Below are 222788 nucleotides of genomic sequence, written 5' to 3' on the forward strand. Positions count from 1 at the left end.
CCGACACCGCCACCGCGCTGCCGCTGCTGGACCCGCACGGGGTGTGGCTGAGCCGGTAAGGGTTGCGCGTCTGTCCGCCGCGCGCGCTCCAACCGGACACCGACTGGCTGGAACGGAAGTTGGCCCATTCGCTGAGGTTGGTCTTGCCCAGGATCACCGCACCGGCGGCACGCAGGCGGGTGACCAGGAACGCATCGTCGGGACGGAACTTGGCCAGCGCCAGCGAGCCGGCGCTGTTGCTCATCGGGCGCGCGCCGATGTTGTCCTTGAGCAGCACCGGCACGCCATGCAGGGGGCCGCGCAGTTGCCCGTGCTGGCGTTCGGCGTCCAGCGCCGCGGCGTCCTTGAGCGCATCGGGATTGAGTTCGATCACCGCGTTCAGGCGTGGCCCGGTGCGGTCCACGCGCGCGATCCGGTCCAGGTAGGCGCGGGTCAGGGTGACGCTGTCCAGCGCACCAGCAGCCATCTGCGCCTGCAGATCGGCGATGTCGGTCTCGGCGTAGGCGAACGGGGTATCCAGCGGGATCACTGCCGGCGCCGCACGTGCCTGGCTGGCATGCGCGGGGGCGGGGGCGGGCGCACAGCCGGACAGTCCGACCAGCACCAGCATCGATGTCAGCGGCAGACGCATCAGGGTGTCCCGGAAACCGGCGCTCAGGCTAACCAGCCGGAGCCACGCTTGGCAACTCAGGGCGCAGCGGCAGGGTGGGGATGGCGCTTGCGGATATCGCGGGCGAGCACGCCGACCACGACCAGGTTGATCACCAGCACCGACCACGAGGCCCAGCCAGGGTGGCGGATGATGGCGTAGATATCGAACGGCAGGTAGATGCCGGCAGTGACGCAGCCCAGCCAGGAAGCCCAGGCCTTGGCGCGCCAGAGGCCCCAGGCCTCGAAAAGGTGCAGTACCCCGTAGGCGACCATGGCCACAGCGGCCAGGTGCACGGCATCGGGACTGATCATGTTGAGCAGCGAGGGCAGGGTGCCGTGATCCGGGTCCAGGCTGAAACGCCGGATCAGGGCATTGACCCAATCGCGTAGCGGCTGCGGACCGAGTATTTCCAGTCCGGTCGCCGCCAACAGCGCCAGTGCCGCCTTGCTGGCTTCCAGCAAGGCGATCACATGGAGACCCGGATGCCTGTGCGGATCCGGGTTGTAGGGCTTGTCGGTCACGACAACGATCCGATCAGCCGCCGCGCGAAGACTTCTTGCGGTCGCTTTCGGTCAGGCCCTTCTTGCGCAGACGGATTTCCTTCGGGGTGATTTCCACCAGCTCGTCGTCTTCGATGAAGTCCAGGGCCTGCTCCAGCGAGTACTTGATCGCCGGGGTCAGCTGGATCGCATCGTCCTTGCCCGAAGCGCGCATGTTGGTCAGCGGCTTGGTCTTGATCGCGTTGACGGTCAGGTCGTTGTCCTTGGAGTGGATACCGATCAGCTGGCCTTCGTACACGTTGTCGCCTTCAGCGGCGAACAGCTTGCCGCGTTCCTGCAGCGGCCCCAGGGAGTACGCCGGGGTGGCACCCGGGGCATTGGCGATCATCACGCCGTTCTGGCGCTTGGCGATGGAGCCCTGTTCCTTCGGACCGTAATGGTCGAACACGTGGAACAGCAGGCCCGAACCCTGGGTCAGGGTCTTGAACTCGTTCTGGAAACCGATCAGGCCACGGGCCGGGATCTGGTATTCCAGGCGCACGCGGCCCTTGCCGTCCGGCTCCATGTTGGTCAGCTGGCCCTTGCGGGTTCCCAGCTTCTCCATCACGCCGCCCTGGTGGATCTCTTCCACATCGACCACCAGCTGTTCGATCGGCTCCATGGCCTGGCCGTCGATCTGCTTGATGATGACTTCCGGGCGCGACACGGCCAGCTCGTAGCCTTCACGACGCATGTTTTCGATCAGCACCGACAGATGCAGTTCGCCACGGCCGGAGACCAGGAACTTGTCGGCGTCTTCCAGCTGCTCGACCTTCAGGGCCACGTTGTGCACCTGCTCGCGGTCCAGTCGGTCCTTGATCTGGCGGCTGGTCAGGAACTTGCCGCCGGACATGTCCTTGTTGCCGGCGAAGGGCGAGTTGTTGACCTGGAAGGTCATCGAGATCATCGGTTCATCGACCGTCAGCGGCTCCAGCGCTTCCGGCGTATCCGGGTGGCACAGGGTGTCGGAGATGGTCAGCTCGGAAATACCGGAGATGGCGACGATGTCACCGGCCTCGGCGGTATCCTGCTCGATCCGCTCCAGGCCCAGGAAACCCAGCACCTGCGCGACCTTGCCGTTGCGCTTCTTGCCTTCACGATTGATCACCGCGACCTGCATGCCCTTCTTCAGGGTGCCACGCTGGATGCGACCGATGCCGATCACGCCGACGAAATTGTTGAAATCCAGCTGGCTGATGCGCATCTGGAACGGGCCTTCCGGATCCACTTCCGGCTTCGGCGCGTGCTGCATGATCGCTTCGTACAGCGGGGTCATGTCGCCGTCGCGCACGCTGTCTTCCAGGCCGGCATAGCCGTTCAGGGCCGAGGCGTAGACGATCGGGAAGTCGAGCTGCTCATTGGTGGCGCCGAGCTTGTCGAACAGGTCGAAGACCTGGTCGATCACCCACTCCGGACGCGAGCCCGGGCGGTCGACCTTGTTGACCACCACGATCGGCTTGAAGCCCATCGCGAAAGCCTTCTGGGTGACGAAGCGGGTCTGCGGCATCGGGCCGTCCATCGCATCGACGAGGATCAGCACGGTGTCCACCATCGACAGCACGCGCTCCACTTCGCCGCCGAAGTCGGCGTGTCCGGGGGTGTCGACGATGTTGATCCGGTTCTTGATACCGGTCTTCTTGTCTTCCCAGGTGATGGCCGTGTTCTTGGCCAGGATGGTGATGCCGCGTTCCTTTTCCTGGTCATTGCTGTCCATCACGCGCTCGGCGAGCACGGTGCGCTCGGAGAGGGTGCCGGACTGCTTGAGCAGCTGGTCGACGAGGGTGGTCTTACCGTGGTCGACGTGGGCGACGATGGCGATGTTGCGAAGATTTTCGATAGACATGCGAAAGGGGGCCAGTCGGCGCCGGATTTGGAAAAAGAAGTCCAACATTATACGGCCTGGATGACCAAACGCGAAAACCGCGCTTCAGACCGCGCCGGGCACCCATTCAGGTAGTGCCGGCCAGCGGCCGGCATTACCGGGTGTCCTCGGGATATTCAGGAAAGCGTTTCCGTGCCGGTGCGGAGGTGCCCGGCGCGTGGCGACGCGTTTTTCCAACGGGCGCCCGATGGTCAAGGGGCGCGGTGTATCCTATGGGGCTAACGACAAACCCCCGTACCCCAAGGATTTGCATGTCCCTCATCGCCACTTTCGACACCACCCAGGGCCCGATCAAGGTCGAGCTGTTCGCCGACAAGGCCCCGCTGACGGTCGCCAGCTTCGTCAACCTGGTCAAGCATGGCTTCTATGACGGCCTGGTCTTCCACCGCGTGATCCCCGATTTCATGATCCAGGGCGGCTGCCCCAAGGGCCAGGGCACCGGCGGCCCGGGCTACAAGTTCGAAGATGAAAAGAACGGTGTGAAGCACCAGATCGGTTCGTTGTCGATGGCCAATGCCGGTCCGGCCACCAACGGCAGCCAGTTCTTCATCACCCACATCAAGACCGACTGGCTGGATGGCAAGCACACCGTGTTTGGTCAGGTGCTGGATGGCCAGGCCATCGTCGACTCGGTCAAGCAGGGCGACGTGATCCACTCGATCACCCTGGAAGGCGACACCGACGCCGTGCTGGCCGCCCAGGCCGACCGCGTCGCGGAGTGGAACAAGATCCTCGCCGCCTGATCCAAGCCGACGGTCCCCTGAAAAGGGGGCCGTTTCCATGTTGTGGCCGCCCCGCCAGGCCTGTCCCCGCCCGCGCGGCCTTTCCCCCACACCGCTATTTAGCTTCTTAGCAGAGGAAATCCCCATGAAAGCACCTGTTCGTGTTGCCGTGACCGGCGCCGCCGGCCAGATCGGCTACGCCCTGCTGTTCCGCATCGCCTCCGGCGAAATGCTGGGCAAGGACCAGCCGGTCATCCTGCAGCTGCTCGAGCTGCCGGTCGACAAGGCCCAGGCCGCCCTGCGCGGCGTGATGATGGAACTGGAAGACTGCGCGTTCCCGCTGCTGGCCGGCATGGTCGGCACCGATGACGCCGAAGTGGCCTTCAAGGATGCCGACGTCGCCCTGCTGGTCGGCGCGCGTCCGCGCGGCCCGGGCATGGAGCGCAAGGACCTGCTGCTGGAAAACGCCAAGATCTTCACCGCACAGGGTGCGGCGCTGAACAAGGTGGCCAGCCGCAACGTGAAGGTGCTGGTGGTCGGCAACCCGGCCAACACCAATGCCTACATCGCCATGAAGTCGGCGCCTGACCTGAACCCGCGCAACTTCACCGCCATGCTGCGCCTGGACCACAACCGCGCGCTGAGCCAGCTGTCCTCCAAGCTGGGCAAGCCGGTCGGCGCCCTGGAGAAGCTGGTGGTGTGGGGCAACCACAGCCCGACCATGTACCCGGATTACCGTTTCGCTACTGTCGATGGCGCGTCGGTGGGCGAGGCGATCAACGACCAGGAATGGAACGCCACCACCTTCATCCCGACCGTGGGCAAGCGCGGCGCGGCGATCATCGAAGCCCGTGGTTCGTCCTCGGCGGCTTCGGCGGCCAACGCCGCCATCGACCACGTACGCGACTGGCTGCTGGGCAGCAACGGCAAGTGGGTCACCATGGGCGTGCCGTCCGACGGTTCCTATGGCATTCCGGAAGGGGTGATCTTCGGCTTCGCGGTGACCACCGAAAACGGTGAGTACACCCTGGTCAAGGACCTGCCGGTGGACGACTTCAGCCAGAAGTACATCGACAAGACCCTGGCCGAGCTGGAAGAAGAGCGCGCTGGCGTGGCCCACCTGCTGGGTTGATCCCACGCGGGTGTGGTAGCGAAAACGCCGGGCATTGCCCGGCGTTTTTTGTTGCATTTGACGTTCCGAAGCGTCGACCGTTGGTCGGCTGGCCGCGCAGCGCGCGGCAATGATCGGCGCAGAGCAGCCGACCCACGGTCGGCTCTACGACCAAGGTCGGACGGCCCGGCCGCCGGCATCGGACTATGCTCGATCCCATGAGTCTGTCTGGGAGGGCTGTCATGGGTTACGAAGCAATGTACCGTCGTTCGGTCGATGAGCCCGAGGCATTCTGGGGCGAAGAAGCCCGACGGATCTACTGGCACAAGCCACCGCAACAGGTGCTCGATTACAGCAATCCGCCATTCCGGCGCTGGTATGTCGGCGGTGAAACCAACCTCTGCTACAACGCCGTGGACCGCCATCTGGCCGAGCGTCCAGACCAGCTTGCGTTGGTGGCGATCTCCACCGAAACCGGCCTCACCCGCGAAGTCACCTACCGTCAGCTGTACCGCGAAGTGAATGCGTTTGCCGCGGTCCTGCAGCGGCTGGACGTGCAGCGCGGTGACCGCGTGGTGATCTACATGCCGAACATGGCCGAAGCGGTGTTCGCGATGCTGGCCTGTGCGCGCATCGGTGCGATCCACTCGGTGGTGTTCGGCGGTTTTGCCGCACACAACCTGGCACTGCGCATCGACGATGCCGAACCCAAGCTGCTGATTGCCGCCGACGCCGGCAAGCGCGGCGGCAAGGTCATTCCGTACAAGGCGATGGTCGATGCGGCCTGCGCCGAAGCCACCTCGCCACCGCCGCATGTATTGATCGTCTCGCGCGGACTGGATCCGGCTGAACCCAGGGTGCCCGGCCGTGATGTCGACTACGCCACCCTGCGCGCTGAAGTGGGCGACCAGGACGTGCCGGTGGTGTGGCTGGAATCCAGTGAGCCCAGCTACCTGCTGTACACCTCCGGCACCACCGGCAAGCCCAAGGGCGTGCAGCGCGATGTGGGCGGGTACGCGGTGGCGATGGCGCAGTCGATGGAGACCGTGTTCGACTGCAAGCCCGGCCAGGTGATGTTTTCCACCTCGGACGTGGGCTGGGCGGTTGGCCATTCCTACAACGTGTACGGACCGCTGATCGGCGGCTGTACCTCGCTGCTCTACGAAGGCCTGCCGACCAATCCCGACCCGGGCATCTGGTGGGCGCTGTGCGAGCAGTACGGCGTGCGCACGCTGTTCTCTTCGCCCACCGCGATCCGCGTGCTGAAAAAGCACGATGCCGACTTCATCCGTCGCCACGATCTGGCGGCATTGAAGTACGTGTTCCTTGCCGGCGAGCCGCTCGACGAGCCTACCGCGCACTGGATCCACGATGCGCTCGGCAAGCCGATCATCGACAACTACTGGCAGACCGAAACCGGCTGGCCGGCGTTGACCCTGCTGCCGGGCGTGGACATGAAACCGGTGCGCTTCGGTTCGCCCGGCTTTCCCAATCTTGGTTACAGGATGAAGGTGATCGACGAGAACACCGGCGATGAGGTCGCGCCGGGGCAGAAGGGCGTACTGGTGATGGTCCCGCCGTTGCCGCCGGGCTGCATGAGCACGGTGTGGAAGGATGACGACCGCTTCATCCAGAGCTACTTCAGCCACTTCAAGGAGCTGCTGTACAGCTCCCTGGACTGGGCGATCCGCGATGAAGACGGCTACACCTTCATCCTCGGCCGCACCGACGATGTGATCAACGTCGCCGGGCATCGCCTGGGCACGCGCGAAATCGAAGAGTGCATCTCCGGCCACCCGCTGGTGGCCGAAGCGGCGGTGATCGGGGTCAAGGACGAGCTCAAGGGCCAGGTGCCGCTGGTGTTCGTCACCTTGCGCCAGGCGGTGGAGGGCGATGGCAGTGAGGTGATCGTCGAGATGATGCAGCGGGTGACGCAATCGCTGGGCGCGTTGGCCCGACCGGCGCACATCCACATCGTCAACGCATTGCCCAAGACGCGCTCGGGCAAGCTGCTGCGGCGCTCGCTGCAGGCGCTGGCCGAGGATCGCGATCCGGGCGATCTTTCGACCCTGGACGATCCGGCCGCCCTGGACGAGATCCGGCGCGCGCTGGGAACCTAAGCGGGCCAGGCCTGCGCGGTGTGCTGCACTGCACCGCTGCAGGCCGCGCCGGTGCGCTAAGCTCCGGCTGTCATCGGCCTGCAATAGGGCCTGCGCGCACAGGGGATGGTGTGCCGGGGCTGCACCGATGACCCGAGGGGTGCGCCCGCAGGGGCGTGCACGCAACCGCATCCAGCCAAGGGGGAAGCTGATGGCATTGCTGCATGCAAAGACGGCCGCTGGCCGTCAGGAAATGGAAGACCGCGCGCGACGGCTGCCGCCGGCGCTGCGCTCGATCCTGTTGATGGTCGATGGACAACGCGATGACGATGCGCTGACGGCATTGATTCCGGGCCTGCGTGCGCCGGACGATGCGGTGCAACAGCTCGCGCAGATGGGCCTGATCGAGGTCATCGGCGGGGTGGTCACGCCGCCTGCGGCCCGCGCGTTCACTGCCGGGCGCGAGCAGGATCCAGAGCTGTACAAGCGCCTGTACGACTGGATGAGTGAATCGGTGCGCAGGCACCTGGGGCTCAAGGGCTATTTCATGCAGCTCAAGATCGAACGCTGCGCCGATGCGGCGGCATTGGAAAAGCTGTGGCCGGACATGGCCATCGCGGTGGGCAAGGCAAAAAGCCCGGCGCTGGCGAGTCGATGGCTGAAGGACACCCACGATCTGCTGCAGTCCGAGCCTGCGTTCGAGTGAGCCCCGGCGCGCGCTGACGACCGCGGCGCTGGCCGATCAAAAGGCAGGGCGGTAACGTGTGCTGCTTTGATGCAGGAGCCGCGCCATGGGCCAAGGCCACCACGATGATTCCAGCACGCCCGGCTGGGACGCGCTCAATGCTGCCCTGGCGGCGCTGTATCCGGGCCAGGAGCCCCGACACTTCGGCACCGCGATGCCGTACACGCTGGGCGGGCAGGATCCGCTGGATGGCATCAGCGTGTACTGGAGCGATACGCCGCAGCCGCACTGGCACTACGTCACCTACGGCTTCTCGGAGTTGTATGCCAAGGAGAGCGAGGATGCGAAGGAAAGCGGGTACGGCTTCGAGCTGACCTTCCGCCTCGCCGCCGCGCCGGGAACGGGGCCGGAGGATGCCCCGCCAACCTGGCCGATGAGCCTGCTGCAGAACCTGGCCCGCTATGTGTTCAAGAGCGGCAACGGCTTCGAGCAGGGCCATCATCTGGATGCCAATGGCCCGATTGCCCTGGACACCGACACTGCGCTGCGCCACCTGGCCTTCGTGGACGACCCGCAGCTGCCCGCGCTGGACACCGCCAATGGCCGGGTGCGGATGCTGCAGGCGGTTGGCTTGACCGACGATGAGATGGCTGCGGTGAAGCGCTGGTCCACCGGCGAGGTGCTGGACGTGCTGGCCCCGGCGATGCCGCTGTGGATCACCGACCTGGCGCGCGGCTCGCTGCTGGCCGACCCGGCACGGGCGGCACAGGTGGAGGCCGGCAGCGTCCGGGACGGCTCCACGACCGGCATGCTGTTCGTGGAAACCCTGCGCTGGGAACCGCACGGGGAGGCGATCGAACTGGTGTTGGGGGCCGGCCAGGTGGACAGCATCGCTGCGTTGCTGCCGCTGCGCCTGGGCCATGGGCGCGCGCTGACCCTGATGGACCGCGAACGCGCGTGGCGTTTCGAGCCGGGCCAGGCCGACCGGATCGAGGTCGAGCCGGCGGCGGTGCGCTGCATTCTGGCGCCGGCCAGCCTGCGCGCGTTGATGGCGGTGTTGCGGCCCGAGCGTGGCCTGCACGCATTGCCGGGGGGCCGATTGCAGGTACGGATCGAGCCGACCCGGCTGCGCGATGCGCAGGGCGCGGTGGTACGCACCATCGGCTGAGGCCGCTGGCAAAAGAAAACGCCCGGCAGTGCCGGGCGCGTTCCTTATATATGCAGCCGTGCGGCGATCAGTGCAGGCCTTCGGCCTTCAGCGTCGCCTGCACGCCGGCATCGGCTTCCATGCGGGCCTTGTAGGCGGCCAGGTTGTCCAGGCCGCCCAGGTCGACCTTGGCGCCGGCCGCCCAGCGCAGGGTGATGTAGAAGTACGGGTCGGCGAAGCTGCGGAAGCCGGCCAGCCAGGAGCGACCGGCCAGCTGCTGGTCGGCGCGCTCGAACAGGCCGCGCAGGCGTGTGCGTGCGGCCGCGCGGACGGCGTCGTACTGGCTTTCATCGCCGATGAACTTGCCCGGCCCGAACAGCGGCGAAAACGCCGGGTGCAGGTCCGAGTTGACGAAGGACAGCCAGCGGGTCGCCTCGGCGCGCTGCTGGGCGCTGCCGTCGCCGGCCAGGCCTGCCTGCGGGTAGGTGTCGGCGATGTAGCCCATGATGGCCGCGTTCTGGGTCAGGATGAAATCGCCGTCGACCACCGCCGGCACCGAGCCGGCCGGGTTGATCGCCAGGTAGGCCGGCGCCTTCAGGGTGTCCTTGTCGAGCAGTTCCACGTCGAACGGCTGGCCGGTCCACTGCAGGGCGATGTGGTCGGCGGTGGAGCAGGCACCGGGCTTGCTGTACAGCTTCATGGGAACTCCGTTGGCGATCGATGGAAGGTGAGCCGCCCACTATCCCAGAGCGGGCCCCGCATCCTCAACGGTATTGCCGTAACAGATCGTTACGATGCGCGCGGCTTGAGTTTCTGCACGCGATAGAACGTGTGGTCGCCGATCGTGGCCACCTGGTAGGCGTTGCGCCAGCTCGGGTTGGCGATGGCCAGCGCAGCGAAGTGGCTGGCCCCGGGCACGATTTCCTTGCGCTCACCGGCCGGCAGGGCCCAGTTGCGCTCGGCGTCGAAGGCCACGGTCATCGCTTCCTGCCAGGCATCGGCGTTGCCCAGCTGGGTACCGGGGGCGACGATGGTCGGGGCGAACTGCTTGCGCGCGGTCACCACCTTGCACATCGAATCGCCCCACAGCCCACTGTCCAGGCGGCGCAGGGCCACCTCGGCGACGGCTTGTTGGCCGCGCAGGGTCTGGTCACGCGCTTCGAGGTAGACGGTCGTGCTCAGGCACAACGAATCGGCGGCCGGCTGCGGCAACAACTGCGACAGCCAGAGAATCCAGGCCAGTTTCATGAAACTCCTTGCTCCGTGTGGGCCGCACCTGGCGGTCCTTCCGATCATTCGGAGGGGGCGAGGGGTCGACTTGGCGTCATGGGGAGGCGGCCATCGGGGCCGCCCGTTGTCGGCCCCAAACAAGACGTGGGGGCCGCGCGCTCACTCGAACTGGGTGGTGAGCGGGAAAGTTGGCGCACGATAGGGGGCCATTTCCCAATGCATCCTGAACCTGAAAGCTTGACATTCAGGTTCAGGGCAGGCGGCGGAACCGGATTCCGCTCCCCTGTTCAGCGTTGAATCGGCCTCGATCAGAGACCGGCGGCGAGCTTGCTGCCCTGGCCGATCGCGCGCTTGGCATCCAGTTCGGCGGCCACGTCCGCGCCGCCGATCAGGTGTGCGGTGACCCCGGCTGCCAGCAGCGCGGCATACAGGTCGCGGCGCGGTTCCTGGCCGGCGCAGACCACCACGTGGTCGACCGGCAGGGTCTGTTCCTGGCCGTCGATGCCGATGCGCAGGCCGCTGTCATCCAGGCCCAGGTACGCCACGCCGCCGAGCATCTTCACGCCCTTGGCCTTGAGCGTGGCGCGGTGGATCCAGCCGGTGGTCTTGCCCAGTCGCGCGCCGGGTTTGCCGGGGCTGCGCTGCAACAGCCAGACTTGGCGCGCGGGCGCTTCCGGCACTGCCCTGGCCAGCGCACCGCGTGCTTCAAAGCTCGGGTCCACGCCCCATTCGGCCATCCATCGCGCCGGGTCCAGCGCCGAGGAGGGACCGCCGGCATGGACCAGGAACTCTCCCACGTCGAAACCGATGCCGCCGGCACCGATGATCGCTACCTGCGCACCGACCTGGACGCGGCCCTGCAGCACATCCAGGTAGGAGACCACCTTGGGATGATCGGCACCGGGGAACTCGACCCGGCGCGGGGTGATGCCGGTGGCGACCACCACCTCGTCGAAACCGGCCAGCGCGGCCACGTCGGCAACGGTGTCCAGCTTCACCTCGACGCCGGTTTCCTGCAGTTTGTGGCGGAAGTAGCGCAGGGTTTCGTGGAATTCCTCCTTGCCCGGGATGCGCTTGGCCACGTTGAACTGGCCACCGATCTCGCTGCCGGCGTCGAACAGGGTGACCCGGTGGCCCCGCTCGGCCGCGACCGTGGCACAGGCCAGTCCGGCCGGACCGGCACCCACCACCGCCACGCGTTTGGCGGTGCTCACCGGGCGGTAGACCAGTTCGGTTTCGTGCACCGCGCGCGGGTTGACCAGGCAGCTGGCGGTCTTGTTCTCGAACACATGGTCCAGGCAGGCCTGGTTGCAGGCGATGCAGGTGTTGATCGCTTCGGCGCGGCCGGCGCGGGCCTTGTTGGCCCATTCGGGATCTGCCAGCAAGGGCCGCGCCAGCGACACCATGTCCGCGCCGCCATCGGCCAGGATGCGCTCGGCGACGTTGGGCATGTTGATGCGGTTGGTGGCGATCACCGGCACCTGCACATGCGGCTTGAGCTTGGCGGTGACCCCGGCGAAGGCCGCGCGCGGCACCGAGGTGGCGATGGTCGGGATGCGTGCCTCGTGCCAGCCGATGCCGGTGTTGATCAGCGTCGCGCCCGCCGCTTCGATCGCCTTGGCCTGGGCCACGATCTCCTCCCAGTTGCTGCCGTCTTCGACCAGGTCCACCAGCGACAGCCGGTAGATGATGATGAAGTCCGGCCCGCAGGCTTCGCGGATGCGGCGCACGATTTCCACCGCAAAGCGCATGCGCTGGTTGGCGTCACCGCCCCAGCGGTCGGTGCGCTTGTTGCTGCGCGGGGCGATGAACTCGTTGATCAGATAGCCTTCCGAGCCCATCACCTCGACACCGTCGTAGCCGGCCTCGCGGGCCAGCCGCGCGCTGCGTGCGTAGTCGGCGATGTGGCGTTCCACGCCGCGTGTGGACAGCGCGCGCGGGGTGAACGGATTGATCGGTGCCTTCAGTTTCGACGGTGCCACCGACAAGGGGTGGTAGGCGTAGCGCCCGGCGTGCAGCAGCTGCAGGCAGATCTTGCCGCCGTTGTCGTGTACGGCCGCGGTGAGCAGCCGGTGCGGGCGGACTTCCCACGGCCAGGACAGCTTGCCGCCAAACGGCTTGAGCCAGCCAACCACATTCGGCGCGAAGCCGCCGGTGACGATCAACCCGACCCCGCCGGCGGCGCGCTCGGCGAAATAGGCGGCCAGCCGCGGGAAGTCGCGCGCGCGGTCCTCCAGGCCGGTGTGCATGGAGCCCATCAGGATGCGGTTGCGCAGCTGGGTGAAGCCCAGGTCCAGCGGAGCGAACAGATGGGGGTAGGCGATGGATTCGGCGGCTGGCGACATGTCGATACGCTTGCGTACGGAAGCGCGCAGGGTGCCGCGAATAGCCCTTGCGCGCAAGGGCCTTTCACGGCACGCCTGCACGCTTCGCTCCAAGGTTCGCTGCGCGAACCTTGGACCCTGGGGCATGCTTCCTCTACCCCCGCCTGTCGGCGCGCCCCTTCAACAGAAGGGGCTTTCCACCAGACCGATTGTGGGGCAGCCGGGTAGGTGTCGACCGTTGGTCGGCACGGCTGGCGGCGCGGCGCGTGATCGCCCGGGGCTACGGCGTGGCGGCGGCGGGGGCTGCCTTTCTGATCCCGAACAGCGGCAGCGTGTACCCGCACAGCGGCCCGATCAGCAGGGCGAAGGCCAGGGTACCCACGCCGACGTTGCCGCCCAGCTGCCAACCGATCACCAGCACGGTGCCTTCGATCAGGCTGCGCACGATCCAGATCGGCCAGCCGGTGCGGGCGTGCAGGCCGGTCATCAGGCCGTCGCGGGGGCCCGGACCAAAGCGCGCGCCGATGTACAGGCCGGTGGCCAGCGCCACCAGCAGCAGCCCGCACAGGAACATCGGCACCTGCAGGGCGAGGCCGTGAACTTCCGGCAGCACCCACAGCCCGAACTGCGCGCTCGGGCCGATCAGCAGCACGTTGAGCACGGTGCCCAGCCCGGGTTTCTGCCGGATCGGCCACCACAGCAACAGCACCAGCGCACCGATCACGTTGGTGGCCAGCCCGAACGACAACGGCGTCTGCAGTGCGATGCCTTGAGACAGCACATCCCATGGCGCCACGCCGATCGCGGCACGGATCATCACCGCCGCACCGAAGCCGTACAGAAACAGGCCAAGCAACAGTTGAATCAGACGCAGGGGCAGGGACGTGGGCATGCTGGCATCACCGGGAGGGGCCTTGAATGTAGGCCGCGCGCGATCGCGCCGACAGATACAGATGGAGGCCAATGCGCGCCGACACGGTGTCCGGCCCGCCGGGCGGCAGCGGCCTGCGCCGGCCGCCGCCCGGGGCGCAGCACCGCTGCAGCGCTGATCAGCGTGCCGCGTCCGCCTCGTCCCACCCTGACAGCACCAGTTTGCCGATCACCCCACCGCCTTCCACCTGGCGATGCGCCTGGCGCAGGTTGGCTGCGTTGATCGTGCCCAGGTGGGTGTGCGCGGTGCTGCGCAGCTCGCCGGCATCGACCAGGCTGGCGGCCCGGCTGAGGATGCGGTGCTGCTCGATCATGTCCGCGGTGCGGAACTTCGCCCGCGCGAACATGAATTCCCAGTGGATGCCGATGCACTTGGCTTTGTAGGGATCGCCCAGGCGCAGCGCCGCGCGCGGTTCCACGATCAGCCCGACATGTCCCTGCGGTGCGAGCAGGTCGCCCAGCACCTCCCAGTACTGGTCGGTATCGGCCAGGTTCACGGCGGCGTGCACCTGCGCGATGCCCAGCGCCTGCAGCTGCGCCGGCAACGGCTGGCGATGGTCGATGACGTGGTCGGCGCCCAGCTGCCGGCACCACTGCGCCGACGATTCCCGCGAGGCGGTGGCCACGACGGTGAAGCCGGCGTGCCGGGCCAACTGGATCGCCATCGAGCCGACGCCACCGGCGCCACCGATGACCAACAGCACCTGGCCGGCATGGCGGCGGCCATCAAAGTGCAGGGGCATGCGCTGGAACAGCAGTTCCCACGCCGTCAGCGTGGTCAGCGGCAACGCCGCCGCCTCGGCAAACTCCAGCGTGGCCGGCTTGCGCCCGACCAGGCGCTCATCCACCCACTGCCATTGCGCGTTGCAGCCCGAACGAGTGACGTCCCCGGCGTAGTACACCTCGTCGCCGGGCACGAACGCGGTGACCTCCGGCCCGACCGCGTCGACGGTGCCGGCGGCGTCATAACCCAGGATGCGCGGCGCGTCTTCGTGCTGGGCCCGGGGCGCGCGCAGTTTGGTATCCACCGGGTTGACGGAAACAGCCTGTATCCGCACCAGCAGGTCAGACCCCTGCGGCGGGCCAGGCGGCGGCAGGGTCAGGTCGAGCAGCGAAGCCTCGTCGTCGATCGGCAGGTAATGATGCAATCCCACGGCTTTCATGACGTCTCCAGTTCAGGATTCGCCTTCATCATACGACTGTCGACAAACCTGTTTATGCGCTGAATCAATGCACGCCAGGTTGCCGGGCTGGAATGACGCAATTCACCGCAAAATAGGCGGGAAAAGCGCGAGAAGCCTTGCCATTGCTCGGCCTTGCGGAATTTCATCAACCTGTATAGGGTGCCACCAGCTGGACCGGGTAGAGGTCTGGCAGTCGTCTTCACATGTTACGGGACTGTTAACATCACCTTCACTCGCCTGAGCATAATGTTCGCGGCGGTGGCGTGCTGAATCGGCAGTCGGAAAAACGACGCAGGTGCTGGCCCATGCCTCTACCGGTTTCATACCCCCGAAATAGGAGCTGTACTCAATGAACAAGAAGATCCTTACTGCCGCGCTGCTGGGCGGCCTGGCTTTCGCCCAGGCTGCATCGGCGCAGGATTTCGACGACCGCTGGTACCTGACCGGTTCGGCCGGCTTCAACTTCCAGGATAGCGACCGTCTGACCAACGACGCTCCGTTCGTTACCCTGGGCCTCGGTAAGTTCATCAGCCCCAACTGGTCGCTGGACGGTGAACTGAACTATCAGAACCCGAACTTCGACGCGAACCAGGACCTGAACTGGAGCCAGTACGGCGTGTCTGTCGACATGCGTCGCCATTTCATCTCCGAAGGCCGTGGCTGGAACCCGTACCTGCTGATGGGTCTGGGCTACCAGAAGTCGGAAGAAGAGTACGCAGCGAACAACCTGAATGGTCCGCGTGAGCGCAAGGACGGCAACTTTGCCGCCAAGCTCGGCGTCGGCCTGCAGACCACCTTCGAAAAGCGCGTTGCTGTCCGCGCCGAAGTGGCCTACCGCGCTGACTTCGATGACCAGAGCATCTCGGCTCCGGACGAAAGCTGGTTCGGCGACGTGCTGGCTTCGGTCGGCGTCGTGATCCCGCTGGGCCCGGCCCCGACCGCTGCTGTGGTTGCCCCGGCTCCGGTGGCTCCGAGCTGCGCAGACCTGGATGACGACGGTGACGGCGTCAACAACTGCGACGACAAGTGCCCGGATTCGCAGCCGGGTCAGACCATCGGTCCGGACGGTTGCCCGGTTCCGGTCTCCATCGATCTGAAGGGCGTCAACTTCGACTTCGACAAGTCGACCCTGCGTCCGGACGCCGTGGCGATCCTGAGCGAAGCCACCGAGATCCTGAAGCGTTACCCGGATCTGCGTGTTGAAGTTGCCGGTCACACCGACTCGAAGGGTACCGACGCTTACAACCAGAAGCTGTCGGAGCGTCGCGCTACCGCTGTGTATGACTACATGACCAAGAACGGCGTGTCCGCTTCGCGTCTGGTGGGTCCGATCGGCTACGGCGAGAGCCGTCCGATTGCGCCGAACACCAACTCGGATGGCTCGGACAACCCGGAAGGCCGTGCGAAGAACCGTCGTACCGAGCTGAACGTCCAGAACTAATCCTTCTGGTAGTACAGCCTCAGAAGAGGGCCCGGCATTGCCGGGCCCTTTTTTTGCTTCTTCACCCGAGGTAGGTCACCACCGTTGGTGGTGACGCCCGTTGGCGGTGACGCTGATCGCGGCATCGTGCGGCATCGTGCGGCATCGTTCGGCATCGTTCGGCATGGTGCGCGCGTCCGGGGCCCCTTGGCGGCCGGCAGGCCCTTGTGCAAATGTCCCCCGGCCGATGCCTGCGGCGACGGCCTCCTCCTTTATTTTGCCAAGGACCTGCCGGCCGCCAACGGGCTCGGCTTGCGGTGGGCGAAGAGCGGCATCCACGCATGGTGGGGGGCACAGGCAGCCGTTGATCCGCGCCTTACGCGCTTGATCGCCCAGAAAATCAACAATAAATCCAACAAGTTGCCGTATTCATTGAATGTGGGATCTTGAAAGCCGTTGTGGCGCTGTTAAACTCGGCGCGTCGCCCCTTTTCCCTGGATGCATTCCATGCTGCGTATCGCACTGGCCGCCGCGCTTGGCCTGGCCCTGGTTCACACCGCTCACGCAGCCGTGGATTGCTCGGCCAACGCCACCAGCGCGTCGCCGCTGGCGCTGCCGGCAACGGCGATCGCTCCGGTGGCCGAAGAGCTGTACATCCGCAACGTCCAGCTGGGCATGCCGGCCGGCGTGCTGACCTCCAATTACGACCAGCGCCAGTCGCTGGACAGCGTGCTGCAGCGCCTGCGCATCGACGGGTGCCAGAACATCGCCAAGGCAATGCCCGGCGCGCCGGCGATCAAGCCCAATGATCCGGCCGCGTACAAGCCGCAGACCGAGTTTGACAACACGCCGTGGCGCTTTGACATGAGCCAGAACGGCAAGCGCATGACCGCCGAGGAATTCGACGCCTGGATGAAGGCGCGCGGCGTGCGCGTGGTCAAGGCGCGCCCCGTACCCGCTGCGGCCGTCCCTGCCGCTGAAGCACCGGCAGATACCAAGCCGGGCGAGAAGAAGTAAGCCGCCCCGCGCGGAGCACGATGAGCACACGCCGGCCCCCTGCCGCGCCTGCCTCACGACCACGCCGCCCCGAGCGGCGTGCGTCACCGGCAACCCTGCCGTACAGCGACGGCGCAGCGCGCCATGGGTTGGCACGGGTGCTGTCCAAGGCCGGGCTGTGCTCGCGTACCGAAGCGGCGCGCTGGATTGCCGCCGGACGGGTCACGGTCGATGGCCGGGTCATCAACAACCCTGAATTCCCGATCGTCGATGGGCGCCACCACGTACGCGTCGACGGCCAGCCGCTGGGCGCGCCACGGCGCATCCACCTGATGCTCAACAAACCGCGCGGGCTGGTCACCACCGCGCAGGATGAGCAAGGGCGCGACACCGTCTACCGCTGCCTGGATGGCAGTGGCCTGCCGTGGCTCGCACCGGTTGGACGGCTCGACAAGGCCAGCGAAGGCCTGTTGTTGTTCAGCAACGATCCGCAGTGGGCGGCGCGGCTGACCGACCCCACCAGCGGCCCGGACAAGACCTACCACGTACAGATCGACGTCATCCCCGATGCCGCGCAGCTGCAGGCGTTGTGCATCGGCGTGGACAATGACGGCGAGCACCTGCGTGCGCGCCGCGCCACGTTGCTGCGCAGCGGTGACAAGACCGCCTGGCTGGAAGTGGTGCTGGAAGAAGGGCGCAACCGCCACATCCGGCGCCTGCTGGCCGCCTTGGACATCAACGTGCTGCGGCTGGTGCGCGTGGCCATCGGGCAGTTGCCGATGGGCACGCTGGGCAAGGGAGCCTGGCGTGAACTGGGCCCGCACGACCTGGAACTGCTGTACGCCGCGGCCGATGGCGCCGTGGCATCGCCGTGAATCCAAGGCCTGCCCGCGTGCGGCAGGCATACCGAACCAGGCAATGGATGGCCTCTCACCCGACGATCCATTCACTACCGGGAGATTCCCCCATGCACACCATCGCTCGCTATCGCCCGCTGTTCCGCAGCGCCTGCCTGCTGTTGCCGGTCGCGTTGCTGACGGCCTGTGGCGGCCACAAGCAGTCCGCCAAGGACACCGCACTGGTGACCGACAAAATCGTGGAGATAAAGACGCCCGAACTGGACGGACGCGGCAGCTATCGCTTCATGATGAGCGAGGGCGACAAGAAGATGTCCGCCGATGAGTTCGATGCCTGGATGAAGGCCAACGGCATCCGCGTGGCCAAGGGCAATGGCCAGGACCGGCCGGCCGCACCGGTGGTGGTGGCCAGCAAGGACGCGGCCAAGGACAAGAAGAAAAAGAAAAAATAACGCCGGGCATTGCCCGGCGTTCGAACGGGACGGCGCAGCGCGCCGTCACCGGGTCACCCCTTGATCACACCCAGCTCAACGCCGATACGAATGAATGCATCGATCGCACGGTCCAGATGCGCGCGGGTATGCGCGGCGCTGATCTGGGTGCGGATGCGGGCCTGGCCCTTGGGCACCACCGGGAAGAAGAAGCCGATCGCGTAGATGCCCTCTTCCAACAGGCGCTCGGCGAACTTCTGCGCCAGCGGCGCGTCGTACAACATCACCGGGCTGATCGGGTGCACGCCCGGCTTCACGTCGAAACCGGCGGCGGTCATCTTTTCGCGGAAGTAGGCGGTGTTGTCGGCCAGGGTGGTGCGCAGGTCGCCGGCAGCGGCCAACATCTCAAATGCCTTGATGCCGGCGGCGACCACGTGCGGCGGCAGCGAGTTGGAGAACAGGTACGGGCGCGAACGCTGGCGCAGCAGTTCGACCACCTCGGCGCTGGCGCAGGTGAAGCCACCCAGCGCGCCGCCCATGGCCTTGCCCAGCGTGCCGGTGATGATGTCGATCTTCTCCAGCACGCCCTTGACCTCGGCCGAGCCGCGGCCGGTGCTGCCGAGGAAGCCGGTGGCATGGCACTCGTCGATGTGCACCAGCGCGTTGTACTTTTTGGCCAGCGCGGTGATTTCATCCAGCGGGGCGATGAAGCCGTCCATCGAGAACACGCCGTCGGTGGTGATCAGCTTGGTCTTGCAGCCAGCGGCATCGGCGGCCTGCAGCTGGGTTTCCAGGTCGGCCATGTCGCAGTTGGCGTAGCGGAAACGCTTGGCCTTGCACAGGCGGACGCCATCGATGATCGAGGCGTGGTTGAGCGCATCGGAGATGATCGCGTCGTTCTCGCCCAGCAGCGGCTCGAACAGGCCACCGTTGGCGTCGAAGCAGGCCGCGTACAGGATCGTGTCCTGCTTGCCGAAGAACGCGGCGATCTGCTTTTCCAGCTGTTTGTGCAGGTCCTGGGTGCCGCAGATGAAGCGCACCGAGGCCATGCCGAAGCCGTGGCTGTCCAGCGCGTCCTTGGCTGCCTGGATCAGGTCGGGGTGGTCGGCCAGGCCCAGGTAGTTGTTGGCACAGAAGTTGATCACCGTGCGGCCATCGTCCAGGGTGATCTCGGCCGACTGCGGGCTGGTGATGATGCGCTCGGACTTGAACAGGCCCTGGGCGCGGATCGCCTCCAGTTCCTCAACGTAATGCTGGGTCAGCGGGGCGGTCTTGGCAGCGGTCATGGCAGGCGATCATCAGCACGGGAAGCCGGTGATTTTACCTGCCGGGGGCGACGAGGGGGCCGTTGTCGGCGGGCAGGGCCGGGGCCGGGGGACAAATCGGTTGCAGACGTGATTGTTGCATCGCAATATCAATCAGGTTAAAAAACTGTAAACCGCCGCGTTCCGCCCACCCCCACCGCCCCGGAGAGACCCCGCATGAACCACGCCACGCGCTGTACCGCCGCCGTTGTGCTCTGCGCCGCCTTGCTTGCCCCGTTCGCCGCCAGTGCCCAGGAGGAGGCCGAGTCTCCATTCAGCTGGAACGTTACCGGCGTGTCCGATTACGTGTTCCGCGGGATTTCCCAGACCGATGAGGATCCGACCCTGCAGGCTGGCTTCACCTATACCTCGCCGGTGGGCCTGTACGCCGGGGTGTGGGGTTCGGGCGTGGACTTCGGGCCGGGCGACCCGAGCGTGGAGCTTGACTACCTGATCGGCTACGGCGTGGACGTGAGCGACAGCGTCAATTTCGACGTGCTGCTCAACCGTTACACCTATCCCGGTGCCAGCGAGCTGAACTACAACGAGCTGATCACCACCACCACGTTTGCCAAGCAGTACAAGCTGACCGTGGCCTACACCAACGATATTTCCGGTTCCGATACCAAGAGCTGGTACTACGCCGTGGGCGGTGAGTGGGGCCTGCCGAACGATTTCACGCTCAATGCTGGCGTGGGTCGCACCACCCTGGAGACGGCAACCGGCAAGGATTACACCGATTTCAGCGTGGGCGTCAGCCGCCAGTTCGGCCTGTTCAACCTGGGCCTGGGCTACCACGGCACCGATGGCGCCGGCCGCGACAACAACGGCAAGCTGGCCGACAACCGCGTGGTGTTCACCGTGGCGATCGGCAACTGACGCCCGCTCCGGTCGTCCCCAGCACGGGGAAGTCACCACCGTCGGTCGTGGCAGGCACGAGAAAAAGGCGCCCATCGGGCGCCTTTTTCGTACCGACCAACGGTCGGCACCTACCAATGCCATGACGTCGCAACGATCCCGGTAGGCCGCGACCGTTGGCCATGACGGCGCAACGATCCCGGTAGGCCGCGACCGTTGGCCATGACGGCGCAACGATCCCGGTAGGCCGCGACCGTTGGCCATGACGGCGCAACGATCCCGGTAGGTCACGACCGTTGGTCGTGACGGCGCGGTGGTTCAATTCCAGCTCAACACCACCTTGCCGGCCTTGCCCTGTTCCATCAGGTCGAAGCCCTTCTGGAAATCGTCGATCGGCAACTGGTGAGTCATCACCTTGCCAAGCGGGAAACCGGACAGCACCAGCTGGGTCATCTTGTACCAGGTCTCATACATCTTGCGGCCGTAGATGCCCTGCACGGTCAGGCCCTTGAAGATGATCTTGTCCCAGTCGCAGCCGGCACCCTTGGGCATGATCCCGAGCATGGCGATCTTGCCGCCGTGGTACATGCAGTCGAGCATGTCGTTGAACGCGCGCGGGTTGCCGCTCATTTCCAGGCCCACGTCGAAGCCCTCCATGTGCAGTTCCTTCATCACGTCCTTGAGCGAGGTGTTGGACACGTTGACCACGCGGGTGGCGCCCATGTCGGCGGCCAGCTTCAGGCGGAAGTCGTTGACGTCGGTGACCACCACGTTGCGCGCACCGATGTGCTTGCAGATGCCCGCGGCGATGATCCCGATCGGGCCGGCACCGGTGATCAGCACGTCTTCACCGATCACGTTGAACTCCAGCGCGCAGTGCGCGGCGTTGCCGTAGGGATCGAAGAAGGCGGCCAGTTCGGACGGGATCTGGTCGGGGATCGGCCACAGGTTGCTGGCCGGCATCACCATGTACTCGGCGAAGGCGCCGTTGACGTTGACGCCGATGCCCACGGTGTTCGGGCACAGGTGCTGGCGACCGCCACGGCAGTTGCGGCAGTGGCCGCAGACGATGTGGCCTTCGGCCGAGACGCGCTGGCCGATCTCGTAGCCGGTCACGCCCGGGCCGATTTCGGCGATGCGGCCGACGAACTCGTGGCCGATGGTCAGGCCCGGCTTGATCGTGCGCTGGCTCCATTCGTCCCACAGGTAGATATGCAGGTCGGTACCGCAGATGGCGGTCTTTTCCAGCTTGATCAGGACCTGGTTCGGGCCGGGGGTCGGGACCGGCACTTCTTCCAGCCAGATACCCTTGCCGGCTTCACGCTTGACCAGGGCCTTCATTGTTTGCTGCGCCATCGGGGTGGAACTCGTCTGGGGGAAAACGCGGATTATAGAGCCGTACGCGGTTTTCCCATGTTGCAGCGCGGGTGGTTTGGGGCGGTGGCCCCGCCCCCTCCGGACAGAGTGTCGCAAGCGCGGGGCGTAGAGCCGGGCTCTGCCCGGCTGGCACCGTCCATGACTTCCGGGCATCGGGCCAGGGCAGGGGGCTGGGCTACACTCGGCGGTTCTCTAAACAGGGGCTGCTCAATGCGCTCGAACCTGCTCGCTTTCTCCGTCGTCGCCAGCCTTGGGCTGGTCCAGGTCGCCCAGGCCGCTGAAGGCATGTGGGTGCCGCAGCAGCTGCCGGAGATCGCCGGCCCGCTCAAGCAGGCCGGGCTGAAGCTGTCCGCCGAGCAGATCTCCAACCTGACCGGCGACCCGATGGGCGCGGTGGTGGCACTCGGCGGCTGCACGGCCAGCTTCGTCTCCCCGCAGGGCCTGGTGGTCACCAACCACCATTGCGCCTACGGCGCGATCCAGCTGAACTCCACCGCCGAAAAGAACCTGATCAAGGACGGCTTCAATGCGCCGACCCTGAAGGATGAGCTGAGCGCCGGCCCGAACGCCCGCGTGTTCGTGCTCGACCAGATCACCGACGTGACCGCCCAGGCCAAGGCCGCGATCGCCGCCGCCGGCAAGGACCCGCTGGCGCGGACCCGCGCGCTGGATGCCTTCGACAAGGCGCAGACCGCGGCCTGCGAAGCCGACGCCGGCTTCCGCTGCCGGCTGTTCAGCTTCTCCGGCGGCAACACCTACCGCCTGTTCCGCAACATGGAAATCAAGGACGTGCGCCTGGTCTATGCGCCCCCGGGCAGCGTGGGCAAGTTCGGCGGCGACGTCGACAACTGGATGTGGCCGCGCCACACCGGCGACTTCTCCTTCTACCGCGCCTACGTGGGCAAGGATGGCAAGCCGGCTGCGTTCGCCGCCGACAACGTGCCTTACCAGCCCAAGCACTTCCTGACCTTCGCCGACCAGCCGCTGGGTGCCGACGACTTCGTGATGGTGGCCGGCTACCCGGGCCGCACCAACCGCTATGCCCTGGCCGGTGAGTTCAACGAAACCGCCACCTTCACCTATCCGACCATCGCCCGCCACTACAACGCGGTGTTGAAGATGATCGACGACGCCGGCAAGGCCGACGCCGACGTCAAGGTGAAGTACGCCGCCACCGCGGCCAGCATGAACAACGTGGCCAAGAACTACGCCGGCCAGCTGGAAGGCTTCAAGCGCATCGACGCGGCCGGCCAGAAGCAGGCCGAAGAAGCGGCCGTGCTGGCCTGGCTGAAGCAGCAGGGTACCGCCGGCAAGCCGGCGCTGGCCGCGCACGCGCAGCTGCTCAAGCACCTCGATACCAGCAAGGCGACGCGTGAGCGCGACCTGTTCGTGAGCCAGTTCAACGCCACCTCGGCGGTGAGTGCGGCGCTGTCGCTGTATCGTCTTTCGATCGAGCGTGCCAAGCCGGACGCCGAGCGTGAAGCCGGCTACCAGGACCGCGACCTGACCACCATCGAGGGCAGCCTGAAGCAGATGGATCGCCGCTACGTGGCGAAGATGGACCAGCAACTGCAGACCTATTGGCTGGACCAGTACATCGCCCTGCCGGCCGCGCAGCGCGACAACGCCTTGCTGAACCAGTGGCTGGCGGGCAGCGATGCCAACGCGGTCAAGGCGCTGGTGGCCAAGCTGGGTGGCACCCAGCTGGGTAGCCTGGACAAGCGCCTGGAGTGGTTCAAGGCCGACCGTGCCGCGTTTGAAGCCAGCACCGATCCGGCCATCCAGTACGCGGTGGCGGCGATGCCGGCACTGCTGAAGCAGGAAGAGCAGAAGAAGATCCGCGAAGGCGAATCGCTGACTGCCCGTCCGCTGTACCTGCAGGCCGTGGCCGATTACAAGAAGAGCAAGGGCGGGTTTGTTTATCCCGATGCCAACCTGTCGTTGCGCATCACCTTCGGCAACGTGATGGGTTACGGCAAGGACGGGGTGAACTACACCCCGTTCACCACCCTGGAAGGCGTGGCCGCCAAGGAAACCGGCGAAGACCCGTTCGATTCGCCCAAGGCGCTGCTGGAGGCGGTCAAGGCCAAGCGTTACGGCGGCCTGGAAGACAAGCGCATCGGCTCGGTGCCGGTCAACTTCCTCTCCAACCTGGATATCACCGGCGGCAATTCCGGCTCGCCGGTGCTCGATGCCCACGGCAAGCTGGTCGGCCTGGCCTTTGATGGCAACTGGGAGTCGGTGAGTTCCAACTGGGTATTCGACCCGGTGATGACCCGCATGATCGCGGTGGACAGCCGCTACATGCAGTGGATCATGCAGGAAGTGGCGCCCGCGCCGCAGCTGCTGAAAGAGTTGAACCTGGCCCGGTAGAGCCGACCGTTGGTCGGCTGCCTTCGCGACGTACCGACCAACGGTCGGTACCTACCTGTTCTGGCGTACCGACCCACGGTCGGTACCTGCCGGTGCCGGTAGAACCGCCGACGCGGCCAGAGCCGGGCGGGGTATCATGCGTGTCCCCCTCGATCATTCACGCCATGTGAACGATTGCGACAGCACTCCTCCCCCCAAGGACCCCCGTTCGCATGCGCATCCTGCTTGCCCGTCACGGTGAAACCCCGTGGAATGCCGAAGGCCGTTACCAGGGCCAGATCGATATCCCGTTGTCGCCCATTGGCGAGGCCCAGGCCCAGGCACTGGGTGAACGACTGAAGTCGGTCGACATCACCCGCGCCGTGGCCTCGCCGCTGTCGCGTGCGCAGCGCACCGCGCAGCTGGCGCTCGGCGCCGACCGTGCGGCGATGCTGCTGACCGAGCCGGAGCTGCAGGAAATCGCCCACGGTGAGTGGGAAGGGCTGCTGGCCAGTGAAATCAATGACAAGGATCCTTCGCGTCTGCAGGCCTGGCGCGACGAACCCGATACCGTGCTGATGCCCGGCGGCGAATCGCTGCGCCTGGTGCTGGAACGCAGCTGGCGCGGCCTGGCCCGCGCCGCCGAAGGCCTCGGCGAGCACGACACCCTGTTGGTGGTCGCGCATGACGCGGTCAACCGCGTGATCCTGTGCCGCATCCTGGGCCTGCCGCTGTCGCGCCTGTGGACCTTCCGCCAGGCCCCGACCACGCTCAACCTGCTTGAAGGCGCCGAGCTGGACCAGCTTGAACTGGTGCGCCTCAACGACTGCGCCCACCACACTCCGTTCTTCGGCGAGGCCAAGCACCGCGCGCTGTAAGCGGCGCGCCGTGCCTGCCTGCCGCCCCGGTACCCTGTTGCTGCCGTCCGCCCCATCGATCCAACGCCCATGACCACCGCCCGCCCACAGACCCTCACCGACTGGCTCAGCTACATCGAGCTGCAGCACCCGGCCACAATCGACATGGGCCTGGACCGCGTGCGCCGTGTTGCCCAGGCGATGGCACTGGGCGCGCCCGGCGCGCGCACCATCGTGGTGGGTGGTACCAACGGCAAGGGCTCCACGGTGGCCTTCATCGAGTCGATCGCGCGCGCCACCGGCGCCAGGGTCGGCGCGTATACCTCGCCACACCTGCTGCGCTACAACGAGCGGGTGCGCATCGACGGCGCGGAGGTGTCCGATGACGCGCTGGTCGCCGCCTTCACTGCCATCGAAGACGCGCGCGGCGACACCACGCTGACCTATTTCGAGTACGGCACGCTGGCGGCACTGATGCTGTTCGCGCAGGCCGGGCTGGACCTGGCGGTGCTGGAAGTAGGGCTGGGTGGGCGCCTGGACGCGGTCAACATCGTCGATGCCGACGTGGCGGTGATCACCACCGTGGACATCGACCACAGCGACTGGCTGGGCGAGGACCGCGAAGCCATCGGCGTGGAGAAGGCCGGCATCATCCGCGCCTGGAAGCCGGTCATCCTGGGGGAAACCGATCCGCCGTCGAGCGTGCTGGCCCGGGCCTACCTGCTGGGTGCCAATGCGATCCGCGGCGGCAGCGATTTCTTCGCCGACGTCATCGACGCCGGGCACTGGCGCTGGCGCGATGTCGGCGTCCAGTTCGAGCTGCCGACGCCGGCGTTGCGTGGCCCGATCCAGCTGCGCAACGCGGCCTCGGCGATCGCCGCGCTACGCGCGCTGGACATGCCGCTGCCGGCCGAAGCCATCGTTGAAGGCGTGGCCACCGCGCGCATCCGCGGACGCCTGCAGGCGTTCGCGCGCGATGGCGTGGAGGTGTTGGTCGATGTCGGCCACAACCCGCAGGCCGCACGCGAACTGGCCGGCGCGCTCAAGGCGATGCCGGTGGCCGGCCGCACGCTGGCCGTGTTTGCCGCGCTGCAGGACAAGGATGCTCCCGGTGTGGTCGATGCCCTGGCCGATGCGGTCGATGGCTGGTACCTGGCTGGCCTGGAGGGCGCCCGCGCGCAGACCGCCGAGGCATTGCAGGCGCGGCTGCAGGGCAGCGCCGCCGCCAACGGTACGCGCCATGCCAGCGTCGCCGCAGCGCTGCAGCAGGCCCTGCGCGATGCCGCCGCGGGCGACCGGGTGCTGGTGTTCGGCTCGTTCCACACCGCCGCGCAGGGCCTGCAATGGCTGGACCCCTCCGCATAACGCGCGCGCTGAATGGCGTGCGTCGATTCGTGCGCCTTGTTCAGCCGCACCCCCTGACGCTCACGCGTACACCCGTATAATCGCCGTGGCATTCCGCCGCGCCGCCCTGCCTGCCTTCCGTGGATACTCCTCTGAAACAGCGACTGATTGGTGCCATCGTTCTGGTGGCTTTGGCTGTGATCTTCCTGCCCATGCTGGTGAAGGGCCCTGCGCCCGACAGCGGTGTGGCCAACGTGCCGATCAGCGCGCCTGCCGCGCCATCCGACGGCCAGTTCCAGACCCGTGAGCTGCCGCTGGTGGCACCGACCGGCGGGGCCACCGGCCTGCAGCCCGGCGCCTCCAGCACCCAGCCACTGGCCGATAACGGTGCTGCCGATCCGGCCCCGGCGGACAGTTCGCCGGCCGTTGCCGCCGGCAACTACGCGGTCAGTTTCGGCGCCTATGGCAGCCAGGCCGACGCCGATGCGGTGATCGCCCACCTGAAAAAATCGCAGCTGCCCGGTTTCAGCGAACCGGCCACCATCGGTGGACGCCAGGCGTGGCGGGTGCGCGTCGGCCCGTATGCCGACCGTGCCCAGGCCGAAGCGGCCCGCCTGCAGGCGGTGAAGGTGCGCAACGACGTCAAGGCCGAAGTGGTGACCCTCGACGCCCGCGCCGACACTGCCGTTGCTGCCGCCCCGACGCCGACGCCGGCCGCGCCGAGCGCTTCCCGTGCCGCAGCCGCACCGTCCACCCAGGCCGTGCAGACCGAATCGCTGCCGCCCGAGCCGGTTGCCGCGGCCAAGCCGGCGGCCCCCAAACCCGAGCCGAAGCCGACGCCGGCCAAGCCTGAGCCCGCCAGGCCCGACCCGGCCGCGACCGCCGCCAAGCCGGTCGACGCACCGGCCGCACCAGCGGCCAGCGGCGTGGGCTTTGCCGTGCAGCTGGGCGCGTTCGGCCAGGCGGCCGAGGCCAATGCGCTGCGCGACAAGGTGCGCGCGGCTGGTTTCAGCGCGTTCGTCGAGCAGGTCCGCACCGAAAAGGGGACGCTGAACCGTGTCCGCGTGGGCCCGGTCGCCAATCGCGCCGAGGCGGAAAACCTCAAGGCCCAGGTGGCCTCCAAGGTGGGCGTGGCAGGCATGGTCCGGCCGCACCCCTGATGGCGCGTGCGCGCCCGTGCCCTGAGGCCGGATCGTCCCAGCAGGGACGGCGCGCATGATCGATATCGTCCTGCTGGCGGTCATCGCCTTGTCCGCGCTGCTCGGCGTGTTGCGTGGCTTCGTCGCCATTGTCGTCAGCCTGCTGGGCTGGCTGCTCGGCGGCTGGGCGGCGATGGTGTTCGGGCACTCCGCGGCCGCCTGGTGGTCCGCCCCGGAAGCGGCGGGGACCGGGCACATGGTGGCCGGCTATCTGAGCGTGTTCCTGCTGGTGATGGTGGCGATCTGGGGCATCGGGCTGGTGATCCGGCAGGTGGTGCGTTCGACCAGCCTCAACGGTGCCGACCGGGTCATGGGCGGGGCATTGGGCGTGGCCCGTGGCGGCCTGATCGCCTGCGTGCTGCTGCTGGCGGCCTCCTACACCCCGCTGACCCGCGAACCGGGCTGGCACGCGTCCACCCTGCGCGCCGCACTCGACCCCGGCGTGGGCTGGATGCAGGCGCAGATGCCCGGCATGCCCGCGTTGCCAGCGCTGCCCGACCTGGACAATCTGCCCGGCCTGCAGGCCCTGCAGGGGCTCCCTGCGGCGCTGCCCGAGGTGAATGCCGCGCAACTTCCCACCGCGGAGTTGGGCAAGCCGGGGCGGACAGGCGATAATGGGGTGCTTGGTGAACTGCTGGCAGTGCGCGGATGGCCGCGACCGCTGGATGAATCCCCGCCGCAGGCGGTGGCCCCCGCTGACGTGCGGGTACGCAGCACCCGGGCAGCAGCCCCTGAAAATACCGATCCGGCGCACCTGCGCGCGGACCCGTCCGCTCCGGTAAGGAGCGGGTCCTCCGGCCAGGTACGGCCACCTTCACTGTAGATGGGCATCGCCCAGCGGAGATTCGCACCATGTGTGGCATCGTCGGAATCGTCGGCAACCAGAACGTCGCCGGGCAGTTGTATGACGGCCTGACCGTCCTCCAGCATCGTGGCCAGGACGCGGCGGGCATCGCCACCGTCGACGGCACCCGCCTGCGCGTGCAGAAGGCCAACGGCCTGGTCCGCGACGTGTTCGACGCCAAGACCATGTCCACCCTGGAAGGCCGCGTCGGTATCGCCCATGTGCGCTACCCGACCGCAGGCTCCGAAGGCATGGACGAGGCGCAGCCGTTCTACGTCAATTCCCCCTACGGCATCGCGCTGGCCCACAACGGCAACCTGATCAACACCGAAAGCCTGCGCCAGCAGGTATTCGAACAGGATCGCCGCAACGTCAACACCGATTCGGACAGCGAAGTGCTGTTGAACGTGTTTGCCTTTGAACTGGACGCGCAGCGCCAGTTGACCCCGGAAGCGGCGATCCGCGCCGTGGCCGGCGTGCACCGCCGCTGCAAAGGGGCCTATGCGGTGATCAGCGTGGTGCTGGGCCTGGGCCTGGTCGCCTTCCGTGATCCGCATGGCATCCGCCCACTGGTCCTGGGCAAGCGCGCCCACGCCGAAGGCGATGAATACATCGTGGCCTCCGAATCGGCGGCGCTGGATGTCCTTGGCTTCACCCGCGTGCGCGATGTGCGCCCGGGCGAGGCGCTGGTGATCACCGCGCGCGGCGAGCTGTTCTCCGAGGTCTGCGCCGAGTTGCCCGAGCACAGCCCGTGCATCTTCGAGTACGTGTACTTCGCCCGTCCCGATTCGATGATCGACAACGTCTCGGTGCACAAGGCGCGCATGCGCATGGGCATCAAGCTCGGCGAGAAGATCCTGCGGCTGCGCCCGGACCACGACATCGACACCATCATCCCGATCCCCGATACCTCGCGCGATGCCGCGTTGGAGATCTCCAACACGCTCGGCGTGAAGTACCGCGAAGGCTTCATCAAGAACCGCTACATCGGCCGCACCTTCATCATGCCGGGGCAGGGCGAGCGGGTGAAGTCGGTGCGCCGCAAGCTCAACCCGATCCACCTGGAGTTCCGCAACCGCGTGGTGCTGCTGGTGGACGACTCGATCGTGCGCGGTACCACCAGCCAGCAGATCGTGCAGATGGCGCGCGACGCCGGCGCGCGCAAGGTGTACCTGGCCAGTGCGGCACCGCCGGTGCGCTACCCCAACATCTACGGCATCGACATGCCGGCGGCCGAAGAACTGGTCGCGCACAACCGCAGCGTGGAAGAAATCGAAGCCCACCTGGGCTGCGACTGGTTGATCTACCAGGACATCGAGGACATGGAAGCGGCGGTGCGTGAAGGCAACCCGGAGTTGAAGGCGTTCGATTCGTCGTGCTTCAACGGCGTTTACCCGACCGGTATCGAGCCGGGGTACTTCGAGCGCATCCAGCAGCTGCGTTCGGACGATGCCAAGCACAAGCGCCGCGCCTGAGGTGATGGCCGAGCCGTTGCCGCAGGATGCGGCCGGTGACCTGCTGCGCGCCGCGCAGCAGTGCCTGGCCGCCACCGATCCACTGCACAAGGTCGCGCTGACCCAGCGTTACGCCGCGCAGTTCCGTGCGGGCCAACTCAAGGCGCGCGCCGATGCGCCGCCGCCCGAACCGATCCGCATGCCGGGCCGCCCGGCCAAGCCCACCCTGGTGCATCCGCGCGACCTGCCGCGGCGTGGCCTGGGCAGCGTGGAGGGCCGCGCCGCCTTCATCCATGCCATCGCCCACATCGAGCTCAACGCCATCGACCTGGCCTGGGATGCGGTGTACCGCTTCCGTGGCCTGCCCGGCTCGTTCCATGCCGACTGGGTCGGCGTGGCCGATGACGAATCGCGTCATTTCATGTTGTTGCACGGGCGGCTGCAGGCCACCGGCCATGCCTATGGCGACTTCGATGCGCACAACGGCCTGTGGGAAATGTGCGAGAAGACCGCGCACGATGGCCTGTCGCGGATGGCGCTGGTGCCGCGCGTGCTGGAAGCCCGCGGCCTGGATGTCACCCCCGGCATGATCACCAAGCTGCGGTCGGCCAACGACCCGGCCACTGCCGATGTGCTGGAGATCATCCTGCGCGAAGAGGTGGCGCACGTCGCTGCCGGGTCGCGCTGGTATCACTGGTATTGCCAGCGTGCCGGGGTGGAACCGCGTGCGCGCTTCATCGCGCTGTTGAACCAGTACGCCGGTGGATTCCTGTATGGCCCCTTCAACCTGGAAGCGCGCTTGCTGGCCGGGTTCGACGCGGAAGAAATCGCCACCCTGATCGAGCAGGCCGGTCGCACCAGTGGCCCCGCCGGCACGCACCGGCCGGCACCGACCGGGAACACCCCGGCGTAACGCCACGGCCGAACCTGCTGCATCCACGCAGGGTGCAGGCCTATGCGTTGGGCAGCACCACGCGCCGGCCATCCTCGGTGGGCCGGTTGATGTAGAACAAGCCGGGGCCGGGCCGATACGGCAGCTCGCGGGTGGCTTCATCGGCGGCATACAGCAGCGCGGTATCGCCCAGCGCATCGAAATTCCAATGGGCCGACTGCATCAGGTAGTGCTGTCGCAACAGCCGCTCCTGCGCGTCGTCCAATGCCTCGCCGGCCAGCAGCCGTGCGGCGATCGGCTGCAATGCGACGGGCAGGGCAAGCGCGGCGACAGCATCGGGTGCGGCACGCCAGTGGACACCGGCCATCGCCGCGCGCTGGTGCATCAGCCGCAGTGCCAGCAACTGATAGCGCCAATCGATCTCCCGTCGCAGCACCACCGCGGCATGGGCATGCAGCACCCATTTGGGTAGCACGCTGGCGCTGCCGGCCACGCGCTGCGACTGCCAGCGGTGCCACACATCCACCCATACCGCCTCGTCGCCCAGGCCAAGTTCAGCCTGCCAACGCCGGCATGCGGCCTGCGCGCGGGCATACACCTGGGTGCCCTGCAGCAAGGCCAGCGAGGGTATCTCTGCGTCGGCCAGCCCCGGGTTGCGCAGCCGTTGCCCGAGCGGGCGGGTCAGCAGCTTGGGGCCTTCAATGCGCTGGTCATAGCCGCCTCCGATGTTGGCATGGGCGCCGGGCAGGGCGATTTCCTCGTGTTGCGGGGCCACCGTGGTCAGCGCGAAATGGACGCGATGCTCGTCACGCGCAACCAGTTGCAGCACCTTGTCGGCACAGCCGGCGGGCAGGCCGACGTCGGGCAGCTCATCGCGCCGCTGTGGGTTGATCGCCACCACCGTATCGAACAGGCCGACAAAACGAACCGGCCGGGCCGGTATCGCCGCGTCGCTGGCCAGGGTCCATCCGGTGCGGTGCAGCTGCTCGCGCAGCCAGCTGCGTCCCTCGGCGCGGGTGAGCCGGTTGAGCGCATCACGCGCCGAGGCCGCGCCCCGCGAGAAGCCGAACAGGTCGATACGCACACTGTCCAGGGGCAGGGGGCGCTGCTGGCGTGCCAGCGTGCGCAACGCGTCGGGCAGGAGCTGGTCCAGCGCCCGGCGCACCTTGGCGCGCACGCCGGTGCGGCCGATGCCGAATGCAAGCCCCATCAGGTCGTCGTCTTCGCCGGTGCGGGTGCCGGCGCCTTCGATATACAGCGCCAGCGACAGTGCGCCGGGCTGTGTGGGCTGCTGGCGGCTATCGGGGTATAGCGCATGCAGCCGGGCGATGTTGGTCAAGCCGTTGCTGTAGCTGCTGGTCAGCCGGCTCTGGTAAGGCGAGGCGTCATCGGCCAGCAGCGAGGCGGGCGGCCGCGCGGTTGGCGTGGTGCTGCCGGGCGGGCGCGAGGCGTGCAGCAGGTTGTCGGCATTGTTGCGGGTGCCGTCGAAGAACAGGCCGATCTGCAGCGACGCCGTCGCCGTGGGGGTCGGAGTGGACTGTCCTGCCATGGTGCGTGATCCCTTGGATACAAGCGCAAAGTAGCGCGAAAACGACATCACCGCGACGTCGCTGAACCAGCCTGTCGCCGGTCACAGTTCGGAATATTGATCGGCCAAGTCTATTGAATTCACGCGATCAGTTGGCGCCATATGGCCGAGCCCGCTGGCTGGGCCGCACTGAAACGACGACTACCCCCGACTTATCCCCTCAAAGAGAGACGACATGATGTCCAGTTCGATGAGCAAGGCCGCAGGTGTGATCACGTTGTGCCTGGCAGCGGCAGGGGCGGCCACCGCCGCGCCGTTGTTCGAGCCGGTGACGGTGCTCAGCCGCGCCGGCAGCAGCAACCAGCCCGCCGCGCAGGCGGTGTTGTCGGCCGCCTCCAGCGCTGCGGTGCAGGAGGTCGCGGTGGATGCCGCCGCGGTGAATCCGCGCCAGCGTCAGCTGGAATTTGAACTGCTGGGAACCGCCGTGCAGGCCGTGCAGCAGCGGGTGGAAGCGCTGCCCGACGGTGGCAGCATCTGGTACGGCCAACTGCACGCGCGCGCCGGCAAGCTGAGCGCGAACGCGACGGTAAACGACCCGGCCAACACGGTGATCCTGGTGCGTTCGGGTGACACGGTGACCGGCTCGATCCGCAAGGATGGCCAGCTGTACCGCCTGCGCCCGCTGAGCGACGGCCGCCACGTGCTGGTCGAGGTGGATGAAAGCCGCATGCCGGCCGACCATCCCGCCGACTACAACAGCCTGCCGCAGGTGAGCATGCCGATCAACGACCGCGCCGGCATCGCCGCGGCCTCCTCCGGCACCCCGGCCACGATCCGCGTACTGGTGGTGGCCACCAACGGCGCGGTCGTTGCCTACGGCGGCAACATGCAGTCGCTGGTGCAACTGGCCGTGGCCGAATCCAACCAGGGCTACATCAACAGCAACGTCGGCATTACCCTGGAGCTGGCCGGCTACGAGACCACCAGCTATGCCGAGTCGAGCAGTTTCTCCACGGACCTGTCGCGCTTCCGCAGTACCAGTGACGGGGTGATGGACAGCATCCACACCAGTCGCAACACCACCCGCGCCGATGTCGCCGTGCTGGTGATCAACAACGCCAGCTCCTGCGGCCTGGCGTCCAGCATCGGCTCGACCGCGGCCACCGCGTTTGCCGCGGTGCATTGGGACTGCGCGACCGGTTACTACTCCTTCGCCCATGAGATCGGCCACCTGCAGAGCGCGCGGCATGACATCGCCACCGATCCGAGCACCTCGCCGTACGCCTATGGGCATGGCTACCGGTATGAGCCGGCCAGTGGCTCGCGCTGGCGCACGATCATGTCCTACGCCTGCTCGGCAGGCTGCCCGCGGCTGAACTTCTGGTCCAACCCGAACATCAACTACAACGGCGTGCCGATGGGCATTGCCGCCAGCGCGGACAACCAGCGCGTGCTGGTCAACACCAAGGCCACGGTGGCCGCGTTCCGTTGATCCCCTGCGCCCGCGGCCGTCGTTGACGGCCGCGGGTCTGCAGCGCTCAGCGCCGCAGCGAATCCAGCGACCAGCCCTGCGCGGTCACCCGCAGCACCGAGCCCTGTTCGTACCAGTCGCCCAGCACGATGCGGGTGCACGGGCGGCCCTGCACCTGCAATGCATGGATGGCCGGGCGGTGGGTGTGGCCGTGGATCATGGTCGCCACGCCGTGCCGGACGAAGGTGGCGTCCACCTCGGCCGGGGCCACGTCGGTGACCGTCTCGAAGGTCGACCGGTCGTCCTGCTTCATTTCCGACTGGCGGGCCTGGCTGGCCTCACGCGCCTTCTGCGCGAAGGCGATGCGTGCCGGCAGCGGCTGCGACAGGAACTGCGCCTGGAACACCGGGTCGCGGGTCTGCGCGCGGAACTGCTGGTAGGCCACGTCGTCGGTGCAGAGCAGGTCGCCGTGCTGCAGCAGCACCGGGTGACCGTACAGGTCGATCACGCTGGGGTCGGGCAGGATGCGGAAGCCCGCGCGCTGCGCGTAGTGGTTGCCGACCAGGAAATCGCGGTTGCCGCGGATGAAGTACACCGGCACTCCGGCATCGGCCACGGCATGCAGGGCGTCGGCCACGGCGTCGGCGGCCGCCGAGGGGGTGTCGTCGCCGATCCAGGCTTCAAACAGGTCGCCGAGGATGTACAGCGCGTCGGCCTGCATCGCTTCATCGCGCAGGAACGCCAGGAACAGGTCGGTGATGGCTGGACGGCTCGGGTCCAGATGCAGATCGGAAATGAACAGCGTGGTCATGGGCGCATTGTAAGACGTGGGGGCGGGCTTGCGCTGGCCCGCGTTTGCGCAACAACACGGGAGCAGAGGCGCGAATGCGCTACACCGGCAGCCAGCGCAGGCTGGCACCGGCCAGGGCGGTGGCGATCGCCGTGGCTGCCAGCACGTCGCTGGGGTAATGCAGCCCCAGTACCACTCGCGACAGCCCCACCGCTGCCGTAAATGGCACCAGCAGCGGCGCCAGCCACGGGTAGTAGGCCAGCGCCACGATGGTGAACGACACCGCGTGCAGGGTGTGCCCGGAGGGGAAGCTGAACTCGTCCAGCGGTGCCACCCAGGCGCGGATGCGCAGGTCGGCCGCGTACGGACGCGGGCGCCGGGTCCAGCGTTTGAGGCCCTTGTACAGCAGCAGCGCCATCAGCCCGGTGGCGGCCATGTGCAGCGATGCGCGCAGGCCTTCAACGCCATCCAGCAGGACCAGCGCGGCCATCAGCGCGTACCAGAACAGGCCGTCGCCGAGCCGGCTGACCGCGGCAAACAGCCGGCGCACGCGACGCCGCCGGCAATAGTGGTTTGCCCGGCGGCACCAGCGGGTTTCGCGTCCGCGCAGGGCTTCAAGCGGCGTGGTCGGCATGTGCCCTCCGCGCATGGGCCAGTTCGGCCAGCAGTGCGTCGAATTCGGCGACCACCTGCTGCGGACGCAGGCGCTTCATCGCCGTGGCCGCGTTGTGCCCGAGGCGGGCGCGCAGCGCGTCGTCGCTGGCCAGTTGCAGGGCGGCGGCAATGAAGGCGTTGTCATCGTTCACTGCAAGGCCATCCTCCCCGCTGCGCAGGTATTCGCGGGCGGCACCGTAGTCGAAGGCGACCGTGGCCACGCCACTGGCCATCGCCTCCAGGGTGACATTGCCGAACGTTTCGCTGCGGCTGGGAAACAGGAACAGGTCGCCGCTGGCGAAGTGGCGGGCGAGCGCATCGCCGCGCTGCACCCCGCAGAAGATGAAATCCGGATTTTCGTGCGCCAGCTTCTCGCGCGAAGGTCCGTCGCCGACCCAGACGAAACGTGCCTTGGGGCGTATCTGCTGCAGGCGACGGAACGCCTTCACCGCCAGCGCGAGGTTCTTTTCCGGGGCGATGCGGCCGACATAGATCGCGGCGAAGCCGTTGCCGTCGATGCCCCATTCCTCGCGCAGCGCAGGGTCGCGGCGCTGCGGTTCGAACTGGCTGCTGTCCACGGCGCGGGCCAGCAGGCGCACCCGCTCGAAGCCCTGTTCGCCGAGGAACTGCTGCAGTTCCTGGGTGGGTACGAGGGTGGCATCGGCCTGGTTGTGGAAGCGCCGCATCCAGCGCAGTGCGGCGGCCTGCAGCCAGGCCACGCCGTAGTCGGGCAGGTATTCGTCAAAGCGGGTGTGGAAGCCGCTGGCTACCGGAATGCCGAGTCGGCGTGCGGTGCGCAGCGCCGACCAGCCCAGTGGGCCCTCGGTGGCGATGTAGATGGCATCGGGGCGCTGCTGCTGCCACTGCCGTGCCAGCCGCTTGGGCGCCGGCAGGCCGAAGCGCAGGCCGGGGTAGCGCGGCAGTCCCGCGCCCTGGACCAGCACTGTGCCGTCGACATCGACACCGTCGGTTGCCTGGCGCGGACGGACCAGGTCGACCTGGTGGCCGGCGGCGCGCAGTCCCTGTTCCAGTCCCTGCACGGTCAGGGCAACGCCGTTGACTTCAGGGGGATACGTTTCAGTGACGATGGCATAGCGCATGGCGGGCCTCCGGTATGGGCGCATGCTGGGGCCGGGTGATGTTGTCTCCATGACGCTTGCATGACCGCCCGATGACGGCGTTGGCCTAGGGGGGTTCTTCTCCGATGTGAGGGGAGGGGTTCACCCAAAGGGCGAAGCAGCTTGCGGGGGTTTCTTCGCTTGGCTGTTGCGCGAGCGTCCAGGGCCCCTTGGTGGCCGGCAGGCCCTTGTGCAAATGTCCCCCGCCCGACGCCTGCGGCGACGGCCTCCTCCTTTATTTTGCCAAGGACCTGCCGGCCGCCAAGGGGCTCGGCTTGCGGGAGGAACAACAAAAAACCACGGCCCCGAAGGGCCGTGGTTGGGTGGTGCATTGCTGCGTTGTTACCGCGCAGCGATCAGAACTGCTGCTTGTACTGCATGTACACGAAGCGGCCGATGTCGTAGCCGCCGGAGTAGGAGTACACCGAGTTCGGCTTGGTGTACATCACCGGGCCCAGGCGGTTGAACACGTTGTTGGCACCGACCGAGACGGTGGCGTTCCACGGCAGCTTGTAACGCGCCTGCACGTCGTGGAAGGTGACCGAACCACGCTCGTTGTAGTTGCGCGCGCCCTTGTACCACGGTGCGTACACGCCCGGATCGGAGCACTCGTCCGGATGGTTCGGCAGGCTCAGGCACTGCTCCTTCACGCCGGAGTAGTAACGCGCGCTCCAGCTGACGCCGAAGTTCTCCAGGTCCCAGCCCACGGTCGCATTGGAGCGCACGCGGAAGCCGATGCCGGTGTTGGTGCCGATGCCGTTGGTGGTGGTCGGAACGATCGTAGCGTCGTTGGACGAACGGTTGATGTTCGAGCTGACGTAGGTGGTCGACCAGTTGGTGCTCAGCTTGCCGTAAGCGGTATCCAGACGGTAGGTCAGGTCCATGTCGTAGCCTTCGGTCTCGGCGAAACCGGCATTGCGGTTGCCGAAGCGCAGGCCGGTGACGATGCCGGTGACCGGATCACGCGTGAAGCGTGCGCAACGCGATTCGATGTTCTGCTCGTAGCAGTCGATCAGAATCTGGTTCGGGCTGTCGGACACGATCGTGTTGTCGATGCGGATCTTCCACCAGTCCAGCGACACATTGAAGTTGCTGATGAAGGTGGGGCTCCAGACCACGCCCAGCGTCTTGCTGGTCGAGGTTTCCGGCAACAGGTTCGGGTTCGAGCCGGAGCTGAACGCAACCGGGGTGGCCGCGCTCGAGCCGGTGGTCGGCTGACGGGTCGAATCCAGCTGGCGGAACGTAGCAACGTTGGCGATGTCCTGCGCGCAACGTGCACGCACGCTGCTGCTGGTCTTGGCCGAGCCGTACACGCTGTCGCACGGATCGCTGAAGGTTGCGAAGGTTTCCGAACCGCCACCGTACAGGTCGTTGATGGTCGGGGCACGGAAGCCTTCGGCCCAGGTACCACGCACCAGCAGCTGGTCGAGCGGCTTCCACTTGAAGCCGAACTTGCTGTTGAGGGTGTCGCCGAAGGTGTTGTAGTCCGAGTAACGGGTCGCGGCGCTGAAGCTCAGCTCCTTGGCACCGGGCAGGTCGGCCAGCACCGGCACGTTCAACTCCAGGTAGGCTTCCTTGACCTTGTACGAACCACCGGTCGGGCCGGCGGCCAGGTTGGTGGTCGCGCCGGTCTGGGCCAGTGCGTCGGGAACGAACTTGCCGTTCTCTTCACGGTTTTCCAGACCGAAGGCGAAGCCCACGTCACCGGCCGGCAGGGTGAAGGCGCTGCCGCTCAGGTTGGCGAACCAGTTCTTGGTCGAGGTCTGGCCGGTGGCGTTCTCTTCCGGGAACAGCCAATCCTGCAGTGCCTGGTTGCCGTCCAGCCCGTACGGGTTCTGCACGCCGTACGGCACCAGCGGGTTCCACACCATGCAGTTGGCCTTCGGTGCCGCCGCGCTGCCGCACTCGACCTTGCCGGTCGCGTTGTTCAGGTACGACGGACCGACCGCATCGATGACGCGCTGCTTGTGCAGGTTGCCGGTGGTGTGCTGGGTCAGCTCGTTCTTGCTGTACTGGTAGCCCACTTCCCAATCGAAGTAGCGCTCGCCCAGGTCGAACGAACCTTCAAACGCCGCCACCGCGCGGTAGGTCTTCAGCTCGCTGGTGCTTTCGCGCGGGAGTTCCCAGGTACGACGGTTCCAGGCAATCGACGTCGGCGTGGCGTAACCGTTCTTGTTGCCGAACGGGTTGAAGTAGCTGTCGATGGACATGTTGCCATCGGCAGCGAGCTTGCCCAGCGTGCTGGAGGACAGCGGGTAGCCGGCGGTGACGCGGGTCGACTCGCGCTTGTTGTAACCGAGCTCGGTCTTGAAGCGGACGTTGTCGGTGATGTTGGCCTGGCCGGAGAAGAACACCGAGTCACGCTTGATCGGGTAGCTCAGGTGCATCTGATCATTGGTGTTGCTGGTGTCGCCGGTGAACGCGGCCGGGTTGGTCAGGTGATAGTTGGCCGGGTTGGTCGGATCGGTGCCACGGTTGAGCGAGTAGTCGCAACCGGCGGTCCTGGTGCAGCCCGGGCCGCCCCTCAGGCCGGTGAACTGGCCCCACTGGCTGGTGGTGGTCCAACCTTCCGTCGCATGCCGGTCGGTATTGCTGTACTGGCTGAAGCCGCGGTCACGCGCCCACACGGCCTTTTCTTCGGAGTGCTCAGCGGCAAGGGTGGCCGAGAAGCGGTCGTTGGACCAGCCGGCAACCACGTCGAAGCGGTCACGTGCGCCGTCGCCTTCGCTGTACTGCCCGTGGTAGACGTTGGCGGTGACGCCGGTGACGTTGCTACGGGTGATGATGTTGACCACGCCGGCCATGGCGTCGGAGCCATAGATGGCCGAGGCGCCGTCCTTCAGGATTTCGACGCGCTCGATCGCCGACACCGGCAGTACCGACAGGTCCTGGTAGCCGGAGGTGCTGATGCCCAGGCGCTTGCCGTTGATCAGCACCAGCGTGCGCTGGGTGCCCAGGCCACGCATGTCGACATAGGTGCCACCGGCGTTTTCACCGGCGGTCAGCACGTTGGCGCGGCTGATCGTCGGGCTGCCCATCGCGGTGACGTTCTGCAGGATGTCCGATACCGAACTGAAGCCCTGGCGTTCGATGTCCATGCGGGTCAGCGCCAGCACGGGCTGCGCGGTCTCAACGTCAACCTGGCGGATGCGCGAACCGGTGATCTCGATGCGGTCAAGATTGGTAGCGGCCGGCGCGTCCTGTGCCATCGCCGGGGCGGCCATCAGGCCTGCGGTGCCGGCGACCAGGGCGTAGCGGATTGCCTGCCCCAGTACGTTGGTGCGTGAATTCATAAGGCTCTCTCTCTCGGTTGGAACTGAATCAAAAGGAGTTGGCGGGCCCAAGTTCCCGCCTTCCCAAAATCCGACCCAAATTGGGCCGGTTCCCCGATCATAGTCTCGGACGTTAAGTGTTTGTAAAGCTCCATCAACAAATTCATCACGTCGATCTAACTATCGAGACGAAATGTGAGGAAAAGCAATGCGTTGCGAGAAAGGGTCAAACGTCGTTGCGTATCGGTTTGTATCAAGACGTAACAATTTGCTGCGTTGCCGCATGGTTTTCGCGCGGGCGTCCGCGTTGCTCGTGACCGCGCACACAAAAAAACACGGCCCCTTGGCAGGGGCCGTGTTCGGGCGGGCGGGCCGCGCGGTGGGACTGAACGGGCGAGCGTCAGGCCACGAACGGCCGGAACTGCACGCCGAGCCCGGCCATGCCGTCGGTCTCGCCGATGAGGTCGGCCCGCAGCAGCGGCCGGGCGTCGATGTAGGCCTGGGGCAGGATCAGTGCCAGGCGGGCGTCATCGGCGGTCAACTCCAGCGCCGGCATGGGCGTGTCTTCATGCGCGCGGTTGAGCAGGACCGCCAACCGCAGCAAGGCGGTCATGCGCCGCGCAGGTTGCAGCAAACGCTCGGGCAGCGCCTCGAAGGCGGACTTGGACACATTGCGGCGATGGCTGCGCACCAGCGCGGCCAGCAGTTGCTGCTCCTGTCGCGAGAAGCCGGCAATGTCCGAGTTCTCCAGCACATAGCTGCCATGCACGTGGTAGCCGCTGTGGGCGATCATCAGGCCCAGCTCGTGCAGGCGTGCGGCCCAGCCGAGCATGCGGGCATCGTCGGGATCCAGCCCCCAGCTGTCCTCGACCTGTCCGAGCAGGTACATCGCGGTGCGTTCGACCCGCTCGGCCTGCACGATGTCGATGCCGTAACGCAGGGTCAGTGCGGCCACCGACTCATCGCGCAGGTCGTTCTCGCCGGCACGGCCGAGGATGTCGTACAGGATGCCCTCACGCATCGCCGCCTTGCTGACCAGCAGCTTCTGCAGGCCCAACGCCTGGAACGCCGCTTCCAGCACCAAGATGCCACCGGCGATGATCGGCCGACGGTCCGGGGACAGGCCGGGCAGGTTGATGTCTTCGATGCGCTTGGCCTTGAGCAGCTCGTCGCGCAGCTGCGGCAGCGCCTCGGCGGTGATCGCCCCCTTGCTCAGCTTCATGGTGGCGCAGATTTCGCTGATCGCCTTGTGCGTGCCCGACGAGCCAAGCGCTTCGTGCCAGCCCAGTGCCCGGTACTTGGTCGCGAACTGCTGGAACTCCGCGCCGATTTCGGTCAGCGCGTCCTTCCAGCGCTTGCGGCTGAGCTTGCCGCCTGGGAAGAAGCGCCGGGTGCTGGCGATGCAGCCGGCCTGCAGGCTTTCGCGTTCCAGCGTCTGCATGCCCTGGCCGATGATGAACTCCGTGGAGCCCCCGCCGATGTCGATCACCAGCCGACGCTGGTCCGGTTTGGGCGGTTGCGCATGGGCCACGCCGAGATAGATCAGGCGCGCCTCTTCGCGCCCGCTGACCACTTCGATGGCATGCCCGAGCGCGGTTTCTGCCGGCATCAGGAACGCCTGTGGGGAGCGCAGCTGGCGCACCGTATTGGTGGCCAGGGCCCGTACCCGCACCGATGGAATTGCCTGGATGCGTTGGCCGAACCGGGCCAGGCATTCCAGCGCGCGCTGGCGTGCCTCGGCCGACAGGCCGCCCTTGCCATCCAGCCCATCGGCCATGCGCACGGTCTCGCGCAGGCGGTCGACCACCCGCAGCTGCCCGAGCGTGTAACGCGCGATGACCATGTGGAAACTGTTGGATCCCAGGTCGATGGCGGCGAGCAGGTCGCCATCCTGCAATGCGGGCGGAGTCGTGATGGTATGCGGCATGGGCGAATGTTAGCCGAAGGGCGGGGCGCGGCGTCACCGCACGGTCTTCACATGTAGGGACTGCGACCATCGGTCACCGGTAGGTGCCCACCGTTGGTGGGCACGGCACCTGGCCGGCACGGCAGGCGGCGCGGGTCATCGGGCACGTACCCACCAACGGTGGGTACCTACAGGCCCTGCAGCAACGCCATCTGCGCCGCATGCGGCGGTTCGTCATGGCCGGGGCTGCACTTCACGTAGCCGCCGTCGGCCTGCAGCTGCCACGCGTTGAGGTTGTCGTCCAGGTAGTTCTGCAGCACATCGCGGTAGACCTTGCGCGCCAGCTCCGGGTCCAGGATCGGGAAGCAGGTCTCGACCCGGCGCAGCAGGTTTCGCTCCAGCCAGTCGGCGCTGGCGCAGAACAGTTCAGCGGCGCCATCGTTGCCGAACCAGTACACCCGGCTGTGCTCAAGGAAACGCCCGACGATCGAGCGCACCCGGATGTTGTCCGACACCCCCGGTACCCCAGGGCGCAGCGTGCACGCGCCGCGCACGAGCAGGTCGATCTGCACCCCCGCCTGCGAGGCGGCATACAGCGCGCGGATCATCTGCGGCTCGTTGAGGGCGTTCATCTTGGCGATGATGCGGCCCGGACGGCCGCTGGCGGCCAGGCGGGTTTCGCGCTCGATCCGCTGCAGCAGCCCCGGGTGCAGGGTGAAGGGCGATTGCAGCAGGCGTTTGAGCTTGGTCCGCGGCGCCAGCCCGGACAGCTGCTGGAACAGCAGGTGCACATCGTTGCCGATGTCCGCATCGGCGGTGATCAGGCTGATGTCGGTGTACGCGCGCGCCGTGCCGCTGTGGTAGTTGCCGGTGCCCAGGTGTACATAACGGCGCAGCTTGCGGCCTTCGCGGCGCACGATCAGCAGCATCTTTGCGTGGGTCTTGTAGCCCACCACCCCGTACACCACCTGCACGCCGGCTTCCTGCAGGCGGTCGGCCAGGCCCAGGTTGGCCTCTTCATCGAAGCGCGCGCGCAGCTCCACCACCACGGTGACGTCCTTGCCGTTGCGTGCGGCCTGGATCAATGCATCGACAATCTGCGAATCCTTGCCGGTGCGGTACAGCGTCTGCTTGATCGCCAAGGCATTGGGGTCCACGGCGGCCTGCTTGATCAGGTCCAGCACCGGGGTGAACGCATCGAAGGGATGGTGCAGCAGCACATCCTTGCGCGCGACCACCTCGAAGATGCCGTCGCCGTCGCGCAGCACGCGCGGATTGAGCGTGGGGTACTTCAGTTCCGGGCGGGCCAGCAGGTCGTACAGCTGGATCACGCGGTTGAGGTTGACCGGGCCGTCGATGCGGTACACCGCGTTCTCGGTCAGGCCGAAATTCTGCAGCAGGGTACGCACGATGTCGCGCGGGCAATCCTGCGCGATCTCCAGCCGCACCGCCGGCCGGTAGCCGCGGTCGACCAGCTCGTCGCGCAGCGCCAGCGCCAGGTTTTCCACTTCCTCTTCGTCCACCACCAGTTCGGAATTGCGGGTGACCCGGAACTGGTAGGCGCCCTGGACTTCCATGCCCGGGAACAGTTCATCGACGAAGGTCGACAGCACCGAGGACAGGAACACGTAGGTCTGCGGCCCGCCGAGCTTCTCCGGCAGCTGGATGATGCGCGGCAGCGAGCGCGGTGCGCGCACGATGGCCAGGTGGCCGGCGCGGCCGAACGCATCGGTCCCCTTGAGCACCACCACGATGTTCAGCGATTTGTTGAGGATTTTCGGGAACGGGTGCGACGGGTCCAGGCCCAGCGGCGACAGCACCGGCATGATCTCGTTGCGGAAGTACGCGCGCAGCCAGCGCTTCTGGCGGTGGTTCCAGGAGTGCCGTCCGAGCACATCGATGCCGGCCTCGTGCAGCGCCGGGCGCAGGGTTTCGTTCCAGCACCGGTATTGCTGGTCGACCAGCTGCGCGGCGCGGTCATGGATCGCATTGAGGATCGCCTGCGGGGTCATGCCATCCGGTGCCGGCGGCAGGCCGAACTCCTGTGCATGCCGGACCGCGGCGGCGCGGATCTCGAAGAACTCGTCCAGGTTGGTGCACGAGATGCACATGAAGCGCAGCCGTTCCAGCAGCGGCACCTGGGTGTCCATGGCCTGGGCCAGCACGCGGAAGTTGAAGTCCAGCTGCGACAGTTCGCGGTTGATGTACAGCGCCGGGTCGCGCAGCGGATCGTTGTCCACAGGCACGGCGATGGGGACGAGAGTGCTCATGCGGAAAAGTCTTCGGAAGAGGGAAGGGAGGCAACCTCGGCGCGGGCGCGCACGTGGTCGGCATCGAAGTGGCACGAAAACACGCTGCCCTTGCCGACCTCGCTCTGGATCTCCAGGCGCGCGTGGTGCAGGCCAAGGATGTGTTTGACGATCGACAGGCCCAGGCCGGTGCCGCCGCTTTCACGCGAACGGCTGCTGGAGACCCGGTAGAAGCGTTCGGTCAGGCGCGGCAGGTGCGCAGCGGGGATGCCATAGCCGGTGTCGCGCACGCTGAGCACCACCCCCTGTCCTTCGCGCGCCAGTTCCACTTCGACGCGGCCGCCGGCCGGGGTGTAGCGCACCGCATTGGTGACCAGGTTGGAGAACGCGCTGTGCAGTTCCTTGTTGGAGCCCTGCAGATCGACCCCGGCACTGTCGATCACGTTGATCTGGTGGCGGCCCTGGCTGTGCGCTTCGGCCTCGCGGCGCAACGTGGCCAGCATCGGCGCCATCGCCACGGCTTCTTCTTCGGTGTGTTCCTGCGACTCCAGCCGCGACAGGGTCAACAGGTCTTCGACCAGCTGGGCCATGCGCTGGGACTGCTTGCGCATTTCTTCCAGCATCGGGCCGGTACCGGGGAAGTCCTCCGGTTCCATCATGTCCAGATAACCGTGCACCACCGTCAGCGGCGTGCGCAGTTCGTGCGAGACGTTGGCCACGAAATCACGGCGCACCTGTTCCAGCCGCAACAGCTTGCTGACGTCGCGCGCGATCAACAGCCAGTAGTCGGGCGAGTAGGGAATCAGGCGCAGGTTGAGCCGGATCGCCGGATCGACCGGCGAGGGCACATCCAGGATCGGTTCGGCATTTCGGCCACCGGCCAGCCAGTGGGCCAGCGGCATCGGCTGCAGGCGTTCCACCAGCGCCTCGCCGAGATCGCCGGGATGGTGCAGGCCGAGCAATGACGTGGCCGCTTCGTTGAACCACTGCACGCGCTGGCTGTTGCGGTCCACCACTACTACCGCGTCGGGCAGGGCGGCGGCGGCGGCCCGGTAGCTGCGCAGCATGTCCAGCAGGCGCCGCTTGCGCGTGCGCATTTCCAGCTGGTTGCGATACAGCAGGCGGTCCAGTTCGTTCCAGACGCCGTTGCCGCCGCCCATGTCCCAGCGATGCCGTGCGGTCAGCCGGCGCAGCACCCGGCGCAACCGCCAGTAGTGCCAGGCCAGCGCGCCGATCGAGGCCAGCGCGACGCACATCCACACATGGCCGGTGAGCAGCCCCAGCACGCCGGCGGCGAGCAGCAGAACGGCGAGGGTGGCCAGTGTCTTCAACCAGGCAGAGCGGATGTGGCGCGGCATTGCGGTCTCGCGGAAAGTTCGGTCCCCGGCGTGATCCGGGGTAGAGCGGGGTGCTGCCCCGCTGCGCGTTCTGTAGGTAGAGCGGGGCTCTGCCCCGCTACCGGACCATAACAGGAGTCGTAGTGATCAGGTCGAAGTGGAGAAGCGGTAGCCGGCACCGCGCACGGTCTGCACCATGTTCTCCGCCGCGAACGGTTCCAGCGTCTTGCGCAGCCGGCGGATGTGCACGTCGATGGTGCGCTCCTCCACGTACACGCTGCCGCCCCACACATGGTCCAGCAGCTGGGCGCGGCTATAGACGCGTTCGGGATGGGTCATGAAGAAGTGCAGCAGTCGGTATTCGGTCGGGCCGATCGGCACCGGCTGGTCACCGGCGAACACGCGGTGCGCCGCGCCGTCGATACGGATCGTCCCCACCGCGACACTGCCATCTTCATCGTCGTCGCGGGCGCGGCGCATCACCGCACGGATGCGCGCCAGCAACTCGCGCGCCGAGAACGGCTTGACCACATAGTCGTCGACGCCCGCTTCCAGCCCACCGACGCGGTCGTTTTCTTCGCCGCGCGCGGTCAGCATGATGATCGGCACCTCGCGGGTGAGGGCGTCCTTGCGCCAGCGCCGGGCCAGGTCCAGGCCGCTGGTGCCAGGGAGCATCCAGTCGAGCAGGATCAGGTCCGGGACGCGGTCGGCGATGGCCGTCTGCGCTTCGCGGGCGTCACCGGCGTGGATCGGGTCGTAATCGCCCTTGCGCAGGGCAAAAGCGACCATTTCACGGATTGCGGGTTCGTCATCGACGATCAGGATGCGTTTCTGCACGTGGCACCGTATTGCTTATCAGACCGGGATTGAACCCAGTAGACTACGGTTTCATGACATGTTTGTGACGACCCGGCCTGGATTGGCCTGCATTGCCATCCGGCGGTCATCTGCGCCCCCCCGTGCCCGGCACGCTCAGCGGCGCTCCAGCTCGGGGTCGTGGATGCCTTGGCGGCGCATTTCCAGCACGGTCGGGGTGATGCTTTCGATGCGCGCATCTACCCGCGCACGGCCGACATAGTCCAGCGCCGGCTGCTTCTTCAGCGCCTGCAGCTGCATCAGCGCCTGCTCCGGGCGACCATTCAGGAATGCCGCCTCGGCATACGCCTCGCTGGCCCGGACGGTATCGCCGGCCAGTTCGCTGGCGCGGGCGTAACGCAGCTGGAAAACCGGGTCATTGCCGCTTTGCGACAGCAGCGGGCGCAGCATCGCCTGGGCGCGCTGGCCGGCATCGCGCCCGCCCTGTTCGTTGAGGATCTCCGCGTAGGTCAGTGCCACCGGGCGGCTGCCCGGATGTTGGCGCAACAGGGCCTCGAAACGGGCGCTGGCCTGCGCTGGTTGGCCCGAGCGCGATTCGGCCTGGCCCAGGGCCACGGCCACCCACAGGTTGTCGGGGTGGTCGCGCAGCAGTTCGCCGAGGTCGCGGCGGGCGTCGGCGGCGCCACTGTTGCGCAGCCGGGCCAGCGCCAGGCCGTAGCGCTGCGACGGGGTGAGCCCGTTCTTCTGCGCGCGCTGCAGGTTCTCGTACTCGCGTACTACCTCGCCGGGGGTGTCGGCACTGAGCACACGCAGGCGCTCGCGGGCCCAGTCGAACTGACCGCTGGCGCCGCGGCTGAGGCTGCTCACCGAAATCTGCATCGACGCCGGCAGCAGCGGATTGCTGCGCTTGATGATCGGTTCGGACAGGCTTGGGTCCGAAGGGTTCACCCGTTCCTGGCGGATGCCTCCGGGTACGGCGGTGGTCAGCAGCACCGTGTCCTTCTTCATCTGCTCGGCGCGGGCCTTGGCCTCGCTGATGCGGGTGGTGTTGACCGGGTGGGTCTGCAGGAAATCGGGCGCCGAATAGCCGCCGGCATTGCCGCGCATCGACGCGGCCATGCGCTCGAAGAACCCGGCCATCGCATCCACGTCGTAGCCGCTGCGGGCAAGGGTACGGATACCCAGGCGATCAGCCTCGGATTCGTTGCTGCGGGTGTAGTTGATCTGGCGCTGCTGCATCAGGCCCATGCCCGAGGTGATCGCGGCCATGGTGGCATCGCCGGAGGAGTTGCCGCCGGCCTGCTGCGCGGCAACGACCGCGGCCAGCATGCCCAGCAGGATCGGGATCTGGTCGCGCTGCGCACGCTCCACCCCACGCAGCACGTGCTGCTGGGTGACGTGGGCGATTTCGTGCGACAGCACCGCGGCCACTTCGTCCTCGCGCTCGGCGGTCAACACCAGCCCGGCATTGACCCCGATATAGCCGCCCAGGGTCGCAAAGGCGTTGATCTGCCGGTCCTTGAGCATGAAGAACGTATACGACTGCCGCGGCGTGGCGCTGTTGGAGCCCAGGCGGGTGCCCATGCCCTGCAGCCACTCGTCCACCAGCGGGTCATCCAGCAGGTAGCCGTAGTTGCGCAGTTCGCGCAGCATCATGCCGCCATATTCAGCCTGCCGGGCCGGGGTCAGCAGTTCCCCGGCGGAGGAGCCGATGTCCGGCAGCTTGGCGTCCTGGGCCGAGGCCAGCGGCACGGCCAGGGCGAGGGTCAGCGCAGTAGAGAGCAGCAGAGGGCGCAAACAGGGCTCCTGGAGGTACGGCAGGGCGGACGGGGGGTCAGCGTGACAGGCCAAGGGCAACTCTGCGGTTAATCCACAGTGTTGCGGTGATGACGTGGAAAATCCAGCGGCCAGCTACCATATACAGACACTCGTTTGTCCGTGGAGTTTCCCGTGAGCCAAGACGTCGTTTCCCACCCGGCCGGTGGCCCTGCCATCACCCTCTATTCGACCGCCGTCTGCCCGTACTGCGTGGCCGCCAAGAACTTCCTCAAGAGCAAGGGCCGCGACTGGACCGAGGTGCGCATCGACCTGGACCCGGTCGAGCGCGAAAAGATGATGGCCAAGACCCGCCGCACCAGCGTGCCGCAGATTTTCGTCGGCGAAGTCCATGTCGGCGGCTATGACGACATGATGGCGCTGCACCGCGCCGGCAAGCTGGAGCCCCTGCTGGCCGGCGAGGGCCAGCCATGAGTGCTGCCGACGACGGCAGCAAGGACCGCATTGCCGAATTCACCGAGTTCCGCCAGCGCATGAACCAGCGCATCCTCGGCGAGCCCAACCAGGTGGTGCGGCGCTTCTTCGCGCTCGACACCCAGACCTACCAGGCCGGCGCGCTGGATGTGAAGACCAAGGAACTGCTGGGCCTGGTCGCTTCGATGGTGCTGCGCTGCGATGACTGCATCAGCTACCACGTGGCCCAGTGCAAGGACGCCGGGGTGACCCGTGAAGAGTTCTTCGAGACCTTCTCGGTCGGCCTGGTGGTTGGCGGCTCGATCGTGATCCCGCACCTGCGCCGTGCGGTGGATTTCCTGGACCAGCTGGAAGGCGGCGTGGCCGCCCCGGCCGTTCACGAGCATTAGTCCCAACGTTCATGGTCGCGTGCCCGCCGACCAACGGTCGGCGGCTACCGGTGCTTCACCATCCGGTAGGTATCGACCGTTGGTCGATACGCTCGCGCATCGCCATTCATGTTCCCGCCGCGCCCTCCACCCTGCTGGGGGCGAGCCCCTTCTGTTGCAGGGGCGCGCCGAAGGCGCGCCTGGGACTAATGGGTAACTTGGGGTCCTTCGGCCGGGTAAGGCATAATTGCGAGTGAAACTTCCCTTGCGCCCGTGCTCCGCGACCCTGACGGACGGCGCTCCCCCTCGGTTCGGAATACACATCAATGACGCAGAAAATCACGGTCATCCGCGGTGACGGCATCGGCCCGGAGATCATGGACGCTACCCTGTTCGTGCTCGGCAAGCTGGACACCGGCTTTGAATACGAAGACGCCGACGCCGGCCTGGTCGCACTGGAAAAGCATGGCGACCTGATGCCGGCCTCCACGCTGGAGTCCATCGCGCGCAACAAGATCGCGCTGAAGAGCCCGCTGACCACCCCGGTCGGTGGTGGCTTCACCTCGATCAACGTCAGCCTGCGTCGTCATTTCGACCTGTACGCCAACGTGCGCCCGGCGACCTCGTTCCCGAACACCAAGTCGCGCTTCGGCGACGGCGTGGACCTGATCACCGTGCGTGAGAACACCGAAGGCGCCTACCTGGCCGAAGGCCAGGAAGTGTCGGCCGACGGCGAGACCGCGTTCTCCGGCACCCGCATCACCCGCAAGGGCTCCGAGCGCATCGTGCGCTACGCCTTCGAGCTGGCCCGTAGTGCCGGCCGCAAGAAGGTCACCGCCGTGCACAAGGCCAACATCATCAAGTCGACCTCGGGCCTGTTCCTGGCCGTGGCGCGCGAAGTGGCGGCCAAGTACCCGGACATCGAGTTCCAGGAAATGATCGTCGACAACTGCTGCATGCAGCTGGTGATGCGTCCGGAACAGTTCAACGTCATCGTCACCACCAACCTGTTCGGCGACATCATCTCCGACCTGTGCGCCGGTCTGGTCGGCGGCCTGGGCCTGGCCCCGGGTGCCAACATCGGCGAGAACGCGGCGATCTTCGAAGCCGTCCACGGCACCGCGCCGGACATCGCCGGGCAGGGCAAGGCCAATCCGTGCGCGCTGCTGCTGGCCGCCGCGCAGATGCTGGACCACGTCGGCCAGGCGGAGAACGCCGAGCGCCTGCGCAAGGCCATCGTGGCCACCCTGGAAGCCAAGGATTCGCTGACCGGCGACCTCGGCGGCACCGGCAACACCATGGGCTTCGCCCAGGCCATCGCCAGCCGCCTGTAAGCGGTCCGTCGGCATCGGTCGATTCCACCACGGGGCGCCTTCGGGCGCCCCGTGGCGTTTCAAGGGTTGCCAGGCCGGCGAAGCCGACGGCTTCCCGCCACGCTGCAACGAGGATGGGCAATGGATTCGGTGTATCTGATGGTCGCGCTCGGCGCGATCGTGGCGGGATTCGTGCAGGGCCTGTCGGGCTTTGCATTCGGCATGGTGGCCATGTCGTTCTGGGCCTGGACGCTGGATCCGCGCCTGGCCGCCACGCTGGCGGTGTTCGGCGCGCTGGTCGGCCAGCTGCTGGCGGTGTTCACCGTGCGGCGTGGTTTCAACCTGCGATTGCTGCTGCCATTCGTGCTGGGCGGGTTGGCCGGCATTCCGCTGGGCGTGGCGGTGCTGCCGCACCTGGACATGGCGTGGTTCAAGGCGCTGCTGGGCGCGTTCCTGGCGCTGTGGTGCCCGCTGATGCTGATGGCACGCACATTGCCGCCGATCACCGTCGGCGGTCGCCTGGGCGATGCGGTGGCCGGCATGGCCGGGGGCGTGCTCAGTGGCATCGGCGGATTCGCCGGACCGGTGCCCACCCTGTGGAGCACGCTGCGCGGTTTCGGCAAGGACGAGCAGCGCGCGGTCATCCAGAACTTCAACCTGTCCATGCTGCTGGTGACCATGGGGGTGTATCTGGGCACCGGTGTGGTCACCGTGCGGATGCTGCCGTACTTCGCCATTGTTGCGCCGGCCATGCTGGTGCCCACGCTGCTGGGCGCCCGCCTGTACATCGGCATCAGCGAAGCGCGCTTCCGGCAGATCGTCCTGGGCCTGCTGACCGCGTCGGGGATCGCACTGCTGGCGTCGGCGTTGCCGACCCTGCTGGCCCGCCACGTCGGCCAATGAAAAAAGGGCGCCGATCGGCGCCCTTCGCAGTCCCAGTAGCGGGTGGGTTCAGCGCTGCTGGATCTTGGACAGCAGGCGCAGGAACTCGATGTACAGCCACACCAGCGTGACCATCAGGCCAAACGCGCCGTACCACTCCATGTACTTGGGCGCGCGCGCGGCGGCGCCGGTTTCGATGAAGTCGAAATCCAGCACCAGGTTCAGCGCGGCCACGACCACCACGAACAGGCTGAAGGCGATGCCCATCCAGCTGGCTTCATGGATGACCGGCACGTTGATGTTGAAGAAGCTCAGCGCGAACGACGCCAGGTAGAGCACTGCGATGCCGCCGGTTGCGGCGACCACGCCCAGCTTGAAGTTCTCGGTGACCTTGATCAGGCCGCTGCGGTAGGCGACCAGCATCACAAACAGGGTGCCGAAGGTCAGCATCACCGCCTGCATCACGATGCCCGGGAACTTGGCGTTGAACACCGCCGAGATCGCGCCCAGGAACAGGCCTTCGACCAGCGCGTACATCGGCGCGGTGACCGGCGACCATTCCTTCTTGAAGATCGTCACCAGTGCCAGTACCAGGCCGCCGATCCCGCCGCCGATGGCGTACAGCGACGCGCTGGAGGTGGGCAGGCCGAATGCATCGATCGACTGACTCCACGCGAATGCCGCCGTCAGCACGGTCAGCAACAGCAGGACGCCGGTCTTGTTGACGGTGCCGTTGATGGTCATCGCCTGGTCGGGTGAGGTCACCACCGAACCGCTGGCGAGATCGAGGAACGTCGACTCGGAAAGTGCGGGATTGCCGCTGCGCATTGCCAATCTCCTTGAAAGGGTGGGGTTCCAGCCATCTGGCCGCAGTGTCGAGAATAGCGGATTCGACCCGGCGCCATCGGGACATGCACGACAATGTGAAATAAGCGTTGACAGATGCCGCGCTGATTCCCACAATAGCCGACTCTTTCGGGGGAAACCTCGGGGGCAACCACCGGGGTATAGCGCAGTCTGGTAGCGCGCCTGCTTTGGGAGCAGGATGTCGGGGGTTCGAATCCCTCTACCCCGACCAAACCTGCTCAAAACAGGATTGGAATGCGATAATCCAGCCAGGGCGCCCGTAGCTCAACTGGATAGAGCACCGGCCTTCTAAGCCGGCGGTTACAGGTTCGATTCCTGTCGGGCGCACCATCCGGTGCATGCGTCAGGAAGCAAAGGTTTCAGTGGTGGCTGTAGCTCAGTTGGTTAGAGTTCCGGATTGTGATTCCGGAGGTCGGGGGTTCGAGTCCCCTCAGCCACCCCACTGATAAAAACTGGTTCGCCGAAAGTGAATCAGGGTTGCAAAAAAGGGCAGTCACGTTACAATGTGCGCCTGAGTTTTCAGGGCTGTTAGCTCAGTTGGTAGAGCAGTTGACTCTTAATCAATAGGTCCAAGGTTCGAATCCTTGACAGCCCACCAAGACAGAAGCCGCCTGGTTCGCCAGGCGGCTTTTTTCTTGCCTGCAGTTCCTCGGCGATCGCATCTGGCGGGCCGGCGGGGCAGCCCCCTTGAGTCAAGGGGGCGCGGCGAAGCCGCGGGGATGTGGGTGCTGATGAAAAGGGGCCCGCGTTTTGCGCAGCAAATCGTGGGGCTGCAGCGCGAATGCGCAGCAGCGTCCCCAAGGTTCGAATCCTTGACAGCCCACCAAGACAGAAGCCGCCTGGTTCGCCAGGCAGCTTTTTCTTGCCTGCCGTTCTCTGGCCTACAAATGCGGCGATCGTCCGCAGGTAACGGTTTTCCTCCCGTTCAAGCAAAACGCTTGCATCCACCTGCGCCGCCGCGTCATAATTCGTCCCCCGATTTTCGGGCTGTTAGCTCAGTTGGTAGAGCAGTTGACTCTTAATCAATAGGTCCAAGGTTCGAATCCTTGACAGCCCACCAAGACAGAAGCCGCCTGGTCCGCCAGGCGGCTTTTTTCTTGCCTGTGACCCGTCCTGAATTGAGTTGACACCTTTTCCCACAGGAAGAGGAATGTTCAATGAATTCAACAATCAGGCGCAGCCAGCGGGATTACTCGCTGGCCTTCAAGTTGTCGGTGGTGGACCAGGTCGAGCGTGGGGAGCTGACCTACAAGCAGGCCCAGGAGCGCTACGGAATCCAAGGACGGAGCACCGTGCTGTCGTGGCTTCGGCGACATGGTCGGCAAGACTGGTCAGGTGGGGCATCATCTGCCCCCATGACCACAGCTCCCAAGTCCGGAACGGCCAAGCCGCTGACACCGGAACAACAGATCAAAGTCCTGCAGGTTCAGCTGCGGGAGGCGACCGAGAAGGCGCAGCTTTTCGAGGCCATCGTGGATGTGCTCAAGGAAGACTACGGGGTGCGCATCGTAAAAAAGCCTTCCGGCAAGTCCTCACGCAAAGGCGCCTCCAAGGCGTAAGCGTGGCAAGGGCTTGCCGGCATTTTGGTATCAGTCGCCAAGCGTACTATCAGGCAGGCCATCGTCAGCAGCGGCAATTGGCCGACGGTGCTCGGGCGCTCGCGCTGGTAGGTGGCTATCGAGCGCGCCAGCCGCGCATCGGCACGCGCAAGCTGCATCATCTGATTGGACCGACGCTTCAAGCATCGGGAGTGGCAATGGGGCGCGACCGTCTGTTTGGCGTCCTTCGTGATGCCCGGCTGCTGGTCCCCATGCGGCGGGCGTACCACAAGACGACCGACAGCCATCACCGCTTCCGGCGGCACCCCAATCTTCTCAAGCCCGGCGAAGGGCGCGTGGTACCGACCGGCAGTGAGCAGGTCTGGGTAGCCGACATTACCTACCTGCCCACGCAGGGGAAATTTGTATACCTGAGCCTGATTACCGATGTGTGGTCGCGCAGGATCGTGGGCTGGAGCGTGCACGACACCCTGCAGACCGAACAGGTCGCCCAAGCACTGCAGATGGCGCTGAAGGAACGAAAAACGCGGCAGCAGCTGATCCATCACTCCGACCGGGGCATCCAGTACTGCTCGGACTACTACCAGAAGATCCACGCCAGGCATGGGGTGACCTGCTCGATGACCGATGGCTACGACTGCTACCAGAATGCGCTGGCCGAACGGGTAAATGGGATATTGAAGGGCGAGTTCCTGCTGCACCGGCCCCGGGACCTGCTGCAGGCACGCCAGATGGTCGCCGAGTCGGTGGGGATCTATAACGCCGAGCGGCCGCACCTGTCGCTTAAAATGCAAACGCCCGATGCGGTGCATCGGGCGTCTCTGGCCGCCTGACGGCGGCCAGATCATCCGCCACAGGTGTCAACCTATGGCAGGACGGGTCACTGCAGTTCCTCGACGATCGCATCCGGCGGGCCGACCTGCGGTCAGCGTCACCACCAACGGTGGTGACCTACCTCCGCAGGGCATCGGTGCCCGCGTGTCGGGAACCCTGGCGACTCATGGCAAACAAGGAAGAGCGCTCTTCGCGTTCCGCAAGCCGCGCCGCTTGGCGGCCGGCAGGTCCTTGGCAAAATAAAGGAGGAGGCCGTCGCCGCAGGCGTCGGCCGGGGGACATTTGCACAAGGGCCTGCCGGCCGCCAAGCGGCGCGGACGCTCGCGACATGGCCAAGCGAAGCCCCGCAAGCTGCTGTCGCCCTGTGGGTGAACCAACCTCTCATATGGAAGCAGGACGTTTTTTCTTGCCTGCAGTTCCCCTACGATCGCATCAGGCCATATCCGCCATTGAAGGTTGCGATCTTGTGGCACGGCGCACGCACTGCACGGGCGCGCTACGTTCAACTGACCCTTCTGCGCGACACGCGCTTACTGGAACTGTCCCGGATGAAAATCACCCTTGCCTCGGCGTCTGTCCTTGTTGCTTTCGTTGCGCTGGTGGCGGCCTGCACCGGTCCGCAATCGTCTGAAGAACAGCCCGCAGCACCTGCCTCGGCGCAACTGCATGCCGAGGACCCGGCGCACGCGCACGATGCCTCGGTGGTGTCCAGCGGCGAAGCGGCCGATCCGCATGCCACCACCATGACCCGCGCCGCCGATGCCGATGCTCTGCCTGCCAGTGTGGTGGAGGCGGACAGTGGCGCCAATCCGCACGCGCAGACCGTCAACCGCGACGGCATCGACCCGGCCGACGCGCAGCCGGCCCAGCCCCTCCCGCAGCCCTGATTCCGCCACGGCTGCCGCCAGCGCCTGCACATCGCCTGCCGCGCGCGGGTGAAACAATGGCCGCATGGAAACCCGCTCTGCTGAACCCATCGCGCGCCGGCTGGGATCGCGCCAGCAATGGCTCGAACGCCTTGTCCTGTGGGGCGGGGCGGTCGCGGTCGCGCTGGCTGCCATTGTGTTCGCAAAGGCCAGTGACCTGGCCTTTGCGCTGTTCCGTCGGGTTTACGATGCCTCGCCCTGGTGGCCGCTGCTGCTGACACCGGCGGTGTTCGCGTTGCTGGCATGGCTGACCCAGGGCGTGCTCAAGCCCACGCGTGGCAGCGGCATCCCGCAGGTCATCGCGGCACTGGACCGGCCGGAGGGTGATTTCCGTCAGCGCAACCTGTCGCTGCCGGTATCGGTGGGCAAGCTGGGGTTGACCGTACTGGCGCTGGCCGGCGGCGCGTCGGTGGGTCGCGAAGGCCCGACCGTGCACGTCGGCGCCAGCCTGATGTACGTCATTGGCCGCGCGCTCGGTTTCCGCGACCCGCGCCATGCCAGCCACTTCCTGCTGGCCGGCGGCGCGGCCGGTATCGCCGCTGCCTTCAACACGCCGCTGGCCGGTGTGGTGTTCGCCATCGAAGAGCTGTCGGGCCGGTTTGAACACCGCTTCTCGGGCGCTTTGCTCACCGCGGTCATCGTCGGTGGCGTGGTCTCGTTGGGCCTGCTCGGCAACTACACCTACTTCGGTCGGGTCGAGGTGGGGCTGCCGCTGGGCATGGGCTGGCTGGCGGTGCTGCTGTGCGGGGTGGTCGGCGGGCTGGCCGGTGGGGTGTTCAGCCGTATGGTGCTGGCCGCCGTGGACGGTCGGCCGCGCTGGCTGGGGCGTGCGCGGGCCTCGCGCCCGGTGCTGTTCGCGGCCGCCTGCGGGCTGCTGCTGGCGCTGTTGGGGCTGGTGTTCGGTGCCGGCGCATTCGGTACCGGCTATGAGCAGGCGCGCGCGCTGGTCCAGGGCCATGGGATGGTCGGGCACGAGTTCGGCGTGATGAAGCTGGCCGCCAACCTGGCGTCCTACGTGGCCGGCATTCCGGGCGGGTTGTTCTCGCCGGCGCTGGCGGTGGGGGCGGGGATCGGCCACAACCTGGCCGTGCTGCTGCCCGGGGTCGACCCCTCGGCGGTGGTGTTGCTGGGCATGTGCGCCTATCTCACCGGGGTCACCCAGGCGCCGCTGACCTCGGCGGTGATCTCCCTTGAACTGACCGACAGCAGCGCCATGCTGCTGCCGATTCTGGCGGCCGTGCTGCTGGCCCGGGCCCTGTCCGGCCTGGTCTGCCGCCAGCCGCTGTACCGCGCGCTGGCCGAACGGCTGCTGGCCGCCCTGCCGGCGGCGGTGCCCGGTTCGACCGCCCCTGGGCCCGCCCGGGAGGGGTAGGCGCGTTGCTGCGCCCTGTTCAGCCAGCGTCATCAGTGCTGTTGCTTTGGCCCGTGCCCTGCAACAATGTACGGCTGGGCGGTAACGCTCGCGAAAGTGGCGGAATTGGTAGACGCCCTGGATTTAGGTTCCAGTGCCGCAAGGCGTGGGGGTTCGAGTCCCCCCTTTCGCACCAGTGATTTCCGGCCGGTGGCCGGCACCATGACCATGGGCACGTCCCGGATCCCGGGAGACGGCGGCATGCTGGGCAGGTTGGCGCCCGACGCTTCCGGCCCTGCGCTGGCGGCGCTGGCCGTTATCGGCGAAACTACAGGGCTGCGGCGGGCATGCGCGTCCACGACCCCGCGTCCATCACCCGTTTCATCCATCACATCGTGCCGGGGGCGTTGCCGCCGGTGGCAGGAGTCAACATGCAAGCTTCGATCGAATCCACTGGCAATCTGGAACGCCGCCTGACCTTCTCGCTGCCGGAAGACCGCCTGCAGACCCACATCAGTGGCCGTCTGGGCGAAATCGCCCGCACCGCGCGGATCAAGGGCTTCCGCCCGGGCAAGATCCCGGCCAAAGTGATCGAACAGCGTTTCGGCCCGCAGGTCCGCAGCGAGGCCGTCGACGGCCTGCTGCGTGAGACCTTCGATGCCGCCATCCGCGAGCATGAGCTGCGCATCGCCGGTACCCCGCGCATCGACAAGAGCGAGGAAGGCGAGTTCTCCTTCGTGGCGACCGTCGAGCTGATCCCGGACTTCGGCGACGTCGACGTGACCCAGCTGACCGTGGTGCGCAACACCGCTGAAATCAGCGACGCCGACATCGACCAGATGATCACCAACCTGCGCGAACAGCGTCGCAGCTGGAGCCCGGTTGCCCGCGGCGCGAAGGAAGGCGACCTGGTCGCGCTGGAAACCTTCTCGCAGATCGGCGACGAGCGTCTGCCGGCCGAAGGCAGCGAAAAGGGCAGCGTCATCGTCGGCCAGGGCATGATGTTCGAGCAGATCGAACAGGGCCTGATCGGCCTGGCCAAGGGTGAAGAAAAGACCCTGGACGTGGAATTCCCGGCCGAATGGCGCGTGCCCGCGCTGGCCGGCAAGCAGGCCAAGGTCACCGTCAAGGCGGTGGACGTGTCCGAGCCGGTGCTGCCGGACGTGGACGCGGAGTTCATCAAGAGCTTCGGCGTGAAGGGCGGCGATGAGGAGCAGTTCCGCAAGGACATCCGCGCCAACCTGGAGCGTGAACTGAAGGGCGCGCTGATGAACCGCCTGCGCCGTGAAGTGGGCGAACAGCTGATTGCGGCCTATGCCTCGGTCGAAATGCCGCCGCGCCTGGTCGAGAACGAAGCCCGTGCGATGCTGGGCCAGCAGGTCGAGCAGATCCGCCGCAGCGGCCGCAACCCCGGTGACGTCCCGGCCGACGCCCATGAAGGCTTCAAGGACGCCGCCGCCAAGCGCGTGCTGGTCGGCCTGCTGGTCGGCGAAGTGGCCCGCAAGAACGACCTGCGCCTGGACCCCAAGCGTCTGAACGAAACCATGCGCCTGATCGCGTCGACCTATGAAGAGCCGGAGCAGGTCATTGAGATGTACCGCAACGACCCCCAGCTGATGAGTGGGCTGCAGAACCGGGTGATGGAAGAGCAGGTGATCGACTGGATCGCCGAGCGCGCCCAGCACACCGAGCAGCCGTTGTCGTTCCAGGACGCCATCCGCCAGTAAGCGGCCGGTGTTTCCCACCCCGCGCCCCGGCGCGGGGGTGTTTCCCCCAACAATAGGTGCCTCAGTAATGGACAACCGAACCACAGCCCTGAACATGGTTCCCATGGTGGTTGAGCAGACCAGCCGTGGCGAGCGCGCCTATGACATCTATTCGCGCCTGTTGAAGGAGCGCCTGATCTTCCTCGTGGGCCCGATCGACGATCACATGGCCAACGTGGTGGTGGCGCAGCTGCTGTTCCTGGAAGCGGACAATCCGGAAAAAGACATCAGCATCTACATCAACTCGCCCGGTGGCGTGGTCACCGCCGGCATGGCGATCTACGACACCATGCAGTACATCAAGCCGGACGTGAGCACCATCTGCGTCGGCCAGGCCGCCTCGATGGGCGCCCTGCTGCTGGCCTCCGGCGCGGCGGGCAAGCGTTATGCGCTGCCCAATTCGCGGGTGATGATCCACCAGCCGCTGGGTGGCTTCCAGGGCCAGGCCTCGGACATCGACATCCATGCCCGCGAAATCCTGACCCTGCGTTCGCGCCTGAACGAAGTGCTGGCCAAGCACACCGGGCAGTCGCTGGAGACCATCGCGCGCGATACCGAGCGCGACAACTTCAAGAGCGCCGCCGATGCGGTGGCCTACGGCCTGGTGGACAGCGTGCTGGAACGGCGTCCGGAAGAGTCGATTACCGCGGCGTGATGATGCAGCCAGGCCGACAAACGGCCTGTTTCCGCGGGGTCGGGCTGGACTGGTGTCCTCCCGACCCTGTGTTATTCTCGAATCGAACCCCCGTTCAGCGGGTGGGGTAACTGGGTAAGCGAAGCATGAGCGAAGACCGCCAAGGTCGTTCCACGGACACCGGCAAGATCCTCTACTGCTCTTTCTGCGGAAAGAGCCAGCATGAGGTGCGCAAGCTGATTGCGGGCCCGAGCGTGTTCATCTGCGATGAGTGCGTGGAGCTGTGCAACGACATCATCCGTGAAGAACTCGAGGAAAAGGCGCAGTCGGCGCGTAGTTCGCTGCCCAAGCCGAAAGAGATCCTCGAAGTCCTGGACCAGTACGTGATCGGGCAGAACCGCGCCAAGCGGACCTTGGCCGTGGCCGTGTACAACCACTACAAGCGCATCGAGAGCCGCCAGAAGAACGACGAAGTCGAACTGGCGAAGTCGAACATCCTGCTGGTCGGTCCGACCGGTTCGGGCAAGACGCTGCTGGCCGAAACCCTGGCCCGCCTGCTCAACGTGCCGTTCACCATGGCCGACGCCACCACGCTGACCGAGGCCGGTTACGTGGGCGAGGACGTGGAGAACATCATCCAGAAGCTGCTGCAGAAGTGCGATTACAACGTCGAGAAGGCACAGCAGGGCATCGTCTACATCGATGAAATCGACAAGATCTCGCGCAAAAGCGAGAACCCGTCGATTACCCGCGATGTGTCCGGCGAAGGCGTCCAGCAGGCCCTGCTGAAGCTGATCGAAGGCACCGTGGCCAGCGTGCCGCCGCAGGGCGGGCGCAAGCATCCGCAGCAGGAATTCCTGCAGGTGGACACCAAGAACATCCTGTTCATCTGCGGCGGTGCGTTTGCCGGGCTGGACAAGGTGATCCAGGCGCGTTCCAACGACGCGGGCGGCATCGGCTTCGGCGCCAAGGTGAAGAGTTCCGAGCGCAAGCAGGAAATCGGCAAGGTGCTGGCCGAAGTCGAGCCGGAAGACCTGATCAAGTTCGGCCTGATTCCCGAGTTCGTCGGCCGCCTGCCGGTCGTGGCGACGCTGGAAGAACTGGACGAGGCGGCCCTGGTCAGGATCCTGACCGAGCCCAAGAATGCCATCACCAAGCAGTTCAAGAAGCTGTTCGAGATGGAGCACGTGGAGCTGGAGTTCCGCCCGGACGCGTTGTCGGCCATTGCCCGCAAGGCGCTCAAGCGCAAGACCGGTGCCCGTGGCCTGCGCACCATCGTCGAATCGGTGCTGCTGGACACCATGTACGACCTGCCGTCGGCGGAGAACGTCAGCAAGGTGGTGGTGGATGAATCGGTGATCGAGCACAAGTCCGAGCCGTACCTGATTTACCAGACCCCGCCGGCCCCTGAACAGAAGGCCGCAGGTGCTGAATAATCGGTTCAAGCAATTGAATTGATAGAAGTTTTTCGGAACAGCTTGCATCTAGAAGCCGATGGCCCCATAACGAGGCCATCGGCTTTTTTTGTATCCGGGCGAGGCCGCCCGGAGGCCATCCCCACTGTTCCACTGGAGCCCACATGGCCCGTTCCCCAACTGAGACTCTCGACCTGCCGGTCCTGCCGCTGCGTGACGTGGTGGTGTTCCCGCACATGGTCATTCCGCTGTTCGTCGGCCGCGACAAGTCCATGCACGCGCTGGAGCAGGCGATGGCGGCGGACAAGCGCATCCTGTTGCTGGCGCAGAAGTCGGCCGAGACCGATGACCCGACCGCCGCCGACCTCTACCAGGTCGGCACGCTGGCCACCGTGCTGCAGCTGCTGAAGCTGCCCGACGGCACCATCAAGGTGCTGGTCGAAGGCCTGTCGCGGGTCAACGTGACCCAGGTCACCGAGCGCGATGGCGCGCTGCACGGCATCGCCACGGAAATCGAATCGGACGAGTCGCGCGAGCCACGCGAGATCGAGGCGATCGCCCGTTCGTTGATGTCCCTGTTCGAGCAGTACGTCAAGACCAACCGCAAGCTGCCGCCGGAGCTGCTGCAGACCCTGGCCGGCATCGATGAGCCGGCGCGCCTGGCCGACACCATCGCCGCGCACATCAGCGTGCGCCTGGCCGACAAGCAGCGCCTGCTGGAAACCCTGCAGATCGGCGACCGCCTGGAAATGCTGGTCGGCCTGGTCGATGGCGAGATCGACGTGCAGCAGATGGAAAAGCGCATCCGCGGTCGCGTGAAGTCGCAGATGGAAAAGAGCCAACGCGAGTACTACCTCAACGAACAGATGAAGGCCATCCAGAAGGAACTGGGCGACCTGGACGACGCGCCGGGCGAGCTGGAAGAGCTTGCCCGCAAGATCGCCGAGGCGGGCATGCCCAAGCCGGTGGAGACCAAGGCCAAGTCCGAGCTCAACAAGCTCAAGCAGATGTCGCCGATGTCGGCCGAAGCGGCCGTGGTGCGCAACTACCTGGACTGGCTGCTGGGCGTGCCGTGGAAGAAGCGCACCAAGGTGCGCAAGGACCTCAAGGCCGCGCAGGACACGCTGGATGCCGATCACTTCGGCCTGGACAAGGTCAAGGACCGCATCCTGGAATATCTCGCGGTGCAGACCCGCGTGAAGCAGATGAAGGGCCCGATCCTGTGCCTGGTCGGCCCGCCTGGCGTGGGCAAGACCTCGCTGGGTCAGTCGATCGCCAAGGCGACCAACCGCAAGTTCGTACGCATGAGCCTGGGCGGGGTGCGCGACGAGGCCGAGATCCGCGGGCACCGTCGTACCTACGTCGGCTCGATGCCGGGCCGCATCGTGCAGAACCTCAACAAGGTGGGCAGCAAGAACGCGCTGTTCGTGCTCGATGAGATCGACAAGATGTCGATGGACTTCCGCGGCGACCCGTCCTCGGCGCTGCTGGAAGTGCTCGACCCCGAGCAGAACAACGCCTTCAACGATCACTACCTGGAAGTGGACCTGGACCTGTCCGAAGTGATGTTCGTGGCGACCTCCAACTCGCTCAACATCCCCGGCCCGCTGCTGGACCGCATGGAAGTGATCCGCATCCCCGGCTACACCGAGGATGAGAAGCTCAACATCGCCATGCGTTACCTGGTGCCCAAGCAGATCAAGGCCAATGGCCTGAAGCCGGAGGAGCTGGAGATCGTCGGCGAGGCCATCCAGGACATCGTGCGCTACTACACACGCGAGTCCGGGGTGCGCAACCTGGAGCGCGAAATCGCCAAGATCTGCCGCAAGGTGGTCAAGGAAATCGCGCTGGCCGGCCCGGTCGCGCTGCCCAAGCCGAGCAAGCCCGGCAAGAAGGCTGCCGCGAAGAAGAAGGCGCTGGTCCTGGTCAGCGGCAAGAACCTGGACAAGTACCTGGGGGTGCGCCGGGTCGACTTCGGCCGTGCCGAAGAGCAGAACGAGATCGGCCTGGTCACCGGCCTGGCCTGGACCGAAGTGGGCGGCGACCTGCTGCAGATCGAATCCACCCTGGTGCCGGGCAAGGGCCAGTTGATCCTGACCGGCCAGCTGGGCAACGTGATGAAGGAATCGGCGTCGGCGGCGTTGTCGGTGGTGCGTTCGCGCGCGGTCGGCTTTGGCATCGACAGCGAGTTCCTGCAGAAGCACGACGTGCATGTGCACGTGCCCGATGGTTCCACTCCCAAGGACGGCCCCAGCGCCGGCATCGCGATGGTGACCTCGCTGGTGTCCACGCTGACCAAGGTGCCGATCCGCGCCGAAGTGGCGATGACTGGCGAGATCACCCTGCGCGGGCGCGTGACCGCCATCGGTGGGCTCAAGGAGAAGCTGCTGGCCGCGTTGCGTGGCGGTATCACCACGGTGATCATCCCGGAGGAGAACCGAAAGGACCTTGCCGACATTCCTGCCAACGTCACCCGCGATCTGAAAATCATTCCGGTGAAGTGGATCGAAGAGGTGCTCGACCTGGCCCTGGAGACGCCGCTGACGCCCAAGAAGGCCAAGAAGGATGGGGCGCGCGTCACAGTGCGCGGCAAGAGCAAGACAGCTTCCAACGCGCGCGTCAAGCATTGACGCGTGCTGTCGAAATGCCTGAAACCCGCGTCGTTATTGGCTTTTCAGCTTGCGCGGGTAGGGGTGCACTGGTATAAAAGCAGCACTCGCGAGTCAGCACGCTACTGACGTCGGCGAATCGAGAACTTCACTGGTATCCGGCTGCCATCTGGGTCGGATGCTTCACTGTCGAACATGCGGAATCCCCGCCAAAGGAGCTGTACAGAATGAACAAGACCGAATTGATCGACGCCGTTGCCGAGGCCGCCGACCTGACCAAGGCCGAGTCCAACCGCGCCGTCGATGCCGTCATCGCTTCCATCACCAAGGCCCTGAAGGGCGGTGACGCAGTGACGCTGGTGGGCTTCGGTACGTTCCAGGTTCGCGCGCGTGCTGCCCGCACCGGCCGCAACCCGAAGACCGGCGACACCATCAAGATTGCTGCATCGAACAATCCGTCGTTCAAGGCTGGCAAAGCCCTGAAGGATGCCGTAAACTAAGCGGCTTGCTGGGGTGCTTAGCTCAGCGGTAGAGCGTCTCCCTTACACGGAGAGGGTCGGGGGTTCGAAACCCTCAGCACCCACCACAGCACCGCAGTAGCCGTTTGAAATGTGGAGCGGTAGTTCAGCTGGTTAGAATGCTGGCCTGTCACGCCGGAGGTCGCGGGTTCGAGTCCCGTCCGCTCCGCCAGTTTCATCGAGGCCCCTGAGCAATCGGGGGCCTTGTTTTCTCCAGCGATGCAGATCGCGGGGAAGACGAAAGTAGAGCCGACCGTTGGTCGGCTGAAAAAGTTAAGTGCGGAGCGGTAGTTCAGCTGGTTAGAATGCTGGCCTGTCACGCCGGAGGTCGCGGGTTCGAGTCCCGTCCGCTCCGCCAGTTTCAACAAAATCCCTGAAAAAGCAGTCTTTCGGGGTAGGTTTTCTGAATATCTTCGGATAGAATGAGCGCCTGCAAAGTTTCAAGCGCGGAGCGGTAGTTCAGCTGGTTAGAATGCTGGCCTGTCACGCCGGAGGTCGCGGGTTCGAGTCCCGTCCGCTCCGCCAATCTTTGAAGAGCCCCTGGTGCAAACCAGGGGCTTTTTTTTGGTTTTTCTCCCAACTACGGGAGAAGCACGCAGCACCTTTTGCCTTCCTGCATCCGGCCGGGCAGGGTGGGTGCGATCGGCAGAAGGTGGCGGCAGGTGGGTCGAGACCAGCGTCACCACCAACGGTGGTGACCTACCTCCACAACGGCATCGGTACCCGCGGGCCGCCCACGGCAATCGCCGGAGTGTGCCTGTGCATTCCACAAGCGAGCCCCTTGGCGGCCGGCAGGCCCTTGGCAAAATAAAGGAGGAGGCCGTCGCCGCAGGCGTCGGCCGGGGGACATTTGCACAAGGGCCTGCCGGCCGCCAAGGGGCCCACACGCTCGCGCCATGCCCGAACGAAGATCAGCATCCGCGGATTGCCCACCAGCCGGGCCCGTTTGGGACCCGCCCCAGAAGCGGGTTACACTGCGCGGCTCGCCACTCAGGCCATGATTTTCCCATGCTGCAGAAACTTCGCGACAAGACCTCGGGCTGGATCGTTACCGTGATCCTCGGCCTGCTGATGATTCCATTCCTGTTCGTGATCGACTCCAGCTACCTTGGTGGCGTGGGTGCGCAGAACGTAGCCAAGGTGGCAGCGCCGCCGACGTGGTGGCGCTCGGCGCCGTCGTGGTGGCCGATGTCGTTCCTGTGGCAGCACCATGAGATCAGCTCGCAGGATTTCCGTGTCCGCTTCGAACAGGCGCGCCAGCAGGCCCGCCAGGAGAAGGGAGACGATTTCGACCCGCGTGAGTTCGAAAGCACCGAGAACAAGCTGGCCGTGCTCGACCAGATGGTCGATGAACAGGTCGTGCGCCTGGCCGGCGAACAGTCCGGCATCGTCATCGGCGACAACGCGGTGCGCGAATACATCGCCGGCATCCAGGCCTTCATAGGCGCCGACGGCAAGTTCAGCGAAACCCAGTACCGGCTGGCCCTGGCCGGTGGCAATCCGCCGCGCACGCCCAGCCAGTTCGAAGCGCTGGTCCGCGAGAGCATCCAGCAGTCGGTGATTCCGTCGGCGCTGCAGAGCTCGGGCTTTGCCACCCAGGCGGAAACCGAGCGCCTGCTCAAGCTGCTCGGTGAAACCCGTGACGTGGAACTGGCGGCGCTGCCCGCACTGCCGGCCGACACCGCCGCGGTGACCGATGCGCAGATCAAGCAGTGGTATGACAGCCACGCCAAGGATTTCCGCCAGCCGGAAACCGTCTCGCTGGAGTACGTGGAAATCAACGGCGCCACCCTGCCGGCGGCCACCGCTGCCGACGAGGCCGCCCTGCGCAAGCGCTATGCCGATGAGAAGGCGCGCTTTGCCGCACCGGAACAGCGCCTGGCCTCGCACATCCTGATCGCCGCCGACGGCAGCGATCCGGCCAAGCTCAAGGCGGCCGAGGAAAAAGCGGCGCGCATCACCGCCGAAGCCAAGGCGCCGGGCGCTGATTTTGCCGCCCTGGCCAAGGCCAACTCCGAAGATCCCGGTTCCAAGGCACAGGGCGGTGACCTGGGCTGGGTCGAGCGTGGGTCGATGGTGAAGCCGTTCGAGGACGCGCTGTTCAACCTGCAGGCCGGCGAAGTGACCGGACCGGTCAAGACCGATTTCGGTTACCACGTGCTGCTGCTGCGCGAGAAAAAGGGCGGTGAAAGCCGTTCGTTCGAGGAAGTGCGCGACCAGCTGGCTGCCGAGCAGCTCAAGGCCGACAACGATCGTGCCTTCACCGACCTCAGCGGCCGCCTGGTCGACCAGGTCTACAAGAACCCGACCTCGCTGGAAGGCCCGGCCAAGGACATGGGCCTGCCGTTGCAGACGCTGGGCCCGTTCACCCGTGCCACCGCCAGCGGCATCGCAGCCACGCCGGCCGTGCTGCGTGCGGCGTTCTCCGACGTGCTCACCCAGGACGGCACGGTCAGCGACCCGATCGAAATCGCGCCGAACCACAACGTGATGATCCGCGTCACCGAGCACAGCCCGGAACAGGCATTGCCGTTGGACAAGGCCCGCGAGCAGGTGATCGCCGCGGTTCATGCCGACCGTACCCGCCAGGCCTCGGAGAAGGCCGCTGATGCGCTGCTGGCCAAGCTCAAGGGCGGGCAGAGCCTGCAGGCGCTGGCGGCCAGCGAGAAGCTCCAGGTCACCCCCCTGCCGGGCCTGCCGCGCACCCAGCCTGTGCCCACTCCGGAAATCAACCGCGCCGTGTTCAGTGCGCCGTTGCCGGCCGAGGGCAAGCCGAGCTACGGCAAGGTCGTGGTGCAGGGCCAGTACCTGGTGTACGCGGTGACCAAGGTCACCCCGGCCAACCTGGCCGAGATCCAGCCGGAGCAGAAGAAGGCCTTCACCGACCAGCTCGACCAGATCGACGGCATGGCCGCGGCGAAGGCCTACATCGAAGCGATGCGCAAGCACTACAAGGTACAGACCGAAGAAGCGAACCTGTAACCGGTTCGCCGAGCGGTCCGCGCGTTGCGTGGATCGGTCAGGAGATCATCCACAAGGCCCGGCACTGCCGGGCCTTGTGCGTTCCAGGGGGCTGCCATGCCCCGGAAACAACGATGCCCGGCATTGCCGGGCATCAGGGTGTTGCAGGGACCGGGCCCGGCCCGCTATCAGTCTTCCACCCGGAGCACGGCACCGGGCTTGATCACGCTGCTGCCGGTGAGTCCGTTGAGCGACAGCAGGGCCTTGAGCGGCATGCCATAGCGGCGGGCGATGGTCCAGGCCGATTCGCCGTCGCGCACGGTGTGACGGCGGCTGCGCGGCCGGTCGGCGTTGCTGGCCACGGTACGGGCCATGCCCGGCTTGGGCGTGCTGGCCGTGCCGGTGCTGGTGTCGGGCTTGCTGGCAGCGGTATCGACCGCGGCAACGGTGGCCATCACCGCGGCACTGGCATCCACCGGCGCATGACTGGCCGGCGCCAGCACGGTCACCTGGCCGCTGGGGCGGCCCTTGCCGCTGGCCAGGGCCGGATTGAGGCGGGCGATACGCGCCGGGTCGAGCGAGCGCTGCACGGCCCACTGCTGCACGCTGGTGCCGGCGGGCAGGGGGTGGCCCTTCAGGACCGGCACGGTGCGGTCCAGCGAGGCCATCACGGCCGGCTTGGTTTCGGCGTTCTCCAGCACGCAGGCCAGCGCATGCAGCTTCTCGACATAGGCGTAGGTGATCGGCGACAACCCCGGCAGCTCGGCCGGGCGCGCGTTCTGCGCGTTCATGCCGGCCTTCCGCAGCGACTGCAGCACGCGGTACTCGCCGGCGTTGTAGGCCATGGTGGCCAGGCGCCAGTCGCCCCCGAACATGCCATGCAGGGTCTTGAGGTAACGCACCGCCGCCTGGGTGGAATCGGCGGCCGACAGGCGGCCGTCATAGCCGGCGGTCATCTGCACGCGGTGGTTTTTGGCGGTGGAGGCGATGAACTGCCACAGCCCGGCGGGGCCGTTGCCATTGCGGGCATTGGGGCGGTAGCCGCTTTCCACGAACGGGATCAGCGCAAATTCGGTCGGCAGGTTGGACTTGCGCAGTTCTTCGACCACATAGCCGAACAACACCAGCGCATCGTCATCCTGGTTGGCCAGCCGCGAGGGGGCATGGGCGAACTGCTTCTGCCAGCGCGGGCTGGTGGCCTCGGCGTTGCAGGTGGGTTCGGCCAGGCCATCACGGAAGCTGGCGAAGATTTCCTGCCCGTTGCGCACCGACACCGGCGGCAGTGCGGCGGGGTCGAGCGGCAGCTGGGAGAGCCCGGCCACGTTCTGCGACATTCCCGCACTCAACGACTGGGCGCTCGCGCCACCGGCCAGGGCAAGACCCAGGCCGAGCGCGAGCGGCAACAATCGCCGGGTCATGTAGCGAATCCGTCTTTCCAGCCGCGCAGACCTGCGACGACATCGACTTCATCGGTGACCGGGCGACCCAGGTGGGCACTGACGGCCTGCTGGATCGAGGAATGACGGGTACGCAGGAACGGATTGCAGAGCAGCTCGCTGGCCAGTGGTACCGGCAGCGTGGGGCGTTCATCGCGGCGCATGGCCAGGGCCTCCTCATGGCGCTGCGCAAGCGCAGCGTTGGTGGGGTCGACATGCCGCGCGAAGACGGCATTTGACACGGTGTATTCGTGCCCGCAGCACAACAGCAGGTGCGGCGGCAGGGACGCCAGCTTGTGCAGGGATGCCAGAAGCTGGGACGGCGTACCTTCGAACATGCGGCCACAGCCCAGGCTGAACAGTGCGTCGCCGCTGAAAAGATGTTCAGCGGTGTGAAACGCAACATGCGAACGGGTGTGACCGGGCACGGATACTACGTGGAACCTTTGGCCCGATGCCTGAACGGGTTCACCTTCGGCCACCCGATGGGTGGCGGTGGCAATGCGCGGATCGTCCGGTGCATGCACCGTCAGGCCCGGGTAGTGGGCCTTCAGCTCGGCCACGCCGCCAATGTGGTCGTCATGGTGATGGGTGAGCAGAATCGCACCGGGAGTCCATCCCTGCTGCGCTGCCGCAGCCAGAACCGGTGCCGCCTGGCCGGGGTCGACCACGACCGCCTGGCCGTCATCGGCGACCAGCGCCCAGATGTAGTTGTCCGCCAATGCGGGTAGGGCAGTGAGTCGCATAGAATTGGACCATGCCCGCCACGCCGAGCCCCCGTCAAGCGTCAGTCGCATCCTGGTTTGATACTGAACCGGCACATGTGTTGTGCCAGTTGGAGCAGCAACATTTGATGCCGTTGCTGAATGCGTATCCGATCACGCCCTGGTTGTGGCTGGCCCCGACCCCGGCCTGGGCGGCCATCGTCGACCTGCCCGGGCGCGGCCTGCGCCTGCACCGGGAGGGCGCAGGCTACGCCGGTGATACCCGCTGCGCGCTGCCCTTGCCGCTGCCCAACGAGAGCGTCAACGCGATCGTGCTGCAGCATGTCACCGCGCGCGACGCCGAGCAGCTCATCGCCGAGTGCGCGCGGGTGCTGATGCCCGGGGGCCGCTTGTGGTTGTCCACGCTCAATCCGTTCAGCCCGTACCGCCGCCAGTGGCGCCAGCATGGGCTGGTGGTCCGTTCGCCGCAGCGCCTGCGGCATACGCTGGAGCAGGCCGGCCTGGCCTGCGGCGAAATCTGCTACCTGGGCCCGATGTGGCGTGACCGCGCCCCGGGCCAACGCAGTCTCGCGCCGCTGCGCGCGGCCTGCCTGTTCACCGCCGAGAAACGCACCCTGGCCCTGCCAGGACCTACGCCACTGCCGGTCCGTCGTTGGCACGGCACCGTGGCGACCTGATCTGGAATGCAATGAAGACCATAGAAATACACACCGACGGTTCCTGCCTTGGCAATCCCGGCCCCGGCGGCTGGGCCGCGCTGCTGCGCTTCAACGCGCATGAGCGCGAACTGAGCGGTGGCGAAGCCCATACCACCAACAACCGCATGGAGCTGATGGCCGCCATTTCGGGGTTGGAGGCGCTGACTGAGCCGTGCCAGATCGTGCTCTATACCGATTCGCAGTACGTGCGCCAGGGCCTGACCGAATGGATGCCCGGCTGGGTCCGCAAGAACTGGAAGACCGCCGGCGGTTCGCCGGTGAAGAATCGTGAACTGTGGGAGCGCCTGCACGCGGCCACGCTGCGCCACCAGATCGACTGGCGCTGGGTGAAGGGCCACTCCGGTGATCCGGACAACGAGCGGGTGGACCAGCTGGCGCGCGACGCGGCGATCCGGATCCGTGCCGCCGGCCCGGTACACTGAGCCCATGCGTCAGATCATTCTCGATACCGAAACCACCGGCCTGGAGTGGCGAAAGGGCAACCGCATCGTCGAAATCGGCTGTGTGGAAATGCTTGAGCGCCGCCCGAGCGGCAACAACTACCACCAGTACCTCAAGCCGGACTGTGAGTTCGAACAGGGCGCGCAGGAAGTCACCGGGCTGACCCTGGAGTTCCTGGCCGACAAGCCGGTCTTCGCGCAGATTGCCGAGGAGTTCCTGGCCTTCATCGACGGCGCCGAACTGATCATCCACAACGCCGCGTTCGATATCGGCTTCCTGGACAACGAGCTGTCGCTGCTGGGCGACCACTACGGAAAGATCACCGACCGCTGCACCGTGGTCGATACACTGAAGATGGCGCGCGAGCGCTTCCCCGGCCAACGCAATTCGCTGGACGCGCTGTGCCGGCGGCTGGGCGTGGACAACGCGCACCGCCAGCTGCACGGCGGCCTGCTGGATGCGCAGATCCTGGGGGATGTGTACATCGCGCTGACCTCGGGCCAGGAAGAGATCGGCTTCGGTTCGCCCGAGGCAGGCAAGGGGGGCGCTGCACGGGCCCAGGCGTTCGACAGCTCACGGCTGTTGCCGCGCCCGCGCGTGGTGGCCACCGCCTCCGAGCGGGAGGCGCATGAGGCGCGCCTGGCCCAGCTGCGCAAGAAGGCCGGGCAGGCCATCTGGGATGGACCGAAGGTTGATGAGGCGGTGGCGTAACGGCATCACGACCCACGGTCGTGATCTACCAGACGCATCCCCCGCCGGGGCCACACCGGCGGTCGCCCGCGCAACACGCGGTAGGTCACGACCGTGGGTCGTGACGCCCTCCATCAATGGCAACGCACCAGGATCACGGTGATGTTGTCCGAGCCGCCGCCATCCAGTGCGGCGGCGACCAGGGTATCCACGCATTCCTGCGCGCTGGCGTCGTCGAAGGCCAGGGTGCGGGCGATGCCGTTGTCTTCCACTTCCTCGGTGAGCCCGTCGCTGCACAGCAGCAGCTGCATGCCCGGGCGCAGCTCGCCGGTGGTGGTGGCCACGTTCAGGTGCGCAGGGTCGGTTACCCCCAGCGCCTGGGTAACCACGTTGCGGTGCGGGTGGGCCCGCGCCTGCTCGGCGGTCAGGTTGCCCTGCGCGACCAGTTCCTGGACCACGCTGTGGTCCTGGCTGAGCTGGGCCAACGTGCCGTCGCGCCACAGGTAGGCGCGGCTGTCGCCGACCCACGCCACCTCGTAGCGGTTGCCCTGGACCCGCGCGGCCACCACGGTGGTGCCCATCGGCAGGCTGTCGTTGCGCCGCCGCGAGGTACGGATGATCTCTTCGTCGGCAATCCGGATCGCGGTGGCCAGGGTGGCGCCGCGGCGGATCTCGCGCACGATGGTTTCGCGGGCCAGGGCACTGGCAACCTCGCCGCAGGCGTGCCCGCCCATGCCGTCGGCCACCAGCCACAACGCCAGTTCGCCATCGCCGTAGTAGGTGTCCTCGTTGAGGTCACGGCGCAGGCCAGGGTGGGTGAGGTGTCCGAATTCGATCATGGAGGGCGGCAGCCAGGGAACGTTGCGGGGAATAACGGCATGATCGCGGGCCGCCGGACATCCGGCAAGGCATCCATACAGAAGAAATTCACTTGAATGCAGGCAATGACTTGTCGTCAGCGCGTCCTGACCGTATCATTCGCTCCCCGGTTCGCCGGGACCATCTGGAGAGGTGGCAGAGCGGTTGAATGTACCTGACTCGAAATCAGGCAGGCGTTTATAGCGCCTCGGGGGTTCGAATCCCCCCCTCTCCGCCAGATTCAAAACAAAAGGGCTGCCCTACGGGCAGCCCTTTTGTTTTGAATCTGGCGCGGGATGCGACGGCGCGTAGCGCCGTCGCCCCAAACGATGCGCAGCATCGTTTGGGCCCGTTCCCGTTGCCGGCCTCTCCCCGCCCCTGTCGGGGCAGCCCCTCAACAGAGGGGCTTGCTTCTCCCGTTGCGGCATAACCATCGTTGGAGGCAAGCATCGGTTCCACGCGTCGTCGGCTAAACTGCCCACCTAACGTAACGGATGCTCCCCATGACCGCTGAAATCCTCGTGCCCGTGTCCTTCGGCGAACTGCTGGACAAGATTTCGATCCTGCAGATCAAGTCCGAGCGCATCGACGATGCCGCCAAGCTGGCCAACATCCACGCCGAGCTGAGCGCGCTGGAAAAGACCTGGATGGCGCACCCGGCCGGGGTCAGGGACATCGCGCGCCTGCGCGGCGAGCTCAAGGCGGTCAACGAGCGCCTGTGGGACATCGAAGACAACATCCGCCTGCAGGACAAGGCCCAGGCCTTCGACGACCGCTTCGTCGAACTGGCCCGCAGCGTGTACCTGCAGAACGACGAGCGCGCCCGCATCAAGAAGGACATCAACCTGGCGCTGGGCTCGGGCTACGTGGAAGAAAAATCGTACAAGGACTACACCGCGCGCTGAGCCACGCGCTGCCGTCGTGCCGGGCTCTGCCCGGCAACCCCGCCGTGCAGGACGCGGCGACGCCCCCCGGCCGCTGCCGGGATGGCGTACTCACCCGGGGCGGTGATCGGCCACGTAACGCTCGAAGGCGGCGATGCCGTCCTCGACGGTGATCAGTTGCATCACATCGTCGAATTCGATCTTGGTCCCCCATTTCAGCGCGGCAGCGGGCTTGCCGATGAATTTCCGCGCGGCGTCGTCGTAGCGGTCCACGCAGTAGCGCCGGTCCGAGTACGGCCCGCTGCGGTGCGGGTTGCTGCCCGCATGCAGGCCCAGCACCTTGGCCCCCATGGCGTTGGCGATGTGCATCGGGCCGGAGTCGGGGGTCATCACCAGTGCTGCGCGGGCCAGCAGCGCCGGCAGCTGTTTCAGCGTGTCCTTGCCGACCAGATCAAGCGCCGGCACCTGCAACTGGGCCAGGATGGCGTCGGCCATGTCGCGCTCCAGTTCGCTGCGTCCGCCGCACAGCACTACCTGCCAACCGCGCGCGGTGGCATGGTTGGCGACCGCCGCGTAGCGGTCGGCATACCAGTTGCGACGCACATGGCTGGAGCAGGGCGAGATCATCAGCACCGGGCGACCGTCCTGCTGCCATTGCGCCTGCGCCCACTCCACCGCCGCCGGTGGCACCGCCAGGTCCCAGCTGACCTCGGTCTGCTTCATTCCCAGGGGCTCGCAGAAGCTGCCGATCGCGTCGAGCACGTGGATGCCCGGGCGGTCGGGGATGCGTTCGTTGATGAAAAGCCCGTGAAGGTCCTTCGAGCGGGCCTTGTCGTAGCCGATCCGGCGTTGGGCCGGCACGAAGGCCGACAGCACGTTGGCGCGGAAGGCTACCTGCATCTGCAGCAGCGCCTCGAAGCGGCCCGGCGGAAACGTCGCACGCAGCGCGCGCATCCCGGCCAGGCCGGTCTTCTTGTCGTAGGGATGGAACACCACGCCGGGCAGCCCATCGAGCAGCTTGTGCCCGGCCTTGTCGATGATCCAGTGCAGCGGCACGCCCGGCCGCGCCTGCTGCAGGGTGCGCACCAGCGGCACCACATGGGTGATATCGCCGAGTGCGGACAAACGCAAAAGACACAAGGAAGGGGACGTTGGTGCCATGGTGTTGTTAGACTCGAAGGAATGGTCGCATTCGACGCCAATGAAGCGCTGACGCCCTGCCGCGATGGACGCGGCCTGGGTGCCATTCTGTTCGACCGCGAACGGCTGCGGCAAGCCGAGATGGAACTGTTCTCGCCCGGCCACTGGGCCGAGCGGGCACGGCCGGTCGGCGAGGGTGGCCGGGGCGGGGCCTGGTTCGTGGACGCGCCGTTCGGCCAATGCGTGCTGCGCCAGTACCTGCGAGGCGGCATGGCGGCCAAGCTGAGCCGCGACCAGTACCTGTGGCGCGGGGCCAACAAGACGCGCAGTTTTGCCGAATTCCGCCTGATGCGCGCGCTGCGCGAGCTGAAGCTGCCGGTGCCCCGCCCGATCGCCGCGTTCTATCTGCGCGAGGGCCTGCGCTACCGCGCCGCCATCCTGATGGAACGGCTGGAAGGGGTGCGCTCGCTGGCCGATCGTGCGCTGGTGGCCGGGCGTGGGGCACCGTGGGAGGAAACCGGGCGACTGGTGGCGCGCTTCCATCGCGCCGGGCTGGACCACGCCGACCTCAACGCCCACAACATCCTGTTCGATGCCAACGGGCATGGCTGGTTGATCGACTTCGACCGTGGCGTGCAACGCATTCCCGCCACCGGCTGGCGCGAGCGCAACCTCAAGCGCCTGTTGCGCTCGCTGGTCAAGCTGCGCGGTGAGCGCAGCCATGAAGACGTGGAAAAAGACTATGCACGGCTGCGCCGTGCCTACGACCTGGCCTGGAACCGGGGTTACTGATGGATTGGGCACTGCGTTTCATGGGGGTCGGCAACGCGTCCGCCGTGGCGCTGGGGTCGCCGATGGCGGTGATCGAGCGTGACGGCCGGCCGTGGCTCACCATCGACTGCGGTGGCGAAGGCCTGACCGCCTTCCTGGCGCAGTACGGGCAGGTGCCGCAGGCACTGTTCGTCACCCATGTGCACCTGGACCACGTGGCCGGTTTCGAGCGGTTGTTCGTGGATGCGTATTTTTCGCCGCACCGGCGCGGGCGCATCCGCGTGTACGTGCCGGCCACGGTGGTGCCGCTGCTGCACAAGCGCGTGGCCGACTATCCCAACGTGCTGGCCGAGGGCGGCGCCAACTTCTGGGACGCCTTCCAGCTGATCGTGGTGGGCGATGCGTTCTGGCACGACGGGGTGCGCCTGGAAGTGTTCCCGGTGCGCCACCACTGGCCGGAAACCGCCTATGGCCTGCGCCTCAAGGGCGCGGTGACCTGGAGCGGCGATACCCGCCCGATTCCGGAAATGCTGGCCCGCTACGCCGATGACAACGAACTGATCGCCCACGACTGCGGCCTGCACGGCAACCCGTCGCATACCGGCGTGGACGACCTGGAACGTGAGTACAGCGGTGCGCTGCAGGCGCGGATGATGCTGTACCACTACGCCAGCGAGGCCGATGGGGACGCGCTTCGCCAGCGCGGGCATCGCGTGGCGGTGCCGGGCGAATGCGTGGCGCTGGCCGCGCCGACCGCCCTGCACGTGCTGACGCAGGATCCGCCCTGAGCATGGCGCAGGCGACGGACAGCACCGCGCTTGCCGCCCATCTGGAAGCGCTCGAGCGCGCCCTGCATGATCCGGTGGTGCGTGCCGATGCCGCGCGCCTGGACGCACTACTCGATCCGGAGTTCAGTGAAATCGGCAGCTCGGGCACCTGTTACGGGCGCGCTGCCGCGCTGGCTGAGATTCCCGCCGAGCGCGCCGTGGTGGAGATCATCTCCGACGACTACCGCGTTTCCCTGCTGGCCCCGACCCTGGCGCAGGTGCGCTATTGCAGCTGGTATGTGGTCGACGGTGTGCGCCAGCGCGCGGTGCTGCGCAGTTCGCTGTGGCGGCTGCACGATGCGGCGTGGCGTGTGCTGTTCCACCAGGGCACGCCCGGCGTAGAGCCGACCGTTGGTCGGCTGACGTAATCATCCGGGGAGCTGAGGGCAGCCGACCAACGGTCGGCTCTACGGATCAGCCGACCAACGATCGGCGCTACGCGCGCGATGGCAGGGGCCCAAAAAGGTGGTGGCCCCGCCGGCTGACCTCGGCGCCCGCGTCGATCGATACCGTTGCTGCCTTCCGGCCCTGGCGGGATTTTCGACCTAGCGTCGCGAGGGGCCGACGGGGCCACCATAGAGACGTTCCTGGCACCGGGTGATCGAAATCAGCGGGTGCTGGAGCTGCATTGCGGGGAGTGCCCGGCAGTGCAGTCGCGCATTCTAGCGCATGCGCCGCATGCAGTGCCAGCGACGGTCCACTCAGCCAGCGCGCTGCCAGAGCACGTCCAGATCGCCATCAACGAAACCCAGGCCGATGCCGTGCACCTGCCGGGTCAGGCGTGGCCCGAAGCGGGGCGTGTCCAGTGCCTGCAGCAGCATTGCGCGCACCGCCGCCAGGCAGTGGTCCCAGGTGTGGCCGGTGAGCACGTAGGGCAATTCGATCTGGCGGATCGCCGGTTCCCATACTTCATCGCAGGCCCAGTCCGGGTCCTGCGCATCGAAGCGGTCGGTGCCGACCAGTTCAATGCAGAACCCGGCGTCGTTGCCCGCGGCGCCTTCGCTGAGGTTGAACGACAGGCCCACCACCTCCCTGGGCAGGGGCGCCTGCAGGGCCTGCTCCAGCCAGGCCGCAAGGTGTGGGTCGATCTGCATGCGAAAGGCGTCCGAGGGGCGGGACAGGATGCCATGGCAGATGCCTGAACCGCTCGTCTACCCCGGCTGAATCCCACGCAAAGCGACGGGCCGCCCGGTGCCCCGGGCCGGATCGGGTTGCTAGAATGCGGCCACCTCTGGAGGAACGACCTCCCCCGCATCGGGAATCAACGACCAGGACGACCTGGCCCCTATCAAGGAGGGCCGTATGGCCTGGATCTATCTGTTGGCTGCCGGTGTGCTGGAAATCGTGTGGGCGTTTTCGATGAAGCAGTCCGAAGGCTTCAGCAAGCTCACTCCCTCGATCATCACCATCACCACCATGATCGCCAGTTTCTGGTTGCTGTCATTGGCGATGCGTACCCTGCCGCTGGGCACCGCGTACACCATCTGGACCGGCATCGGCGCGGTCGGCGCGTTCGTCATCGGCATCACCTTCCTGGGCGAACAGATCAGCACGATGCGGATTGCCGCGGCGGTGTTGATCGTGAGCGGGCTGGTGCTGATGAAGCTGTCGAGCACCTGATCGGTTGAGCCACGTTCTGCGTGGCCAGCACAGGTGCGATGCAATGGCCTCGTTCAATGCGAGGCCATTGCCGCCACCATCTCCACCGCATCCAGGCCCGGGCCGTGGCCATTGGCCACCACTCCGGTCACCGTGAAACCCAACCGCGCATAGAAGCCCTGCGTGTATTGACTGGTACTCAAGGTCAGGCGCTGCACGCCCAGCGCTTCGGCCCGCGCCAGCCTGGCAACGGCCAGCGCCTTGCCCAGTCCGTTGCGGTGCCAGGCTTTGTGGACCATGCCCCAGCAGAACGCGGCCGTCAGCGCGTCGTCCAGCGCAAGTCCACCACAGGCCACCACCTGCCCAGCGTGCTCCAGCACCAGATAGTCCTGCGCCGGGGCGGGCTGCAACAGGAAGGTGGAAAAGTCGGTGCGCTCGTGTGCGCCGAAGAAGTGAGGCACGTTGCTGTCGAAGATGCCCAGGCAGGCGTCGACGTCGGCGGGGCTGAACGCGCGGATGGGGAACATGATGGGGGCGCAGGAAGGGTGAGGGAGACACCTTGCCATGCGGCGCGCATGGTCGCGCTGCACGGTGCAGCGTTGTCGTTCTGGGCCAAGACATCTGCACCGTGGGAACAGGCTGCTGAGCCCGACTTTTGAGCGTGTGAGCGTCCAGGCTGCCTCATGCTCGATGCGCTTGCCCACGGTTCACGCTGACGCAGCCTCAGCGTGAAGCGCAGTCGCATCACCGCCAGACAAACGCAAAAGGCCACCCCGAAGGGCGACCTTTTGCGTTTGTCTGGCGGTGAGGGGGGAGGTACTGATCCGAAGACCTCACTGCCTGACTGCACGCGAGACGCATACCCGACGTGTGTTCCGTCATTGTGGTGATCAATGATGTCTTGCGAGCGCCGGATCCTGTGCGATGGTGAGCTGGAGGGCGAAGAGGAAGACGAGGAGCAGGAAGCCACACCGGAGAGGAGGAGCTTGGGCTCTGATAGCATCGCTTTATGAGGATCAGATACCGGTTCACCTTCGTTTGGGATGAATCCCGAGGTGCGAAGCTTGCCGCTTTAGGTTTGAAGGTGGTGCCGCCCGCCGAGCCTCGGCCAGACGTTGGTGGCATCGCAGTAAGTCATGCCGTTGAGGGTGCCCCAGGATGGAGCGAGGCTTGCAGCCTGATCCGCTCGTGGGACGGTATGACGACCGTCACCACCGAGTTCACGCCTGCCGAGGTTGCTGGTGCTGATCACTGTGCGCTTCAGGTCGTTCATGCCAGCGGCTATCCACAGCCAGAGCAGAATTTTTCCTTTCGAGAGCGGACCCACGACCTGAGCAACTGGTGTTCCAAATGCGGGGAGGGTGCAGTCCAAGTGGCGCCCTTTAGGGTAAAAAGCACGCTCAGGTGGGGGAGGAATGCTTTTTTGAAGCTGCACTGGGTAGAGGAGGCGTGCTTCATGCAGACCTCTGTCTGGTCGGAGCATCTTTCCGGCTTGGGCATTGCTCGGCTCCCCGTGGAGGACAGCAAGGGCAAGACGCTGGACGACGTCATTCAGCTTGATTTAGGGCCCGCAGTCCCGCTGTCCCTGGAAGGGGTAGAAGGAATCCGCTGTGGACAGTGCGGGAGAGAGCGCTATTCCTGGCACGATCGGGGCTTCTTCCCCGCGCCGATACTTCCCCCGGAAGTTCCGCTCTTCCACAGCGTTCAGCGCTTCGGTGTAGAGCATCAGTCGGCAAACGCAATGATTGTCAGCGCCAAGGTCGCCGCGGTCATCAGGAGCGCCGGATTGAGGGGTGCAGAACTGTGGCCCTGTGTGTCTTCGGCGTAGATGTTTGATGCTGGTTGATGGCCTGCCCCGTGGATTCACGCTGGGAGCTGCTTTTCTCGTCAGCCAAGTTCCAGCGTGGGACCGCCTACACCGTTGCGGGAAATGAAGGGCCGCTATGGGCGACGCAAGCCGCCTGCGGGGCTGCTGGTGCATTCGGATCAAAGCACGCAGTTCACTGGGCGCGACTGGCAAGATTTCTTGAAAGCACATGGAATCGTCAGCAGCATGAGCCGGCGCGGCAACTGTCACGACAACGCGGTCGCTGAGAGCTTATTTCAACTCCTCAAACGCGAGCGCATCAAGCGCAGGATCTACGTGACTCGCGAAGAAGCGAAGTTCGACGTCTTCAACTACATCGAGATGTTCTACAACACCAGGCGACAGCAAGGACATAACAACGGGTTGTCTCCGGTAGAGTTCGAAAAGCAGCAATAAAAATGAGGCTTCGGGGTGTGTACAGAAGCCGGGGCGATTCAACGCGGTCAGATGGATGAGGCAAAGATATGCGGCAGCGCGATTCCGGACAGGAACCTCGATAGGTCGGGTGATCGATCCGTTTCACGCCGCATAAGAGGCTAGCTTGCTCATCCAATTTCGGTCAGGGGAGCAGGGCCGTGGCATCTCGATTTTCGGGGGCTCTTCTTGACATGCTGCGGATACTGCATCAGCATTGCTCGCGGAATTTTTAGTGCTATGTAAAGGACTGCATGAATCTCAAAGTCATCGGTGTTGCTGCTGTTGCTGTGATTGGCTTGGCCGCTGTGGGGTGGACGCAGCTGGGGGATAGCGTGAGACCCGCCAAGCGAAGTGAAGCAGGCGATTCAAGTCCCGCGCCCGGACAAGCTGGTGCCAAGCTTCAGGCCGCCGATTCGGCTGCAGCAGGGTCCCCGCGCCAGCCTCTTTCAGCCCATCGTCATCCATTCCCGGAAGTGCCGCTTACGCGCGCAGGCATGGATTTCGAGGATGACCCGGGTTTTGCAGAGAGCGAGGCTGAGCAGCAGTGGCTTGACCTGCATGGTTACCCGAACATCAGGCAGTGGGAAACATACACTGCTGCTCCCAATGAAAGATTGCGAGAAGCGGCAGCTGCCGGTGATGCCGTTGCGGGCGCGATGCTTGACGGAAGACTATTGAGAACGGACTCCAAGGCTCAGGAGCGCCTGGTGGAAGCCGGCGTTGACGGCAATTTGTTCGCGCTCCAGTTGTTGGCCTCTTATCAAGCTGGAAGCAGAAACGGCGACCCCGTGGCTGCCTATGCAGTTTCGCGGGTCAGTGAAATGCGTGGGGACTTGCGCGCCGCGATAGGGCGGGAGGTGATGATGACCACGCCGCTGACTCCGGAGCAGCGTCTGCTGGGAGAGGCAGAAGCTTTGCGGTTGAATGAAACGATGAACAAGCTCTACTTCGACAAATACGGCGCACCTGCGGAGTTCATCCCGCGGCCGATAGGTCACTCTTGAAGAGCAAACGGATCAACACAGAAGAGAATGGATTCATGAAGATAAGTAAGAAAATTTCGCTTTCCGTCATCGGTCTTGGAGCAGTTGTCGGTGTGGCGCTTGCCTGTGAGGTTCTTCCGATGCCGCCTATGGCACCGCTGAAAGTCACGATGGCTGATATGCCTAAAGCCACCGATTACAGCAACCCCGCGAACGCGGCCTTCATGAAAAGGCTGGATGGGGCGGCTGAAAAGCTTGTCGGCTCGGCGAACTGGCGGGCAAATGCGTTTCACGGGTACGTCGCATATTCATTCAAGATGATGATGATTACTGGAGCGGCCAATATCTACATTGAGAAGCCATGCGACAGCTCAGCTGAAGAAATGGCACAGAAGGCTTCCCAGTCGGTCGGCTCGAACGGCGGTGGCGGTGGCGGTGGTAGTGGCGGTGGCGGTGGCGTGCTGATCGGCGGCGGCTGTTACGGCAGTTGCGGTGGCAAAATGCCTATCGTTGACGTGGGTCCGGCGCAGCAGATCAGCTGAAGACGGATTGCTCCCAGCACCCCTGGCTGCTCTTCAAGGCCGCTAGGGGTTCACGCTTTGTGGAGTGGAACTTATCGTCTCCGCATCCACTGCGGCTCATTTTGCTGCGAGGTCCAGACAGAGCTTCTACTCGGCGCTGTAGCGAGGCAATTTAAAGGGCATGGGAGCACTATTATCCATCAGGCCCTTCAACTCATTTCTGCGATAGCTTTCGTGGAAAAACTGCTTATAGAATTTCGCGGATGGGTCCGCGATCCTCAGCAGTTCGGTGATTCGGCTCCTGGACACGCCTGCGATGTCGAGCCGACCTGCACAGGTGAGGCGCAACTCTGGCATTCCACCTGATGCGATGCCAAGGGAGTGCAGGTGGCGCGCGAAGCGAGCCCTTCGTAAGCTCCCCCGGCAGCCAGACACCCGATAAGTAGAGCTTTCTGGCATCTTTAACCAGCCAGGAGGTTGCATGCGCACATCAAGATTCACCGAGACGCAGATCATCACGATCCTCAAGCAGGGCGATGCCGGGCTTGCGGTGAAGGATCTATGTCGCCAGGCCGGCATCAGCACGGCGACGTATTACCAGTGGAAGAGCAAGTACGGCGGGCTTGAGGCGTCCGAGCTTCGTCGAGTCAAGGACCTCGAAGCTGAGAACGCCAAGCTCAAACGCATGTATGCGGAAATGGCGCTGGACAACGCGGCGCTGAAGGACCTGATCGCAAAAAAACTGTAGGGCCGGGTCAGAAGCGTGAGGCAGTGCGTTTCCTCACCGAGGTGCACGCGCGCCCCCTGAGCCGGTCCTGCGGTTATGTGGGTTTGTCTCGTGCGGCCTGGTATGCGCCGCCACTGGACTGGACCGTGCGCGATGCGGAGTTGATCTCGGCATTGGCCAAGCTGGTCGAGGAGCGGCCCAGTCGAGGTTTCTGGAAGTGCAGCGATCAACTACGCAAGAAGCGACGGGACTGGAATCCGAAGCGGATCTATCGGGTATACAAGGCGATGAAGCTCAACCTGAGAAGAGCGGCCAAGCGCCGTCTGCCAAAGCGCGAGCGGGTGCCGCTGTATGTTCCCAGGCAGCCAGATACCGTCTGGTCCATGGACTTCATGAGTGACGCGTTGGCCTGTGGCAAACGATTCCGAACGTTCAATGTGGTCGACGACTTCAACCGCGAGGTGCTGCATATCGAGGTGGATACATCACTCAACTCTGGTCGCTTGGTGCGCGTGTTCGAGCAGCTCAAACGTGATCACGGATTACCGCAGGTTCTACGGTCGGACAATGGCCCTGAGTTCCTGGGCGAAGCATTTACCCAGTGGGCCAAACTCGGCGGCGTGGCGCTGCGATACATCCAACCTGGAAAGCCCAACCAGAACGCCTTCATCGAACGCTTCAACCGCACGTTCCGTGAGGAAGTGCTGGACCAGCACCTCTTCGCACGCCTTGAGGACGTACGTGAGGCAGCGCATTGGTGGATGATCGATTACAACGAGATTCGTCCACATGACTCGCTCAGCGGCATGAGCCCCGTCGAGTACCGTACCGCTCACACCAGAAGCTCTACTTTAGAAATGTCTGCTTGACGGGGGAGCTTACGGTGGCTTGAAGATGCGTCGGCCAATCAGGCATTGAAGGTCGGTGGGAACCCGTTGCCGGAACGACCAGGGACCAGAGGGCGAGCGAACAAGATGGTGGGGGATGGGCATCGAGAGATGTGTCCCGGTTTGTGCCCTGCATCCAGTCACCCCAGAAAAGCAAAAACCCCTGCGTAAACAGGGGTTTGCTTAATCTGGCGGAGAGAGGGGGATTCGAACCCCCGAAGCGCGGTTTAGACGCTTACACACTTTCCAGGCGTGCTCCTTCAACCGCTCGGACACCTCTCCGGACCTGCTGCGATAACCCGCTGCAGGGGCGCAGATTCTAGCGGGGGAATTGCATTCGCACAAGCGGTACGACGCGGTGGGCAGGGGGGCTGGACAGGCGTGGCACAATGGACGCTCTGATGAAGACGGTGGCCTGATGTCCTATCTCGTCCTTGCCCGCAAGTGGCGTCCGAAGCGTTTTGCCGAGCTGGTGGGCCAGGAACACGTGGTCCGTGCGCTCAGCAATGCGCTGGACAGCGGCCGGGTGCACCATGCATTCCTGTTTACCGGTACCCGCGGGGTCGGCAAGACCACCATCGCGCGTATTTTCGCCAAATCGCTGAATTGCGAGCAGGGCACCAGCGCCGACCCGTGCGGCCAGTGCCCGGCCTGCCTGGATATCGATTCCGGGCGCTACATCGACCTGCTGGAAATCGATGCGGCGTCCAACACCGGCGTGGATGACGTCCGCGAGGTGATCGAGAACGCCCAGTACATGCCCTCGCGTGGCAAGTACAAGGTTTACCTGATCGACGAAGTGCACATGCTCTCCAAGGCGGCGTTCAACGCGCTGCTGAAGACCCTGGAAGAGCCGCCGGAGCACGTGAAGTTCCTGCTCGCCACCACCGACCCGCAGAAGCTGCCGGTGACGGTGCTGTCGCGCTGCCTGCAGTTCAACCTCAAGCGCCTCGACGAGGACCAGATCCAGGGCCAGATGACCCGGATCCTGGCCGCCGAGGAGATCGAGTCCGACCCGAGTGCGATCGTGCAGCTGGCCAAGGCCGCCGATGGCAGCCTGCGTGATGGCCTGTCGCTGCTGGACCAGGCCATCGCCTATGCCGGCGGCGCGCTGCGTGAAGACGTGGTGCGCACCATGCTGGGCACCGTCGACCGCACCCAGGTGGCGGCCATGCTGGACGCGCTGGCCGATGGCGATGGCGTGCGCCTGCTGCAGGTGGTGGCGGCGCTGGCCGAGTTCTCACCGGACTGGAGCGGCGTGCTGGACGCGCTGGCCGAGGCCCTGCACCGCATCCAGGTGCAGCAGCTGGTGCCGGGCGCCCCGGCCGAAGGCGAGGGCATCGATGCTGCCGCCTTTGCCCAGCGCCTGCGCCCGGAAGTGGTCCAGCTCTGGTACCAGATGGCGCTCAGCGGGCGCCGCGACCTGCATCTGGCGCCGAGCCCGCGCGCGGGCTTTGAAATGGCCGTGCTGCGCATGCTGGCTTTCCGTCCGGCCGCGGCGGTGCCGCCGGTCCCGCGCGATCCGGGCGCGGGGACGGAGGTCACTCCCGGCGCCGGCCCTGCGGCCCAAGGCAGTGGCAGGGCCGCCGCAGCGGCTACGGCTGCTGCCGCGGCCCCCGTGGCGGCGTCCGTCGTGGAGACACCCGTCGCAGCAGTGCCGGTCGTGGCCGCGGCCGTTACCGAGGTGCCCAAGCCCCTGCCGCCGCCCGTGGCGGCACCAACGCCGGAGAACGATCCGCCACCGTGGCACCAGCCCGATGCCGTGGATCGTGACGAGGCCCTGGCGGCGGAAATGGCCAGCCCGGATGCAGCCATGGTGGCCCCCTGGGAGGCCGCGCCGGCCCGCCCGGCGGTGGTGCCTTCCGCACCGGCCCAGGCCACGCGTCCGCAGGGCATCAGCATTGCCCCGGTCGCCGCTGCTGCAGGAGCTGCTCCTACGGGCGCGCGGATTGCCCTGACCTCGGCCGAAGCCTGGCTGGAGCTGGTCACCCAGAGCCAGCTCACCGGCCCGTCGCGCCAGCTGGCGGCGCACGCGGCGTTCATCGGTTTCCAGCACGGCCTCTTGAAACTGGCGGTATCGCCCGGATTTGAATACCTGTGTTCGGACCGTTCGCTGGCCGCGCTGACCGAGGCCCTGTCCGGGCCGTTGGGGCAGGTCCCGCAGATCGTGATCGAACAGGGCAACACCGGCGCCGAAACCCTGCACCAGCGTGCCGACCGCCAACGCGGCGAACGCCAACAGGCGGCCGAAGCGGCCTTCCTGGCCGACCCCGACGTGCAGCTGCTGGTGCAGCAGCATGGCGCGCGGGTCGTCACCGATTCCATCCGTCCCTTTGATGAGTAAAGAAACATGCGCGGCAATATCGCCCAAATGATGCAGCAGGCCCAGAAAATGCAGGAAAACCTGCAGAAGGCCCAGGAAGAAATCGCCAAGCTGGAAGTCACCGGCAGCGCCGGTGGCGGCATGGTCAGCGTGACCCTGACCGGCGCCAAGGAGTGCCGCAAGGTGCGTATCGATCCGTCGGTGCTGTCCGATGCGGAAATGACCGAAGACCTGGTCGCGGCCGCTTTCAACGATGCCTCCAACAAGATCGATGCCGAGTCGAAGACCCGCATGGGCTCGGCCACCGCCGGCATGCAGCTGCCGCCGGGCATGAAGCTGCCGTTCTGAGTGGCGCCTGTACCGGGTCTGCCCGGTGTTGCAGCACCCTGTCGCGAAGCCTCCGGGCTTGGCGTGCTTGTTTCTGAGATGAGCGCACTGCCATGAGCCTGCCCCTGCTCGAACAATTGATCGAGGCCTTCCGGGTACTGCCCGGGGTCGGCCAGAAGACCGCCCAGCGCATGGCTTACCACGTGCTGGAACGTCAACGCGAGGGTGGGCAGAAGCTGGCCGAGGTGCTGGCCAAGGCCATCGAGCGCATCGGCCACTGTGAGCAGTGCCGCGATTTCAGCGAGAGCGACCTCTGTGCGGTGTGCGCCAACGGCAGCCGCGAGCGGCAGCAGTTGTGCGCGGTGGAGTCGCCGGCCGACCGGCTGGCGATCGAACACGCCACCGGATTCCGCGGGGTGTACTTCGTGCTGCAGGGACGGTTGTCGCCGCTGGATGGCATCGGCCCGCGCGAGCTCGGCCTGGACCAGCTGGAGGCACGCCTGAAGCAGGGCGAGGTGCAGGAGCTGATCATCGCCACCAGCGCGACGGTTGAAGGCGAAGCCACCGCGCATTACCTGGCGCAGCTGGCACGCGCGCACAAGGTGCGCCCCAGCCGGTTGGCGCAGGGCCTGCCGCTGGGGGGCGAGCTGGAGTACGTGGATCGCGGCACGCTGTCGCACGCCTTCGGCACCCGCACCGAAATCCAGGAATGACCCCACACGATTGCGCGGCACCGACCGAAACCGGGAACGCATCCGCGCTACTCTCCATGGCCCTGTTCCAAGAGGTGCCCCATGAGCCAAGACACCCTGTTCGGCAAGATCATCCGCCGCGAAATCCCGGCCACCATCGTCTACGAAGACGACGAGGTGCTGGGCTTCAAGGACATCGCGCCGCAGGCGCCGGTGCACGTCCTGTTCATTCCAAAGAACGAGGCGATCCCGACCCTGGATGACCTGCAGCCCTCGCAGGCGCACCTGATCGGCAAGCTGGCGCTGGCCGCTGCCGGGTACGCACGCGAACAGGGCTTCGCCCAGGAAGGCTATCGCATCGTCATGAACTGCCGCGAGCACGCCGGCCAGACCGTGTTCCACATTCACCTGCATCTGCTGGCCGGCGCGCCGCTGGGGCATTTCGGTACGGCGAACGGCTGAGGCTGCGCAATTGACCCGTCCTGCCATAGGTTGACACCTGTGGCGGATGATCTGGCCGCCGTCAGGCGGCCAGAGACGCCCGATGCACCGCATCGGGCGTTTGCATTTTAAGCGACAGGTGCGGCCGCTCGGCGTTATAGATCCCCACCGACTCGGCGACCATCTGGCGTGCCTGCAGCAGGTCCCGGGGCCGGTGCAGCAGGAACTCGCCCTTCAATATCCCATTTACCCGTTCGGCCAGCGCATTCTGGTAGCAGTCGTAGCCATCGGTCATCGAGCAGGTCACCCCATGCCTGGCGTGGATCTTCTGGTAGTAGTCCGAGCAGTACTGGATGCCCCGGTCGGAGTGATGGATCAGCTGCTGCCGCGTTTTTCGTTCCTTCAGCGCCATCTGCAGTGCTTGGGCGACCTGTTCGGTCTGCAGGGTGTCGTGCACGCTCCAGCCCACGATCCTGCGCGACCACACATCGGTAATCAGGCTCAGGTATACAAATTTCCCCTGCGTGGGCAGGTAGGTAATGTCGGCTACCCAGACCTGCTCACTGCCGGTCGGTACCACGCGCCCTTCGCCGGGCTTGAGAAGATTGGGGTGCCGCCGGAAGCGGTGATGGCTGTCGGTCGTCTTGTGGTACGCCCGCCGCATGGGGACCAGCAGCCGGGCATCACGAAGGACGCCAAACAGACGGTCGCGCCCCATTGCCACTCCCGATGCTTGAAGCGTCGGTCCAATCAGATGATGCAGCTTGCGCGTGCCGATGCGCGGCTGGCGCGCTCGATAGCCACCTACCAGCGCGAGCGCCCGAGCACCGTCGGCCAGTTGCCGCTGCTGACGATGGCCTGCCTGATAGTACGCTTGGCGACTGATACCAAAATGGCGGCAAGCCCTTGCCACGCTTACGCCTTGGAGGCGCCTTTGCGTGAGGACTTGCCGGAAGGCTTTTTTACGATGCGCACCCCGTAGTCTTCCTTGAGCACATCCACGATGGCCTCGAAAAGCTGCGCCTTCTCGGTCGCCTCCCGCAGCTGAACCTGCAGGACTTTGATCTGTTGTTCCGGTGTCAGCGGCTTGGCCGTTCCGGACTTGGGAGCTGTGGTCATGGGGGCAGATGATGCCCCACCTGACCAGTCTTGCCGACCATGTCGCCGAAGCCACGACAGCACGGTGCTCCGTCCTTGGATTCCGTAGCGCTCCTGGGCCTGCTTGTAGGTCAGCTCCCCACGCTCGACCTGGTCCACCACCGACAACTTGAAGGCCAGCGAGTAATCCCGCTGGCTGCGCCTGATTGTTGAATTCATTGAACATTCCTCTTCCTGTGGGAAAAGGTGTCAACTCAATTCAGGACGGGTCAAATGCAAAAAAAACGCCACCGTCAGGTGGCGTTTTTTCTTCAGCGCGTACCGACCAACGGTCGGCACCTACCGGTTGCCATCATTACCTACCGGTTACCACCAGCCCCAGCCGCGATAGCCCCAGCCTGGACCCCAGCCCGGGCCCCACGGCCCGTACGGGTACGCCGGCACCACATCGACCTGGCGCTGTTCCGGCCACAGGTAGATGACGTCTGCGTCCAGCTTCGGCAGGCGGTAGTCGTACTCGCCGATGCGGGTGTTCTCGTAGCCGGCGATCTTGCCGATGAAGGTCACGTCACGACCCGCCTCGAACACCGCCGGATCGTAGAAGCCGGCGCGACAGGCGATGAAGCGGCCGTCGCTGGCATCGGCCGAGGTCGTGCTGGGCCGGCCGCTGCCGTTGAGCGGGCGCGAGATCATCTGGAAGCAGGTCTGGCCCTGGCTCGGATTGGTCTCGATGATGCGGCCGCCCCAGCGCACCGGCGTGCCCACCTGCTGGGTGGGAACCGCGTCGCGCGGGCTGACCATGCTGAACTGGCCTTGCAGCGGCTTGGGCGCGGTCGCGCAGGCGGCCAGCGCCAGCGATGCGGCGAGGGGAAGCAATATCTGGATCTTCATGGGGATGCTCCGGAAGTCGGGCGATGCCTGCGCAGGTCGCGCAATAATGAAGTGAGGTCGACGCCAGCGCCAGCGTAGCGCGCCAGAACGAAACGGCTGCTGAGTGAAACCAGCGCCGGGTCGGGGCGCTGCTGGTGGACGCGCCGGGCCCAGCTGCCTGCCGGCTCGGCACTGTCGCGGGCCAGCCCATGCGCGGCGTAGCGGCGCCCCAGCCGGTGCCAGGCGCGCAGCAACGGGTCGCGCTCGCGCTCGCCGCGGGCCAGCAGCCATGCCATCCAGCCTAGCGTGGCCAGCGCGAAGACCGCGAAAACGGCAATCAGCTGCGTCGGCTCCAGTTTTTCGATCCCCAGCGGGCGCAGCAACTGCTGCTGGCGGTTGGCGTCGAAGGACAGCACCAGGTCGTTCCAGCCACGGCGCAGCCAGTCGCTGGCCTGGCCGAGCTGCAGCCAGCGGCTTTCGAAGGTCGGGGCCGCATCGCGCTGCAGGCGGTCTTCCAGGGTGTCGTAGATGCGCTCGGGCGCCACCGCGGCGGTCGGGTCCACGCGTACCCAGCCGCGTCCCTGCAGCCACACTTCGGCCCAGGCGTGGGCGTCCATGCGCCGCACCACCCAGTAATCGCCATAGCGGTTGTGCACGCCACCGGCAAAGCCGGTCACTACCCGCGCCGGGATGCCGGCATTGCGCATCAGCACCACGAACGAAGAACTGAAGTGCTGGCAGAAACCGGCCTGCTGGTCGAACAGGAACTCATCCACGCCATCGCGTCCGGGCAGCGGGGTGACCAGGGTGTAGGCGAACCGGCTGCGGATCCATTCCAGCGCGCGCGCGACGATCGCCGCATCGTCGGTGCCGGCATCGGCCCGCCATTGGCGCGCCAGCGAGGCCGTGCGCGGGTTGAGGCCCTCCGGCAGCTGCAAGGCCTGTTGACGCTCGAACGGGCGCAGGGGAGCGGGGTAGGCAAGTGCCGGTGAGGACTGCAGGCGCCAGCGGGTCAGCGCGGTAAGGGAGGCATCGCTGCGCAGGCTGTGATCGGCATCCAGGCTGCTGCCGTGGGGCGCCTGCAGGGGCAGGTCCAATGCCACCAGCTGCCGACGGTCGGTGGGCTCGTAATCGATCTGGTAGTCCCAGCGTGCGCCGGCACGGGTCACCGTGGCGGGTGCGCGCTGCCTGGCATACCGATCCTGTTCCCAGCGGCGGCCGTCGAAGTGGGTCATCACCGGGCCGCGCCAGTAGCGCTGTTCGGGCGCGGGCGTCGCGCCGAAGAACTGCACGCGCAGGGCCGGGGCGTCATCGGCCATCAGGTCCAGCCACTGCCCCGGTTCCATGTGATCGGACAACCCGGGCTTGCCCACGGCGCGATCGGGGATGCCCCACAACGGCTCGCTCAGTCGCGGAAACAGCCAGAACCCAGCCAGGGCCAGCGGCAGGCCCAGCCCCACCAGCCGGGCGACACCGCGCAGCTGGCCGCCGATCGGCGGGCTGGGGGCGTGGCCCTCGGCATGTGCCAGGCGCTGCAGCGCCAACAGCGCGGTCAGCGCGGCCATGACCGCCAGGCCCATGGTCAGCGGCCCCTGGTCGAGCAGGAAGGCAGCGAAAGGCGCGAACAGGGCGAAGCCGAGCAGGCTGCGGGCATCGCGCAGGCTGCGCAGTTCGCTGGATTTCAAGGCCAGCATCGCCGCCAGCAAGGCGCAGCCGGTATCCCGGCCCGGGCGTGCGCCCATCTGCCAGTAGATCGCGCCAAGCATGCCGATCACCAGCAGCAGGCGCAGCGACGCCGGCAACACGCGCTGTTGCGAGGCCAGGGCGGTCAGCAGGGCGACCAGCGCGATGCCGATCGCCAGCAGGCCGGGCAACTGCAGCAGCAGCGGCACCAGCCCGAGCGCGGCGCTGGCCAGGGTCCAGTGGCGTGCACTGGGGCTCAACGGCGAAGGCGTGGGGTCAGCCATGCGGTATCAGCGCCAGTGCGCGTTGGCAGAGGTGGTGGTGGGCGCTGCCGCTGCCAGGCCCCAGCACGGGTTGCCCGGGCAACTGCAGCGTGTAGCGACGCCCGTCGCGCTCGGCCAGTTCCACCCAGCGGGCCAACCGCGCGACGCGTACTTCGGTGGGCAGTCCGGACAACTGCCGCCAGTCCAGCAGCACGTCCACCCCGACCGGCTTTTCGTACTCGCGCACCAGCAGGGTGTCGCGGCGTGCCGAGTGCTTCCAGGCGATGCTGCGGGGTGGGTCGCCGGCGCGATACGGGCGCAGCTGGTGCAGTTCATCGCCGCTGGCATGGACGCGGGTGTGCAGCGGATCGCCCCCGCTTTCCGGCAGCGGCGGTGGCTGGCGTTCCGGTGCGGGGTAGACCAGCAGCGGCGTCTCCGGCCACACCCATGACCACGCCCGCACCAGCCCGAGTGGTTGCGTGGTGGAAATGCGGATGCGCTCCAGGTCGAGCCAGCCGCGGCGGACCGTGGGCAGGACCAGGTCGACTTCGATCTGGTCGCTGTCCAGCAGGTGGCCGAAGGCGGTGTCCTGCGCATGCTGCAGCTCAAGACCGCGACGCGCACGCGCATCCGGGCGCGACAGGCTGATCCGCAGGCGCATGGGTTGGCCGGCCTGCACCGGTTCGGCCGAGACCGCGTCGATCTGCAGGCCCGACAGCTGCAGGTGGGCACTGATGGTGCTGGCGATCGCCACCGTGGCCAGCAGCATGGCCAGCAGCAGCGCCGGGTTGTTGTTGTAGTTCAGTGCGCCCAGCAGCATGGCCCCCAGCAAGGCGGCCACGAACAGGCCGAAACGGGTGGGCAGCACATAGATGCGGCGCCGGTCCAGCCGGCGCGGCAAGGGTTCGGGTTGGCGCGGCCGCGTGTAGGGCCGGCCACTGGCCGGCAACATGGCATCTTTCAAACGGGCTCCCCAGCCGCGGCGCATCTCAATCCACCGGCACGGTCTGGAGGATCGCCCGGGCCAGTGCCGGGCCGTTGCCCGCTTCCGCCTCGGCGACCAGGCGATGGCCGGCGACCGCAACGAACAACGTCTGCACGTCTTCGGGCACCACGTGCGCACGGCCCAGCAGCAGCGCATGCGCCTTGGCCGCGCGCAGCAGCGCCAGCCCGGCGCGCGGCGACAATCCCACGCGCACGCCGGCATGCTGGCGGCTGCGGGTGAGCAGCGCCTGTACGTAGTGCACCAGCGCATCGCTCGCATGGACCTGGCCGACCGCCTCGCGCAGGCTGCGTACCTGGGTTTCATCCAGACGCGCGCTGGCCTGGGCAATCAGGTGGCGACGGTCGGTGCCGCGCAACAGCTCGCGTTCGGATTCGGCATTGGGGTAACCCAGCGCCAGCCGCAGCAGGAACCGGTCCAGCTGCGAATCGGGGAGCGGGAAGGTGCCCGACAGATCCACCGGGTTCTGCGTGGCGATCACGAAGAACGGGTCGGGCAATGGATGGGTCATCCCGTCCAGCGTGACCTGCTGCTCGGCCATGGCTTCGAGCAGCGCACTCTGCGTACGTGGCGGCGCGCGGTTGATTTCGTCGGCCAGCAGCACGTGGGTGAACACCGGGCCCGGATGGAACTGGAACTGGCGGCTGCCCGCGTCGTAAACCGAGACGCCGAGCACATCTGCGGGCAGCAGATCGGACGTGAACTGCACGCGTTGGAAGCGCAGCCCGAGGCTGGAGGCCATCGCGTGGGCCAGCGTGGTCTTGCCCAGGCCGGGCAGGTCTTCAATCAACAGGTGGCCGCCGGACAGCAGCGCGACGAACGCCAGCCGCACTTCGTGGGCCTTGCCCAGCACCAGCCCGTTGACCTGGTCCTGGGCGCTGCGAAGGGCCTGTCGCAGTACATCGGTTAGCATGGCTGGCACGTGGGGCGAATTTTCCATGTCCGTCTCGTGTCGATGATTCCTTCGATTCTATAGAGCAATGCAGGGCGAACAACGCGCACGCACAATTTTCCTGATGCTGTGGACGCTGATCACCGCGGTGAAGCTGGTGATTGCCGCGCGTCTGCCGCTGTTCGTGGACGAAGCCTTCTACTGGCAGGAAGGCCAGCACCTGGCGGCCGCCTACTCGGACCTGCCCGGGCTGACCGCATGGCTGTCCCGGTTGGGGGTGGAGGTGGGCGGCGCGCATGTGCTGGCGCAGCGGCTGCCGTTCCTGGCCATCGGTGCCGCCCTGCCGTGGCTGGTGTCACGTATCGCCACGCGCTGGTTTGGCGCGGTTGCGGGCTGGCAGGCCGGCAGCCTGACCCTGTTGATGCCGCTGTCGGGCACGCTGGGCATCCTGGCGGTGCCGGACGTGCCGATGGCGCTGGCCGCGGTGCTGTGCCTGGATGCCGGCGCCCGCCTGCTGCGCAGCGTCGATGCCGGCTCGGCGGTGAAGCTGGCGCTGGGCCTGATGATCGGCGCGCTCAGCCACTACCGCTTCATCGGCGTGATCGTGGTGGGTTTCGTCGCGCTGCTGCTGCTGCCGCAGGGCCGGCGCATGCTGCGCGATCCGCGCGTGTGGGTGGCGCTGGCGGTCGGCGTACTGGCCTGGTTGCCGCTGCTGGCGTGGAATGCCGACAACCATGACGCGGGGCTGAAATTCCAGGTGGTCGAGCGCCACCCGTGGCGGTTTGAATGGACCGGGCTGTGGTTCCTGGTGATCCAGCCGATGCTGGTCACCCCCATCCTGTGCCTGGCGATGTGGAAGGTGGCACTGGCCGGAACGCGCTCCGGCGGCGGTGCCCGCGCGCAGTGGCGTTACTTCGGATTGGTCGGTGCGGTCTCCACCGTGGCGATCTTCGGGTTGGGCTTTTTCACCGACGTCGAGCGGATCAGCTTCCATTGGCCGCTGCCGGGCTACCTGGCACTGCTGGTGGCGGTACCGGTGGTGCTCAACGGCTGGCCGCGCTGGCTGCGCCGCACCGGTTGGTGGCTGGCCGGAACCGGGTTGGCGTTGGCCTTCGGCTACTACCTGATGGCCTCCACGCCGGCGCTGCGCGAGCAGCTGGCCGGTGACAAGTACTACCCGCGCAACTTCGCCGGCTGGGAGCCGCTGGCGGCGGCGGTGCGCGAAGAACTGGCGGGCATGCCGGCCGGGGCGCAGGTGCTGGCCGGCAACTTCAAGGTGGGGGCGGAGCTGGGCTTCCAGTTGCGCGATCCGTCGATCCAGGTGCTGCCGCACCCGCTCAATGACAAGCATGGCCGCAGCGCACAGCTGGGGCTGTGGGGATTGCTGCATGACGGCCAGCGCCGCGCGCCGATGTTGCTGGTGCTGTCGCCCAGCGACCAGCGCTACCGCGACCTGCTGCAGCGGTATCACGACATCTGCGCGCAGGTGGGGCCGTTGCCGCCGCCGCGGGTGGTCAGCAACGACCATGGTTTCCAGCGCTTCCTGCTGTTCAGGCTGCCGGCCGAGCGTGTCGAGGGCCCGTGCGTGACCCCGGCGATGGCATGGATCGATACGCCGCAGCCGGCCACGCGTGCCGACGGTATCGTCGAGGTGCGCGGATGGGCGTTCAAGGACGGGGTAGGGCTGTCGCGGGTGGAGGTGCTGCTGGATGGCAAGGCGGTGGCCGAGGCTGCGTATGGCCGCAGCTACGACATCACCAGTTTCTGGACCCTCTCCAACGACCCGCAGCACCCCAACGTGGGCTTCGATGCGCGCATCGATACGCGCGCGCTGGCGCCGGGGCGGCACTGGCTGGGCCTGCGCCTGCATGGCCGCGATGGCAGCGTGGAGCCCTGGCAGGAGCAGTTGCTGGTGGTGCCCGAGCGTTGAATGCGCTCAGGGCAGCGTGTAGCCGGCCTGGCGCAGCAACCGGCTGACCGCGATCAGTGGCAGACCGACCAGCGCGGTGGGGTCGTGGTTGTCGATGGCGTCGAACAAGGTGATGCCCAGCCCTTCGCATTTGAAGCTGCCGGCACAGTCCAGCGGCTGTTCGGCAGCAACGTAGCGCGCGATCGCCCCGGCATCGAGCACCCGGAAGTGGACCTGGGTGAGATCGCAGGCCTCCAGCACCCGCTCATCGCATCGCAGGCTGACCGCCGTGCAGGCTGACCGCCGTGTGGAAGGCGACCGTCTGGCCGGACATCGCGGCCAGCTGGGCCTGCGCGCCGGCCACCGTGCCCGGCTTGCCCAGCGGGGCGCCGTTCAGCTCGGCGACCTGGTCCGAGCCGATCACCCACTGCCCGGGGTGGCGCGCGGCCACCTCGGCCGCCTTCGCCCCGGCCAGCCGCACCGCCAGCGCGCGCGGGGCCTCGCCCGGGCGCGGGGTCTCGTCCACGGCCGGTGCCGCGCAGGCCAGGGCCAGCCCCAGCCGTTCCAGCAGCTCGCGGCGGTAGCGGGAAGTGGAGGCAAGCAGTAGCGGGGACATGCGACAATACCGGTGCTGGGGGAGGGCAAGTCTGGCCTCCGGCGGCGGGGGCAGCAAGCGCTGTTACGGTTGGATTTGACAGCCGGGCAGACGATCCTTAACATTCAGCGGCTTATGTCCGCAAACGTACCCGAAATGCTGGATGCTTGGCGGATGGTCGCAGCGCGAAGGCGCTTCGACGGTCACGTCAGCCTGGCTGAATTGACCCGCCTGCAAGGGCTTGTTGCCGATACCGAAGGCCAGTGCAGCTATTCACTGGAATTCGCGCACGACGACATCCTGCGGGTATCCTATGTTGAACTGTCCATCGACACCGAGCTGCCGCTGATCTGTCAGCGCAGCCTGCAGCGATTCCTGTTGCCGGTCTCGCTGGTGCAGCGGCTCGGCCTGATCCGCAGCGAAGAGGATGAATCCTCGTTGCCGGAAGGGTACGAGCCGTGGCTTGTGCCTGAAGACGGCATGCTGCGACCGCTGGAACTGGTCGAGGACGAGCTGGTCCTGGCCGTGCCCGCCGTGCCGTTGTCTCCCGATGGCGAGGCGGTGGGCCAGGACTGGGCACCGACCGAAGAAGAAATGAACAAGGCCAACCCGTTCGCGGCGTTGGCGGCGCTGAAAAAACAATAGCAGCCGGATTGTCGTCGGCGGCTGCGGCGAAAGCGAAGACTGTGCTGGGCGCTGGCGTCCTGCGCGACGATACGACGAAGCAAAACGAACCGAGTTTGGAGCAATCCCATGGCTGTGCAGAAATCCCGTGTCACCCCGTCCCGCCGCGGTATGCGCCGTGCGCATGACGCCCTGAGCGCAAAGCAGCTGTCCACCGACCCGACCACCGGCGAAGTGCACCTGCGTCACCACATCACCGCTGACGGTTTCTACCGCGGCAAGAAGGTGATTGCGACCAAGTCGAATTCGGCCGTCGAAGAAGATTGATTCGTGAAGGCCGCTGCCCGGTCGGGCAGCGGCCTTTGCCTTTTTCTTCCCGGCTGTCAGTGTTGATGGCCGTGCTACAGGACATGCAATGAGCAAGCGGATCTACTCGAGGATCGCGGGCACTGGTAGCTATTTGCCCGAAAAAGTGTTGACCAACCAGGATCTGGAGAAAATGGTCGACACCACCGATGAGTGGATCCAGTCGCGCACGGGTATTCGTGAGCGGCACATTGCAGCCGAAGGTGAGACCACCAGCGACCTCGGCTACCACGCCGCGGTACGCGCGCTGGAAGCGGCCGGTATCGATGCGTCGCAGCTGGACATGATCGTGGTGGGTACGACCACGCCCGATCTGATCTTTCCCTCCACCGCGTGCCTGATCCAGGCCAAGCTCGGTGCGAGCGGTTGCCCCGCTTTCGACGTCAACGCGGCCTGTTCGGGCTTTGTGTTCGCGCTGAGCGTGGCTGACAAATTCATCCGTTCCGGTGATGCCCGCCATGTGCTGGTGATCGGTGCGGAAACCCTGACCCGCATTGTCGACTGGAAAGAACGCACCACCTGCGTGCTGTTCGGCGACGGTGCCGGCGCGGTCGTGCTCAAGGCCGACGAAGACACCGGCATTCTCAGCACCCACCTGCATTCGGATGGCAGCAAGAAAGAGCTGCTGTGGAATCCGGTCGGCGTGTCTGCGGGCTTCGGCGAGGGCGAGAACGCGCGCGGCGCGATCCTGATGAAGGGCAACGACGTCTTCAAGTATGCGGTCAAGGCGCTGGATTCGGTGGTGGATGAAACCCTGGAAGCCAATGCGCTGACCAAGGCCGATCTCGACTGGCTGATCCCGCACCAGGCCAACCTGCGCATCATCGAAGCCACCGCCAAGCGCCTGGACCTGTCTATGGAGCAGGTGGTGGTGACGGTGGACAGGCACGGCAACACCTCGTCGGCCTCGGTGCCGATGGCGCTGGACGTCGCGGTACGTTCCGGTCGTGTCGAGCGCGGGCAGCTGTTGCTGCTGGAGGCGTTCGGGGGTGGCTTCACGTGGGGTTCGGCCCTGCTGCGCTATTGATAGTGCAAGTTACGACAACGTGACGCTGTCGTTACGGCCCCATTTGGGGCCGTTTGCATTTCAGGAGATCTGTCATGGTTGAGCCCATCGTCATCGAGGGGCAGCGCGCCTGGCTGAAGCAGTACGGTGAAGGTAGCCGCGCGGTCGCGCTGGGCCTGCTCAATTTCGTCGCGAACCGCTTCCAGCTCGATGCGCTGCGCCCGCCGCCGCACCGGGGCGGTGATGCGGCGCGGGAAACCGAGGCGCGCCGTCTGGGCGAGCTGCAGGCGCAGGGGGTGAACGTGCCGCATGTGATCGGCAGTGGCCACGCGGCGCTGGTGCTGGAGGACAACGGCAGTTCGTTCAATGTGTGCCTGCGCGAGGCGGACGAGGCCGGGCGTGACCGGCTGGTGTCGGCGGCGATGCAGGCCATCGCCGAGGCGCACCGCAACGGGGCCTATTTCGGCCAGCCGTTGCCGCGCAACCTGACCTGGGATGGCAGCAACGTGGGTTTCATCGATTTCGAAGAAGACCCGTTGGAAGTGATGGCCTTGCACAGGCGCAGGCGCGCGATTGGCTGCTGTTCGGGTATGGGGTGGCCAAGTATTACGAGAAGCGCCCGAAGCGTTTGCAGGCGCTGATGGCGGCGGCGATGGATGGGGCCGAGGCGCCGGTGCTGGCGCACGCGCACGCGGTATCAGGGCGGCTGCAGGGGCTGGCCCGGGCGAGCCTGAAAATGGGCCGTTCGGCGCGGGCGCTGGCCCACGCGATCCTGGTGGTGCACGGGGCGACGACGCTGGGCATGCTGATGCTGGCGGTGATCTGCGTCGACTTCTTCTCCGACGGCGACCTCGACATCCTGCAGTTGTTGGTTTGATCGGGTGGGGCTCTTTTTGAAGCCAGAGCTTTAAGAGCGTAGAGCCAGAGCGTTACTGCTCGCTTGGGATGTGCCGGGTCGGCGTGGGTGGGTTGGCGGGACACGCCGTAAATCCATCCCTGGAGGCTCGTGGGCGCCATCCATGGCGCCCAACGGTCCCGCCAACCCACCCACGCCGACCCCCGATAGTTGGCCGGCGAGCATGGGCAATCAAACCCCCGTACACACAGCGTTCGCTGTGCCAAGGCCACAGCATCCCCACCCGTGAGAGGTGGGGTGTAGTGCCGAGCTCTGCTCGGCACCTCCTCCATCCCAAAGACGGCCGTTGCTCCGCCGTTGATCGCCTGTGCCCGGCGACCATGTCTGTCAGGGCTGGGGCGGGTGGGTATGCGGGGCCCTGAGGCGCATGGATGCGCCGACGGAGCTTACATGGACGTACTTGCAGCGTGCCCCGCATACCCGCCCGCCCCAGCCCTCTCCGTAGCATTGAACCGCTGTTTTGGCCGTTGCTCGCGCTCCAAAAACGGCCCCCACATACTCCCCAGTACAGACGAAGGGCGGTGTTCCCCCTTATCATTCGCCGTTCGATTTTTGCAGGCGGATGACCGCGTGACCGATTCCAATCTCGCTTTCGTGTTCCCCGGCCAGGGCTCGCAGTCGCTGGGCATGCTGGCTGAACTGGCCGAACTGCACCGGCAGGTCCGCGACGCCTTCACCGAGGCTTCCGACGGCGCCGGCGTCGACCTCTGGGCGCTCTCGCAGGGTGGCCCCGAGGAAATGCTCAACCGCACCGAATACACCCAGCCGGCCCTGCTGGCCGCCAGCATCGGCGTCTGGCGCGTCTGGACTGCCGTTGGCGGGGCCAAGCCGGCCGTGCTGGCAGGCCACAGCCTCGGCGAGTACACCGCCCTGGTCGCCGCCGGTGCCCTGACCCTGCATGACGGCGCCCACCTGGTGCGCCTGCGTGGCCAGCTGATGCAGGAAGCCGCACCGACCGGCGTCGGCGCCATGGCCGCCGTGCTCGGCGCCGACGATGCGCTGGTGCTGGAGGTCTGTGAACAGGCGGCCGGCAGCCAGGTCGTCGTCCCGGCAAATTACAACTCGCCCGGCCAGATCGTCATCGGTGGCGATGCCGCCGCAGTGGATCGCGCCTTGGCGCTGCTCGCCGAAAAGGGCGTGCGCAAGGCCGTGAAGCTCGCCGTCAGCGTACCCTCGCACACCCCGCTGATGCGCGAAGCCGCCAACCGCCTGGCCGAAACCATGGCCGGCCTGGATTGGCGCGCGCCGGCGCTGCCGGTGGTGCAGAACGTCGACGCCCGCATCCATGAGGGTGTCGGTGCGATCGCCCAGGCCCTGGTCCAGCAGCTGTACCTGCCCGTGCAGTGGACCGGCTGCGTGCAGGCGCTGGCCGCCCGTGGCGTCACCCGTGTCGCCGAATGCGGCCCGGGCAAGGTACTGACCGGATTGATCAAGCGCATCGACAAATCGCTGGACGCGCGCACACTGTCCACGCCCGCCGATTTCGAGGCAGCCCGCGAAACCTGGGCCGCCTGATCTTTCGACCGGCTCCGTCGCGTCACGGCCGCAAGCCCGGCGCACGGACCAGTCCCGTTCGAGGAATTACAGATGAGCAAGCCCCTTCAGGGTGAAATCGCACTGGTGACCGGCGCCAGCCGTGGCATCGGCGCCGCCATCGCCGACACACTGGCCGCGCAGGGCGCGACCGTGATCGGCACCGCCACCACCGATGCCGGCGCCGCCGCCATCGGCGAGCGGCTGGCGGCAGCGGGTGGCCACGGCCGCGCGCTGAACGTCACCGACCCGGCTGCGCTCGACGCCGTGCTGGACGGCATCGCCAAGGAATTTGGTGCCATCTCCATCCTGGTCAACAACGCCGGCATCACCCGCGACAACCTGCTGCTGCGCATGAAGGACGAGGACTGGCAGGCCATCCTCGACACCAACCTGACCAGCGTGTTCCGCACCTCCAAGGCGGTCATCCGCGGCATGATGAAGGCCCGCAAGGGGCGCATCATCAACATCGCCTCGGTGATCGGGGTGACGGGCAATGCCGGCCAGGCCAACTATGCCGCCGCCAAGGCCGGCATCATTGCCTTCTCCAAGTCGCTGGCCAAGGAAATCGGCTCGCGCGGCATCACCGTCAACGTGGTCGCTCCTGGCTTCATCGACACCGACATGACCAAGGCGCTGCCGGAAGAACAGCGCACCGGTCTGGTCAAGACGATTGCCCTGGAGCGCCTGGGCGAACCGACCGATATCGCCAACGCGGTGGCGTTCCTGGCCGGTCCCTCGGCCAGCTACATCACCGGCGAAACCCTCCATGTGAACGGCGGCATGTACATGCCGTAAGCATGTGGCGCAAGGACTGCGCCGCAAGTGGTTGATCCGCAAGATGTTTTGCAGCGATGCAAGGTATCGGTGGTTTCCACTACACTATCCCACGGCCATCCATCACCGGATGGCGTCATTTTTGAACCACTACTCCATCTGGAGCGATATCCAATGAGCACCATCGAAGAACGCGTCAAGAAAATCGTCGTCGAACAGCTTGGCGTCAAGGAAGAAGAAGTCACCAACAGCGCATCGTTCGTCGATGACCTGGGCGCTGACTCGCTGGACACCGTTGAACTGGTGATGGCGCTGGAAGAAGAGTTCGAGTGCGAGATCCCGGACGAAGAAGCCGAAAAGATCAGCACCGTCCAGGCAGCGGTCGACTACATCACTGCCCACGTCAAGGCTTGATGTCAGACGGCAGTGCGCGTGCGGGCTTCCCGCTTGCCGCGCACCGCACCCCATGGGGCCGCAGTTGCGGCCCTGTGTGTTTAAGCATCACACCGAAGTAGAACGAGTTACCCGTTGAGAACGTTCGGGTCAGGAGAATCAGCAATGAAGCGTCGCGTCGTCGTAACCGGCCTGGGCATCGTCTCGCCGTTGGGCAATGATCTGGCCAGCAGCTGGGAAGGCATCACCCACGGTCGCTCGGGCATCGGTCCGCTGACCAACGTTTCCGATGCGTATCTCGATCGTTTCACCACCAAGATCGCAGGTGAGGTCAAAGGATTCGACATCACCGCCGACAACGCGTTGTTCGGCAAGTTCCGGGTCAGCGGCAAGGATGCCCGCAAGATGGACCCCTTCATTCATTACGGCCTCGGTGCCGCGTTCATGGCCCTGCACGACGCGGGCCTGGACATCACCGACGCCAACGCCGACCGCATTGGCGCCATCGTTGGCGCCGGCATCGGCGGCCTGCTCGGTATCGAAGAGCAGACCATCGAGTTCCACGAAGGCAAGAAGATCTCGCCCTTCTACGTGCCCAAGACCATCATCAACATGCTGCCCGGGCAGCTGAGCATCATCACCGGCCTGAAGGGGCCGTCGTTCTCGGCCGTGTCGGCCTGCGCGACGTCGAACCATTCGATCGGCACCGCGATGCGCATGATCCAGTACGGCGATGCCGACGTGATGGTGGCCGGTGGTGCCGAGCGGGGCTCCTCGCCGACCGCGCTGGGCGGCTTCTGCGCGATGAAGGCCATGTCCACCCGCAACGATGCGCCTGAGCAGGCGTCGCGTCCGTGGGACAAGGACCGCGACGGCTTCGTGCTGGGTGACGGCGCCGGCATCCTGATCCTGGAAGAGTACGAGCACGCCAAGGCGCGTGGCGCGAAGATTTATTGCGAGCTCGCCGGTTTCGGCGCCAGCAGCGATGCGTACCACATGACCGCCCCGAGCGAGAATGGCGAAGGTGCCGCCCGCTGCATGGTGATGGCCATGAAGGACGCCGGCGTCGCCCCGGAGCAGGTCGGGTACCTCAACGCGCATGGCACCTCCACGCCGCTGGGCGATCTCGGCGAGACCATGGCGATGAAGGCGGCCTTTGGCGAGCACGCCTACAAATTGATGGTCAGTTCCACCAAGTCGATGACCGGCCACCTGCTCGGCGCTGCCGGCGGCGTGGAGGCCATTTTCTCGGTGATGGCGCTGCAGGACAACGTGATTCCGCCGACCATCAACCTGCAGCAGCCGGGCGAAGGCTGCGACCTGGACTACGTGCCCAATGAAGCACGCCAGGCCAAGGTCGACGTGGTGATGTCCAACGGCTTCGGCTTTGGCGGCACCAACGGCACGCTGGTGTTCAAGCGGGTCTGATGGGACCGCTGCTGCAACCGCACCCGGGCCGCCATCTTGGCGGCCTTGGTGTATCTGGCTCCGCACTCCTACGGTCTCCTGCCATGCTCCAGATCCTTCCGCTGCCCGCCACCACCGACCTGCTTGCGCTGCAGCGGTTGGCTCCCTCGCGCTATCCGCTGCTGATGGAGTCCACCGCGTCGGGCACCGCGCAGGGCCGCTGGGACCTGCTGCTGATGGCCGACGGCCAGTCGCTGGCGTTGCATGCCGATGGCGTGGTGCGCGACGCCGATGGCCGTGTTCACCCCGGCCGTTTCCTCGATGTGCTCGATGCGCACTGGGCGGCGCTGCGGCAACCGCGCGAAGAGACCCAACTGCCGTTCCGCGGTGGTTGGGCGCTGATGCTCGACTACGAGCTGGCCGGGCAGATCGAGAGCATCCTGCAGCTTCCCGCGCGCGCCGATGGCCTGCCGTCGGCGCTGGCCCTGCGCTGCCCCGCTGCGGTGCTGCACGACTGCGTGCTCGGCCAGTACCACGCCGTCTGCGAGATCGGCCAGGAGGGGCTGCTGCAGGTCCTGCAGACTGACCTGGACGCCGCCGCCGGGCTGCCGCCGCTGCCGGCCTGGCAGCCACCCGGCGAGGTCGACGAAGACGCCCCGGCGCGCTTCACAGACGGCGTCGGCACGGTGATCGACTACCTGCGTGCCGGTGATGTGTTCCAGGTGAACCTGTCGCGCCGCTGGGACGCGCAGTTCGCCGACACGCTTTCCCCGCAGGCGCTGTATGCCCAGCTGCGCGTGGCCAATCCGGCCCCCTTCGCCGGCCTGTTCATGGCGCAGGGCAGGGCGGTGGTGAGTTCCTCGCCGGAGCGGTTGGTGTCGGTGCATGGCGATGACGTGCAGACCCGGCCGATCGCCGGCACCCGCCCGCGGTTTGCCGGCGACGACGATGCCGCGCGCATCCAGGAACTGGTCGGCCATCCCAAGGAGCGCGCCGAGCACGTGATGCTGATCGACCTGGAGCGCAATGACCTGGGCCGGATCTGCAGCCCCGGCAGCGTCGAGGTGGACGAGCTGATGAGCGTGGAAAGCTACGCCCACGTGCACCACATCGTCAGCAACGTGCGCGGGCGCCTGCGCACTGGCGTCACTCCCGGCCAGGTGATCGCCGCCACCTTCCCGGGCGGCACCATCACCGGCTGCCCCAAGGTGCGCTGCATGCAGATCATCGCCGAGCTGGAACAGACCGCGCGTGGCGCCTACACCGGCGCGTTCGGCTGGCTGAACCGGGATGGCGACCTGGACCTGAACATCCTGATCCGTACCGCCGAAGTGGCCGCGGACCGCGCCACCTTCCGCACCGGTGCCGGCATCGTGGTCGATTCGGACCCGGACAAGGAGCTGGATGAAACCCGGGCCAAGGCGCGCGGCCTGATGCGTGCGCTGGGCCGGCATGATTGATCCGTTTGGCCGGGTGCAGCACCCGCGCGGTATGCTGCGCGGCGGCGAAATCGATTCGAGGTGACCATGGCGGGTGCGAAACGGGGATGTCTGGCCGTGCTGGCGGTGCTGCTGTTGGGCGTACTGCTGCTGGCCGCGGCGGGCGCGTGGTTCTGGCACGGCCAGAGCGGCTTTGCCGATGCGCCGCTGACCCCCGACCAGCCGAGCATGGTGATCGCCTCCGGAGACGGCCTGAACACGGTGCTGGGCAAGCTGCGCGCCGCCGGCGTGGACGAAGGCAGCAACACGCAATGGCAGCTGCTGGCGCGCCAGCTGGACGCCGCCGGCAAGCTCAAGGTGGGCGAATACGCGCTGGACGATCGCCTGACCCCACGCGAACTGCTGACCCGCATGCGCCAGGGCCGGGTACTGCAGCACCGGGTCACGATCGTGGAAGGGTGGAACCTGCGCCAGCTGCGTGCCGCGCTCAAGCGCGCCGACCCGCTGCTACACACCACCGACACCCTCGACGATGCTGCGTTGATGAAGGCGCTGGGCTTGCCCGGCGAGCATCCGGAAGGCCGCTTCCTGCCCGAGACCTACGTCTATCAGCGCGGTGACAGCGACATGGACGTGCTCAAGCGCGCGCATGCGGCGATGGAAAAGGAGCTCACCCTCGCCTGGGACAGCCGCGCCGACAACCTGCCGCTGAATTCGCCGTACGAGCTGTTGATCCTGGCCTCGATCATCGAGAAGGAAACCGCGTTGCCGAGCGAGCGCCCGCAGATTGCCGGTGTGTTCGTGCGGCGCTTGAACATGGGCATGCGCCTGCAGACCGACCCCACCGTGATCTACGGCATCGGCAGCAGCTACGACGGCAACATCCGCAAGCGTGACCTGACCACCGACACGCCCTACAACACCTATACCCGCGCCGGCCTCACCCCGACCCCGATCGCCATGCCCGGCCGCGATGCGCTGCATGCCACCGCGCAGCCGGCCGACGGCAACGCGCTGTATTTCGTCGCGGTGGGCGATGGCAGCGGCGCGCATGTGTTCTCGGCCAGCTACACCGAGCACAACGCGGCGGTCGCACGGTACCTGCAGCAGTTGCGCCAGCAGCGCAGCGAGGCGGGCAGGCAATGACCACTGCACTGCTGCGCCACCCGCGTCTGGTCAGCCTGGAGGGCGGCGAGGGCGCGGGCAAGACCACCGCCATCAACGCCCTGCGCGATGCGCTGCACGCGCGTGGCCATGAGGTGTTGCTGACCCGCGAGCCAGGCGGCACGCCGCTGGCCGAGCGCATCCGGGCGCTGGTGCTGACCCCCGATGCCGAGATCGCCGCCGAGCCGCTGTCGGCCGAGGCCGAGCTGCTGCTGGTGTTCGCCGCCCGCGCCCAGCACGTGCGCCAGGTGATCGAGCCGGCGCTGCGCCGTGGCAGCTATGTCATCAGCGACCGGTTCACCGATTCCAGCTACGCCTACCAGGGCGGTGGCCGCGGCCTGGACCCGGCCTGGATTGCGGATCTGGAGCGCCGCGCCGTGGGCCTGCTGCCCGGGCTGACCCTGCTGCTGGACGTGGACGTGGCCATCGGCCGCGCCCGCGCCAATGGCCGCGACCTGTGGCCGGACCGCATCGAGGCCGAGAAGGACGACTTCTTCCAGCGGGTGCGCGCGGTGTTCCGCCAGCGCGCCAGCGAAGATCCCCGCCGTTTCCGTCTGATCGACGCCAGCCAGGACCCGGCCGGCGTGGCCGCCGCGGTGGTGGCCGCAGTGGATGCCTGGCGGCTGGAGGCCTGACATGAGCGAGACCTTTTCCCCCTGGCAACAACGCGCCTATGACCAGACCGTGGCCGCGCTGGATGCCGACCGCCTCGGCCACGGCCTGCTGATCTGCGGACCGGCCGGGCTGGGCAAGCGCGCCGTCGCGCTGCGCATGGCCCAGTACATCCTGTGCCGGGGTGAGCCTGCCGCCGCCCAGCGCAGCGCGCAGCTGATCGCCGCCGGCACCCACCCGGACCTGCAGCGGATCTCGTTCATCCCGAACAAGTCCGGCGACAAGCTGCGCACCGAGATCGTGATCGAGCAGATCCGCGAGATCTCGCAGAAGCTGTCGCTGACCCCGCAGTACGGGATCGCCCAGGTGGTGATCGTGGATCCGGCCGATGCGATCAACCGCGCGGCCTGCAACGCCCTGCTCAAGACCCTGGAAGAACCCCAGCCCGGCCGCTACCTGTGGCTGCTCAGCAGCGACCCGGCGCGCCTGCCGGCGACCGTGCGCAGCCGCTGCCAGCGGCTGGAGTTCAAGCTGCCGCCGCGTGAGGAAGCGCTGGCGTGGCTGCAGGCCCAGGGCCACAGCGAAGCCAGCGCCCGCGAAGCCCTGGATGCCGCCCGCGGCCACCCCGGCCTGGCCGACCAATGGCTGCGCGAGGATGGCCTGGCGCTGCGTCGGCAGGTGGCGACCGACCTGGAGGCGCTGGTCGCCGGCCGCGCCGGCGCGGTGGAGCTGGCCCAGCGCTGGGCAGGCGACGAGCACGCCGCCCTGCGCCTGCGCCACGCCGCCGACCTGGCATTGGCCCAGGCCACCGGCGGTGGCTTGACCGATCCTGACCGATTGCACAAGCTGGCGGCGTGGTTCGACGCCGCCAACCGTACCCGCGACCTGCTGCGCACCACGGTGCGCGCCGATCTTGCGGTGGTGGAATTGTTGTTGGCCTGGAACAGGGTCAACGAGCGGCAAGCAAAGGGGAATAGAGCATGAGTGCCACCAACGCCCGCCAGGGCATCCTGTCGCTGGCGGTCAAGGACAAGGCCGCGCTGTACAGCGCGTACATGCCGTTCGTGAAGAACGGCGGCGTCTTCGTCCCCACCCCCAAGCGCTACTTCCTCGGCGACGAAGTGTTCCTGCTGCTGACCCTGCCGGACTCCAGCGAGCGCCTGCCGGTCGCCGGCAAGGTGATCTGGGTGACCCCGGCCGGCGCCCAGGGCAACCGCGCCGCCGGCATCGGCGTGCAGCTGGCCGATGGAGTGGAAGGCGAGAACGTACGCAACAAGATCGAGACCCTGCTGGCCGGCATCCTCACCTCGGACAAGCCGACCCATACGATGTGAAGAAATTAACGCAGACCCGTTGACGGGGAAATCTGCCGCCCTATAATGAGCGGCTCAGCAGTATCGGGCGGTTAGCTCAGCGGTAGAGCATTGCCTTCACACGGCAAGGGTCACAAGTTCGAACCTTGTACCGCCCACCATGATTCAGTCAAAAAAGCCTCCGGAAACGGGGGCTTTTTTGCGTCTGTCATCCGTCTACAGGAGAAGCACAAAGCGCTTTTCGGTCGCGCGACGTGCTGCACGTGCGCCTGCCCGGCCGAAAACGCCAAGCTGCTGTACGCGTCGAGCCCGGCAGAACGGCGGTAGCGCAGAAGTTTGCCGCGCAGTTCTGCCAGCACCGTCAAGCTTCGCTATCATCCCGCCCAGGCAAGCAACGCCCCGGGAACGGATATGGATGTGCGTCTCACCCGCGAGCAGGTGCTCGCGCTGGCGCCGGATGCCGCTTCAAGCAAGGCAGCCGGTGGGTTGGCAACGGATGGCAAATGGGGGCTGCTGGGCAGCGACGCGGAGGCGGTGTGGGGCGAGTGCCAGGGCAGCGGCGCCAAGCCCTACCAGGCCCAGGTCGACCTGTCCGCGCTGGTCAGCCGCTGCTCCTGCCCCAGCCGGAAATTTCCCTGTAAACACGGCCTGGCGCTGCTGCTGCTGTACGCCCAGGGCAACCCCCGCTTTGCACCGCTGCCGCAACCGCGGCCCGGCTGGGTGGACGAATGGCTGCGCGGCCGCCGCGAGCGTGCCGCGCGTCAATCACCTGCCAGCGAAGATGCTGCCCCCAGCGCAGGCGTAGCACCGGAAGCCGCTGCCGCCGTGGCCGCTGCCGCCGCCAAGCGCGAAGCCGCGCGTTGGAAACGCATCGCACAGGGCTGCGCCGAACTGGAACGCTGGATCGCCGACACCTTCCGCCATGGTCTGGCCAACCTGGGCGCCAGCCAGCGCGAGGATGCGATGAAAATGGCCGCGCGCATGGTCGATGCGCAGGCGCCGGCACTGGCCGGCCAGGTGCAGCTGGCGATGGCGGCCGAACAGCAGGGCCTGGCCGGGCTGCCCGACATGGGCGAGCGGCTGGGGCTGCTGCAACTGCTCAACCACGCTGTGCACCAGCGTGCCACGCTGTCGCCGGCACGCGTGGCCGATCTGCGTGCAGCACTGGGCTGGCCGCTGGACAAGGACGAAGTGCTGGCCAGCGGTGAAACTCTCACCGACCGCTGGTACGTGCTCGGCCAATGCGTGGTCGAACTGCCCGGGCGGCTGACCGAACGCCGTGTCTGGCTGCAGGGGCTGGACAGCCAGCGTCCGGCGCTGCTGCAGGACTACGCGCACGGCGGGCGCGGCTGGGAGCGCAGCTGGCCCGGCAACCAGGTGCTCGACGCCACGCTGCACTTTTACCCTGGCACGGTGCCGCTGCGTGCGCTGGCGCCGACCGCGGTGGCGCGCACCGATGCCCCCACGGCGGCGTTGCTGGACAGCACCAGCGCCATCGACCAGGCTTCGGCCCGGCTGGCGGGCAACCCCTGGCTGCCACAGGTGCCGTTGTGCCTGCCGCAGGCACGCGTGCACTGCGCCGACGGCGCCTGGCAGCTGCATACCGATGCCGGTTGCCTGCCACTGCAACTGGATGCCGACAACGGCTGGGCACTGATGGCCTTTGCCGGCGGGCATGCGCTGTGCGTGATGGGGGAGTGGGACGGCTACACGTTGCTGCCGTTGTCGGCGTGGACCGCGCACGGGCAGTACTGGCACAGGAGCGATGCATGAGTGAGGTCTGGTTGAAACCGGCACTGCTGGGCATCGACCGCCCGCAACGGATCGCCGCTGACGGCGCGCTGGGCGCGCTGCTGCAGCAGATCGGGCAGGGCGACGATGCGGCACTGGCCTACAGCCGCAGCGTGGGCGCCATTGCCGCCTGTGGGCTGGCCGCGGTACGCCTCGCGCCGGCCGACGCAGCCGCGCTGCCGGCGCCGGCCGCGCAGGACGCGCAGGTGCTGGGCGACACCCACACGTGGACGCCGCTGCTCGCCAGCGTGTTTGCGCGCAGTGTGTCCACCCAGGGACACGAGCTGCGGCTGCGGCATGAGGCCTGTCTGCGGCTCGCCGCGCAGCAACGGACGTTGCCGCACGCGGTGCTGCCGCAGGCGCTGGATGCCGGCGCGCGCAGCGTGGCGTTGCGCGTGCGCTTGCTGCCGGTACTGGGCGCACGCGGGCGCTGGCTGGCCGGCTGCAACCCGGCGTGGGCGTTCGCCCAGGGCGATGCGGTCAGCGCTGTGGAGGTACCGGCAGCGGCACCGGACTTGGCCCTGTCATGGGACGACGCCAGCCACGAAGCACGCCTGGCCTGGTTTGCACAGACCCGCCGCAGCGATCCCGCGCTGGCGCGTGAACATCTGCAGGACACCCTCAAGACACTGTCGGCGCGCGAGCGGGTAGATTTTGTCGCAACTCTGGCCGAGCACCTGGACGCCGCAGACGCGCCGCTGCTGCAGGCCCTGCTCAAGGACCGCAGCCGCGAGGTGCGCGCGCTGGCCGGGCCATTGTTGGCGCGGTTGCCTGCCTCGGCGCATGCCCAGCGCGTCATCCAATGGATGCAGCAGCACTTGACCAGACGCGCCGGCCTGCTGCGCCGGACGACGTGGGAATGCGACGCGCCGCAGCTGGCAGACCCGGACTGGAGTGAGGCGGGTATCGAGCCCAAGCGCCCGCAGCACGATGCACTGGGCGAGCGCGCCTGGTGGCTGTACCAGCTGGCGCGCCAAGTGCCCCTGGCCTGGTGGAGCGAGCACATGGCGATGACCCCGGTGCAGCTGTTGGCCTTTGCCCGCGGCACCGATTGGGACGGCGCGCTGCAACGCGCGTGGCTGGAGCGCGTGGACGCTGCGCATCCGCACTGGATCGCGGCGATGCTGGACGAGCACAGCCTGCACGCACACACCGCGCGTCTGCTGTCGCTGCTGCCGGTACAGCAGCGCGAAGCGTATTGGCCCGGCACGCTCCAGGCGCTGGCCGGCGAGGGTGTGCTCAGCGATGTGCTGGGCGCATGCGCACCCGGTGAAACGCTGACCGAACACTACTCACAACGCCTGCTGCCCAGCCTGTGCGCCTGCTTTGGCGACGACCCTCTGCGCCACGATTACGTGCTGCGCCAGCAGTTGCTCGAACTGGCCACGCTGCTGCACCCGGCCGTATTGCCGCAAGCGCAGCTGCCCGCACCGCCCGACGATGCCACCGACAGCATGCGCGCCTGCGCACACGACCTGCTGCGCATCGTGGCGGTGCGCCATGCCCTGCATTCTTCCTTCTGACCTTTACCTGGAGCCACGATGAGCACTGCCGTCCTGCGCCAACACGCCGAACACCAATACGCCGAAGAACTCGACCAGCTGCGCCGTCTGGACCAGCGCCAGCGCCCGGCCAACTGGCAACTGTCGCCGTGGGCGGTGGTGACCTACCTGATGGGCGGCACGCTCGACAACGGTTTTGTGGTCAGCCCGAAGTACATCGGCGAGCGCCGCCTGATGGAAGTTGCCGTAGCCACCATCGCGACCGACCGCGCGCTGCTGCTGTTTGGCGTGCCGGGCACCGCCAAATCGTGGGTGTCCGAACACATGACCGCTGCCATCAGCGGTGATTCCACGCTGCTGGTGCAGGGCACCGCCGGCACCAGCGAAGAGCAGATCCGATACGGCTGGAACTACGCGCAGCTGTTGGCCAACGGCCCCAGCGAGGCCGCCCTGGTGCCCAGTCCGCTGATGAACGCGATGCGGCTGGGCAAGATCGCCCGCATCGAAGAACTTACCCGCATCCCGGCCGACGTGCAGGATGCGCTGATCACCGTGCTGTCCGAGAAAACCCTGCCGGTGCCCGAGCTGGGCTCGGAAGTGCAGGCCACCCGCGGCTTCAGCGTGATTGCCACCGCAAACAACCGCGACAAGGGCGTCAACGAGTTGTCCAGCGCGCTCAAGCGCCGCTTCAACACGGTGATCCTGCCGGTGCCGTCCAGCGAGCAGGACGAAATCGCCATCGTGACCAAGCGCGTCGGTGAAATGGGCGTTGCGCTGGACCTGCCGGCCGAACCACCGGCACTGCAGGAAGTGGCCCGGATGGTGCGGATCTTCCGCGAGCTGCGCAATGGCATGACCGAGGACGGCAAGGCCAAGCTGAAGTCGCCCACTGCCACACTGTCCACCGCCGAGGTGATCTCGGTAATCAACAACGGCATGGCCCTGGCCGGGCATTTCGGCGACGGCGTGTTGCGCCCCGCCGACATGGCGGCCGGCATGCTCGGCGCCATCATCAAGGACCCGGTGCAGGACCAGGTGGTGTGGAACGAGTACCTGGAAACGGTGGTGAAGGAGCGTAGCGAGTGGAAGGACCTGTACCGCGCCTTCCGTGACCACGCCTAAGCCACGCCGATGAACCCGAGTGTCTCCCTGTTTGGCATCCGCCACCACGGCCCGGGCTGCGCGCGCAGTCTGCTGGCTGCCCTGCATGCGTTGCAGCCGGACTGCGTGCTGATCGAAGGCCCGGCCGGCACCGAAGCGCTGTTGGAACACCTGGCCGATGCCGCCATGGTGCCGCCGGTGGCGTTGCTGTCCTACAGCGTGGACGACCCGCAACTGGCGGTGTTCCATCCTTACGCACTGTTTTCGCCGGAATGGCAGGCCCTGCAGTGGGCGCGCACGGCCGGCGTGCCGGTGCAGTTCATCGACGTGCCGCCGGCGCTGTCGCTGGCGTGGCAGCAGCAGGCCAGGGAGGTGCGTTTGGCGCAGCAGGCGGAGGTGGACGCTGCGGGCGACGCCGAGGTCGACGTCGATGCCGATGCCGACGTCCCGGTCCGGCCGGACGCGCCATCGGACGTGGCTTCGCCGCACGCCGCTGCCGCGCCGGACAGCGCAGATCCTGCCGATGCAGCGGACTGCTACGCGCCCGAGGCCGCTGCCGCACCGGACGCTGAACCCGAACCCGAAAACAGCTTCCCCATCGATCCGCTGGACTGGCTGGCGCGTGCCGCCGGCTATGGCGATGGCGAGGCGTGGTGGAACCACATGGTGGAAGAGCGTGGCGACGGTGAAGACCTGTTCGCCGCCATCGCCGAAGCCATGCATGAGGTGCGCGCGCACGCACCGGCGCGGCCCAGCGTGCGCGCCGCGCAGGATGCCGTCCGCGAGGCGCACATGCGTGCCGGCCTGCGCGCGGCGTGCAAACAGCACCAGCGCATCGCGGTGGTCTGCGGGGCCTGGCACGTGCCGGCGCTGGACCCGGCCGCGTTGGCCGCCACCAGTGCGGCCGCCGACAACCGCCTGCTCAAGGGCATACCCAAGCGCAAGACCCAGCCCACCTGGGTGCCGTGGACCTATCGCCACCTCAGCACCGGCAGCGGCTACGGCGCCGGCGTGGATGCCCCCGGCTGGTACGACCACCTGTGGCGCAATGCCGGCGCACGCGGCCAGCGCGCCATCGGCTGGTACGCGCGGGTGGCCGGCCTGCTGCGCGACAGCGGCCTGGATTGTTCGTCCGCGCACCTGATCGAAGCGGCACGGCTGGCCGACACGTTGGCGGCACTGCGCGAGCGCCCGGCACCGGGTCTGGAAGAAATCAACGATGCCACCCGCAGTGTGATCTGCAATGGCGACGACACCCCCATGCAGTTGATCCGCGAACGGCTGCTGCTCGGAGACGCACTGGGCAGCGTGCCCTCGACGGTGCCAGTGGTGCCGCTGCAGCGCGACATGGAAGCGCAGCAGAAGCGGCTGCGGCTGAAGCCTGAGGCACTGGCCCGGACCCTCGACCTGGACCTGCGCGGCGATACCGACCTGCAGCGCAGCCACCTGCTGCACCGGTTGGCGCTGCTGGATATCCCGTGGGGCCAGCCAACGCACGCCTCCAAGGCCGGGCGCGGCACCTTCCACGAATACTGGTTGTTGGCCTGGCAACCGCAGTTCCAGGTGGACCTGATCGATGCCAGCCGGCTTGGCCAGACCCTGGCCGCCGCAGCAAGCCAGCGTGCGCTCAACCGCGCCCGTGACGCGACCGCGCTGTCCACGCTGTCGGCACTGGTGGACAGCGTGCTGCTGGCCAACCTGCCCGAGGCAGTCAGTGCGATTGCCACTGAGCTGGAAGCGCGCGCGGCCACCGACGCCGGCCCGCTGGCGTTGCTGGACGCCCTGCCTGCACTGGCCAACGTGTACCGCTACGGCAACGTACGCCGCACCGAAGGCGAGCAGGTGGCGCACCTGTTTGACGGCATGTTGCAACGCGCCTGCATCGGCCTGGGCATTGCCCTGTGCGACCTGGACGACAGCCGAGCCGAACAGGCACGCGAAACCCTGCTGGCGGCCGATCGCGCGATCGCCCTGCGTGGCGATGAGGCCGGTCAGCAGGCCTGGCGGCGCAGCCTGGCCAGCGTGGCGGCGGCGTCCACCACCAGCGCGCTGGTGGCCGGCGCCGGTACCCGCCTGCTGCTCGACGCTGGCCACCTGGATGCCGAGCAGGTGCACCTGCAGCTGCAACGTGCGTTGTCGATAGGTGCCGAGCCCTTGCAGGCGGCGCAGTGGCTGGATGGCTTCCTGAACCGCAATGCCACCGTGCTGCTGCACGACGACGCGGTGTGGCGCCTGATCGACGACTGGGTGTGCGGGTTGTCCGACGCGCATCTGCTGCAGGTAGTGCCGCTGGTGCGGCGCACCTTCGCCGCGTTCGAGGCCGCCGAACGCCGAGATCTTGGCGAGCGCGTACAGCGCGGCGGCGGCATGGCGGCCGCCCCGGTCATTGCGGCAACCTGGAACAGCACACGCGCCGAGCGCGCTTTGCCGATGCTGCGCGAACTGTTTGGAGTGGATGCATGAGCGAGCCCATTGACCCTACCGTAGCGCCTCCGACCACCCGCGCCGAGCGTTGGCGGTTGATCCTGGGGCAGGAGAGCAACGGCAGTTGTGGTGGGCTCAGCACGATGCTGCAGGGCATGGATAAGGCGCTGGCTGCGCTGTACGAACCGCAGGGTGACAACGGACTGGCGCGGCGCGGCGGACGCGGCGGTTCAGCGCCGAACGTGGCCCGCTGGCTGGGTGACATCCGCCGCTACTTTCCCTCCTCGGTGGTGCAGGTGATGCAGCGCGATGCGCTGCAGCGGCTGGAGTTGCGCCAGATGCTGCTGGAAAAGGAAATGCTGGAGCAGATTCAGCCCGACGTGCACATGGTAGCCAACCTGGTGGCGTTGTCCGGGGTGATTCCGGCCGAAACCAAGGAAACCGCTCGGCAGGTGGTGCGCAGCGTGGTCAACGACCTGCTGCGGCGGCTGGAGGAACCGATGCGTTCGGCGGTGAGCGGCGCACTGGATCGCGCGCGGCGCAACCGTCGCCCGCGGCATGTCGAGATCGACTGGAACCGCACCATCCGCGCCAACCTGCGGCACTGGCAGCCGGAACTGCGCACGGTGGTGCCGGAGACCCTGATCGGCTACGGCCGCAAGGCACGCAAGCCGCAGCGCGAGGTGCTGCTGTGCATCGACCAGAGCGGCTCGATGGCGGCCTCGGTGGTGTACTCCAGCATCTTCGGCGCGGTCATGGCTTCGCTGCCAGCGGTATCGACCAAGCTGGTGGTGTTCGACACCGAAGTGGTGGACATGAGCGAAAAGCTCGACGACCCGGTTGACCTGCTGTTTGGCGTGCAGCTCGGCGGCGGCACTGACATCCATCGCGCGGTGACCTACTGCCAGGCGCAGATCCGCGAGCCGCACAGCGCGATCCTGGTGCTGATCTCGGATCTGTACGAGGGCGGTGTGGAGAAGAAGCTGTTGGCACGCGCGCTGGAGCTGGTGGAGGCCGGCGTGCAGTTCATCGTGCTGCTGGCGCTCAGTGATGAAGGTACGCCGGCCTACGATGCGCAGTTGGCTGGACGCCTGGCCGCGCTCGGCGTGCCCTCGTTTGCATGTACGCCCGACGCCTTCCCGGGTCTGATGGCCGCGGCGATCCGGCGCGATGACATCCACCAATGGGCCGCCGGCAATGGTCTGGTGACTACCCGGCCGATCAGCTGAGGGCAGGGCGGCGCGGACATCGCTGCCATGCTCAAATAGGCCGGTCAGGGCACGCTGGCATGCCCGCCGGTAACCGTCCCCTTCATGCGAGGCAGCAATGGCAGATCCCTACAACAGCGGCCCGCAGCCGCCCACCGCACCGCGGCTGGACGATTCGATGGTAACCACGGCCATGGAGCTGCCCGGCTTCCGCGTGGTACGCAGCCTGGGTGTGGTGCGCGGCATCACCGTGCGCTCGCGTTCCATCGTGGGCAATTTCCTGGGCGGATTGCAGACCATCTTTGGCGGCAACATCACCATCTACACCGAACTGTGCGAGCAGGCACGCGAAGAGACCTACCGGGACATGGCCAAGCATGCGCGGATGCTGGGGGCAAACGCGATCATCGCGATGCGCTATGACGCTACCGATGTGATGACCGGGCTTACCGAAGTGCTTTGTTATGGGACGGCGGTGGTGGTGGAGCCGGTGCGGTTCTAGTGCTGTGAGAACAACAGCGGCGGATTGTCATCCATCCGCTGCTGTCCAATCAGATGGAAAATCTCCGCGCAATTTGGTCCCCTCCTGTTGGGACAGCGGATAGCGATTGGATCACGTAGTTGCAGGCAGTGCCGTCTTCAAAGGCAACTACCGCTTCTGGGTGTGGAGGTGCAGCCCATATTTGACGGAATGAAGCGCACCTCTCATTACCGAATCAAAGCCTTCAACATAGTCTGGTCCTTCATGGACAAGCTCTAGAACCTCAAGCTCACCGATGGCTTCGTCAAGGTCTGGGTCAAGAAGCACAAATTCGGGTCTGCCGTTAGGGGGACCTGAGAGCTGGATCGTGTACTCCAATCGACTCTGAGCGTGGTTGATAGGCTTGTTTTCGCCAAGCGCATCGCGCCAGTACCGTGCCAGCTCTACGTGATCCTCACCGAAAGGCCGAATCAGCTCCACCGGCAAGAATGAGCTGATGGCTTCGCCAGGAATCAAAAAGCCGTTGGAGACCTGTAGGAAAGACCTGTAGCTGGCTGGAAACTGTACCCCTAGCCGAACTTCCACTGCCCTGATTGTTTGAGCAGTGGCTGGGGGCATTCCTAGCCAGCGTGCCTGGCCGGAAAGAACGGATGCAGCGACTTGCGCAATGGCTGTGTCCGGATGCCGCTGGATCAGTTGCGACATACCCAAGTGTGGCGGAGGCGATGCCAGGACGTGCGGGATGATATCCAGGCACGCACGATTCAGCTCGGTTAGAAGTGAGTTCCAGGCATCATGGTTCATAGTGTTGGGATCTCCTGATAGGCCCGGTCATCCTCAAAAGCGTCGATGGCACGTCTGGTACGTTGGTGCCCCGCGCTATTGTTAATAGTGTTCCCGACCGTTAGTCGATGATCTTCACCCAGAACTCCTCTCCGTCAATGACTCGAGCTTCCGAACAGAGATGGGTGCCTAGCCGACTGCCGACCTTCTGGTTGTCCGCTCCCAAGATGTATTTAACCGACATGGATGTCTCCGGAACGAGCGACGCCCCCTGATGGGTCGCCGCAAACGGGTACTCATCACAGTTCAGCCCAGACTCTGCTTCGCCTGGAAAGCGCGTTTTGCAGAGCTCTCCTGAAGCTCGACGGTTCGCTCTTCTAATCTCGCCATTCCGCGTGCGTGTCAGAGCTGAGCCACGAAGAGCGGGATCTGGATGCCAGCGACCGATCATTCCCGGCAGGATCTCCTGCGCAACCTTGATGTGCGCTGCTGATTCATCGGTTTCCGAATCGCTCAGGCTAACTTCAAAAACGGCTGGATAACCTGAGAATCTGCATCCCGATGACTTGCTCCATGAAAGCTTGTCACACCGAAGTTGCGGCGCACTGGCCTGTATCAGCGATTGATCGCTGTTGAAGCGTGACAGTACAAGCTGTGTCTCCTGACCGGTCTTTTCATCTTCGGTATCCATACCCAATGCCACAGCGAAGTCATACGTCCCCGGGCCGCTGAGCGTCTGAGGCGTGAACTGCTGCTTCTCGGTGCAACTGCCACAGTAGATTTCAGGCGCAACGATCAAGCCGGCCATGGCATTTCCCTGCACCGCTTCAAATTCGACACGCAGGCGATGGTTCCATACGGTTCCCTTGTGCTGCACCGCTACGTAGTCATACAAGATGACGTTGGCAATCTCCTCCACGCCCGTCTCGGGATTGGGCGATTTGTACACTTCAGTCCGCTTCACGCAATAGTGGTGGCGTGAACCGGTAGCCTCCTGGCCGTGCTGATCGGTGGCGCCCTTGCACGCCTCTTCAAACGAAATTTCCTTATTCTGCAGCGTCTTCTCATACCGCTGAAGTTCGCTCAGCGTCATGCTGGCGATCATCTCTTCATCGCTGGGGCAGTCGTCCTCATCCTGCGCATGCGCAGGAAAGGCGAACAGCGCGACGGCCAAAGCCAATGGGGTGACGTTCATGGGTTGCTCCTGGAAGTCGGATGCATCGACCGTCGACGCGTCCGGTATCCGGGTGTTACGCCTGCTCAAGGCGTTGCGCTGTAGGGAAACTGCACAGCCTGCGCGAAGCGTGATGTCTGGCTGGCGTCACCTGTGGTGTACCGCACGCTTGTCGCCACGAGAATCGCTGGGTGCGGCGGCGTACCGCGTTCACGACGCGACTGCTGAATGTCGCAATCAGCCGTTTCAGCTGCCAGGAAGCGTAAAAGCGCAGATATATCCAAGCCATCAATACCGGCGCGGGCCAACAACAGCCTCATCCTGCGTTGAATTGCACTGCCACCTATTGGATAGTGCTCCGGTCACGCACCCGCGACGGGGCGTCGAACATTCTCCAAAAGGACGAGGTGGAATGCATGCGTCTGTTCAGATCGTTGAGTGTTGCAGCGCTGCTATCGTGTGCACTGGCGGCCCATGCCGAACCTGCCATTCCGGAAGCCCGCGCCGACCAGGCACTGAACGCCTGGCTGTCCGCCTTCAACGCTGCCGATGCGGATGCGCTGCGCGCCGTCCGAACCAGGTACAAGATGCGCGACGATGTGCAGGGTGACCTGGATTTCCGCAAGGATACCGGCGCACTGCAGGTAGTGGAGGTTCGGCCCGGTGAACCCGGCAAGGCGCAGGTGCTGGTGCTGTCAACGGTGAATGATCGCGCGATGCTGGTGACCGCCACGCTCAACCCTGACACCGGCGTGGCTGCGCTCCAGTTCGAAGGCGCCGATACCCCGCAGCAGTTCAAGCCCAGGCGCATGCCCGAGGCGGATGTTCTGGGTGAGGCCAGGAAGCGGCTCGATGCACTGCAGGCGGCCGACCAGGTGGCCGGCGCGTTCCTGGTGGCCCACAACGGCCGCGTGCGGATGCAGTGGCAAGGTGGGCTTGCCGACCGGGAACACGCGGTAGCGGTGACCCCGGACACGAAGTTCCGGCTGGCCTCGTTGAACAAGATGTTCACTGCGGTGGCCATCCTCCAGCTGGAACAGGCAGGCAAGCTCTCACTCGACGACACACTTGCCCAGCACCTGCCGCAGTATCCCGATTCCGCGATCGCCAAGGCAGTCACCCTGAGGCAGCTGTTGAACCACACCAGCGGGTTGGGCGATATCTTCGGCGAGAAGGCCATCGGCAATGCAGCCGCACTGCGTACGCTGCAGGACTACTGGAAGGTGTTCGGTGATGAGCCGCTGGCCTTCCCGCCGGGCAGCAAGGACCAGTACTCCAACTACGCTTACATCGTGCTGGGCACCGTCATCGAGTCGGTCTCGGGCCAGTCGTACTACGACTATGTGCACGCGCACATCTACGCGCCGGCTGGCATGACCGCTACCGGCTCCCTGCCCGAAGCAACCCCGGTCGCGGGGCGGGCGATGGCCTATACCCGGGTCGACGGCCAGTGGACGCTGGAAACCGCATCACTTCCGTGGCGGGGCACGTCGGCCGGCGGTGGATACAGCACGCCGGGTGACATGCTCAAATTCGGTGAAGCGCTGCGTACGGGAACGTTGCTGGCGCCAGCCGCGTTGGCGGCGGCCACCTCCGCACAGAACCACAAGGCGTGGTACGGCTACGGTTTCATGGTGCGTGGCGATGGAAAGGAGCGGATATACGGCCACGAGGGCGGGGCGCCGGGGGCCAACACGGTGTTCTACGTGCTGCCCGCGCAGGGCTATGTACTGGTCGGGTTGAGCAACGTTGACCCGGAGGCGATGGGCAACGTGGTCAACTTCGTGGCCAATCGCCTGCCGTTGTAGCCACACGTGAGGGCTGCGTCCGAACGATGCTTGATCTGCTTCCAGAATCTGCTGAAGGAATGAAGATGCAGACCACCTCCCCACGAGTTCCCCAGCCGCTCGCCCGCCTCTACGCGGGCGCATTGGCGTGCCTGCCGCTGCCCGCGGTGGCATCGGACTTCACCGGCATGTTGACGGGCATGACGCTGATGCTGCTGGCGATCACCCTGCTGTTGCTTCTGCCCCTGCTGCTACTGCGCCGGCATGCCTGGGTGCGGATGTTGGGGGCGGCGTTGGGCGGGGGTGTGCTGCTGATCGGGCTTGGCACATTCGGCCTGGATACCTGGCACGTCATCGCCAGGACCCAACCGGACGATGCACTGTCGGTCGGGACGCTGCTGCTGGGCTACGTGGTGCTGTGGCTGGCCATCGCCTATACAACCTACCGGCTGCTGCGTACCCCGCTGCCGGGGTCCAGCCCGTCCGGGTGATACCCGCCGCGTATCGCCACGGCACGTAACGGGTATTGGCCGCCGTGCCTGCTTTCGGCGGATCCTGTCCGAATGAATACACCACGCATTGTTTCCTTCAACGACCAGGTCGGCCTGGTCACCGGCGCTGCCAGCGGGCTGGGCCTGGCCTACAGTCGATTGCTTGCCACGCGCGGCGCGCGGGTGGTGATGCACGACGTGGGCGCAGGGCTCGATGGCACTGGCCACGACCCGCAGCGGATCGACGGGACGGTCGCGCTGCTGCGCGAGGGCGGGCTGGACGTGGATGCCGCGCATGGCCGCATCGACAACCGCGCCGATTGCCACGCTTTGGTCGCCGACATCCTGCAGCGCCATGGGCGGCTGGATTTCATCATCCACAACGCCGGCTGGGTGGAGTACCAGCCGATCGAGGCACTGGACGACGACCGCTTCGACCGCATGATGACCCTCGCGGCCAAGACGCCGCTGTGGCTGGCCCAAGCCGCGTGGCCGTCGATGCAGGCCAACGGCCACGGTCGCATCGTGCTCACCACCTCCGACCGCGCGCTGTATCCGCAGTACGTGCAGAAGGGGCTGGCGGCCTATGCGGCGGCGAAGCTGGCAGCGGTGGGCATCGCCAACGTGCTGGCCGCCGAGGGCGCACCGCACGGCATCGTGGTCAACGCGGTGTCACCGGTGGCCAAGACCCGCATGTGGGGCGTGGAAGGCGAGCCGGACGAGCTGCAGCCAGATGCGGTTGCGCCGGGCGTTGTGTTCTTGGCTTCGTCGGCCTGTGTGCAGGGCGGCTGGGTCCTGCGCGCCAGCAATGGCCAGTTCCACGCCACCTGCAGCCGGGAGGCCCAGGGCGTGGCCTATCCGCGTGACCTGCGCGCGGTCCACGCCGACAGCGTCGAGGCAGTCGCCGCACAGTGGTCATTGATCGCGCCGGCGGCGGCCGAACCGCGCTGAGTGCGCGGTTTCCTGGGCACGGCCGCGCCGGCGGTCACCGCCGCATTCAGTGACGGTCGCGCAGGTGCTGGGTGAGGCGGAATACATCGCTGACCACGTACAGCCCATCCCGGCGCAGCAGGTGCTGGTTGTCGGGGCCGTCCACCGCACTGGCAAGCAGTACGAACTGGTGTGCAGGATCGGGCTGGTGGACCAGCCCGAACGGGGCGTGCCGGTCCAGGTAGCTGCCTTCGGCCGATGCCGGCGTGCCACGTGCACGTAGCGGGCGCAGCGTGTCCATCGTGGGCGGCAGGCGGTGCAGGTAGTCGTAGAACTCGACGATCGGTGCACCGTGGGCCACCTCCAGCACGTACATGGCATGGTAGTGGTCGTCCACCTGCACCGAGGCCACATCGCCGGCGCGCCACAGCGTAAGCGACTTCTTGTGCGCGGGACGGCGTGCGGGCATCACCGGTGGGCTTTGCAGCAGCGCGCCGATGTCCGCACTTTTACGGTGGAAGTAATCGCTCAGGGCCACCGCATCATTGAGTGCGGTGATCGCAGCGAGGGCCTGGGCGGTCAGCATCGGGGCGTGGAAACCCTGCTGATGCAGTGCGGTGGCCAGCGCAAGCGCGGTCTTGTGGCGGTACAGCGGGGTGCTGACGCCATCGTCGCTGTCCAGGATGCAGCGCCAGCGCAGCATCAGGAGGGCAATGACCTCCGCGCCGATCTCGGCCGGATCGCGCGCGGCCTTGTCCGGGGAAAGTCGTGCCCACAGCGCGCAGCGCTTCACCTCCGATTCGATTGCATCCACCAGTTCGCCGCCGGCCAGGTGGTTGAGAATGCTGCGATGGGTGATGGTCATGGAGGAAGGTCGGTGTGCAAGCCTGACAGCTTAGCGCGTGCGCTTGACCCAGGCGCGCACCACCAGCGCGATCAGCCCGGCAAATACTGCCCACGACACCGCATCGAAGATGCCATCGCCGAGCAACGCGCTGACCAGGCCGAGCAGGCTGGCCACGGCGATCCAGGCCGGGGCGATGAACGGGCTGCGTGGCGCTGAGGGAGGCCGGCTCATTCGGCCGCTCCGGTGCGTGCGGCACGTTCGATCTCACTCACGCGAGCGTCGGTATTGCCGCGTTTGACCCACAGGTACAGGCCGCTGATGAGCACGCCGATGGTCAGCAGGTCCAGCAGCGCCCACAGGATCTTCAACGGCAGCTTGCCGTAATCACCGAAGTGCAGTGGCTGGCTGAGCAGCAGTATGCTCATGTAAAGCGGCAACTGCGGTTGCGCGGTGAGCGCGCCGGTCTGTGCGTCGATCAGTACCGGGCGGTACAGGCGTTCGGTGAGGGCGCTGTTGCCCTGCATGAACACCCCATAGTGATGGTTGCCGCTGTAGCCGGTGCCGGGGAAGCTGACGAAGGCCGGGCGCATGCCCGGTTCCGCAGCGCGCGCGGTGTCCACCGCGGCCTGCAGCGAGGCCAGCGTGGTGGGGCGCGGCTGGCCGGCGTAGCGCGCGGCGAACTCGCCCAGCTGTTCGCCCTGCCAGGCCTGTTCGAGCGGCTTGGCGATGGTGTTGATCGCCCCGGTGATGCCCACCACCAGCGCCCAGCCAAGGGTGACGATGCCCAGCACGTTGTGCAGGTCCAGCCAGGCCAGCCGGCGGCTGCGCCCGGTGCGCAGGGTGCCGAACGGCTGCTTGCGCATGAACGGGCCGTACAGCACCAGGCCGGAGATGATCGCCACGGCGAACAGCAGGCCCATCGTGCCCATGAACAGCATGCCGGGCAGGCCCAGGAACAGGTCGGTGTGCAGGCGGTACAGGAAGTACATGACCCCTTCGTTGAACTGCGCGGCGGGCAGTACCTCGCCGCTGATCGCATGCAGCAGCACGGTCTGCATCTGCGGCGGCGGGGTGTCGGCGCGCGCACCGGTGTTGACGTACACGGTCGGCGCATCCGGGTCCCAGCCGACGAACAGCGGCACGTTGCCCGGGTACTGCGCCAGCGCCGTGCGGACCTGTGCGTCGAGATCGCGCGGCGCGGCATCGGTGGCCGGTGCGTCCACGTGCGGCTCGGCCAGGTGGGCGATCTCTTCGCCGAACACCAGTGGCAGGCCGGTCAGGCACAACAACAGCAGGAATACGGTACAGACCAGGCTGCTCCACTTGTGCACGAGGAACCAGGCTTTGAGGGTGGATCGTTGCATGACGGTTCTCTGGCGAAGGCTGGAGACAAGCGGTGGTACTTAGAACCGGTAGCTGATCGTGCCGGTGACGGTGCGCGGGTTGCCGGTGAAGCAGTCACCGAAGTTGCGGCACGGCGCGAAGTATTTCTTGTCGGTGAGGTTGGTGATGTTCAGCGCCATGGTCCAGTCGATGACCTGCACTTCGAACAGGCCGTCGATCAACGTGTAGCTGGGGGTGCGGATGAAACCGCCGTAGCCCAGCGACTGGGTGTTGCCGACATAGCGGCCACCCACGCCCACCCGCAGGCGCGCATCGGCGTCCAGCTGGAACCCCTTGGCGATCCACAGCGAGCTCAGCTCCTGCGGGGTGTCGTTGAGGCGCTGGTCCACTTCCATGGCGAAGTTGCTTCTGGTCACTTCGGCCTTGTTGCGTGCGTAGGCGGCTGTCACGGTGAGGTCGTTGGCGAAGGAGAACTGGCCTTCCAGCTCGACGCCCTTGGACTGGATCTCGCCGGTCTGGATGACGTTGAGCACGTTGTCCGGATCGTTGGTCTGGCGGTTGGTTTCGGTGATGCGGTAGAGCGAGGCGGTGACCAGCATGTTGCGCGCCGGCTGCCATTTCACGCCCGCTTCGGTCTGGTGGCCCTGCATCGGCTTGAACGCGCGACCGTACAGGTCCTGGCCGTTGACCGGCAGGAACGACTCGCTGTAGCTGATGTAGGGCGACACGCCGGCGCCCACTTCGCCGATCAGACCGGCGCGGTAGGTGGTGGCGTTGTCGGTCTGGCTGGGCAGGCCTTCGGTCTTGCTGCGCGCGTGGTCGCGGCGGGCGCCGAGCACCAGCGAGACGCGGTCGGCCCAGCGGATCTGGTCCTGCACGTAGACGCCCAGCTGGGTGGTGCGCTGGTCGGGCAGGCGGTTCCAGCCATTGATGGTCACCCCGGTGGAGACCGGGGCGTAGATGTCGATCGGCGTGGGCGTGGCATCCAGCCCGGCCGATTCCTCGCGGTAGTCGGTGTAGTCCACGCCGGCCAGCAGCAGGTGCTGGAACGCGCCGGTGGCAACGTCGAACTGCAGCGCGGTGTCGCTGGTCAGCACGCGCACGTCCGGGCGCACGCCGTAGGCGTTGCGGTTGACCACGCGCTTGTCGGCATCGATGAACGGGTCGGTCGGGGTGGTGTAGGTGTCCGGGTACAGCTCGCGGAACTCGGTCTTGCCGTCCAGGTAGCGCACCGAGGAGCGCAGGCTGACGGCGTCACTGAAGGCGTGGTCGAACAATGCGGTGAGGCTGTACACGCGCGAGTCGAGCATGTCGAAGTCGTGGTCGCCGAGGAAGGTCGACGGGTCCAGGCGCGGGCGGCCGGGCGGTGCGTGCAAGGTGGCCACCACCGGCAGGAACTGTTGGCTGGAGGCGGTCTTGTCGTGCTGGTAGCTGGCCAGCAGGGTGAGGGTGCTGCGCTCGCCACGCCAGCTGATCGAGGGGGCGATGTACACGCGGTCGTCGTCCACGCCGTCGGTCTGCATGCCCGCGTTGCGGACCAGGCCAACCACGCGGCCGGCCACGGTGCCGGCGTCGTTGAGGCTGCCGCCGATGTCGCCCTGGAACTGCTTGCGATCGAAGTTGCCCAGCTGCACGCCCAGCTCGCCGCCGATGTCGGTGAAGGTGGGGCGCTTGGTCATGGCGTTGATGATGCCGCCGGTGGCACCGGCGCCGTACAGCACCGACGATGGGCCGCGCAGTACTTCCACCCGCTCCAGACCATACACCTCGGTGCGTGCCATCGGGTTGAAGCCGTAGCTGCGGCGCAGGCCGTCCAGGTACTGCACCGGGTCCAGGCCGCGCACGGTACTGCCGTCGCTGCGGGTGTCCAGGCCGTAGGCATCGGCAGTGACGCCGGCGCTGTAACGCAGGGTTTCCTGCAGGTTGTGCGCGCCACGGTCGCTGAACAGCTCGCTCGTGACCACGCTGATCGCCTGCGGGGTCTGCGTCAGTGGGGTGTCGGTCTTGGTCGCGGTGCTGGCGCGCTCGGCCACCACGCTCACTGCGTCCAGGGTACGCGCGGCGCTGTCGTCCTGGGCCTGGGCGATGGCCGAGGCGAGCAGGGTCGGGGCGGCCAGCGACAACAGCAGCAGGGTGCGGGTACGGGGCAGGGCGGGCATCGGGGTGGTCCGGGCAGGCAGATGGCGACGGATTATCCGGATGGCCTATTGCGAATACAAATGATTCTCAAACTGAACGGGTGGGGATCGCCTCAGCGCAGGGCGTCGGCCACGCAGCGCAGGCTCAGCCAGGCGCCGCCATCGGGGCCGGTGCCGGTGCGCAGGCGGAATCCATGCAGGCCGGCGATGGCCGCCACGATCGACAGGCCCAGCCCGAAGCCTTCGCCATGCCCGGCTTCGGCGGCGCCGCGGAAGAAGCGCTGGTAAACCAGGGCGCGGTCCTGCGGGGCGATGCCCGGGCCGTTGTCGATGACATCGATGCGGGTGGCCCCGTCCTCGTCCACCGCGCGCAGCAGGATGCGCCCGTGTTCGGGGGTGAAGCGCAGCGCGTTGGACAGCAGGTTGCCCAACGCTTCAAACAACAGCTCGCGGTCGCCGCTGACCGGCGGCAGCAGCGGGGCGATCTCCACCTGCAGCAGTTGCTGTTTCTCTTCGGCCAGGGGCAGGTAGAACTGGTGCAGTTCCTGCAGCAGCTCGGCCACGTCGACCGCGACGAACGCCGAGCGGCGTTGGTGGCTTTCCAGCTCGGACACGCGCAGCAGGGCGGCAAAACGGGCCATCAGCAGGTCGGTTTCCAGCAGCGCCTTGTCGATCTGCTCGCCGTGCCGGTCGTGCTCACCCAGGTCCACGCGCGTGCGGTAGAGGTGTGCGCGCAGCCGGGTGAGCGGGGTGCGCAGGTCGTGCGCGATGCTGTCGCACACGCCTTTGACTTCAGTCATCAACTGCTCGATACGCTCCAGCATGGCGTTGACGATGCTGGACAGGCGGTCGATTTCATCCGGCCGCCCGGAGACCGGCAAGCGTTGCCCGAGGTCGCCGGCGATGATCCGCTTGGTGGCCGCTTCGATCTGCTGGATGCGCTTCAGTGGCCGGCGCCGCAGCAGGTGCCAGCCGGCCAGGCCGGGAATGATGGTGAGCGATACGCCCCACAGCAGTGCGTCGAGGATGATGCTGTTGACCGCGCTGAGCTTGCCGCTCTGGCGCACGAACACCAGCCGCCGGCCGTCCCGTGTGGCGACCCCGAGTGCGCGCCCGGGTTCGTTGCGCGGCCCTGCCTCCAGGCGCCAGCCGTCCACCGGGTGCGAGCGGCCATCGATCTGCAGCTCACCTGGAATGGCCACCAGCGGCCCGCCCAGCGGCTGCCCCTCCGGGGTGAACAGGCCATAGGCGTAGGACCCGTGGATGTCGTAACGCAGGCTGTCGCGCAGGGCGTCGTCCAGGGCCTGGCCTTCGAATTTCTCGAACAGGTGCGCGCGCTGCAGCAGCCCGGATTCGGACAGTTCGTTGAGGTAGTCCGACACGCGCCAGTACATCACCCCGAGCAGCACGCTGGACCAGGCCACGAACAGCACGCAGTACAGCCCCAGCAGGCGGCTGCTGGACGACCGCCACTGGTCAGACATGCTCGTCGAGGACATAGCCGGTACCCCGCACGGTCTTGATCGGCTGCGCGCGGCCGGGGTGCTCGATGCGCTTGCGCAGCCGCCCGATGTGCACGTCGATGAGGTTGGTGCCGGGGTCGAAGTGGTACCCCCACACTTCCTGGAACAGCATGCTGCGGGTGACCACCTGGCCGGCGTTGCGGACCAGGAATTCGAGCAGCTTGAATTCGGTGGGCAGCAGGGCGATCTCCTGCCCGGCGCGGCGTACCGAGCGGGTCATCAGGTCCAGTTCCAGGTCGCCCACGCGCAGCACGCTGTCCAGCGTTCCCGCCTGGCCGCGGCGTCGGATCAGCACTTCCACCCGCGCGGACATTTCATCGGAGGCGAACGGCTTGGTCAGGTAGTCGTCGCCGCCGGCGCGCAGCCCGCGCACGCGTTCGTCCACGTCAGACAACGCGCTGATCATCAGCACCGGGGTGGTGATGCCGTCACGCCGCAGCGCGGTGACCAGGGCCAGGCCGTCGATGCCAGGCAACATGCGGTCCAGGGTGATGACGGCATAGTCGCCGCGGCGCGCCATCGCCAGGCCGGTGTCGCCATCGGCCACCAGGTCCACCTCGAAGCCGTGGCTGCGCAGTTCGGTGGCGATTTCCTCGGCGGTGACAAGGTCGTCCTCGATGGTGAGTACGCGCGGCATGGGCCACTTTGAAGGTTGGGACCCATGCATCGTCGCAACCGGGGGCAGCCAGGGCAAATGAAAAATGTTTCATGCGTTTTTCGCGGGATCGCGGTGCTGCGTCTTCTATATTCGGCCCCGTGGAACCCCGCTGCGGCCCTGGCCGGGCGTGTCCACACAGGACGTCTGCCCTGGGTATCGACGTCCCCGGGCCGTGCGCCGTTCCATTGGCGGCACGCCCAGCGCTTCCCCCACGCCTGGAACCCCGCAACCGATGACCCCCACGTATTCCTGCTTCCCGGCCAGTGCCTGGCTGTCGCCCCGGGCCTGGCGCGCGCCCTGGCTTGCCTTGGGCATGGCTACCCTGTTGGTTGCATGCGGCAAGGACGCGCCCAAGGCGGTGTCCGCCGCGCCGGAGGTGGGCGTACTAACCCTGCAGGCCCAGCCGCTGGCACTTGAGCAGGAACTGCCCGGGCGCACCGTGGCCTCGCAGGAATCGGAGGTGCGCCCGCAGGTGGACGGCGTGCTGGTGGCGCGGCTGTTCGAGCAGGGCCAGATGGTGCGGGCCGGGCAACCGTTGTTCCAGATCGAACCGGCGTTGTACCAGGCCGCGCTGAACGAGGCCCAGGCCAACCTGAAGACCGCCGAGGCCAGCGCGGTGGCCACGCGCCTGCGCGCGCAGCGGCTGCAGGCGCTGGGCAAGGACCAGCTGGCCGCGCGCCAGGACGTGGACGATGCCATTGCCAGCGGGCAGCAGGCCGCCGCGGCCGTACAGGCCGCGCAGGCTGCACGCGACACGGCACGCACCCGCCTTGGCTTTGCCACGATCACCGCGCCGATCGCCGGGCGCATCGGCCGCGCGCTGTTCACCCCGGGTGCGCTGGTCACCTCCGGCCAGGCCGAACCGCTGGCGCGGATCCAGCAGGTGGACCCGATGAACGTGGACATCACCCAGTCCAGCAACGAATACCTGGCGCTGCGCCGGGCGATTGCCGATGGCGGCGTGCAGGCCAGCACCGCGCCCGTGAGGCTGCGGCTGTCCGACGGCACCGACTACCCGCTGCCGGGCACGCTGGAATTTGCCGATATCGACGTCGAGCAGGCCACCGGCAGCATCACCCTGCGCGCGCGGTTTCCCAATCCGGACGGACAACTGCTGCCGGGCATGTACGTGCGTGGCCAAGTGGGCCAGGGCATCCGCCAGCAGGCACTGCTGGTGCCGCAGGCAGCGGTGGACCGCAGCCCCAAGGGCGAGGCGCAGGCGTGGGTGGTGGGCACCGACGGCAAGGCGCGGTTGCGGGTGTTCCGCACCGCCCGCGCGGTCGGCAACCAATGGCTGGTGCTGGACGGTATCGCTGCCGGCGAACGCGTGGCGGTGGCCGGGGCACAGGGCCTGGCCGATGGCATGCCGGTGCGGGTGAAGCCTGCCGCCGCACCCGCCGGGAAGGACTGAGCGCATGCTGCCACGCTTCTTCATCCATCGCCCGGTATTCGCCTGGGTGCTGGCGATCTGCATCATGGCGCTGGGCGCGATCGCGGTGACCCAGCTGCCGGTGGAGCAGTATCCGGACATCGCCCCGCCACAGGTGAACATCACCGCCAACTACACCGGCGCTTCGGCGCAGACCGTGGAAGACAGCGTCACCCAGGTGATCGAACAGCAGATCAAGGGCATCGACCACCTGCTGTATTTTTCTTCCACCAGTTCGTCCTCGGGCCAGGCGCGGATCACCGTCACCTTCGACCAGCGCGCCAACCCGGACATCGCCCAGGTGCAGGTGCAGAACAGCGTCAACCAGGCCATCAACCGCTTGCCGCAGGAAGTGCAGCAGCAGGGCGTGACCGTGGCCAAGTCGCAGGGCGATGCGTTGATGGTGGTGTCGCTGTACGACACCAGCCGGCGCATGGAACGCGTGGACGTGTCCGACTTTCTGGTCAGCAACGTGCAGGATCCGATCAGCCGCATCGCCGGCGTGGGTGAGATCAACGTGTTCGGTGCGCAGTATGCGATGCGCATCTGGCTGGACCCGCACAAGCTGCGTGCCTTCGACCTGATGCCCGCCGATGTGCGCAGCGCGATCGAAGCGCAGAACACCCAGGTCACCGCCGGCGAACTGGGGGCATTGCCGGCATCGCCCACGCAGAGCCTCAATGCCACGGTCACCGCGCAGTCGCGGTTGCAGACGCCCGAGCAGTTCCGCGCGATCATCCTGCGCACGCTGCCCAGTGGCGCGGCGGTGCACCTGGCCGACGTGGCGCGGGTGGAGATCGGCGCGGAAAACTACCAGACCAGCAGCTACCTCAACGGCTACCCGGCGGCCGGTTTCTCGGTGACGCTGGCCTCCGGCGCGAACGCGCTGGAAACCGCCGATGCGGTGCGCGCGACCATCGAGAAGCTGCGCCCGGGCTTCCCGCCCGGCGTGCAGGTGGCCTACCCGCGTGACAGTACGCCGTTCGTGCGGGTCTCCATCGAAGGGGTGATCCATACGCTGATCGAGGCCATCGTGCTGGTGGTGATCGTGATGTTCCTGTTCCTGCAGAACGTGCGCGCCACGCTGATCCCGGCGATCACCGTGCCGGTGGTGCTGCTGGGTACGTTCGGGGTGCTGGCGGTGGCCGGGTTCACCATCAACACGCTCACCCTGTTTGCGATGGTGCTGGCGATCGGGTTGCTGGTGGACGATGCGATCGTGGTGGTGGAGAACGTGGAGCGCATCATCCACGAGGAACACCTGCCGCCGCGCGAAGCCACCGAGAAATCCATGGGCGAGATCACCGGCGCGCTGGTCGGCATCACCGTGATGCTGGGCGCGGTGTTCCTGCCGATGGCGATGTTCGGCGGTTCCACTGGCATCATCTACCGCCAGTTTTCGATCACCATCGCCTCGGCCATGGCACTGTCGGCGCTGGTTGCGCTGACCTTGACCCCGGCGCTGTGCGCGACCCTGCTCAAACCGTCGGCCGCACAGAAACCGCCCGGGCGCTTTTTCGCGTGGTTCAACGGTGGCGTGCAGCGCAGCCAGGAGGGCTACCGGCGGCGGCTGGGCGGCGTGGTGGCCGCACCCAAGCGCTGGATGGCGTTCTACCTGCTGGTGATCGTGGCCATGGTGGCCCTGTATGCACGCATGCCCACCGGCTTCCTGCCGGTGGAAGACCAGGGCCAGGTGATGTTCCAGTTCTCCACCCCGGAAGGCACGCCGATGGCGCGCACCGAGGCGCTGGGCGCGCAGATCAGCCAGTACTTCCTGCAGAACGAAAAGCAGAACCTGGAGGCGGCGTTCGTGGTGGTGGGGCGCAACAATGCCGGCACCGGGCAGAATGCCGGGCAGGGCTTCCTGGCGCTCAAACCATGGGGCGAGCGCGATGGCGACAACACCGCCGCGGCAATCATCGCGCGTGCCAACGCGCACTTCCGTGGGCTGGCCGATGCCAAGGTCAACGTGCTGGCACCGCCAGCGGTACGTGGGCTGGGCCAGTCCAGCGGGTTCGAGCTGTGGCAGCAGGACAGCAGTGCGGCCGGGCGCAGCGCGCTGCAGGCCGCGCAGCAGCGAGTGGTGGGGGCGGCCAACCAGGACGACGGGCTCAGCTCGGTGCGCTTGAACGGGCTGGGCGACAAGGCCGAACTGCACCTGGACATCGACCATGCCCAGGCCAGTGCGCTGGGGCTGGCGCAGTCGGACATCAACAGCACCCTGGCAGCGGCCTGGGGCGGCACCTATGTCAACGACTTCCTTGACCGTGGCCGGGTCAAGCGCGTCTACCTGCAGGGCGACCAGCCCTACCGCAGCGTGCCCGACGACATCGGCCAGTGGTACGTGCGCGGCAGTGATGGGCAGATGGCCTCGTTTGCCAGTTTCGCCAGCAGCCACTGGGCGCGCGGCCCGCAGCTGCAGCAGCGCTTCAACGGCCTGCCGGCGATGGAGATTCAGGGCAGCGCTGCCGAGGGACGCAGTTCCGGCCAGGCGATGCAGCGCATGCAGTCGCTGGTGGCCGCCGAGCCGGGCTTCGAGTTGCAATGGAGCGGGCTGTCCTATCAGGAGCAGCTGTCGAGCAACCAGACGCTGTGGCTGTACGCGGCATCGATCGCCTTCATCTTCCTGTGCCTGGCCGCGCTCTACGAGAGCTGGACGGTGCCGGTGGCGGTGCTGCTGGTGATTCCGCTGGGCGTGCTGGGCACCGTGCTGGCCACCACGGCCGCCGGGTTCGTCAATGACATCTACTTCCAGGTGGGGCTGCTCACCACGATCGGGTTGTCGGCCAAGAACGCCATCCTGATCGTGGAGTTCGCCGAGGCCCGTTACCGCGCCGGCAGTTCGGCGGTGGACGCGGCGCTGCAGGGTGCGCGCCTGCGCCTGCGCCCGATCGTGATGACCTCGCTGGCGTTCGTGGCCGGCGTGATCCCGCTGGCACTGGCGACCGGGGCCGGCGCGGTCAGCCGCCGCGAGATCGGCGTGAGCGTGATTGGCGGCATGCTGTCGGGCACGCTGCTGGCGATCGTGCTGGTGCCGCTGTTCTTCGTGCTGGTGCGGCGGCTGGGCAAGGCCGTGCCGGCGGCGGGTCGGACGGGTGGTTGATCCCGCCCAGTGGCGCAGGATCGGCACCCGGCCGATGGCGTGAAGGCCGGGCAGGGCAAGCGCCTCCTGTGGGCGTTCGTGACCCCGCCGGTGTGGGGGCGGCCCAAGCTGAACACGCGAACATGTCCCCCACACCGCGGTTGTGGCTAACTAGCGCCCCCGAACCAACGATGGAACGACGCGTGAAGAAGGCAGGACGATGGGGGCTGGCGCTGTTGATGCTGGTCGCGGCGCTGTGGGTGACCGGCCTGTTGGCCTACCAGATGCCCGGACCGGGTTGGCTGCGCGGCGTTGCCATCGCGGCGTGGGCGGGCGTTGCGTTGACCACCGTGGTGGGCGTGGCCCGTGCGCGGGCAGGGCGCTGGCCCGGTGCGGTGTACGTGGGGGCGCTGGTGCTGTGCGGTGTGTGGTGGTTGCTGCTCACCCCGCGCCAGGACCGGGTCTGGGCCGATGACGTCGCCCAGCGCCTGAAGGTGGTCGACTTCGATGGCACCCACGTGGTGCTCGACAACGTGCGCAACTTCACCTGGCGGACCGAAGAGGACCACGACGTGCGCTGGGAGCGCCGCAGCTACGACCTGGACCAGTTGCGCTCGGCCGATCTGGTGATGTCCTACTGGATGGGGCCGATGATCGCGCACACGCTGATCTCCTTCGGCTTCGCCGACGGCCGCCAGCTGGTGTTCTCGCTGGAGATCCGCAAAGAGCGCGGCGAGTCGTTCTCGGCGCTGGGCGGGTTCTTCCGCAAATTCGAAATGACCCTGGTGGCATCGGAAGAGACCGACATCATCCGCGTGCGCAGCAACGTGCGTGGCGAAGATGTGTACCTGTACCGCCTGCAGGGCATGACCGGCGACCAGCTCAAGGGGCTGTTCGTGTCCTACCTGGGCGAGGCCCGGAAGCTGGACGCCGCGCCGGCGTTCTACAACACCCTGACCAGCAACTGCACCACCATCGTCTACGAGCTGGCCAGGCAGATCGCCCCCGGCCTGCCGCTGGACTACCGGCTGTTGGTGTCGGGGTACTTCGCCGAATACGCACGCGACCTCGGCGTGCTCACCCCCGGCGTGGACTTTGCCACGCTCAAGGCGCGTGGCCGCATCACCGACCGCGCACGCGCCGCCGGCAACGACCCGGCATTCTCGCAGTTGATCCGCCAGGGCGTGCCGGGCATGCAACCAGGAAACGCACCATGATGTCGCCCCACACCTTCGCCCGCCGCCTGCTGCCACTGCTGGCCGTGGTGCTGTCGCTGCTGCTGTCCAGCGGCTGCGCCATGGTCACCATGAAACAGGTGGCACCCACCGATTACCTGGCCAGCAAGCGCGGCGACGTGCTCACCTCGGGCAAGCTGAGTGCGGCCTCGCAGGAAACCCTGAGCGTGGTCGGGCTGGATGAGGACCTGTGCGCCAAGGACGTGGCCACCTGCCAGAAGACCCTGGAAGACACCGCCGTGTTGCCGGAAGAACAGCGCCTGTCGGCGCTGTCCGAGCTGTGGGTGAAGACCGCACTGGGCCTGAGCCCCAAGCCCAAGGATCGTGACAAGCACCCGATGAGCGATGCCGCGCTGGATGCGTGGCTGGAAGCGGCGCGCTATGCGTATGCGTACCTGTTCTTCAGCGGCCGCACGCCGTCCGACCGCGCATTTGAAGACCGCCAGACCCAGGTCCGCGATTACTACAACTATGCCGCCGAGCAGACCGCGGCGGTGGTGTTCAAACGTGCCCGCGAGAGCGCGCTGGAGGGCGAGGACTACAACGCCCCGGTAGCCGGCGAGCGCTGGACGCTGACCTCGGACTTCGACGAACTGCGCATGCCCAGCATTCCCACCGGCATGGTCTCGGCCTCGTCGCTGAGCTTTGCCGGGTTGCGCAGCACCTACCGCCGCGATGGCTTCGGGGCCGAGCTGGTGGTGGTGATGGACCCGCCCAAGCTGGTGGCCGCGGTGGATGGGCAGAAGGCAGTGATTCCGCAGTACAGCGAGATGTCGGCGATCAACGCCACCGCGCTGCTGCGCTTCAAGGGCGAGAGCCTGCAGCAGGTGCTCGATACGACCCAGGTATTGTTCGACGTGTATTCGCCCGAGTCCACCGAAAGCGTGGACCTGCACGGCGAGAAGGTGCCGCTGGCCGGCAACTTCACTGCCGCCTATGGCATGTGGCTGGCGCAGTCCGGGTTTGCCAGGCAGTCGCTGCGCACGTTGTTCGGCCTGGCCGAAGGCATCGGCGAACCGCACATGTACCTGATGCAGCCGTGGGACCCGAACCGCCGCATCATCTTCATGCTGCACGGCCTGGGCAGCAGCCCGGAGGCGTGGGTGAACGTGGCCAACGAAATCATGGGCGACCCTGAACTACGCAGGCACTTCCAGGTGTGGCAGGTGTACTACCCGACCAACGCGCCGATTGCGTTGAACCGGTTCGAGATCGATGCGGCGTTCGACAACACGCTCAAGCACTTCGACCCGACCGGCAGCAGCCCGGCGTCCAAGGACATGGTGTTCATCGGCCACAGCATGGGCGGGGTGCTGGCCCGGCTGCTGGTGACCTCCTCCGGTGACGTGCTGTGGAACGACCTGCTGGCCAGCTACGACCTCAAGGGCGAGCGCCTGAAGCGGGTGCAGGCCAAGCTCGGGCCACTGCTGCATTTCAATGCCGAACCGAACGTGGAGCGCGCGATCTTCATTGCCGCCCCGCACAAGGGTACCGACATCGCCGGCAACCGGCTGGGTCGGTTGATCGGGCGCCTGGTGCGCCTGCCGATCACCATCCTGGGCAAGTTCGATGACGTGTTCCAGGCCCTGCAACAGTCCGAGAGCCAGTCGGCGCAGCCGACCAAGCTGCAGATTCCCAACAGCATCGACAACCTCAAGGCCAGCGACCCGTTCGTGAAGGCCGCCGGCGCGTTGCCGATCATGCCGGGGCTGAAGTACCACTCGATCATCGCCCAGCGCAAACCCGACGTGCCGCTGCAGCAGTCCGACGATGGCCTGGTGCCGTACTGGAGCGCGCACCTGGACGGGGCGGTGTCGGAGAAGGTGATCATCTCCGGGCACAGCGTGCAGGAAACCCCGCAGGCGGTGCTGGAAATCCGCCGCATCCTGCGCGAAGACCTCAAGGAAGTAGGCGATAAGCGGCCGTAAATCGGGCCTGGCCCGGTGACACGCACCGGCCCGTAGAGCGGGGCTCTGCCCCGCTGCCCTTCTCAGATCCGCCGCGCAACCACCACGGCGGCCACGGCAAGCACCAGCATGATGGCGTAGGTGAGCAGGTACCCCAGCATCACGTTGCCCTGCAGGAACAGCGCGAACAACGAACCGGAAATCGCCAGCGTGGTGGCCACGCCCAGCGCTTCGCTCAGCTGCAGTGCCGAGGTGTTCGCCCCCTGTTGCGCCGGCGGCGACAGCGACAGGGTCAGCACCGACAGGCTGGGGTAGATCAGGCCCATGCCGAAGCCGGTGAGGGTCCAGCCGCCCAGTGCGAACCACAACGGCGTGGCCGGCTGGATCGCCAGCGACGTGGCGATGATGCCCACGCACATCAGCAGCGCGCCGGTGACCAGCAACTGCTGGCGTGTCCAGCCGCGCTGCTGGTGGCCCTGCAGCCATGAGCCGCTGAACCAGCCCAGGGCGCCCAGGCTCAGCGCCACCCCGGCCAGCAGCGGACTCAGCCCGCGTTCGCGCTGCAGCAGCAGTGGCAGGAAGGCTTCGCAACCAAAGAAGGCGGACGCGGCGATGCCCCGCAAGGCAATCACGCTGGGCAGGCCACGGCGCAACCGAAGCGTGCCGGTGGGCAGCAGTTGCCAGCTGCATAGCGCCAGCAGGGCCAGCGCCGGTGTCAGCAGCGCCAGGGCTGTCCAGCCCTGTTGCTGGCCCCCGATGTACAGCAGCAGCGCGCCGGCGGCGGCACCGATCGCCCAGCGGATGACACGGTCATCGCCACGCGCCGACTGCGGCGGCGCGCCTACATCGCGCAGGGCAGGGCGCAGCAGCAGTGCGGCCGGCACCGCCAGCAGCGGCACGAGCAGAAAGACCCAGCGCCAGCCCAGGTGCTGCACGATCAGCCCGCTGATGCCGGGGCCGATCAGCGATGGCACCACCCAACCCGCCGAGAACGCCGCGAATACCCGCGGCCGCATGGCCTCGGGAAAGGTGCGCCCGACCATCACGTACAGCGACACCGAGACCGCGCCGGCCCCCAGCCCCTGCAGCAGCCGGCCCAGCACCAGCTGCGGCATGGTATGCGCGAAGCCGGCCAGCAGCAGCCCGGCGATGAAACAGCCCAGGCCCAGCCACAGCGGCCGCGCCGGCCCCAGCCGGTCGCACCAGCGCCCGGCCAGGGTCATGCCGATCACGCTGGTGGCCAGCGTGCCGCCGAAGGCCAGCGCATACAGGCGCAGGCCGTCCAGCTCGTGGGCCACTGTCGGCATGGCGGCGGCCACGGCCAGTGCTTCGAAGCCATACAGCGAGACCAGCGCGACCATGCCGATGGTGGTGGCGCGGTAGCGGGGCGACAGGATCGACGGCGTTGGCGCGTCGGCAGCGGCCGCGGCGGCGGCGGTTACATCGGATGACATGCAGGATTCCAGGCAGCGGATGGGCAGGGCCTGCTTGCAGCGCATCCCCACGTCATGCAGGATGCCACCTGAACCATGGTTGAGGTCAAGCGGTGATCGCGCAGGAATTGAGTGTAGGCGAAGTAGCCAAACGCAGCGGAGTGGCGGTGTCGGCGCTGCACTTCTATGAACGCAAGGGGTTGATCCGCAGCCTGCGCACCGCTGGCAACCAGCGTCGTTTTGCCCGTGACGTGCTGCGCCGGCTGGCGGTGATCCGCGTCGCGCAGCGGGTGGGCATGCCACTGGAAGCGGTGGCCAGCGCCTTTGCCGCGCTGCCGGAAAACAAGACGCCAACCAAGGCCGAGTGGGCGCGGATGTCGGCGCTGTGGCGTGGTGAACTGGACCTGCGTATCGAGCAGTTGTTGTTGCTGCGCAACCAGCTCACCGACTGCATCGGCTGCGGCTGCCTGTCGTTGAAGCGCTGCCGCCTGGCCAACCCGGGCGATGCGCTGGGCGACCAAGGCGATGGACCGCAGCGCTGGGGATGAGCGCGCGGTCATGGCGCGTGTGTTTGCACGTGGCTTGGCGCCGTCATCTGGCACCGGTTGAAACAGCCGGCCAGCGGTTGGCACCACCTGTCTACCGACCAACGGTCGGTAGCTACCGGGTAGGGACGGTAGGTATCGACCGTTGGTCGATACGCATCATCCGCCCACGGCCGCACCTCACCATACGTTGAACACCTGCCCGCTCTGCACGCCTTCCACGCTGCGCTGGTAGGCCAGCGACGCGCGCTGTGCGGTGACCGCTTCAAAGCCGGGGAAGTACGCGCCGTAGTCGTCCAGCGATTCGACCAGTACGTTCGGGCTGACCACGTTGATGCGCAGCCCGCGTGGCAGCAGCTCGCAGGCCGCGCCGCGCACGAAGCCCTCCAGCGCGGCGTTCACCGCCGTGGCATTGGCACCGTCGCGGATCGGCTGGGCGCTGACGATGCCGCTGGTGAGGGTGATCGAGCCGCCTGCAGTGAGCCGGTGCTGGGCCGCCAGCGCCAGCCGCACCTGGCCCAGCAGCTTGTCCTGCAGGCCCAGGTTGAATTGCAGCGGGGTCATGGACCCCAGCGGGCCGAAATGCAGCTTGCCGGTGGTGGCCACCACCGCGTCCAGCATACCTACCTGGGCGAACATCGCCTGCACGCTGGCGTCGTCGGTAAGGTCCACCTGCACGTCACCGCCGTGGCGGCCGGCGCGGATCAGCTGGTGATGGGTGCCCAGGGTAGCGGCGACGGCCTGGCCAAGGGTGCCGCTGGCACCAACGAGAAGGATCTTCATGCGGGAGGCTCCAGATAAGGACGTGGCCCGAGTCTGCGCCCGCTGCGATGGTTAGGTAACCGGCGTATGCTTTGTAGATTGCAAACCAGTGGTTACCAATGGATACCTTGCGCTGCATGCAGGCCTTCGTGGCCGTGGTCGAACAGGGCAGCTTCAATGCCGCCGCCGAGCAGTTGGCGGTGTCCTCGGTGATGGTCGGCAAGTACATCCAGCAGCTGGAAACGCACCTGGGCGTGCGCCTGCTGCAGCGGAACACGCGCCGGCAGAGCCTGACCGACGCTGGCCGCAACTACCTGGCTGGCTGCCGCAGCGTGCTGGAACAGGTGCAGCAGGCGCAGGCCAGCGTGGCCGGCCTGCAGGCACAACCGCAGGGCGTGCTGCGGATCAGCGCGCCGGTGACCTGGGGCAGCTGCGTGCTGGCGCCGCTGGTGGCGCAGTACCTGGCCGCCTACCCGCTGGTGACGGTGGAACTGGACCTGGGCAACCGGCGCGTGGACCTGATCGAGGAGCAGTTCGACGCGGTGATACGGATGGGCCGGATCGGCTCGGCCGAATGGGTGGCGCGGCCGCTGCCGCCCTATGCGATGCAGATCTGCGCCGCGCCGGCCTACCTGCAGCGCAACGGCATTCCACAGCATCCAGGCGACCTGCGCGATCACCACTGCCTGACCCCCTGGCCTGGCGCGGTGGCCATGGCTGGCGCCTGCGCGGGCATCCCGAGCAGGACTGGTCGGAGTATTCGCGGCTGCTGTGCAACGACGGCGATGGCCTGCGCCGTGCCGCGCTGGCCGGGGCCGGGCTGATCCTGCAGCCAGCGGTGCTGCTGGCCGACGACATCGCCAGCGGGCGCCTGCAGCCGGTACTGGCCGACTATTTGCCCGAGCCGCGCCCGCTGCACCTGGTGTACCTGCCTGACCGCCGGCCGCGGCCGAAGTTATCCAGCTTCGTGGATTTCCTGCTGGCCAAGGTCGGATCCGGGTAGAGCCACGCCATTGCATCGATAAGGCCGCATCCGGATCGGATGCGTGCTGGCCGCCTCAGTCGTTCGCGGCCGACAACGCCTGCCCGCGCCGGGTCGCCGCGTCGATCGCGCGGGCGACGATGGCCTCCAAACCGTCGGCCTGGAAGGATTCGATCGCCGCCTGGGTGGTGCCGTTGGGCGAGGTCACCCGGCGGCGCAGTTCGGCCGGGGCTTCGCCGGATTCGTCGAGCATGCGGCTGGCGCCCAGCAGGGTCTGCACCACCAGCGTGCGCGCGGCGTCGGCAGGCAGGCCCTGCGCCACTGCAGCGGCTTCCATCGCCTCGGCCAGCAGGAACACATAGGCCGGTCCACTGCCGGACACCGCGGTTACCGCGTCCATGCGGGCTTCGTCGTCGATCCACACAGTGCGCCCGGCGCTGGCCAGTACGGTATCGGCCTGGGTCCGCTGGGCATCACTCACCCCGGCGGTGGCATACAGCCCGGTCACGCCGGCACCGAGCAGGGCCGGCGTGTTGGGCATGGCGCGCACCACCGCCGCGTTGCCGCCCAGCCAGCGTTCCAGCTGCGCGCTGGTGATGCCCGCGGCAATGGAGACCACCAGTGGCCGCGTCGCCTGCGCGGTATCGGCCAGGCTGGCGCACACCTCGCGCAGCACCTGCGGTTTCACCGCCAGCACCCATACCCCGCCCTGGGCGGCGGCGTCACTGGCGCTCGCATAGGTCTTCACGCCGAAATCGGCGCTCAACTGCTCGCGCAGTTCGGTGACCGGCTCGGCCACGTGGATGTGCGCGGGGGCGACGCCCTGGCGGACCAGTCCGGCGATCAGGCTGCGGGCCATGTTGCCGCCGCCGATGAAGGTAAGTGTGATGGCGCTCATGCAATCTCCGGGTGTTGCGTGTGAAAGGGAATCAGGCCGGGCGCGGGCGCGCGCCGAACAGGGCGGTGCCGATCCGCACCAGCGTGGCACCCTGCGCGACGGCTTCGGCGTAGTCGCTGCTCATGCCCATCGACAGCGTATCCACCTGCGGATGCGCCGCGGCCAGTGTGTCCAACAGTGCGCGCATGCGCGCGAAGGCATGCTGGCGGCGCTCGGCCTGTGGCCACGGTGCCGGGATCGCCATCAGCCCGCGCAGCTGCAGGCGCGGCGAGGCGCCGATGGCGGCGGCCAGTGCGGGCACGTCCTCGGGGCTGCAGCCGTGCTTGCTGTCTTCGTCATCGATGTTGACCTGGATCAGCACGTTCAGCGGCGCCAGTGCGGCGGGGCGGTGGGCAGCCAGCGCGGCCACCAGCTTGGGCCGGTCCACGCTCTGCACCCAGTCGAAGTGCTGCGCGGCCAGCTCGGCCTTGTTCGATTGCAGGCGGCCGATCAGGTGCCATTCCAGGCCCAGCGCGGCCAGTGCGTCGATCTTGGCAAGCGCCTCCTGCACATAGTTCTCGCCGAACGCGCGCTGCCCCTGCGCGGCCAGCGCGGCGACCGCTTCGGCCGGCTGGGTCTTGGACACCGCCAGCAGGCGGGGGTCTGGCCGCCCGGCGGCGGTGGCCGCGTTGTGCAGGTTCAGCAATATCGTCGGCAGGGGCTGCGCGGGCACGGGCGTTTTCCGGTAGATCAGGAACGCTATACTGCCGCCCGGGGAAAGAACCTTCCAGTCGCAGCAGTCATGGGGAGTAGCAGCGCATGGATATCGCCGAACTGTTGGCGTTTTCCGTAAAGAACAAAGCGTCGGATCTTCATCTGTCGGCAGGCCTGCCGCCGATGATCCGCGTGGACGGCGATGTCCGTCGCATCAACATTCCAGCCCTGGACCACAAGCAGGTCCACGCGCTGGTGTACGACATCATGTCGGACAAGCAGCGTCGCGACTACGAGGAATTCCTCGAAGTCGACTTCTCCTTCGAGATTCCGTCGCTGGCCCGGTTCCGTGTCAACGCGTTCAACCAGAACCGTGGCGCCGGTGCGGTGTTCCGTACCATTCCCTCGGAAGTGTTGACGCTGGAAGACCTGGCCGTGCCGCCGATCTTCCGCGAGCTCATCGACCAGCCGCAGGGCCTGATCCTGGTCACCGGCCCGACCGGTTCGGGCAAGTCGACCACGCTGGCGGCGATGATCGACCACATCAACAAGAACGAGTACGGGCATATCCTCACCGTCGAGGACCCGATCGAATTCGTGCACACCTCGCAGAAGTGCCTGATCAACCAGCGCGAAGTGCACCGCGATACGCACGGCTTCAACGAAGCGCTGCGCTCGGCATTGCGTGAAGATCCGGACATCATCCTGGTCGGCGAACTGCGTGACCTGGAAACCATCCGCCTGGCGCTGACCGCCGCGGAAACCGGCCATCTGGTGTTCGGCACGCTGCATACCAGTTCGGCGGCCAAGACCATCGACCGCATCATCGATGTGTTCCCGGCCGGCGAAAAGCCGATGGTGCGCTCGATGCTGTCCGAGTCGCTGCGCGCGGTGATCTCCCAGGCGCTGTTGAAGAAGGTCGGTGGCGGGCGTACCGCCGCGTGGGAAATCATGGTGGGCACCCCGGCCATCCGCAACCTGATCCGCGAGGACAAGGTGGCGCAGATGTACTCGTCCATCCAGACCGGCCAGCAGCACGGCATGATGACCCTGGACCAGCACCTGCAGGACCTGGTCAAGCGCAGCCTGATCACCCGCAACCAAGCGCGCGAGTACGCCAAGGACAAGCGGATTTTCGAATAATTTTCGAATATGGGTAGGGCCGGCCGCTGGCCGGCTCCAGGCAACCTTCGGAGTACACCGCGATGAGCACCACCACCATCGACTTCACCTCGTTCCTCAAGCTGATGGCGCACCAGAAGGCGTCGGACCTGTTCATCACCGCGGGCATGCCGCCGGCGATCAAGGTCAACGGCAAGATCTCGCCGATCACCCAGACGCCACTGACGCCGCAGCAAAGCCGCGACATGGTGCTCAACGTGATGACGCCGGCGCAGCGCGAAGAGTTCGAGAAGACCCACGAATGCAACTTCGCCATCGGCCTGTCCGGTGTCGGTCGCTTCCGCGTGAGCTGCTTCTACCAGCGCAACCAGGTCGGCATGGTGCTGCGTCGCATCGAGACGCGCATTCCCACCATCGAAGAGTTGAGCCTGCCGCCGATCGTCAAGACGCTGGCGATGACCAAGCGCGGCATCATCCTGTTCGTCGGCGCCACCGGTACCGGCAAATCGACCTCGCTGGCGGCGATGATCGGCTACCGCAACCACAATTCGACCGGCCACATCATCACCATCGAAGACCCGATCGAATTCGTGCACAAGCACGAAGGCTGCATCATCACCCAGCGCGAAGTCGGCATCGATACCGACAGCTGGGAGGCGGCGTTGAAGAACACCCTGCGCCAGGCCCCGGACGTGATCATGATCGGCGAGGTGCGCACCCGCGAGGGCATGGACCACGCCATCGCGTTTGCCGAAACCGGCCATCTGGTGCTGTGCACGCTGCACGCCAACAACGCCAACCAGGCGATGGACCGCATCATCAACTTCTTCCCGGAAGACCGTCGCAACCAGTTGTTGATGGATCTGTCGCTGAACCTCAAGGGCGTGGTCGCCCAGCAGCTGGTGCCCTCGCCGGACGGCAAGTCGCGCAAGGTGGCGATGGAGATCATGCTCGGCACGCCGCTGGTGCAGGACTACATCCGCGATGGCGAAATCCACAAGCTCAAGGAAGTGATGAAGGAGTCGGTGCAGCTGGGCATGCGCACCTTCGACCAGAGCCTGTTCGAGCTCTACCAGGCCGGCGAAATCAGTTACGAAGACGCATTGCGCTACGCCGATTCGCAGAACGAAGTGCGCCTGCGCATCAAGCTGTCGCAGGGCGGCGATGCACGCACCTTGTCGCAGGGGCTGGACGGGGTGGAGATCTCCGAAGTCCGCTGAGCGGCGGGCTTCCCAACGGCGCGCGGCTCTGCGATAGTCGCGCCGTCCAGGCTTGCCCGGGCACAGGGGTGACAGGGGGCGCCGGCACCGTGCCGGCAATTGCATTGCAGGTGATCCGCATATGGAAGTGGACGATCCTTACCGTGCGCCGGCGACGGCACACGTGGCCGCGCCGAGTTTGCCGCCCGTTGTCCGGGCCGCGCCCAACCCAACCGACGCCGCCCAGTACTACTCACCGCCCACGTTGAAGCTGGTCACGCTGTCGCTGGTGACGCTGGGGCTGTATCCGCTGTACTGGTTCTGGCGCAACTGGCAGGCGATCAAGCGCGAGACCGGCGGTACCCAATGGCCGTGGGCGCGGGCGTTGTTCGCCCCGCTGTGGGCCTATCTGTGCTTCAGCGACCTGCGCGATGTGGCCAGCAACCGTCGTCGCCAGCTGGCATTCGCACCGGGCCTGCTGGGGGTGGCGTTCTTCCTGATCAACCTGGGCGGACGCCTGCCCGGTGGCCTGGCGCTGGTATCGCTGTTCAGCTTCCTGCCGCTGCTGCCGGTCAACAGCCTGCTGCGCCGCTACCACCACGACGAACGCGTGGACATGCAGCGCATGGACCGCTTCGGGGTGTGGCACATCCTGCTGGTGATCCTGGGTGGGATCTTCCTGCTGATCGCGTTGTACGGCGTATCGTTGCCGGTCGAGCGCAACTGAGACGTAGCGCTGGCCTGATCGTGCGGTGCCCTGGGTATTGATGAGTAAATTTCATTACCAACAGCGATTGCCCCGGTGCAATCAAGGCGCCGTGCGGCCGTATCGTGGTCCGGTCGCACCGGGCGGTTGCCCGGTGCCGTTTCCTCGACCACCGGCGATGCCGGAAGGAGCACGATCATGCAGACACGAACGTTGGGTAACAGCGGCCTGCGGGTTTCCGCACTTGGCCTGGGGTGCATGGGCCTGAGCTTCGCTTACGGCCCGGCGCCCGACACGCGCGCGGCCACCGCACTGCTGCACGCTGCCGTGGAGCAGGGCGTTACCTTCTTCGATACCGCCGAAGTCTACGGTCCGTTCCGCAACGAGGAACTGCTGGGCCAGGCGCTGGCGCCGCACCGGGACCAGGTGGTGATCGCCACCAAGTTCGGCTTCAAGGATGGCCGCGCCGATGCCGGGCTGGACAGCCGCCCCGAGCACATCCGCGCGGTGGCCGAGGCCAGCCTGTTGCGCTTGAAGACCGACCGCATCGACCTGTTCTACCAGCATCGCGTCGACCCCAACGTGCCCATCGAAGACGTTGCCGGGACCGTCAAGGACCTGATTGCCGAAGGCAAGGTCAAGCACTTCGGCCTGTCCGAAGCGGGCGCGGACACCGTGCGCCGCGCGCATGCCGTGCAGCCGGTGGCGGCACTGCAGAGCGAGTACTCGTTGTGGTGGCGCGAGCCGGAGCAGAGCGTATTGCCGGTGTTGGAAGAACTGGGGATCGGCTTTGTGCCGTTCAGTCCGCTGGGCAGGGGCTTCCTGACGGGCGCCATCACCGCCGAGACGCAGTTCGCCGCCGATGATTTCCGCAGTTCCGCACCGCGTTTTGCTGCGCAGGCGCGCCAGGCCAACCAGGTCCTGGTGGACCGCATCGGCGCCATTGCCGCGGTCAAGGGCGCCACCCCGGCGCAGGTCGCGCTGGCGTGGCTGTTGTCGCGCAAGCCGTGGATCGTGCCGATTCCCGGCACTACCAAGCTGCATCGCCTGCAGGAAAACCTGGGCGCGGTGTCGCTGCAGCTCGATGCCGATGATCTGCAGCGGATAGGCGATGCGCTGGACAGCATCACCATCGTGGGCGAGCGCTACAACGCCGAGCGGCAGAAGCTGGTCACGCGCTGACACGCGACCGGCTTCGTGGCAGCTGCCGACCGTTGGCCGGCACGTCGCTCAGCCGCGGATGAACGCCAGCAGGTCGGCGTTGATCACCTCGGCATGGGTGGTGCACATGCCATGCGGATAGCCTTTGTAGACCTTCAGCGTGCCGTGCTTGAGCAGCTTGATCGACAGCTCGGCCGAATCGGCGATCGGCACGATCTGGTCGTCGTCGCCATGCAGCACCAGCACCGGCACGTCGATGTTCTTCAGGTCCTGGGTGAAGTCGGTTTCCGAGAACGCCTTGATGCAGTCGTAGTGCGCGTTGATCGCGCCCATCATGCCCTGCCGCCACCAGTTGTCGACCACGCCCTGCTGCGGCGGGCTGCCGTCGCGGTTGAAACCGTAGAACGGAATCGGCACCTCGCGGTAGAACCCGGCGCGGCCGGCCGCCAGCTGCGTGCGGAAGCCATCGAACACCGCCATCGGCGTGCCGCCGGGGTTGTGCTCGCTCTTGAGCATGATCGGCGGCACCGCGCCCACCAGCACCGCCTTGGCCACCCGCCCGGGCGTGGCCTGGGCCACGTAGTGGGCAACTTCGCCACCCCCGGTGGAGTGGCCGACGTGCACCGCATCGCGCAGGTCCAGGTGCTCGACCAGGGCGTTGACATCGGCCACGTAGGTATCCATGTCATGCCCGCTGCGGGTCTGCGAGGAGCGGCCGTGGCCACGCCGGTCATGGGCGATCACCCGATAGCCCTGCAGCAGGAAGAACTGCAGCTGGTTGTCCCAGTCGTCGGCACTGAGCGGCCAGCCGTGGTGGAACACGATGGGCTGGCCGGTGCCCCAGTCCTTGTAGAAAATCTGCGTGTTGTCGGCCGTGGTGACGAAAGGCATGGCAATGGCTCCTGTGGGGGAAGGGGAGGGGCACGCTGGGATCGATGCCTGGACATGCTGCGGCAGCAGGGTGTTCAGCGGGCATGAAAGGCCGGTGTCGATTCCGTGCCTGGCCGTTCGTCGTATCAACAGGACCGGCCACTCCGGCGCGGTCGTGGATTCTCCAGCGAGGCGAAGGACATGAGCGATACCCCCAGGGCCAAGGGTCCGGCGAGCTACTTCCCGTCCATCGAAAAGACCTACGGCCAGCCGGTGGGCCACTGGCTGGCGCTGCTGGTGGCCCAGGGCGGGCTCAGGCACCTGGCGCTGGTGGCGTTCCTGAAGACCGAACACGGGCTCGGCCATGGCCACGCCAATGCCCTGGTGGCCCACCACCTGAAGGCCGGCGGGCAGCTGAATCAGGTTCCCCTGCAACTGTCACGCTGATCGTGTCTAATACCGCTCCCCACGTTCAGCCCCCACCCCCATGTCCCTTGATTCCCATGGCCCCGCGCCGTGCGACGACGCCGACGGCCACCTGGTCACTGCCGGCCCACTGACCCCGCCGCCGGACATCGCCGGCACCGCCGCCGATGAACAGGTCTTGCGCCACTCGGTCGCCGAGGATGTGCAGGGCATGGTGCTGGCCACGCTGGTGGCGTCGCTGGGCCTGGCGATTTTCGCCAAGGGCGGGCTGATGATTGGCGGCATGGCTGGTATGGCCTTCCTGGCCCATTACGCGTTCGGCTGGAATTTCGGCCTGGTGTTCGTGCTGGTCAATCTGCCGTTCTACTGGGTCGCGGTGCGGCGCATGGGTTGGGAATTCACCCTGAAGACCTTCGCGGCGGTCACCGCTTGTGGCGTGTTGACCGACCTGCTGCCGCGCTGGGCCGATGTTGCCCATATCGCGCCGCTGTACTCGGCCCTGGTCGGCGGCGCCTTGGCCGGGTTGGGCATCCTGTTCTTCATCCGCCACCGCGCCAGCCTGGGCGGCATCGGCATCCTGGCGGTGTACCTGCAGCGTACCCGGGGCTGGAGCGCCGGCAAGGTACAGATGTCCTTCGACACGCTGCTGATGTGCGTGGCGTTCTTCGTGCTCACCCCGGACAAGGTGATGTACTCGGCCATCGGTGCGGTGGTGCTCAGCCTGGTGCTGATGTTCAACCATCGCCCCGGCCGTTACATGGGGGTTTGACGGTCCTGCCACGACCAACGGTCGTGGCCTACCGGGCCGGTGCCGATCACGGATCGGCGCGCATTTTCTGCAGACGCGCGAACACCGGGCACTCCGGGCCGTGCGCGCCCGGCAGGTAGCCCAGGCTCATCAGGAATTCCCCGGTGATTTCGCCGCCGGTGAAGCGGAACGTCTTCTTGAACAGCTTCACCCACGCCGCCTTGTCCTGCGGGTGGTGTGCATCCAGCCACGCCGCGAAGCTGCCATGGCCGGCCCGCAGCTGCTGGATCACCTGGGCGTTGTGGACCGCCGCGTGCACCTTGAGCCGGTTGCGGATGATCCTGGCGTCCCCGAGCAGGCGTTCGATGTCGCGCTCGCCGTAGGCGGCGACGGTGTCCACGTCGAAGCCGTCGTAGGCGGCGCGGAAGCCTTCGCGCTTCTTCAGGATCGTTTCCCAGCTCAACCCGGCCTGGTTGATCTCCAGCAGCAGGCGCTCGAACAGCTCGCGCTCGTCGCGCTGCGGGAAGCCGTATTCGTGGTCGTGGTAGTGGCCGTGCACCGGATGGCCGGGCGCGATGAGGCAGTAACCGCTCATGGGGATTCCCCGGTGGGATTGGACGGTGGATCGATATCGCGGCCGCGCTCGCCATCCAGCGACAGCCGCGGCCAGCGCGGGCGCTCGATCTCAAGTTTGCCCTGGCGCAGGGCGGCCTGGATGCTGGCGCGGTTGCGGCTATCGTCGGGCCAGAACGCGATGCTGCCCCCGTCGCGCCACTGCTGCTGTTCCAGCACGTGCATCTGGCACGTGATGCCGAGGGTCTCGACAAGATCGCAGAGCAGCATCTCGTCGCGCCCATCGCCGTCTAAATCGCGCCGCAGTGCCACGCACGGATGGCCGCGACCGAGGCAGTCGGCGCTGGGCACCTCGCCCGCAAGGACCGCCTGCCACCAGCCCTGATCGGGCGCGGGGCTATGCGCGGCCAGCAGCAGTTGCTGCTGCAGTGCCGCCACGGTACGCACCTGCACGGCAGCGGCCGTGGCCGCGTCACGGTCATCGCCCCAGCGCGACTGGCGCGCCAGCGCACCGTCGATGACCGCCAGCGCCACCGGATCGGCATTGAAGCGCGGCTCGGTACGCAGCGCCTGCAGGGCCTGGTAGCCACGCCGGCCCAGCTCGAAACGCAGTACGCGTGCAGCGTCGGGGTCGATCTGTGGGGCGCTGGCGTGCAGCCGCGCCACTTGGCTGTGGACGCTGATGCGCACCGGATCGAGCAGGGGTGAGTTGGCCAGCACCACCACCGCCACCACGCCCCAGCACAGCCAGCGGTTGGCCGGCTCGATCCCCTGCAGCCAGCGACGGCGTGGGCGCAGTACCGCCCAGGCATACCCCAGCGCATAGCTGGCGGCCAGCAACGCCATCAACACCACCCAGACGCGCGCCGGGGACCAGCCGTACTGGGCGATGCGCAGGCCCAGCGCGTACAGCGCCAGGCCCGCATACACCGGCAGGCTCAACAGGCTGGCCTCGACCAGTCGTCGCAGCCACCGCGGGTACGCCGGGATATCGCTGTCCTGCTGGTACACCGCGTTGGTGAACACCACCAGCAGCACCACGATGGCCAGCAGCAGGGTGGCCGCCGAACGGGTCTTCCACAACGGCTCCAGCCCGGTGAAGGGCAGGCTGCAGACGAACAGCACCGCAATGAAGGCGAGCAGGGGCAACAGGCCCTTGCAGATCGCAAACAGCACCTGGCGGGTGACCTGCACCGCGCGCTGCTGGGTGCGGCCGACCAGGACGCCGAAGCCGAGCAGGGCACCGGTTGCCAGCGCAATGAAGGCATTCTCAGCGAACACCCTGCGGAACACGTCGATCTCAAGCAACAGGAACAACCGCGCCCACAGCCACAACAACAGCCAGGTCAGTGCGGTGAAGGCGACGGCCAGCGCCAGCGTCAGCGCGTTCTGCCACGCGTGCTCGAACAGCGCCGCATAACTGGCCCGCCAGTGCCCATGCTCCAGCCGGAACTGCCACCACGGCAACAGCACGAAAAAGCCGGCGCTCATGCCCAGCGCAAACGGCGTCACCATCGGCCCTTCGGCAAGCCCGGGGGCGCCCTCCAGGTTCCAGCCGATCCACCCGGCAAGGGCCAGCACCCCCAGCGTGGCGATGCCGGCGTGCAGCCACAGCCGGCGATCGCCCAGCTCGGTAAGGGTCAGTACGATCGCGCTGGGGACCAGCAGCACCACCGCGTTCCAGCAGATCTGACCGGTCGTGGTGCCCCATGGCCATGTGTCGTTTGCCTGGGTGGCGACATACAGCGCCAGTCCCTGCAACAGGGCAATCAACACGATCGCGCTGCGCGTGGGCAGGGGCAGTGGGGGGCGCTCGGTCATGCAGAGGGATCCTTGCTTGAAGACCTGCATCCTAGCTGAGCGCTCACGCCCGTGCCCCGGAGCCAGCGGGTAGAATAGGGCCATGTCCGAGCTGTCCACTTCCCTTGCCCACCACTTTCTGGTCGCGCTGCCGTCGCTGACCGATCCGACGTTCGCGCGCAGCGTGGCGCTGATCTGCCAGCACGACGACAACGGTGCGATGGGCGTACTGGTCAACCAGCCCTCCGAGTACACCCTGGGCGAAGTGCTGGCGCAGATGGAGATCGCCACTGACGACACCGGCCTGCGTGGGCAGGTAGTGCTCAACGGTGGCCCGGTGCATCCCGAGCGCGGCTTCGTCCTCCATGACGATGCCCGCCGCTGGGAGTCCAGCCTGGCCGTCGGCCAGGGCGTGTACCTGACCACCTCACGCGACATCCTTGAAGCGATGGCCCGGGGCGAAGGCCCGAGCAATGCCCTGGTCACGCTGGGCTGTGCCGGCTGGAGCGAAGGCCAGCTGGAAAGCGAATTGTCCGAGAACAGCTGGTTGACCGTGCCGGCCGATGTCGAGCTGCTGTTCAGCACGCCGTTCGAGCAGCGCTGGCAAGGCGCGGCGTCGCGGATCGGGGTGGACCTGTTCCGGCTTACCGATTACAGCGGCCATGTCTGAGCCGGCCACGCCACCGCCATCGGTCGCCACGCCCGGTGGCATACGCCGCGACGGCACCGTGCTGGGGTTTGATGTCGGCTCGCGACGCATCGGCGTGGCCATCGGCAGTTCGTTCGGCACCCATGCGCGCGCGATCGCGGTGGTTGACGTGCACGGCAATGGCCCTGACTGGGCGGCGGTGGAACGCCTGATCAAGGAATGGCGGCCCGATGGCCTGGTGGTTGGCGACCCGCTGACCCTGGATGGCCAGGACCAGCCCAACCGCAAGCGCGCGCAGGGCTTTGCCCGCCAGCTGCGGGAGCGCTTCAAGCTGCCGGTGGTGCTGGTCGACGAGCGCTCCAGCTCGGTTGAAGCCGCGCGCCGGTTCGCGGTCGAGCGTGCCGAGGGCCGCAAGCGCCGCCGTGATGCCGCCACCCTGGATGCGGTGGCCGCGGCGGTGATCATCGAACGCTGGTTGTCCTGCCCGGACGACGCCACCCCTGTTACCTGACTCCCAGACCCTGCCCATGACCGCTTCGCAACTCGATTCCGATGGACGCCTGCGCCACCTGTTGACTCTCGAAGGCATGCCCCGCGCGACGCTGCTGCAGCTGCTCGACCGCGCCGGGCAGATCCGCGACGCGGCGGTCGGCCGGGTCGGCAACAAGCGCCACGTACTGGGGGGGACGGCGGTGTGCACGCTGTTCTTCGAACCGTCCACCCGCACCCGCAGCTCGTTCCAGCTGGCCGCGCAGCGGCTGGGCGCGGACGTGCTCAACTTCGATGCGTCCACCTCCTCCACCCGCAAGGGCGAGACCGCCTGCGATACGCTGAAGAATCTTGAAGCAATGGGCGTGCGCGGCTTCGTGGTGCGCCATCCCGATGACGGCGCGGTGGCCGCGCTGGCGGCGGCGGCCGGCGAGGGCACTGCGCTGGTCAACGCTGGCGACGGCCGCAGCTCGCACCCGACCCAGGGCCTGCTGGACATGCTCACCCTGCGCCAGGCCAAGGGCAGCGATTTTTCAAAGATGAAGGTGATCATCGTTGGCGATGTGAAGCACTCGCGCGTGGCGCGCACCGACCTGCATGCGCTGCGCACGCTGGGCGTTGGCGAGATCCGCGTGTGTGGCCCGCAGTCGCTGCTGCCTGACGACGACACCCTGGAAGGCTGCATCGTCGGCCAGGATTTCGACGCCCTGCTGGAAGGTGCCGACGCGCTGATGATGCTGCGTTTGCAGCGCGAACGCATGGAAGAAGGCCTGGTGCCCTCGATCGAGCAGTACCACACCCAGTACGGCCTCAACGCCACGCGCCTGAAGCGCGCCGGCACCGATGCGGCCGTGCTGCACCCGGGCCCGATCAACCGCGGCGTGGAAGTCACCGATGAAGTCGCCGACGGCCCGCAGTCGTGGGTGTTGCGCCAGGTCGCCAACGGCGTGGCCGTGCGCATGGCGGTGCTGGAAACGTTGCTGGGCTGACCGCGCGGGCGGCGCGCGGATCGTACCCATCAACGGTGGATACCTACCGTTGGTGGCCGGATCAACGCTTCTGCGCGAACAACCAGGTCCACATCGCCGCATCCCCATACGTCGCATCCCACGCATTGTGGTTGCCGTCCGGGTACTCGGTGTAGCGCACGTCCGTTGCTCCGGCCTGCTTGAATGCCGCTGCCAGTTTGCGGTCGTCTTCCGGCGGCACCACGTCATCCAGGGCGCCATGGAACATCCAGATCGGGGTGTGCTTCAGGCGCTGGGCGATGCTCGCGTAGGGATCGGCTTCATGGGCGACGTCTTCGACGAACAGGGTCGGGCGCACCGCGCGCGGCGCCAGGACCGCGCCGCAGACCGGCACGATCGCGGCGAAGCGGTGCGGGGTGTCCAGCGCGATGTTCCAGCTGCCATAGCCACCCATCGACATGCCGGTCAGGTACTGGCGCTCCGGATCGCCGCCGAACTCGGCCAGGGTGGCATCCAGCGCGGCCAGCGCGATGCGGTTGTTGTCGCCCGACCATTCCTCGTCGCCCGGCACCTGCGGCAGCACGACCAGGGCGGGGAAGGTGTCGGCGTGCGCGCGTAGGTACGGCCCCAGGCCGGCCCGGGTCTGCGCCTGGTTGTCGCCGCCGCGCTCGCCGGAACCATGCAGGAACAGCACCACCGGCAGCGCACCGGCCTGCGCACGTGCGCCGCGTGGCACGAACACCTGGTAGTACGCCGTGTGCCCGTCCAGCTTTACCGCGCGCGCCTGGAAATGGCCGGCGTCCTCGCGGGTCGGCGTGCACCCGGCCAGCGCTACCATCGCCATCGCCCACAACACCCCACCGATGCGTCGTGCCATTGCCCGTCCTCGACTGGAAACGTTTTCAGTCTAAGCGTCCTGCACCGATGGGGCATCTTGCAGTGCGTCAGTGCGGGCGCGGCGCCGCGGCCAGTATCTCCAGCTGCTCGATAGCCTCGGGATGGCCCTCGGCGGCAGCGGCCTGCACCTGCGCCAGGCTCGGGTGCACCACCAGCAGGATCGGGTTTTCGCACTGCGGGCAGTCGAACTGCGCTTCGTCCTCGTGCAGTTCCATCACCATCTGGCGCGCGCTGCCCTGCCATTCGCAGGCGGCGCAGGTGTGGGCGACATCGCGCCAGCCGGGAATGAAGTAGTTGTCCAGCGTCAGTGCCATGGGGATTCCAGAAATCAGTGCAACAGGATCAGCGTGGCCAGGCCGAGGAAGCTGAAGAAGCCCATCACGTCGGTGACGGCAGTGACCACCACGGTGCCGGCCACGGCCGGGTCCACGTTCATGCGCTTGAGCAGCAGCGGCAGCAGCACGCCGGCCAATGCCGCGGCGAGGAAGTTGATCATCAAGGCCAGCGTGATCACCAGCGACAGCAGCACGCTGTGGAACCAGACGAAGGCGATGATGCCCACCAGCAGGCCGATCAACGTGCCGTTGATCAACGCCACCCGTGATTCTTTCCACAGCAGGATGCGCGCGTTGCTCGGGCCCACCTGGCCCAGCGCGATGCCGCGCACCATCAAGGTCAGCACCTGCACCGCCGCGTTGCCGCCGACGCCGGCCACGATCGGCATCAGCACCGCCAGCGCCACCACCTTCTGCAGGGTCAGCTCGAACTGGCCGATCACACTGGCCGCCAGGAACGCGGTGCACAGGTTGATGCCCAGCCAGACCACGCGGCCGCGCACGGCGCGCTTGATCGGCGAGAACAGATCTTCTTCCTCGTCCAGACCGGCCGCGCCCAGTGCCTGGTGCTCGGCCTGCGAACGGATGATGTCGACCACGTCATCGATGGTGATGCGGCCGAGCAGGATGTTGTTGTCGTCCACGACCGGCGCGGACACCCAGTCATGATCGGAGAACTGCCGGGCCACTTCCTCGGCGCTCTCGCCAACGTCGATGGCCGGCTGCTCGTCGTCGATCAGCCGGTTGATCGGGGTGTTGTCTTCATGGGTGACCAGCGCGGCCAGCGACAACCGGCCCAGGTACTGGTGGCGGCGGCTGACCACGAACAGGTGATCGGTGTGGTCGGGCAGCTCGCCGCGCAGGCGCAGGTAGCGCAGCACCACGTCGACGTTGACGTCGGCGCGCACGGTCACCACGTCCGGGTTCATCAGGCGGCCGGCGCTGTCCTCGGGATAGGACAGCACCTGCTCAAGCCGCTCGCGGTTCTCGCGGTCCATCGACTTGAGCACTTCGTCGATGACCGTGTCCGGCAGGTCTTCGACCAGGTCGGCCAGGTCATCGATGTCCAGGTCTTCGACCGCGGCGATGATTTCATCCGGGTCCATGTCCGCCAGCAGGCTTTCACGGACTTCGTCGCCGACGTGGACCAATACCTCGCCGTCGTCTTCCGGATCGACCAGGCCCCAGACGATCTCGCGCTTGCCCGGCGGCAGCGATTCGAGCAGGTTGCCGATCTCGGCCGGCGCCAGCGTATTGACCAGCCGGCGCACCGGACCCAGTCGCCCACTGTCCAATGCATCGGACAACAGCCGCAGCTGGCGTGCCGTCTTGTCGTGGCGTACGGCTTCGGCCATGGGCAGCTCCGGCGGGAAAAGAAAAGGCCGCTATCCCGTAGAGGATGCGGCATGAGGGGTGGTCACCGCGTCATTATCGCGCGCGGATGTTTCACTGAACACCCTGCGACGCTGTCGCAACCTTCCAGAATGCCTCTTTCGTGCGGCTCCACTTTGCGCTGGACCTGGTGAAACCTACCCTGGCGTACGACCACGGCAGCCACACTCTGGATTATCAGCTCGAATGCGGCAGTTTCAGGCCTGGATCCGATGACCTCGGAGGAATTGGCTCGAAACAATGCAATGCGGTGGCGAGAAACACCACTCCGCCCGGCACATGGGCGTCACTCCGCGTGAGGTGACCGCTTACCCGGATGTGAAGGGGGGGCAGATCTCTGTAGGCCTGCATCTGGAACGTGGATGTGACGAACGAATCGACGTTCGGGTCTTTGTCCAACCCTTCGGCGAGTTCCATCCACAGGCCGGAGCCATACCCGGAGCTGCAGTCATGCAGCGATATTCCGTGGCGGGCACCTCGAAAACAGCCAGCAACGATCACCTGCTGCCCTAAACGGAGCTCCGAACTGAGCTGCATAACCGAAACATCCGTACTGTCGGTTGCACAGTCTTTCCCAAGCGCTGTACCAGCAGCAAACATCATGAGGGCAGCAAGAACTGAAGGTCTCATGGCGTACACCTTCCAAGTCCGCATGCAGTGTTCACACTATTCTGTGCTTCCTCACGGATCAAGCCTTCATCGCGACCGGTTTTGACTTCCCAAAGTCCCCATGGTGAGCGGACCCCAAGCGATTCGTGATAGGCGGCCTCCGCTCGATACGCGCGAAGCTCCCCTTGATGGAGCGATGCGCGGCTGCTGGTCATCGGAGCAAGGCCTCTGCCCAGCCGGTCACGTTGGTCAACGCCATGCGAGCCTTCGTGAAGTGCCGTTGCATTGAAGATGCTTTGCGCCGTGGTGTCAGGGCTGCTCATCTTCTGCATGGCAGAAGGGTTGAACGAGATGGTAGTTGTGTTGCCCGATGTCTCAGCCTTCCCATAGGCATTGATGGACGTCTCATTGATTTCGACGCCATTGTCCACCCCTTCTTTCCCGTAGAACCGGGAAACTTGGGCAGATCTGGAGTTGGTAATGCGGGTGCCGGTCTGCGCTTTGGCAGAGGAGCGAATGCTGTTCAGTGCCTTCTTCATCCCCCCGCAGAGCTCGGCACTTCCCTTGCATAGGTACCGGCCATCAGGATCGATGGCTGAGTAGGGATTATTGGCGACATATGCATAACGATTGAAGTTGCCGTCACGCGAGCTCACCCTGACTGGATCGGAAGATAGAAACCTCCCGATGTCGGGGTCGTAGTAGCGCTGTTGCATGTAGGTAAGACTTGTAGCCGCATCCTCTACGTGTCCGGTATAGCCAGGGCCATCTGCCCGCTGTGACGAGATGTTTCCGCCATAGGGCTCGTAGCTGCTTCGCTTGACCACCAGTCCGCTCTCATCGGTGACAGCCACGATGGACCCCAAGGCGTCGGTGTGGATGTACTCCACGCTCTGAGCCACAGCAATGCCTGCTGGAACTGACGCCAACAGCAGCATTACCAAGCGCAAACTGAGTTGCATGGCCGATCCTCGATGCAACGTAGAACATCATGACGCGTGCCGGAGAGCAGGCCCTTGGGTCCGCAGCTGGATCATACCGCTGCCAAGATGTCGGATGCGCGGCCCGGTGCTGATTTCAGTCTGACAGACCGGCCTTCTCGATCCAGCGCTCGATCCCGCGCCGGTCGCGCGCGGCCAGCAGCTTCGGTGCCATCGCCTGCAGGGCGGCCAGATCGCTGTCGCGGATCGCCCGGCGTACTTCCAGCAGCGTGCCCGGGTGCAGGCTGAACTCGGTGAGGCCCAGCGCCAGCAGCAGCGGGGTCATGCGTGGGTCGCCGGCGATTTCGCCGCAGATGGCCACCGGGATGTCGTAGGCCTGGCCGGTGCGCAGGATATGCGCCAACAGCCGCATCACCGCCGGGTGCAGCGGTGAGTACAGCTCGCCGACCGCTTCGTTGTTGCGGTCGGCGGCGAGCAGGTACTGGACCAGATCGTTGGTGCCGATGGAGAGGAAGTCGACCAGGTCGATGAAGCTCTCCAGCGCGATCGCGGCGGCCGGCACTTCGATCATCGCGCCGAACGGGATGTGCTCGGCCACCTCGTGGCCCTCGGCGCGCAGCAGCGCGGCCTGCCTGGCCAGGCGCCGGCGCACCGCCAGTAGTTCTTCGCGCGTGCTGACCATCGGTACCAGGATGCGCAGCTTGCCGTAGGCCGAGGCGCGCAGGATCGCGCGCAGCTGGGTGTCGGCCACCTTCGGCCGGGCCAGCGACAGGCGTACGCCGCGCAGGCCCAGCGCCGGGTTCTCCTCGTTGCTCAAGGTCAGCCCGGTGCGGTCGGCCTTGTCCGCGCCCAGGTCCAGGGTACGGATGGTGACCGGCCGCCCACTCATGCCAAGGGCGGCGTCGCGGTAGGTCTCGAACTGTTCCTGCTCGTCGGGCAGCTCGTTGCGCTGCAGGAACAGGAATTCGGTGCGGTACAGGCCCAGCCCGTGCGCGCCCAGTGCATGGGCCTGGGTGACGTCTTCGCTGGATTCGGCATTGGCCAGCAGGGCGATATCGACGTTGTCGCGGGTGCGGGTGGGCTTGGTCCGCAGCCGGCCCAGCTCGCGCTGCTCGCGCGCATGCTCGCGCAGGCGCACGCGGTAGTCGCGCAGGTCCGGCGCCTGCGGATTGATCGTCACCGTGCCGTCGTTGCCGTCCATGATCAGCACGTCGCCATCGGCGATCCTCTGCAGAACATTGGGGACGTTGACGATCAACGGCAGGTGCAGGCTGCGCGCCAGGATTGCGCTGTGCGACAGCGCGCTGCCGCCGGCGGTGACGATGCCGACCACGCCATGGGCCTGCAGCTGGGCCAGCTCGGAGGGGGCGATGGTGTCGCAGACCAGGATCTCCCCGGCCATGCCCTTGACGTCGGGCGGGCGCTTCTGCAGGAAGGCGTGGATGCGTCCGATCACATGGTCCAGGTCGTCCATGCGGCTCTTCAGGTAGGCATCGTCCATGCCGTCGAAGACCTTGGCCAGGCGGTCGCGCTGGACGCGAAGTGCATAGCCGGCGGTATAGGGGCCGCTGCGGATCAGCTGGTCCAGCCCGAACAGCAGCTCGGGGTCGTCCAGCAGCAGCGCATGCAGGTCGAGGAATTCACCGGCCTCCTTGTTCAAGGCGCCCTGCAGGCGCTGGCGCAGGTCGTGCATTTCCGCACGCGCCGCGTCCACGGCCTGGTGCAGGCGCTCCAGTTCGGCCTCCACCTTGGCCGGCGCAATGCGCTGCTCGGCCACTTCCAGGGCGTGCGGCAGGCGCAACCGGGCGCGGCCGAGGGCATTGCCGCGCGAGGCGCCGTGGCCGGTCAACAGCAGGGCGCCGGACGCGGTCCGTGCCGGTGCGCTGGAACCTGGTCGCGGCAGCCCCGGCATGCTCAGCTGTCCTCGTCGAAGCGCCGTTCAAACAACGCCACCACCGCGTCCATCGCGGCGGTTTCATCTTCGCCCTCGATGCGCACGGTGACCGGGGTGCCCTGGCCGGCGGCCAGCAGCATCACGCCCATGATGCTCTTGGCGTTGATCTCACGGCCCTTGGCGGCCATGGTCACGTTGCAGCGGAACGGCGCCAGCTCCTGCACCAGTTTGGCAGTAGCGCGGGCGTGCAGGCCCAGGCGGTTGGATACGGTGAGTTCACGTTCAAGCATCGTCGACAATCGCTCCATTGCGAGTGCCTGCCGCAGCAGTGGCAGGTAGTTGATCCAGTCCCTGTTCCGGGTAATTCATCACCCGCAACACCATCGGCAGGCTAAGCGCCGAAACCCGGCGTGCCGGGGTGCCCAGACGAGCCAGTTGCCCGGCCAGATTGCTGGGGCTGGCACCGTACAGGTCGGTCAGGATCAGCACGCCCTGGCCACTGTCCACCCGGCGCAAGGCGGCCGAGGCGAGTGGGAGCAGGACGTCCAGGTCTGCGTCGAACGGTACTTCGAAAGCTTCGGTCTTCAGCGGCAGGTGCCGCAGCAGCCGCGTAGCCACGTCCAACAGCGACGTGCCTACACCGGGATGAGTTACGAGGAGAATGCCACAGGTCATTGCCGAACGTTAACAGGTCAACATGAATTGGGGGTAGGGGTAAGCCGCACGCGGCCTATCCCGGGTAGCACCGGACCGTTGGTCCGATGACGTTTAAAAAAGGGCGTTTCCGCGCACGGCCCCCAATCCGGTGACATTTCTGTGTTCCAGATCGGGTGCCCCTGCACGCAGTCAATCCAGTTCCCGGTGGAAGGTGGCCACCTCGGCCCAGCCCTGCTCGCGTGCGTGCCGGGCCATGCGTTCGGCCATGTATACCGAGCGGTGCTTGCCGCCGGTGCACCCGAAGGCCACGGTGACGTAGCTGCGGGTGTCATTGCCCAGCCGTGGCAGCCAGGTGTCGAGGAAATCGATCAGCTGGCCGGTGTAGCGCTGCACGTCCGGCTGCTGTTCCAGGTGCTCGCGCACGCCCCGGTCGCGACCGGACAGCGGCCGCAGTTCCGGGTCCCAATGCGGATTGGGCAGCACCCGCACGTCGAACACGAAGTCGGCCTCGGCCGGGACACCGCGTTTGTAGGCGAAGGACTCGAACAGCAGCGAGAGCTTGTTGCCGTGGGTCAGCGCGAATTCGGTGACCACCTTGCGGCGCAGCTGGTGCACGTTGAAGTGGGTGGTGTCGATCACCGCATCGGCGGCACGGCGCAGCGGGGCGGTCAGCTCGCGCTCGCGGGCGATGGCTTCGGGCAGCGACAGCCCCAGCTGGCTGAGCGGGTGGCGGCGGCGGGTGTCGGCGTAGCGCTTGAGCAGGGTTTCATCGGTGGCATCGAAGAACAGCAGCTGCGCGTCCAGGCCGGCGGCCTGGGCCTCTTCGCGCCAGTGCGAAAGCTGGGTCAGGTCGCTCTGGCCGCGCACGTCGATGCCCACCGCCAGCCGGCGCGGTGCCTCGGCGTCGTGGCCAGCCAGCAGGCTGCGGACGAAATCGGGCAGCAGGTGGATCGGCAGGTTGTCCGAGCAGTAGTAGTCGAGGTCTTCCAGGGTCTTCAGCGCGACCGTCTTGCCCGAACCGGACAGGCCGCTGACGATGATCAGGGTGGCAGCGGTCGGGGCGGAGGCGGGGGCGGGGGTGTTCATGGGGTGCGTCGTTCCAGCAGGTTGCTATGGCGGGCGATGAACATGGCCGCAGGATCAATACCCTTGGTCCGCAGAATGTGCAGCCGGGTGGCCGCTTCGGTCAGCACCGACAGGTTGCGGCCGGGCATGACTGGCAGGGTGATCAGCGGTACGTCCAGGTCCAGCACGTGGCGGGTACCGGAATCACCGGTCAGGCGCTCATAGCCGTGCGGGGTGGGTTCGGTCATCGGCTTGGTCAGGTGGACGATCAGCCGAAGGTACTTGTTCTTCTTTACAGCGGTGTCACCGAACATCTCGCGCACGTTGAGCACCCCCAGGCCGCGTACTTCCAGCAGGTCCTGGAGCAGCTCGGGGCAGGTGCCGTCGAGCACGTCCGGGGCGATCTGGGTGAATTCGGGGGCGTCATCGGCCACCAGCCGATGGCCGCGGCTGAGCAGTTCCAGGGCCAGCTCGCTTTTGCCGGACCCGGCCTCGCCGGTGATCAGCACGCCGATCGAGTAGATCTCCATGAACACGCCATGCAGGATCACCCGTGGCGCCAGCGTACGGGCCAGGTGGTAGGACAGATGGTTGAGCAGTTCGTGGCCGCGCTTGGGCGAGATCCACAACGGGGTCTGCGATTCGTCGGCGGCCGCGCGCAGGTCTTCCGGGCAGGGCTGGTTGCGGGTGATCACCAGCGCCAGCGGGTGCGACTGCATGATCCGCTCGATGGTCTCCCAGCGCTGCCGCGAGTCCAGCGAGTCCAGCCAGGACAGCTCCTCGGTGCCAAGGATCTGCACTTTGTTGGGGTAGATCGCGTTGAGGTAGCCGGCCAGCGACGGGCGTCGCGAGACGGTATTGCCGGCTTCCAGTTCGCGGCGCTCGCCCTGCTGCCCGGCCACCCAGCGCAGGGCCAGGCGGTCGCGCTGCTGTTCGAACAGTTCGCGCGCGGTGATGCTGGTATTCATGCGGCACTCGCTGGCGGGGGAAATTCGATCACCTGGCGCAGGCCATCGGCATCGCGCGCGTCGCGCAGTGCCTGGCGGATGGCGGGCTCGGAAAACAGCTCGGCCAGTTCGGACAGCAGCATCAGGTGTTGATGGGTGTAATGCGAGGGAACGGCGATCGCGAAGACCAGGTCGACCGGCTCGTCGCCGCCGAACTCCACCGGGGTGTCCAGCCGCAGCAGGGCACCGCGCGGGCGTTCCAGCAGGGGCGCGCGGCCGTGCGGGATGGCGATGCCATGGCCGATCGCGGTGCTGCCCAGCTGTTCGCGCTGGCACAGGTTCTGGTAGATCAGCTCGGTGTTGGCTTCGCGGCAGGCCAGCAGCCGGGCGGCGGCCAGCAGCACGCTGTCGCGATCGGCGGCCGGCAACACTTGCGTGCGCACGGCCGCCAGAAGATCAGTCAAGGGCATGTCAGGGGAGAACGAGGACGTCAGTCGTCATTGTCGCCCACCGGGAGCGGTGCGTGCTGCTGTTTTTTCTCCTTGTGCTTGATCACGAGGCGGTCGAGCTTGTCGGCCAGGATATCGATCGCGGCATACATCGTGGAGGCGCTGGCATCGGCGTGCAGGGTCTGCCCGGGAACGTTCACACTCGCATCGGCATGGTGTTCCGGCTTGCGGATCGACAACTGCACGCGAACCTCGCAGTGCTGGTCGAAGTGCTTCCCCAGCCGCCCCAGCTTGGTCTCCACGTACTCGTTCAGAGCCGGGGTGATCTCTAGGTGGTCCTTGCCAAACGTTTCGATGTGCATCGGGTTTCTCCTTTTTGTTCGGATGAGCCAATGAACCTTCCCGCCTGATGCGGCGAAGCGTCAGACGATCCTTACTCTTTCGTGCGAGGCGGAAATGTTCATGGCCTCACGATACTTCGCCACGGTGCGCCGCGCTACCGGTATTCCCGACCCTTTGAGCAGGTCAGCCAGCTTGGCGTCAGAAAGCGGCTTGCGCGGATTCTCGTCGTCGATCAGGCGCCGGATCATGGCCTGGATGGCGGTGCTGGACGCCTCGCCGCCGCTGTCGGTGTCGATCCCGGAGGCGAAGAACGCGCGCAGTGGCAGGGTGCCGCGCGGGGTGCGGACGTACTTGCGGGCGATCGCCCGCGAAATGGTCGACTCGTGCAGGCCCAGCTCGCCGGCCACCTCGCGCAGGGTCAGCGGGCGCAGCGCCTGTTCACCGAACTCGAGAAAGGCCGACTGCTGCTGCAGCAGGCTGCGCATCACCCGCAGCAGGGTCTCGCCGCGCGCCTCCAACCCCTTGAGCAGCCAGCGCGCCTCCTGCAGGTGGGCGCGCAGGTAACCGGCGTCGGCCTCGCCACAGCGTCGGATCATCTGTTCGTAGCCACGGTGGATGACCACCTTGGGGCCCGCATGGCCGGCCAGGGCCGCGCGCCAGACCCCGTTCTGGCGCCACACCACGCAGTCGGGGACCACGTAGCTGTCATGGGCCAGCGCGCCGATCTGGGCCCCCGGGCGCGGGTCCAGCGAGCGCAGCAAGTGCACGGCGGTGTCGACCACGGCCAGCGGCTCGCGCAGTTCGTGCGCCAATCCGGCGACGCCGCTGCGGGGCAGCCGCTCCAACGGGCCGTCGGCGATGCGCCGGGCCAGGGCCAGGCCGGGGGTGTCGGCGGGCAGTACGTCCAGCTGCAGCTGCAGGCATTCGCCCAGGCTGCGCGCGCCGACCCCGATCGGGTCGAAACGCTGGATCTGGTGGAGCACGGTCAGGATCTCGCCTTCATCGGCGTGAATGGCCGGCAGCAGGGTATCGGCGATGGCCGGGAGTGGCTCGCGCAGATAGCCGTCTTCTTCAAAGGCGTCGATCAGCGCCGCCCCGATGCTGCGGTCGCGCAGGGACAGGTGCGACAGATGCAGCTGCCACAGCAGGTGGTCGGCCAGGGTCTCGGTTTCGGCCACGCGCTCGGCGGCGCTGCCGGTGTCGTCATCGTCGAACGAGCCACCGCTGTTGCCGCTGCTCCAGTCGCCCTCGCCGGGCGACCAGTCGTCGCTGGCCGAGACCGGGTGCTCGCCGTCGGTATGGGTGTCGGTGGGCGTGGCGGGGCGCTCGTCGTCGCCGGGTGCCACGTCCAGCGGGGGCTCGCTGTTTTCGGCCCAGTCCAGCAGTGGGTTGGTCTCCACCGCCTCGGCGATCTCAAGGTCCAGTTCGGCGCTGGACATCTGCAGCAACTTGATCGCCTGGCGCAGCTGCGGCGTCATGACCAGTTGTTGCCCCAGCGATGTCTGCAGCCGTGCTTTCATGCCTGTGCCGAACGAAGGAAAGGCGTCGCGACGGCCGCAGGTCAGAGCTTGAAGGTGTCTCCAAGGTAGACGCGACGGACGTCGGCATTGTCCAGGATCGCTTCGGGTGCCCCCTGCGCCAGTACGCTGCCTTCATTGAGGATATACGCGCGGTCGCAGATTCCCAAGGTCTCACGCACATTGTGGTCGGTGATCAGGACCCCGATCCCGCGCTGCTTGAGGTGGGTGACGATGCGCTGGATCTCCCCGACCGAGATCGGGTCGACGCCGGCGAACGGTTCGTCCAGCAGGATCAGCCGCGGGCGCGCGGCCAGGGCACGGGCGATCTCGCAGCGGCGGCGCTCGCCGCCGGACAGGCTGGCGCCGAGCTGGTCGGCGACATGGCCGATCTGCAGTTCGTCCAGCAGCGAATTCAGCTCCTTCTCGCGGCCGGCCTTGTCCAGGTCATCGCGCAGCTCCAGCACCAGGCGGATGTTGTCGGCCACGCTCAGCTTGCGGAACACCGACGGCTCCTGCGGCAGGTAACCCACGCCCTGCTTGGCGCGGGTGTACATCGGGTCGCCGGTGATGTCCTTGCCGTCCAGCACGATGCTGCCGGCATCGGCTTCGACCAGGCCCACGATCATGTAGAAGCAGGTGGTCTTGCCGGCACCGTTCGGGCCGAGCAGGCCCACCACTTCACCGGCCTCCAGGGTCAGTTCGAAGTCCTTGACCACTTCACGCTGCTTGTAGCGCTTGCGCAGGCCTTTGGCGACGAGCATTACTTCTTGCTCCCGGCAGTGGGGACGGTGGTCTTGGTGGCCGGGGTGGTCGCGGCCGGGGCGGCGGTCTTGTTCTTGGGCGGGATGACCGTACGCACGCGGGTGCCGTCGCCACCGCTGTTCATTTCGCCGGTACGGGTGTTGTAGGTCATCTTCTGGCCGGCATTGGTGCCGCGAGCGCTCTTGACGTTGTAGTTGCCGGTCATGGTCAGCACTTCGGCCTTGATGTCGTAGTCGATGCGGTCGGCGGTGGCGTCCATCCAGCTGCCGTCGTCGAGCTGCTGCTTGAGTTTGGCCTGCTTGCCGGTGAACACCGCGCGCACCGCTTCGCCGTCCTTCATGTAGATCTCGGCATCGGCCGAGCGCAGGTCGAGCGTGCCCTGGGTGATCACCACGCCCTGGGACAGGGTGGTCTTGCCGTCACCGATCAGCGTGCCGGACTGGGCGCCTGCGTCGATGGTCATGTCCTGGTTGCGGTCGGTCGACTTCGCCTGGGTGGCGAAGGCCGGAACCAGAAGACTGATCGCGCATGCGGCTGCAAATAGAATCTTCATTGACTGGGGATTTCCTGCCGGTGTTGGGGGCGTGGCCAGGCGGGAGCCGGGCCGGGGATAGGGGTGTGGGTGCCGCCGGCGCCGGTCCAGTGGACGTCGCCCGGCCTGCATCGGTTCAGCGGCTGGGCGTGTAGCGGCCCTTGGACTGGCTGAGGAAATGATACGTCTTGCTCTTGGAATCCAGCTCGAACCCGACCCCGGACTGGGTCATGCCCGGGCGGGTCATGGTCACCAGGGCGTCGGTCTTGGCGCGGCTTTCCTTGGGGAACACGTCCAGATGGTCGGTGCGGAAGGTGGTGGGCGGCACGCTGGGCACCTTGGGGCTGTCGCCGCTGACGTTGCCGGTGAGCTTGAGCTGCTCGCCATTGGCGCTGACCCAGCCCTTCTCGCTGCGCAGTTCCCAGTGGTTGCCCTCGTTGTCGGGCAGCAGGAACAGCGGCGTGGCGATGGTCATCGTCTCGTCATTGCGCGCGCGCTCCATCAAGGGCGCCTGCAGCGTGGTGGACTCCTTGCCCTGTTCGTCCAGCGCCACGATCTGGAAGTCGTGCAGCACGTAATCCTTGCTGCCGTCATCGGCGACCGCGGCGGCCGGGGTATCGCGGTGGCGCAGCAGCGACCAGCCGCTGAGCACGGCGGCCACCAGCAGCAGGCCTCCCAGCAGGGTGCGCCAGTTCATGCGCCGAACCTCGCCAGCACCGCGTCCACATGGCCCTGTGCGGCCAGCAGCACGTCGCACAGCTCGCGTGCGGCGCCGCGACCGCCGTCGCTGCGGGTCTGCCAGTGCACGCGCTCGGCGACCCACGGGTGCGCGTTGGCCGGGGCGACCGCCAGGCCGACCGCGCACAGCGGCGCCAGGTCGGGCAGGTCATCGCCCATGAACGCGACCTGGTCCAGGCCGATGCCGTGGGTGGCGCACAGCGCGCGCACGCTGGCCAGCTTGTCGCCGACCGCGATCTGGGTGTCGATACCCAGGTCGGCACCCCGCTTCTGCGCCGACAGGCTGTTGCGCGCGGTGATCAGCACCGGGTGGATGCCATGCTGCTGCAGCAGTTTCAGGCCAAGTCCGTCCTGCACGTAATACGCCTTGCTCTCGTTGCCTTCACGGTCGTAGTAGAGCCGACCGTCGGTGAGCGTGCCGTCCACGTCGAAGCAGGCCAGCCGGATGCGGCCGGCAACGGCATGCAGGTGGGACGGAAAGGCGGGCAGCGGGGAATAGGGCATCGGCGGGGGCAGGGTTGGCTGAATGGAGGAAGGGGAACTGTGGTTTAAACCACCCGCGCCCGCAACAGGTCATGAATGTTGAGCGCGCCGACCAGGCGGCCGTCGGCGTCGACCACCATCAGGCCGGTGATCTTGTAGGTCTCCATCAGCTGCGCGGCCTCGGCGGCGAGCCGGTCGGCACCGATGGTGCGTGGATTGCGGGTCATCACCTCGGCGATCTTCGCGCTGCGCACGTCCAGCGCGGTGTCCAGCGCACGGCGCAGGTCGCCGTCGGTGAACAGGCCGATCAGGCGGTTGTCGGCGTCGACCACGGCGGTCATGCCCAGGCGCTTGCGGCTCATCTCCACCAGGGCCTCGCTGAGGCTGGCCCCGGCGTCCACCTGCGGCAGCTCCTCGCCGCTGTGCATCACATCGGTGATGTGCAGCAGCAGCCGGCGGCCGAGGCTGCCGGCAGGGTGCGAGCGGGCGAAATCGTCGGCGGTGAAGCCACGCGCGTCCAGCAGGGCCACCGCCAGCGCATCGCCCATCGCCAGCGAGGCGGTGGTGCTGGAGGTCGGCGCCAGCGCCAGCGGGCAGGCCTCGGCCGGCACGCTGACGTCCAGATGCACGTCGGCGGCCAGGGCAAGGCTGGACTGCGGCCGGCCGGTCATGGCGATCAACCGGTTGCCCTGGCGCTTGAGCACCGGCAGCAGCATCAGCAGCTCGTCGGACTCGCCCGAATAGGACAGCGCCAGTACCACATCGTCCTCGGTGATCATGCCCAGGTCGCCGTGGCCGGCTTCACCGGGGTGCACGTAGAAGGCCGGGGTGCCGGTGGAGGCCAGGGTGGCGGCGATCTTGCGGGCCACGTGACCGGACTTGCCCATGCCGGTGGCGACCACCCGGCCCTTGCCGTGCAGGACCAGTTGGCAGGCCTCGGCGAAGTCCTCGCCGAGGCGCTCGGCCACCGCCTCCAGCGCGTCGCGCTCGATCTGGAACACGCGGCGGCCGCTGGCGACCAGTGCCGCAGGGTCGGCCGGATGGGGGAGCAGGGGCGATACAGCCATGCGGGCGCCACGCGGAAGAGTAGAATGGACGCTCATTTTATTAGGAAAGCCCGTTGGACGCCGAGACCATCTGCAATCTGATCGAAACCGGCCTGCCCGGCGCCCGCGCGGACGTGCAGGGTGACGATGGCGTGCACTTCGAGGCCACCGTGGTCTGTGACGCCTTTGCCGGCAAGCTGCCGCTGGCGCGCCACCGCATGGTCTATGCCACCCTGGGCGATCTGATGGGCGGGGCGATCCACGCGCTGGCGCTGAAGACGGTGACCCCGGGCGAAGCGGGCGGCGGTTGATTCCGGAATATCCGTCGCGTTTATCGTTTCAGCCGACCAACGGTCGGCTCTACCTCATTCAAAGTAGACTCCATGGCCAAGATCGTAGTGACCGGCGGCAAGCCGCTGCACGGTGAAGTGAACATTTCCGGCGCCAAGAACGCCGTTCTGCCCATCCTGTGCGCCACCCTGCTGGCCGATGCGCCGGTGGAAATCACCAACGTGCCGCACCTGCACGACGTGGTCACCACGGTGAAGCTGCTCAGCGAACTGGGGGCCAAGGTCACCATCGACCAGGGCACCCTGTCGCGCGGTAGCGCGATCGTGGTCGACCCGCGTTCGGTCAACCAGCACGTGGCCCCGTATGAGCTGGTGCGCACCATGCGCGCCTCGATCCTGGTGCTGGGCCCGTTGCTGGCCCGCTTCGGCGCGGCTGAAGTGTCGCTGCCCGGCGGCTGCGCGATCGGCTCACGGCCGGTCGACCAGCACATCAAGGGGCTGCAGGCGCTGGGGGCGGAGATCACCGTCGAAAACGGCTTCATCAAGGCCCATGTGGCCACGCGGCTGAAGGGGGCGCATTTCACCTTCGACATGGTCAGCGTCACCGGGACCGAGAACGTGCTGATGGCCGCGGTACTGGCCGAAGGCACCACCGTGCTGGACAACGCGGCGATGGAGCCGGAAGTCACCGACCTGGCGCATTGCCTGATCGCACTCGGCGCGAAGATCGAAGGCCTGGGCACCGCCCGCCTGGTGATCGAGGGCGTGGAGACGTTGTCCGGCGGCCGCCATGAAGTGCTGCCCGACCGCATCGAAACCGGCACCTTCCTGGTCGCCGCGGCGATGACCGGCGGCAAGGTCACGGTCAACCGCGCCCGGCCGAACACCATGGACGCGGTGCTGTCCAAGCTGGTGGAAGCCGGCGCGAAGATCGAGACCACCGAAGACAGCATCACCTTGGACATGGAAGGCAAGCGCCCGCGCGCGGTCAACCTGACCACGGCGGTGTACCCGGGCTTCCCGACCGACATGCAGGCGCAGTTCATGGCGCTCAACTGCGTGGCCGAGGGCGTGGGCGTGATCAATGAAACGATCTTTGAAAACCGTTTCATGCACGTCAACGAGCTGCTGCGCCTCGGTGCGGATATCCAGGTGGAAGGCCACACCGCGATCGTGCGCGGCGCCGAGCACCTGAGCGGTGCGCCGGTGATGGCCACCGACCTGCGCGCGTCGGCGTCGTTGATCCTGGCCGGGCTGATGGCCGAGGGTGACACCACCATCGACCGCATCTACCACCTCGACCGCGGCTACGAGAACATCGAAGAGAAGCTGTCTTCGCTGGGCGCGACCATCCGGCGGATCACCGGATGATCCTGCGCGGCAAGTTCACCCGCCGCCGCAAGGCGCTGCTGATCCTGGTACTGGTGGTGCTGGCATGGCTGGGCTATGCCTGGTACGCCAACATCGCCATCACCCAGGGCATCGAGCAGCAGGACATGGACTGGAACGCCGACGGCACGGTCAGCCGGACCGAGGTGTTGCAGGCGTTCTATGCCGTAGGCGCGACCACCACCCAGGACGGCAACCGCCATTGCCGCACGTTCTATTGGCGCGGCAACGGCCAGCAGATCCGCGTGGACTGCAAGACGGTGTTTGGCGAAGACGCCAAAAAGGAATAACAAAAACGCCCGCGCAAGCGGGCGTTTCTGCATGCGGCAACAACGTAGAGCCGACCGTTGGTCGGCTGCCGTTGCCTTGGTATCTGGATGGACGAAGCGCAGCCGACCAACGGTCGGCTCTACCTCAGTTCATTCCTTTGATGGTCAGATCCAGCGCGTCCTTGCCGCCTTCGCGCTGCAGCAGGCGCGCCGGCACCGGGAACTCCGGCACGATCCAGGCGATCAGCTCCTTGTTGCCGTCGGTGCGCGACACCTTGGTGGCGTCATACGACTTGCCGCCCACGGTGATTTTCTCCGTGCCGACCACTTTGTAGCTCATCGGCTTGATCCGGCCTTCGTCGACCATGCGGTAGTTCAGCGGCTTGCCCGCGGCCAGGTCGCGGGCGATCGCCAGGTTGATCAGCAGCGCATCCATGTCGCCGGCCTTCAACGCCACCGGGCCACGGCGGTCGGCCTTGATGTCGCCCGTCCAGGTGGCCTGGTTGCTGGACCAGTTGTAGTTGGCGTCCACGTTGCGCTTCTTCACCAGCAACACCGAGCGGTCGTGGCTGCTCAGCGGGCGCAGGCGACCGTTGGCTTCCTCGAACACGGTGCTCTGGCTGAGATCGGCCAGCTGGTTCTTCACGTTCAGGCTGTAACGCCACTTGTTAGCGCCTTCGCTGGCCAGGGTCATGCTGCCATTGGCCTGCATGCCCATGTAGCTGGCCAGGTAGTCGGCCTTGAACGGCTCCAGGGCCATGGCCGGCAGGCTCACCGCGGCCAGTGCGCCGGCGGCGATCCAGGTCAGCGGACGGTTCATCAGGTTCATGCTCAGACTCCTTGGTATTCGATCAGGCGCAGATCGACACGATCTTCGCCGTCTTCGCGTTGCAGGATGCGCACCGGGGTGGGAACCCCGTTGGCGATCCAGAGGATGGTTTCGTCATTGCCGCCGTTGGTCCGATAGACCCGCAGCGCGTTGTAGGACAACTCGCCGACCTGGACCGTTTCGGTGTCCGGCGCGGCCTGGTAGTCGTGCTGGCGTACGCGGCCGACATCGACATAGCGGTAATGCATCTGCCCACCGGGGCGGGCGTCGCGCATGATCGCCAGGTTCAGCAGCAGGGCGCTCTGGTCGCCGGCCTGCAGCGGGATCGGCTGGGTGCGCTCCTTCTTCAGGTCGCCCAGCCACTGTGCCGTACCGGCCTGCCAGTTGTAGGTGCCGGTGACCTTCTTGCCCAGGAACAAACCCTTGCGCACGGTCGCCTGGCTCAGCGGCACGTACAGGTCGCCCTGCTTCTCGAACACCGTGCTCTGTTCCAGGTTCAGGCCCAGCACGCTGGCGAAGCCGTGCCGGCCCACCACCTGCATGTCCACCCGCCACTGCGTGCCGCCGGTGTGGGTGACGCGCAGGGTGGCGTCGCCGGCCTGCTTGCCCTTGTAGAGGGCCTGGTAGGTGGCGGTGAACGGCTCCAGCGGCGGCGCTTCCCACTGCATCGCCGGCAGCGGCGGCAGCGGTGCTTCGGCAGGAGCCGCAGGTGGTTCCTGCGCCTGCGCCATCGCCACGGTGCACAGCAGGGATGCGATCAGCAGCACTGGCTTGGACAAAGAGGTTTTCATGCGGGCACGCAGCGGGAGGAAGGGAAAGGATGCCAGCGTCTGGATCAGTAGCGCGTGTGGGCGCCGCTCACCTGTTCAGCTTGCCGGCGCAATCTAGGCGCAAAGGACTAAACAGGGGGTGACCGTCGACCTGCAGCTGCCCGTCCCGTTCAGTCACACGCCCGGCCACCAGCCATTGCAGGCTGGCAATCAGCAGCGGGTGCTCGACCGCCAGCACCCGCTGGGCAAGGGTCTGGGCGGTGTCATCGGCCTGTACCGGCACCCGCGCCTGGGCCAGCACGCTGCCGGCGTCCAGCTCGGGCACCACGAAATGGACGCTGGCGCCGTGTTCGGCATCGCCAGCTTCCAGCGCCCGGGCGTGGGTATGCAGGCCCTTGTACAGCGGCAGCAGCGACGGATGGATGTTGACCAGGCGGCCGTCGAAACGTGCCACGAAGGCCTCGCCAAGGATGCGCATGTAGCCGGCGCAGACCACCCAGTCCGGTGCAACGCCGGCCAGGGCATCGCCCAGTGCGGCGTCGAACGCCGCGCGGTCGGCAAAGTCCTTCGGCGTGCCGGCCCAGCGTCGTTCGACCGCCACGCGCTGCAGGGCCGGTGCATCGGGCTTGTCGGACAGCACCGCGACCACCTCGGCGTCGAGCTGGCCGGCGCCGATCGCGGCCAGGATCGCCTGCAGATTGCTGCCACCGCCCGAGGCCAGCACGGCGATGCGGCTGGGCGTCTTCATCGGCGCGCGCTCGCACGGGCCAGCGGCCACACCAGCAGGCTGCCGAGCGTGGCCAGCAGCATGTCCGCATGGGCGTCCCACATATCGCCCTGCTGGCCGTTGTAGGCTTCGGCCGCCTCCGGCGACAGCGCCAGGGCGATGCCCCATTCCAGCCATTCGTAGACCAGGCTGGAACACATCACCGCCATCACCGCCAGGCTGAACGCCTGGCCCAGCCGCAGTGCCGGCCACGCATGCCGTGCCAGCTGGAGCAGGGCAGGGGTGAAGCACAGGCCGTAGAGGAAATGGATGAGCCGGTCGAAGTGGTTGCGTTCCCAGCCGAACGCGGCCGTGGGCGACCAGTGCAGCGCGGCCTGCAGCCAGGCGTCGTAGGGCACGTTGGAGTACAGCCAGCGCGCGGCGATGCAATGGATGGCGATGAAGCCGCAGATCGCGGCGAATGCCCCGCTGCCCAGCTGCCAACGCCGGTCCACCCACCACAGCGCCACCAGCCCGATCACGGTCAGGGTGCTGTGCAGGGTCTGTTCCAGCGGCCACAGCGGGTGGATCCAGCTGGCCGCGAACACCGCCAGCACGGCGGCAAGGGCGAGTTGCTTGGGCATCGACGACGGACGGGCGCTGCGGCCACGTGGATTCATGGGGATCAGCCAGCAGGTCAGGGCGTGCAGGCGCGCGCGGTTGCACCCGGGGCGAAGCGCTCACGCACCGACGTGCGGGTCAGGACAACCAGCGTGAACACGCCCAGCGCCGTGCCCAGCGGCATGAACATGCAGCACACGCCGGCGGCAACCAGGCACAGCGTGTGCCGTTGCTGTCGCGCCAGGCAGCGCCCGGCGTAGACGAGGAAGGCCGCCATGCCCAGCATGCCCACGAAGAACACGCCGCCCAGCGCGGTGAACACGCCTCCCAGCAGCCGGGTCTCCGACGGGCTGGATGCAGTGCTGCTGTCCACCGGCATGGCCCCGCTGAGCACGGCGATGCCCATCACCAGGTAGATCACCGGAAACAGCGAGAACAGCGCGGTAAACCCGGCCATCACGTAGTGCAGGACCGACAACAGGCGCAGTTGCGCAGCGTCATCCGGGCCGCCGCGCGCGGTCGCGGCCGCCAGCGGGGCTGGCAGCGGCGGTGGAGCGGGGGCATCCATGCGGGGCTCCATGGGCAGGATCAGCCGATGGTTACGCGGTCGGCACCGTCGGCGACGGTGACCTGGCCGATGCTCCAGTGCTCCAGGCCCTGTGCGGCCACGGCGGCGGACACCGCCGGGACCTGGTCGGCGGCCACGATCAGCACAAAGCCGATGCCGCAGTTGAAGGTGCGCCACATCTCGCTGTCGGCCACCGCGCCTTCCTTCTGCAGCCACTGGAACACCGGCGGCAAGGTCCAGGCGTTGGCCTGGATGTCCAGGCCCAGGCCCTCGGGGACCACGCGGATGATGTTCTCGGTCAGGCCGCCACCGGTGATGTGGGCCATGCCGTGGATGGCCGCACCGTGCGTTTTCAGCAACGCCAGGATCGGCTTGACGTACAGCCGGGTCGGGGCCATCAGCGCATCGACCAGCTTGACCCCGCCGTCCAGTTCCAGCTCGGCCGGGCGGCCGGCGCGGTCGTAGATGCGGCGTACCAGCGAGTAGCCGTTGGAGTGCGGGCCGGAGGAGGCAATGCCGATCAGCACGTCGCCGGCAGCCACGCTGGCGCCGTCCTTCAGCTCGCTCTTTTCGACCCCGGCCACGGTGAAGCCGGCCAGGTCGTACTCGCCCGGGGCGTACATGTCGGGCATTTCAGCGGTTTCACCGCCGATCAGCGCGCACCCGGCTTCGGTGCAGCCGTTGGCGATGCCGCCCACGACCGCCGCGGCGGTGTCGATGTCCAGCTTGCCGGTGGCGAAATAATCCAGGAAGAACAGCGGCTCGGCGCCCTGCACCAGGACGTCGTTCACGCACATGGCGACCAGATCGATGCCGATCGTGTCGTGGCGGCCCAGCTGTTGTGCCAGCTTCAGCTTGGTGCCCACGCCGTCGGTGCCCGATACCAGCACCGGCTCGCGGTACTTGTTGGACAGGTCGAACAGCGCGCCGAAACCACCCAGCCCACCCATCACTTCAGGGCGGAAGCTGCGTTTTACCAGCGGCTTGATGCGCTCGACCAGTTCGTTGCCCGCGTCGATGTCGACACCGGCGTCGCGGTAGGTCAGGGGAGAGGGGTTGGACGGGGAGTTGGTCACGGGCGTCGGCGCTGCGCTGGGGTGAAAGCGCGATTTTAACAGGCCACGTTGGCGCGCAGGCCCTATTCGGGCAACAATTCCCCCCGGATACGCTCAATGGAAGTCCTGATGCGCCGCTGCCTCTTTTTGATGATGCTCCTCACGCTATGCCTGCCGGTGGCCACGATGGCCCAGAGCGGCCTGCGTACCGAAGGCGATGTGGCTACTGCCAGTGGCGCCTACGAGGCCGAAGTACCGGTCAACAGCCAGGCCGATGCCGACCGCAACGGCGCACTCGCGCGCGCGCTGGGCAACGTGCTGGCCAAGCTGTCCGGCGACCGCAGCGTGATGGGCCGCCCGGGCGTGGCCCAGGCGCTGCGCGGGGCCAAGGACTATGTGGCCAGCTACGATTACCGGCAGGACCAGAGCGTTTCGGCCAGCGGTGCGCCCAGCTACCGCACCACGCTGGTGGCGCGGTTCCGCCAGGATGACGTGGATGGGATGATTTCCGCCCTCGGCCTGCCGCTGTGGCCGCAGCCGCGGCCCAAGCCGGTGGTCTGGCTGGCCATCGACGATGGCAGTGGCCCGCGCCTGGTCAGTGTGCAGCAGGCCAATGCCGCGCGGCCGTTGCTGAGCCGCGCGGTGGAGCGCGGTTACAAGCTGGGGCTGCCTGGCGGCAGCGCGGCCGAACAGGCCCTGGTGGGGGCGATCTGGCGCCAGGACACCGCCGCGGTGGCCCGCGCGTCCTCGCGCTACGCCCCGCCGATGCAGCTGGTGGGCAAGCTGTACCGCGCCAACGGTGGCTGGGTGGCCGACTGGGTGTTCGTGGACGCGGGCAAGGAACTGAACAAATGGACCACCAAGGACACCGACGCGCGCCGTGCCATGGCCAGTGGTGCCGATGGCGCCGCCGATGCCCTGGTGCGCCGCTACGCCAAGGCCGGCGTGGCCACGGGCGCGGCCGGCCGTTACAGCATCGTGGTGAGCGGGCTCAACAGTGCCGAAGACTATCTGCGCCTGGCGGCGGGCCTGCGTGAGAACCCGGTGGTACGCAGCCTCACCCCGGTGCGTGCCTCCGGCAACCGCCTGGAACTTTCGCTGGAGATGAACACTGGCCTGGCCGGTCTGAACCGGATGCTTGGCGACAACGGCGTCATCGTGCCGCTGGCACCGTTGCCGGTGCCGATCGATGAAAACAGCCCCGACGCCCCCGGCATCCCGCCGCCGCCTGCCAGCAACGAGTACCGCCTGCGATGATCCTCACCCCTGAAGCGGAAATCGCGCAGTTCCTGCGCCGCTTGAAGTACGTACTGGTGGCCCTGGCGGTCGGGTGGGTGATCTGGCTGCTTGGCCCGATCCTCACCCCGTTCGTGCTGGCCCTGGCCCTGGCCTGGCTGGGCGACCCGCTGGTGGACCGGATCGAGGCCACCGGCCGCTCGCGCAACACCGGCGTGGTGCTGGTGTTCGTGGCGATGGTGCTGGGGATCACCGCGCTGCTGCTGATTCTGGTGCCGATGATCGAGCGCCAGATCGCCACCCTGATCGCGGCCATTCCGCAGGCCCAGCAGTGGCTGATGCAGACCGGCATCCCGTGGTTCGAGCAGAAGACCGGGCTGGAGGTCATGCAGTGGATGGACCCGGACCGGCTGATCGAATGGGTGCGCAGCCATTGGCAACAGGCCGGTGGTTTCGCCAAGACCTTCTTCGGCTACGTGTCGCGCTCGGGCTTCACCATGGTGACCTGGGTGGTCAACATCCTGCTGCTGCCGATCCTGGCGTTCTACTTCCTGCGCGACTGGGACAAGCTGGTCGAACGTGTTGCCTCGACCATCCCGCGCAACCACATCGGCACCATCACCAAGCTGGCGCGTGAATCGGACGAGGTGCTCGGGGCGTTCATCCGTGGCCAGTTCCTGGTGATGATCGCGCTTGGCGTGGTGTATGCGGCCGGGTTGTCGCTGGTGGGCTTGAAGCTGGGCCTGTTGATCGGCCTGGTTGCCGGGTTGATCAGTTTCATTCCCTACCTCGGCGCTACCACCGGTATCGTCATGGCCGTTGCCGCCGCACTGGTGCAGGCACAGGGGCTGGACCTGAAGCTGCTGATCCTGGTCGGCGTGGTGTTCACGGTGGGCCAGCTGCTGGAAAGTTACGTGCTTACCCCGCGCATCGTTGGCGACAAGATCGGCCTGCATCCGGTGGCGGTGATCTTCGCGGTGATGGCCGGTGGCCAGTTGTTCGGCTTCCTCGGCATGCTGCTGGCGTTGCCGGTGGCGGCGGTCAGCAACGTGCTGCTGCGCTATGCGCACCAGCGCTACCGGCAGAGCGACCTGTATGCCGGGGAGCGCTCGGCGATCGTGCTCGATTCCTACATTGATACGCCGGCGATCGTGGTTGAGTCCCCGAAGGCGCCCGACTCGAAGTGAGCGTCGTTCCGCAGTTGCCGCTCGCCCTGCGCTATCCGCAGGACGAGCGCCTGGAAACCTTCATCGGCGCCCCCGACGGGGCGCTGGCGCAGCTGCGTGCGATCGCGGTGGGGGCCGCGCACGACTGGGTATACCTGGAAGGCGCGGCCGGTACCGGCAAGACCCACCAGGCGCTGGCGATGTGTTCGCTGGCCGAGCAGGCTGGCCGCCAGCCCACCTACCTGCCGCTGAAGGCGGTGGTCGGGCGGACCCGTGCGGCGCTGGAATCGCTGGAAGGGCGCGACCTGGTCGCGCTGGACGGGCTGGATGCGGTGGCCGGGCAGCGCGACGACGAAGTGGCGTTGTTCGACTTCCACAACCGCGCACGCAGCGCCGGCATCACCCTGCTGTATACCGCCCAGCACGCGCCGGACTCGTTGGGGCTGCTGTTGCCGGACCTGCGTTCGCGCCTGCAGCAGTGCGTGCGCGTGCAGTTGCAGCCGCTGGATGACGAAGGTCGCGCGGCGGTGTTGCGCGAGCGCGCGCTGCGCCGTGGCCTGGCCATCGACGAAGCATCGATCGAATGGCTGCTGACCCGCACCGGGCGCGAGCTGGGCAGCCTGGTCAGCCTGCTGGACTGGCTGGACCGCGAATCGCTGGCCGCCCAGCGCCGCATCACCGTGCCGTTCCTGCGCCAGGTACTGGAAGACGGCCCGCACCGGTTGTAGAGCCGGGCTCTGCCCGGCTGCGTCTGTGACCGGGCGAACTGCAGCCGGTCAACGGTGGGAATGCGGTTCACTTGAACGGCCCGTCGCGCCGTTCGGGCGTGCCGCGAGCGTTGGGGCCCCTTCGCGGCCGACAGGCCCTTCAAAATAAAGGAGGAGGTCGTCGCCGCAGGCGTCGGCCGGGGGACATTTGCACAAGGGTCTGCTGGCCGCCAAGGGGCCCCCGAAGCTCGCGTTGCAGTCAGACGAAGACGTACAGGATGGCTGCTGCAGTCCATTGAAGTAAACCGCATGGCGAGCGCCGGTCGGCTGCAATCCACGCATTTTCATCGGCAACGAAAGAGCCGCCGACCAACGGACGGCGCTACGGCAGGGCCGCGTCGAGTTGGGCCAGGCGTTCGGGGCTGCCTACGTCGGTCCAGCGGCCGCTGTGGTGCTGGCCGCTGACGCGGCCCTGCGCCATGGCGTGACGCAGCAACGGAGCCAGCCCGAACCTCGGCGGAGTGGCCGCGGCACCGGCGGTGGCGCCGATCACCTCGCGCCATCGGTCGAGAATCGCCGGGCGGTACACGCCGATGCCCGCATAGGTGAGGCGTGCGGCGTCGCCGTCGTCGCGGACCCGGCCATCGGCGTGCAGGATGAAATCCCCACGCCGGTGCTGCACGGGATTGTCGACCAGCACCAGGTGCGCGTCAGCGGATGGATCGCGCGGCAGCACGGTGAAATCCACGTCCGTCCACACATCGCCGTTGACCACCAGGAACGGCGCATCGCCCAGCACCGGCAGCGCGTTGAGGATGCCGCCACCGGTTTCCAGGGGCACCGTGCCTTCGTCGATGAAATGCAGGCGCAGGCCCCAGCGGTCGCCATTGCCGAGTGCGGGGTTGAACTGGTCGCCCAGCCAGGAGGTGTTGATCACCACCTCCTCGATGCCCGCCGCCGCCAGGCGTTGCAGATGCCAGACGATCAACGGCTTGCCCCCGGCCACCAGCAGCGGCTTGGGCGTGTGCAGGGTCAGCGGACGCATGCGCTCGCCCTTGCCCGCCGAGAAGATCATCGCCTTCATGGGCGCGCCAGGATCGGGCTGGCCAGCTGGGCCAGCGCCGGCTTGATGCGCTGTTGCAGCAGGCGGTCCAGCGCGGCCAGTTCGGGATGGCGTGGCAGCACTTCCTCCAGGTAACCGATGAAGCGCGGTGCATCGTCGAAGTAATGGCCCTTGCCGTCGCGGTCGCGCAGACGCACGAACAGGCCGAGGATCTTCAGATGGCGCTGGATGCCCATCCAGTCGGCATCGCGCAGGAACAGCGGCCACGGCCGCACCGGCAGCCCTGCGGCCAGCGCCTGGGCGTGGTAACGCGCCAACCAGGCATCCACCCGCGCCAGCGGCCAGCTCAGGAAGGCATCCTTGAACAGGCTCACCGGGTCGTAGGCGATCGGCCCCCGCACCAGGTCCTGGAAATCCAGCACCGCCGGGCCGTCGTCGACCGGCATCAGGTTGCGCGGCATGTAGTCGCGGTGGGTGAGCACCTGCGGTTGCTGCAGGGCGTTGTCCATCAAACGACGGTGGACCTGCTGCAGCTGCTCCAGCTCGTCGCCGCCCAGCTCCAGCCCCAGGTGCCGTTGCAGGAACCACTCGTCGAACAGGCCGGCATCGCGCTGCAGCAGCGCTTCACCGAACGTGCCCATGCCCTCGGGCACCGGGATCGACTGGATGCGGATCAACTGCGCGAATGCGGCATCGAACCAGGCATCGGCATTGTCCTGGTCGATATGCCGGGCCAGGGTGGGGCCGCCGAGATCTTCCAGCAGCAGGAAGCCCTGGTCGATATCGCGCGCCAGCACCTTGGGCACGCGCACGCCGTTGGGTTCAAGCAGGTCGTGCATGCGCAGCCACGGGCGCACGTCTTCCAGCCCGGGCGGGGAGTCCATCACGATGTGGCTGCCGCGCACGCTGGTGGCCCGCCAGTAGCTGCGGAAACCGGCATCGACCGAGGCACGGTCGAGCGCCAGGTGCGCATCGTCAAGCGCGGCGCTGGCCCACTGGCGGCGAAGCTCGGCGCGCTGGGGGTCGGAAGCTGGATCGTTCATGGACAGGTACGTCGAAGCGGCACCGTGTGGCGCCGGGAGGAATAGGGGAGGGGCGCCTCAGCGCTTGCTGCTGAACAGCCGCAGGATCGCCAGGACGACCACTGCGCCGAGCACCGCGCCGAGGAAGCCAGCCGGTTCACCGGCGGCATACCAGCCCATGTACTGGCCGAACCAGCCGGCCAGCAATGCGCCGCCGATGCCGAGCACGATGGTCAGCAGGCACCCCATGCGGTTGTTGCCGGGCATGAAGAAGCGCCCGAGCAGGCCGACGAAAAAGCCGACCAGGATGATGTAAAGCCAGCTGCTGCTGCCGAACAGTCCGTTCATGCCATCTACGCCTGCAAAGAGTGGATGCAGCCTAGCAAGGCCAGGCTGCATCCGTCACGCCAGGGCCGCTCAGCAGCAGCCGTGGCCACCGTGGCGGGTACCGCTGTCGGCGGCGACCGGCGAGCCGCTGGTCTCGCCACGCAGGCTGGCCGCGTAGTGCTCGCTGATCACCTTGGACACGCAGGCGGTGACCTTCTTGCCCATCGGGATGTGCAGGAACTCGTTGGGGCCATGCGCGTTGGAATGCGGGCCCAGCACGCCGGTGATCATGAACTGCGCGCCGGGGAACTTCTCGCCCAGCATGCCCATGAACGGGATCGAGCCACCTTCGCCCATGTACATCGCCGGCTTGCCGAAGAAGGTCTGGCTGGCGTCGTCGATGGCCTGGGTGAGCCAGGGTGCCATCGCCGGGGCGTTCCAGCCGCTGGAGGCCTTTTCCAGGTCCAGCTTCACTTCGGCGCCGTTGGGCGGATCGCGCAGCAGCGCTGCCTTGAGCAGCTCGCCGCAGGCCTTGCCATCGGCGGTCGGCGGCAGGCGCAGCGACAGCTTCACCGCGGTATGCGGGCGCAGCACGTTGCCGGCCGAGGCCAGCGCCGGCATGCCGTCCACGCCGGTCACCGACAGCGCCGGGCGCCAGGTGCGATTGAGCACCAGCTCGGTCAGGTCATCGTTCATCGGCGTGAGCCCGTCGACCATCGGGAATTTCTCGAAGATCGCGGTGTCCACGACATCGGCCGCACGCTTGGCCTGTTCCAGGCGCTCGGCCGGGATCTCCACGTTCATGCCATCGATCAGGATGCGGCCGGTGTTCTCGTCCTCGATCCGCGACAGCAGCTGGCGCAGCAGGCGGAAGCTGGACGGCACCACGCCGGAGGCATCGCCGGAGTGCACGCCTTCATTGAGCACCTTGACCGAGAAATTGCCGCCGGTCAGGCCGCGCAGCGAGGTGGTGCACCACAGCTGGTCGTAGTTGGCACAGCCCGAATCCAGGCACACCACCAGCGACGGCTTGCCGATGCGGTCCGCCAGGTGGTCCACGTAGGCCGGCAGGTCGTAGCTGCCCGATTCCTCGCAGGCCTCGATCAGCACCACACAGCGCGCGTGCGGCAGGCCCTGTTCCTGCAGCGCCAGCACCGCGGCCAGCGAGCCGTACATGGCGTAGCCGTCATCGGCGCCACCGCGGCCGTACAGCTTGTCGCCGCGCAGCACCGGCACCCACGGGCCGAGGTCGGCATCCCAGCCGGTCATTTCCGGCTGCTTGTCCAGGTGACCGTAGAGCAGGATGGTGTCGTCGCCGGTTTCGGCGCCGGTGGCGGGAATTTCCAGCAGGATCAGCGGCGTGCGGCCTTCCAGGCGCACCACCTCCACGGTCAGGCCGGGCAGGTTCTGGGCGCGGGCCCAGCCTTCCATCAGCGTGACCGCCTGGTCCATATAGCCGTTCTCCACCCAATTGGCGTCGAACATCGGCGATTTGTTGGGAATGCGGATGTATTCGACCAATTGCGGGACGATCTCGCTGTCCCACTTTTCACTGACGAATTGGCCGAGCTTGGCGCTGTCCATCTGAAACTCCGAATGCGTTGGCAAGTCCTCGCATTCTACGCCCGCGCGCAGGGTAGGGATTTCCCTACATCACGTCGGGTATTCGCCCGGCTGTGTGAAGCGGGTGTGGACGATAGGCTGTGTGTATGTGGCGAGGGACACTGTGACCTCCGACGGGATAGCCGGTGCGTACCGGTTCCAAGCCACAAGGAGTAGCAAGGTGGGGCCTTGGTTTTCGTGGAAGGCGCTGCTGCTGGGGATGCTCGTGATGGCCACTGCGAACGCGGCTGACCGGATCGACATCAATACAGCGGATGCGTCGACGCTGCAGCAGGGATTGGCGAACGTGGGGCCACACAAGGCCGAAGCGATCGTCGCATACCGGCGACAACACGGACCATTCCTTCGGGTCGAGGACATGACCCGGGTGAAGGGGATAGGGACAGCAACCGTCGAACGGAATCGACAACGGATGACGACGGGGATCATGAAGAGCCCCGCTGTGGAACCGCCCAGGAGGGCGTTGCCGGCATCCGTACCGAGGCGCTGATCAACAGGAAGGGTCGGGGACGGGCAGGGAGCCGGTCATGGCGCGCCGGGCAGGACGCACGGCGACACCGACGATCGCAGGGAAGCGGTACACAGGGATGTGGCGCGAAGGATTGGCGCGGATCCATCAGGACGATGGCATCCAGACCCGGGAAGGGCTGTGATGGCGGAACAGGATACGGCCGAGTGCAGGGAGCATGGCCGACACCCATACTGGGCAGGACGCGCAGGGGGAAGGCGGGAAGCCGACAAGGACGTAATGATTGCCCGGAACCGCACAGGATGTGTGGCCGGGCAATTTCTTTTTGGGGCGTTCCCGAGCGCGGCGGCAGGTTGTTCGAGCGTGCGGCGATCAGCGTCACCACCAACGGTGGTGACCTGCCTCCTCCCGCAAAGAGGCCGTCGCCGCAGGCGAAGCCTCGCAGTTTTTTTCGAGCGCGCCATTACCTGCTACATGCAGCGCGGTGGTGTAGCGTCTGCGCATCACTGGATGGAATGAACCCCATGGCACCACGTCGCGCATTGCTTGCCCTGGCTTTGACTACCTTGTTCGCCACCGGACTGGGCGCGGCCGTGGCCGCGACACCGCCGGCCACGCCTGCCGCCGACAAGGCCACCGCCGCACCGCGCGGCCCGACCGATCTCAAGCCCGGCGAGTTTCTCTGGCATCCGGAGATTTCGCCGGCCGGGCCCATCGTGCTGGTGGTCAGCCTGGATGAGCAGCGTGCCTACGTGTACCGCAACGGCATCGCCATCGGTCTGAGCACCATCAGTTCGGGCAAGACCGGGCATGAAACCCCGACCGGTGTGTTCACCATCCTGCAGAAGGACAAGGACCACCGTTCCAACCTCTACAACAGCGCGCCGATGCCCTACATGCAGCGCCTGACCTGGGACGGCATCGCGCTGCACGGCGGCAGCCTGCCCGGGCACCCGGCCTCGCACGGCTGCGTGCGGCTGCCCCAGGCGTTCGCGCAGAAACTGTTCGGCGAAACCAAGCGCGGCGATACCGTGGTGGTGGCCGATGCCAAGAGCGCGCCGATGACGCTGGCCTATCCGGCGGTGCTGGCGCCGGTCAACAGCACCGGCAAGCCCTTGCTGGAAACCACCGACGCACCCGAACATTATTGGAACGATGCCGCCGCGCCCACCGGCCAGGTCGGCATCCTGGTCAGCCTGCACGACCAGCGCCTGTATGTCCTGCGCGATGGCGTGTTGATTGGCGAGTCGCGGCTGCAGGCCAAGGCGCTGCCGGCGTTCGAGGGCACCACCCTGTTCGTGATGCAGCAGGGCTACTCGGACGTGCCCAGCCCGCTGGATGCGCACCAGCGCCTGCACAAGTGGACCGCCTACCCGCTGCTGGGCCAGAGCGCCTCCAATGCCAGCCCGGACCTGCTGGCCACGCCCAGCCTGCCGATGGCGTTGCCGCCGGCCTTTGCCGAGCAGTTGTACAAAGCGCTGGTGCCGGGCACCACGCTGCTGGTGACCAGCCTGCCGGCGGTGCGCCCGGTGGCCGATGAACAGAACCTGCAGCCGGTGTTGGAATCGGACGCGGGCGGGTCCACGCTGTAGGTCTGGATGGCTGCCGGTACGCCGTTGATGCGTGTGTCTTCGATCTTCCTGCTGGGCTGGTACGGGCTGGCGCTGAGCGCGCCGGCCGCTGCCGCGCCGACCCCGTCCGCGGCGCGTTCGGTTGAGCTGCCCCCAGCGCAGCTGGCCGAGATGCTGGCGCGCGCCGCACCGGGGGCCGACCGCAAGGTGCTGCAGCTGGCCGCCCATGCCAGGTTCTGCGCGCTGCGCCGTCCCGAGCTGGGCGTGGACCCGTCGCGGCTGAGCGTGATCGACTACTCGCGGCCGTCCACCGAGCAACGCATGTGGGTGTTCGACCTGGACCGGCAGACGCTGCTGTTCGAGGAATGGGTAGCGCATGGCCGCAATAGCGGCGGCAACCAGACCGAGCATTTTTCCAATCGCGACGGCAGTTTCATGTCCAGCCTCGGCGCGTTCACCGCCAAGGAAACCTACCTGGGCGGCAACGGTTACTCGCTGCGGTTGGAAGGGCTGGAGCCAGGCTTCAACGACCATGCACGCGACCGCGCGATCGTCATCCACGGCGCGCCTTATGTGAACCCGACCATCGCGCGCCTGCAGGGCCGCCTGGGCCGCAGCCTGGGCTGCCCTGCGGTGCGGCTGTCGATCTCGCGGCCGTTGATCGACAGCCTGCGCGGCGGTGCGCTGGTGTTTGCCTACTACCCGGACAAAGAGTGGCTGGCGCGGTCGCCGCTGCTGGCCGCCGACTGCGGCGACCGCGCCGGCTGAGCGCGCGCTGGGGCACAATGGCGGTATGTACAACGCCATTGCATTGGGCGCGCCCACGCGCGTCATCCCGAGTGTCCTGTACCGCCGCGAGCGCTGGCGCAATGGCCTGGGCTGGACCCGGGAGATCCTGCGCGTGCCCGACAACGACGACTGGCAGGTGCGCCTGTCGATCGCCGAGATTGAACAGGACGCGGCGTTCTCTGCGTTCCCCGGCGTCGAGCGTGAACTGGTGTTGTTGCGGGGCGAAGGCCTGCGCCTGTGTTTTGCCGATGGCGCCGTGCACACCCTGCTGCCACCGCACCAGCGGCTGCGGTTTGCCGGCGAGGCGCAGGTCAGTGGTGAGCTGGTTGACGGGTTGACCCACGATTTCAACCTGATGTGGCGACGCGATGCGATCGACGCCGAGCTGCTGCACCGGCCGTTGGTGGGCAGCATGTTCTTCTTTACCGAACCGGGCACGGCATGGGCGATCCACCTGCTGGCTGGGCAGGCACAGTTTGACGGCGAGCCGGACCTGCTGCCGCTGGCGGCTGGCGACACCGCGTGGCTGGCAGCCGGCCCGCGCAAGCGGTTTGCGTTGACCGGCGGTGGCGAATTGTTGGCGATCCGGATGCAGACACGCACCCCCTGATCGGGTAGGTGCCGACCGTTGGTCGGCACGATGCGTCGGCATGCATGGATTGCGTGCCACGACCAACGGTCGTGGCCTACCGATGGGCTCGTGGTGCATTGATCCGGTCATGACCGATCCACCGGTAGGTGCCGACCGTTGGTCGGCACGATGCGTCGGCGTGCATGGATGGCGCGCCACGACCAACGGTCGTGGCCTACCGATGGGCTCGTGGTGCATTGATCCGGTCATGACCGATCCACCGGTAGGTGCCGACCGTTGGTCGGCACGATGCGTCGGCGTGCATGGATTGCGAGCCACGACCAACGGTCGTGGCCTACCGGTAGGGTCGTGGTGCACCGATCCGGTCATGACCGATCAACCGGTAGGTGCCGACCGTTGGTCGGCACGATGCGTCGGCGTGCATGGATTGCGTGCCACGACCAACGGTCGTGGCCTACCGATGGGATCGTGGTGGATCGATCCGGTCATGGCCGATCCACCGGTAGGTGCCGACCGTTGGTCGGCACGATGCGTCGGCGTGCATGGATTGCGAGCCACGACCAACGGTCGTGGCCTACCGATGGGGTTGTGGTGCATTGATCCGGTCATGACCGATCCACCGGTAGGTGCCGACCGTTGGTCGGCACGATGCGTCGGCGTGCATGGATTGCGAGCCACGACGAACGGTCGTGGCCTACCGATGGGGTTGTGGTGCATTGATCCGGTCATGACCGATCCACCGGTAGGTGCCGACCGTTGGTCGGCACGATGCGTCGGCGTGCATGGATTGCGAGCCACGACCAACGGTCGTGGCCTACCGATGGGATCGTGGTGGATCGATCCGGTCATGGCCGATCAACCGGTAGGTGCCGACCGTTGGTCGGCACACGCGGTTCAATACACGTCGCGTCGATACCTTCCGGCGACGATCAGGGCCTCCTTGCCTTCACGGCCGAGGGCGCGTTCGATCACCGCATCCACCGCCGGCGCCATGCCCTGCAGGCTGCCGCAGACCAGGATCGTGGCGCCTTCGCGTGACCATTCCCACAGCCGGTCGATGTGGGCCTGCAGGCGATCCTGCACGTAGCGGTGCTCGCCACCGTCGCGGCTGAACACCGTATCCAGGTGTTCGATCCAGCCGGCCTGCTGCCAGGCCTGGAGATCATCGCCGTAGTAGAAATCATGCGCCTGCGTGCGCTCGCCGAACACCAGCCAGTTGCGGCGCGCGCCGGCATCGATGCGTGCGCGCAGGTGTGCGCGCAGTCCCGCGATGCCGGTGCCGTTGCCGATCAGGATCAGCGGTGCGTCGTGCGCGGGGGCGTGGAAATTGGGGTTGCGGCGAAAACGCAGATCGATGCGTCCGCCGAGCGCGGCGTGGTCGCACAACCAGCCGCTGCCCAGACCGGGCGTGCCGTCCGGATGCAGTTGCCGGCGTAGCAGCAGCTGCACGTGGCCTTCGCCGGGCATGCTGGCGATGGAGTATTCGCGGTGCGGCAGCGGGCGCAATGACGCCACCAACGCCGCCGCGTCGTTGCCCGGTGTTTCATCGGCATCGGGCAGATGCGCGCGCGACAGGTGCGTGTGCAGGGTGTCGCCGTCGATCTGCTGCGTGCCGTCCAGCGCGGTGGCGGCCAGCCACGCATCCACCGCGGCGGGCGCATGCCGCGGGCCGATTTCCACCACGTCGCCGGCCTGCCACGCGGGCAGGGCGCTGTCGGCGGGCACCAGCGATACGCGCCAGGTGCCGGCACCGGGGCTGCCCGGGTTTTCCAGCGTGCGACTGCGCAGTTGCCAGTGCAGGTAATCAGCCGGGGTCCAGTCGGGCAGGTCGGTGGCGCTGCCGCCGAGCTGGCCCAGCAACTGCTGCCAGTGGCGCAGGGCGGACGGGTCGGCGTTGTCCACTTCCACGGTGTCAAACAGCGGCCGCGCGCCGTGCTGGCGTAACCACGCATCGAGCTGGTGGCCGAATGCACAGAAATGCCCGTAGCTGCGGTCGCCGAGCGCCAGCACGGCGTACTGCAGCTGTGGCAGTGCCAGCAGCTGTGGCATCACCGTGCGCAGGAACGGCAGCGCGTGGTCGGGCGCATCGCCTTCGCCGGTGGTGCTGGCGATGAACAACACCCGCGTGGCCTGCTGCAGCGCCTGCGCGTCGAGCTGGTGCAGGCCCCGCAGACGCACCGGCACACCGGCCGCGCGCAGCGCCTCGGCGCTGCGTTCGCACAGCTGCTGGGCAAAGCCGGTCTGGCTGGCCCAGACCAGCAGCAGCGGTGCCTGCCCGCCTGCCACCGCTGCATCGTCGCGCGGCCGGCCCCGCCACCAGATCAGGGCGCAGAGCACGGCATAGCCGAACACGCTGGCTGCGGCGATGCGCCAGTGCGATGCCAGCGGTGCGCCCTGCCACCACGGCTCCTGCAGATGCAGGCGTAGCAGCAGCCACGCCTGCACCGCCAGCAGGGCGATCACCAGCAGGTTGCCGACCGTGGCGCGCGAAGGACGGCTCATGCGGGCGGCGCTTGCGGTGCATCAATCAGCTGCGCGAAGGCCGGGCTCATGTGTTCTTCGATGCCGTGCGCGCCGCGGCTGACAAAGCGTGCGGCCAGCGCGTGCTCGCGGGCGAAGGCCAGGCCCTGCGTAACGCCCATCACGGTCAGCGCGGTGGCCCAGCCGTCGGCGTGCATCGCATCGCGTGCGGCCACGGTGACCGCCGCGGCCGCACGCGTAACTGGCGCGCCGGTGCGCGGGTCCAAGGTGTGGCTGAACTGCGCGCCGTTCTGTTCGAAGTGGTGCCAACGGTCGCCCGAGGTGGCCACGGCCAGGTCATCCAGTGCGAGCACCCGCGGTGACAGCGCGCTGCTGGCCTCTTCTTCGGGACCGGCTTCGACCAGTACGCGCCATGGCTGGCCATCGGGCTTGCGGCCGTAGCCGTGCAGTTCGCCGCCCACTTCCACCAGCGCGGCGTGCACGCCCTGCTGGCGCAGCCAGGCGCTGACCTGGTCCACGCCGAAGCCTTTGGCGATGGCGGACAGGTCCAGTTCCACGCCACCGGGTTGGTGCAGGGTCTGATCGGCCCAGTGCAGACGCTGCCAACCGCAGCGGGCGCGGGTGGCGGCCAGCATGGCCGGGTCGGGAATGCGTTGTGCGTGCGCGTGCGCGCCGAATCCCCACAGCGCCACCAGCGGGCCGATGGTGGGGTCGAAGGCGCCGTCGCTGCGCGTTGCGATGTCCAGCGCGGCCTCCATCACCTGCGCGAACAATGCGGGGAGGCGGTGCCTGTCGCCGGGTGCGGCACGGTTGAAACGGCTGATGTCGCTGTGGGCTTCCCAGGTGCTCATCTGCGCGACGATGGCATCGAGCTGGCCCTGGATGCCGGCATGCAGCGGGTGCAGGTCGCGCGTGCGCGCAACCGCCAGTTTTACCTGCCAGGTGGTGCCCATGGTGTGGCCACCGAGGCTGGCGATGTCGTATGTGGGGTCGGTCATGAGGGTGGGCATGGCAGGCGTGGTCGGCCCGATTGCCGGCTGGGATCCGGGGGAAGCCCCCTTCATGCTGAAGGGGGCGCTGCAACGGCGGTTACTGCGGCAGCACTTCCAGCGTAGCCACATAGCTCAGGCGGCGGGTCTTGGCCTGCTTGAGCGAGGTCTTCTTGTCTTCGCTGCCGGTTTCCAGCCAGTACATGCCGGCTTCCGGCCAGGTCACCGAGAACTCGCCCTTCTTGTCGGAGGTGACCTTGATCTCCTCCTGGGCATTGCGGTAACGGGTGCCGCCGCGGGTGATCTCAAAGGCCAGGCCGGCGCGCGGCTTGCCATCGACCAGCACGCGGAAGCGGGCCGGCTCACCGGCGACCAGGTCGTTGGGATGGCCCAGCGCGACCATTTCGATGCCCTGCTTGGTGGGCTTGAGCGCGGTGTCGTTGGGGGTACCGTTGGTGACGAAGGTCTCGACGCGCCCCACCGACTGTGCAACCTGCAGCTTCTTGGCCTTCTTCGGCACTTCGCTGGCGAAGGTGGCCGCGGTACCGCGCCAGCGCTTGGGCTTGCCGTCTTCTTCCCAGCTGGCCGACAGGCCGTTGTTGACGGTGGCCAGGCGGTAGGTGCCCTGCTGGGTGAGTTCGACATCGAACACGCTGCGGAACTTGCCGGTGGCCGCGTTCTGCGGCTGCACGGTGCTGCCGTCCGGGGCGGTGATCACCAGGTTGTCCAGGCGCAGCGGCACGTGGTTGAAGTAGAACAGGTCGTTGGACACGGCCGCGTCCACGGTGATCCACGGATTCTCACCGGCGATGACGGTCTGCGAGGGCTGCAGCCAGGCCTTGTGGGCCAGGGCGGAGAACGGAAGTGCGGCGGCCAGGGCGGCGGCTAGGACGAGCGAGCGCTTCATCAACAACTCCATGTAGTCAGAACAGGGGCTGCCCGCCGGGGAGGGCGGGCAACAGGTCAGGGCGTGGCGGTCAGGGTAACCAGGCCGAGTTCGGTGGCCCCTTGGGCCTTGCCATTCTGGGTGGCGGTGACCGGCCAGGTGAAGGGAATCTTGAGCAGTTCACGGCCGCCGACTTCGCGCACCGCTTCCACCACGAGGGTGTAGTTGCCGGGGGCCAGGGCTTTCAGTGCGGGCTGCTTGTCGTTGAACGACAGGGCCTGCTTGCCGGCCGGACGGGTGGGGCCGGTGACGCCATCGACGGGCACGTCCAGGGTGCGGCCGCTCTTGCGCCACCACTGGCGCAGGTCGGGCAGCCACTTGGTACCGTGGCCTTCGCTGTTGCCGGTCTGCTGGTACCAGACCGAGAGGTTGGCGGCCACTTTCTGGTCGGCGCCTTCCAGCCACACGGCCACATACGGACGGTGGTATTCGGCGACGGTGAGCTTGGGCACTTCGACGTTGATGTCCAACGTGGCCGCGTAGGCGGGCGAGGTGGCCAGCAGGCCGCTCAGGGCGATGGTGAGGGTGACGCGCATGGTGCGGCTCCGGGGGGCAGGTCAGTGGATGAGAAGGAGGGCGATGAGCAGGGGGATCATCAGGCCGAGGCCGACCAGCGGCCAGGTCAGGCGACGCTGCCGGGCATGCAGGTGCAGCAGGAACAGGCCGGTGATGCAGAACACCAGGCACGCTGCGGCGAACACATCCAGGAACCAGCCCCAGGCGGGGCCGGCGTTGCGCCCTTTATGCAGGTCGTTGAAATAGGACACCCAGCCGCGCGCGGTGGATTCGTATTCGACCGCACCGCTGGCGCGGTCGATGCTGAGCCAGGCGTCGGCACCGGGGCTGGGCATGGAGAGGTAGATCTCGCCATCGGACCATTCGGCGGGACGGCGGCCGATGGCGATACCGAGCTGGGCATCGAGCCAGCGGCTGGCGCTGCGCGGGAGGGGAGCGTTGCCGTCGGGGCGGTCGCCGAGCTTGGCCAGCAGGTCGGCGGGCAGCGCCAGTTGGCGGTTGACCACCTGCGGGCTGGCTTCAATCCTGGCGGCGTGGTTGAGGGTGATGCCGGTAGCGGCAAACAGGAGCATGCCGATGAGGCACACGGCCGAGCTGATCCAGTGCCACTGGTGCAGGGTGCGCAGCCAGAAGCCGCGGCTTTGTTGTTGCTGCACGCTGGAGGGGGGAGTGGCCACGGTCACGGGATCAGGATCTGAATGGCGAATTACACCATTGATGAGAATGGTTCGCAATTTGTGGGTTGGGGTGGGGCATTTTGGTAGAAGCCAGAACCAAAGCGGGGATTGGCTGCTACGGGTAGCGCGAGGGTGGGCATGGGTCCACGGGACTCGCTGCAAGTACGTCCCTGTAAGCTCCTAAGCCGCATCCATGCGGCTCAGGGTCCCGTGAACCCATGCCCACCCTCGCGCAGAAGGGACATCGGCGCGTCGGGGAAGAGCGGGTCTGCTTCGAGAGTTGGGGGAAAGCAGCCGAGCAGCGCAGTATCCGTAGAGCCGAGCTCTGCTCGGCTGCTCCTGCTCCTGCTCCTGCTACTGCTCCTGCTGTTGCTCCGCTGTTGATTCTCGTTGGGCGACCGATCCACTGTCTGGGGGCGGTTGGGGTGGGGTTGCGGGGCCGTAGAGCGCCATGGATGGCGCGAACGAGCTTACAGGGACGTACTTGCAGCGTGCCCCGCAACCCCACCCCAACCGACCCAGCCAAGTACCCCAACCGACCCAGCCAAGTACCCCAACCGACCCAGCCAAGTACCCCAACCGACCCAGCCAAGTACCCCAACCGACCCAGCCAAGTACCCCAACCGACCCAGCCAAGTACCCCAACCGACCCAGCCAAGTACCCCAACCGACCCAGCCAAGTACCCCAACCGACCCAGCCAAGTACCCCAACAGCCCCGACGCAGTTCGCCTTAGAACTTCGCGTTCAACGACACCCAATAGCTGCGGCGCTGGTCCTTGGTGGCGTAATCGTCCACGCAGTTGTACTCGCTGTCGCTGATCAGCACGCACGACTGCGAGACGAAGTCCTTGTCGAACAGGTTGTTGACCCGCGCGTTGACCGTCAGCCACCGGTTGATGTTCCAGCTGCCGCCGAGGTGGAAGATCGTGTAGTCCTCGTAGTAGCGCACCTGCGAATTGCTCACCCCGCCCACGTTGCTGACCAGCGTGTCGCGGTAACGGTCGTAGCGGCCCTCGCCGATCAACGACAGGCTCACCGCGTCGTTGATCTGCCAGTTCAGGCTGGCATTGGCCATGTGCCTGGCCGGCGTCGTCGTGCTGCCCACCGGCTTGCCCTTGTCCACGCCGCTGGTCTGCTCGGACCGGGTATGGGTGTAGTTGCCGCGCAACTGCAGGTTGTCCAGCAGGTCCACGTTCGCGGCCGCCTCGATGCCGCGGGTCTCGGCCTTGTCGATGTTCACGCTCTGGCTGAAGGTGCTGTAGCCCAGCGCCGCCCAGCCCGGGCCGACGTCCACGCAGTAGCCGCTGCCGGCCGGCGCGACTTCGCAGTTCGGGAACGTGCCGCCACTGGCGATCTTGTCATCGAACTTGTTGAGGAAACCGGTGATGTTGAAGCCCCAACGGTCGCCCTCGTAGTACGCCGCGACCTCGTAGTTGGTGCTGGTTTCCGGCTGGAGGTTGGGCGAGCCCACCAACGGCAGCACACCCTGCCCACCGAAGCCGGTGACGCCGGGGAACAGCTGGTCCGGGCGCGGCGTCTTGTAGCCGGTGCTCACGCCGCCCTTGAACGTCCACGCGTCGCTGGCGTTCCACACCAGGTAGCCGCGCGGACTGACGTGGCTGCCGAAGATGTTGTGGTCGTCATAGCGCACGCCCACCGTGGCGGTCAGCGTGTCGGTCAGCGACCAGTTGTCCTCGGCGAAGACCGACCACATCCGGTGCTGCTGCTTGACGTTGTCGCGGTAACCGGCGCCATCCATGCCGAACACCCCGTCGACCATGTCGGTGTCGTTGTACTGGCCGCCCACGGTCAGTTTGTGCGCGCCGAAGGTCATGTCCAGCATCGTGTCCAGCACATAGCCTTCCAGCTCCATCGTGCGCAGCGGGCGCGGCAGGAAGGCCTGCAGGCGGGCCTGCTCGCTGGCGTTGAGTGCACCCAGGCCGTTGTTGCGGCCGGCCGCGCAGTTGGCCGCCGCACCGGTGCGCGCGCAGACGTCGTTCCACAGCGCCTGCAGGTCGCCGCGCTCGTCCAGGGTCAGTGGCAGCGAACGGCCCAGGTTGTTGCTGGTGGTGTGGGTCAGCGTGGTCTGCCACGTGCCGAACGAATACCGGCCCTGGTGGCTCAGTGCCAGCTGGTCGCGCTCGTAGCGCTGGTAGGCGGTGTAACCCACGCGCGGCTGCACCACGCGGCGACTGACCGTGCCGCTGCCGTTCGGGTTGGGAAGGGTGGCATTGCCGACCCGCCACAGGCTGGCCAGGCTGTCCAGGGTGCCGGTCTGGCCTTCGCTGTTGTCGTATTTCTGCCGCGATACGTCGTAGTCCAGCGACAGGTCGTGGTCATCGTTGATCGTCCAGTTCAAGCGCACGCCGGTGTTCCAGTTGGTGTTGGCCACCGCCTTGCCACCGCCACCAAAACCGATGCTGCGCGACCACAGCGTGCCGTCCGGCAACGGCAGGTCGTCCCATTCCGGGTTGGACGCCTTGGCGTCGTAGTAGCTGCCGCGCACGGCCAGGCCCAGGCGGTCCTTGACCAGCGGGCCGGTCAGGTACACATCGGTGGTGCGCGCATCGCCGAACTGGTCGTCCTGCTGCAGCGTGAAGCCCTGGGTGACCGAGCCGTGCCAGCTGTCCTGGTTGCGACGGGTGATGATGTTGATGACACCGCCCATCGCATCGGACCCGTACAGGGTGGACATCGGCCCGCGGACCACTTCAATCCGCTCGATCGCATCCAGCGGCGGCAGGTAGGCGAACTGGCCGCCACCGAAGTTGTTGGGGTACAACTGGCCGACATTGCTCTGGCGGCGGCCGTCGATCAGCACCAGGGTGTATTCGGACGGCAGCCCGCGCATGGAGATGGTGGCGCGGCCGTTCTTGTCGGTGGTTTCCATGCCCACGTCGATGCCTTCCACATCGCGCAGCGCATCCACCAGGCTGGTGTAGGGGCGCTTGCTCAGTTCCTCGCGGCTGACCACGCTGATGCTGGCCGGGGCATCGGTGATCTTCTGCTCGAAGCCGGCGGCGGTCACCACCACTTTGTCCAGCGTGGTCGGTGCGGCCTCGCCGTGGGCGATGGCGGGCGCGGCGCCCAGGGCGCAGAGCAGGGCAGTGCTCAACGAGCAACGGGACAGGGACGTACGACGACGCTGGCGCTGGGCCATGGCAGTAACCTCGAAAAGAAAAACGAACGCGAGGTGCCGCAGGCGCAGGGGCCGCGGCACGGGCAGAAGATCAGGAACGGGCCCGCAGGGCGGGCAGGCAGCGCGATGGGCAGCAGGTACGGCGAGGCCGCGCCTGCTTGCCGGCAATCAGCCTTGTGGAGGCGCCTGGCCGCGCTGTACGCGCAACCCGGGGGCCGAGGGCAGCGGCGTGGCCGGGGCCGAATCAATCGAAGGAGCGACCTGCGGCGGCAGTGGCAGCAGGCTGGCCATCAGCGTGTCCAGCGACACCGGCAACGGCGGTTGCGGGCGCTTGGCCGGGGCCGCTGTGGCGGTGCGGCGCGGTTTGGCCGGGTTTTCTTCCTGCGGCGCGGTTTCACCGCCGCCAGGGCGTTCTTCGGCCGGCAGCTGCAGTACCCACGCCGCGCTGCCCGGCACGGCCCGATCCAGCACCGGCAAACCGGCCAGCAGCATCGCCAGCACGGTCAGCCACGCCAGCACGCTGGCCAACGCGGGTCGCTGCCCGCGCATGGCGGGGGCGAAGCTGCGATGGCGATGCGGATGGCGCAAGGGGGTTCCCGGTGAGCGGCGCAACCGGGTCAGTCCGGGCGCGAGGCGGCGGAATTGTAAATGGGATTGGTTATCCAACGCAAATGCGAATGATTTGCGAATGAGCGACGCGCTTACACCTCGCTCCAGCGCCGCAGCAGGTTGTGGTACACGCCGCTGAGCTGCAGCACGGCGGCTGCATCGGCGCCGCTGACACGCAGGGTTTCGATCGCGCCGTCCATTTCCAGCAGCATGCGCCGCGCGCTGTCGTCGCGGACCATGCTCTGTACCCAGAAGAACGAGGCCAGGCGGGCCCCACGGGTGACGGGATTGACCCGGTGCAGGCTGCTGGAGGGGTACAGCACCAGGTCGCCGGCGGGCAGTTTGACCTCGTGCTCGCCGTAGGTGTCGCTGATTACCAGTTCACCGCCGTCGTAGTCGTCCGGCGGCCCCAGGAACAGGGTGCACGACACGTCCGAGCGCAGGTGGGTGCGTTGTCCATCGTGGCCGGTGATCATCACCGCGCCGTCGACATGGAAGCCGTACTCGCCGCCGCCCTGGTAGCGGTTGAAGCGCGGCGGCAGGATGCGCAATGGCAGCGCGGCGGCAAAGAACAGCGGGTGGCGTTCGAGTGCGGCCAGCACGATGCGGCCCAGTTCGGCCTTGAGCACGGACGCATCGGGCAGTTGCTCGTTGCGCTTGACCTGCGCGCCCTGCGCGCCGACGGTTTCGCGGCCATCGGCCCAGTCTGCCACCGCGAGGGCGCGCTGCAGGTGGGCCAGCTCGTCGGCGGTCAGTACAGCGGGAACATGCAGCAGCATGGCGGATCCTTGTGCGGCGCGAGGGGCTGCCCCGCGCCGCCCGTGGCTCAGAACCGGTAGTCGGCGCTGAGCAGGAACGAGCGCGGCGCGCCCGGGGTGTAACGGTAGCCGCTCTTGTTGATCGCAGCCACGTACTGCTTGTCAAACAGGTTGTAGGCGTTCAAACGCAGCAGCAGGTGCTCGTTGATCGCATACGAGGCCACGGCATCGTAGACAGTGTAGGACTTGGTGAAGGCCGGCGTGCCGACCGCACCGTCGGTGCCGCGATGCATGGAGCCGGCATAGCGCGCACCGCCGCCGAGCGTCAGCCCGAACGGGAAGGTGTAGGTGGTCCAGCTGGTGAAGGTGTCGCCGGGGGTATAGGTCAGGTTGCGGGTCCCGTCGGCGGCGGTGTTGGCGCCTTCTTCCACTTTGGTATCCAGGTGGCTGTAACCGGCCGATACCGACCAGTTGTCGGTGATGCGGCCGACCGTGGACACTTCGATGCCCTGCACCGACTTCTTGCCGGTCTGGGTCGGGTTGCCGGCGTCGTCCAGGACCTGGGTGTTGATCTCGTTGCTGACCTCGGTCTTGAACAGCGCCACGTTGAAGGCCAGCGCGTCGTCCAGGAAGTTCCACTTGGTGCCCACCTCGACGGTCTTGGCCTTCTGCGGGTCCAGGCTGGGGTTGTCGGCGCTGCTGGCCGAGGTGCTCAGCTGGAAGTTGCTGCCGCCGGGGGGCTGCTGGGAAATGGCGTAGTTGGCGTACAGGCTGACGATGTCATCGACCTTGTAGACCGCGCCCAGTTTCCAGTTGATCAAGGTATCGGACTGGGCCAGCGACGGGTTCGCAATCACCGTGCCGACCGGGCTGCTGCCACAGGCCGGGCCGCGGCCGCCGCAGACCGTCGCGCTCTGGTATTCGGTCTTGTAGTGGTCCGCGCGCAGGCCGGCGGTAAGCAGGAAGCGCTCGCCGATGTTGAGCGTGTCAAACAGATACACCGAGGAGGTGGTGGTCTTGCCGCGGCTGTCGGCGCCGTTGTGCGCCCAGCTCAGCCCGGTCGCATTCCAGTCCGGTGCGTACAGGTTGGCCGGCGACCAGGTGGTGCCACCGGTTGCGGCCTGGCCGAAGCTCTTCAGTTCTTCACGGGTGAACTCCAGGCCGGTGCTCAGGTTGTGCACGATCGCGCCGGTGCTGAAGTCCGCGCGCAGGTTCAGCTGGTCGGTCAGGATGGTGTTCTGCTGGTCCTTGAAGGTCGGCAGGCTGCGCGCCAGGGTGTAGCTGCCCAGGTCGCCGGGCGTGGTGTAACGGATGTTGCCGCTCGGCGCGCCGTTGCCGCCGCGCGCGCCGGTGCCCATGAAGGCGGTCAGCAGGTAGTCCTGGTCGGTGCGGCCCCAGCGTGCGGTGTTGGTCAGGCGGACGCTGTCGTTGAAGTCGTGCTCGATGCGGAAGGTGGCCATCTTCGCGGTGACATCGTCGTGGTCGGCGCGGGTACCGTAGAAGTTCTCCGGATTCACCGGGTGCCCGGCCAGCGGCTCCAGCGTGGGCTGCGGGATCCAGCCGGGCAGGCCCAGGGTGGGCACGCCGCCATCGGGCACGTTGTCCTGGTCCACATAGAGCAGGTTGAGGAAGTAGCGGGTGCTGGTGCCCAGCCCGAATGCCAGCGACGGCGCGATGCCCCAGCGCTTGTTGTTGACGTGGTCGCGGCCGGGCTGGTCGCTGTCCTGCCACATGGCATTCAGGCGCAGCGCGCTGGTGTTGCCCAGGCGCTGGTTCCAGTCGGCGGTGGTGCGCTTCTGGCTGTCGGTGCCGGCCGAAACCGTGCCGGACATCGCGTCATGCAGGGTGGCCTGCTTGCTGACCATGTTGATCGCACCGGTCGGCGCGGAGCGGCCGTTGTCGGTGCCGGCCGGGCCCTTGGCCACTTCCACCTGCTCGGTGTTGAACACGTCGCGTGAGATCGAGCCGAGGTCGCGCACGCCATCGACGAAGATGCTGCTGGAGGTGTCGAAGCCGCGCATGAAGATGCTGTCGCCGGTATTGGTGTTGCCGTTCTCACCCACGTAGAAGGTGCCCACGCCCGGGCTGTTGCGCAGTGCATCGGTCAGCGTGGTGGCGCCCTGCTGGTTGAACAGGTCGGCGGTGATCACCTGGATGGTCTGCGGGGTGTCCTGCAGCGACTGGGTGAACTTGGGCGAAGCCACCTTGTCGGCTTTGTAGCCGCGGACCCCGACCACATGGACCTGGTCCAGCGTCTGCGGCGCGTTTGCGTTGGACTGGGCGTGGGCCAGGCCCGGCAGGACCACCAGGCTCAGCCCGGTCACCAGACCGGCGGTGGCGAGGCTGGCGGCGCTGCGCGGAGAAGGGGAGTGTTTGCGGCTCTTGATCATGGTCGGGGCGGCCCAGGTAGGCGAAACAGCGGAAATGCAGCGAAGGGAAGACCGAAGGCGTGCGCGGACGTGCAGGGCCGGGTGCGCCGGTGGCGCCGAGCAGGCTGGAAACACACGGGAGTCGGGCAGGCCAGGCAGGCGGCTGCGCGCGGGCGCAGGCACGAAAGGCCACCACGCAGGGCGTGGGGCCCGGATCAGGCGTAGGGAGGGGCGTGGCCGGGGTTGAGCCGCAGCGACGGTTCCAGCAACGGCCAGCGCAGCGCATCGGCTGGCCACAGCGGCACCACCGCGACCCACGCCGGACGGCCCAGGCGCAGCGCGGTGGCGTGGCTGCCGGTATCGGGATCGGCACCGCTCTCGACGGTGATGCTGGTCTCGCTGAGCGGGGCTTCCGGCGCGGGGGCCGGCGGGGTCTTCAGCCGGGCCCAGGCCGCCGACGGTACGTCCTGCAGCGTGGCCAGGCCCGCCTTCCACGGCGTGGATGGCGAGGACGCAGCCGCCCCGTTCAGCCAGCCGCACGCCAGCAGCACCACGCAAAGCGTGGCCCACAGGGCGGCAATACCGATAGTGGAACGGTGGGCGGACACGGGGTACCGGGCAGAAGCGACCGGACGGCCGCAATGCCTATGGTAATAGTAATAATTCGCGTTTTCAAAACGCCGCCCGTTCAGTCGCGGTCGTCGCGGGTCCAGACCCCGTCGTGTTCACGCTTGACCGGGAACTTCGCCACCGGCGAATAGGCCGGGGCGCAGAGGGCGCGGCCATCGCGGATATCGAAGCGCGCGCCGTGCAGCACGCACTCGATGCTGGCCTCGCCGGTGTCGAAGGTGCCCGAGGACAGCTCGAACTCATCGTGGGTGCACTGGTCTTCCAGCGCGTACAGCTCGCCCTCCAGGTTGAACACCACGATCGGGGTGCCGGTAACCTCGTCGAACGTGCTTTTCATCTCGCCGGGCAGCAGTTCGGCGCTGGCGCAGACAAAGGTCCAGGTCTCGCTCACGCCTGGGCCACCAGCGGCTTTTCCAGCAGCTCGAACTGCAGGTCGTCGCGCTTGGGGATGCCGAAGCGCTCGTCGCCGTACGGGAACGGCTTCTTGATGCCGGTGCGGACGTAGCCGCGGCGCTCGTAGAAGGCGATCAGCTCGTCGCGCACGTCGATCACCGTCATCTGCATCACCGGCACGCCCCATTCGCGCGCGGCGTGGGCTTCTGCGGCCTCGATCATGATCTTGCCGACGCCACCGCCCTGCTGGGCCGGGTCGACCGAGAACATGCCGAAGTAGCCCTTGCCGTGGTCGTCGGCCACGTGCGCGCAGGCCAGCAGCTGGCCATCGCGTTCGGCCAGCAGGATGGTCGAGCGCGGCTTGGCCAGGTCGGCCTGCAGGCCCTGCGCGTCGATGCGGGCACCGTCGAGCAGGTCCGCTTCGGTGGTCCAGCCGGCGCGGCTGGCGTCGCCCCGGTAGGCCGAGGTGACAAGGGCGATCAGGGCGGGAATGTCGGCGGTGGTAGCCGCGCGGAAGGTCAGGGTGGTCATGCGGCCATTGTAGTGCCGGCCGCTGACCGGCGGCAGCGGATGTCACTCCCTGCGCGTTTCCCTCAACGCATGAAGAACTCCACCGGGAACGACAGCTCGACCGGCGTCGGTCGATCATCGGGTACCGCCGGCAGCGGCGCGGCGCGGCGGAAGGTTTCCAGCGCGGCCTGGTCCAGCAGCGGGAAACCGGAGGTCTTCTCCAGCGACAGTGCCAACAGGCTGCCATTGCGGGCCAGGCTGACCCGGACCTGCACCACGCCTTCCTGGCGGCGTGCACGCGCGGGCGACGGGTAGCGGCGGAAGCGCTCCAGCCGCGCCATCACGCGGCCCTCCCAGCTATCGCGGCCGGGCGTGGCTTCGTTCGGCCCGGGCGGCAGCGGCGGGCTGGGTGGGGCGGCCGCGACCGAGGCTTCCTGTTGCAGTGGTGCCGGTGAATCCAGCGCCGGCTGCGGTGGGGTGGCCGGCGCAATCACCCAGTGGGCGGCGGCGCGCGGTGGCGTCTGCGGCAGCGGGCGTGGCGGTTCCGGCGTCTGCTCGACCATCGCGGCGGCAGTGCTGGGAGTGGGGGCGAGGATGTCTTCCGGCGGCACTTCCGGTGCCTGCGGCGGCAGCAGCACCAGCTGCGTGCGGTCGGCCGGCGGTGGCGGCAGGTCGGCCATGCCGTGGGTGCGCGCCCACAGCAGCGCGGCGAAGAGGGCGACATGGGCCAGGACGGTCGAACTGGCGGCCAGCCCGTGTGCGTGGCGTTCGCCGAAGGCCAGCAGCCGGTTGGGTGGGCTGCCGCGCGGCACCGGGCGGCACAGCAGGTACAGCGCGCAGCTGCCCATGCCGATCGCCACGGCGATCCACAGCACGAACGAGGGGTGGGCGAAATACCAGAACGTGGCAAAGCCGAAGGCCATGCCGCTGCAGGCGAACCCCTTGGCCCGGCGCGACATCGCGCCCTGTTCGCGCCACAGCACCAGCGGCGGGCCGAAGCGCGGGTGCTGCAGCAGCCAGCGTTCGAAGCGCGGCGAAGATTTCCCGAAGCAGCCGGCGGCCAGGATCATGAAGATGGTGGTGGGCATCACTGGCAACAGGGCGCCGATGATGCCCAGTGCCACCATCAGCAGCCCGAGCAGCAGGTAGCCCATGCGCACCACGCGGTGTCGCGGGCGCGTGATCGGGCGGCGCAGGACAGGCACGCTGGCGGCCATGTCAGTCGGCGAACGCCTGCTCGACAAAGCCGTGTACGCGCACGAAGGCCTGGGTGGCGCCGTCGATCAGGCGCTGCTCCTGGGCCGGGTCCAGCGGCGTGCTGTCCAGCACGGCGGTGAACTGGCGCCAGTGACGGGCGCGTCCGTCCGGATGCCCGGCCAGGTGGCGGGCACCGCGATCGGCATCCAGGCCGATCTTCGCGGCCAGCTTGAACAGGATCGCCGCACCCAGGTTGGAACCTTCGGCCACGTACAACCAGCCCAGTGCGGTGGTCAGGTCGGTGTCGACCGGTAGCGCCTGGGTGTCGTCGGCGGGCAGGACCTCGCCCAGGTCGGCCATGTCCTGCTGCAGGTCCTGCAGGCGCTGGCGCCCGGCCAGGTCCGGGACCACCGCTTGTAACGCAGGCAACGCATACAGCGCGGCAATGTCGCGGTGGAAGCGGTACTGCACGCGCAGGAAGCGCCGGTAGTTGTCGGTGGAGGCGAACGGTTGGCCGCGCATGATGCGCTGGTCGAGGCGGTCATGGGTGGCGTGGGTTGCGTCTTTCAGGCGCTGGCTGCGGGTGATGGCTGCCGGGGCGGGGGAGGCGGACATGCGGGGCTCCTTGGACGAACGGCGTTGCTTGCATATCGTGGGGAACGACCGGGGCCGACGTTGCCAGTCATGCAAATGAGAAGTGTTCGCATTATGGCACGGTCGTGGCTGGGCCGCGATCGGTGCAGGGGGACGGCCGCAAATGGAAACGCCGCGATCTCTCGCGGCGTTTCTGCGTTCCCTTGCGGCGGAAAGGCCTCAGCCCAGCAGCTTGCGCACCTTGTTCAGCGCGGCAACAAACCGCTCGATCTCCGTATGCGTGTTGTAGAACGCCAGCGACGCCCGACACGTAGCCGCCACGCCGTAATACTGCAGCAGCGGGTGCGCGCAGTGCTGGCCCGAGCGCACGGCCACGCCTTCCAGGTCCAGCAGGGTTGCCAGGTCGTGCGCGTGCGCGCCTTCGACCAGGAATGAAACCACGGCCGCCTTGTCCGGGGTGGTGCCGAAGATGCGCAGGCCGTCGATCTTGCCCAGCTCTTCGTTGAAGTGCGCCAGCAGCTCGGCCTCGCGCGCTTCGATGTGGTCCAGGCCGATCGATTCCAGGTAGTCCACGGCCACGCCCAGGCCGATGAAGCCGGCAATGTTCGGGGTGCCGGCTTCAAACTTGTGCGGGGCCTCGTTGAACACGGTGCCCTCGAAGCTGACTTCCTTGATCATCTCGCCGCCACCGATGAACGGCGGCATCGCGTCGAGGTGTTCGCGGCGTGCCCACAGGGCGCCGGTGCCGGTGGGGCCGCACATTTTGTGGCCGGTGATGGCGTAGAAGTCGCAGCCGATCGAAGGGATGTCGATGCGGCGGTGCGGCGCGGCCTGCGAGCCGTCGACCACGGTGATGATGCCGCGCTTGCGCGCTTCCCGGCAGATCTCGCGGACCGGGTTGACCGTGCCGAGCACGTTGGAGACGTGGGTGACCGCGAGCAGCTTGACCTCGGCGGTCATCGCCTTGCGCAGCGCATCCAGGTCCAGCGCGCCCTCCGGGGTGATCTCGGCCACCCGGATCGTGGCGCCGGTGCGCTCGGCAACCAGCTGCCACGGCACGATGTTGGCGTGGTGCTCCATCCGCGACACCAGGATGACATCGCCGGCTTTCAGCCGCGGCAGCGCCCACGAGTAGGCCACCAGGTTGATCGCAAAGGTGGTGCCGCTGCACAACACCAGCTCGCTGGCACGCACGTTGAGGAAGCGCGCCAGCTTGTTGCGCGCCCCTTCATAGGCATCGGTGGCCTCGGTGCCGAGCGCGTGCACGGCGCGGCTGACGTTGGCGTTGTAGCGCCGGTAGAACTCGTCCAGCGCGCCGATCACCTGCACCGGCTTCTGGCCGGTGTTGGCGTTGTCGAAGTAGACCAGCGGCTTGCCGTGCACTTCGCGCATCAGCAGCGGGAAGTCCAGCCGCACGCGGTCCCAGTCGGGGGCGACGTCGGGGGCGGCGACCGGGCGCGGCGTGGACAGGTTCATGCCATGCCCGCCTGGGCCAGCGCGATGTCGAGCTGGCGGCTGAGCTGTTCGGTCAGGCGCGCATCGAGCACCTTGAGCGGTTCGTGGCAGAACGCGGCGCTGAGCAGCTGCTGGGCCTGTTCGGCAGCCAGGCCGCGCGAGCGCAGGTAGAACAGCGCGTTGGCATCCAGCTGGCCCACCGTGGCGCCGTGCGCGGCCTTGACCTCGTCGGCGTCGATCACCAGCGTGGGCTGGGTATCGATCTCGGCGTCGGCCGACAGCAGCAGGTTCTTGTTGGACAGGTTGGCATCGGTGCCATCGGCGCCTTCGCGGATGTGGATGCCGCCATGGAACACCACCCGGCTGCGGTTGGCGGCGACGCCGCGCCAGACCATTTCCGAGGCGGTATCGCGTGCGATGTGGTCGATGCCCAGGCGGGTGTCGATGTGGCGGCGGCCATTGCCGAGCAGCACGCCATTGGCGGTCAGCTGGGCGTTGTCGCCTTCCAGGCGCACGTTGAGCTCGTGGCGGCTCAGTGCCGCGCTCAGCTCCAGGTCGACGCGACGGTACTGCGCGTTGCGTCCCAGCACCGCATCGGTGCGCAGCAGGGCAGTGGCGCGGGCGCTGTCGGCCTGCACGCGGGCGTGCGAGAGCACCGCATCGGCAGCGAGGTGGACGTGCACCAGGGTGTTGTCCAGGTGCGCGGCGTCGCCGACATGCAGGTGATGCTCGACCACGCCGAGGGTGGCGCCGGCACGCAGCTCGATCAGGTGGCGGTGGTGCCAGGCCAGGTCGGTGCTGCCGGCCACGCTGATGAAGACCAGCTGCAGCGGCACCTCGACCTGCGCGCCGTCATCGACACGGATCAGCACGCCCTCGTCGGCAAGCGCGGCGTTGAGGCGGGCGAACACTTCGTCGCTGCGTTCAAAGCGGCGGCCGAGGAAGCGTAGTGCCTCCTCGCCGGCCGCCAGCGCCGAGGACAGGGTCTGCAGCTGCACGCCGGCCGGCAGTGCGGCCAGGTCGCTGAGCGCATCGGACGGGCGGCCGTTGACGAACACCAGGCGCGGCGACGGGATGTCGGCCAGCAGCGCGGGGTCGACATCGGCAGCGGCCAGCGGCGCCGGGCTGAAGCTGCGGCGTTCCAGCTGGCGCAGCGAGGTGTACTTCCAGGCTTCGGTACGCGGGCCGGGCAGGCCGGCCTGCAGTGCAGCGTCCAGTTCGGCGCGACGGGCATCGCTGCCGCAGAAGCCGCTGGCGAGGGAATCCAGCAGGACGCTCATCAGACCGCTGCCTCCGGTACCACGCGGTCCTTCAGGAAGTGGTAGCCGTGGGCTTCCAGTTCCAGCGCCAGCTCCGGGCCGCCGCTCTGCACGATCCTGCCGTCGGCCAGCACATGCACCACGTCCGGCTTGATGTAATCCAGCAGGCGCTGGTAATGGGTGATCACGATGAACGAACGGTCCGGTGAGCGCAGTGCGTTGACGCCGTCGGCCACGCTCTTGAGCGCGTCGATGTCCAGGCCGCTGTCGGTCTCGTCCAGGATCGCCAGCTTCGGTTCGAGCACGGCCAGCTGGAAGATCTCGTTGCGCTTCTTCTCGCCACCGGAGAAGCCTTCGTTGACGCCCCGGTGCAGCAGTTCGTCCTTGAGGTGCAGCACGGCCAGCTTCTGCCGGACCAGCTTGAGGAACTGCATCGAATCCAGTTCTTCCTCGCCGCGCGCCTTGCGCTGGGCGTTGAGCGCGGCGCGCAGGAAGTAGGTGTTGTTCACCCCGGGAATTTCCACCGGGTACTGGAAGGCCAGGAACAGGCCGGCGGCGGCGCGCTCTTCCGGAGCCAGGTCGAGCAGGTTGGCGCCTTCGAACTGTACGCTGCCTTCGCTGACGTCATAGCCGTCGCGGCCGGCCAGCACGTTGCCCAAGGTGGACTTGCCGGCGCCGTTGGGCCCCATGATGGCGTGCACCTGGCCGGGCTTCACGTCCAGCGACAGGCCCTTGAGGATTTCCTTGTCGCCGATGCGGGCGTGGAGGTTTTCGATCTTCAGCATGGTAAGTATCCGTAAAACGGACCGGAGCCCGCGTAGTGCCACGCCGTGCGTGGCAAAAATAAAAGTCGCAACGCGCCCGGCGCGTTACCCCACCGAGCCTTCCAGCGACACGTCCAGCAGCTTCTTGGCTTCCACGGCGAACTCCATCGGCAGCTCGCGGAACACCTGCTTGCAGAAGCCGTCGACGATCATCGACACCGCGTTTTCCTGGTCGATGCCGCGGGCGCGGCAATAGAACAGCTGGTCGTCGGAGATCTTGGAGGTGGTGGCTTCGTGCTCGACCGTCGCGCTGGGGTTCTTGACCTCGATGTACGGGAAGGTATGCGCGCCGCACTTCTTGCCGATCAGCAGCGAATCGCACTGGGTGTAATTGCGCGCGCCCTCGGCATTGCGGTCGATCCTGACCAGGCCGCGATAGGTGTTCTGGCCGCGGCCGGCGCTGATCCCCTTGCTGATGATCTTGCTCTTGGTGCGCTTGCCGATGTGGATCATCTTGGTGCCGGTATCGGCCTGCTGGCGGTGGTGGGTCAGCGCCACCGAGTGGAACTCGCCCACCGAGTCATCGCCGAGCAGCACGCAGGACGGGTATTTCCAGGTGATCGCCGAGCCGGTCTCGACCTGGGTCCAGGTGACCTTGCTGCGTGCGCCACGGCATTCGGCACGCTTGGTGACGAAGTTGTAGATGCCACCCACACCGTTCTCATCGCCCGGGTACCAGTTCTGCACCGTGGAATACTTGATCTCGGCATCGTCCAGCGCCACCAGCTCGACCACCGCGGCGTGCAACTGGTTCTCATCGCGCATCGGCGCGGTGCAGCCTTCCAGGTAGGACACGTACGCCTTGTCCTCGCAGATGATCAGGGTGCGCTCGAACTGGCCGGTGTGGCCGGCGTTGATGCGGAAATAGGTGCTCAGTTCCATCGGGCAGCGCACGCCGCTGGGGATGAACACGAAGCTGCCATCGGAGAACACGGCCGAGTTGAGCGCGGCGAAGTAGTTGTCGCCCACCGGCACCACCGTGCCCAGGTACTGCTTGACCAGCTCGGGGTGCTCCTTGATGGCCTCGGACATCGAGCAGAAGATCACGCCCTTCTCGGCCAGTTCCTTGCGGAAGGTGGTACCGACGGAGACCGAGTCGAACACCGCATCCACGGCCACGCCGGCCAGCCTGGCGCGCTCGTGCAGCGGCACGCCCAGCTTGTCGTAGGTATCCAGCAGCTCCTTGGGCACGTCATCGAGCGAGGCGTACTTCGGGCCCTTGGGCGCGGAGTAGTAGCTGAGTGCCTGCAGGTCGATCGCGGCGATCTGCAGCTTGGCCCAGTCCGGCATCGGCATGGTCAGGAAATGACGGTAGGCGTCCAGGCGCCACTGCGTCATCCATTCCGGCTCTTCCTTCTTGGCCGACAGGGCACGGATGGTGTCCTCGTCCAGGCCAGGCGGCAGCGAGTCCGATTCGATCTCGGTGATGAAGCCGGCGGCGTACTTGCGGCCGAGCTGCTCATGGATCTCGCGGTTGGGGGTATCGCCGGCGGCGACGGTGTCGAGGGTATCGGTGGCCATGGGGGCTGCCTACGGATCAGGAGATGACATCCGCCGCGATCGCGCGACGGGGGGCATCAACAAGGGGAAGAGGGGGCAGGATCTGCGCCAGGCTGACCGCACGCAGTGCTTCGGACACCACGTCGTTGATCAGCCGCCAGCTGCTGCGCGCACCGCATTGGCGTTCGCGCCCGCACTGGCTGTGGTCGTGCGCGCACTCGGTCAGGCCCAGCGGCCCTTCCATGGCTTCCACGATTTCGAACAGGGTGATCTGTTCGGCCGCACGGGTCAGCCGGTAGCCGCCGCGCACGCCGCGCAGGCCTTCGACCAGGCCGGCCTGGGCCAGCGGCTTGAGCAGCTTGCTGACCGTGGGCGGCTCAAGGCGGGCGAACTCGGCCAGTTCGGTCGCACTGAGCACCTCGCCCGGGCGGGCGGCGAGCACGGTCAGCACGACGGTGGCGTAATCGGTGAGCTTGGTGACGCGGAGCATGGGGAGGGCAGAACCATAAAGCGGACTGAAATTGTACGCTTTTATCGGCGGGCATCCAACCCACCCCGTTCAGCGGCCGTGGCGGTACGTATCGGTGGGCACGGGGTGCGGCGGCGCTTTGGCAATCACAAAGATTAAGCGAGAATCGGATCCTACCTTCCGCAACGGCCAGCCAGATGCCCAAGAAGATCCAAGCCCGCAAGTCCGCCATCCACGGCAACGGCGTATTCGCGCTGGCGCCGCTCAAGCAGGGCGAGCGGGTCATCCAGTACAAGGGCCTGCTGCGCAGCCACGCCGACGTGGATGCCGATGATACCGGGGACGTGGAAAGCGGTCACACCTTCCTGTTCACCCTGAACGACGATTACGTCATCGATGCCAACTACAAGGGCAACGACGCGCGCTGGTTGAACCACAGCTGCGACCCGAACTGCGAGGCGGTGATCGAAGAGGCCGAGGGCGACAACCGCCGCGAGGACAAGGTGTTCATCGAGGCGATCAAGGCCATCCAGCCCGGCGACGAACTGACCTACAACTACGGCATCACCCTCGCCGAGCGCCACACCGCACGCTTGAAGAAGATCTGGGAATGCCGCTGCGGTGCGAAGAAGTGCACCGGGACGATGTTGCAGCCCAAGCGCTGAAGCAGGCATCGGCCGTTGGTCGATGCATCGCATCGCCGGGGCGTACCGACCAACGGTCGGTACCTACCGCGAATCTACCCACGGTCCGTGCCCAATCTACGGCGTACCGACCAACGGTCGGTACCTGCCGCGTATCTACCCACGGTCGGTACCTGCCGGTGTTTCACGGGTCCGCCGCCGGTAGGTATCGACCGTTGGTCGATACGCGGCCCAGTCAGTTGCCCAGCATCCCCGCCGGCACCAGCTTGCCCAGGTCCTGGTTGAAGGTGACCACCAGCTTGCCGTTCTCCACCTGCGCCGACTGCACCTGCAGCGCGCCGAGCACGCTGGCCACGGTCGGATCGATCTTGTAGATCGGCTCGCGACGGGCGTAGTCGGTCAGCCAGGCATTGAGCAGGCTGCGGGTGCGTGAATCCAGGCGGCCGCCGTTGTTGGCCGGGGTGAAGTCGTCCACGGTCGGCTGGTCCAGGTGGAAGCCCTGGGTCTGGGCGTCATAACGCAGGCCGCTGCTCAGCTTCACCTTGCCCAGCGCAGCGGGTGCGCCGCCGGCGGTGGCCATTGCCACATCGAATCCAAGGTCGAGCCGGTTGCCCTGTGGCAGGGCGAGCTGGGGATGGCTCATGGTCATCGCGATCAGGCCGCCGAGGGCGTCCTGGGTGCGCGGAAAGCTGCCGTCCAGGTACTGCTGGACGTCGGTGGCGCCGACCGACAGCTGGCGACCGGACACGCTGGGGGCGGCCTGCGCGCCCACGGCCGCGGCGATCAGTACGGTACAGGCGGCAAGGCGGGACAACAGCGGGCGTACGTTCATGGCGTCAGGCCTTGGGAAGGAGATGCCCACGATAGCGCCTTCGGCTGAATCCAGCTTGGACGCCAGAGCCATGCAACGCGGGCGTGGGGTAGCTCACTCCAGTACCGGTTGCAGCGAGGCGCCATGGATCTCCCAGCCGCTGCCATCCGGTCGCGGTTGCAGTCGGTACCAGCCCTTGAAGTGCATCGTGCCGTCGGCAGTGACTGCGCGCAGCCGTACCGGCACCTCTCGCAGCCGTGAAGGGTGCACGTTATCGCGGGCCACGGCAGGGTCGGTATCCACGCGCAGCGTGCGCAGGCCGGACAGGCCGCGAAGTGCGGCGTCGTCAGCATGGGTGGAGGTGCGGCCGCCACTCCAGAATGCATCGGCGGCAGTACGGTCACCACGCATCAGTGCGTTGAGGTAGTGCCGGACCACGGTGTTCTCATCGTCGGCGCTGGTGGGCACCGCCGCCAGCACCGGTACCGCAGGGCCAGCCTGCGATCCAGGCGTTGCGCCGTCGTCATGGGCGGCCCGCTCGCGTGGCTGCGGCTCGGATGCGGCGCTGGGCCGCGCATCGGTTGCGGCGTCATCGGCATTGCGCTGGCACGAACAACCGCCCAGCAGCAGCGGTAACAGGATCACGGCACGACGCATGGCGGTCTCTCCCCGGAGAAGGGCAGAGTGTAGCGTCCCGGTGGGGCGGCTCAGGGCGTGCGCTGGATCGCGTCGAGGGCCTGCAGCACTTCATCCAGCCTGGGCTGCAGGGCGGTCAGGGGATGGCTGGGCTCGTCGGCGTGGCGCCGCGCCAGGTCGTGCAGCAGCTGGGTGGCCACGATCGCCGCGGCGCGCTCGTCGCCGCTCAGGCCAGTGTGGCGGCGCGCCGCTTCCAGCAGCCGCATCCAGTCCTGCTGGGCACGATGTTCCAGTTCGATCGTGCAGCGTCCGCTGCACTGCAACCCGTCCTTCTCGATCGGGGTGACGGTAATGCGGTAACGCTGGGAGGGGCTGGTCATGGCGGCTGGCGTTGGGGGGACGTAGCCACCATAGGCGTGCCGTTGGGCGTGGACGAGCGGCGCGGTCGCACGCAGTGTTCCACCTTGTGCGTTCCGTCGCTGCCGCGCGGCCCCAAGACGATTGGGGCGACGGGGTTTGCACGCACAACCGGGCTGCCAGCAGCGCTGGGCAACGCTGTGTTTCGCGTGGGGGATTCCCCCAGGCGGGGCGAAGAACCAAAAAAAACGGGGCGGCCAATGGCCGCCCCGTTCGGTGCTGCAGGAAACGCGCTGATTACAGCGCGGCGTCCTTGAGCTTCTTGAGCGGACGCACTTTCAGCTTGGTGGATGCCGGCTTGGCGGCAAACCACTGTTCTTCCTTCGTGAACGGGTTGATGCCCTTGCGCTTCGGCTTGGCGGCAACGCTGACGGTGGTGATCTTCAGCAGGCCCGGCAGGGTGAAGCTGCCAGCGCCCTTCTTGTGCACCGAAGCGGCCACCGCGCCTTCCAGCGAGGCGAGTACGGCGCGCACGTCCTTGGCAACAACGCCGGACGCTTCAACGATGTGTGCAACCAGACCAGACTTGCTCAGTGCGTCCTTGATCGGCTTGGGAGCGGCCGGCTTTGCGGCTGCCTTGGTAGCGACTTTCTTTACTGCCTTCTTCGGGGCAGCCTTCTTAGCGGTCTTTGCCATGGTTTCCTGATTCCGTGAACGGTTGGTTGTGTGGTCGCGCCGAACCCGGTCGGCAAGCGAAATGTAGGGCAACCCGGCGGCCGCGCCAATAGGCAATCGCATAAAAATTCGTGATTTCCTGCCTGCCGGTTACCGCAGCGCATCAGGTCATGCCCGGAAAACAGGGGTTGCCAAGGCCAGGACGGCGCGCGGCGCGGCCGGCGAAAAACAGCTGGAACATGCGCAAACCCCTTGAAAACAGCGGTTTTTTTCTCGCAATGGCGGCGGCCGTCGCGCTATTTCGACGGTGTCGTGCCACGGTGAAGGCACCGGCCCGACGCGACGCTAACGCCGTGCGATCTACGCTGGAGCTGCCATTCATCCGCAGGAGACACACCGATGGGCATTTCGCGTCATGCCACCGCGCACTGGGAAGGTGACCTCAAGACAGGCAAGGGACAATTGAGCACGCCGCAGAGCGGCTTGATGGACAAGACCCGCTATGCCTTCAGCAGCCGCTTTGGCGATGAAAAGGGCACCAACCCCGAAGAGCTGATCGCCGCCGCGCATGCCGGCTGCTTCACCATGGCCCTGTCGGCCAAGCTCACCGAAGCCGGTTTCGTACCGACCTCGCTGGATACCGAGGCCAAGGTCGACCTCTCGATGGACGGGGGCCCGCAGCTCTCGCAGATCACCCTGACGGTGAAGGCCGTGGTGCCCGGGATCGACGCCGCGCAGTTCCGCGCGATTGCCGATGATGCCAAGCAGAACTGCCCGGTGTCCAAGGCGTTGAGCGCGGTACCGATCAGTCTCGACGCCGAACTGGCTTGATTGCCAGCCCGCGCAGGGACGGCGCCGGCCATGGGTCGGCCCCGTCCCTTCGTGTCGGGTATCCATAGCAGGGCGTGAACCTGTCCGGAGACGGCCCGGTGCGGGCAATTACCAGTCCAGGCTGCCGCGGATCACGGTCTGCACCTGGCCGCCGGACCAGACCTCGCCGGCGGCGTCTATCTGCAGGCTCAGGCGTGCATCGTGCCCCACTTCACGGCCCTGGCTGACGACATAACGGCGTGCGCCGCCGGGCAGGGCGTTGCGGCTGTCCAGCCAGGCGGCAAGCACGGCATTGGCCGCGCCGGAGGCGGCATCTTCAAACCGGCGGCCATTGCCGACGAACGCACGAACCGCCAGGTCCCACGGCTGGCCCTGGCTGTACGCAAAGGCGAACACCCCCATGCTGTCGGTGCTTTCGGCCAACCCGGCGATCGCCGCCCAGTCCGGCTGCAGGCCGCGCAGCGCGGCTTCGTCGGCCAGCGCAACCACCCACCAGCTGCGACCGCCGGCCATCCGTGCCGGTGGCAACGCGCCCAATGGCCAGCCGGCCAGGGCCGCCGCCAGGCGCGGGTCGTCGGCGCCACTCACCTCGGCCACCTGGGCGCGCGGGGTGCGGATGGCAATGCGGCGCTGCGCGCCGTCGCCGTCCACGCGCAACGGCAGTGCCCCGGCAATGCCGTCCTGCACCAGCACGCCGTCCACCGGCGTGGCCAGCCCGGCCTCCAGCACCGCGTGGGCGGTACCGACGCTGGGATGGCCGGCAAACGGCACTTCCTTCTGCGGGCTGAACATACGGATGCGGTAGCTGGTGCCGGGCATCTGCGCGGGGAACACGAAGGTGGTTTCCGGCAGCCGGGTCCAGCGGGCGATCGCCTGCATGGCCGCATCGTCCAGACCCTCGGCGTCGAGCACCACCGCCAGCGGATTGCCGGCACCGGGATGGGGGGAAAACACGTCCAGCTGCAGGAAACGGCGTGAGGTCATGGGGAAGGGTCCATGGAACGGCCGGGCAGCTTACCAATCCCGGCCTGCCCACTGCCGGGGCCGGGCTTGGCATAGAATCGGGGGTTCGGCCGGTGTGCCGGGCAATCCTCCCCCTCACTACGAAACCCTCCCTACCTCCATGTCAGCTTCCCCCCTTGTCGATCGTTGGATCGTACTGAAGTTCGGCGGCACCTCCGTGTCGCGTCGTCATCGCTGGGACACGATCGGGACGCTGGCGAAAAAACGGGCGGAAGAGACCGGCTCGCGCGTGCTGGTGGTGGTCTCGGCGCTGTCGGGGGTCACCAATGAGCTGACCGCCATTGCCGATGGTGCTGCCGACAGCCGCGCCCGCGTGGACGCGCTGGTGGCGCGCCATCGCGCGTTCCTCTCCGAGCTGGAGCTGGACGCGGCGGCGCTGGATGTGCGCCTGGATGCGCTGGCCGGCCTGCTCGAGGACCCGCGTGCGGCCGGCCGCCCGCTTGAGTGGCAGGCCGAGGTGCTCGGCCAGGGTGAACTGCTGTCCTCCACGGTGGGGGCGACCTACCTGCGCGCCAGCGGCCTGGATTTCGGCTGGATGGACGCGCGCCAATGGCTCGATGCACTGCCGCCGCAGCCCAACCAGAGCGACTGGTCGCAGCGCCTGTCGGTGAATTGCCAGTGGCGTTCGGATGCGGACTGGGCCACGCGTTTCCGTGCCCAGCCCACCCGCATGCTGATCACCCAGGGGTTCATTTCGCGGCATGCCGATGGCGGTACCGCCATCCTGGGTCGCGGTGGTTCGGATACCTCGGCGGCGTACTTCGGTGCGCTGCTCGGCGCCAGCCGCGTGGAGATCTGGACCGATGTGCCAGGCATGTTCAGCGCCAACCCGCGCGAGGTCCCGGACGCGCGCCTGCTGACCCGCCTGGACTATTACGAAGCGCAGGAAATCGCCACCACCGGCGCCAAGGTGCTGCACCCGCGCTCGATCAAGCCATGCCGCGACGCCGGCGTGCCGATGGCGATCCTGGATACCGAACGCCCGGAACTGCCGGGGACCAGCATCGACGGCAATGCCGCGCCGGTGCCGGGAGTGAAGGCGATCAGCCGCCGCAACGGCATCGTGCTGGTGTCCATGGAAGGCATCGGCATGTGGCAGCAGGTGGGCTTCCTGGCCGACGTGTTCGGGCTGTTCAAGAAGCATGGCTTGTCGGTGGACCTGATCGGTTCGGCCGAAACCAACGTCACCGTCTCGCTGGACCCGTCCGAGAACCTGGTCAATACCGATGTGCTGGCCGCGCTGTCGGCCGACCTGTCGCAGATCTGCAAGGTCAAGATCATCGTGCCGTGCGCGGCGATCACCCTGGTCGGCCGCGGCATGCGTTCGCTGCTGCACAAGCTGTCGGACGTGTGGGCCACGTTCGGGCGTGAGCGCGTGCATATGATTTCGCAGTCGTCCAACGACTTGAACCTGACCTTCGTCATCGATGAGGCCGATGCTGACGGGCTGCTGCCGATCCTGCATGCCGAGCTGATCGACAGCGGTGCGATGCCGGTGGAGGAGGGCGAAGTGTTCGGCCCGCGCTGGCGCGAGATCGCCGGCACTGTCCGCCCGCGCGAAACCGCCTGGTGGCGGGGCCAGCGCGAGCACCTGTTGCAGCTGGCCCAGGCCGGTACGCCGCGCTACGTGTACAACCTGCCCACGGTGCGCGCGCGTGCCCGCGCGCTGAAGGCGATCAAGGCGATCGACCAGCGCTACTACGCGATCAAGGCCAATTCGCACCCGGCCATCCTGGCCGTGCTGGAGCAGGAGGGCTTCGGCCTGGAGTGCGTCTCGCATGGCGAGCTCAAGCATGTGTTCAACGCGCTGCCGACGCTGTCGCCCAAGCGCGTGCTGTTCACCCCCAGCTTCGCCCCACGCACCGAGTACGAAGCGGCCTTCGCGCTGGGCGTGACGGTCACCGTCGACAATGTGGAAGCGCTGCAGCGCTGGCCCGAGCTGTTCGCCAACCGCGAGCTGTGGTTGCGCGTGGACCTGGGCCGGGGCGAAGGCCACCACGCCAAGGTCCGCACCGGTGGCAAGGACTCCAAGTTCGGCCTGCCGATCGCCCGCGTGGACGAGTTCGTGCGCCTGGCCACCGACCTGGGCACCCGCGTGGTCGGCCTGCATGCGCACCTGGGCAGTGGCGTGGAAACCGCGCAGCACTGGCGCCTGATGTGCGATGAGCTGGCCGGTTTCGCGCGTCGCATCGGCAGCGTGGAGACCATCGACATCGGGGGCGGGCTGCCGATTCCGTACAGCGCCGACGATGAACCGTTCGACCTGGACGCGTGGGCGGCCGGACTGGCCGAGGTCAAGGCCGTGCACCCGGCGTTCCGCCTGGCGATCGAGCCGGGCCGTTACCTGGTCGCCGAATCCGGCGTGCTGCTGGCCCGTGCCACCCAGGTGATCGAGAAGGACGGCGTGCGCCGCGTTGGCCTGGATGCGGGCATGCACACCTTGATGCGCCCGGCCCTGTACGACGCCTGGCACGACATCGAGAACCTGAGCCGGCTGGGCGGCTACGCCGAGGCGGCGTTCGACGTGGTCGGACCGATCTGCGAATCCAGCGATGTGTTCGGCAAGCGTCGCAAGCTGCCGGTGTCGACTGCGCCAGACGATGTGATGCTGATCGCCGATGCCGGCGCCTACGGCTATGTCATGGCCAACACCTACAACCAGCGCGAGCTGCCGCGTGAGGACGTCATCGATGACGTCGCTTGAGCGCCGCCGCCCGCCCACCCTTGAAGGCGTGCCGTGCACACGCACGGCCGCGCTCTGAACCGGATACACCATGACTGCTTTCGATAAACACCAGGTTGCCGTGTTCCGCTTCGTCCGCTGCGATTTCGCCGCCGACAGCGGTGTGGCGAACCTGGTCTATGCCTTCGACGACGGCCCCGAGCTGATCGAGACGGTGACCATTCCCGGTGCCCCGTTCGTGCTGGACGGCGCCCGCGGCGAGGCGGTGCAGCATGCGTTGCGCCTGTTGCACCTGATAGCCGGCGTCAGCTACTACAAGGCCGGCGTGCCCGCGCAGGTGCGCATCGACGGTTACGCCATCGATGCGGCCACCGCGGCACTGGTGGAGGACGTCTACCTCAATGGCCTGGGCGAGTTTGCCTATCGCAACGGCTTGAACCTGCGCGGCCGCTTCCGCCTGCCGGTGCAGGGCGATGCTTTCGCCGCGCCGGCGGTGGGCCTGCGCGAACACGCGCTGGTGGCCATCGGTGGCGGCAAGGATTCGCTGGTCAGCATCGAAGCGCTGCGCAGCCTGGGCATCGCCGAGACGGTGACCTGGATCGGCGCCTCGCAGTTGATCCGTGCCTGCGCCGAACGCACCGGCCTGCCCACGCTGAACATCGGCCGCGCGCTGGCCCCGGAGCTGTTCGAGCTGAACCGCCAGGGCGCGTGGAACGGTCACATCCCGGTGACGGCGGTGAACTCGGCGATCATCGTGCTGGCCGCGTTGCTGCAGGGCGTGGACCAGGTGGTGTTCTCCAATGAGCGCTCGGCCAGCTATGGCAGCCAGATCCCCGGCACCGGCGAGGTGAATCACCAGTGGTCCAAGGGCTGGGCGTTCGAGCAGGCCTTCGGTGAATACCTGCAGCAGCATGTTGCCGCCGACCTGCAGTACTACTCGCTGCTGCGCCCGTTGTCGGAGCTGGCGGTGGCGCGCCAGTTCGCCAAGAGTGATTTCTACGACGCACATTTTTCCAGCTGCAACCGCAATTTCCACATCCTTGGCGAGCGCCCGGTGAACCGCTGGTGCGGGGTCTGCCCGAAGTGCCACTTCGTGTTCCTGGCGCTGGCGCCGTTCATGCCCAAGACCCGCCTGGTGGGCATCTTTGGACGCAACCTGCTGGACGACCCGGACCAAGCCGGTGGCTTTGATGCCCTGCTGGAGTTCCAGGACCACAAGCCGTTCGAGTGCGTTGGCGAAGGCCGTGAATCGCGGGCGGCGATGGCCGCGCTGGCCGCGCGCCCGGAGTGGAAGGAGGATGCGCTGGTGAAGCGCTTCTGCAACGACATCCAGCCCCATCTGGTCGCGGCCGAGTTGCCGATCGCGCCGTTGCTGGTGCTGGAAGGCGAGCACCGCATTCCTGCCCCGATCTGGGAGCGCCTGCGTGCGAATTTCGCAGCTTGAAGGCAAGCGCGTTGCGTTGTGGGGATGGGGACGGGAAGGGCGCGCCGCGTTCGGCGTGCTGCAGCAGCGGCTGCCGTCGCTGCCGCTGACCCTGTTCTGCCCCGAGCCCGAAGTGGCCGCTGCGGTGGAAGAAACCGGTGGCCTGCTGGCGGTGCGCTCGGATGTCAGCGCGGCGTCACTGGCCGCCTTCGAGGTGGTGATCAAATCGCCTGGCATCAGCCCGTACGGTGAGGCCGCCCTGCACGCCAGCGCGCAGGGCACCCGGTTCATCGGGGGCACCTCGCTGTGGTTCGCCGAGCATGCCGATGCCGACGGCACCGTGCGCGACACGGTGTGCGTGACCGGCACCAAGGGCAAAAGCACGACCACCGCATTGCTGGCGCACCTGCTGCGTGCCACCGGCGCGCGCACCGCACTGGTCGGCAACATCGGCCTGCCGCTGCTGGAAGTGCTGGCACCGCAACCAGCACCGGACTACTGGGCGGTGGAGCTGTCCAGCTACCAGACCGGCGAGGTCGGGCGCAGTGGCGCGCACCCGCAGGTAGCGGTGGTGCTCAACCTGTTCCCGGAACACCTGGACTGGCACGGCAGCCAGGCCCGCTACATCGAAGACAAACTGCGGCTGGTCACCGAGGCGCAGCCGCGCATCGCCGTGCTCAACGCCGCCGACCCGCACCTGGCCGCGTTGTCGTTGCCGCACAGCACGGTGGTGTGGTTCAACCAGCCGCAGGGCTGGCATATGCGCGATGACATGGTGTATCGCGGCGAACAGGCGGTGTTCGATACCGCGCACACGCCCCTGCCGGGCCGGCACAACCGTGGCAACCTGTGCGCGGTGCTGGCCGCGGTGGAGGCCCTGGGGCTGGATGCGGTGGGCCTGGCGCCGGCGGTGCAGGATTTCCGGCCGCTGCCCAATCGGCTGCAGACCCTGGGTACCGACCAGGGCATCACCTTCGTCAACGATTCGATCAGCACCACCCCGCATGCCAGCCTGGCGGCGCTGGAGTGTTTCAGTGGACGGCGCATCGCGCTGCTGGTCGGTGGCCATGACCGCGGCCTGGACTGGCACGACTTCGTCGCCCATATGGCGCACGACGTGCCCCCGGTCGAGATCATCACGATGGGCGCCAATGGCCCGCGCATCCATGCGCTGCTGCAGCCGCTGGCCGATGCCGGTCGCTTCGGCCTGCACGCCGCCGCCGACCTGCCCGAGGCGATGCAACTGGCCCGCATCGCACTGGGCGAGCAGGGCGGGGTGGTAGTGATGTCGCCGGGCGCGCCCAGCTACGGGGTGTATCGCGATTACGTCGCACGCGGCCGCCATTTCGCCGCACTGGCCGGGTTCGACCCGGAGGCGATCACCGCGATCGCAGGCATCGGCATTTCGTAGCGCCGACCGTTGGTCGGCTGCCGGCCCTACGGAGGGTGCGCAACGGCAGCGGGGCAGAGCCCCGCTCTACACGGGGTGTTCGCCCGGCCGTCCTACACTCGGGGTTCTTGTCCGGAGGAGCAGGCGCATGGTCAGGCAATGGCGGTGGGGCGCGGCGGTGCTGTTGGGGATGGTGGCGCTGCCGGCGATGGCGGCAATGAAGACCCAACCAGTGGAATGGCAGCTGGACGGCACCTCCTTCAGTGGCGTGCTGGTCTACGACGACGGCGACAGCGACAAGCGCCCCGGGCTGGTGATGGTGCCGAACTGGAAGGGCGTCAACGACTCGGCGATCGCCAAGGCCAAGCAGTTGGCCGGCGACGATTATGTGGTGCTGGTGGCCGATGTGTACGGCAAGGGCGTGCGCCCGAAGACCGACGCCGAGGCCGGGCCGGTGGCGACCCGGCTGCGCAACGAGCGCCCGCTGCTGCGGGCGCGCGCGCTGAAGGCCATCGACGTGCTCAAGGCCCAGGCCGGCAAGGCGCCGCTGGACGCGTCGCGGATCGGCGCGGTCGGCTTCTGCTTCGGTGGCACCACCGTGCTGGAAATGGTCCGGGCCGGCGCACCGCTGGCCGGCGTGGTCAGCCTGCATGGCGGGCTGGGTTCACCGTTGCCAGCCAAGGCCGGTGGCCGCCATCCGTCGGTGCTGGTGCTCAATGGTGCCGACGACAAGAGCGTCAGCAAGGACGACATCGCCAGCTTCGAGCAGGAAATGAACGCAGCCAAGGTCGACTGGGAGTTCACCAACTACAGCGGCGCGGTGCATTGCTTCGCCGAGGCCGACGCCAACAGCCCGCCGGGCTGCCTGTACAACGAACGCGCCGCCAAGCGCGCCTGGAAGGCGCTGGACGAGTTCTTCGAGGAGCGGTTCGAACGCCGCTGACATCGCGGCCTGTTTGCCGACGGTCGGCCGATAGCGCACGAACGGCGATGCCTGGCGCGGGTACCGACCAACGGTCGGTACCTACCGGCATGCGGCGACCGGTGTCCCGCGACGAAAACCGCGCTCCAGACACACGCGGCAAATGCCGACCGTTGGTCGGCACGCCTGCCGTCAATGCGAACGCCGCACCGCGTAACGGGCCAGGCCGCGCAGGGCGGCCACGGCATCATTGTCGGCCAGGCCGTCGAGCGCGCGCTCGGCGGCGGCGGCATATTCCTCGGCACGGGCGCGGCTGTAGTCCAGCCCGCCGGTGGCGTGGATCGCCGCCAGCACTTCCGGCATCGCCTCGGCTTCGCCGTTCTGCACGATCGCACGCAGGCGCTCGCGGGTGGCCGCGTCCGAATGCGCCATCGCGTGGATCAACGGCAGGGTTGCCTTGCCCTCGGCCAGGTCGTCGCCCAGGTTCTTGCCCAGCTCGTCGGCATTGGCCGAATAATCCAACACATCGTCGGCGATCTGGAAGGCATAACCCAGGTGCATGCCGTAGTCGTACAGCGCCTGCTGGGTCGCCTGGTCAACGCCGCTGGCCAGGCCGCCCAAGCGGGTGCCGGCGGCGAACAGCACCGCGGTCTTGCGCTCGATCACGCGCAGGTAGGCCGCTTCGTCGGTATCGGGGTTGTGTACATGCAACAGTTGCAGGACTTCGCCTTCGGCGATGCGGTTGGTGGTGTCGGCCAGGATCTGCATGACCGGCATGCGGTCCAGTTCCACCATCAGCTGGAAGCTGCGCGAGTACAGGAAATCGCCGACCAGAACGCTCGGCGCATTGCCCCACAGCGCGTTGGCGGTGCTGCGGCCACGGCGCAGGCTGGATTCGTCCACCACGTCGTCGTGCAGCAGGGTGGAGGTATGGATGAACTCGATGATCGCCGCCAGCTGGTGGTGTTCCGGGCCGGCCTGGCCGACCGCGCGACCGGCCAGCATGACCAACATCGGCCGCAGGCGTTTGCCGCCCGCGGAGATGATGTGGTCGGCGATCTGGTTGATCAGCACGACATCCGAGGACAGTCGGCGGCGAATCAGCGCATCGATGGCGGCCATGTCGGGCGCGGCGAGCGTCTGGATCTGGGGCAGGCCCAGCGCGGGGCGGGTGTCTTCGGTGATGGTCATGCGTTCTGACTTTCAGGCTTGACCTGAATTATAGGCGGTGTGGTGGTCTTCCGCCTGCGAAGACCCGTTGCCGACCCATTGCCGGCCGGTTTGAACGGGCAGGGCGGCGGGCGGCCGAGGCCGAAACCCGGGGTGGGAGCGGTTTTCCGCCGCGTCGCGCCCGCGCGGCGGCTGGGCCGGCAGGTGAATACGTATGCATGCATCGCCACCACCACAGGCACGCGGATAAGCTTGTCGGGTCGTTTTTTGCACCCGTCCGCGGGTGCCGTGGAAGCCCGGAGGGGGGCCCTCGATGTCGCAGACTCCATGGTGGCGCGGTGCCGTCATCTACCAGATTTACCCGCGCAGTTTCCTGGATGCCAACGGCGATGGCGTAGGCGATCTGCCCGGCATCATCGAACGCCTGGATTACGTGGCCGCGCTGGGCGTGGACGCGATCTGGATCTCGCCGTTCTTCACCTCGCCGATGGCCGATTTCGGTTACGACATCGCCGACCATCGCGATGTGGATCCGCTGTTTGGCAATCTGGCCGATTTCGACCGGCTGCTGGCCAGGGCGCATTCGCTGGGCCTGAAGGTGATGATCGACCAGGTGTTCAGCCATACCTCGATCGAGCATGCCTGGTTCCGCGAAAGCCGCCAGGACCGCACCAATCCTAAGGCGGACTGGTACGTATGGGCCGACCCACGCGAGGACGGCACGCCGCCCAACAACTGGATGTCGATCTTCGGTGGGGTGGCCTGGCAGTGGGAGCCGCGTCGCGAGCAGTACTTCCTGCACAACTTCCTGGCCGACCAGCCGGACCTGGATTTCCACAATCCGGCCGTGCGGCAGGCGACGTTGGACTATGTGCGGTTCTGGCTGGACCGGGGCGTGGATGGTTTCCGGCTGGATTCGATCAATTTCTGTTTCCACGATGCGCAGCTGCGCGACAACCCGGCCAAGCCACGGGAGAAGCGCCTGGGCCGTGGTTTCAGCGCGGACAATCCGTACGCCTATCAGTACCACTACTACAACAACACGCAGCCGGAGAACATTGCGTTCATCGAGCAGCTGCGGGTGCTGTTGGATGCGTACCCGGGCACGGTGAGCCTGGGCGAGATCTCGGCCGAGGATGCGCTGGCCACCACGGCTGAGTACACCGCGCCGGGCCGCCTGCACATGGGCTACAGCTTCGAGCTGCTGGTGAAGGATTTCAGCGCCGGCTACATCCGCGACACGGTGTCGCGGCTGGAAGCGACGATGACCGAGGGCTGGCCCTGCTGGGCGATCTCCAACCACGATGTGGAGCGCGCGGTGACCCGCTGGGGCGGGCATCCGGCGCAGCCGCGGTTGGCGCGGCTGCTGGTGGCGCTGCTGTGTTCGCTGCGCGGTTCGATCTGCCTGTACCAGGGCGAGGAGTTGGGGCTGGGCGAGGCCGAGGTGCCGTTCGAGGCGCTGCAGGACCCGTATGGCATCACGTTCTGGCCGAACTTCAAGGGCCGCGATGGTTGCCGCACGCCGATGCCGTGGATCGATGCGCCGTTGGCGGGGTTCACCACGGGCGAGCCGTGGTTGCCGATTCCGGCCGAGCATCGGGTGCTGTCGGTGGCGGTGCAATCGGCGGATCCGCACTCGGTGTTGAATGCGTTTCGGCAGTTCCTGGCCTGGCGGCGGACGATGCCGACGCTGCTGGTAGGCGACATCGTGTTCCTGGAGACGGCCGAGCCGGTGCTGATGTTCGAGCGCGGCCATGCGGGCGAGACGTTGCTGTTGGCCTTCAATCTTTCCACCGAGGCGGTGCGCGTGGCGTTGCCGGTTGGTGCGTGGCATGCGCTGGCCGTGCCGGGACCGGATGTGGGCCATGCCGAGGGTGGCGAGCTGCTGTTGTCGGCGCAGTCGATGTACTGCGCGCGTCGGGATTGATTCGATTTTCCGGTGGTATTGAGAGGGCGGAGCTTCTGGCTTCGCCCTCTTTTTTTGTAAGGCGATCAAGGGCGAACGGCGAACGGCGTCCGGTGCTTCGTGCGTTCTGGCTGGGCGGGGGTGTGTGGGTTCGCGGGACACGGCGCAAGTACGTCCATGTAGCCTCGTGAGCGCCATCCATGGCGCCCAACGGTCCCGCGAACCCACGCACCCCCACCCTCGACAGTGGGCGGGTGTGCACAGGAAAGCGGAATCAACAGCGGTGGTGCAGGGCGTGCGACGGATTGCTGCACGCTGGCGGTCGTGATGCTGGTGTCGTTGATCTTCTGTGAGCAACGGGAACATATCGAAGGGCAGGTATGGGCAAGGTTGCGGGACCGTGTACGGCATGGATGCCGTACACGAGCCTCCATGGATGGATTCACGGCGTGTCCCGCAACCTTGCCCATACCTGCCAAACCGGTAGCGACACCGTGCTGGCTGCCGTTGATCTGCTGCCGTTGATCTGCTGCCGTTGCTCTGCTGTTGCGCATGAAAAAACCCGCTGCTCGCGCAGCGGGTTTCTGATGTTGCCCTTACGGCCGGCTCAGAACTTGTAGTTCACGCCCAGCATGTAGGTGCGGCCCCACTCGACGTACTCCAGCGGGCGGTCCTTGCTGCCGGCGTAGGTACGGTACGGCTCGTTGGTCAGGTTGCTTCCCTGCAGCAACAACGTCAGCCCCTGCAGCGCGGTGCCATCGGCGAAGGTGTAGCTGACCTGCGCGTCGGTCACGTTCTCGCCTACCACGTAACGCAGCGTGCGGTTGCCGTTGAAGTTGCCGATCTCACCGATGAAATCCGAGCGACGGCGCTGGCTGACACGCGCTTCAAAACCACTGCGCTCATAGTAGGCGGTGAAGTTGTAGACCCGCTCGGACAGACCCGGCAGCGCGATCGGCTCGCTGCCCACGCTGGAAGCACTTTCCGGGTCCAGGATCTTCACGTCGCTGTCGTTGAAGGTCGCACTGGCCTGCACGCCGAAGCCACGCAGGCGGTCGGTGAGCATGTCCAGCGGGAACGAGGCGGTCAGTTCCAGTCCCTTCAGCTTGCCGCCCTGGCCGTTCTCCGGCGCGGAGAACGTACCGGTGGTCAGCAGCGGAGCGGTCATGCCCGGCGGAATCACGTAGCTGCTCAGCAGGTCGCTGAAATCGTAGTCATCGCGCGACTGCGTGTAGACGTACGATTTGAGGTCCTTGTAGAAGATCGCCGCGGCCACGTAGGCCTTCTCGCCGAAGTACTTCTCGTAGGACAGATCCAGCGCGGTCGCCCGCCACGGATCCAGCAGCGGGTTGCCGCCGCTGCCGCCGGGCTTGCCGGTGGCGGTATCCACGCCGAACTCCAGGCCGGCGCGCATCTGGTCCACGCGCGGGCGGGCCACCTGCTTGGCCGCAGCCAAGCGCAGCGTCTGCTGGTGCGGGAACATGAAGGCCAGGTTCAGGCTGGGCAGCCAATCGGTGTAGGTCTTGCCACTGTCGATCGGCAGGATGTTCTGGCCGTCCGGTCGCGAACGGTCGAAGTAGTTCGACTGCGAACTCTGGTCGGTGCGGATCATCTGCACGCCGATATTGCCGCGCAGGCCCACGTCACCAATGTCGGTGTTGATGTTGGCGCGCAACCAGGCCGTGCTGGTCTTTTCCTGCACCGTCCAGGCCTTGGGAATCAGGTAGTCCAGGTTGGTGACCGGGTTGAACACCATGTACCGGTCCACCGCGCCGGGGACGTTCCAGGCCGGGATATTGCCCAGCCCGGCGAAGCCCAGGTTGACCGGCCGGTACTGCAGGTCGCCGGCGATGTTGGCATCGCCCTGGTCACCCAGCAGGATGTTGCCTTCGGCCTGGGTCTTGTCCTTGCGGCGGTCGGCGTAGTTCACGCCCACGTCCAGGTCGGAGAACCACCTGAGCGATTCGGGCAAGGCGAAGGTCGCCTGCAGGCGTGCGGCCTTCAGGCGGTCCTCGACCTGCGGCACCTTGCCGTAGCCGGACCCGTAGATGGTGTTGGTCAGGAACAGCGCATCGGGGTCGGCGTAGTCCAGCCCGGGGCGGATCTGCGAGAAGCCGTTCGGGTTGACCACCACGCCCACTGTATCCAGCTGCGGCATGGGGGTGAGCTGCAGGTTGTTTTCCAGGTTCAGCTCATCGCGCGTGGCCTTGGAGTAGTTGACGTCGGCAACCACCTTGACCCGCTCGAAGTTGAATTCGTTGTTCCAGCCGAACGCGTCGATCTTGTCCTTGCGCTTGTTGTACATGCCGCGCACCAGCGGGTACACGCCACTGGCGCTGCCACCGGTGAAGGTGCCATCGGCGTTCACTTGTGGGGCGGTGATCAACAGCCCGGGGCTGTAGTTGCCGTTGTAGTTGCTGAGGTTGACCTCGAACTGGTTGGCGGTGTCGATCTGCTCGGCTTCGGTGTGGAACGCATCCAGCGTGCTGGTCCACACGTTGGACGGGCGGAACTGCACGGTGGCCATCACGCCGTCGCGCTTGTTGTTGCCGGTTCGGCGCAAGGCCTTGATGCCATCGGAGAACACCGTGCCCGGCGCCAGGCCAGGACGGTTGCCGTTGTCGGTATTTTCGGTGGTCCACGGCTCGTACAGGCCCACCTGGTTTTCCTGGATCGGCATGTCGCTGTGCGCGTAGCCGATCGAGATGCCCAGGGTATTGTCCATGAACTGGTCGATGTAGCTGGCGCTGAAACGGTTGCCGTAGGGGTCGACATTGGCGGCCTTGCCCAGCGAACTCTTCTGGTAGCGGCCGCTGATGGCGATCACCCGCTCGGCAAAGCTCAACGGGCGTACCGTCTGCATGTCGATGGTGCCCGACAGGCCCTGGCCGACCAGGGCTGCATCGGGGGTCTTGTAGACCGTCACGCCGTTGACCAGCTCCGAGGGGTACTGGTCGAACTCGACGCTGCGGTTGTCGCCGGTGCTGACCACTTCACGCCCGTTGAGCAGGGTGGTGGCGAAGTCCGGCGACAGGCCGCGCACGCTGATCACCTGGGCGCGCCCGGCCACGCGCTGCGCAGCCAGCCCGGGCAGGCGGCCCAGCGATTCGGCGATGCTCACATCGGGCAGCTTGCCGATGTCTTCGGCCGAAATGACTTCCACCACCGAGGTGGCGTCCTGCTTGATCGCGATCGCGTTCTCGATGCCGCGACGAATGCCGGTGACCTGCACGGTGTCCAGGTTGGTGGCCGCGGTACCGGCCGGTGGCGTGGTGGTGTTCGGTTCGGCGGTCTGCGCCGACGCCATCAACGGCGTCAGGGCGACGGCCAGCGCGATACTCAGCGCGCTGCGCTTGCGGTTCAACATTTTCCCCTCCCAGGCAATGTTGCCAATCGATTTTTTGGTTGCCCGGAGAACCGGGAGCGTCACGGCGCGGTGGCCGTTGACTGCGTGGCTATGGTAGGCAGCATGCAGGCTGCGGGAATCACCCTGCATACGTATTCACTGGCGTATGCAGCGTTGAAATCGGTTACAGGTGCGACATCGCGGCCGCACCGACGCACGTGCGTCCGTTCGGTAGGTGTCGACCGTTGGTCGGCACGTCGCATCCACGCATGGACGGGTCGGCACCTTGCGCGTCGCACGACCAACGGTCGTGCGCTACCGGGGTCTTACAGCGGAGTGAAGCGGATGGCCTGGCCGCCGCCGGGTGCCAACGTCAGTACCAGTGAATCGCTGCTGCTCACCTCGCGCGTTTCGCGCACGAAGGCGAAGGGATTGCTGCGGAAATCCGCGCCGTCGCCATCGCGATAGATGTCGGCGCGGTAGCGCACGCCCGGTTCCAGGAAGCCCAGCGACACCGGCAGCACGCGGCCGTGTTCATCGGTGATGCTGCCCAGGTACCAGTCGCGGCTGTGGCGGTCCTTGCGCGCCATCGTCACGTAGTCGCCCACTTCACCATTGAGTACGCGCGAGTCGTCCCAATCCACCGCGACATCCTCGATGAAGCGGAATGCCTCGCGGTGCTGCAGGTAATGTTCGGGCAGGTCGGCGGCCATCTGGATCGGGCTGTAGATCGTCACGTACAAGGCCAGCTGCCGGGCCAGCGTGCTGGGAATGGCCTGGCCGCCACGGCCCTTCAGGCTGAGGATGCCGGGGGTGTAGTCCATCGGCCCGGACAGCAGGCGCGTGAACACCAGGTTGACCTCGTGCTCGGGCGGGTTCGGTGGTTGGCCCCAGGCGTTGTACTCCATGCCGCGTGCGCCTTCGCGCGTGATCCAGTTGGGGTAGGTGCGGCGCAGCCCGGTGTCCTTGATCGGCTCGTGCGGGTTCACCGCGATGTGTCGCCTGGCTGCTTCCTGCACCACCTTCAGATGGTGGCGGGCCATGAACTGGCCGTCGTGCCATTCGCGCCACAGCGGGCTACCGGCCGGATTGCGCCGGTCCACCTGGCCGTCGTCGCAGACGTAGCCACTTTTGAACGAATCCACCCCCAGCCGCGCATACAGGTCCAGCGCGGCGCCGAGCTGGTCTTCGTAATGCTCGATGGCGCAGCCGGTTTCATGGTGGCCGATCAGGTGCACGCCCTGCTTCGCACCGTAGGCCGACAGCGCCTCGATGTCGAAATCGGTGGTCGGCCGGGTAAAGTCGAAGTCGCCGCCGTTGCCCACCCAGTTGCCGTCCCAGCCCGGGTTCCAGCCTTCCACCAGCACGCCGCGGAAGCCATGCGCGGCGGCGAAGTCGATCACCTTCCTGGTCTTGGCGGTGGTGGCGGCGTGCTTCGGTCCGGTGGCCCAGCTTTCCTGGTCCAGGTGCATCGACCACCACACGCCCAGGTACTTGGATGGCTTCACCCAGCTCACATCGCCGAGCACGTTGGGCTCGTTGAGGTTGAGGATCAGGTCCGACTCCACCAGCCCGCCGGCGCGGTCGCTGATCTGCAACGTGCGCCAGGGCGTATCGAAGGGCAGGGTGCGGCGGACCTTCCAGCCTTCGGCCGACGGCGAGAGCTGCGCGCGCAGGCGCTGGCCCTCGGTGCGGCGCAGCCACATGCCGGCGTAGTCCACCAGGGCCGCCTCATGGATGGCCACGTGCAGGCCATCGCGGCTGCGCAGCGTCAGGGGGGTATGCACCAGCGGCACCTGGTCGAGCGGCGTGCGCTGGTACAGGTATTCATAGTGGATCGGCTCGCCGGCCGGAATCCACCACGCGGTGGACTCGGGCGCGATCGCGAACTCGGTCAGCTCGTCATCGATGATCGCCTCGCGCATGCCGGGCTGCTCGGGGAAGCGATAGCGGAAGCCCACGCCATCGTCGTAGACGCGGAACACCACCTCCAGGCGACGCGTGGCCCCGCTGCGCTCGCCGAGGCGCACCACGATTTCGTTGTAGTGGTTGCGTACGAAACGGCGCTCGCCCCACGGCTGTTCCCAGGTCTCATCGCTGCTGCGATGGTGCTGCGAGAGCACCGCCAGATCGCGGTCCAGGCGACCGTCGCGTAGCTGGAAGCCCAGCTTGGAGTCGCCCACCACGGTGTCGCCCAAGCGCTCGACCCGATAGCTGGGAGTGCCGCCGTCCAGCTGCAACGACACCGTGAGTACCTTGCCCGGCGACTGGACGCTGGCCACGGTCACCGGCGCGGCCAGCGCAGCGGTGCTGCCAAGCAGCAGCAACAACGCCAGCCAGGGCCGGCGACCGCGCCTGTGGCCGCCACGCAGCGGATGCGGATTTGTCGGCATTTTCCCCTCCCAAGGCAGCCTGGACACGGCTTGGACTATAGCCACGCCGCCGCGGCCGTTACGCCCGGCAGCGATGAATACGTATGCAAGGGGGCGCGCGCTGTGGCCTGCCGTCTACCATGGAGCCAGGCACCCTGGGAGGGGGCCGCGCACGCAGCACGGCGCCGTTGGACGGCGCGGCGCTGCGTAACCACAACGCGTGCAAAGAGGGAGGGAGGCCGACGGGCGCAAGCCGGTCCGCCGCTTCGATGCTGAAGATGATCTGCCTGACCGCTGCCTTCGGGGCAGCGCTGGTTTCGACCGCGACCGCGGACGAGCTGACTTTCGACGGCCGCCATGCGCGCGCCGAGTCCGCCGCCGACGGTGGCTTCCGCCTGCATGCGCCACCGGGCGAGGTGGCGATCGCCGCGCAGCCGATGCGCAGCCACACCGACAGCGTGATGTTCGATGCGCTGTTCGCGCTGGCCCAGCAGGACATGCACGCCGACCGCGTCGACGCGATCCGCGACC

The 222788-nt window shown here is 66.9% G+C and carries 208 protein-coding genes, 13 tRNA genes, 1 other RNA gene and 3 pseudogenes (2 of these 225 running past the window's edge); 118 read left to right on the plus strand and 107 right to left on the minus strand.

What is annotated here, in order from left to right; genetic code table 11:
• The 3 genes in view from AC3IR9_RS04110 to typA are tightly spaced (at most 56 nt apart) and all read right to left on the minus strand, a layout consistent with a single transcriptional unit that may run on beyond the window.
• Positions 1 to 631, minus strand: partial view of an amidase gene (locus AC3IR9_RS04110; protein ID WP_489294210.1) — the beginning only. It extends 995 nt beyond the left edge of the window; 631 of the gene's 1626 nt are visible here — the first part of the coding sequence; it begins with the start codon at positions 629 to 631; its stop codon lies off the left edge, out of view.
• A gap of 56 nt (positions 632 to 687) precedes the next feature.
• The gene (locus tag AC3IR9_RS04115) at positions 688 to 1173 is read right to left on the minus strand and encodes a DUF2127 domain-containing protein (protein ID WP_489294211.1); all 486 of its coding nucleotides are present in this window, start codon (positions 1171 to 1173) and stop codon (positions 688 to 690) included.
• Positions 1174 to 1186: 13 nt separating this feature from the next.
• Positions 1187 to 3034 carry a translational GTPase TypA gene (gene typA, locus AC3IR9_RS04120; RefSeq protein ID WP_489294212.1) on the minus strand — a complete coding sequence of 616 codons (1848 nt, stop codon included), beginning with the start codon at positions 3032 to 3034 and terminating at the stop codon, positions 1187 to 1189.
• Between the two features lie 290 nt (positions 3035 to 3324).
• Here typA and AC3IR9_RS04125 point away from each other — a divergent pair, with 290 nt between their 5' ends.
• From AC3IR9_RS04125 to AC3IR9_RS04145, 5 genes are all read left to right on the plus strand, one after another.
• Positions 3325 to 3816: a peptidylprolyl isomerase gene (locus AC3IR9_RS04125; RefSeq protein WP_489294214.1), complete on the plus strand. Its 492-nt coding sequence runs from the start codon at positions 3325 to 3327 to the stop codon at positions 3814 to 3816.
• Positions 3817 to 3940: 124 nt separating this feature from the next.
• A complete protein-coding gene (locus AC3IR9_RS04130) occupies positions 3941 to 4927 on the plus strand; it encodes a malate dehydrogenase (RefSeq protein WP_489294215.1) in 987 nt (328 codons plus the stop codon).
• Positions 4928 to 5148: 221 nt separating this feature from the next.
• Positions 5149 to 7026: a propionate--CoA ligase gene (gene prpE / locus AC3IR9_RS04135; protein WP_489294216.1), complete on the plus strand. Its 1878-nt coding sequence runs from the start codon at positions 5149 to 5151 to the stop codon at positions 7024 to 7026.
• Between the two features lie 190 nt (positions 7027 to 7216).
• Entirely contained in the window at positions 7217 to 7711 is a 495-nt protein-coding gene (locus AC3IR9_RS04140) for a hypothetical protein (protein ID WP_489294217.1), read from the plus strand.
• Between the two features lie 85 nt (positions 7712 to 7796).
• Positions 7797 to 8858 (plus strand): suppressor of fused domain protein, encoded by a 1062-nt coding sequence (locus AC3IR9_RS04145; RefSeq protein WP_489294218.1) that lies wholly within the window; start codon positions 7797 to 7799, stop codon positions 8856 to 8858.
• A gap of 67 nt (positions 8859 to 8925) precedes the next feature.
• Here AC3IR9_RS04145 and AC3IR9_RS04150 read toward each other — a convergent pair whose 3' ends face one another.
• The 6 genes from AC3IR9_RS04150 to AC3IR9_RS04175 form a co-directional block, all read right to left on the minus strand.
• The gene (locus tag AC3IR9_RS04150) at positions 8926 to 9537 is read right to left on the minus strand and encodes a glutathione S-transferase N-terminal domain-containing protein (protein ID WP_489294220.1); all 612 of its coding nucleotides are present in this window, start codon (positions 9535 to 9537) and stop codon (positions 8926 to 8928) included.
• Between the two features lie 89 nt (positions 9538 to 9626).
• On the minus strand, positions 9627 to 10085 hold the full coding sequence (locus tag AC3IR9_RS04155) for a cell wall hydrolase (RefSeq protein ID WP_346488737.1): 459 nt from the start codon (positions 10083 to 10085) through the stop codon (positions 9627 to 9629).
• A gap of 290 nt (positions 10086 to 10375) precedes the next feature.
• Positions 10376 to 12412 (minus strand): FAD-dependent oxidoreductase, encoded by a 2037-nt coding sequence (locus AC3IR9_RS04160; RefSeq protein ID WP_489294222.1) that lies wholly within the window; start codon positions 12410 to 12412, stop codon positions 10376 to 10378.
• A gap of 259 nt (positions 12413 to 12671) precedes the next feature.
• Positions 12672 to 13283 (minus strand): membrane protein YczE, encoded by a 612-nt coding sequence (gene yczE / locus AC3IR9_RS04165; RefSeq protein ID WP_489294223.1) that lies wholly within the window; start codon positions 13281 to 13283, stop codon positions 12672 to 12674.
• Between the two features lie 157 nt (positions 13284 to 13440).
• Positions 13441 to 14484 carry a zinc-binding alcohol dehydrogenase family protein gene (locus AC3IR9_RS04170; protein ID WP_489294224.1) on the minus strand — a complete coding sequence of 348 codons (1044 nt, stop codon included), beginning with the start codon at positions 14482 to 14484 and terminating at the stop codon, positions 13441 to 13443.
• A complete protein-coding gene (locus AC3IR9_RS04175) occupies positions 14481 to 14651 on the minus strand; it encodes a hypothetical protein (protein WP_489294226.1) in 171 nt (56 codons plus the stop codon). Before AC3IR9_RS04175 ends, AC3IR9_RS04170 begins: the two co-directional genes overlap by 4 nt.
• 203 nt (positions 14652 to 14854) lie before the next feature.
• On the opposite strand from AC3IR9_RS04175, the gene AC3IR9_RS04180 reads away from it, so the two are divergent.
• From AC3IR9_RS04180 to AC3IR9_RS04200, 5 genes are all read left to right on the plus strand, one after another.
• Positions 14855 to 15946 (plus strand): OmpA family protein, encoded by a 1092-nt coding sequence (locus tag AC3IR9_RS04180; protein ID WP_489294228.1) that lies wholly within the window; start codon positions 14855 to 14857, stop codon positions 15944 to 15946.
• Positions 15947 to 16030: 84 nt separating this feature from the next.
• Positions 16031 to 16375, plus strand: coding sequence for a hypothetical protein (locus tag AC3IR9_RS04185; protein ID WP_489294229.1), 345 nt, complete (start codon positions 16031 to 16033; stop codon positions 16373 to 16375).
• 57 nt (positions 16376 to 16432) lie between these two features.
• Positions 16433 to 16942, plus strand: a complete 510-nt coding sequence (locus AC3IR9_RS04190; protein WP_489294231.1) for a hypothetical protein — start codon at positions 16433 to 16435, stop codon at positions 16940 to 16942.
• A 20-nt stretch (positions 16943 to 16962) separates the two neighbouring features.
• Positions 16963 to 17796, plus strand: coding sequence for a pseudouridine synthase (locus AC3IR9_RS04195; RefSeq protein ID WP_489294232.1), 834 nt, complete (start codon positions 16963 to 16965; stop codon positions 17794 to 17796).
• Positions 17797 to 17888: 92 nt separating this feature from the next.
• Positions 17889 to 18230, plus strand: a complete 342-nt coding sequence (locus AC3IR9_RS04200) for a hypothetical protein (protein WP_489294233.1) — start codon at positions 17889 to 17891, stop codon at positions 18228 to 18230.
• A 53-nt stretch (positions 18231 to 18283) separates the two neighbouring features.
• On the opposite strand, the gene kbl is transcribed toward AC3IR9_RS04200, so the two are convergent.
• Positions 18284 to 19495: a glycine C-acetyltransferase gene (gene kbl, locus AC3IR9_RS04205; RefSeq protein WP_489294234.1), complete on the minus strand. Its 1212-nt coding sequence runs from the start codon at positions 19493 to 19495 to the stop codon at positions 18284 to 18286.
• 195 nt (positions 19496 to 19690) lie between these two features.
• On the opposite strand from kbl, the gene AC3IR9_RS04210 reads away from it, so the two are divergent.
• On the plus strand, positions 19691 to 20392 hold the full coding sequence (locus AC3IR9_RS04210; RefSeq protein ID WP_489294235.1) for a TorF family putative porin: 702 nt from the start codon (positions 19691 to 19693) through the stop codon (positions 20390 to 20392).
• 297 nt (positions 20393 to 20689) lie between these two features.
• On the opposite strand, the gene tdh is transcribed toward AC3IR9_RS04210, so the two are convergent.
• The gene (gene tdh / locus AC3IR9_RS04215) at positions 20690 to 21712 is read right to left on the minus strand and encodes an L-threonine 3-dehydrogenase (RefSeq protein ID WP_489294236.1); all 1023 of its coding nucleotides are present in this window, start codon (positions 21710 to 21712) and stop codon (positions 20690 to 20692) included.
• 246 nt (positions 21713 to 21958) lie between these two features.
• Between tdh and AC3IR9_RS04220 the strand changes: the two genes are divergently transcribed.
• The 7 genes from AC3IR9_RS04220 to AC3IR9_RS04250 all read left to right on the plus strand — a co-directional run bounded on the left by AC3IR9_RS04220 (position 21959) and on the right by AC3IR9_RS04250 (position 30711).
• Positions 21959 to 24121 carry a S46 family peptidase gene (locus AC3IR9_RS04220; RefSeq protein ID WP_489294238.1) on the plus strand — a complete coding sequence of 721 codons (2163 nt, stop codon included), beginning with the start codon at positions 21959 to 21961 and terminating at the stop codon, positions 24119 to 24121.
• 212 nt (positions 24122 to 24333) lie between these two features.
• On the plus strand, positions 24334 to 24978 hold the full coding sequence (locus AC3IR9_RS04225; RefSeq protein ID WP_489294239.1) for a histidine phosphatase family protein: 645 nt from the start codon (positions 24334 to 24336) through the stop codon (positions 24976 to 24978).
• A gap of 69 nt (positions 24979 to 25047) precedes the next feature.
• Positions 25048 to 26322: a bifunctional tetrahydrofolate synthase/dihydrofolate synthase gene (folC, locus tag AC3IR9_RS04230; protein ID WP_489294240.1), complete on the plus strand. Its 1275-nt coding sequence runs from the start codon at positions 25048 to 25050 to the stop codon at positions 26320 to 26322.
• Positions 26323 to 26441: 119 nt separating this feature from the next.
• Positions 26442 to 27461, plus strand: a complete 1020-nt coding sequence (locus AC3IR9_RS04235) for an SPOR domain-containing protein (protein ID WP_489294241.1) — start codon at positions 26442 to 26444, stop codon at positions 27459 to 27461.
• 55 nt (positions 27462 to 27516) lie between these two features.
• Positions 27517 to 28323: a CvpA family protein gene (locus AC3IR9_RS04240; protein WP_489294242.1), complete on the plus strand. Its 807-nt coding sequence runs from the start codon at positions 27517 to 27519 to the stop codon at positions 28321 to 28323.
• Positions 28324 to 28352: 29 nt separating this feature from the next.
• Positions 28353 to 29819, plus strand: a complete 1467-nt coding sequence (gene purF / locus AC3IR9_RS04245; protein ID WP_489294243.1) for an amidophosphoribosyltransferase — start codon at positions 28353 to 28355, stop codon at positions 29817 to 29819.
• 4 nt (positions 29820 to 29823) lie between these two features.
• Positions 29824 to 30711 carry a ferritin-like domain-containing protein gene (locus AC3IR9_RS04250; RefSeq protein WP_489295701.1) on the plus strand — a complete coding sequence of 296 codons (888 nt, stop codon included), beginning with the start codon at positions 29824 to 29826 and terminating at the stop codon, positions 30709 to 30711.
• A 40-nt stretch (positions 30712 to 30751) separates the two neighbouring features.
• Here AC3IR9_RS04250 and AC3IR9_RS04255 read toward each other — a convergent pair whose 3' ends face one another.
• A complete protein-coding gene (locus AC3IR9_RS04255) occupies positions 30752 to 32239 on the minus strand; it encodes a phospholipase effector Tle1 domain-containing protein (RefSeq protein ID WP_489294245.1) in 1488 nt (495 codons plus the stop codon).
• Between the two features lie 214 nt (positions 32240 to 32453).
• Between AC3IR9_RS04255 and AC3IR9_RS04260 the strand changes: the two genes are divergently transcribed.
• A complete protein-coding gene (locus tag AC3IR9_RS04260) occupies positions 32454 to 33710 on the plus strand; it encodes a zinc-dependent metalloprotease (protein WP_489294246.1) in 1257 nt (418 codons plus the stop codon).
• A 46-nt stretch (positions 33711 to 33756) separates the two neighbouring features.
• On the opposite strand, the gene lpxH is transcribed toward AC3IR9_RS04260, so the two are convergent.
• From lpxH to AC3IR9_RS04305, 9 genes are all read right to left on the minus strand, one after another.
• Positions 33757 to 34500 carry a UDP-2,3-diacylglucosamine diphosphatase gene (gene lpxH / locus AC3IR9_RS04265; protein WP_489294247.1) on the minus strand — a complete coding sequence of 248 codons (744 nt, stop codon included), beginning with the start codon at positions 34498 to 34500 and terminating at the stop codon, positions 33757 to 33759.
• Positions 34501 to 34579: 79 nt separating this feature from the next.
• A complete protein-coding gene (locus AC3IR9_RS04270) occupies positions 34580 to 35113 on the minus strand; it encodes a phosphatase PAP2 family protein (protein ID WP_489294248.1) in 534 nt (177 codons plus the stop codon).
• On the minus strand, positions 35094 to 36233 hold the full coding sequence (locus AC3IR9_RS04275) for a glycosyltransferase family 4 protein (RefSeq protein ID WP_489294249.1): 1140 nt from the start codon (positions 36231 to 36233) through the stop codon (positions 35094 to 35096). Before AC3IR9_RS04275 ends, AC3IR9_RS04270 begins: the two co-directional genes overlap by 20 nt.
• 374 nt (positions 36234 to 36607) lie before the next feature.
• Entirely contained in the window at positions 36608 to 39544 is a 2937-nt protein-coding gene (locus AC3IR9_RS04280; protein WP_489294250.1) for a TonB-dependent receptor domain-containing protein, read from the minus strand.
• Between the two features lie 379 nt (positions 39545 to 39923).
• Complete coding sequence (gene ppx, locus AC3IR9_RS04285) at positions 39924 to 41450, minus strand: exopolyphosphatase (protein ID WP_489294252.1); 1527 nt, start codon at positions 41448 to 41450, stop codon at positions 39924 to 39926.
• A gap of 167 nt (positions 41451 to 41617) precedes the next feature.
• Positions 41618 to 43699, minus strand: a complete 2082-nt coding sequence (gene ppk1 / locus AC3IR9_RS04290) for a polyphosphate kinase 1 (RefSeq protein WP_489294253.1) — start codon at positions 43697 to 43699, stop codon at positions 41618 to 41620.
• Positions 43696 to 45036, minus strand: a complete 1341-nt coding sequence (phoR, locus tag AC3IR9_RS04295) for a phosphate regulon sensor histidine kinase PhoR (protein WP_489294255.1) — start codon at positions 45034 to 45036, stop codon at positions 43696 to 43698. The genes ppk1 and phoR overlap by 4 nt, the downstream gene beginning before the upstream one ends.
• A gap of 126 nt (positions 45037 to 45162) precedes the next feature.
• Positions 45163 to 45852, minus strand: coding sequence for a phosphate regulon transcriptional regulator PhoB (gene phoB, locus AC3IR9_RS04300; RefSeq protein ID WP_489294256.1), 690 nt, complete (start codon positions 45850 to 45852; stop codon positions 45163 to 45165).
• A gap of 135 nt (positions 45853 to 45987) precedes the next feature.
• Positions 45988 to 47628 carry a M48 family metalloprotease gene (locus AC3IR9_RS04305; protein WP_489294257.1) on the minus strand — a complete coding sequence of 547 codons (1641 nt, stop codon included), beginning with the start codon at positions 47626 to 47628 and terminating at the stop codon, positions 45988 to 45990.
• A 153-nt stretch (positions 47629 to 47781) separates the two neighbouring features.
• On the opposite strand from AC3IR9_RS04305, the gene grxC reads away from it, so the two are divergent.
• The 4 genes from grxC (at position 47782) to AC3IR9_RS04325 (ending at position 50665) form a co-directional block, all read left to right on the plus strand.
• Positions 47782 to 48081, plus strand: a complete 300-nt coding sequence (gene grxC, locus AC3IR9_RS04310) for a glutaredoxin 3 (protein WP_489294259.1) — start codon at positions 47782 to 47784, stop codon at positions 48079 to 48081.
• The gene (locus AC3IR9_RS04315; RefSeq protein ID WP_489294261.1) at positions 48078 to 48470 is read left to right on the plus strand and encodes a carboxymuconolactone decarboxylase family protein; all 393 of its coding nucleotides are present in this window, start codon (positions 48078 to 48080) and stop codon (positions 48468 to 48470) included. The genes grxC and AC3IR9_RS04315 overlap by 4 nt, the downstream gene beginning before the upstream one ends.
• Before the next feature lie 305 nt (positions 48471 to 48775).
• Positions 48776 to 49783 (plus strand): isocitrate dehydrogenase, encoded by a 1008-nt coding sequence (locus AC3IR9_RS04320; RefSeq protein ID WP_489294262.1) that lies wholly within the window; start codon positions 48776 to 48778, stop codon positions 49781 to 49783.
• A 120-nt stretch (positions 49784 to 49903) separates the two neighbouring features.
• The gene (locus AC3IR9_RS04325; RefSeq protein WP_489294264.1) at positions 49904 to 50665 is read left to right on the plus strand and encodes a sulfite exporter TauE/SafE family protein; all 762 of its coding nucleotides are present in this window, start codon (positions 49904 to 49906) and stop codon (positions 50663 to 50665) included.
• Positions 50666 to 50713: 48 nt separating this feature from the next.
• On the opposite strand, the gene AC3IR9_RS04330 is transcribed toward AC3IR9_RS04325, so the two are convergent.
• Positions 50714 to 51472: a Bax inhibitor-1/YccA family protein gene (locus tag AC3IR9_RS04330; protein WP_489294266.1), complete on the minus strand. Its 759-nt coding sequence runs from the start codon at positions 51470 to 51472 to the stop codon at positions 50714 to 50716.
• Between the two features lie 173 nt (positions 51473 to 51645).
• On the opposite strand from AC3IR9_RS04330, the gene AC3IR9_RS04335 reads away from it, so the two are divergent.
• The 19 genes from AC3IR9_RS04335 to AC3IR9_RS04425 all read left to right on the plus strand — a co-directional run bounded on the left by AC3IR9_RS04335 (position 51646) and on the right by AC3IR9_RS04425 (position 66105).
• Positions 51646 to 51722 (plus strand) — tRNA-Pro (locus AC3IR9_RS04335).
• A 42-nt stretch (positions 51723 to 51764) separates the two neighbouring features.
• A tRNA-Arg gene (locus AC3IR9_RS04340) sits at positions 51765 to 51841 on the plus strand.
• A 35-nt stretch (positions 51842 to 51876) separates the two neighbouring features.
• Positions 51877 to 51953 (plus strand) — tRNA-His (locus AC3IR9_RS04345).
• Between the two features lie 80 nt (positions 51954 to 52033).
• Positions 52034 to 52109, plus strand: a tRNA-Lys gene (locus AC3IR9_RS04350).
• A gap of 386 nt (positions 52110 to 52495) precedes the next feature.
• Positions 52496 to 52571 (plus strand) — tRNA-Lys (locus AC3IR9_RS04355).
• 97 nt (positions 52572 to 52668) lie between these two features.
• Positions 52669 to 53903 (plus strand): IS3 family transposase gene (locus AC3IR9_RS04360; protein ID WP_489291031.1). Its coding sequence is split into 2 segments (ribosomal slippage): positions 52669 to 53020 and positions 53020 to 53903, totalling 1236 coding nucleotides; the frame shifts between segments, so codons are not numbered across the junction.
• A gap of 549 nt (positions 53904 to 54452) precedes the next feature.
• The gene (locus tag AC3IR9_RS04365) at positions 54453 to 54791 is read left to right on the plus strand and encodes a hypothetical protein (RefSeq protein ID WP_489294267.1); all 339 of its coding nucleotides are present in this window, start codon (positions 54453 to 54455) and stop codon (positions 54789 to 54791) included.
• A 64-nt stretch (positions 54792 to 54855) separates the two neighbouring features.
• Positions 54856 to 56202: a chloride channel protein gene (locus AC3IR9_RS04370; RefSeq protein WP_489294269.1), complete on the plus strand. Its 1347-nt coding sequence runs from the start codon at positions 54856 to 54858 to the stop codon at positions 56200 to 56202.
• A 90-nt stretch (positions 56203 to 56292) separates the two neighbouring features.
• Positions 56293 to 56377 (plus strand) — tRNA-Leu (locus AC3IR9_RS04375).
• Between the two features lie 235 nt (positions 56378 to 56612).
• Complete coding sequence (tig, locus tag AC3IR9_RS04380) at positions 56613 to 57908, plus strand: trigger factor (protein WP_489294270.1); 1296 nt, start codon at positions 56613 to 56615, stop codon at positions 57906 to 57908.
• 67 nt (positions 57909 to 57975) lie between these two features.
• Positions 57976 to 58602 (plus strand): ATP-dependent Clp endopeptidase proteolytic subunit ClpP, encoded by a 627-nt coding sequence (gene clpP, locus AC3IR9_RS04385; protein ID WP_489294271.1) that lies wholly within the window; start codon positions 57976 to 57978, stop codon positions 58600 to 58602.
• Positions 58603 to 58727: 125 nt separating this feature from the next.
• On the plus strand, positions 58728 to 60017 hold the full coding sequence (gene clpX, locus AC3IR9_RS04390; protein ID WP_489294272.1) for an ATP-dependent Clp protease ATP-binding subunit ClpX: 1290 nt from the start codon (positions 58728 to 58730) through the stop codon (positions 60015 to 60017).
• A 143-nt stretch (positions 60018 to 60160) separates the two neighbouring features.
• On the plus strand, positions 60161 to 62626 hold the full coding sequence (gene lon / locus AC3IR9_RS04395) for an endopeptidase La (protein ID WP_489294273.1): 2466 nt from the start codon (positions 60161 to 60163) through the stop codon (positions 62624 to 62626).
• A 206-nt stretch (positions 62627 to 62832) separates the two neighbouring features.
• Positions 62833 to 63105 (plus strand): HU family DNA-binding protein, encoded by a 273-nt coding sequence (locus tag AC3IR9_RS04400; protein WP_038690141.1) that lies wholly within the window; start codon positions 62833 to 62835, stop codon positions 63103 to 63105.
• Positions 63106 to 63116: 11 nt separating this feature from the next.
• A tRNA-Val gene (locus tag AC3IR9_RS04405) sits at positions 63117 to 63191 on the plus strand.
• Positions 63192 to 63218: 27 nt separating this feature from the next.
• A tRNA-Asp gene (locus AC3IR9_RS04410) sits at positions 63219 to 63295 on the plus strand.
• 109 nt (positions 63296 to 63404) lie between these two features.
• Positions 63405 to 63481: transfer RNA gene (locus tag AC3IR9_RS04415), tRNA-Asp, on the plus strand.
• Between the two features lie 90 nt (positions 63482 to 63571).
• Positions 63572 to 63648 (plus strand) — tRNA-Asp (locus tag AC3IR9_RS04420).
• A gap of 483 nt (positions 63649 to 64131) precedes the next feature.
• Complete coding sequence (locus AC3IR9_RS04425; RefSeq protein WP_489294274.1) at positions 64132 to 66105, plus strand: peptidyl-prolyl cis-trans isomerase; 1974 nt, start codon at positions 64132 to 64134, stop codon at positions 66103 to 66105.
• Positions 66106 to 66272: 167 nt separating this feature from the next.
• On the opposite strand, the gene AC3IR9_RS04430 is transcribed toward AC3IR9_RS04425, so the two are convergent.
• Positions 66273 to 67502 carry a lytic transglycosylase domain-containing protein gene (locus tag AC3IR9_RS04430; protein WP_489294276.1) on the minus strand — a complete coding sequence of 410 codons (1230 nt, stop codon included), beginning with the start codon at positions 67500 to 67502 and terminating at the stop codon, positions 66273 to 66275.
• Entirely contained in the window at positions 67499 to 68266 is a 768-nt protein-coding gene (gene gloB / locus AC3IR9_RS04435; RefSeq protein ID WP_489295703.1) for a hydroxyacylglutathione hydrolase, read from the minus strand. Before gloB ends, AC3IR9_RS04430 begins: the two co-directional genes overlap by 4 nt.
• An 11-nt stretch (positions 68267 to 68277) precedes the next feature.
• Between gloB and AC3IR9_RS04440 the strand changes: the two genes are divergently transcribed.
• From AC3IR9_RS04440 to dnaQ, 3 genes are read left to right on the plus strand one after another with little or no spacing between them, the layout of a single operon-like run.
• Positions 68278 to 68922, plus strand: coding sequence for a methyltransferase domain-containing protein (locus AC3IR9_RS04440; protein WP_489294278.1), 645 nt, complete (start codon positions 68278 to 68280; stop codon positions 68920 to 68922).
• Between the two features lie 11 nt (positions 68923 to 68933).
• On the plus strand, positions 68934 to 69386 hold the full coding sequence (gene rnhA / locus AC3IR9_RS04445; RefSeq protein WP_489294279.1) for a ribonuclease HI: 453 nt from the start codon (positions 68934 to 68936) through the stop codon (positions 69384 to 69386).
• Between the two features lie 4 nt (positions 69387 to 69390).
• Positions 69391 to 70116 carry a DNA polymerase III subunit epsilon gene (gene dnaQ, locus AC3IR9_RS04450; protein ID WP_489294280.1) on the plus strand — a complete coding sequence of 242 codons (726 nt, stop codon included), beginning with the start codon at positions 69391 to 69393 and terminating at the stop codon, positions 70114 to 70116.
• Between the two features lie 113 nt (positions 70117 to 70229).
• Here the strand turns inward: dnaQ and AC3IR9_RS04455 are convergent, their stop codons facing one another.
• Positions 70230 to 70934 carry a PP2C family protein-serine/threonine phosphatase gene (locus AC3IR9_RS04455; protein ID WP_489294281.1) on the minus strand — a complete coding sequence of 235 codons (705 nt, stop codon included), beginning with the start codon at positions 70932 to 70934 and terminating at the stop codon, positions 70230 to 70232.
• 166 nt (positions 70935 to 71100) lie between these two features.
• Here AC3IR9_RS04455 and AC3IR9_RS04460 point away from each other — a divergent pair.
• A tRNA-Ser gene (locus AC3IR9_RS04460) sits at positions 71101 to 71191 on the plus strand.
• A gap of 265 nt (positions 71192 to 71456) precedes the next feature.
• Positions 71457 to 71858, plus strand: coding sequence for a DUF6165 family protein (locus AC3IR9_RS04465; RefSeq protein WP_489294282.1), 402 nt, complete (start codon positions 71457 to 71459; stop codon positions 71856 to 71858).
• A gap of 90 nt (positions 71859 to 71948) precedes the next feature.
• Here the strand turns inward: AC3IR9_RS04465 and AC3IR9_RS04470 are convergent, their stop codons facing one another.
• Positions 71949 to 72998 carry a glycosyltransferase family 9 protein gene (locus AC3IR9_RS04470; protein WP_489294283.1) on the minus strand — a complete coding sequence of 350 codons (1050 nt, stop codon included), beginning with the start codon at positions 72996 to 72998 and terminating at the stop codon, positions 71949 to 71951.
• Between the two features lie 21 nt (positions 72999 to 73019).
• On the opposite strand from AC3IR9_RS04470, the gene AC3IR9_RS04475 reads away from it, so the two are divergent.
• The 3 genes from AC3IR9_RS04475 to AC3IR9_RS04485 are packed head-to-tail and all read left to right on the plus strand — an operon-like array spanning position 73020 to position 74943.
• Entirely contained in the window at positions 73020 to 73769 is a 750-nt protein-coding gene (locus tag AC3IR9_RS04475; protein ID WP_489294285.1) for a 3-deoxy-D-manno-octulosonic acid kinase, read from the plus strand.
• Complete coding sequence (locus tag AC3IR9_RS04480) at positions 73769 to 74536, plus strand: MBL fold metallo-hydrolase (protein ID WP_489294286.1); 768 nt, start codon at positions 73769 to 73771, stop codon at positions 74534 to 74536. The genes AC3IR9_RS04475 and AC3IR9_RS04480 overlap by 1 nt, the downstream gene beginning before the upstream one ends.
• A 2-nt stretch (positions 74537 to 74538) precedes the next feature.
• The gene (locus tag AC3IR9_RS04485) at positions 74539 to 74943 is read left to right on the plus strand and encodes a nuclear transport factor 2 family protein (protein ID WP_489294288.1); all 405 of its coding nucleotides are present in this window, start codon (positions 74539 to 74541) and stop codon (positions 74941 to 74943) included.
• Between the two features lie 103 nt (positions 74944 to 75046).
• Here AC3IR9_RS04485 and ffs read toward each other — a convergent pair.
• Positions 75047 to 75143: signal recognition particle sRNA small type (ffs, locus tag AC3IR9_RS04490), an RNA gene on the minus strand.
• A 133-nt stretch (positions 75144 to 75276) separates the two neighbouring features.
• Positions 75277 to 75669: a hypothetical protein gene (locus tag AC3IR9_RS04495; protein ID WP_489294289.1), complete on the minus strand. Its 393-nt coding sequence runs from the start codon at positions 75667 to 75669 to the stop codon at positions 75277 to 75279.
• Between the two features lie 208 nt (positions 75670 to 75877).
• Between AC3IR9_RS04495 and AC3IR9_RS04500 the strand changes: the two genes are divergently transcribed.
• A complete protein-coding gene (locus AC3IR9_RS04500; protein ID WP_489294290.1) occupies positions 75878 to 76195 on the plus strand; it encodes a DMT family transporter in 318 nt (105 codons plus the stop codon).
• Between the two features lie 53 nt (positions 76196 to 76248).
• Here AC3IR9_RS04500 and AC3IR9_RS04505 read toward each other — a convergent pair whose 3' ends face one another.
• Positions 76249 to 76701, minus strand: a complete 453-nt coding sequence (locus AC3IR9_RS04505; RefSeq protein WP_489294291.1) for a GNAT family N-acetyltransferase — start codon at positions 76699 to 76701, stop codon at positions 76249 to 76251.
• A 671-nt stretch (positions 76702 to 77372) separates the two neighbouring features.
• Here AC3IR9_RS04505 and AC3IR9_RS04510 point away from each other — a divergent pair.
• The 5 genes and pseudogenes from AC3IR9_RS04510 (at position 77373) to AC3IR9_RS04530 (ending at position 81558) form a co-directional block, all read left to right on the plus strand.
• Positions 77373 to 78002, plus strand: a complete 630-nt coding sequence (locus tag AC3IR9_RS04510; protein ID WP_489294292.1) for a hypothetical protein — start codon at positions 77373 to 77375, stop codon at positions 78000 to 78002.
• A 120-nt stretch (positions 78003 to 78122) separates the two neighbouring features.
• Positions 78123 to 78437: pseudogene (locus tag AC3IR9_RS04515) on the plus strand (IS3 family transposase); the annotation flags it as partial.
• 272 nt (positions 78438 to 78709) lie between these two features.
• Positions 78710 to 79462: a hypothetical protein gene (locus AC3IR9_RS04520; RefSeq protein WP_489294294.1), complete on the plus strand. Its 753-nt coding sequence runs from the start codon at positions 78710 to 78712 to the stop codon at positions 79460 to 79462.
• 35 nt (positions 79463 to 79497) lie between these two features.
• Positions 79498 to 79983, plus strand: a complete 486-nt coding sequence (locus AC3IR9_RS04525) for a hypothetical protein (protein WP_489294296.1) — start codon at positions 79498 to 79500, stop codon at positions 79981 to 79983.
• Positions 79984 to 80443: 460 nt separating this feature from the next.
• Positions 80444 to 81558 (plus strand): IS3 family transposase gene (locus AC3IR9_RS04530; protein ID WP_489292866.1). Its coding sequence is split into 2 segments (ribosomal slippage): positions 80444 to 80696 and positions 80696 to 81558, totalling 1116 coding nucleotides; the frame shifts between segments, so codons are not numbered across the junction.
• Positions 81559 to 81765: 207 nt separating this feature from the next.
• On the opposite strand, the gene AC3IR9_RS04535 is transcribed toward AC3IR9_RS04530, so the two are convergent.
• Positions 81766 to 81858, minus strand: a tRNA-Ser gene (locus AC3IR9_RS04535).
• 136 nt (positions 81859 to 81994) lie between these two features.
• On the opposite strand from AC3IR9_RS04535, the gene dnaX reads away from it, so the two are divergent.
• The 4 genes from dnaX (at position 81995) to AC3IR9_RS04555 (ending at position 85380) form a co-directional block, all read left to right on the plus strand.
• The gene (gene dnaX, locus AC3IR9_RS04540; RefSeq protein ID WP_489294298.1) at positions 81995 to 83920 is read left to right on the plus strand and encodes a DNA polymerase III subunit gamma/tau; all 1926 of its coding nucleotides are present in this window, start codon (positions 81995 to 81997) and stop codon (positions 83918 to 83920) included.
• A 6-nt stretch (positions 83921 to 83926) separates the two neighbouring features.
• The gene (locus AC3IR9_RS04545) at positions 83927 to 84247 is read left to right on the plus strand and encodes a YbaB/EbfC family nucleoid-associated protein (RefSeq protein WP_489294300.1); all 321 of its coding nucleotides are present in this window, start codon (positions 83927 to 83929) and stop codon (positions 84245 to 84247) included.
• Between the two features lie 92 nt (positions 84248 to 84339).
• A complete protein-coding gene (gene recR, locus AC3IR9_RS04550; protein WP_489294302.1) occupies positions 84340 to 84939 on the plus strand; it encodes a recombination mediator RecR in 600 nt (199 codons plus the stop codon).
• A gap of 81 nt (positions 84940 to 85020) precedes the next feature.
• Positions 85021 to 85380: a histidine triad nucleotide-binding protein gene (locus tag AC3IR9_RS04555; RefSeq protein WP_489294304.1), complete on the plus strand. Its 360-nt coding sequence runs from the start codon at positions 85021 to 85023 to the stop codon at positions 85378 to 85380.
• 61 nt (positions 85381 to 85441) lie between these two features.
• Here AC3IR9_RS04555 and AC3IR9_RS04560 read toward each other — a convergent pair.
• From AC3IR9_RS04560 to AC3IR9_RS04580, 5 genes are all read right to left on the minus strand, one after another.
• Positions 85442 to 86676 (minus strand): IS3 family transposase gene (locus tag AC3IR9_RS04560; RefSeq protein ID WP_489291031.1). Its coding sequence is split into 2 segments (ribosomal slippage): positions 85442 to 86325 and positions 86325 to 86676, totalling 1236 coding nucleotides; the frame shifts between segments, so codons are not numbered across the junction.
• 147 nt (positions 86677 to 86823) lie between these two features.
• On the minus strand, positions 86824 to 87348 hold the full coding sequence (locus AC3IR9_RS04565; RefSeq protein ID WP_489294305.1) for a Slp family lipoprotein: 525 nt from the start codon (positions 87346 to 87348) through the stop codon (positions 86824 to 86826).
• Positions 87345 to 89294 (minus strand): transglutaminase TgpA family protein, encoded by a 1950-nt coding sequence (locus AC3IR9_RS04570; protein WP_489294307.1) that lies wholly within the window; start codon positions 89292 to 89294, stop codon positions 87345 to 87347. The genes AC3IR9_RS04565 and AC3IR9_RS04570 overlap by 4 nt, the downstream gene beginning before the upstream one ends.
• Positions 89287 to 90225: a DUF58 domain-containing protein gene (locus AC3IR9_RS04575; protein ID WP_489294309.1), complete on the minus strand. Its 939-nt coding sequence runs from the start codon at positions 90223 to 90225 to the stop codon at positions 89287 to 89289. The genes AC3IR9_RS04570 and AC3IR9_RS04575 overlap by 8 nt, the downstream gene beginning before the upstream one ends.
• A 37-nt stretch (positions 90226 to 90262) precedes the next feature.
• On the minus strand, positions 90263 to 91189 hold the full coding sequence (locus AC3IR9_RS04580) for an AAA family ATPase (RefSeq protein WP_489294311.1): 927 nt from the start codon (positions 91187 to 91189) through the stop codon (positions 90263 to 90265).
• Positions 91190 to 91256: 67 nt separating this feature from the next.
• Between AC3IR9_RS04580 and AC3IR9_RS04585 the strand changes: the two genes are divergently transcribed.
• The gene (locus AC3IR9_RS04585) at positions 91257 to 93098 is read left to right on the plus strand and encodes an ArnT family glycosyltransferase (protein ID WP_489294313.1); all 1842 of its coding nucleotides are present in this window, start codon (positions 91257 to 91259) and stop codon (positions 93096 to 93098) included.
• Positions 93099 to 93104: 6 nt separating this feature from the next.
• Here the strand turns inward: AC3IR9_RS04585 and AC3IR9_RS04590 are convergent.
• Positions 93105 to 93693: pseudogene (locus AC3IR9_RS04590) on the minus strand (Maf family protein).
• A gap of 114 nt (positions 93694 to 93807) precedes the next feature.
• On the opposite strand from AC3IR9_RS04590, the gene AC3IR9_RS04595 reads away from it, so the two are divergent.
• From AC3IR9_RS04595 to AC3IR9_RS04690, 20 genes and pseudogenes are all read left to right on the plus strand, one after another.
• The gene (locus tag AC3IR9_RS04595) at positions 93808 to 94317 is read left to right on the plus strand and encodes a YceD family protein (protein WP_489295705.1); all 510 of its coding nucleotides are present in this window, start codon (positions 93808 to 93810) and stop codon (positions 94315 to 94317) included.
• A 108-nt stretch (positions 94318 to 94425) separates the two neighbouring features.
• Complete coding sequence (rpmF, locus tag AC3IR9_RS04600; protein ID WP_038690090.1) at positions 94426 to 94623, plus strand: 50S ribosomal protein L32; 198 nt, start codon at positions 94426 to 94428, stop codon at positions 94621 to 94623.
• 88 nt (positions 94624 to 94711) lie between these two features.
• The gene (locus tag AC3IR9_RS04605) at positions 94712 to 95689 is read left to right on the plus strand and encodes a beta-ketoacyl-ACP synthase III (RefSeq protein WP_489294314.1); all 978 of its coding nucleotides are present in this window, start codon (positions 94712 to 94714) and stop codon (positions 95687 to 95689) included.
• 74 nt (positions 95690 to 95763) lie between these two features.
• Positions 95764 to 96545: pseudogene (locus AC3IR9_RS04610) on the plus strand (BUD32 family EKC/KEOPS complex subunit).
• Between the two features lie 609 nt (positions 96546 to 97154).
• Positions 97155 to 98099: an ACP S-malonyltransferase gene (gene fabD / locus AC3IR9_RS04615; RefSeq protein WP_489294316.1), complete on the plus strand. Its 945-nt coding sequence runs from the start codon at positions 97155 to 97157 to the stop codon at positions 98097 to 98099.
• Between the two features lie 72 nt (positions 98100 to 98171).
• Positions 98172 to 98915, plus strand: coding sequence for a 3-oxoacyl-ACP reductase FabG (gene fabG, locus AC3IR9_RS04620; protein ID WP_489294317.1), 744 nt, complete (start codon positions 98172 to 98174; stop codon positions 98913 to 98915).
• Between the two features lie 153 nt (positions 98916 to 99068).
• Complete coding sequence (acpP, locus tag AC3IR9_RS04625) at positions 99069 to 99308, plus strand: acyl carrier protein (RefSeq protein ID WP_489294319.1); 240 nt, start codon at positions 99069 to 99071, stop codon at positions 99306 to 99308.
• 144 nt (positions 99309 to 99452) lie between these two features.
• Positions 99453 to 100715, plus strand: coding sequence for a beta-ketoacyl-ACP synthase II (gene fabF / locus AC3IR9_RS04630; RefSeq protein ID WP_489294320.1), 1263 nt, complete (start codon positions 99453 to 99455; stop codon positions 100713 to 100715).
• 83 nt (positions 100716 to 100798) lie between these two features.
• Positions 100799 to 102154, plus strand: coding sequence for an aminodeoxychorismate synthase component I (locus tag AC3IR9_RS04635; protein WP_489294322.1), 1356 nt, complete (start codon positions 100799 to 100801; stop codon positions 102152 to 102154).
• 66 nt (positions 102155 to 102220) lie between these two features.
• A complete protein-coding gene (mltG, locus tag AC3IR9_RS04640; protein WP_489294324.1) occupies positions 102221 to 103279 on the plus strand; it encodes an endolytic transglycosylase MltG in 1059 nt (352 codons plus the stop codon).
• The gene (gene tmk, locus AC3IR9_RS04645) at positions 103276 to 103932 is read left to right on the plus strand and encodes a dTMP kinase (protein ID WP_489294325.1); all 657 of its coding nucleotides are present in this window, start codon (positions 103276 to 103278) and stop codon (positions 103930 to 103932) included. The genes mltG and tmk overlap by 4 nt, the downstream gene beginning before the upstream one ends.
• A gap of 1 nt (position 103933) precedes the next feature.
• Positions 103934 to 104893, plus strand: a complete 960-nt coding sequence (locus AC3IR9_RS04650; protein WP_489294327.1) for a DNA polymerase III subunit delta' — start codon at positions 103934 to 103936, stop codon at positions 104891 to 104893.
• Positions 104890 to 105243 carry a PilZ domain-containing protein gene (locus tag AC3IR9_RS04655; protein ID WP_489294328.1) on the plus strand — a complete coding sequence of 118 codons (354 nt, stop codon included), beginning with the start codon at positions 104890 to 104892 and terminating at the stop codon, positions 105241 to 105243. The genes AC3IR9_RS04650 and AC3IR9_RS04655 overlap by 4 nt, the downstream gene beginning before the upstream one ends.
• Positions 105244 to 105308: 65 nt before the next feature.
• A tRNA-Val gene (locus AC3IR9_RS04660) sits at positions 105309 to 105383 on the plus strand.
• Between the two features lie 250 nt (positions 105384 to 105633).
• The gene (locus AC3IR9_RS04665; protein ID WP_489294329.1) at positions 105634 to 106995 is read left to right on the plus strand and encodes an SWIM zinc finger family protein; all 1362 of its coding nucleotides are present in this window, start codon (positions 105634 to 105636) and stop codon (positions 106993 to 106995) included.
• A complete protein-coding gene (locus tag AC3IR9_RS04670; RefSeq protein WP_489294330.1) occupies positions 106992 to 108536 on the plus strand; it encodes a DUF5691 domain-containing protein in 1545 nt (514 codons plus the stop codon). Before AC3IR9_RS04665 ends, AC3IR9_RS04670 begins: the two co-directional genes overlap by 4 nt.
• Positions 108537 to 108554: 18 nt before the next feature.
• Entirely contained in the window at positions 108555 to 109637 is a 1083-nt protein-coding gene (locus AC3IR9_RS04675; RefSeq protein WP_489294332.1) for an ATP-binding protein, read from the plus strand.
• A 9-nt stretch (positions 109638 to 109646) separates the two neighbouring features.
• Positions 109647 to 112079 carry a DUF5682 family protein gene (locus AC3IR9_RS04680; protein ID WP_489294333.1) on the plus strand — a complete coding sequence of 811 codons (2433 nt, stop codon included), beginning with the start codon at positions 109647 to 109649 and terminating at the stop codon, positions 112077 to 112079.
• Entirely contained in the window at positions 112076 to 113269 is a 1194-nt protein-coding gene (locus tag AC3IR9_RS04685; protein ID WP_489294335.1) for a VWA domain-containing protein, read from the plus strand. The genes AC3IR9_RS04680 and AC3IR9_RS04685 overlap by 4 nt, the downstream gene beginning before the upstream one ends.
• Positions 113270 to 113366: 97 nt before the next feature.
• Entirely contained in the window at positions 113367 to 113750 is a 384-nt protein-coding gene (locus AC3IR9_RS04690) for a YbjQ family protein (protein ID WP_489294336.1), read from the plus strand.
• A gap of 147 nt (positions 113751 to 113897) precedes the next feature.
• On the opposite strand, the gene AC3IR9_RS04695 is transcribed toward AC3IR9_RS04690, so the two are convergent.
• The 3 genes from AC3IR9_RS04695 to AC3IR9_RS04705 all read right to left on the minus strand — a co-directional run bounded on the left by AC3IR9_RS04695 (position 113898) and on the right by AC3IR9_RS04705 (position 115997).
• Positions 113898 to 114533, minus strand: coding sequence for an SMI1/KNR4 family protein (locus tag AC3IR9_RS04695; RefSeq protein ID WP_489294338.1), 636 nt, complete (start codon positions 114531 to 114533; stop codon positions 113898 to 113900).
• A 100-nt stretch (positions 114534 to 114633) separates the two neighbouring features.
• Complete coding sequence (locus AC3IR9_RS04700; RefSeq protein ID WP_489294340.1) at positions 114634 to 115707, minus strand: NucA/NucB deoxyribonuclease domain-containing protein; 1074 nt, start codon at positions 115705 to 115707, stop codon at positions 114634 to 114636.
• 65 nt (positions 115708 to 115772) lie between these two features.
• Positions 115773 to 115997 (minus strand): hypothetical protein, encoded by a 225-nt coding sequence (locus AC3IR9_RS04705; protein ID WP_489294342.1) that lies wholly within the window; start codon positions 115995 to 115997, stop codon positions 115773 to 115775.
• 105 nt (positions 115998 to 116102) lie between these two features.
• Here AC3IR9_RS04705 and AC3IR9_RS04710 point away from each other — a divergent pair, with 105 nt between their 5' ends.
• The 3 genes from AC3IR9_RS04710 to AC3IR9_RS04720 all read left to right on the plus strand — a co-directional run bounded on the left by AC3IR9_RS04710 (position 116103) and on the right by AC3IR9_RS04720 (position 118915).
• Positions 116103 to 117494 (plus strand): serine hydrolase domain-containing protein, encoded by a 1392-nt coding sequence (locus AC3IR9_RS04710; protein WP_489294344.1) that lies wholly within the window; start codon positions 116103 to 116105, stop codon positions 117492 to 117494.
• 65 nt (positions 117495 to 117559) lie between these two features.
• A complete protein-coding gene (locus tag AC3IR9_RS04715; RefSeq protein WP_489294346.1) occupies positions 117560 to 117964 on the plus strand; it encodes a hypothetical protein in 405 nt (134 codons plus the stop codon).
• Positions 117965 to 118036: 72 nt separating this feature from the next.
• The gene (locus tag AC3IR9_RS04720) at positions 118037 to 118915 is read left to right on the plus strand and encodes an SDR family NAD(P)-dependent oxidoreductase (RefSeq protein ID WP_489294348.1); all 879 of its coding nucleotides are present in this window, start codon (positions 118037 to 118039) and stop codon (positions 118913 to 118915) included.
• 46 nt (positions 118916 to 118961) lie between these two features.
• Here the strand turns inward: AC3IR9_RS04720 and AC3IR9_RS04725 are convergent, their stop codons facing one another.
• The 6 genes from AC3IR9_RS04725 to AC3IR9_RS04750 form a co-directional block, all read right to left on the minus strand.
• Positions 118962 to 119759 (minus strand): hypothetical protein, encoded by a 798-nt coding sequence (locus AC3IR9_RS04725; protein ID WP_489294350.1) that lies wholly within the window; start codon positions 119757 to 119759, stop codon positions 118962 to 118964.
• A 30-nt stretch (positions 119760 to 119789) separates the two neighbouring features.
• Positions 119790 to 119972, minus strand: a complete 183-nt coding sequence (locus tag AC3IR9_RS04730; protein ID WP_489294352.1) for a hypothetical protein — start codon at positions 119970 to 119972, stop codon at positions 119790 to 119792.
• A complete protein-coding gene (locus tag AC3IR9_RS04735; RefSeq protein WP_489294354.1) occupies positions 119969 to 121105 on the minus strand; it encodes a PepSY-associated TM helix domain-containing protein in 1137 nt (378 codons plus the stop codon). Before AC3IR9_RS04735 ends, AC3IR9_RS04730 begins: the two co-directional genes overlap by 4 nt.
• A 39-nt stretch (positions 121106 to 121144) precedes the next feature.
• On the minus strand, positions 121145 to 123244 hold the full coding sequence (locus AC3IR9_RS04740) for a TonB-dependent siderophore receptor (RefSeq protein ID WP_489294356.1): 2100 nt from the start codon (positions 123242 to 123244) through the stop codon (positions 121145 to 121147).
• A 92-nt stretch (positions 123245 to 123336) separates the two neighbouring features.
• Positions 123337 to 124707 (minus strand): sensor histidine kinase, encoded by a 1371-nt coding sequence (locus AC3IR9_RS04745; protein ID WP_489294358.1) that lies wholly within the window; start codon positions 124705 to 124707, stop codon positions 123337 to 123339.
• Positions 124700 to 125383 (minus strand): response regulator transcription factor, encoded by a 684-nt coding sequence (locus AC3IR9_RS04750; RefSeq protein ID WP_489294360.1) that lies wholly within the window; start codon positions 125381 to 125383, stop codon positions 124700 to 124702. The genes AC3IR9_RS04745 and AC3IR9_RS04750 overlap by 8 nt, the downstream gene beginning before the upstream one ends.
• Before the next feature lie 253 nt (positions 125384 to 125636).
• On the opposite strand from AC3IR9_RS04750, the gene AC3IR9_RS04755 reads away from it, so the two are divergent.
• The 4 genes from AC3IR9_RS04755 to AC3IR9_RS04770 all read left to right on the plus strand — a co-directional run bounded on the left by AC3IR9_RS04755 (position 125637) and on the right by AC3IR9_RS04770 (position 133078).
• Positions 125637 to 126815, plus strand: coding sequence for an efflux RND transporter periplasmic adaptor subunit (locus AC3IR9_RS04755; protein WP_489294361.1), 1179 nt, complete (start codon positions 125637 to 125639; stop codon positions 126813 to 126815).
• Between the two features lie 4 nt (positions 126816 to 126819).
• Complete coding sequence (locus AC3IR9_RS04760) at positions 126820 to 129936, plus strand: efflux RND transporter permease subunit (protein ID WP_489294363.1); 3117 nt, start codon at positions 126820 to 126822, stop codon at positions 129934 to 129936.
• Positions 129937 to 130154: 218 nt separating this feature from the next.
• Positions 130155 to 131132: an Lnb N-terminal periplasmic domain-containing protein gene (locus AC3IR9_RS04765; RefSeq protein ID WP_489295707.1), complete on the plus strand. Its 978-nt coding sequence runs from the start codon at positions 130155 to 130157 to the stop codon at positions 131130 to 131132.
• Positions 131129 to 133078, plus strand: a complete 1950-nt coding sequence (locus AC3IR9_RS04770; protein ID WP_489294364.1) for an esterase/lipase family protein — start codon at positions 131129 to 131131, stop codon at positions 133076 to 133078. Before AC3IR9_RS04765 ends, AC3IR9_RS04770 begins: the two co-directional genes overlap by 4 nt.
• Before the next feature lie 62 nt (positions 133079 to 133140).
• On the opposite strand, the gene AC3IR9_RS04775 is transcribed toward AC3IR9_RS04770, so the two are convergent.
• Positions 133141 to 134511 (minus strand): MFS transporter, encoded by a 1371-nt coding sequence (locus tag AC3IR9_RS04775; protein WP_489294366.1) that lies wholly within the window; start codon positions 134509 to 134511, stop codon positions 133141 to 133143.
• A 92-nt stretch (positions 134512 to 134603) separates the two neighbouring features.
• Between AC3IR9_RS04775 and soxR the strand changes: the two genes are divergently transcribed.
• Entirely contained in the window at positions 134604 to 135038 is a 435-nt protein-coding gene (gene soxR, locus AC3IR9_RS04780; protein WP_489294367.1) for a redox-sensitive transcriptional activator SoxR, read from the plus strand.
• A 177-nt stretch (positions 135039 to 135215) separates the two neighbouring features.
• Here the strand turns inward: soxR and AC3IR9_RS04785 are convergent, their stop codons facing one another.
• Positions 135216 to 135818: a short chain dehydrogenase gene (locus tag AC3IR9_RS04785; RefSeq protein WP_489294369.1), complete on the minus strand. Its 603-nt coding sequence runs from the start codon at positions 135816 to 135818 to the stop codon at positions 135216 to 135218.
• A gap of 98 nt (positions 135819 to 135916) precedes the next feature.
• On the opposite strand from AC3IR9_RS04785, the gene AC3IR9_RS04790 reads away from it, so the two are divergent.
• Positions 135917 to 136621: a LysR family transcriptional regulator gene (locus AC3IR9_RS04790; RefSeq protein WP_489294371.1), complete on the plus strand. Its 705-nt coding sequence runs from the start codon at positions 135917 to 135919 to the stop codon at positions 136619 to 136621.
• Positions 136618 to 136800, plus strand: coding sequence for a LysR substrate-binding domain-containing protein (locus tag AC3IR9_RS04795; RefSeq protein WP_489295709.1), 183 nt, complete (start codon positions 136618 to 136620; stop codon positions 136798 to 136800). Before AC3IR9_RS04790 ends, AC3IR9_RS04795 begins: the two co-directional genes overlap by 4 nt.
• Positions 136801 to 136855: 55 nt before the next feature.
• Here the strand turns inward: AC3IR9_RS04795 and proC are convergent, their stop codons facing one another.
• Entirely contained in the window at positions 136856 to 137677 is an 822-nt protein-coding gene (gene proC / locus AC3IR9_RS04800) for a pyrroline-5-carboxylate reductase (protein WP_489294373.1), read from the minus strand.
• Positions 137678 to 137708: 31 nt separating this feature from the next.
• On the minus strand, positions 137709 to 138389 hold the full coding sequence (locus tag AC3IR9_RS04805; RefSeq protein WP_489294375.1) for a YggS family pyridoxal phosphate-dependent enzyme: 681 nt from the start codon (positions 138387 to 138389) through the stop codon (positions 137709 to 137711).
• Positions 138390 to 138475: 86 nt separating this feature from the next.
• Here AC3IR9_RS04805 and AC3IR9_RS04810 point away from each other — a divergent pair, with 86 nt between their 5' ends.
• The 4 genes from AC3IR9_RS04810 to AC3IR9_RS04825 all read left to right on the plus strand — a co-directional run bounded on the left by AC3IR9_RS04810 (position 138476) and on the right by AC3IR9_RS04825 (position 142579).
• The gene (locus tag AC3IR9_RS04810) at positions 138476 to 139513 is read left to right on the plus strand and encodes a type IV pilus twitching motility protein PilT (RefSeq protein WP_489294377.1); all 1038 of its coding nucleotides are present in this window, start codon (positions 138476 to 138478) and stop codon (positions 139511 to 139513) included.
• Positions 139514 to 139575: 62 nt separating this feature from the next.
• On the plus strand, positions 139576 to 140712 hold the full coding sequence (locus AC3IR9_RS04815) for a PilT/PilU family type 4a pilus ATPase (protein WP_489294379.1): 1137 nt from the start codon (positions 139576 to 139578) through the stop codon (positions 140710 to 140712).
• 127 nt (positions 140713 to 140839) lie between these two features.
• Positions 140840 to 141418: a hypothetical protein gene (locus AC3IR9_RS04820; RefSeq protein ID WP_489294380.1), complete on the plus strand. Its 579-nt coding sequence runs from the start codon at positions 140840 to 140842 to the stop codon at positions 141416 to 141418.
• Between the two features lie 177 nt (positions 141419 to 141595).
• Positions 141596 to 142579, plus strand: coding sequence for an aldo/keto reductase (locus tag AC3IR9_RS04825; RefSeq protein ID WP_489294382.1), 984 nt, complete (start codon positions 141596 to 141598; stop codon positions 142577 to 142579).
• A 48-nt stretch (positions 142580 to 142627) separates the two neighbouring features.
• Here AC3IR9_RS04825 and AC3IR9_RS04830 read toward each other — a convergent pair whose 3' ends face one another.
• Positions 142628 to 143449, minus strand: a complete 822-nt coding sequence (locus AC3IR9_RS04830; RefSeq protein ID WP_489294384.1) for an alpha/beta fold hydrolase — start codon at positions 143447 to 143449, stop codon at positions 142628 to 142630.
• Positions 143450 to 143629: 180 nt separating this feature from the next.
• On the opposite strand from AC3IR9_RS04830, the gene AC3IR9_RS04835 reads away from it, so the two are divergent.
• Both AC3IR9_RS04835 and AC3IR9_RS04840 read left to right on the plus strand, forming a co-directional pair.
• A complete protein-coding gene (locus AC3IR9_RS04835) occupies positions 143630 to 143875 on the plus strand; it encodes a DUF4287 domain-containing protein (RefSeq protein WP_489294386.1) in 246 nt (81 codons plus the stop codon).
• Between the two features lie 40 nt (positions 143876 to 143915).
• Positions 143916 to 144623, plus strand: a complete 708-nt coding sequence (locus AC3IR9_RS04840; protein ID WP_489294387.1) for a YitT family protein — start codon at positions 143916 to 143918, stop codon at positions 144621 to 144623.
• Positions 144624 to 144669: 46 nt separating this feature from the next.
• Here the strand turns inward: AC3IR9_RS04840 and AC3IR9_RS04845 are convergent, their stop codons facing one another.
• Complete coding sequence (locus AC3IR9_RS04845) at positions 144670 to 145197, minus strand: DNA-3-methyladenine glycosylase I (protein WP_489294388.1); 528 nt, start codon at positions 145195 to 145197, stop codon at positions 144670 to 144672.
• Positions 145194 to 146996, minus strand: a complete 1803-nt coding sequence (locus tag AC3IR9_RS04850) for a DUF4153 domain-containing protein (RefSeq protein ID WP_489294390.1) — start codon at positions 146994 to 146996, stop codon at positions 145194 to 145196. Before AC3IR9_RS04850 ends, AC3IR9_RS04845 begins: the two co-directional genes overlap by 4 nt.
• Positions 146997 to 147078: 82 nt before the next feature.
• Between AC3IR9_RS04850 and AC3IR9_RS04855 the strand changes: the two genes are divergently transcribed.
• From AC3IR9_RS04855 to AC3IR9_RS04865, 3 genes are read left to right on the plus strand one after another with little or no spacing between them, the layout of a single operon-like run.
• Complete coding sequence (locus tag AC3IR9_RS04855) at positions 147079 to 147645, plus strand: YqgE/AlgH family protein (protein ID WP_489294391.1); 567 nt, start codon at positions 147079 to 147081, stop codon at positions 147643 to 147645.
• Positions 147638 to 148135 carry a Holliday junction resolvase RuvX gene (gene ruvX / locus AC3IR9_RS04860; protein ID WP_489294392.1) on the plus strand — a complete coding sequence of 166 codons (498 nt, stop codon included), beginning with the start codon at positions 147638 to 147640 and terminating at the stop codon, positions 148133 to 148135. The genes AC3IR9_RS04855 and ruvX overlap by 8 nt, the downstream gene beginning before the upstream one ends.
• Before the next feature lie 16 nt (positions 148136 to 148151).
• Positions 148152 to 149102 carry an aspartate carbamoyltransferase catalytic subunit gene (locus tag AC3IR9_RS04865; protein ID WP_489294394.1) on the plus strand — a complete coding sequence of 317 codons (951 nt, stop codon included), beginning with the start codon at positions 148152 to 148154 and terminating at the stop codon, positions 149100 to 149102.
• 61 nt (positions 149103 to 149163) lie between these two features.
• Here AC3IR9_RS04865 and AC3IR9_RS04870 read toward each other — a convergent pair whose 3' ends face one another.
• The 18 genes from AC3IR9_RS04870 to AC3IR9_RS04955 form a co-directional block, all read right to left on the minus strand.
• The gene (locus AC3IR9_RS04870) at positions 149164 to 149925 is read right to left on the minus strand and encodes a carboxylesterase family protein (protein ID WP_489295711.1); all 762 of its coding nucleotides are present in this window, start codon (positions 149923 to 149925) and stop codon (positions 149164 to 149166) included.
• A 100-nt stretch (positions 149926 to 150025) separates the two neighbouring features.
• On the minus strand, positions 150026 to 150292 hold the full coding sequence (locus AC3IR9_RS04875; RefSeq protein ID WP_489294395.1) for a hypothetical protein: 267 nt from the start codon (positions 150290 to 150292) through the stop codon (positions 150026 to 150028).
• A 14-nt stretch (positions 150293 to 150306) separates the two neighbouring features.
• Entirely contained in the window at positions 150307 to 151668 is a 1362-nt protein-coding gene (gene mgtE, locus AC3IR9_RS04880; RefSeq protein WP_489294396.1) for a magnesium transporter, read from the minus strand.
• Positions 151669 to 151882: 214 nt separating this feature from the next.
• Positions 151883 to 152335 carry a hypothetical protein gene (locus AC3IR9_RS04885; RefSeq protein ID WP_489294398.1) on the minus strand — a complete coding sequence of 151 codons (453 nt, stop codon included), beginning with the start codon at positions 152333 to 152335 and terminating at the stop codon, positions 151883 to 151885.
• The gene (locus AC3IR9_RS04890) at positions 152332 to 153276 is read right to left on the minus strand and encodes an RHS repeat-associated core domain-containing protein (RefSeq protein ID WP_489294399.1); all 945 of its coding nucleotides are present in this window, start codon (positions 153274 to 153276) and stop codon (positions 152332 to 152334) included. The genes AC3IR9_RS04885 and AC3IR9_RS04890 overlap by 4 nt, the downstream gene beginning before the upstream one ends.
• 115 nt (positions 153277 to 153391) lie before the next feature.
• The gene (gene ptsP, locus AC3IR9_RS04895) at positions 153392 to 155167 is read right to left on the minus strand and encodes a phosphoenolpyruvate--protein phosphotransferase (RefSeq protein WP_489294400.1); all 1776 of its coding nucleotides are present in this window, start codon (positions 155165 to 155167) and stop codon (positions 153392 to 153394) included.
• Positions 155168 to 155169: 2 nt separating this feature from the next.
• Positions 155170 to 155439: an HPr family phosphocarrier protein gene (locus AC3IR9_RS04900; protein WP_489294401.1), complete on the minus strand. Its 270-nt coding sequence runs from the start codon at positions 155437 to 155439 to the stop codon at positions 155170 to 155172.
• Complete coding sequence (locus AC3IR9_RS04905) at positions 155432 to 155824, minus strand: PTS sugar transporter subunit IIA (RefSeq protein ID WP_489294402.1); 393 nt, start codon at positions 155822 to 155824, stop codon at positions 155432 to 155434. Before AC3IR9_RS04905 ends, AC3IR9_RS04900 begins: the two co-directional genes overlap by 8 nt.
• A 171-nt stretch (positions 155825 to 155995) precedes the next feature.
• Complete coding sequence (gene rapZ / locus AC3IR9_RS04910) at positions 155996 to 156892, minus strand: RNase adapter RapZ (protein WP_489294403.1); 897 nt, start codon at positions 156890 to 156892, stop codon at positions 155996 to 155998.
• Complete coding sequence (gene hprK, locus AC3IR9_RS04915; protein ID WP_489294404.1) at positions 156889 to 157839, minus strand: HPr(Ser) kinase/phosphatase; 951 nt, start codon at positions 157837 to 157839, stop codon at positions 156889 to 156891. The genes rapZ and hprK overlap by 4 nt, the downstream gene beginning before the upstream one ends.
• Positions 157836 to 158288, minus strand: a complete 453-nt coding sequence (locus AC3IR9_RS04920) for a PTS sugar transporter subunit IIA (RefSeq protein ID WP_489294406.1) — start codon at positions 158286 to 158288, stop codon at positions 157836 to 157838. The genes hprK and AC3IR9_RS04920 overlap by 4 nt, the downstream gene beginning before the upstream one ends.
• Positions 158289 to 158308: 20 nt before the next feature.
• Entirely contained in the window at positions 158309 to 158629 is a 321-nt protein-coding gene (gene hpf / locus AC3IR9_RS04925) for a ribosome hibernation-promoting factor, HPF/YfiA family (RefSeq protein ID WP_489294408.1), read from the minus strand.
• 60 nt (positions 158630 to 158689) lie between these two features.
• The gene (locus tag AC3IR9_RS04930) at positions 158690 to 160129 is read right to left on the minus strand and encodes an RNA polymerase factor sigma-54 (RefSeq protein ID WP_489294409.1); all 1440 of its coding nucleotides are present in this window, start codon (positions 160127 to 160129) and stop codon (positions 158690 to 158692) included.
• A 41-nt stretch (positions 160130 to 160170) separates the two neighbouring features.
• Complete coding sequence (lptB, locus tag AC3IR9_RS04935) at positions 160171 to 160890, minus strand: LPS export ABC transporter ATP-binding protein (RefSeq protein WP_489294410.1); 720 nt, start codon at positions 160888 to 160890, stop codon at positions 160171 to 160173.
• Positions 160890 to 161444 carry a lipopolysaccharide transport periplasmic protein LptA gene (gene lptA / locus AC3IR9_RS04940; protein WP_489294411.1) on the minus strand — a complete coding sequence of 185 codons (555 nt, stop codon included), beginning with the start codon at positions 161442 to 161444 and terminating at the stop codon, positions 160890 to 160892. Before lptA ends, lptB begins: the two co-directional genes overlap by 1 nt.
• 115 nt (positions 161445 to 161559) lie before the next feature.
• The gene (lptC, locus tag AC3IR9_RS04945) at positions 161560 to 162120 is read right to left on the minus strand and encodes an LPS export ABC transporter periplasmic protein LptC (RefSeq protein ID WP_489294413.1); all 561 of its coding nucleotides are present in this window, start codon (positions 162118 to 162120) and stop codon (positions 161560 to 161562) included.
• On the minus strand, positions 162117 to 162665 hold the full coding sequence (locus AC3IR9_RS04950) for a KdsC family phosphatase (RefSeq protein WP_489294414.1): 549 nt from the start codon (positions 162663 to 162665) through the stop codon (positions 162117 to 162119). The genes lptC and AC3IR9_RS04950 overlap by 4 nt, the downstream gene beginning before the upstream one ends.
• Before the next feature lie 44 nt (positions 162666 to 162709).
• Positions 162710 to 163711 (minus strand): KpsF/GutQ family sugar-phosphate isomerase, encoded by a 1002-nt coding sequence (locus tag AC3IR9_RS04955; RefSeq protein ID WP_489294415.1) that lies wholly within the window; start codon positions 163709 to 163711, stop codon positions 162710 to 162712.
• A 53-nt stretch (positions 163712 to 163764) separates the two neighbouring features.
• On the opposite strand from AC3IR9_RS04955, the gene AC3IR9_RS04960 reads away from it, so the two are divergent.
• From AC3IR9_RS04960 to AC3IR9_RS04970, 3 genes are all read left to right on the plus strand, one after another.
• Positions 163765 to 164001 (plus strand): BolA family protein, encoded by a 237-nt coding sequence (locus AC3IR9_RS04960; RefSeq protein WP_489294416.1) that lies wholly within the window; start codon positions 163765 to 163767, stop codon positions 163999 to 164001.
• 72 nt (positions 164002 to 164073) lie between these two features.
• Positions 164074 to 165351 (plus strand): UDP-N-acetylglucosamine 1-carboxyvinyltransferase, encoded by a 1278-nt coding sequence (gene murA / locus AC3IR9_RS04965; RefSeq protein ID WP_489294418.1) that lies wholly within the window; start codon positions 164074 to 164076, stop codon positions 165349 to 165351.
• Positions 165348 to 165659, plus strand: coding sequence for an EF-hand domain-containing protein (locus tag AC3IR9_RS04970; RefSeq protein ID WP_489294419.1), 312 nt, complete (start codon positions 165348 to 165350; stop codon positions 165657 to 165659). The genes murA and AC3IR9_RS04970 overlap by 4 nt, the downstream gene beginning before the upstream one ends.
• Positions 165660 to 165783: 124 nt before the next feature.
• Here the strand turns inward: AC3IR9_RS04970 and AC3IR9_RS04975 are convergent, their stop codons facing one another.
• The 6 genes from AC3IR9_RS04975 to purM all read right to left on the minus strand — a co-directional run bounded on the left by AC3IR9_RS04975 (position 165784) and on the right by purM (position 170208).
• Complete coding sequence (locus tag AC3IR9_RS04975; RefSeq protein WP_489294421.1) at positions 165784 to 166467, minus strand: DUF3108 domain-containing protein; 684 nt, start codon at positions 166465 to 166467, stop codon at positions 165784 to 165786.
• A 2-nt stretch (positions 166468 to 166469) separates the two neighbouring features.
• The gene (locus AC3IR9_RS04980) at positions 166470 to 167258 is read right to left on the minus strand and encodes a DUF3108 domain-containing protein (RefSeq protein ID WP_489294422.1); all 789 of its coding nucleotides are present in this window, start codon (positions 167256 to 167258) and stop codon (positions 166470 to 166472) included.
• Positions 167259 to 167325: 67 nt separating this feature from the next.
• Positions 167326 to 167985, minus strand: coding sequence for a phosphoribosylglycinamide formyltransferase (gene purN, locus AC3IR9_RS04985; RefSeq protein WP_489294424.1), 660 nt, complete (start codon positions 167983 to 167985; stop codon positions 167326 to 167328).
• Positions 167982 to 168623 (minus strand): DUF2238 domain-containing protein, encoded by a 642-nt coding sequence (locus AC3IR9_RS04990; RefSeq protein ID WP_489294425.1) that lies wholly within the window; start codon positions 168621 to 168623, stop codon positions 167982 to 167984. The genes purN and AC3IR9_RS04990 overlap by 4 nt, the downstream gene beginning before the upstream one ends.
• A 17-nt stretch (positions 168624 to 168640) precedes the next feature.
• Positions 168641 to 169132, minus strand: a complete 492-nt coding sequence (locus AC3IR9_RS04995) for a hypothetical protein (RefSeq protein WP_489294426.1) — start codon at positions 169130 to 169132, stop codon at positions 168641 to 168643.
• A 20-nt stretch (positions 169133 to 169152) separates the two neighbouring features.
• Positions 169153 to 170208: a phosphoribosylformylglycinamidine cyclo-ligase gene (gene purM / locus AC3IR9_RS05000; RefSeq protein ID WP_489294428.1), complete on the minus strand. Its 1056-nt coding sequence runs from the start codon at positions 170206 to 170208 to the stop codon at positions 169153 to 169155.
• A gap of 108 nt (positions 170209 to 170316) precedes the next feature.
• On the opposite strand from purM, the gene AC3IR9_RS05005 reads away from it, so the two are divergent.
• From AC3IR9_RS05005 to hda, 3 genes are read left to right on the plus strand one after another with little or no spacing between them, the layout of a single operon-like run.
• Complete coding sequence (locus AC3IR9_RS05005; RefSeq protein WP_489294429.1) at positions 170317 to 171444, plus strand: DUF2066 domain-containing protein; 1128 nt, start codon at positions 170317 to 170319, stop codon at positions 171442 to 171444.
• Positions 171441 to 172610, plus strand: coding sequence for an AI-2E family transporter (locus AC3IR9_RS05010; protein WP_489294430.1), 1170 nt, complete (start codon positions 171441 to 171443; stop codon positions 172608 to 172610). The genes AC3IR9_RS05005 and AC3IR9_RS05010 overlap by 4 nt, the downstream gene beginning before the upstream one ends.
• Positions 172607 to 173317, plus strand: coding sequence for a DnaA regulatory inactivator Hda (hda, locus tag AC3IR9_RS05015; protein WP_489294431.1), 711 nt, complete (start codon positions 172607 to 172609; stop codon positions 173315 to 173317). The genes AC3IR9_RS05010 and hda overlap by 4 nt, the downstream gene beginning before the upstream one ends.
• A 361-nt stretch (positions 173318 to 173678) precedes the next feature.
• Here hda and murU read toward each other — a convergent pair whose 3' ends face one another.
• From murU to AC3IR9_RS05035, 4 genes are all read right to left on the minus strand, one after another.
• On the minus strand, positions 173679 to 174380 hold the full coding sequence (murU, locus tag AC3IR9_RS05020) for an N-acetylmuramate alpha-1-phosphate uridylyltransferase MurU (RefSeq protein WP_489294432.1): 702 nt from the start codon (positions 174378 to 174380) through the stop codon (positions 173679 to 173681).
• A complete protein-coding gene (locus tag AC3IR9_RS05025; RefSeq protein WP_489294433.1) occupies positions 174377 to 175402 on the minus strand; it encodes an aminoglycoside phosphotransferase family protein in 1026 nt (341 codons plus the stop codon). Before AC3IR9_RS05025 ends, murU begins: the two co-directional genes overlap by 4 nt.
• 57 nt (positions 175403 to 175459) lie before the next feature.
• The gene (locus AC3IR9_RS05030; RefSeq protein WP_489294434.1) at positions 175460 to 175729 is read right to left on the minus strand and encodes a GlsB/YeaQ/YmgE family stress response membrane protein; all 270 of its coding nucleotides are present in this window, start codon (positions 175727 to 175729) and stop codon (positions 175460 to 175462) included.
• 69 nt (positions 175730 to 175798) lie between these two features.
• Entirely contained in the window at positions 175799 to 177292 is a 1494-nt protein-coding gene (locus AC3IR9_RS05035) for a M20 family metallopeptidase (RefSeq protein ID WP_489294436.1), read from the minus strand.
• A 247-nt stretch (positions 177293 to 177539) separates the two neighbouring features.
• On the opposite strand from AC3IR9_RS05035, the gene AC3IR9_RS05040 reads away from it, so the two are divergent.
• The 4 genes from AC3IR9_RS05040 (at position 177540) to AC3IR9_RS05055 (ending at position 180770) form a co-directional block, all read left to right on the plus strand.
• A complete protein-coding gene (locus tag AC3IR9_RS05040) occupies positions 177540 to 177821 on the plus strand; it encodes a ComEA family DNA-binding protein (RefSeq protein WP_489295713.1) in 282 nt (93 codons plus the stop codon).
• 503 nt (positions 177822 to 178324) lie between these two features.
• The gene (locus AC3IR9_RS05045; protein WP_489294438.1) at positions 178325 to 179392 is read left to right on the plus strand and encodes a L,D-transpeptidase; all 1068 of its coding nucleotides are present in this window, start codon (positions 178325 to 178327) and stop codon (positions 179390 to 179392) included.
• A gap of 27 nt (positions 179393 to 179419) precedes the next feature.
• Positions 179420 to 180139, plus strand: coding sequence for a murein L,D-transpeptidase catalytic domain family protein (locus tag AC3IR9_RS05050; protein ID WP_489294440.1), 720 nt, complete (start codon positions 179420 to 179422; stop codon positions 180137 to 180139).
• Between the two features lie 25 nt (positions 180140 to 180164).
• Positions 180165 to 180770: a HutD family protein gene (locus AC3IR9_RS05055; RefSeq protein WP_489294442.1), complete on the plus strand. Its 606-nt coding sequence runs from the start codon at positions 180165 to 180167 to the stop codon at positions 180768 to 180770.
• A gap of 876 nt (positions 180771 to 181646) precedes the next feature.
• On the opposite strand, the gene AC3IR9_RS05060 is transcribed toward AC3IR9_RS05055, so the two are convergent.
• The 19 genes from AC3IR9_RS05060 to AC3IR9_RS05150 form a co-directional block, all read right to left on the minus strand.
• Positions 181647 to 183254, minus strand: a complete 1608-nt coding sequence (locus tag AC3IR9_RS05060) for a sulfite reductase subunit alpha (RefSeq protein ID WP_489294444.1) — start codon at positions 183252 to 183254, stop codon at positions 181647 to 181649.
• The gene (locus AC3IR9_RS05065) at positions 183251 to 184231 is read right to left on the minus strand and encodes an FAD:protein FMN transferase (protein ID WP_489294446.1); all 981 of its coding nucleotides are present in this window, start codon (positions 184229 to 184231) and stop codon (positions 183251 to 183253) included. Before AC3IR9_RS05065 ends, AC3IR9_RS05060 begins: the two co-directional genes overlap by 4 nt.
• Before the next feature lie 91 nt (positions 184232 to 184322).
• Entirely contained in the window at positions 184323 to 185129 is an 807-nt protein-coding gene (locus AC3IR9_RS05070) for a DUF4198 domain-containing protein (RefSeq protein WP_489294448.1), read from the minus strand.
• Between the two features lie 56 nt (positions 185130 to 185185).
• Entirely contained in the window at positions 185186 to 185704 is a 519-nt protein-coding gene (locus AC3IR9_RS05075; RefSeq protein ID WP_489294450.1) for a DUF2271 domain-containing protein, read from the minus strand.
• A gap of 21 nt (positions 185705 to 185725) precedes the next feature.
• Entirely contained in the window at positions 185726 to 186361 is a 636-nt protein-coding gene (locus AC3IR9_RS05080) for a PepSY-associated TM helix domain-containing protein (RefSeq protein WP_489294452.1), read from the minus strand.
• 731 nt (positions 186362 to 187092) lie between these two features.
• Positions 187093 to 189522 (minus strand): TonB-dependent receptor domain-containing protein, encoded by a 2430-nt coding sequence (locus tag AC3IR9_RS05085; RefSeq protein WP_489294454.1) that lies wholly within the window; start codon positions 189520 to 189522, stop codon positions 187093 to 187095.
• A gap of 147 nt (positions 189523 to 189669) precedes the next feature.
• Positions 189670 to 190089, minus strand: a complete 420-nt coding sequence (locus AC3IR9_RS05090; protein ID WP_489294455.1) for a hypothetical protein — start codon at positions 190087 to 190089, stop codon at positions 189670 to 189672.
• 113 nt (positions 190090 to 190202) lie between these two features.
• Positions 190203 to 190889, minus strand: a complete 687-nt coding sequence (locus AC3IR9_RS05095; protein WP_489294456.1) for a Fe2+-dependent dioxygenase — start codon at positions 190887 to 190889, stop codon at positions 190203 to 190205.
• Between the two features lie 47 nt (positions 190890 to 190936).
• Complete coding sequence (locus tag AC3IR9_RS05100; RefSeq protein WP_489294458.1) at positions 190937 to 193258, minus strand: catecholate siderophore receptor Fiu; 2322 nt, start codon at positions 193256 to 193258, stop codon at positions 190937 to 190939.
• A 194-nt stretch (positions 193259 to 193452) separates the two neighbouring features.
• Positions 193453 to 193845, minus strand: a complete 393-nt coding sequence (locus AC3IR9_RS05105) for a hypothetical protein (RefSeq protein ID WP_489294460.1) — start codon at positions 193843 to 193845, stop codon at positions 193453 to 193455.
• A gap of 80 nt (positions 193846 to 193925) precedes the next feature.
• Positions 193926 to 194258 carry a non-heme iron oxygenase ferredoxin subunit gene (locus tag AC3IR9_RS05110; protein ID WP_489294462.1) on the minus strand — a complete coding sequence of 111 codons (333 nt, stop codon included), beginning with the start codon at positions 194256 to 194258 and terminating at the stop codon, positions 193926 to 193928.
• Complete coding sequence (locus AC3IR9_RS05115; protein ID WP_489294463.1) at positions 194255 to 194791, minus strand: GNAT family N-acetyltransferase; 537 nt, start codon at positions 194789 to 194791, stop codon at positions 194255 to 194257. Before AC3IR9_RS05115 ends, AC3IR9_RS05110 begins: the two co-directional genes overlap by 4 nt.
• 62 nt (positions 194792 to 194853) lie before the next feature.
• Positions 194854 to 195975: a TonB family protein gene (locus tag AC3IR9_RS05120; RefSeq protein ID WP_489294464.1), complete on the minus strand. Its 1122-nt coding sequence runs from the start codon at positions 195973 to 195975 to the stop codon at positions 194854 to 194856.
• A 13-nt stretch (positions 195976 to 195988) separates the two neighbouring features.
• Complete coding sequence (locus AC3IR9_RS05125; RefSeq protein WP_489294466.1) at positions 195989 to 196582, minus strand: biliverdin-producing heme oxygenase; 594 nt, start codon at positions 196580 to 196582, stop codon at positions 195989 to 195991.
• Between the two features lie 198 nt (positions 196583 to 196780).
• Positions 196781 to 198037 carry a cysteine desulfurase gene (locus AC3IR9_RS05130; RefSeq protein WP_489294467.1) on the minus strand — a complete coding sequence of 419 codons (1257 nt, stop codon included), beginning with the start codon at positions 198035 to 198037 and terminating at the stop codon, positions 196781 to 196783.
• On the minus strand, positions 198034 to 199296 hold the full coding sequence (sufD, locus tag AC3IR9_RS05135; protein WP_489294469.1) for a Fe-S cluster assembly protein SufD: 1263 nt from the start codon (positions 199294 to 199296) through the stop codon (positions 198034 to 198036). Before sufD ends, AC3IR9_RS05130 begins: the two co-directional genes overlap by 4 nt.
• Positions 199296 to 200060: a Fe-S cluster assembly ATPase SufC gene (gene sufC, locus AC3IR9_RS05140; protein WP_489294470.1), complete on the minus strand. Its 765-nt coding sequence runs from the start codon at positions 200058 to 200060 to the stop codon at positions 199296 to 199298. The genes sufD and sufC overlap by 1 nt, the downstream gene beginning before the upstream one ends.
• Positions 200061 to 200144: 84 nt before the next feature.
• Complete coding sequence (sufB, locus tag AC3IR9_RS05145; RefSeq protein ID WP_489294471.1) at positions 200145 to 201620, minus strand: Fe-S cluster assembly protein SufB; 1476 nt, start codon at positions 201618 to 201620, stop codon at positions 200145 to 200147.
• A 16-nt stretch (positions 201621 to 201636) separates the two neighbouring features.
• Positions 201637 to 202089, minus strand: coding sequence for an SUF system Fe-S cluster assembly regulator (locus tag AC3IR9_RS05150; RefSeq protein ID WP_489294473.1), 453 nt, complete (start codon positions 202087 to 202089; stop codon positions 201637 to 201639).
• 176 nt (positions 202090 to 202265) lie between these two features.
• Here AC3IR9_RS05150 and AC3IR9_RS05155 point away from each other — a divergent pair, with 176 nt between their 5' ends.
• Positions 202266 to 202733: an SET domain-containing protein gene (locus AC3IR9_RS05155; RefSeq protein WP_489294474.1), complete on the plus strand. Its 468-nt coding sequence runs from the start codon at positions 202266 to 202268 to the stop codon at positions 202731 to 202733.
• A gap of 214 nt (positions 202734 to 202947) precedes the next feature.
• Here AC3IR9_RS05155 and AC3IR9_RS05160 read toward each other — a convergent pair whose 3' ends face one another.
• From AC3IR9_RS05160 to AC3IR9_RS05175, 4 genes are all read right to left on the minus strand, one after another.
• Positions 202948 to 203544, minus strand: coding sequence for a DUF1439 domain-containing protein (locus AC3IR9_RS05160; RefSeq protein ID WP_489294476.1), 597 nt, complete (start codon positions 203542 to 203544; stop codon positions 202948 to 202950).
• Between the two features lie 93 nt (positions 203545 to 203637).
• Positions 203638 to 204180 carry a hypothetical protein gene (locus tag AC3IR9_RS05165; protein ID WP_489294478.1) on the minus strand — a complete coding sequence of 181 codons (543 nt, stop codon included), beginning with the start codon at positions 204178 to 204180 and terminating at the stop codon, positions 203638 to 203640.
• 50 nt (positions 204181 to 204230) lie between these two features.
• Positions 204231 to 204539, minus strand: coding sequence for a DUF3861 family protein (locus AC3IR9_RS05170; RefSeq protein WP_489294479.1), 309 nt, complete (start codon positions 204537 to 204539; stop codon positions 204231 to 204233).
• A 274-nt stretch (positions 204540 to 204813) separates the two neighbouring features.
• Entirely contained in the window at positions 204814 to 205212 is a 399-nt protein-coding gene (locus tag AC3IR9_RS05175) for an HU family DNA-binding protein (protein WP_489294481.1), read from the minus strand.
• Positions 205213 to 205590: 378 nt separating this feature from the next.
• Between AC3IR9_RS05175 and AC3IR9_RS05180 the strand changes: the two genes are divergently transcribed.
• Positions 205591 to 206022 carry an OsmC family protein gene (locus AC3IR9_RS05180; protein ID WP_489294483.1) on the plus strand — a complete coding sequence of 144 codons (432 nt, stop codon included), beginning with the start codon at positions 205591 to 205593 and terminating at the stop codon, positions 206020 to 206022.
• 108 nt (positions 206023 to 206130) lie between these two features.
• On the opposite strand, the gene AC3IR9_RS05185 is transcribed toward AC3IR9_RS05180, so the two are convergent.
• Positions 206131 to 207006 carry a PhzF family phenazine biosynthesis protein gene (locus tag AC3IR9_RS05185; protein WP_489294484.1) on the minus strand — a complete coding sequence of 292 codons (876 nt, stop codon included), beginning with the start codon at positions 207004 to 207006 and terminating at the stop codon, positions 206131 to 206133.
• A gap of 139 nt (positions 207007 to 207145) precedes the next feature.
• On the opposite strand from AC3IR9_RS05185, the gene AC3IR9_RS05190 reads away from it, so the two are divergent.
• From AC3IR9_RS05190 to AC3IR9_RS05205, 4 genes are all read left to right on the plus strand, one after another.
• Complete coding sequence (locus AC3IR9_RS05190) at positions 207146 to 209749, plus strand: bifunctional aspartate kinase/diaminopimelate decarboxylase (protein WP_489294486.1); 2604 nt, start codon at positions 207146 to 207148, stop codon at positions 209747 to 209749.
• Positions 209750 to 209819: 70 nt separating this feature from the next.
• Positions 209820 to 211172 (plus strand): UDP-N-acetyl-alpha-D-muramoyl-L-alanyl-L-glutamate epimerase, encoded by a 1353-nt coding sequence (murL, locus tag AC3IR9_RS05195; protein WP_489294487.1) that lies wholly within the window; start codon positions 209820 to 209822, stop codon positions 211170 to 211172.
• A complete protein-coding gene (gene murD, locus AC3IR9_RS05200) occupies positions 211153 to 212562 on the plus strand; it encodes a UDP-N-acetylmuramoyl-L-alanine--D-glutamate ligase (protein WP_489294489.1) in 1410 nt (469 codons plus the stop codon). Before murL ends, murD begins: the two co-directional genes overlap by 20 nt.
• Before the next feature lie 127 nt (positions 212563 to 212689).
• On the plus strand, positions 212690 to 213484 hold the full coding sequence (locus AC3IR9_RS05205; RefSeq protein ID WP_489294490.1) for a dienelactone hydrolase family protein: 795 nt from the start codon (positions 212690 to 212692) through the stop codon (positions 213482 to 213484).
• 171 nt (positions 213485 to 213655) lie between these two features.
• Here AC3IR9_RS05205 and AC3IR9_RS05210 read toward each other — a convergent pair whose 3' ends face one another.
• Positions 213656 to 214654 carry a polyprenyl synthetase family protein gene (locus AC3IR9_RS05210; RefSeq protein WP_489294492.1) on the minus strand — a complete coding sequence of 333 codons (999 nt, stop codon included), beginning with the start codon at positions 214652 to 214654 and terminating at the stop codon, positions 213656 to 213658.
• A gap of 292 nt (positions 214655 to 214946) precedes the next feature.
• Here AC3IR9_RS05210 and AC3IR9_RS05215 point away from each other — a divergent pair, with 292 nt between their 5' ends.
• Positions 214947 to 216560: an alpha-glucosidase gene (locus AC3IR9_RS05215; protein WP_489294493.1), complete on the plus strand. Its 1614-nt coding sequence runs from the start codon at positions 214947 to 214949 to the stop codon at positions 216558 to 216560.
• Between the two features lie 586 nt (positions 216561 to 217146).
• Here AC3IR9_RS05215 and AC3IR9_RS05220 read toward each other — a convergent pair.
• Both AC3IR9_RS05220 and AC3IR9_RS05225 read right to left on the minus strand, forming a co-directional pair.
• Complete coding sequence (locus AC3IR9_RS05220) at positions 217147 to 219906, minus strand: TonB-dependent receptor (RefSeq protein WP_489294495.1); 2760 nt, start codon at positions 219904 to 219906, stop codon at positions 217147 to 217149.
• A 305-nt stretch (positions 219907 to 220211) separates the two neighbouring features.
• Complete coding sequence (locus tag AC3IR9_RS05225; RefSeq protein WP_489294497.1) at positions 220212 to 222278, minus strand: glycoside hydrolase family 97 protein; 2067 nt, start codon at positions 222276 to 222278, stop codon at positions 220212 to 220214.
• A 248-nt stretch (positions 222279 to 222526) separates the two neighbouring features.
• Here AC3IR9_RS05225 and AC3IR9_RS05230 point away from each other — a divergent pair, with 248 nt between their 5' ends.
• A protein-coding gene (locus AC3IR9_RS05230; protein ID WP_489294498.1) for a glucosidase family protein crosses the window boundary here: on the plus strand, positions 222527 to 222788 show its 5' end (the start). The gene runs 1931 nt beyond the window's last position; only the first 262 of its 2193 coding nucleotides appear in the window; it begins with the start codon at positions 222527 to 222529; the stop codon falls past the right edge of the window.

Source organism: Stenotrophomonas sp. GL_101 (genome assembly GCF_057835675.1).

What these genes read in the sequence shown, in the direction of transcription:
- AC3IR9_RS04755 (WP_489294361.1), top strand. Translation starts at nt 125,637, where the DNA reads ATGACCCCCACGTATTCCTGCTTCCCGGCCAGTGCCTGGCTGTCGCCC.
- AC3IR9_RS05065 (WP_489294446.1), bottom strand. Translation starts at nt 184,231, where the DNA reads ATGACCGACCCCACATACGACATCGCCAGCCTCGGTGGCCACACCATG.
- lptC (WP_489294413.1), bottom strand. Translation starts at nt 162,120, where the DNA reads ATGAACTGGCGCACCCTGCTGGGAGGCCTGCTGCTGGTGGCCGCCGTG.
- AC3IR9_RS05085 (WP_489294454.1), bottom strand. Translation starts at nt 189,522, where the DNA reads ATGGCCCAGCGCCAGCGTCGTCGTACGTCCCTGTCCCGTTGCTCGTTG.
- AC3IR9_RS04275 (WP_489294249.1), bottom strand. Translation starts at nt 36,233, where the DNA reads ATGCGCTATGCCATCGTCACTGAAACGTATCCCCCTGAAGTCAACGGC.
- AC3IR9_RS04850 (WP_489294390.1), bottom strand. Translation starts at nt 146,996, where the DNA reads ATGACCGAGCGCCCCCCACTGCCCCTGCCCACGCGCAGCGCGATCGTG.
- AC3IR9_RS04725 (WP_489294350.1), bottom strand. Translation starts at nt 119,759, where the DNA reads ATGACCATCACCCATCGCAGCATTCTCAACCACCTGGCCGGCGGCGAA.
- AC3IR9_RS04475 (WP_489294285.1), top strand. Translation starts at nt 73,020, where the DNA reads ATGGTCGCATTCGACGCCAATGAAGCGCTGACGCCCTGCCGCGATGGA.
- AC3IR9_RS05045 (WP_489294438.1), top strand. Translation starts at nt 178,325, where the DNA reads ATGGCACCACGTCGCGCATTGCTTGCCCTGGCTTTGACTACCTTGTTC.
- tig (WP_489294270.1), top strand. Translation starts at nt 56,613, where the DNA reads ATGCAAGCTTCGATCGAATCCACTGGCAATCTGGAACGCCGCCTGACC.
- AC3IR9_RS05210 (WP_489294492.1), bottom strand. Translation starts at nt 214,654, where the DNA reads ATGACCATCACCGAAGACACCCGCCCCGCGCTGGGCCTGCCCCAGATC.
- AC3IR9_RS04190 (WP_489294231.1), top strand. Translation starts at nt 16,433, where the DNA reads ATGCTGCGTATCGCACTGGCCGCCGCGCTTGGCCTGGCCCTGGTTCAC.
- typA (WP_489294212.1), bottom strand. Translation starts at nt 3,034, where the DNA reads ATGTCTATCGAAAATCTTCGCAACATCGCCATCGTCGCCCACGTCGAC.
- yczE (WP_489294223.1), bottom strand. Translation starts at nt 13,283, where the DNA reads ATGCCCACGTCCCTGCCCCTGCGTCTGATTCAACTGTTGCTTGGCCTG.
- AC3IR9_RS04200 (WP_489294233.1), top strand. Translation starts at nt 17,889, where the DNA reads ATGCACACCATCGCTCGCTATCGCCCGCTGTTCCGCAGCGCCTGCCTG.
- AC3IR9_RS04505 (WP_489294291.1), bottom strand. Translation starts at nt 76,701, where the DNA reads ATGTTCCCCATCCGCGCGTTCAGCCCCGCCGACGTCGACGCCTGCCTG.
- AC3IR9_RS04250 (WP_489295701.1), top strand. Translation starts at nt 29,824, where the DNA reads ATGGCCGAGCCGTTGCCGCAGGATGCGGCCGGTGACCTGCTGCGCGCC.
- AC3IR9_RS04565 (WP_489294305.1), bottom strand. Translation starts at nt 87,348, where the DNA reads ATGAAGATCCAGATATTGCTTCCCCTCGCCGCATCGCTGGCGCTGGCC.
- AC3IR9_RS04280 (WP_489294250.1), bottom strand. Translation starts at nt 39,544, where the DNA reads ATGAATTCACGCACCAACGTACTGGGGCAGGCAATCCGCTACGCCCTG.
- AC3IR9_RS04735 (WP_489294354.1), bottom strand. Translation starts at nt 121,105, where the DNA reads ATGCAACGATCCACCCTCAAAGCCTGGTTCCTCGTGCACAAGTGGAGC.
- AC3IR9_RS04525 (WP_489294296.1), top strand. Translation starts at nt 79,498, where the DNA reads ATGAAGATAAGTAAGAAAATTTCGCTTTCCGTCATCGGTCTTGGAGCA.
- AC3IR9_RS04995 (WP_489294426.1), bottom strand. Translation starts at nt 169,132, where the DNA reads ATGGATGCCCCCGCTCCACCGCCGCTGCCAGCCCCGCTGGCGGCCGCG.
- AC3IR9_RS04675 (WP_489294332.1), top strand. Translation starts at nt 108,555, where the DNA reads ATGAGCACTGCCGTCCTGCGCCAACACGCCGAACACCAATACGCCGAA.
- AC3IR9_RS05100 (WP_489294458.1), bottom strand. Translation starts at nt 193,258, where the DNA reads ATGATCAAGAGCCGCAAACACTCCCCTTCTCCGCGCAGCGCCGCCAGC.
- AC3IR9_RS04580 (WP_489294311.1), bottom strand. Translation starts at nt 91,189, where the DNA reads ATGCTAACCGATGTACTGCGACAGGCCCTTCGCAGCGCCCAGGACCAG.
- rnhA (WP_489294279.1), top strand. Translation starts at nt 68,934, where the DNA reads ATGAAGACCATAGAAATACACACCGACGGTTCCTGCCTTGGCAATCCC.
- AC3IR9_RS04330 (WP_489294266.1), bottom strand. Translation starts at nt 51,472, where the DNA reads ATGCGCAGCGGCAATCCCGCACTTTCCGAGTCGACGTTCCTCGATCTC.
- AC3IR9_RS04365 (WP_489294267.1), top strand. Translation starts at nt 54,453, where the DNA reads ATGAAAATCACCCTTGCCTCGGCGTCTGTCCTTGTTGCTTTCGTTGCG.
- AC3IR9_RS05035 (WP_489294436.1), bottom strand. Translation starts at nt 177,292, where the DNA reads ATGGACAGCGCCAAGCTCGGCCAATTCGTCAGTGAAAAGTGGGACAGC.
- AC3IR9_RS04875 (WP_489294395.1), bottom strand. Translation starts at nt 150,292, where the DNA reads ATGGCACTGACGCTGGACAACTACTTCATTCCCGGCTGGCGCGATGTC.
- AC3IR9_RS04470 (WP_489294283.1), bottom strand. Translation starts at nt 72,998, where the DNA reads ATGGCACCAACGTCCCCTTCCTTGTGTCTTTTGCGTTTGTCCGCACTC.
- AC3IR9_RS04830 (WP_489294384.1), bottom strand. Translation starts at nt 143,449, where the DNA reads ATGCCTTTCGTCACCACGGCCGACAACACGCAGATTTTCTACAAGGAC.
- hpf (WP_489294408.1), bottom strand. Translation starts at nt 158,629, where the DNA reads ATGCACATCGAAACGTTTGGCAAGGACCACCTAGAGATCACCCCGGCT.
- tdh (WP_489294236.1), bottom strand. Translation starts at nt 21,712, where the DNA reads ATGAAGGCCCTGGTCAAGCGTGAAGCCGGCAAGGGTATCTGGCTGGAA.
- AC3IR9_RS04835 (WP_489294386.1), top strand. Translation starts at nt 143,630, where the DNA reads ATGAGCGATACCCCCAGGGCCAAGGGTCCGGCGAGCTACTTCCCGTCC.
- phoR (WP_489294255.1), bottom strand. Translation starts at nt 45,036, where the DNA reads ATGCCGCGCCACATCCGCTCTGCCTGGTTGAAGACACTGGCCACCCTC.
- AC3IR9_RS04825 (WP_489294382.1), top strand. Translation starts at nt 141,596, where the DNA reads ATGCAGACACGAACGTTGGGTAACAGCGGCCTGCGGGTTTCCGCACTT.
- fabG (WP_489294317.1), top strand. Translation starts at nt 98,172, where the DNA reads ATGAGCAAGCCCCTTCAGGGTGAAATCGCACTGGTGACCGGCGCCAGC.
- AC3IR9_RS04665 (WP_489294329.1), top strand. Translation starts at nt 105,634, where the DNA reads ATGGATGTGCGTCTCACCCGCGAGCAGGTGCTCGCGCTGGCGCCGGAT.
- AC3IR9_RS04950 (WP_489294414.1), bottom strand. Translation starts at nt 162,665, where the DNA reads ATGCCCTATTCCCCGCTGCCCGCCTTTCCGTCCCACCTGCATGCCGTT.
- AC3IR9_RS04990 (WP_489294425.1), bottom strand. Translation starts at nt 168,623, where the DNA reads ATGAATCCACGTGGCCGCAGCGCCCGTCCGTCGTCGATGCCCAAGCAA.
- AC3IR9_RS05180 (WP_489294483.1), top strand. Translation starts at nt 205,591, where the DNA reads ATGGGCATTTCGCGTCATGCCACCGCGCACTGGGAAGGTGACCTCAAG.
- clpP (WP_489294271.1), top strand. Translation starts at nt 57,976, where the DNA reads ATGGACAACCGAACCACAGCCCTGAACATGGTTCCCATGGTGGTTGAG.
- AC3IR9_RS04865 (WP_489294394.1), top strand. Translation starts at nt 148,152, where the DNA reads ATGACCGCTTCGCAACTCGATTCCGATGGACGCCTGCGCCACCTGTTG.
- murL (WP_489294487.1), top strand. Translation starts at nt 209,820, where the DNA reads ATGACTGCTTTCGATAAACACCAGGTTGCCGTGTTCCGCTTCGTCCGC.
- prpE (WP_489294216.1), top strand. Translation starts at nt 5,149, where the DNA reads ATGGGTTACGAAGCAATGTACCGTCGTTCGGTCGATGAGCCCGAGGCA.
- purF (WP_489294243.1), top strand. Translation starts at nt 28,353, where the DNA reads ATGTGTGGCATCGTCGGAATCGTCGGCAACCAGAACGTCGCCGGGCAG.
- lon (WP_489294273.1), top strand. Translation starts at nt 60,161, where the DNA reads ATGGCCCGTTCCCCAACTGAGACTCTCGACCTGCCGGTCCTGCCGCTG.
- AC3IR9_RS04315 (WP_489294261.1), top strand. Translation starts at nt 48,078, where the DNA reads ATGAGTGCTGCCGACGACGGCAGCAAGGACCGCATTGCCGAATTCACC.
- AC3IR9_RS05005 (WP_489294429.1), top strand. Translation starts at nt 170,317, where the DNA reads ATGCGCCGCTGCCTCTTTTTGATGATGCTCCTCACGCTATGCCTGCCG.
- AC3IR9_RS05130 (WP_489294467.1), bottom strand. Translation starts at nt 198,037, where the DNA reads ATGAACCTGTCCACGCCGCGCCCGGTCGCCGCCCCCGACGTCGCCCCC.
- AC3IR9_RS04760 (WP_489294363.1), top strand. Translation starts at nt 126,820, where the DNA reads ATGCTGCCACGCTTCTTCATCCATCGCCCGGTATTCGCCTGGGTGCTG.
- AC3IR9_RS04520 (WP_489294294.1), top strand. Translation starts at nt 78,710, where the DNA reads ATGAATCTCAAAGTCATCGGTGTTGCTGCTGTTGCTGTGATTGGCTTG.
- AC3IR9_RS05040 (WP_489295713.1), top strand. Translation starts at nt 177,540, where the DNA reads ATGGCCACTGCGAACGCGGCTGACCGGATCGACATCAATACAGCGGAT.
- AC3IR9_RS04685 (WP_489294335.1), top strand. Translation starts at nt 112,076, where the DNA reads ATGAGCGAGCCCATTGACCCTACCGTAGCGCCTCCGACCACCCGCGCC.
- AC3IR9_RS04740 (WP_489294356.1), bottom strand. Translation starts at nt 123,244, where the DNA reads ATGCCCGCCCTGCCCCGTACCCGCACCCTGCTGCTGTTGTCGCTGGCC.
- AC3IR9_RS04975 (WP_489294421.1), bottom strand. Translation starts at nt 166,467, where the DNA reads ATGAACCTGATGAACCGTCCGCTGACCTGGATCGCCGCCGGCGCACTG.
- AC3IR9_RS05225 (WP_489294497.1), bottom strand. Translation starts at nt 222,278, where the DNA reads ATGCCGACAAATCCGCATCCGCTGCGTGGCGGCCACAGGCGCGGTCGC.
- AC3IR9_RS05165 (WP_489294478.1), bottom strand. Translation starts at nt 204,180, where the DNA reads ATGCGTCGTGCCGTGATCCTGTTACCGCTGCTGCTGGGCGGTTGTTCG.
- AC3IR9_RS04855 (WP_489294391.1), top strand. Translation starts at nt 147,079, where the DNA reads ATGTCCGAGCTGTCCACTTCCCTTGCCCACCACTTTCTGGTCGCGCTG.
- AC3IR9_RS04160 (WP_489294222.1), bottom strand. Translation starts at nt 12,412, where the DNA reads ATGTCGCCAGCCGCCGAATCCATCGCCTACCCCCATCTGTTCGCTCCG.
- kbl (WP_489294234.1), bottom strand. Translation starts at nt 19,495, where the DNA reads ATGACCGCTGCCAAGACCGCCCCGCTGACCCAGCATTACGTTGAGGAA.
- AC3IR9_RS04370 (WP_489294269.1), top strand. Translation starts at nt 54,856, where the DNA reads ATGGAAACCCGCTCTGCTGAACCCATCGCGCGCCGGCTGGGATCGCGC.
- gloB (WP_489295703.1), bottom strand. Translation starts at nt 68,266, where the DNA reads ATGCGACTCACTGCCCTACCCGCATTGGCGGACAACTACATCTGGGCG.
- AC3IR9_RS04440 (WP_489294278.1), top strand. Translation starts at nt 68,278, where the DNA reads ATGCCCGCCACGCCGAGCCCCCGTCAAGCGTCAGTCGCATCCTGGTTT.
- AC3IR9_RS05055 (WP_489294442.1), top strand. Translation starts at nt 180,165, where the DNA reads ATGTACAACGCCATTGCATTGGGCGCGCCCACGCGCGTCATCCCGAGT.
- sufC (WP_489294470.1), bottom strand. Translation starts at nt 200,060, where the DNA reads ATGCTGAAGATCGAAAACCTCCACGCCCGCATCGGCGACAAGGAAATC.
- AC3IR9_RS04720 (WP_489294348.1), top strand. Translation starts at nt 118,037, where the DNA reads ATGAATACACCACGCATTGTTTCCTTCAACGACCAGGTCGGCCTGGTC.
- AC3IR9_RS04680 (WP_489294333.1), top strand. Translation starts at nt 109,647, where the DNA reads ATGAACCCGAGTGTCTCCCTGTTTGGCATCCGCCACCACGGCCCGGGC.
- folC (WP_489294240.1), top strand. Translation starts at nt 25,048, where the DNA reads ATGACCACCGCCCGCCCACAGACCCTCACCGACTGGCTCAGCTACATC.
- AC3IR9_RS05170 (WP_489294479.1), bottom strand. Translation starts at nt 204,539, where the DNA reads ATGACCAGCCCCTCCCAGCGTTACCGCATTACCGTCACCCCGATCGAG.
- AC3IR9_RS04765 (WP_489295707.1), top strand. Translation starts at nt 130,155, where the DNA reads ATGCTGGTCGCGGCGCTGTGGGTGACCGGCCTGTTGGCCTACCAGATG.
- acpP (WP_489294319.1), top strand. Translation starts at nt 99,069, where the DNA reads ATGAGCACCATCGAAGAACGCGTCAAGAAAATCGTCGTCGAACAGCTT.
- AC3IR9_RS05115 (WP_489294463.1), bottom strand. Translation starts at nt 194,791, where the DNA reads ATGACCACCCTGACCTTCCGCGCGGCTACCACCGCCGACATTCCCGCC.
- clpX (WP_489294272.1), top strand. Translation starts at nt 58,728, where the DNA reads ATGAGCGAAGACCGCCAAGGTCGTTCCACGGACACCGGCAAGATCCTC.
- AC3IR9_RS05060 (WP_489294444.1), bottom strand. Translation starts at nt 183,254, where the DNA reads ATGAGCCGTCCTTCGCGCGCCACGGTCGGCAACCTGCTGGTGATCGCC.
- AC3IR9_RS05215 (WP_489294493.1), top strand. Translation starts at nt 214,947, where the DNA reads ATGTCGCAGACTCCATGGTGGCGCGGTGCCGTCATCTACCAGATTTAC.
- ruvX (WP_489294392.1), top strand. Translation starts at nt 147,638, where the DNA reads ATGTCTGAGCCGGCCACGCCACCGCCATCGGTCGCCACGCCCGGTGGC.
- AC3IR9_RS04845 (WP_489294388.1), bottom strand. Translation starts at nt 145,197, where the DNA reads ATGAGCGGTTACTGCCTCATCGCGCCCGGCCATCCGGTGCACGGCCAC.
- AC3IR9_RS05070 (WP_489294448.1), bottom strand. Translation starts at nt 185,129, where the DNA reads ATGAAGCGCTCGCTCGTCCTAGCCGCCGCCCTGGCCGCCGCACTTCCG.
- AC3IR9_RS04715 (WP_489294346.1), top strand. Translation starts at nt 117,560, where the DNA reads ATGCAGACCACCTCCCCACGAGTTCCCCAGCCGCTCGCCCGCCTCTAC.
- AC3IR9_RS04730 (WP_489294352.1), bottom strand. Translation starts at nt 119,972, where the DNA reads ATGAGCCGGCCTCCCTCAGCGCCACGCAGCCCGTTCATCGCCCCGGCC.
- AC3IR9_RS04595 (WP_489295705.1), top strand. Translation starts at nt 93,808, where the DNA reads ATGTCCGCAAACGTACCCGAAATGCTGGATGCTTGGCGGATGGTCGCA.
- recR (WP_489294302.1), top strand. Translation starts at nt 84,340, where the DNA reads ATGAGCCTGCCCCTGCTCGAACAATTGATCGAGGCCTTCCGGGTACTG.
- AC3IR9_RS04890 (WP_489294399.1), bottom strand. Translation starts at nt 153,276, where the DNA reads ATGCAACTCAGTTTGCGCTTGGTAATGCTGCTGTTGGCGTCAGTTCCA.
- AC3IR9_RS05095 (WP_489294456.1), bottom strand. Translation starts at nt 190,889, where the DNA reads ATGCTGCTGCATGTTCCCGCTGTACTGACCGCCGACGAGCTGGCCCAC.
- AC3IR9_RS04905 (WP_489294402.1), bottom strand. Translation starts at nt 155,824, where the DNA reads ATGACCTGTGGCATTCTCCTCGTAACTCATCCCGGTGTAGGCACGTCG.
- AC3IR9_RS05075 (WP_489294450.1), bottom strand. Translation starts at nt 185,704, where the DNA reads ATGCGCGTCACCCTCACCATCGCCCTGAGCGGCCTGCTGGCCACCTCG.
- rapZ (WP_489294403.1), bottom strand. Translation starts at nt 156,892, where the DNA reads ATGAACACCCCCGCCCCCGCCTCCGCCCCGACCGCTGCCACCCTGATC.
- AC3IR9_RS04130 (WP_489294215.1), top strand. Translation starts at nt 3,941, where the DNA reads ATGAAAGCACCTGTTCGTGTTGCCGTGACCGGCGCCGCCGGCCAGATC.
- AC3IR9_RS04145 (WP_489294218.1), top strand. Translation starts at nt 7,797, where the DNA reads ATGGGCCAAGGCCACCACGATGATTCCAGCACGCCCGGCTGGGACGCG.
- AC3IR9_RS04790 (WP_489294371.1), top strand. Translation starts at nt 135,917, where the DNA reads ATGGATACCTTGCGCTGCATGCAGGCCTTCGTGGCCGTGGTCGAACAG.
- AC3IR9_RS04485 (WP_489294288.1), top strand. Translation starts at nt 74,539, where the DNA reads ATGGCGCAGGCGACGGACAGCACCGCGCTTGCCGCCCATCTGGAAGCG.
- purN (WP_489294424.1), bottom strand. Translation starts at nt 167,985, where the DNA reads ATGAAGACGCCCAGCCGCATCGCCGTGCTGGCCTCGGGCGGTGGCAGC.
- lptA (WP_489294411.1), bottom strand. Translation starts at nt 161,444, where the DNA reads ATGAAGATTCTATTTGCAGCCGCATGCGCGATCAGTCTTCTGGTTCCG.
- AC3IR9_RS04320 (WP_489294262.1), top strand. Translation starts at nt 48,776, where the DNA reads ATGACGCAGAAAATCACGGTCATCCGCGGTGACGGCATCGGCCCGGAG.
- ppx (WP_489294252.1), bottom strand. Translation starts at nt 41,450, where the DNA reads ATGCCGCATACCATCACGACTCCGCCCGCATTGCAGGATGGCGACCTG.
- AC3IR9_RS04635 (WP_489294322.1), top strand. Translation starts at nt 100,799, where the DNA reads ATGCTCCAGATCCTTCCGCTGCCCGCCACCACCGACCTGCTTGCGCTG.
- AC3IR9_RS04575 (WP_489294309.1), bottom strand. Translation starts at nt 90,225, where the DNA reads ATGTTGCCGGCCAGTGGCCGGCCCTACACGCGGCCGCGCCAACCCGAA.
- AC3IR9_RS04555 (WP_489294304.1), top strand. Translation starts at nt 85,021, where the DNA reads ATGAGCCAAGACACCCTGTTCGGCAAGATCATCCGCCGCGAAATCCCG.
- AC3IR9_RS04775 (WP_489294366.1), bottom strand. Translation starts at nt 134,511, where the DNA reads ATGTCATCCGATGTAACCGCCGCCGCCGCGGCCGCTGCCGACGCGCCA.
- AC3IR9_RS04810 (WP_489294377.1), top strand. Translation starts at nt 138,476, where the DNA reads ATGGATATCGCCGAACTGTTGGCGTTTTCCGTAAAGAACAAAGCGTCG.
- AC3IR9_RS05190 (WP_489294486.1), top strand. Translation starts at nt 207,146, where the DNA reads ATGTCAGCTTCCCCCCTTGTCGATCGTTGGATCGTACTGAAGTTCGGC.
- AC3IR9_RS04695 (WP_489294338.1), bottom strand. Translation starts at nt 114,533, where the DNA reads ATGAACCATGATGCCTGGAACTCACTTCTAACCGAGCTGAATCGTGCG.
- AC3IR9_RS04260 (WP_489294246.1), top strand. Translation starts at nt 32,454, where the DNA reads ATGATGTCCAGTTCGATGAGCAAGGCCGCAGGTGTGATCACGTTGTGC.
- AC3IR9_RS04150 (WP_489294220.1), bottom strand. Translation starts at nt 9,537, where the DNA reads ATGAAGCTGTACAGCAAGCCCGGTGCCTGCTCCACCGCCGACCACATC.
- AC3IR9_RS04870 (WP_489295711.1), bottom strand. Translation starts at nt 149,925, where the DNA reads ATGGCGATGGTAGCGCTGGCCGGGTGCACGCCGACCCGCGAGGACGCC.
- AC3IR9_RS04920 (WP_489294406.1), bottom strand. Translation starts at nt 158,288, where the DNA reads ATGCCCTTGACTGATCTTCTGGCGGCCGTGCGCACGCAAGTGTTGCCG.
- AC3IR9_RS04255 (WP_489294245.1), bottom strand. Translation starts at nt 32,239, where the DNA reads ATGGCAGGACAGTCCACTCCGACCCCCACGGCGACGGCGTCGCTGCAG.
- AC3IR9_RS04545 (WP_489294300.1), top strand. Translation starts at nt 83,927, where the DNA reads ATGCGCGGCAATATCGCCCAAATGATGCAGCAGGCCCAGAAAATGCAG.
- AC3IR9_RS04225 (WP_489294239.1), top strand. Translation starts at nt 24,334, where the DNA reads ATGCGCATCCTGCTTGCCCGTCACGGTGAAACCCCGTGGAATGCCGAA.
- AC3IR9_RS04710 (WP_489294344.1), top strand. Translation starts at nt 116,103, where the DNA reads ATGCGTCTGTTCAGATCGTTGAGTGTTGCAGCGCTGCTATCGTGTGCA.
- AC3IR9_RS04155 (WP_346488737.1), bottom strand. Translation starts at nt 10,085, where the DNA reads ATGAAACTGGCCTGGATTCTCTGGCTGTCGCAGTTGTTGCCGCAGCCG.
- AC3IR9_RS04400 (WP_038690141.1), top strand. Translation starts at nt 62,833, where the DNA reads ATGAACAAGACCGAATTGATCGACGCCGTTGCCGAGGCCGCCGACCTG.
- AC3IR9_RS04140 (WP_489294217.1), top strand. Translation starts at nt 7,217, where the DNA reads ATGGCATTGCTGCATGCAAAGACGGCCGCTGGCCGTCAGGAAATGGAA.
- AC3IR9_RS04690 (WP_489294336.1), top strand. Translation starts at nt 113,367, where the DNA reads ATGGCAGATCCCTACAACAGCGGCCCGCAGCCGCCCACCGCACCGCGG.
- AC3IR9_RS05010 (WP_489294430.1), top strand. Translation starts at nt 171,441, where the DNA reads ATGATCCTCACCCCTGAAGCGGAAATCGCGCAGTTCCTGCGCCGCTTG.
- AC3IR9_RS04510 (WP_489294292.1), top strand. Translation starts at nt 77,373, where the DNA reads ATGACGACCGTCACCACCGAGTTCACGCCTGCCGAGGTTGCTGGTGCT.
- hprK (WP_489294404.1), bottom strand. Translation starts at nt 157,839, where the DNA reads ATGAATACCAGCATCACCGCGCGCGAACTGTTCGAACAGCAGCGCGAC.
- AC3IR9_RS05025 (WP_489294433.1), bottom strand. Translation starts at nt 175,402, where the DNA reads ATGAACGATCCAGCTTCCGACCCCCAGCGCGCCGAGCTTCGCCGCCAG.
- AC3IR9_RS04195 (WP_489294232.1), top strand. Translation starts at nt 16,963, where the DNA reads ATGAGCACACGCCGGCCCCCTGCCGCGCCTGCCTCACGACCACGCCGC.
- AC3IR9_RS04430 (WP_489294276.1), bottom strand. Translation starts at nt 67,502, where the DNA reads ATGACCCGGCGATTGTTGCCGCTCGCGCTCGGCCTGGGTCTTGCCCTG.
- rpmF (WP_038690090.1), top strand. Translation starts at nt 94,426, where the DNA reads ATGGCTGTGCAGAAATCCCGTGTCACCCCGTCCCGCCGCGGTATGCGC.
- AC3IR9_RS04770 (WP_489294364.1), top strand. Translation starts at nt 131,129, where the DNA reads ATGATGTCGCCCCACACCTTCGCCCGCCGCCTGCTGCCACTGCTGGCC.
- AC3IR9_RS04170 (WP_489294224.1), bottom strand. Translation starts at nt 14,484, where the DNA reads ATGAAAGCCGTGGGATTGCATCATTACCTGCCGATCGACGACGAGGCT.
- AC3IR9_RS04220 (WP_489294238.1), top strand. Translation starts at nt 21,959, where the DNA reads ATGCGCTCGAACCTGCTCGCTTTCTCCGTCGTCGCCAGCCTTGGGCTG.
- mgtE (WP_489294396.1), bottom strand. Translation starts at nt 151,668, where the DNA reads ATGGCCGAAGCCGTACGCCACGACAAGACGGCACGCCAGCTGCGGCTG.
- AC3IR9_RS04180 (WP_489294228.1), top strand. Translation starts at nt 14,855, where the DNA reads ATGAACAAGAAGATCCTTACTGCCGCGCTGCTGGGCGGCCTGGCTTTC.
- AC3IR9_RS04745 (WP_489294358.1), bottom strand. Translation starts at nt 124,707, where the DNA reads ATGTCTGACCAGTGGCGGTCGTCCAGCAGCCGCCTGCTGGGGCTGTAC.
- AC3IR9_RS05155 (WP_489294474.1), top strand. Translation starts at nt 202,266, where the DNA reads ATGCCCAAGAAGATCCAAGCCCGCAAGTCCGCCATCCACGGCAACGGC.
- dnaX (WP_489294298.1), top strand. Translation starts at nt 81,995, where the DNA reads ATGTCCTATCTCGTCCTTGCCCGCAAGTGGCGTCCGAAGCGTTTTGCC.
- AC3IR9_RS04970 (WP_489294419.1), top strand. Translation starts at nt 165,348, where the DNA reads ATGATCCTGCGCGGCAAGTTCACCCGCCGCCGCAAGGCGCTGCTGATC.
- AC3IR9_RS05160 (WP_489294476.1), bottom strand. Translation starts at nt 203,544, where the DNA reads ATGAACGTACGCCCGCTGTTGTCCCGCCTTGCCGCCTGTACCGTACTG.
- lpxH (WP_489294247.1), bottom strand. Translation starts at nt 34,500, where the DNA reads ATGACCACGCTGTTCATTTCCGATCTGCATCTGGACCCGAGCCGTCCA.
- AC3IR9_RS04815 (WP_489294379.1), top strand. Translation starts at nt 139,576, where the DNA reads ATGAGCACCACCACCATCGACTTCACCTCGTTCCTCAAGCTGATGGCG.
- AC3IR9_RS05030 (WP_489294434.1), bottom strand. Translation starts at nt 175,729, where the DNA reads ATGAACGGACTGTTCGGCAGCAGCAGCTGGCTTTACATCATCCTGGTC.
- AC3IR9_RS04500 (WP_489294290.1), top strand. Translation starts at nt 75,878, where the DNA reads ATGGCCTGGATCTATCTGTTGGCTGCCGGTGTGCTGGAAATCGTGTGG.
- AC3IR9_RS04175 (WP_489294226.1), bottom strand. Translation starts at nt 14,651, where the DNA reads ATGAAATTCCGCAAGGCCGAGCAATGGCAAGGCTTCTCGCGCTTTTCC.
- AC3IR9_RS05205 (WP_489294490.1), top strand. Translation starts at nt 212,690, where the DNA reads ATGGTCAGGCAATGGCGGTGGGGCGCGGCGGTGCTGTTGGGGATGGTG.
- dnaQ (WP_489294280.1), top strand. Translation starts at nt 69,391, where the DNA reads ATGCGTCAGATCATTCTCGATACCGAAACCACCGGCCTGGAGTGGCGA.
- AC3IR9_RS05150 (WP_489294473.1), bottom strand. Translation starts at nt 202,089, where the DNA reads ATGCTCCGCGTCACCAAGCTCACCGATTACGCCACCGTCGTGCTGACC.
- fabF (WP_489294320.1), top strand. Translation starts at nt 99,453, where the DNA reads ATGAAGCGTCGCGTCGTCGTAACCGGCCTGGGCATCGTCTCGCCGTTG.
- proC (WP_489294373.1), bottom strand. Translation starts at nt 137,677, where the DNA reads ATGAGCGCCATCACACTTACCTTCATCGGCGGCGGCAACATGGCCCGC.
- AC3IR9_RS04750 (WP_489294360.1), bottom strand. Translation starts at nt 125,383, where the DNA reads ATGCCGCGCGTACTCACCATCGAGGACGACCTTGTCACCGCCGAGGAA.
- AC3IR9_RS04980 (WP_489294422.1), bottom strand. Translation starts at nt 167,258, where the DNA reads ATGAAAACCTCTTTGTCCAAGCCAGTGCTGCTGATCGCATCCCTGCTG.
- AC3IR9_RS04465 (WP_489294282.1), top strand. Translation starts at nt 71,457, where the DNA reads ATGACCGCTGAAATCCTCGTGCCCGTGTCCTTCGGCGAACTGCTGGAC.
- AC3IR9_RS04900 (WP_489294401.1), bottom strand. Translation starts at nt 155,439, where the DNA reads ATGCTTGAACGTGAACTCACCGTATCCAACCGCCTGGGCCTGCACGCC.
- sufB (WP_489294471.1), bottom strand. Translation starts at nt 201,620, where the DNA reads ATGGCCACCGATACCCTCGACACCGTCGCCGCCGGCGATACCCCCAAC.
- AC3IR9_RS04885 (WP_489294398.1), bottom strand. Translation starts at nt 152,335, where the DNA reads ATGAGACCTTCAGTTCTTGCTGCCCTCATGATGTTTGCTGCTGGTACA.
- mltG (WP_489294324.1), top strand. Translation starts at nt 102,221, where the DNA reads ATGGCGGGTGCGAAACGGGGATGTCTGGCCGTGCTGGCGGTGCTGCTG.
- AC3IR9_RS04585 (WP_489294313.1), top strand. Translation starts at nt 91,257, where the DNA reads ATGCAGGGCGAACAACGCGCACGCACAATTTTCCTGATGCTGTGGACG.
- AC3IR9_RS04955 (WP_489294415.1), bottom strand. Translation starts at nt 163,711, where the DNA reads ATGGCTGTATCGCCCCTGCTCCCCCATCCGGCCGACCCTGCGGCACTG.
- AC3IR9_RS04125 (WP_489294214.1), top strand. Translation starts at nt 3,325, where the DNA reads ATGTCCCTCATCGCCACTTTCGACACCACCCAGGGCCCGATCAAGGTC.
- murA (WP_489294418.1), top strand. Translation starts at nt 164,074, where the DNA reads ATGGCCAAGATCGTAGTGACCGGCGGCAAGCCGCTGCACGGTGAAGTG.
- AC3IR9_RS04480 (WP_489294286.1), top strand. Translation starts at nt 73,769, where the DNA reads ATGGATTGGGCACTGCGTTTCATGGGGGTCGGCAACGCGTCCGCCGTG.
- ppk1 (WP_489294253.1), bottom strand. Translation starts at nt 43,699, where the DNA reads ATGAGCACTCTCGTCCCCATCGCCGTGCCTGTGGACAACGATCCGCTG.
- AC3IR9_RS04455 (WP_489294281.1), bottom strand. Translation starts at nt 70,934, where the DNA reads ATGATCGAATTCGGACACCTCACCCACCCTGGCCTGCGCCGTGACCTC.
- AC3IR9_RS05175 (WP_489294481.1), bottom strand. Translation starts at nt 205,212, where the DNA reads ATGGCAAAGACCGCTAAGAAGGCTGCCCCGAAGAAGGCAGTAAAGAAA.
- AC3IR9_RS05050 (WP_489294440.1), top strand. Translation starts at nt 179,420, where the DNA reads ATGCGTGTGTCTTCGATCTTCCTGCTGGGCTGGTACGGGCTGGCGCTG.
- AC3IR9_RS04655 (WP_489294328.1), top strand. Translation starts at nt 104,890, where the DNA reads ATGAGTGCCACCAACGCCCGCCAGGGCATCCTGTCGCTGGCGGTCAAG.
- AC3IR9_RS05125 (WP_489294466.1), bottom strand. Translation starts at nt 196,582, where the DNA reads ATGTCCGCCTCCCCCGCCCCGGCAGCCATCACCCGCAGCCAGCGCCTG.
- AC3IR9_RS04840 (WP_489294387.1), top strand. Translation starts at nt 143,916, where the DNA reads ATGTCCCTTGATTCCCATGGCCCCGCGCCGTGCGACGACGCCGACGGC.
- lptB (WP_489294410.1), bottom strand. Translation starts at nt 160,890, where the DNA reads ATGCTCGTCGCCAAAGGCCTGCGCAAGCGCTACAAGCAGCGTGAAGTG.
- AC3IR9_RS04700 (WP_489294340.1), bottom strand. Translation starts at nt 115,707, where the DNA reads ATGAACGTCACCCCATTGGCTTTGGCCGTCGCGCTGTTCGCCTTTCCT.
- AC3IR9_RS04325 (WP_489294264.1), top strand. Translation starts at nt 49,904, where the DNA reads ATGGATTCGGTGTATCTGATGGTCGCGCTCGGCGCGATCGTGGCGGGA.
- AC3IR9_RS04605 (WP_489294314.1), top strand. Translation starts at nt 94,712, where the DNA reads ATGAGCAAGCGGATCTACTCGAGGATCGCGGGCACTGGTAGCTATTTG.
- murU (WP_489294432.1), bottom strand. Translation starts at nt 174,380, where the DNA reads ATGAAGGCGATGATCTTCTCGGCGGGCAAGGGCGAGCGCATGCGTCCG.
- sufD (WP_489294469.1), bottom strand. Translation starts at nt 199,296, where the DNA reads ATGAGCGTCCTGCTGGATTCCCTCGCCAGCGGCTTCTGCGGCAGCGAT.
- AC3IR9_RS04425 (WP_489294274.1), top strand. Translation starts at nt 64,132, where the DNA reads ATGCTGCAGAAACTTCGCGACAAGACCTCGGGCTGGATCGTTACCGTG.
- tmk (WP_489294325.1), top strand. Translation starts at nt 103,276, where the DNA reads ATGACCACTGCACTGCTGCGCCACCCGCGTCTGGTCAGCCTGGAGGGC.
- ptsP (WP_489294400.1), bottom strand. Translation starts at nt 155,167, where the DNA reads ATGCCGGGGCTGCCGCGACCAGGTTCCAGCGCACCGGCACGGACCGCG.
- AC3IR9_RS04240 (WP_489294242.1), top strand. Translation starts at nt 27,517, where the DNA reads ATGATCGATATCGTCCTGCTGGCGGTCATCGCCTTGTCCGCGCTGCTC.
- AC3IR9_RS04670 (WP_489294330.1), top strand. Translation starts at nt 106,992, where the DNA reads ATGAGTGAGGTCTGGTTGAAACCGGCACTGCTGGGCATCGACCGCCCG.
- AC3IR9_RS04930 (WP_489294409.1), bottom strand. Translation starts at nt 160,129, where the DNA reads ATGAAAGCACGGCTGCAGACATCGCTGGGGCAACAACTGGTCATGACG.
- AC3IR9_RS04570 (WP_489294307.1), bottom strand. Translation starts at nt 89,294, where the DNA reads ATGGCTGACCCCACGCCTTCGCCGTTGAGCCCCAGTGCACGCCACTGG.
- AC3IR9_RS05220 (WP_489294495.1), bottom strand. Translation starts at nt 219,906, where the DNA reads ATGTTGAACCGCAAGCGCAGCGCGCTGAGTATCGCGCTGGCCGTCGCC.
- AC3IR9_RS04270 (WP_489294248.1), bottom strand. Translation starts at nt 35,113, where the DNA reads ATGCCGACCACGCCGCTTGAAGCCCTGCGCGGACGCGAAACCCGCTGG.
- AC3IR9_RS04785 (WP_489294369.1), bottom strand. Translation starts at nt 135,818, where the DNA reads ATGAAGATCCTTCTCGTTGGTGCCAGCGGCACCCTTGGCCAGGCCGTC.
- AC3IR9_RS04210 (WP_489294235.1), top strand. Translation starts at nt 19,691, where the DNA reads ATGAACCACGCCACGCGCTGTACCGCCGCCGTTGTGCTCTGCGCCGCC.
- AC3IR9_RS04495 (WP_489294289.1), bottom strand. Translation starts at nt 75,669, where the DNA reads ATGCAGATCGACCCACACCTTGCGGCCTGGCTGGAGCAGGCCCTGCAG.
- AC3IR9_RS04650 (WP_489294327.1), top strand. Translation starts at nt 103,934, where the DNA reads ATGAGCGAGACCTTTTCCCCCTGGCAACAACGCGCCTATGACCAGACC.
- AC3IR9_RS05185 (WP_489294484.1), bottom strand. Translation starts at nt 207,006, where the DNA reads ATGACCTCACGCCGTTTCCTGCAGCTGGACGTGTTTTCCCCCCATCCC.